Here is a 169,987-nt window from a genome sequence, read left to right on the forward strand (position 1 = left end):
TATCCGCTATTGCACAGGCGCTAGCCGCAACGCAACTCTCTTTATTGAGCGACTGGCTGACGGGTGTATATGCCACGACACCAGATAAACTTGCTCAACAGTTAATGCTTACCAGCCGAGCTATTGCTATTCCTCCTGCGTGATTATCATTTAAGGGGAAGAGTAAAATTTAATGACCGTCCGCTTTTGGCCGATTGCGGGAGTTTTCTAAAAAACTGATGTATTCATCCTTTTTACAATATCACTTAACGCTACGCTACCAATGCGAGAAATAACTTACCAATTAACTATAAAGGAAATTTATGATCAACTTTAAATGCGGAGGTTTAGTTTTGGGTGCTTTTTTCCTGTCGGCATCAACTTTCGCGGCCGATGAATCGATAGTGAAAAAGCCAATCACTATAAAATCTATTCCTTATGAACTGCGCGTAGATAATCAGCTCGGCGAAGTGAAGGTCAATGCCGATAGAATCGAAATCGCTGCATTAAAAGGGACTGATCTATTTACCAATACAACGGGTGAAAAGAACGCAGATAACTCGCCAAGGCTATTGTTTGCACCTGAGGGAGATTTTATTTTCTCCGCTAAGGTTTCAGCTACATTCGCTGAAACACCTTATGACGGCGGTGCATTAATTGTTTATGCGGAAGCCAAGAATTGGGGAAAGCTGCTGTTTGAGCGCTTCAAATCCGGAAAAATTGGTATAGCTACCACTGTTTCAAAAGGCAGTGGCGATGATGCTTATCATGGCACCAGAGATACCAATCACCAATATTTGAAGATCGTCAGATATGACTCGTCTTATATTTTTTACACATCACAAGATGGCAAAGACTGGGATTTTGTACGTCACTTCGAGTTGAAATCCACAGCGCCAGTACACGTAGGTTTTACTGCTCAAGCTCCGTTGGCTGACATGTTTATTGCGAACTTCTCGGAAGTGAAATATCGCGCGGGAAGAATTACTAATTTTTGGCAGGGCGAATAGCAAGTGGCTCGCATGGAGTCTAACGAAATGCGGGGTTATTAAAATATCAATAACTCCCGTATTCCGCTAGGCTCTATACGGGCTACGAATCTGACACCCAAGTTTCTGCTCGGGTTTTTGGTTTACACCGTTTCAACAAGCTTCCCAATACTCACCAAATAAAGCGCCGTTTTTATCGGCATTGTGTCTGTTGTGGCTAATAACTTTTGATAGCGCAGTAATTGAGTTTTATAGGTTTCCATTTCTCTTGCGATAAACGCGGTTTCTATTTCACCGTTTTCGATATCACTGCTTTTGTAATCCACTATCCAGCGAATGCCATCGGCGATGAAGGTGCGGTCGATGATGTGTTCGCGCACGTCTTGTTTTTCTTTTTGCATTAGCGATAGCTCGCAAGCGCTTTGTTCGTGTTCGCAATTGAGTAGCCAGCGGCCTTGTTCGCTGTTGAGGGTGTTGGTGATGGCGGTGGTGATTTTTTGCAGGGCGCGGTTGAGGTTGTCGCCGCTCCAGCCGAGTTGTTGTAGTTGGATTTTCCAAAAACTGTGTTGCTGATTAATAAAAGTATCGGCTGCGATGCAGCTGTCATTCGTGACCAGTTTGTTTTCCACTAACGACTGCAATGCATTGTGAATCACGGTGCCGGTGTGGCGCGCGAGGCGGGCGCCGATGGTTTCTACTTCGGGAATGTTTAACGGGTTATCGCTTTCGCTCATGCTGAATTCGTGGCCGCGATAGTCTTTTAATAAGGTGACATCACTTAGCGCTGGTGCTTGCCAGTTTGCGGGCAGGCGCAGTATGTGTTGCAGGCCGGGTTTTGCATTGTTGTTGTCGAATGAATCATTGCGAGCTATTGCACGGGTGCTGTCTATTCGTTGTACGTTGTCTTTTATATAGGGCCAAATGCTGTGCAGCAGCGATACTTTTGCCGGTGCGACTAATTCGTCTTCTTTGGTATTAATGCACGCAATTAAATGCAAACGTTTAATTGCGCGGGTGCAGCCGACATATAACAGGCGCGTCGCTTCAAAGGCTTGTTGTTTATCTGCTTCGCGGCGCATAAAGGTGTAGAGGCCGTCTTCTTCTTTTCCGGTGGCGGCGAGTGAGCCGAGTAATAATTGTTTTTTGCCCTGATGATTAATGCGCTCTTGCCAGAGCAATAATTGTTTGTCGTCTTTGCGCGCGCTGCGATCCAAACCGGGAATAATGACCGTATCAAATTCCAAACCTTTGGATTTGTGGATGGTCATCACTTGCAATTTCGGATCAGCATCGGCACGCGGTGCGGCAAACAAACGCTCGATCGCATTATTAAACGCTTGCCAATCGCGAATGCTGCCGCCTTGTTGGTGTTTGTCGAGCAGCGCAAAAAAACTGTTGATGTTGTCGCGGTCATTGGCGTCCAATAACGTTGCAGGGCCACCCAGTGCAAACCAGATACCTTCAATCCACTGATGCAACGGTTTGCGGTAACGCTCTTGCAACGCTTGCGCAAGAATGGGAACTACTCTTGCGAGAATTGTTTTTCCGTTCGCACTTAGGCCACTGATGTGTTCGTGTAATTCCAATTGCCGCCAAAGCACCGCAAATGCGGTTTCATTGATACGTGGATTTTGTTCGGCGAGGTTGGCAGTGGTGATGCAATGCAAGTCGTTATTATCCAAACCACACCAAGGCGCGCGCAAAACTGATAACCACGCGATGCGATCAGCGGGATTTAAAAGTGCGCGAGTGAGCGAGAGTAAATCCATAATCGCCATAAGGCTGGCGAGGCGATCAATTTCGGTGGCTTGATAATGTAAACCGGCGGCGGTGAGCGCCGGTAAAATGCGCGCGAGGTGATTGCGCGTGCGCACCAGAATCGCAATGCTGCCATTAGGGTTTTCATTGCGCGCTTGTTGTACCAACTCGACCACGGTTGCCGCTTCTTGCTGTTGCGCTTGCACACGCGATGAGGGTTCGTTGTCATCGCTGTCACTTTCATCGCTTTTTTCAGTGGTGTAAGTGCAGGCATAAAAAGTAACGGCATCGCCATCGATTGCCGGTTTAAACGCAACAGATGGCGAATAGCTGACTGCGCCACGGCTGATGTCGTCTTGCGCGGGGAATGCATGTTGAAAAATGTCATTCACCCAATTCACTACACCCGCTTGCGAGCGGAAATTCACGCGCAAATCCAATGCGGTTAAATCCACTGAGCCTATGCCTTGTTGGCGTGCATCCAAAAACAAACCCACGTTGGCATTGCGGAATCCGTAACAGGATTGCATGCCATCGCCCACAATAAACAAAGTGCGGCCATCACCCGCTTGCCAACCACTGGTGAGTTTTTTTAATAACTCCAACTGGGGGCTGGCGGTGTCTTGAAATTCATCGACCAGAATATGGCGAATGCGATAATCCAATTGCAGGGCTAAATCGCTCGGCGAATCTTCATCGCCCAGTGCGAGCAATGCCGCTTGGCTGATGGCGGTGTAATCTGTAGCGCTTTGTTGTTTGAATACAATGGTGAGCTGCGCCACGAGGATGGGCAAAATGCTGGTTAAACTGTCGAGCAGTTGCCATTGATGTTCGGCGTAGTGGGGCGCCGGCAGTGAACGCAGCTCTTGCAGTAATTGTTCTGCTTCGGGTGCGGTATCGGTAATTTCAGCGATTAATTCGCTAAAGCGATTTTTTAAGTCGGCGTTTTCTTTGCCGGCAGGAAAACCTTCGGCTTTGGTTAAACGCGCGCGAAACGTGCCACCGTTGGTTAAGAGTAAATCGACTAGGGCTAGCCACTGATTGAGTGATTCTGGTTCGGCGTCGGGCAAGCCATTAATGCCAAGCAATTCGTGAATGCGATTTTTTCGCTCGCCTTCTTCCTGCAGATTGGTGGCGGCGCGGTCGGCGATGCTGCACAACTCGCTGCTGTGAATTAATAGCGCCGCTGCAAGCAAATCCAAATGTTCACAGACTACATCGCGCAGTACTTGTTCTAAGTATGCGCGCGCATCTTCATGGCGCGCTTGCAGCAATACACCGAGCCACTGCTCGCGTTTGGCGAGCAGACTGATTAATAAATTTTCTACCGCTTGCAGATTGTTATCCAAGTGGCGCAACAGGCGGGTTAAATCATCGCGCAGGGGCGATTCCTGTTCGAGCAATTTAAATAATTCGCGCACCGCTAACCGATAGGCTTGGTCGGCATCTTCCAGTGTATCTGGCTGTGCACCTATGCCGCTGGCGAGTGGTAATTGTTTGGTAATGGCGCGGCATAAACTATCGATGGTTTGCACGCGCAAACGCTGTGGGCTTTGCAATAAATTCCACTGCAACTCGCGGTCGCGCTGCAAAACCTTTTGCGCGAGTTGCCAGGTGCGCAGTGCATGAGGATCTTGTGGTTCGGGTTGATCGGCTGCTTGCCAGAGTGCGTGCATAATCCGGTCTTGCATTTCGCCCGCCGCTTTGCGCGTAAAGGTAATCGCTAAAACTTCTTCGGGTTCATCGCAATAGGCGAGCAGGGTTAATACACGCTGGGTTAATAACCCGGTTTTACCGGAACCTGCTGGAGCGGAAACCGCAAACGATGTTTGCGGATCGAGTGCATCAAAACGAACTTGTTGATCGATTGGCTGATTTGAAATGAATTCAGACATTACACCGCCCCCTGCATGCTGCGAATAAAGGCATTGAGTGCATCCTGTTCTTGCAGACGATTAAGTGGCAGTAAATCTTCTGCGTATTGTGCAGTGGTGAGGTTTTTCATATCGACACGCGCATCGCCCTGAATAAAATCAGCAGCTAAGTTTTGTAGGAAAAGTTGCCATTCTTGCAGTTGTTCATCCCAAGGGGTTTTGCTGGGGTAAATACCATCGTGTTGGATATTTAATTCGCCAGTGCCAATCCACTTCATCGCCTTGGCATTGATTTGTGCAAAGGCGATGGCGGCAATTTTGTTGCTTGCGGTAACGGCGTAAAGCGGCAATTGCGGTTCATCCATGCGCTCGCCTTGCCAGCTTTGCAATTTGGGTTGACCGGTTTTGTAATCGATCAAGATGAAATCTCCGTTATCCAATTGATCGATACGGTCAATGCGCAAACGCAGTGGTAAACCGGAAAATTCAAGCTGCACTTCTTCTTCAATCGCTACCACGGTAAATGGTGGGCGCGTTTTTTCCTGTGCAAGCCATTCGCCGATTAATTGCGCTAATCGCTCTTGTTCCAGTTGGGCGTAAAACACCCCTATGCTGGTGCCGCGTTTTTGTTTGAGTGCATCCACAGCGGTTTGTGTGGTTTGGTTGATCAGCGCGGTGAGTGCACTTTCATCCAGCGCGAGCAGAGTTTGTTGATCTTTCAATTGTTTCCAAATTTGCGCGAGCGCATCGTGCAATAAATTGCCGCGCTCAATGGCAGAAAAACCGGCGACGGGTTCGTCGATACTGTTTGCGCCTAAACGTAAACGGGCAAACGCATTAAACGGGCAGGCACCTTGTTCTTTAAATAAACTTGCACCGCCGCGCACGGGTTCTTGCCCGATTATTAGTTGCGGCGCTTGCGCCGTAGGCACTATTTCCAAATTGCGGGTGGCGGAGAGTGTTTGATAATTTTGCGCGCTGATGCTGTCCATATTGGCAATCAGTGTATCGATAGACGTAAGCGGTAAATGGCGAATTAATGCGCTGGGGCTGAGCTCGCTCTCGTCATCGCTGTGCGCGGAGCTGAACACAACCAGCGGTGCACATTGGCGATAGTGTTCGGTGAGTGCGCGCGCAAATTGCAATTCCCGCTCGGCGCTGGCGTGGGGCATTTTTTGTGTGCGCTGTAAGTTGCTCGGTAATAATGGATTCGGTGCGGGTACTGGTGGCCATTGGCGATGATGTAATCCCATCACCCAGCAGTGACTGAATTGCAAACCGGCGCCTTCCAGTGCGCCGAGAATTTGAATCGGTGAATTGGGCGTCTGTGCCTGAAATGGTGTTTTACCGGCAATGCTGCGCAGTTGTTGAATCGCGGCGGTGTAGGTTAATTCAATGCCGGTGCCATCCAATTGCAAAAAGTTTTCCAGCACTTGATTCCACAGGGTGAGTTGTTGATATTCCTGGCTGTCTAATCGCCGCGAGCCCGGCCAGCCCAGCAATTGCAAATGCTGCTGAAAAAAATCACTCCAGTATTGCGCACTCTGTTTGCCAAAACTCTGGCGGCGATAGTTTTCCAACTGCACTAAACGGCTAATTAAATTGCTGTCACCTTCGGCGATTCCTAATTTGCTCGCCAGTTTTTGCCCGTGGTAGCGCAAATCGCTCAGGCTAATAGTAAAGCGGCTAAGTTTGCGCAGGGTTTGAACCAAGTGTGTGCGTAGCACTAATTCTGCATCTGAATCGCCAAAAAAAGGTGAGAGCAATAAATTGCAAATGGCTTCCAAATCCCAAGAGGATTTTTGCAGCTCTAATAAATCTAATGTGGCGCTAATAATCGGTGTTGCACCCAGCGGTGTACCGGCAGAAAAGTTAAACGGCAAGGTATAGCGCGGTTGATCGGGCAGGGCGGCAAGCGGTTCAAATACCTCGACAAAAATGCGCTCGACCTGATCGCGACACTGACCTAAATTCGGCACGATAATACCAATCATCGCCGCTGGATTTTGCTCCAGTTGTTGTTTACTCCAGAGTGCGGCGGCGCGAATTTCAGCTTCGTTATTTTGCGTTTCAGTGCGCATTAATTGCGTTGTTTGATTTTCCAATTTGATGCTGTGCAGCTGTTGGCAGGCGCTGTTGATTAAATCTTGATGCTGCGGTGGGATATCATCAAACCCGGTGAGATGAATAATGCTTTCTTGTTTCAGCTGCGACTGTCTAAACGCATCGATCAAAATTTGATTGGCACTTTCTTGCGTAATAAAGCCCAGCTGCGCCAAACGCGCGCGGAATTCGCCGAGCCAGGTTAGCCAGCAATAGGTATTGCTCTGTGCATTTAAGAGTGGTTCAGCCGCGCGCACTTGTTCTTCTGTGAGCTGCCAGAGTTCAAGGTTACGCAATGCGCTGTCGGCAGCTTGTGCCAAGGGTTCCGGTTGTAACAGCGCAGCGGCGAGGGATGACTCGCCGATAATTTTTTCCCACAGAGTTTGGCGTTGCAGGTTATTGATAATCCGTTGCGCCGCAGGTTCATAAGCGCGGCGTTGCAATAATGCCCAATTGAGTTCAAGCCACTGACTCAATGAATAAATGCGTGGGCTGGGCCAGACGTTGCTGGTATCCGTCTGCCGCTGGCCATAGGCGCGCAACATATGGTTACGTAGGCGATTGTTGGCGGTGATGATCAGCTCGCCACTGTCGATGGCGGCGAGGTAGGGTGTTATATCGAAATAGGTATCAACCATGATGATGTCCGAGTGCCTTGTAAACGGTGTCACACTAAAGTGACCGGTATTATGGCACCGGATTCAATGCCTGTGCGGGGTAAAATTAAACGTAAATTTTTGTATAAGTCTTTGTCGTATAAGGAATTAGCGGTTGCATCACCTTGTTTGGCCAAGTGAAACATGCTACTTTTCCTGCCCACATAAAGAAATGCTTGGATTGCACCGCATAATTTCTGCTAATCGCAGGCTTCAATCGGATTGAATAACAATAGCCCAAAGGGCATAGAACATCGGCAAATACGGTCTATACATCAGGTGAGTGTTTCACTAGGTCGCTACTTTTTTTTAGTTTTATTCAAAAGTGCGTCTATGATTCCCTTTGTATTTCATAACTATAAACAAGTGACCCTATGAACCAACAATCTACTGGTAATTACAGATGGACCATTTGCGGTCTGTTGTTTTTCGCAACCACTATCAACTACCTCGATCGCCAAGTATTAAGTTTATTGTCTCCCGAGCTGATGCAGACTTACGGCTGGAACAATAACGACTACGGCAACATCACTGCGCTTTTTACCTTTGTCTATGCGATATCAATGATCTTTGCGGGTCGTTTTATCGATAAGTTTGGCACCAAAAATGGTTATATTTTTGCCATCGCGATTTGGTCGCTGGGTGCGGCAATTCATGCATTTGCCTACGACATGGGCGCTGCTTTTTACGCCCTGCTGGGTTGGCTCGGCTTGGCCGATATTGATCCGGCCAATGGTACGGTCAATGGAGCCGCTGCAATTACCGCCTACTCGGTCGCCGGCTTTATGATTGCACGAGCAGTGCTTGCCTTTGGTGAGGCGGGTAACTTTCCCGCTGCGATTAAAGCAACTGCAGAATATTTCCCCAAAAAAGAGCGTTCGTTTGCTACCGGTATTTTTAACTCAGGTGCTAACGTAGGTGCGATTCTGGCGCCGTTGACTGTGCCGGTGATTGGGGTGATATGGGGCTGGCAATGGGCCTTTATTCTAGTAGGTGTTATCGGTTTTGTATGGATTGGTTTTTGGTGGGTATGGTACGACAAACCGAGCGAACAAAAGCGTTTGGGCGATGCCGAGCGCGCCTATATCAACTCTGACGTTGAAGCTGTAGAAGCAGTTGAAGAAGAAGTAAAAACCTCTTGGCTGGCGCTCTTGGGTTACAGACAAACCTGGGCCTTTGCGTTCGGCAAATTTATGACCGATGGTGTTTGGTGGTTCTTCTTATTCTGGCTGCCTATTTACCTGAGTGCCCAACACGGCATGGAAAAAACCGAAATTGCGTTGCCTATCGCGCTGATTTATACCCTGACTATGTTCGGTAGTATTGGTGGCGGCGCCTTCCCAAGTTACTTCATCAATAAAGGTATGGACGCATTTAATGCGCGCCGCACCGCCATGTTTGTTATTGCGCTGGTGCCGCTGGTGGTGCTGCTTGCACAACCGCTAGGTTATATTTCGGTGTGGATTCCAATCCTGTTGATTGCGATTGGCGCCTCAGCGCATCAGGCTTGGTCAGCGAACATTTTCACTACTGTGTCTGATATGTTCCCGAAAAAAGCCGTAGGTTCAGTGGTGGGGATTGGTGGTTTTGCCGGTGGTATGGGCGGCGTATTGCTTAATAAGTTGGGCGGTGGATTGTTCGATTACTTCGGGCAAGCAGGCAATATTTATATGGGTTACACCATTATGTTTGCGATCTGCGCCACTGCTTACTTGATTGCCTGGTTTGTAATGCGTTTGTTGGTGCCTAAATACCAGCCGATTACCGATCTGTAAATTGGTTAGTAGCATTGTTTATGAAAACCGCTGCCGGGTAACTGGCAGCGGTTTTTTTATCGGCTTGTTTTTATTGATTGGGTTCTAATATCAAAAAAGTCTAATTAGCTGCGCTTAAATTTGATCGCGGCACTGCGTTGATCAATGCGATGGTCAATACTTAACAGGTAATTCATTTCACAGTGGGGAACCTGTTATGTCGAACAGTAACAATAATAATGTGACCGCCAAAACCATTATGAGCAAAACACTGCTCAGTGCTTATGAGGGCTGGACCATTCATCGGCTGGCGGAATTTTTTATCAAACACGGTATTTCCGGCGCGCCTGTGATTGCATCGGATCACGAATTAGTGGGTGTGGTGACTGTGTCGGATATTTTTAAATTCAGCAGCATGGATGAAAGCAATCGCCGCGAGGCACTGCGCAATTATTATCGCGAAAGTTGTGAAATCGATTTGGATGATACCAGCCTGCGCGAGTGGAGTAATCGCGCGGAATATAACTGCACCGTTCATCAAATTATGCAGTGTGAAATTATTACTGTGCGATTAGAAGCTTCTGTTGCAGAAGTCGCAGCAGTGATGGTGAAAAATAATATTCACCGGGTAGTGGTGGTCGATAAAAAGATCGCCCAGGGTGTGATTACCAGTATGGATATTTTGCGCAATTTGCAGCCGTCAGGAAATGAGCTGCGTTTGGTTGTCTAAATCGAGCTTGATTAATTAAATATTGAGATAAGTCTGTTGATGAATATCAACGAAAGTGAGTGCGGGGGCAAGTTGTGCTGCTTCTGCAGTCGCTTTGGTAAACACCGCAATGTGTTCAGGAATATAACCTGCAGGCGCTTCTTCGCTATCAGCCAGTAAAAACTCTACCCGTCGCGCAATGGCCGCACCTGAATCAATCAGGTTGATTCGCGCGGGTAGCTGTTGTGCCAACTCTTCTTTTAGCAGCGGAAAATGCGTGCAGGCCAATACCAGCACATCCATTTTTTCTGCATTCTCTGTGTTCATTAATGCCTGCGTGATCGTTCCAATAGCGGCTATATCAATTGCTTCGCCGCGCAATTTTTGCTCGGCGATTTGGACTAGTGCGCTAGAACCCAATGAAATCACCTGGCAGTTTGTTGCGTACTCGCGGATTAATTCGTGGGTGTACGGCCGTGCGACTGTGGCAGGTGTGGCGAGCAGGCCAATTACACCGGATTTGCTCATCAGTGCGGCGGGTTTAATCGCCGGCACCACACCGACGATCGGCAGGTTTAACTTGCTGCGCAAATGGGGCAGGGTGAGAGTGCTGGCGGTATTGCAGGCGATCACCAGAATATCGGCTGGGTAGCGCGCTAACAGCGCCGTTATTACCTGATCCACTCGCGCGATCAGCTCCGCTTCACCCTTGGTGCCGTAGGGGAAAAAGGCATTGTCTGAAGCGTACACCAGCGAAACCTGCGGCAAACGCTGCTGGATTTCCCGTGCGACACTCAAACCGCCGACGCCGGAATCAAATACCAGAACACGGGGCGCTTGAAAAGTTTGGGCGGAATCATTCATAGGAGAATCAAATCAATGGCCTGAGGGCGGCGATATATTGCTAAAATGGCGGCGATTTTAACGGTCGTGGCCGATAAAACCTAGCCGCGTTTTACATTCTGGAGTTTTTTAGTGAATCCATCGTTTTTGCCCCTTGTTGCCGCCTTGTCGGGTTTGGTTGTCGGCGCGTTTATTGTTTACTGGATTATCGGTCGTCGCCTTGACCAAGCCGTAGCGGCCAAAACCCAGCAATTGGAAGCGGCGCAGCAGCAATCACTGCAACAAGTGCAACATGCCCATGCGCTGCGCGAAGCTGCGTTACAGCAGGAAATCCATCAACTCAATGTGCAGTTGAGCGAAGCGAAAAGTCAGCGGCAAGCGGCGCAGCAACAGGCTAGTGAATTACAGCAAGCGCTGGGTATTGCGCAGCAAGATGCGGCTGGCCTGCGCGAGAAGACTCGCCACTTTGATGAACTGCAACAACAAAGCCAGCGTAAAGATGAACAACTCGTGCTGTTTGCAAAAGAGACCACAGAACTTAAAACACGTTTGGAGCAAGAGCGTAAACATTTCGCTGAGCAACTGGCGCTATTGCAAAATGCCAAGGTGGAATTGGCCAAAGAATTTGAAAATATTGCCAATAAGATTTTTGAACATAAACAACAACAATTTAGCGTTAACAGCAAAACCTTGCTCGATAGCACGCTGGATCCTTTGAAGCTGCAACTCACCGAATTCCGCAAAAAAGTGGAAGATGTATACGAAAAAGAAAATGCCGATCGCAATCGTCTATCCGGGCAAGTGATCGAGCTGCAAAAACAAGCGCAAAAAATCGGTGAAGATGCGGTTAATCTCGCTCAGGCATTAAAAGGCAATAGCAAAACCCAAGGCAATTGGGGCGAGGTGGTGCTGGAGCGTTTGCTGGAAGAATCTGGCCTGCAAAAAGGCCGCGAGTACGATACGCAAGTTAATTTTACCGGCAGCGATGGCTCGCGCTTGATGCCCGATGTGATTATCCATTTGCCGGAAAATAAAGACATTGTGATCGACGCCAAATGCTCGTTGCTCGATTACGAAAAATTCTGCAACTCAGACGATGAGGCCGAGCGCAAGCAACATCTCAATGCACACGTGAACTCGCTGCGCAGTCATATTAAAGGTTTGAGTATTAAAGACTACGAAAAACTCGACGGTATTAAAGCGCTCGATTTTGTGTTTATTTTTATCCCTATTGAAGCGGCGTTTATGTTTGCCTTGCAACATGAGCCGGGGCTGTACCGCGAGGCCTATGATCGCCATATTATTTTGGTCAGCCCAACCACCTTACTGGCGACTTTGCGCACCGTAGAAAATATTTGGCGCTACGAAAAACAAAATAAAAATGCCGAACGTATCGCCAAAGAAGCGGGCGCGCTGCACGACCAATTTGTATTGTTGCTGGAGTCGCTTGATGCCATTGGCAACTCACTCAATAAAACCCAGGAGGCGTACAGCAAGGCGCGCGATCGCTTGCAATCCGGGCGCGGCAACTTGGTGAAACGCGTGGATGATATTCGTCGTCTGGGCGCAAAAACCAAAAAAACTATTGCCACACATTTATTGGAAGATGCAGGTGCGGAGTTAGAAACGGAAGACTTATTGCTGGATGTCGATTCGTCAGGCGATGGGCCTGAGCGTTAGTTGCCTCAACTAGTTAAAGCCGTGTAATTTAATCCATGAAATTTAAGCCACGTAAATTTAGAGAGCCCTATTGATGAGTGTGTTAAGTATGTTGGCCCTATTGGGTGCAGTAATTATTTTGGTTTTATCTATTGTCGCTGGGCGCTTGGTGTATAAAGTGTATCGCCAGAAAAAAGAGCAGGAGGCTAAGTTGCAAGCGCAGGAGGAAGCTAACCAAAAAACGCAACGCGAGCAGCGGGAGCGGATGAATAAAAGCATTCAAATTTTAGCGCAGGCAGTGCATAAAGATGAGCTTACCTTAACCGAAGCCAGCATTCGAATTTCAGGTTTGCTGGATGCTCTTGATGTGCATGCCGATATAAAAACCGAGTTTTCTGCTTTTTACCAGTTGCGCGAAAAAACCAGCCATATTCCCTATTTGGAAGCTTGGCAGCAGCTCTCTAATGCGGAGCAAAATAAATTTGATATAGACCGTTTACGCCATGAGGCAACCTTCAATGATTTTGTGATGGATGCTGCCAAGCGTATTCAGGGTAGGGATTTTTAAGGATAAGAAAATGACGGTGGAATTTATCTGTCGCGCTATGCAGGAGCGCGATTTGGCTGATGTGATTCGCATTCAGGCTGAAGCCTATATCGATGAAATTTTAGAAACTGATGCGGTGATCTACGCGCGTTTTGCGCAAACAGGGGATACCGCATGGGTAGTTGAACGCGCTGGCGAAGTGTGCGGCTATTTAGTGGGCTATCAGTCTGCATTGGGAGAGGTTTCACCCTGGGGCAGTGAGTTTGCCCACAAGCCTGATTCGACGGCCTTGTATTTACATGACCTTGCGATCAGCAAATCGGCGGCAGGTTGCGGTTTAGGACCGCTGCTAGTGAATCATGCTTTGAGAGAAGCACGCCAGCGCGAATTGCGCGCGGCGGCTTTGGTGTCGGTGCAAAACTCCCAATCCTTTTGGCAAAAATTGGGCTTTGCTGTGGGCACATTGCTGGACGAAATCCAGCAGGCTAATTTGGCGACTTACTCCGGCCCGGCAATTTATATGACGCGCGAGCTGGCCAGTTAAATAAACACTGGCCGTATTATTTTTTGTGCAATACCACACCGCATTCTAGGTGATGGGTGTAAGGGAACTGATCAAAAATCGCAAAGGCTTTAATGCTGTGGGTTTGGGTAATGGTTTTTAAATTTTCGCGCAGCGTGTCGGGGTTGCAGGAAATATACAGAATATTGTCGAACCGCTGCGCAATGCTAGTGGTGTGTGGATCAAGCCCGGCACGGGGTGGATCGACAAAAATACTGGTGAAATTGTAGTCCGCTAAATTGACATGGCGAAGCCGATTAAATTCGCGCACACCATCCATCGCCTGCGAAAATTCCTCGCTCGACATACGCGCAATTTGAATGTTGTCGATCTGATTGGCAGCAATATTAAATTGCGCTGATTCCACCGATGTTTTGGATACCTCAGTAGCCAATACTTTGCCAAAATTTTGCGACAGTGGCAGGGTAAAGTTGCCATTGCCGCAATAGAGTTCCAATAAATCGCCACTCCAACCCTTACTGTTTTCCACCGCCCAGCTCAGCATGGCTTCGCACACTTTTGCATTGGGTTGGGTAAAGCTGGCTTCGACCTGTTGATAAGTATATTCGCGCCCGGCAATAGTCATGCGCTCAATCACGTGATCGCGCTCAACCAATAAACGCTGCTTGCGACTGCGGCCAATAATATCGATCCCCAATGACTGTTTCAGTGTTTGTGCTTTGGCAATCCAGGCTTCATCTAAGGGTTTATGATAAATCAGGGTCACCAGTGCTTCGCCGCTTTGCGTGGTTAAGAATTCGACCTGATACAGCTTGCGGCGCAATAACTCATCGCTATTAATCGCCTGCAACACTTGCGACATTAATTGATTCATCAACGCCGAGCCGATCGGGAATTCATGAATCGGGTAGGGACGTTTGAATTCGTCTTGCGTGAACATCACATATTCAGTGCGCTCTTGCTCGTGCCATACGCGAAACTCGGCGCGCATGCGGTAGTGTTTTTCCGGTGAGCTAAATACGCTGATCTCAGGCAGGGAAAACTCGGCAAAATCCTGTTGGATTTTTGTTAGTTTGCGGGAGAGTTGCTCTTGGTAGGCGGCAGTAGAAAAATCGGTAGGCGTCATAAATGGGTTCATCGTTTAAAAAAGCAAGCCGCAGCTGGCTGCGGCTAATGATGCGCCATTATAACTTCTTCGTCTCACATTTGCCCCATTCGCAGGTGATAACTTCCACTGCGTTTGCGCCGCAAAAATTGGCATAGGCTTCATTTGGCCAGTGATTGGCAATGGTCAGTGTATAAGCTGCAGTGCAGCTGGGTTCATGTGCTTTGGCAATCGTGAAGTAGGTTGCGCCCTTGTTTATGTCGCTGATTCCGCCCGCAAGTTGTGGTGCGTCGGCAATATTGAGATCAAGCGGTAAATGCGTGAGCAGTTCCGCTTGATAGGGAGCAATCAGTGGATCGCTGGTGAGTGGAAGTTTATTGCCGCTGATTTGTGCTAATCGAAATTGGCAGGTCTTTTGTTTGTTAACCGGGCTGCGCTGCGCCAGCGCCAGTTCATTGGTTGCACGCGCACGCGCATCCAGTGCCAAGCGAATAGCCTCCGGTGCAAGGGTTTGACCTTTATAGCTAAAGGTGCGATTGGCTTGCTGCTGGCTGTAATAGCTATCGGCAGCGGCGACTAATTTGGCATTTGCATTTATCCAATTTTGTTGGATATCAATCGCATCAAGTTCAGTATCGCCACCCAGCGCGGCACAGCTGGAGAATAATGTGGAGAAATAAACCGCTTCGCTGAGTATATGGGTTGCGGCTTTTTCAAGACTGTTGGCATCGGTGGTGATAGGTGTTTGATTGGCGCAACCGCTGATGAGCACAGCACCCAAGGCTGCAAGAGAGAAATAGCGTTTGTTGATCATTATTATTTCCTGGTAAACGATAAGGTGAATAATTATTGCTAGTGCAAAGGTAGTTGGATAATAAAATTACAGCCTTTGCCTGGCGATGTTTTTACGTTAATCGTTCCCTGGTGGCGCTCGGTAATAATGAAATAAGAAACAGATAAGCCCAAGCCGGTTCCTGAGCCCAATTCCTTGGTGGTAAAAAAAGGTTCAAAGATGTGCTGGCGAACAGTATCGGTCATGCCGGGGCCGTTGTCCTGAACCTCGATCACAAGATGATGGTTTTGTGCGTAGGCTCTAATCCAAATATGCGGCTGTTCGGTCGCACTATTGGCCAGTGCTTGTTTGGCATTGCGCAATAGGTTGAGTAATACCTGCTGCAGTTCGGGAGCGGATGCATGCAGTGGCGGCAGTGGATCGGCAAATTCAGTACTGATTTGCAGTGCTTGATCCGATTGTGGGCTGGGATAACTGCTGCGATTGAGCGCGATAGTTTGTTCGATCAGATGTTTGATATCAACTAAACTGGTTTTGCGCTGTGAATTGTGAGAGAACTCCAACATATTGCGCACTATAGTGGCGGAGCGCTCGCCCGCCTCGCGAATGGAGTCGAGCATTTGTGGAATTTCCCGCGCGTATAAATAGGTATTTACTTTTTGAAAATCGACATCCAACTCATCGGCATAGGTTTGGTTGATGGGGAAGTTGACGTCGGTACGGCGAGTAATGTTTTGCACGTTTTGTAAAATCACGCTGAGTGGATTGTTGATCTCGTGGGCGATACCTGCAGCTACTTCGCCGAGGGAGTACATTTTTTCGTTTTGTATCATCAGGTTTTCGATGGTCACTTTTAATGTGACGTCATCTACTCGAATTACCGCGCCCTGCTGTGTGCTGGAAATTAAGGGGTAAATAGTAATTTCAAAGTAGCGTTTTTTTTCCTCTGCATCACTTTGCGTGTGCTGTATTGAATATGGTTCGCCGTTGCGTATGGAGTTTTTAATTGCATCCAGAGTAACTGGGAGTCGGGGTAGCAAATCAATTATTTTCTGACCCAGCGCTTCATTGGAAAAAATTTCAAAGGTGTTTTCAGCGGCTGCGTTCCAGTGGGTTACTTCGCCGTGTGCGGTAACGCCAATAATAATCGACGGCATGGAGTTAATCATGCTCTGCAAGTAGAGTTTGGTCTCGCGCAATTGTCTGCCGGTTTGCTCGTGCCGTGCGACCTCGTCAATTAGTAAATTGTTAATGGTGTGCAAACTTTCGGTGCGCTCAAGAATTTTTTGTTCCAATTCTTTTTGCGATTCTTTCAAGGCTTGGCGGGCGCGTTTGTTGCTCAGGCGACTGCGCTGCAAACCGATAATTAACAATGTTTGTAGGGCCAGCAGCAGGATCACCACTATGCTCATCCAAGGGCTGGCTTCATTGTGAAATAGGCTGGTGAGTAGGGCGTCTGCAGTCATAGGGCGAATTAAAGGCCTGTGGTGGGGGTAACGATAATCTACTCTTTGCGTTTGAATATATCGACCCGAATTCTATGTGAAAACTTCATTTGTTTACTTTGAATCACTTTTGCTGGTTTTTTGCCCGTGAGCGATGGGGTTTTAATCGAATCTGAAAAAGTTTAAATGTTTTGCTAAAAAATGTTTGACAGGGCAGCTGAATTCGATAGAATGCGCACCTCTCAACGAGGGGCGGTTAGCTCAGTTGGTAGAGCAATGCCCTTACAAGGCATGGGTCACAAGTTCGAGTCTTGTACCGCCCACCACATTTTTAACTCTTATGAACAAGAGTAACAAAGTAAAAATGCTGGTGTTGATAACTCTGAGAGATATGCGGACCGGTAGTTCAGTCGGTTAGAATGCCGGCCTGTCACGCCGGAGGTCGCGGGTTCGAGTCCCGTCCGGTCCGCCACTATTCAAGAAGCCCGCACTTGTTGCGGGTTTTTTATTTTCCGAGTCTTCCTTCCTGTAATTCCCTCCCCCCTACCGATTTGTTTGTGGCTTAGGTTTGGTTATTAGCTAATAAATATTCGGTATACATAAAATTGTCATCATCAATTGGTAATTTTGGTTTCGAGGAGTAAAGTCCGTGAACAGCTGGTTTGTTTAGCTGTCTCAGATCAGGTGGTTCGCCTCATCTTAAAATCATTCCCTTAAAGGAGTAATACACATATGCAAGACTATATTGAAGACCTATTAGACGTTCAGTACGACGATTGTGACGATGACATGGCTGAGGATTACTCAGACATCTAACCCGGGCTGCTGCAGCATTGTGCTGCAAGGCTCGCGGTAACTCCCCCCTTTTCATATCTCCACTGGTAGTAATTCCTTCATAACTCTTTTTTTCATTCTTGAGTATTCCTATAACCTGTGGCTTTTGGTGACAGGTTGCTTAACGTTAATTTACGTCGAGTAGGCCGCAAATCCGGTTAAAAGTCGCTAATGAGCGCTGTTCTTCACGTTTTCATGCCATTTGATTTCATATACTGCAAGGAATCTTCCGCTTGGTTTGAGACGACTGTCTATGCCCAATTCTCCCGCAGAGCAACTTGAAGCGGTCTTTCTGTTTCAGGAAGAACAGATTTCACGCGAGTTACTCTATCCAGAATTTGAAGCCATCCTCGATGGTTTTATTCCTGTCCCGGATTTTGCCAGTGCATCTGCTAAGGCTGCCTATGTACAAGTGGATCACTCCCTTTGTATTACCGGGGTGGTTTTTTTTCTATTGGGATTTGATGCAAATGGGATGGTAGATAGGCGCTGGAATGTGCCTTTGCGTCAATTAATCGAAACTGCGGGCACTGGGCCGGATATGGGGGCAGGGGCCATTCGACTGGCCTGCTATAGCCAGTGTTCGATTGCCTGGCATCAAAAAAACCTCTGGGACCCGCTGATGCAGCGCGGCAACAACAGCTTTGTGGCGATGCGTAAAGCGGTAAAGGCTAATCGCTTGGGCTTGATCGTTAAGCCTGCGCTAGTGAAGGATGCAGCACCAGCTGAGCCATTGCAGTCAGTTCGATCTGCCCAGGAGGCTGAGCGCGAACAGGTGGCATTGGAGCAAAAGCTGCATGACCGTTATGCACAAGAGCTGCGCGACAAGATGGCGATGTTAATCAAAGAGCAGCGCCTGCGGATTGCGACCATGATGAATCAACATCAAGCAAAATTGCAGGGCATGCAGCACGAGCATCAACAGCGGTTGCTGGCCTATCAACAAAAACATCAGCAATTCGAACAGCAAAATAAAGAATTGGCTGAACGCAATCGCACACTCAAAGAAAATCTGGATGTGCAGGCGACCAAAATTGAGGGGATGCGTGAGTATTTTGCGCATAAGCTCAAAGCAGCGCAACAAGATGAATCGAGCCAGGTGCAGCTCTTGCAGGAAAATTTTGCCTTGGAGTTGGATGCCAAAGTGAGTGCGGCTACGGCTGATTTGCGTGAAATGTTGGATATGCGCGAAGTAGAGCTGTTTTATCGCCATCAGAATGAAAGCGCTTTGAAAGATGAGATTGTCAACCTCAAACGTGAAAACCAGCAGTTGCTCAAAAATAGCGGCGATCAGTTATTAAGTCGGCTAACCAAGGCGGGCGTTAATCTGGTCGTTTTCTTGCCGGGCTTGGGCGAGTACGCGATTGCGCTGGATGATATCGGCAGCTATCTGGAAAATCCGCAGGCCTTTGCGGCCGACAAGGTCGGTGTGAGTGAACCAGTTTATGCAGCCTGGCTGGAGCACCACAAATCGCCCTGTTGCAATGCGCTTGATCCGCGCGGTCAAGTGTGTGGCAAGAGCATCCCAGCCCTCGAAAGTCCGTTAGAATTCCACCCCGGTGAGAGCGATCGCTGTGCGCAGCATCAGGCAGTGACTTATGCATTGGTGGCAGAGCGACGTTAAACAAAACGTTGAACTGATTATAGAGTGTTGAATGCGTGTTGATTGAACCGGTAGAAGGCTTATTAGATGTTGATTTTGCAAGGGCTAACTTGCTGGATATCGCCGTTAAGGTGCCGCTGCAGCGCGTAGAGAGCAAGGCGTTGACTGCAGCCGGTGTTGAATTGTTGGTGCGCAGGGATGATTTGCTTGATCCGATGTTATCTGGCAATAAGTTTTACAAATTATTTTTCAACCTGCGGGATGCGCAAGCACAGGGATTCACCCGCGTTTTAAGTTTTGGCGGCGCTTACTCCAACCATTTGCATGCTTTGGCAGCCGCGGGAAAACGCTATGGTTTTAGTACCTTAGGAGTTGTGCGCGGCGAACGGCCGGCACACTTAAGTCCAACGCTCAGCGATGCTGAAGCTTGGGGCATGACACTTATTTTTATTGGTCGCACTGAGTATCGCAATAAAACGGAGCAGGTGTTAATCGCCGATTTAAAAACCCGTTACGGCGAGTTTTATCTGATTCCGGAAGGTGGCGCTAATGTAGCGGGTTCGCACGGTATGCAGCTACTGGGGCAAGCGCTAGAGCAGCAATTGAAAGGTGACTATACTGCGGTATGTATAGCTTGCGGCACAGGTACCAGTTTAGCGGGTTTGGCGGCGGGAATTGATGCTGGCAAACCGACGTTGGGGTTCTCGGTGTTGAAGGGTGAGGGTGGTTTAGGGCGCGATATAAACACCATTTATAACTCGCTCTGCACTGAGCAAGCGCCTAATTGGCGGTTAATCTCAGGTTTTCATTGCGGTGGTTACGGCAAAAAGCACCCTGACTATTTGGCTCAGTTCTGGCGGGATTTTGAACGCGAGAGCGGCATACCACTTGACCCGGTGTATACCGTAAAAATGTTTTTCGGATTAAATGCTCTTGTCCGGCAGGGTTATTGGCCGCGTGGCTCGCGAATTGTTGCAATTCATTCGGGCGGGCTACAGGGGCGACGCGGTTTTAAAGGCGGTTTTTAAAGGCAGTTCTAAGCAGCCCCCTGTGTGAATTGTATGAATATGTTGTCTTAAGTGGTCGCTCCCATCTTTGAAGGATGTTGTTATGCAAGCTCAGAAAACTACCTCGACTCCGGTTGTGGCCAAGGTGCCGCTCGTTGAATTCGATCTGAATTTGACGCGCACGTTGGTGCCTTTAAAAGATATGAGCGAAAGCCATTTATTAGCCTTGTTGGATGATGCGGTAGTAGAGGTAGTCTGCGCGGGGCAAACCTTATTTACTGCCGGTAGTTACGATGCCCAGCATGTCTATCTATTGCATGGCGATGTCGCCTTGGTGGCTGATGATGGCAGCCGCACCTTGATTAAAGGTCGCGCTACTTTATTGCCAATTGCGCACCAGCAGCCGCGTCAATACACCGCTGTTGCTGAAACAGATTGCAGTGTGTTGCGGATCGACAGTGAGCGCTTGGACAAAATGTTGACATGGAGCCAAGTGGCGGATTATCTGCAGCTGATTATTTCGCGCGAGCGCGATTTGGATGAAGACGTTGATTGGATGATGACGGTATTAAAATCCAATTTGTTTTTTAAAGTTCCGCCATTAAATGTAGAGGAAATTTTTTCGCGCCTGACGCCCCAAGTGGTCTATGCCGGTGATGTGATTATTCGTCAGGGTGAAATGGGCGATCAATGTTATTTTATTAAAGAAGGCGAGGCAGATGTCACTCGCCACAGCGATAACAAGCGGCAGCATCTGGCAACTATCAGTGTTGGGCGCTGTTTTGGTGAGGATGCGTTGGTCAATGAAACCGTGCGTAACGCCACGGTAATGATGCGCACTGATGGTGTTTTAATGCGCTTGGATAAACAGGACTTTTACCGTTTATTAAAAGAGCCGACGGTTGCTACTCTTGCGCTTAATGAGTTAGAAGAAAATATCGTCAACCATGTGGTTGCGGTGGATGTGCGCAGTGAAGAAGAATACAGTGAAATGCATTTGCCGCAAGCGGTGAATGTTCCTTTGAATATCCTGGCGATTAAATCGCGTTTGCTCGCAAAAGATAAACTCTACATATTCTATTGCGATACCGGCCGCCGCAGCCGCGCAGCCGCGCACCTATTAGCGCAGCATGGCTATAAAACACTGGCGTTGGATAATTGCCCGCAATTATTTACCCCTGCAGGTGTGCAGCAGTTTTTAAGCGATACAAATAGCTATGTGTTACGCGATGGTGTAGCCGTGCTTGGACAAGGGTAATTTGCTAAATGATATTTTTATCTGGCCAGTGATCAGGCACCACAAAACCACGCCATTTTTCTTGCCAGTAGTTATCCATATCGTTGTTTTGTTTCAAGGCCGCTAATAATAGCGGCCTTTTCATTTCACCGACTTGCAGTTGTAGCTGCGCGAAAAAATCTGTACTTGTTGCTCGCTCTTCATCACTAATCTGCACCGGTGCAAGCCATCGGTGGCGCTCTAGAATAATCCATTCCATTTGGTTGTATTCGCGCTGGTATTGTAAAAAATCCTGCAAGCGCCACCAGTATCCTTTGCCATGATTAGTGTTGCAAAATTTGGGGCTGTAATCGGCAAAGGCAGGTGAAAATAAATAACCTTGCACACATAAACCGGATTTCCATTCCCCCGCTTCTGGGTACAGCATTTGCAGTTGTGTTCTTGCCTCCATTGTTTGATGCAATGGCAACTGATGCTGGCGCATGCGCGCGAGTTTTACATCCAGCCGGTCGTGGCTGGCGGGGCCAATCCAGTGATGCCAATGGCGTGCATCCTCCGCGGAAGTGGCATTGCATAAATAAAATTTAACCGCAGTTTCAATATGCCAATATTCGCCGTTGCGGCGACATAAAAAATCAAACGCACCGAGGGTAATGCTGTTGCGCTCCACCTGTAAATTATGTTGCAGCAATTCCCATTCTGGGTGCTGTGAAAAATAAAAATGCCACAGTGTCTCGTAGTAAATTCCCAGACGAGTGCTTTTTACCGCGGCAATGTGTGCGAGGAGCGCATCGGGTTGTTGATCCAGTGCGTTAAGCCAGGGCCAGAGCTGATCATTATTGAGTGGAAAAATAGTGGCGTTTGACCCGGGTAATTCACGCATCATCGGTGCACTAAAACAACACCACGCGAGATCGCGCACCACTTGGTGGTGCAGTTGGTATACACGTTTATTGAATGAGTCTATGGTTGTAAGTGGCATAAAAGTCAGTTTGGGTTGCTATGCAGGCTATAATAGCTTACAAAACCTCATTACAATTTATTCATATCCTCAACCGCTCACGCAGTGAAATTTTATGACTCATTTTTCAACTATTGGCCTGATTGGTCATCTCAACAACGAGCGCGCGGTTTATTCGATCAAGCGATTAATTCGGTTCTTGCAACAGCGCAGCAGAGCGTTTGTGCTGGAAGCCGAGACGGCGGCGTCAATTTCCGATACCAGTTTGGTATCTGCCGCACGGCAAATCACCGATATAGAGACCCTCGGGCAAGTTTGCGATTTGGTTATTGTGGTTGGCGGTGACGGTAGTTTATTGCGCGGTGCCCGTGCGCTTGCTAAATACGGCGTGCCTCTGCTGGGAGTCAATCGCGGCCGTTTAGGCTTTTTAACCGATATCACGCCCGAAGATATTGAAGAAAAAGTGGAAGAAGTATTGTCGGGTAAATTTAAATCCGAACAGCGCTTTTTGTTGGATATGGAAGTAAAGCGTGAGGGGCAAGTGATCGCCACTGCCGATGCCTTGAATGATGTGGTGCTGCATCCGGGGCAATTTATTCACATGCTGCAATTTGAAATCTCGGTGGATGATGCCTTTGTCACCAGTCAGCGCTCTGATGGGGTGATAGTGGCAACGCCGACGGGCTCGACTGCCTATTCGCTGAGTGGTGGCGGCCCGATTTTGCACCCCACACTTGACGCTATCGTGGTGGTGCCAATGAACCCGCATACCCTTAGCAGTCGCCCAATTGTGGTGGCAGGCGATAGTGCGATCAGAATTGTGGTTGGTGAACACAATCGCGCTGAGCCGATGGTGACTTGCGATGGTCACTCTCACGTTGATGTGCAAACGGGCGATGAAATTTGCATCCGCAAAAAACCGCAACGGCTCGAATTGCTTCATCCACTCGATTACAACTTCTATGAACGCTGCCGCTCCAAGCTGGGCTGGGGTGGCCACCTGCTGAAGGAATAATATGTCTGATGCGCCGCCACATCACTCGCACTACTCACCCGTTATAGGTGAGGCGAGGGGTTATGATTTAATTGGCGATGTGCATGGCTGTGCGCAGTCGTTGGAGCGCTTGTTACAACAGCTTGGCTATCAAAAAGTGTCTGGTGTTTATCGGCATCTCGATCGCCAGGCTATTTTCTTGGGCGATATTGTCGATCGCGGTCCGCGTGTTCGAGAAGCGTTACATTTAGTGCGTGATATGGTGGAGCAGGGTAGTGCATTAATGATTTTAGGCAACCATGAATTCAATGCTGTTGCTTATTCCACTCCCGCAACCACTCCAGGCGAATATTTGCGCCCGCACACGCCCGCCAATATTCGCCAAATCAGCGAAACCCTGGAGCAGTTTGCAAAGTATTCCCAAGAGTGGCAGGCTTTTTTACGCTGGTTTGTCGAGTTGCCGCTGTTTTTGGAAATTCAGCACCCGGTTACCCAACAAGTTTTTCGCGCGGTACACGCCTGTTGGGATCAGCAATTGATTAATCAGCATCGCGCCCACTATGGCGACGGTCATATCGATTGGCAATTTATTTATCGATCGGCACAAAAAGGCAGTTTGGAAGCGATTACTAAACAGCGGCTTACCGGCGGGATTGATTTACCCTTACCGGATGGCGAAACCATGGTGTCGTCCGACGGCTATGTGCGCCGCGCGTTTCGCACTAAATTTTGGGGGCATGCAGCGCAAACCTACGGTCAATTATTGTTTCAGCCGGATCCTATACCGGAATACATCGCCAAAGCAGAAATCTCCCCCGAACATCGCGCACAAATGGTTCATTACGATCAATCCCAGCCGCCGCTGTTTGTCGGCCACTACTGGCTCAAAGGTCAGCCGCGGCCACTTGCGCCCAATCTCGCCTGCCTCGATTACAGTGCGGTTAAATATGGCCGTTTGGTGGCGTATCGCATGGATGGTGAGGCACAATTACAGCCAGATAAATTTGTATGGGTCTACGTTGATCCCTGAGTCGTTGACTTCAGCGTATTCACCTCCGTAACTGTAATTATTCATTTTTATACCGGAACCTACATTGAACTGGATTGCCGTAAAATATTTTCCGCTCGATCAGGATTTAAGCGCGCTTAGCCGTTATTTGCGCGAGCGCGGATTGGAGCATCGTATTAGCGAAGAAAACGGTCAGCAATGTCTGGCAGTAGTGGATGCAGCTGTTATTCCCGCGCTGCAAGACTTTCTTGGTCAGTATGTGGATGGACAAGTCGATTTACAGTCTGCGGTTAGTGCTGATACATCCGCAGAGTCTCGCGAACCCACATTAGTCGAGCAGGCGCTGCATGTGCCGGTGGTGCTGATGCTGATTATTCTCAGCGGCTTGGGTGCCTTAGTGATCGGTACACCACTGGCCAGCCATTTCAGCTTTCAGGATTATAACGACACGCATTTTCTTCCCCTGGCCGAGTCATTAGCACGCGGTGAAATTTGGCGTTTGCTCACGCCCGCTTTTTTGCACTTTGGCATTTTACATGTGCTGTTTAACAGTTTATGGATGTGGGATTTAGGCCGACGTTTAGAGTTGTTTCTCGGGCGCTGGCATTTTCTATTATTTTTTGTGATCACTGCGGTCGCCTCGAATATTGCGCAGTACCTGTGGAGCGGCAGTGCAATGTTTGGCGGCATGTCGGGTGTGGTCTATGCATTGGTGGGTTTTATTGCGGTGCGACAGCGCTTGGCTCCGCACCCGCTGGTGGCGGTACCACCGGCTTTAATTGGATTTATGCTGTTCTTTTTAGTCTTATGTATGACCGGCGCGGTAGATTATTTTATTGCCGGTTCTGTCGCGAATGCCGCGCATTTGGGGGGATTAATTGCTGGTGGTATTTATGCATTCGCGACCAAACATTGGTATCGACGTTAGTAGCAAACCTTCTGCTGATTGAACTAGATGATTGGCTTAAAGATTTGAGTCAAATAATTAATTGAAAGAATTGATTTAAAGAGTTGAGTGAGAAATTTATGGATTTACAACAATTACTTTCCAGCCTCACGCCGGAAATTTATCAAAATTTAAAACGTGCAGTTGAATTGGGTAAATGGCCGGATGGCAATCGGTTATCCTCCGAACAGCGCCAACTCTGCATGCAGGCGGTGATCGCCTATGAACACAAGAATCTGCCACCGGAGCAACACACCGGTTATATCCCGCCGGAACCTCATACCTATTGTGGCGATGATGATCATGACCACGATCATGAGCCACAAGACAAACCAATCAAGTGGGTTGAATAAACTTTAAGGATTTCATTATGACAGCTGTTGAGCAATCACTACCGGCAAACGATCTGCAACCAAAAACGATTTATTTAAAAGATTATCAGGTTCCCGGTTACCTGATTAAAACGACAGACCTGCGTTTTGAAATCTATGAAGGTGAAACTATTGTTAGTGCGATGCTGCATTTGTATCGCAACCCTGCGGCGCAAACTCCGGCTACCCAACTGACCCTGCACGGCGCAGATTTGGAGCTGATATCAATCGCACTGGATGAAAAAATCCTGTCGGCCGATGACTACGAGTTTGGCGAAGAAAATATCACTATTTTTAATACGCCCGCAGAATTCAAATTGCTGACCATTACTAAAATTAAACCCGAAGCAAACACCTCGCTGGAAGGTTTGTATCGCTCGCGCACTATGTATTGTACCCAGTGCGAGGCTGAAGGCTTCCGCAAGATTACCTATTATCTCGATCGCCCCGATGTGATGAGCGAATTCACCACCACAGTGGTTGCCGATAAAAAATACCCGGTGCTTCTCTCCAACGGTAATTTGATCGATCAAGGTGAGGCAGATAATGATCGCCACTTTGCCACTTGGCACGATCCTTTCAAAAAACCTGCCTACTTATTTGCCTTGGTGGCGGGGGATCTTGCACACATTGAAGACAGTTTTACCACCTGCTCCGGGCGCGAGGTGGCATTAAAAATATTTGTCGAACCAAAAGATTTGGACAAATGTGACCATGCCATGACCTCGCTTAAAAATTCCATGCGCTGGGATGAAGAAGTCTATGGCCGCGAATACGATCTGAATATTTTTATGATCGTTGCGGTGGATGATTTCAATATGGGTGCAATGGAAAATAAAGGGCTCAATATATTTAATACCTCCTGTGTACTGGCAAAACCGGAAACCACCACCGATGCCGGTTTTCAGCGTGTTGAAGGCGTAGTTGCGCACGAATATTTTCACAACTGGAGCGGCAACCGCGTGACCTGTCGCGATTGGTTTCAGTTGAGTTTGAAGGAAGGTTTTACCGTTTACCGCGACTCGGAGTTTTCAGCGGATCTTGGCTCGCGCACGGTCAAACGTGTTGAGGATGTGAGCTTGCTGCGCACCTTGCAGTTTGCGGAAGATGCCGGCCCCATGGCGCACCCAATTCGCCCGGAGTCCTATATCGAAATTTCCAATTTCTACACCATGACGATTTACGAAAAAGGTGCAGAAATTATTCGTATGCTGGCGACCTTGCTCGGTAAAGAAAATTTCCGCAAAGGTACCGATTTGTATTTTGAGCGGCACGATGGCCAAGCAGTGACCACCGAAGATTTTGTGGCTGCTTTGGCAGATGCCTCGGGGCGCGATCTCACGCAATTTAAACGCTGGTATTCGCAAGCCGGTACCCCGCGTTTACAGGTCACCGATCATTACGATGAGAATGCACAAGAGTATTCGCTGACCATTAAACAATCCTGCCCGCCAACACCTGAGTGTCAAACCAAACTGCCGTTCCATATTCCAATTGCAGTAGGTTTGTTAGGTAGTGCAGGGGATTTGCCGCTGTATTTAAAAGATGCAGAGCCGGATTTTGAAACCGGTGATAACACCCACCAGGTTTTAGAGTTAACCGCTGCCGAACAAACCTTTGTATTCCAGCGCGTGCAAGAAAAACCCGTGCCGAGTTTGCTGCGCGGTTTTTCGGCGCCGGTGAAATTACAGTACGGCTACAGTCGCGCCGATTTAATTGTATTAATGAGCCGCGACAGTGATGGCTTTAATCGCTGGGAGGCGAGCCAGCAGTTGGGCTTGCAGGCGATCTACTCCGCAATGAGTATTTATCAGCGCGGTGAAGATCTTGCGGCGTTACAGCTTGATGCAGATTTAATTGCCGCCTATCGCAGCGTATTGCAAGACGACAGTCTCGATAAGACCATGGTGGCTTATATGCTCAGCCTGCCCACAGAAGCTTATATCAGCGAATTGGCTGAGGTGGTTGATGTTGAAGCTATTCACCACAGTCGCAGCGCGATTCGTAAAATTCTCGCGCGTGAACTGCGCACCGAGTTTATGGAAATTTACAGTGTCTATGACCACACACAAGCTTACGCTGCAACGGCAGATGCGATTGCCGCGCGCAGTTTAAAAAATGTTGCACTGGGTTATTTGATGTTGCTGGGTGAAGATGAATTAATTCGCGCCTGTGAGCAGCAGTATCGCACCGCCAACAACATGACCGATGTGATGGCCGCGTTGACACAATTAGTGAATGCTGATGCACCGCTTGCGCAAAGCTTAGCTGAGTCTGCACTGGCTGATTTTTATCAGCGTTGGCAAGGGGAATCATTAGTCGTTAATCAATGGCTAATGGTGCAAGCCAGTTGTGCATTGCCCAATACGCTCGCCAAAGTAAAATCCTTGCAACAACATCCAGCTTACGATGGCAAAAATCCCAATAAAATTCGCGCGCTGATCGCCAGCTTTTGCAATGGCAATGCGATTAACTTCCATGCCGATGCTGGCGCGGGTTATAGATTTTTAGCCGATCAAATCATCGTGCTAAACACGCAAAATCCTCAGATCGCTTCGCGCTTGTTAACGCCACTGACCAAATGGAAAAAGTACAGCCCTGAGCGGCAAGGCTTAATGAAAGCGGAGTTGGAGCGAATTATGGCCGAGCCAGCACTCTCTAAAGATGTATTCGAAGTGGTGAGTAAAAGCTTGGCGTAACCAAACGCTCAGTCCCATTCCTACTGTTTTATCAAGGCAGGCACCATAAACGGTTCCTGCCTTTTTTATTGCGCACTTAATGGCAGCATGACAATTCCCGCTGGCATGAATGTTGAAGGTAATACCGTGGATGTTGACCGCAAGTAAAAAATCGCAAGAGGTTGTGCGTCTTTTTGTTGCATTGGCGGCGGCGGATAATTTCTTTGCACTAAATGCGTGCCAGTTTTTATTCCGCTCTGTTGGGTAAGGCCTGGCTGGAGGTTGCGTAATGGTGCGTTTTTTGGGACAGGCGGTTGCATCGGTTAAATCCTGGGTATTATTGGCCGCTATTTTCGGCAATTTGTTATTGGTGGCAGGGGCTATTATTTTTACCAGCAGCAGTTTGTGGTTGTTGCTGCCCATGTTGTTGGTGGTGATTTTGATTCTCGGAATTGTGGGTGGTGTCAGTAAAGATATTGAGGGAGTTCAGCGTTATTTGCTTGCTGTTGATAAGAGTGAGGTGGTTGATTGGAATCAATTAGTTGCTGGGCCACTTAATGGTTTACACGACACATTTATCGATGTGTTTAAGTCGCGGCAGCGACGTAACGCAGAATATAAAGATGCAGTGAAGGAGATAGGGCACTCGTCCGCTGAGTTGGCGAGCAATGCAAAAGACGTTTCAAAAAGTGCGGCTTATCAATCAAGTGCTACAGCATCCAGCGCGGCGGCGATTACGGAGATTAGCCACAGCATCGACGATATCAGCAGCCGAATCGCTTCGGCACGCAATGCGGCAACCAAAGCTTGTGACTTTAGTAAAAGTGGTGGCACTGCATTGGCGGGAGCCAGTAATGAAGTTAACGCAGTGGCAAACCTTGCGCGAGAAACGGAGGAGCGCGTCAGCCAATTGGGTGTGTTAATGCAAAACGTGACCGCAATGTCGCAGGTGATCAGTGATATTGCCGGGCAAACAAATTTACTGGCATTAAATGCGGCAATTGAGGCGGCCCGGGCAGGTGAACATGGGCGTGGATTTGCTGTAGTCGCCGATGAAGTGCGGGCACTGGCGGTGCGAAGCCAAGGTTCTGCCAGTGAAATTGCAACCAATATTGCGCGTGTACAAGAGAGCATGCAGCAAGTGTTGGTGAGCATGAAAAACGTTGTAGAAAAAACCGATAAATCATTGCAAGGTGTATTCAGTGCAGATGAATCTTTAAAGTCAATTTTAACAACAACTGATGATGTTTTTGGATTAATCGATGAAATTTCAGTTGCTGCCACGCAACAAAGTGTAGCCGCGCGTGAGATTTCAAAACATATAGAAACGGTAGCGGATCTGGCGAATCAAAATAGTTATCGCGCTGGACAAGCTGCTGAAATTGCCGACCACTTGCATAGATTGACTCATCAATCGGAGTAGTACTATGGAAACTCCTGTATCGCTAATGATTATTTTGTTCGCTTTTCCGGTAGGTTTTTTAGTTTTTTTAATAGTTTCGTTAACCCGTAAAAAGCGTTATGCAACTCTGTTGTTTACCCAAGGTATTGAGTACATAAAACTATTGCGTAGTCTATTAACCTATGTGCAACAGCACCGTGGGTTAACGACAGGTTTTATTAATGGCAATTTGGGTGCTAAGCCGGATATAGAGAAAATGGCCATGAAAATTAAACGGGTCATGAGTGAATTAGATCAGGCCGGCGACTGGATTCGTGGCAATGTGAAGTGGTCCAGTTTAGTTGATCACTGGACACGCCTAGGTGTTACTTACATGCAGGGCGATGCCGAAAAAAACTTTAAGCAACATAATATCCTGATCGCTAATTTGCTGTATTTAATTGATGATGTGGCGGATGTGCATCACCTTTCCAAAATTACTGGCGATGCAATGGATACAGATTGGCGCTACTTATTATCGATTGCGGAATATATTGGGCAGGCGCGCGCGTTGGGTACAGGTGTCGCAGCAAAAGGTGAGTGTTCCAGCGTGTTGCGTATCCAGCTTAATCATTTGCGCAATAAAATTGCATCCAGTATTGATGCATCATGGCCAGATAGTTCGCGGGCAGAGATTCAAAAGCTTTTGCGCTGTATAGAAACGCAATTAATTGTTGATCATCCAACTATTCAGCCGAGCGATTATTTTACCTTGGCGACCCAGTGTATTGAACATGTGCTCAATCAGTTTGATCGCCAGATTGATCGGTTGCAGTATTATCGAAACTGATTTTTGAGCGACTTCAGGATGAGCACTTTCGTCATCCTGTTTGCGGGGCGCCATTGGTTTTGAACAGCATTAAAAGCTGGACTCCCGCGAGCGGGAGTGACCTTTGGAATACACGACCGTTTAACAATAAACTGAATTAATTTTTATAGAGCGGCCGCAACTTGGTGTTATCGGCCGTTTTTTTGTGTTTCTGTTTGCGCAGGTTGGCCAATAGTAGCAGCAGGGTTTCGGTATTGGGTTTCGCATTGTTTGCGCTGAATATGGCCTCATCCAATTTGCGCAGCTCCTCAGTTAGCGCTGGATTTTGTGCGTGTTCTGCAATGGCCTGCAAGCTGGTGATGGATTCGCTCGTCCAATAGGCCTGACCCCAGGTTATTAATGCTTTGCGTAATTCACCGGGCTGCTGTTCGGTAAGTGCGCGTTTTACCTTATTCCATGCGCTATTTTCATTTTGATTCAACTCATTTTGTTCATGCTTATCCGTTGTGTAAATGGCGGCAAGCTCGCGTTTGTTCTGCCAGAAACGCAGCGCAAAAAATGCTGCCACAATCAGTGTTAATACATTGCTAATGTACAGCCAGAGCGGTGTTTTTTCCTGCACTAGGGTTTGCTGCGGTGGAATGCTGCTTAAATCAGTATTGAGATCTACGCTAGTGGACGCTTCTGTCTGAGCTGGAGCTGCTGGCACCGAAAGCTGGCTCATGTCGCCAAGCCCAACCGTAAGGGAGACGGCGGGTAGGCTAGCGGTGCGAAAGCTATTGGTTTTGGTATCCCACCAATTCACTTTGACTTCTGGCAAGGTGAAATGACCTGCTTTGGTGGGCACTATCGCAATAGTTTCAATGCGCGAACCTTCAACGCCATTGGTAGATTTTTGGTCGTCAGTTTGCGCTTGATCATTATAAAAAGTCAGGCCATCAATAGGCGCTAATTGCAGTGGACTAATTTGTCCGGCAGTTAATCCATCTGCTTTAATGGTGATGCTGCGAGTAACTGGTTCGCCTACTTTTAATGAATCGATACTGTTGCTCCAGTGTTCACTCAAACTCACATTGAGGGCAGGCAACCATTCACCTGAATTTGCACTGGCCGGTGCGGGTAATACGTTGATGCGCTGTTCATCAGTGCGTAAACGCAAAATATTATTCTGGCTGTTGCCGTAAAAACGATCCCACACATCCCGTTGACCAGAGTTGACAGAAACCTGATACAACATGCTGGGAATAATAAGCTCGCCACTTTGCTGGGGAAACACGGCGTAGCGGGTTTCTACTACCGCACCCGGGCGGCCATTGATTTTGGTTTGGTATTGTTTTTCATCTATGTTGACGACCAGTGCATCTTTTACTTGCAGTGGTTGTAGCTCCACGCCGTTAAGGCCTACGGTAGTGTAGAGGCGTAGGGTAACAATGATTTGCTCTTGTACGTAACTGCTGTCTTTGCTGGTTTCAACCTCTACGGTGACATTGTTGTCGGTATTTTTTGGCGATTTACTTTTCCCTTCAATGGTCATCTCAATCGCATCGCTGATGGCGCCGTCAATGGTGAAAGAGGGAATTAATAATTTTCCGATACGTTTTGGTGCCAGCGCAATTCTCCATTCGGTAGATGCTTCCATGCTGCCATTGATAATGCTCATTTGTGTACCGCTTTGGGTATTTAAAATATCAAAGTCTTTGCGCAGCAGTTCGTAATCCGGTGTTGTATTGATTTGCTCGTCATAGCGTAATACGAGGGTAAAGGTTTCCTCCAGTCCTAATACATCGCGATCCACACTGGCGGTCAGATTGCCCGCGTAAACATTGAGCCCGCTAATCATTAATAAAAAACCGACACAGTGGCTGAGGTATTTTTGTACATTCATTAAAGATTGTTTCATTGTCTATTTCCGTTGCAAATAACTATTCAGAGCCATGGGCTGTTGTTTTACCAGCGGTTTTCAGCACCATTTTCGGCGGGTTCCCAGTCGCCATTCATAATTTCCTGCCTACGCTTGTAGTGTTCGTAGTTAAACTTGTTGCGCAATAATCCACCCGGATCATCCGGTATACGGCGCAGCCATTGCTCCATTGCCTGACGCTCCTCGTCGGTTAGGTCGTCATCTTTGGGCTCGCCAGCTTGCATTTGCTGCTGTTTTTCCTCTGCAGCTTGTTGTTCCTCTTGCTCGCGCTGTGCTGCTTCGGCGGCTTTTTCTTCTTCTGACTTTTCTTGTTCAGATTGTTCCTGATCTGATTGTTCTTGCTCAGACTTTTCCTGTTGTTCTTGCTGCTCTTGTTGATTCTTTTGTTGCTGATCTTTTTGTTGTTGGGAGTCTTGTTGGTTTTCTGACTCTTGCTGATTTTGTTGATCTTGCTGTTCGTTGTTTTTGTCTTTCTGTTGCTTGTTCTGTTGATCGCTATTTTGCTGATCTTGTTTTTCCTGATCCTGCTGATCCTGATTTTGTTTATCTTGATCTTGTTTGTCTTGTTGATCCTGATCTTTATTTTGTTCTTGATTTTGTTGCTGTTGTTTCAACAGTTCTTCAACCAAGGCGCGGTTTTTCTTCGCTTCAGTATGATCTGCAGCGCGCTCTAAAGCTTGGTCATAGGCCTTGATTGCGTCCGGTAATTTAGTGGCCTTGGCAAGCGCGTTGCCGCGATTGTAGTGCGCATCCGCTGTATCGGACTTGGCAAAGTTTTTAGCGGCCTTTTCATAGTTGCCAGCGCGATAGTGGGCGCTGGCTTTCCAGTCAGGTTGATCAAATTGCTCTGCTGCTGCAGCGGCTTGTTCCTGCTGCAATTTTTCGTAGGCCTGTTGATTTTTGTTTTTCCATAAATCATCCCAGCCAAACGCATAACTTTTACTTGGAGTGAGACCAATTAAGGGAACAAGCAAAAGGCTGAGCAGGACGCCACGGCGGAAACAGTAGAGAATAATCGGCAAGAGCAATAAGACTAACCAGTGACCGCGGTCGTACCAACTGTCGAATTCGCGCTCCACGCGTTGCGTTTCTTCTTTTTTCGGTGTGGGTAGATCCATTAAATAATCAATATCACTGCTGGTATTTGCCAGTGAGCGGTAGCGGCCACGGTTTTCGTTGGCGAGATTTTGCAATTCATTGGCGTTGAGTTGAGTGGTAACTATGTTGCGATTTTTGTCGCGCACAAAGCCACCTTTTTCGCTGGGGATAGGTGTAGGAGCAGTGCCACCCACACCGAGAATGGATAAACGATATTGGCTTTCGCGCGACATAATATCGGTGATATTGGCTTGCGCAGTTTTGTCGATGCCATCGGTTATCAGCAATAAATCGCCTTGGGTGATAGCCGCATTTTTTAGTAATTCAATGCCGCGAGCGACTGCAGCTTCAGTATTGCTACCTTGCGCTGGCATGATGTTGGGATGCAGCGCGGGAATAATATTGTTGATGGTTTCGGTATCATCGGTGAGCGGTGTTACCACATGTACATCACCGGCATAAACTAATAATGCTGTTTGGCCGTCTTTGCGCAGGCGCAAAAGATCAGCGATTTTTAACCGTGCACGCACCAAGCGCGATGGTTTTACATCTTCACTCATCATCGACGGCGATAGATCAAGTAGCAACACTAATGCCTGTTGATTTTGCTCAACGGCAACCGGACGTTTTTCCCAACTGGGGCCGGCGAGTGCAATGCAACTGATAATCCAAGCAAATAAAAGCGCGATCAGTTGCCAAGGGCGAATGCGAGTGGTTTGGCCATCGAGCAAATAGTGCAATAGTTCCGGCGCCACTATTTGTTGCCATGAGCGCGCCGTGTGTTTTTGATACCAAAGCAACAGCGCGACAACAATAACAGGCGCGAGTGTGAGCAACCACCAAGGGCGCAGAAAATGAAATTGACTGATAAATAGATCAAACGTTGTCATTATTTTACCTCCGCGCTGGTTGTGGTTTTGATTGCAGCAGTTGAGCGAATCGCGCGGCCTTGCCAGATGTGTGCAAGAGCAAGGAGAAAGCTAAGCAAAAACGCCAAGGCTAAAGGCCAGTAAAATAATGTTTGTACCGGGCGAAAGGTTTCGGCTTCCATTTCGATTGGTTCAAGGCGATCCAACTCGCGATGGATGTTGTCTAACTCTTCAAGATTGCGCGCGCGGAAATATTGTCCGCCAGTTTTTTCAGCAATTGCCATCATGGTGCCTTCATCGAGATCAGCAGAAGGGTTCACTGTGCGCGAGCCAAAAATACCTGGCACTTCCATAGACTCTGCACCAAAGGCGATGGTGTAAATTTTTATTCCGGCTTTTTGTGCCAGCTCGGTGGCTTTGTCGGGTGTGAGTACGCCGGCGGTATTGGCACCGTCGGTAAGCACCACTAATACACGGCTGGCATTGGGTCTGTCGCGCAAACGTTTTACCGCGAGGCCGATGGCATCGCCTATGGCGGTTTCGCGTCCGGCAAAGCCAATTTGGGCTTCTTGTAATAATTGATCAACGGTTTTGCGATCATAAGTCAGTGGCGCTTGTAGATAGGCTTGGGCACCAAACAAAATTAATCCCAAGCGATCCGCAGTGCGGCGTATAACAAAATCCCCGATGACTTTTTTAACCGCCATCAAGCGGGTAATACGGCGGCCGTTAGCAGACATGTCGGTCTGTTCCATACTGCCGGAAATATCCACCGCCATTAATAAATCGCGGCCACTGGATGGCATGCTGGTAGGTTCGCCAACCCACTGTGGATTTGTTGCCGCTAATAAACAGCAGAGCCAGATTGCCCAAAGTGATAATAATTTCGCTGGGCGTTTGCCAATACTTAAACGATTTTGTTGTTCCAGTTGGCTGGCGTGTTGGTAAAAAGGCACTCGCAGTGCGGCCTCAATACGTTTTTTGGGCGCAATAATACCCATTAATAAAGGCAGCGGTGCGAGCCATAACAACCATGGCCATTGCATTTCAAACATGATTGGCCTCCGTTGCGTTGGTGGTTTTTTTTGCCGTGGCTTTTTTTGATATAGAAAGTTTCTGGCGATGATTGCGATGCAAACGAATCCACTGCGAACTGAGTTGCTGCAGTCCGCTTACATCGATGTTGGGATTTTTTTGATAAGCGCTGGTTAACAAATTCTCACCTAACTCACTTGAAAACTTTTCCTGCAGTGCAGGGCAAACCTGATCCAACCATTGCAGCCATTCTTTACCTTTAATGCTGGCGTTAAAACTGTGCGGGTAAGCGGTAAGTGCAGTGCGGCGCAGCAGCAGGCTCAGTGCTTGTAAATAGGCGGCTGCATTTTGGGTTTTTTGATAATCTGCATAAATGCCATCGAGCTGGTGTTGTGCTATATCGCGATATGCATTTTGTGTTTTGCGATGGCGCCAGATAAAAAATCCAATCAGTGCAATAAAGACAAGTGCGAGCAGTGCCCACCAGCCGGGTGCAAGTGGCCACCAACTTACACCATCAGGTAAATGGATATCGGCCAGCTGATCCAGTGGCGATGCCGGAGTTTGCAGCGCCGGTGATTGTATTGGTGGAGATTGTATCGAAGGTGCTTGCATAGAAGGTGCTTGCATAGAATGTCAATCGTATTAAGTAGGATTATTTTTTTCGGCCAAAAGCCTTGCGCAAACCGTCTTGAATATCGTCATGGGTGGCATAACTCAGCAGAGGGATACGCAAACGTTTGCAAATGTTAGTCAGCAAATCCAACTGCAGATCAAATTGCTGGGTATAGGCTTGCTGAAAGGCTTTTTCATTTGCGGCTAATTGCAACCGCTCGCGGCCGTTGCTGATAGTTAGCGACGAGTTGCTAATCAATTGCCGTTCGAGTTGATCGTATACGTGTACCAAGGTCACATCGGTATGCCGCGCTAATTCAAATAATTGCTGCTCAGCATTTTTATCCAAATCGTGAAAGTCACTGATGATAAACAGCGCGCAACCGGGTTTGGCGATACGACGGGCATCGCTCAACATATCGTGCAATGAATTAGCTTTTTGTGGCTGACCTGAAGGCGATAGTGCGGGTGCAGGTGTGATTGGTGAAGTTAAGCGGTGATTGTAATCTTGCAGCTGATGCAATAATTCCAACACCGCATGTTTACTGCGGCGCGGGCGAACATCGCGCTGATTGTAGTCGCCAAACACCAACGCGCCTAAACGGTCGCCATTGGCGAGTGCGGCCCAGCCGAGCAATGCGGCAATGTGTGCGGCGAGTACCGATTTAAAACAGCGTGTGCTGCCAAAAAATAATGGCGAGCGCTGATCTACCAACATAAATACCGGGCGCTCGCGCTCTTCGCGAAAAATTTTGGTGTGAGCAACTTGGGTGCGCGCAGTAACTCGCCAATCGATCGAGCGGATGTCATCGCCCGGTTGATACAGTCGCACCTCTTCAAAATCCATTCCGCGTCCGCGAAAGCGGGTGCGCTCACCACCCGACAACAAACTGCGCGCCGGTTGATGGGCAAAGAGTTTTAAATCCTGCGCGGCAAAACGGCAGCGCAATAATGCCGCGAGTTCCGTGTAGGCACCACGCGGATTCAGGTCTTGCAGCAAATTGCTCATAGCATTGTGTTCCACTTAGCTCAAAGGCACAGCGGCCAACAATTTATCTATCGCATGGTTTGGTGTGGTGCCGGTGGCTTCTGCTTCAAAACTTAAAATCAAACGATGGCGCAATACATCGTGAGCCACGGCTTGTACATCGTCGGGGCTGACAAAATCGCGGCCATTTAACCAGGCGTGGGCGCGGGCGCAGCGATCCAGCGCGATAGTTGCACGGGGGCTGGCGCCGTATTCGATCAATCCGGCCAACTCTTCGGAATATTGCGCTGGGCGGCGAGTGGCATTGATCAGGTGGACTATGTAGTCCTCCACACTTTCCGCCATGTAGATCGCCAGAATTTGATTGCGCGCAGCATCGATAGTGGCCTGAGTAATCATTTCCGGTTGTTCGGCAGCGACTGATGCTGCTTCATTGCGCGCTAGTTTTAAGATGCGGCGCTCCGCTTCAATACTCGGGTAATCCACTACTACATGTAGCAAAAAGCGGTCGAGCTGGGCTTCGGGCAGCGGGTAGGTACCTTCTTGCTCGATGGGGTTTTGGGTCGCCATCACCATAAACAAGCCAGGCAGGGGATAAGTCTTGCTGCCCACACTCACCTGACGCTCGGCCATGGCTTCCAGCAGTGCCGATTGCACTTTCGCCGGAGCGCGGTTGATTTCGTCCGCCAATACCAAGTTGTGGAAGATGGGGCCTGGCTGAAACTCAAAGCGATTTTGCTCGGGACGGTAGATATCGGTTCCAGTTACATCGGACGGCAATAAATCTGGAGTGAACTGAATGCGATGAAAGTTGCCTTCTATTGCCTGCGACAAGGTTTTAATGGCTTTGGTTTTAGCCAGACCCGGCGCGCCTTCCACCAGTAAATGGCCATCGGCCAGCAGGGCGATTAAGAGGCGTTGAGTCAAATGTTCCTGGCCGATGATTTGGTCGTTTAGCCAGGTGCTGAGAGATTGGATTTGTTGAAAAGCCTGCATGGAGATGAATACCTTTTCGCTGTTGTAGTTAGCAATTGTGGGTTGATTCAACGCTGGCAAGCCGCAAACGGGCAGCACAGCACGGCAAAAGTGCTCGATAGACTGCCCAAGTTTGTGACGGTTCCCTGCAATTTCAACTGTTTACACGATTTTTTCAGCTAGGCTTAGAGAAACCCGCCTCACTTTTGACAGGAGTTCAGACTGTGAACAGCCCTTTGGTTAGCCAGCGCAAGCTGGTTGAATTTCTAGAAGAATTTAATCATTACGCCGCATCCAAATTGAATGGCGCTGAGCTTGCGTCACTGCAGCGGCTGGCGAAAAAATTTTTTAGCCATTATCCATTGGAGGAATTGGTCGGGCGGCGCCTGAGCGATGTGTTTGGCAGTCTCTATCAATGGTGGCAATTTATTCAGGGCTATGATCGGCAGCAGCCTAAGATACGCTTGTTTAACCCCAACCTCATCGAAGATGGTTGGGTGTGCCCTCACACTGCACTGGTGGTGGTGCAAAAAGATATGCCGTTTCTGGTGGATTCGATTCGTATCGAATTAAATCGGCGCAATATCGCCATCTACACCATTAAAAGCACTGTGCTCAGTGTGGTGCGTGATGGCAGTCATCGGCTGGTGGAATTAATTGAAGGGGAGAACGGGCAGACGGTGCAGCAAATTGCTGGCGAGCAAAGCAAAGAAGCCCTGATTGTGATGGAAATCAGCGCCCATACCGATCAAACCGTATTAGACGATATCTCCCAGAGTTTGCACCGCATTTTGGCGGAAGTTGAATTTGTGGTGAAAGATTATCACCCTATGCGTGCTGCCGCATTGGCGACAGAGCAAAACCTCAATTTCGCTAGCGATGCAGTGGCCGCTGCAAATGTTCAGCAATCCAAAGCCTTTGTGCAGTGGTTAACGGAAGATAAATTTACATTTCTGGGCTATGCAGAATATGAATTTAAAGAGATAAACGGCAAAAAAACCTTGTGTGAAATTCCAGCGCAACGCCTCGGCTTGTTTCGCTTGCGCGATGACTCCCAGAATGCGTCCACAGAGTTGCCGGTGGATGACTTTAATGAAGGCATGGCGCGCTTTCATCTAGTGCCACAAGTGATTACCTTCTCTAAATCCTCAGCGCGGGCGCGGGTACATCGCAATGCCTATTCCGACTATGTGATCGTCAAACGCTTTAATCCGAAGGGCGAGGTGATTGGCGAGGTGCGTTTTCTCGGGTTGTACACCTCCATTGTCTATCTGATGAGCCCCACCGAGATTCCGCTTATCTCCACAAAAGTGGCCAAAGTGTTTGAGCGCACCGGGCTCGAGCCCAGCAGCCATTATGGAAAAAACTTTCGTCAGTTGTTGGAAACTTTTCCGCGCAATGAACTTTTTTTAAGTAGCGGCACTGAACTTTACGATACGCTGATGGGTATTGCGCAAATCAATGAGCGCTCGATGGTGCGTTTATTTATGCGGAATGATCCGTTTGGCAAGTTTATGAATTTTCTGGTGTATGTGCCGCGGGATTATTTTAGTACCAAGGTTCGGCTGGCCATTCAGGAATTGATTGGTAATGCTATTGATTCACACGAAAGTGAATTTACCACGTACTTTTCTGAATCAATCCTCGCGCGAGTTTATTTAGTATTTAAAGTCAATAGCTCGACACCTGTGCAAGTCGATGTGGCTACCTTACAGGCGGGTATTGTCAACATTACCCGCTCATGGGAAGACTATTTGCACACGGCGCTACTAGAAACCCATGGTGAAGAAGCGAGTGCGCGCTTATTGCGCGAGTATCGCGATGCATTTTCGGCGGCGTATCAAGAGGAATATGATGCGCCCACAGCGGTGCAGGATATTCAATCGATTCACGAATTAACTCAGAGTATGCAGACGGACGATGCCGGTTCTGCAGCAAAAAATATCGCCATGCGACTGTACCATTCGCAATTGGGAGAACCGGGCGCGTTTGTGCAGTTTAAAATTTATCTGCGCGATAAAACCTTAGCTTTATCCGATGTGATTCCGGTGCTGGAGAATTTGGGTTTTCGTGTCGTCAGTGAAAGCACTTACGATATTCAAACCAGCACTGGAACACTGTTTTGGTTGCACGATTTTAAACTTGCGCATCAATTCTCCAGCATTATCGACTTGCCTTCACTCAAAGAAAATTTCACCAATGCCTTTGCCGCTATTTGGCACGGTTTGGCTGATAGTGACGCGTTTAATGCGTTGATTACCACGGCGGGCTTGGATTGGCGCGAAGCTGTCATGTTACGCGCCTATTCCGGCTATATGCACCAAACTTTATTTCCGTTTAGTGCCAGCTATATGGCTTCCGCGCTTGTTAATCAGGCGGCGATTACGCATAAGTTGGTGGATTTTTTTACCCTAAAATTTGATCCGGAATTGGTGAGTGAAAATACTCCAGAGCGCAGAAATATGCTGCATGCAGATATTCTTGCGCAATTAGACGCGGTACAAAATCTAAATGACGACCGCATTATTCGCCGTTTTCTCGCCTTAATTGATAACACCCTGCGCACCAATTTTTACCAACTGGATGCGCAGGGCAATAACAAACCGTATCTTTCATTCAAGTTTTCACCACGTAAATTGCAGGATATTCCGGCACCGCGTCCGCTCTATGAAATTTTTGTTTACTCACCGCGCATGGAAGGTTTGCACTTGCGCACCAGCAAAGTGGCGCGGGGAGGCTTGCGCTGGTCTGATCGGTTGCAAGATTATCGCACCGAAGTATTGGGTTTGGTAAAAGCGCAACAAGTCAAAAATGCGGTGATCGTACCCAGTGGTGCCAAGGGCGGTTTTGTCTGCAAAAAAATGCCCGCAAATGCCAGCCGTGAACAGCAAATGCAAGAGGGTATTGCCTGCTACCAATGGTTTATTCGCGGGCTATTGGATTTAACCGATAACCTTATCGACGGCAGTATTTGCGCGCCTAAAAATGTTGTGCGCTACGACGAAGATGATCCCTATTTGGTGGTCGCGGCCGATAAAGGCACGGCGAGTTTTTCCGATATAGCCAATGCGATTTCCACTGAATACAATCATTGGTTGGGCGATGCCTTTGCATCAGGCGGCAGCCAGGGTTACGACCATAAAGGTATGGGTATTACCGCGCGCGGCGCATGGATCTCCGTGCAGCGCCACTTCCGTGAAAAAAATATTGATGTGCAAAATGAACCGGTGACGGTGTTAGGCATTGGCGATATGGCCGGCGATGTATTTGGCAATGGCATGTTGTTATCGCAATCCATATTGCTGGTCGCTGCCTTTAATCACCAGCATATTTTTATCGATCCCAACCCTGACGCGGCGCGCAGTTTTGCTGAGCGACAAAGACTATTTACTACTCCCAAAACCACTTGGGATGATTACGACAAAAGTTTAATCAGCGAAGGTGGTGGTGTGTTTAATCGCAGCGCAAAATCCATTCCGATTTCTGCGCAAATGCGCACGCGTTTTGCGCTGGATGCGGCTAGCCTCACGCCCATGGAATTAATTAATGCGTTATTAAAATCGCCGGTAGATTTGATTTGGAATGGTGGTATTGGCACCTATGTAAAAGCCAGTACGGAAACCCATGCGGACGCAGGCGATAAAGCTAACGATGGTCTGCGGGTAAATGGTGACGAGCTGCGCTGTAAAGTATTTGGTGAGGGCGGTAATTTGGGCATGACCCAGCGCGGGCGCATTGAATATTGTTTGCATGGCGGCGCGTGTAACACTGATTTTATCGATAATGCCGGTGGTGTGGATTGCTCCGACCATGAAGTGAATATCAAAATTTTACTAAATGAAATTGTCGCTAACGGCGATCTTACCCAAAAGCAGCGCAATCAGTTGTTGGTGGATATGACCGATAATGTCGCGCAATTAGTGCTGCACAATAATACGCGGCAGACACAGGCTATCAGTATCGCGCAGTCAGAAGCATTGCAGCGCAGTGCGGAATATCGGCGCTTTATGAATGCACTGCAATCTGCCGGTCGATTGGATCGCAAATTGGAATTTTTGCCTACCGATGAGCAGTTGCTGGAGCGCCAAACTCACGGTAAGTCACTCACCCGCCCGGAATTATCGATTTTAATCTCCTATGCCAAGGCGGTGCTAAAAGAAGATTTGGCCGCGACAAATATTGTCGATGATGAATATCTGGCGAAATTTATCGAAACCGCATTTCCACATAAAATTGCGCAATTGTTTCCGCTCGCGTTGCGCAATCATCGCCTGCGCCGCGAGATAGTTGCCACTCAAATTGCCAATGATATGGTCAATACCATGGGCATTAGTTTTGCGCAGCGCTTGATGGAGTCTACGGGGGCCAGTGTAGGTGATGTGGCTAAGGCGTATATTATCGCGCGGGATATTTATGCGATGCCGGAGTTTTTAGCCGCGCTGGATGGCGCGGGCACTAAGGTTCCAGCGGAGCGCCAGCTTCAATTAATTAACATGATGATGCGTAAAATTCGGCGCGCAGCGCGCTGGTTTTTGCGCAATCGCCGCAGCTATTTACTGCCCGCGAGTGAAGTTGAGTTGTTTGCTACAGGAATGCAAACTATCAATGCGCAATTGCCGGAATTGTTAGTGGGTGATGCCTTGACGGAATGGCAGGAGTCCGCTCAAAAATTGCGCGCTTTTGGCTTGTCCGACAATCTGATTAGCTGTGTTGCGCACCCGGCAGATTTGTATTCCGGCTTAAGTGTGGTGGAGGCGGCACGTATTGCGAATCAGGATATAGGCCAGCTTGCAAAAATGTATTTTGCCTTGGGCAATTATTTAAGTTTGCCTTGGTTCTCGGCGCAAATTTCCAATTTGCCGGTCGATAATTTCTGGCAAGCTATGGCGCGCGAGACTTATCTGGGCGATTTGGAATCACAGCTGCGCAGTTTGAGTATATCGCTCATGCGTTTTTACGATGATCAACTACCCTTGGAACAATTAATCCAGCGTTGGAGCAATCAACATCGCTTGTTAATCGCCCGCTGGAAGTCCATGGTGAATGAATTGCAGGCAGTAAATGGTACTGATTTTGCGATGGTGGCGGTTGCGTTGCGCGATTTGCTCGATTTGGCGCAGGCCAGCCAACATTGTGAAAGTTTGGACTTTTGTCCTGCAGCTGAATAAATCTTTCTAGAGAATATTTTTTGAAAAGTATCATTGTCAATCTGGCGATTTCTGCTGAAGAATTTCAGCGTTTGTATGAAGGCAGTGTCAAGACCGTTTTTGCGCACAGTATCGACGGCCGCAGTATTCGCTTTCCCGCGGGGATTCTGCGGCCATTTGTATTACACAATGGTATTCGTGGCACTTTTCAAATTGATTTTGATGACGACAATCGCTTTCAGTCCATACAGCGATTGGCCTAGTCATTGGTGTAGCCATTGGTGTAGTCGCTGGAGTAGGAAATTGGCAAGGTTTGGGGTGCGTCAAACCCGCTAATCCAGTATCCTTGCCGCCTTATTTGTCGTCACTAATATCGACACTTGTATAGTCACTCATTCAGACCGCCGAAGGGCCAGTTATGTATCACACTATTCGCGATCTTTTGTTCCGCCTTGATGCTGAAACCTCCCATGAACTTAGCCTGGATTTACTGGGTGCTGCAGAGCGTTTGCGCCTGCTGGGTTTATTTGCCCCCACGATTCCCAGTGCACCGGTCGAGGTAATGGGACTGACCTTCGACAATCCCGTTGGTATGGCTGCAGGGCTGGATAAAAACGGCGATTATTTCAACGCGTTGGGCAGCTTGGGTTTTGGTTTTGTAGAGATAGGCACCATTACGCCACGGCCTCAGCCGGGCAACCCACAACCGCGCTTGTTCCGTGTGCCGGAAGCGCAGGCGATCATCAATCGCATGGGGTTTAACAACAAGGGTGTAGATCATCTGGTTGCACAGGTTAAAAAGCGTCGCTATCAAGGTGTGTTGGGAATCAACATCGGTAAAAACGCAACGACACCAGTCGAAAATGCGGTCGATGATTATTTGATCTGCCTGCGCAAAGTTTATGACCACGCCGATTACATCACTGTGAATATTTCATCGCCCAATACCCCAGGGCTGCGCAATCTGCAATTTGGCGATTCGCTGTCACAGCTCTTGGCACCGCTGAAAAAAGAGCAGGCGGTATTGCAACAAGCCACTGGCCGTTATGTGCCTATCGCGGTAAAAATTGCGCCGGATATGGATGAAAGCGAGATCCATCAAGTTGCCGGTATTTTGCTGCAAGAAGGTATGGATGGCGTGATTGCTACCAATACCACCATCACCCGTGTCGGCGTAGAAGAGTATGAGAATGGCAGTGAAGCGGGTGGTTTAAGCGGTTTGCCGGTGCGCGATAAGAGCACCTATGTGATTAAAACCCTGAGTGCTTGTTTGGGTGGCAAGTTGCCCATTATTGGTGTCGGCGGGATTTTTGATGCGGCCAGTGCTGCCGATAAGATCCGTGCGGGCGCTAGTTTGGTACAGGTATACAGCGGTTTTATTTACGAAGGGCCAGCATTGATCGCGCAAGCGGCAGCGGGTATCGCCAGCTATCAAAAAGGTCTTTAAGTCTGAGCGTCTAAAACTGTGGCGCTAAAATAGCGAAGCCCGCGAGAGCGGGCTTATAGAATCAAATATGATTGGGTTGGAAAAATTCTGTTGGTCTTACTGAAAGTCAGCCACTCATGGCCATGGGTTGAATGTTGTTAACTTTTTGAACCTGTGCCAAACGACTATATCCGTCCCACTGATCTATGCGCGATTCACGCCAGCCATTTAGCCATTGTTGGCGAGCTTGACCGGTTTCATGGGGACAAAGGCTTTTGGAACGCCCATCAATACCTGCTTGATACCCTTTAACAAATGCGCGTTCTGTTTGGTCACGTTTTTGACGTTTCATCAGTTATTGCACCTCTATATTTTGGTTTATCGATAGAGTTGTACTTATCGACGGAAGCGGTCTTGCGGTGTTTCGTTTGCATGTCTGACTGGTTTTTCGAATCTCCTTGCGTTGACAGGTTCGGTGAGTACACCAGATTTATCCGGTGCCGTGAACGATTAAATTTTTATACATAAGCCGTTCTATATGGCATAACGGCCTAGCAAAAGTATTTGACAGCTTGATGACAGTCACCTTGTTTAGTCAGGTGCGGTTCAGAAAAGTTCATCCTGATAGCCCCTTTTTTGGAAAGATTAATGACATATCAATATTTTGCAACCTGCCCCAAGGGTTTGGAAGGCTTGCTCTACACCGAACTACAAGGTTTGGGTGCAGACGATTTGCGCGAGACAGTCGCCGGTATTTACTTCTCGGGTGATATCGCCATGGCTTACCGCGTCTGCCTTTGGTCGCGTTTGGCGAATAAGGTGTTATTGCCGCTTGCCAGTTTTGAGGCCAATAGCCAGGAAGAACTTTACGATGGCGTGCGCGAATTGCGCTGGGAAGAACACCTAAGCCCTAATGGCACCTTGTTGGTGGATTTTATTGGCACTAATGACACCATTCGCAATACCCAATTCGGCGCAGTGAAAGTGAAAGATGCCATTGTGGATTGCCTGCGCGATTTCAGCGGTGAGCGCCCCTCGGTGGCCAAGCGTGATCCAGATCTGCGCGTGAATGTGCGTTTATCCAAAAGCAAAGTGATTGTCAGTATCGATCTTTCGGGCGATAGCCTGCATCGCCGTGGCTATAGGGTTAAACAGGGCAGTGCGCCGATGAAAGAGAACTTGGCAGCGGGGATTTTGATTCGCGCTGGCTGGCCGGAAATCGCCGCGCAGGGCGGCGCATTGCTCGATCCTATGTGCGGTTCGGGAACCATCCTGGTCGAAGCGGCATTAATCGCGGCAGATATAGCGCCAGGTTTGTTGCGCGGCAGTTTTGGTTTTGAGCGCTGGCTCAACCATCGCAATGACATTTGGCTGGAGTTGCGCGAAGAGGCCTTTGCGCGCAAAAAAGCCGGACTCGCCCGCGAGAATCTGCCGGAAATTCGCGGCTATGATGCGGATGTGAATGTGATCCGTGCGGCGGAAGACAATATTGTCAGCGCCGAGTTGGATCATTGGTTGCGGGTGAGCCGCAAAGAATTAAAAGATTTTGTAAAACCCACCCACAACCAAGCGATGGCATTTGGTTTGGTGATCAGCAACCCGCCCTATGGCGAGCGTTTGGGTGAGATTGAATCGCTGAAATTACTCTATGCCCATTTGGGCGAGCGTTTGCGCAATGAGTTTCAAGGCTGGCGCGCTGGTGTCTTTACCGGCAACCCCGAGCTAGGTAAACAAATGGGTTTGCGTGCGGATAAAAAATACAAATTTTTTAATGGTACCATCGCGAGCGAATTGTTGATGTTCAGCATTAGCACTGAAGCTTTTGTGCAAAGCCGGGTCGAGCAAGATGCACGCTTCAGTAAAGATGATGAAGAGCGCAAAGCCGCCGAGGCGCGGGTAAAAATCGAAAACAAACAAGAGCAGGCCGATGCGCTGAGTAACGGCGCGCAAATGTTAGTGAATCGTCTGCAAAAAAATCTTAAACAATTGGAAAAGTGGGCGAAGAAAAACGACATCAGTTGTTATCGTTTATACGATGCCGACATGCCGGAATATTCGGCTGCGATCGATATTTATCGCGGTCAAACCCAGCCCAACCGCGCGCCACAACTCTATGCCCATGTGCAGGAATACGCAGCGCCAAAATCGGTTGATGAAGGTAAAGCCGCCGCGCGTTTTATGGAAATTGAACAAGCAGTTCCTTTTGCGCTAGATCTACTCGCCTCTAATATCAGCTACAAACAGCGCCGCCGCACCAAGGGCACTAGCCAATACGAAAAAGTCAGCGAGCGTCCAACCGGTGATCTGTTCAGTGTGCAAGAAGGGCAGGCCAAACTGCATATTAATATGTGGCAGTATTTGGATACGGGTTTGTTTTTGGATCATCGCCCGGTGCGCTTAATGATTGCCGACCTTGCTAAAGACAAACGCTTTTTAAACCTGTTTTGTTATACCGCAACGGCCAGTGTGCACGCGGCTATGGCCGGTGCGCGTTACACCGTCAGTGTGGATATGTCTAATACCTACCTGAACTGGGCGCGTAAAAATTATGCGTTAAATGGGCTGAGTGAATCGCGCAACCGTTTAGAGCAGGCGGATTGTTTAAAGTGGTTGGAAGAAAACGATCAACAGTTCGATTTAATTCTGCTCGACCCGCCGAGCTTCTCCAACTCCAAACGCATGGAAGATGTGTTGGATGTACAGCGCGATCATGTCAGCATGATCAACAATGCGATGCGGTCCTTGGCGGAAGGCGGCACCTTAATTTTCTCCAATAACCTGCGCAGTTTTAAATTGGATGCTGAGGCATTAAGTGCTTACACCATCAAAGACATTAGCGCCCAAACCATTGATGAAGATTTCAAACGCAACCCTAAAATTCATCAGTGTTGGTTGATTACCCATTAATCAAAAAAGCAGTGTTGCCATCCCACCTCAAGTGGACTATATTCATTATTGTTAAATATGAATATAGGTTCGGGAGGGGGTATGGCCACGACAAGTCTTAGTTTGGGCGATCATTGGGAGGCGTTTATCAAAAGCGAAATTTCCAGTGGTCGCTACGGTTCTGCAAGTGAAGTGGTGCGCGATGCGTTGCGCACTTTGGAAGAGCGTAAGCATAAACTGGAGGCTTTGAGAGCGCATCTCTCTCAAGGTGCACAACAGGCCGATCAGGGGCAATTTGTTGACAATTTCTCTATGGATAGTCTGATCGAGGAGCTGGATAAGGACGCCTAACCATGAAATATCGGGTAACTCCCCGTGCCAGGGATGACTTAAAAAGCATTGGCCGTTACACACAGTAAAAATGGGGTAGGTTGCAGCGCAATAAATATCTCAAACAGCTTGAACAGCGCTTTGAATGGCTGGCGGAAAATCCGCTATTGGGTAGAAATAGATCGGATATTGGCGCAGGTTTCTATTCCTTTCCCCAGGCAGAGCATGTTGTGTTTTATCGATGCGGGTTGGAAGTGATTGAAATCATTGGTGTGTTACATCAAGAAATGGATGTGATGCATTATTTTTCTGAATACTAATAATTAGATCAGGTGACCTGCGATGAAAATATTACGATGTGTTTTCGTTGCAATATTTTTTGTTACACCGTCAGTTATGGCTGATCAATTCTGTTTCGCCCTCGCCGCAACCTATTACGAACAAGTCTATTGTCAGCTGCAAGCTAAAGCGCAGACCAAAGGTTTGCCGCCGTTTAATCAATTCAAAAAAAATAATGAAGTTGTGCAGGCCTCTTTACTAAAGCGGCCAGCGGAGCGCAATGGTATTAAGTTACCTGCACCGACGCGCAAGACGCAAACACCCATACTAAGGCCAACATCAATAATGCCTGCTCCAGTTTCTCCGGTGGTTAAAAAGCCGCAGGTTAGTGTGACGGAAACTGTTAGGCGTGAACCACTTGCTGAGTTAAGGCGTACAGAGCTCGATGGTGTGAAGCATTCTGCCGAATGTAATTTGGCTGGTAATCAAATCCGCTGTGGCAATCATTTATTTAAGCTGGTGGGCAATAAGGCTAATCATCGTTTGGTGAGTGGTTCACTATCGCCCGACAACAAAATGAACCTGCCGGGTTATCAGGGTGGTGTATTGAGCCAGTATCTCGCCCAAGCCTATGCGCAGTACATCAACAAGATGTGCGATATAGGTCTTTGCGGTGTGACTATGACCTACGGAAAATTTGCGTATCTTTATCAGGATTTACAATCCAAAGGTTTGGATTTTTCCCAGCGCTTTGAAATCATGTACGGGTTTCTGAAAAAGGATAAGGCGAGTATGGGAGTGAGCGAGTCATCCAACGTTCCGCAGGGAATATCGCTACAACATTGTGCCATGCTCAGTGCACAGCGTTATGTGTGCGACTATCAGGGCAGAAATTATATTTTTGAAATGCAGTAACAAATCTGCTTCGCACCAGTCTATACCCCAATCATTTTGTTTCCGCGAGGTCTGTATGTTGATCAAAAAGCCCAGCGATATTCCATCATCTGAAATTACTCCTGAATCTATTTACAACGCGCGCCGCGACTTTATGCGCGGTGCGATGAGTGTTGCTGCTCTGGGTGTTGGCGCAAGCGCAACAAGCGTATTGGCCGCGCCCACCCAAGTTGCAGATAAGGATTTACCCGGCCCGAATTGGTTAAAGCAGCAGATTGCGAGCGCTAAAGCCAATCAGGAAAAAATAAGTGAAGCGCTGACACCTTATGAACATGTTGCTGGCTATAACAACTTTTATGAATATGGCTACGACAAAACCGATCCAGCCGCTAAAGCTCACATATTAAAGCCGCATCCATGGACAGTTGAGATTGCGGGCGAGGTTAATAAGCCGGGCACTTTTGGTTTGGAGGATTTATTAAAAGGCGTGACTCTGGAAGAGCGCATTTACCGCTTGCGCTGTGTTGAAGCCTGGTCCATGGTTGTTCCTTGGATTGGTTTCTCGCTCGCTGACTTAATCAAACGCGTTGAGCCAAACAGCAAAGCAAAATATATTGCGTTCACAACGCTCGAACGTCCCTCCGAGATGCCTGAACAAAAAAGCCGCTTTAGCACGATTGATTGGCCTTACCGCGAAGGGTTGCGTATGGATGAAGCTATGCATCCCTTAACGACGCTTGCCGTTGGTTTGTACGGTAGAGTTCTGCCCAATCAAAATGGTGCACCGCTGCGTTTGGTGGTGCCATGGAAATATGGATTTAAATACATTAAATCCATCGTGAAAATTGAATTCACCGAGAAACAACCCAAAACGACCTGGAGCATGATCGCGCCAGATGAATACGGTTTTTATGCCAACGTAAATCCACAAGTTAGCCATCCGCGCTGGAGCCAAGCGGAAGAGCGGCGGTTACCGAGTGGATTGCTGCGTCCGAATATTATTCCTACTCAATTATTTAATGGTTATGCCGAGCAGGTGGCCCATCTGTATAAAGACATGGATTTACGAAAATTTTATTAAATATATGCCGTAAAATGTGTGGGGCCTAAGCGATACCCACATGGATTAGTTGCTACAGAGGTTTGACTATGCCGATTTTATGGCGACGAGTTTTGATTTTTTTCCTGTCATTGATTCCTTTGATTTTTATTGTTTATCAAACTCTCACTAATCAGTTGGGTGCTGACCCTGCAAAAACCATTGTGCTGTTTACTGGTGAATGGACGCTTTATTTTTTATTTATTACGCTTGCTGTCACACCGCTGCGGCGCCTAATCAATTTGAAAAAAATTCATTTCCGCTGGCTACAAACTCATCGGCGTATGCTGGGCTTGTTTGTATTGTTTTATGCAATGTTGCATGTGACAGCGTTTTTAGTGTTTATTTTAGGTTTGGATTTTTCCCGCTTCGCTAAAGAGCTAGTTGAGCGCCCCTATATTCTGGTCACAATCCCTGCGGTTATTTTATTAGTTGCTTTGGGCGTTACCTCTACCAAGGGAATGATGCGGAGATTAGGTAAAAACTGGCTGCGTCTGCATAAGAGCATTTATCTGATCGCCATTCTGGCCTGGCTGCATGTGTTTATGCAGGTGCGCTCCAGTTATTTTGAGGCGGCGCTGTTTGGTGTGATTATTGCGATTTTATTTGGAGTGCGGTTGTACTGGTATAGGCAAAAATCTTCTTAAAAATATTATTTTTTTTATTCACAGTCAGAGGCTTAATAGCTCTTTTAATTCACATGCCTGACGCCGGGAAATTGCGATTTTCATGCCGTTGTCCATGGTCACTTCATAGCCATCGCTAATCGCTTCTTCGATTGCCGATATCGCATGCAGATTAATAATAAATTGGCGATTGGCGCGAAAGAAGAATCGTTTGGGTAATCGCTCTTCAAGTTGGCTCAAGGTTTTTTTAACAAACGCTGACTCCTGATTGAAAAATATCCGCACATGGTTTTTACAACTTTCAAAATAGCGGATGGATTCCAGTGTCACCAAGTGGCATTTGTCATCGTCCTTTACAAATATCTTGTTGTTCATCTCCAGCGCTGGTTTGGCGTGAGTTGATGGCTCATCAGCCTGGGTGTGTAATTTTGCAATAGCCAGTGCCAGTCGCTCCTGACTAATTGGTTTTAATAGATAATCAATAGTGTGATAGTCAAACGATTTGATCGCGTATTCTGAATAAGCCGTGGTAAAGATAATGCGTGGCATGTAGTCCAATTTTTCCAGCAGATCAAAACCGGTTTCTCCCGGCATATGTATATCTAAAAAAATAACATCGGGGCGTTTTTCCCGAATCAGTTCCAGTGCCGGGACAGGGTGTTCAGCTTGGCCAACAATTTCCACATCGGAGAATTCACTTAACATGCCGATCAGCCCTTCGCGGGCGATGCGTGAATCTTCAACTACTATAGCTTTCATTGGTTTGTTTCTCGCGGAAGAGTCAGTGTGACGATAAATTGTTGCGCTTGTTGTTTGGCATCTATGCTTGCGGAGCTGCTGTAGAGTAATTTAAGCCGTTGTTCTATGTTGCGTAAGCCTATTCCTATACTTTGCATGTTTGGTGTTTCGGTGTGCGGTATATCATTGGTTATGGTAAACCTAATGTGCTGTGATTCCGCCTCTGCCAATAGTTGTACCTTGCCGCCATGACGCAAATTTTCAATCCCGTGTTTAATAGAGTTTTCTATTAGCATTTGCAAAACCATCGGCGGAATCAGAGCGGATGCTACATTTTCTGGAATGACGCTTTCAAAGTGCAATCGATCTTCCATATGAACTTTTATTATGCTGATGTAGCGATCAACAATTTCCAGCTCCTCTAATAGTTGTACTTTTTCACTTCTGCTGGATTCCAATGAATAGCGCAAAATGTCCGAAAGGTCCGTAATCATTTTTTCGGCTTTTAGCGGGTCCTTGCGTACGGTAAATTTAATGTTGTTCAGTGTGTTAAATAGAAAATGAGGGTTAAGTTGATTGGTTAGATTGGTGAGCTGTGCCTCTTTGAGGCTGTTTTGCAACCTTAAGTTGGCCACTTCCGTTTCTTTAATGCGCTGCTTGGTAGTAATGCTAATGTACACAAAAATCCAGCCGCCAATAAAGAGCTGGGTCTGCAGCCAGTTGCCGATAAACATTTGGGTAATGATTGTAGAAGCAGTTGCTTCATGTTTGGTAACCGCGTTTTCAATATCACTCCAGAAAAAAGGAATAATCGAACCCAGCATAATAAAAGTAACAATAAAGCTACTCGCTAAGCTATACCCGGTTACCACTAGAATATTTTTGGCGGTGTTTAAATCATGCCATTGGTGTGTTTTATACAGGTGCCGATAATAGAGTGCGGCGAGGGTAAACAGCGGTAGCCATAACAACCCACCCATAAAGTTAAACAGTACCTCTTCCCGCCATAACAAAATAATTAGGCTTTGGATCAGGGTCATGAGCAATAAAATTGACCCGTGGTATACCCAAAAAGTTTTGTTGTGGGGGAAGAAAGAAACATTCATCGATTATGCCCAGAGTTTTAGTGCAAATATTCCGTAGTAAACCAAGTGAGCCGCCATCAATAAATGCAAGCCCGTGTAAATTAATGCGTACCCGTATATCCACCTCGGTATTACTTGATTTCTGTACTTGATGAGCACGAAAGCACTGACGAGCGCACATAAAGGATAGGCAATACTCAACAGATAAACAGTGATAGAAAGCAGTGATACGCTCGCTGCCGCTTGCATAAATAACCCAACCAATGACAGGCAAGCAATTGATGCCACTAATACCAGACTGGTCAATAACGGCCAAATGCGAATCCAGACACCGGCGTCGGCGGGAATTTTTTTCGCTAAACGACGACATCCCCAAACAATAATGGCCAGCAAGCTTAACAGGCTGATTGCGCCAAGTGATACATAAAGGCCCAGCAGGCTGAATACGCTGAATGCAGATACAGGTTTAAATAGATCCGAACTTGCCTGCACGCTGTTCCCTGCGATTGGATCATTCACCAGCGCGATGCTCGGCAAGCCCGTCCATTGATCAATTAAATAATCATCGTTAATTGCGAAGTCTTTACTGGGAGCGTCCCATCCTCCGAGCAGTGGTTGGCGATAGAGATAAGTATCATCTGTATGAAATTTCATTACGCCAAAAACCCTGTTCATAAAACGGGTTAACTGTTGGCGATCGTTAATGGCCACGTAATATCCATTCAGTGTTTTGAATTTTTCCGGAAGCGCTATAGGTTGCGGCTTGGTGACCGCATGATCTTTAAGTAGATAAGCGCGAATGGTTTTAGAAATTTTATCGAATGCAGGCCAATTACCTGCATTGATCATAAACACATAACCTGTTTCCAATTCTTTGTTGTAACTTAATTCTGTAAGCCCACCAAATACCCCGCCGTTATGGCCGTGAAAAGCCATATTAAAATCCTTGTAACCGCTAGTGTAATTCGCTAGCCCATACCCGGCGGTGAGTCGTGCGGTGCTGCCCAGTGTTGTTGTAGGAATTTCCATGCGATCAAACGCAGCGCTGGGAATTAATTGTTGGTTTTGTGTTGCGCCGCGCTGCAACAAAAATTGCATAAAGTTGGCCATATCTTTTGGCGATGAATTAATAGAACCTGCTGCTCGATGAATAATATGCCAATAATTTTCTGGTTTGCCATTGGTGTAAAGTGTTGCACCTTTCTGTTTATACAATTCTGTTTGAAAATAACTGGTGGATGGCATATCCAGCGGTTTGAAAAAAGTCTCTGCAATATAGTCTTCGTATTTTTTACCGCTGATCTTTTCTACGATATAAGCGACCACGGCTGAACCTGCATTGCAATAGGCGTGACGCGTGCCTGGAATCCAGCGGGATTTGCGCGAATCAGGGTGATAATCCAGCCCTTCTTTCGTGCTCATGCTATCCGGTGCGGAATAGGCGTATTCCGCAAGGTGAATATCATCCCAGCCAGTTGTGTGCTCCAGTAGGTGAGCAATTCTTACCGGATGTGTTTCTTCCCACTGGTTTTCAAACTGAATCTCTGGCACTAAATCGCGTATCTTATCATTCAAGTTCAATTTTCCTTCTTCTTGCAGTTTCAGTACGGCGAGCGCGGCAAACATTTTTGAAACAGAACCGATACGAAACAAGGTGTTCTCATCGGCCGGTGTATGTTGTTCGATATTCGCTTCGCCCAGGCCTGCAATCCACAAAGGTCCATCTTTATTAACCAGTGCTATGCCTACGGCAGGTGTGTTGGTTTCGGTGCGGATTTTTTCAATGGCTGTTTTAAGCTCTTCCAGTGTTTGCGGTGGCGTTTCAGCATCGGCGTGCGCCAGTGAAGAGCAAATGATGATGATCGATAGCAGTGCAGTCAGAAAGCGCATATCTAATTCCTTTCAAGTTTTATGGTGATTGTAACTATCATCCTTCAGTGTGATGTGCGGGTGTGGATTAGGTGCTAAGTGGTAGTGCAGCGTGATAAGCGGCAAAAAAAATGGCGCTACAAGAGCGCCATTTAGCTGGATTACCAATCGGCAATTAAGCGCGCGATTTGTATTCACCAGTGCGGGTGTCGATGATGATCTTCTGACCAATCTCAACAAACGCAGCAACTTGTAATTCAGTGCCGTTGTTGAGTTTAGCGGTCTTCATCACTTTACCTGAAGTATCGCCACGAACGGCTGGCTCGGTGTAAGCCACTTCACGAGTGATTGCGTTTGGTGGAGTTACAGAGATTACTTTGCCTTCGTAGAATACGGCATCACAGATGTCTTCCATGCCGTCTTCCATCCACGGCAACAGGTCGCCCAATTCTTCTGCAGTTACTTCGTATTGGTTGAACTCTGGGTCCATAAATACGTACATTGGGTCGGCGTAGTAAGAGTAGGTTACTTCTTTGCGATCCAATTGGATGTCTTCGAATTTGTCGTCTGCGCGATAAACGGTTTCAGTGTTCATACCGTTCAGCAGGTTTTTCAGCTTCATTTTTACAACAGCAGAGTTGCGGCCTGATTTGTTGTATTCCGCTTTTTGAACAACCCAGGGTGAGCCGTCGATCATCAGAACGTTGCCAGCGCGGCATTCTTGAGCATTTTTCATGGTAAATCCCATTCTTTGCAGAGGTTAACGAATAGAGGAGGCCTTGATGCGCATGGCGCGCGGGCAATTTAGCCCTTAGGCGTCCCGAGTTTGAAATCGGCGCGCTACTATACAGTTCTTTGCCGCTTTTCTGTAGTGCTTTTTTAGCCTGGCTAGTGGGTGCAGAAATCGACTAATTGTTTCGCTAAATCAGGCTGTTGGCAGAGTGCATTGCACCAATCGCGGCTGTGGCGCTGCCATTCATCGCGCTGCGTCAGCACTTCTTGCCATGCTGCTGCCATATCCTCCCCTCTGTTCCAAGCCAGCCACAGTTGGCGCAGGTTGGCCTCAAAGTGCGATTGGTTAGACTGGGTGTAGCGATCAAGAAACGCAGTGAGTTTGGTGATATGCGCCTCTTCATCCTGCGGATAAATATGCCAAACCATGGGTTTGCCCGCCCATTGCGCTCGTACAAAGGAATCCTCGCCGCGCACAAAGTTGATGTCGCAGGCCCACAGCAGCTGGTCATACTCGGTTTGGGTAACAAAGGGGATGACTTGCAAATGCAGATTTCCCAGGGTGTAACTATCGCCAACCTTTAGCTCTTGTTCGGTTGCGCGATTGATACTGCTCAGGATTTTGCCGTTGGGAACCAAACAGTGCACCGGTGTGCTTGAGCTGATCCAAGCGGAGAGCAGGCTGCCAATGGCGGGGTTCTCGTAGGCAAAGAGTGATACGAGTAGGGCATCGGGTTGCGGCGCAACGCCCATACTGTTCAGCCAAGGGGCGATGTGAAATTTATCGCGTGCGCTAATCAGTGACTGCTCGCGCAACAAACCGCCGGTGCGTGGTGTAAATCCGGGGAAGAAAAATGTTTTGCGCAAACCCGTGCTGGGGTGGGTCGATGGCATGCGGTGGCAATCTTCAACCCAGCTTTCGGCGCTCAGGTAATCCAGATTGATCCATACCGGCGCCTCACCTCGCTGTTTGAGCTCCGCCATTTTGCCGATATAGATAGCAGGGATGTCACAAGCAAACGCTTCGATCACCACATCGGCGGCTTGCACATCCTGAGCAAATTCACTGTGCCAGCGGCAGACATTGACCCCTGCGATGAGCTGTTGATCTAATGATTGGGCTTGCGGCCAAATGCGTATCAGCGAATCCAGATCATCTACCCACAGGCGCACGTGCTGGTTGTGCTCTGCCGCTAGCTGCCGCGCCAAACGCCAACAAACGCCTATATCGCCAAAGTTGTCGACAACACGGCAGAAGATATCCCAGTTTTTTACAGCGATAGATTGCATGTTGAATATCAGATCGAGTGGATGTGGCTGCGAATGATACCAGCGCAATTGTTTTTCGTATCTGTAAGCCGGAATCAAAAAAACTATCGCGCTAAGAATCTGCCACCATGAAAAAACAACATCTGCCGCAAAAAACTTGCCTGCACTGCCAGCGGCCATATACCTGGCGAAAAAAATGGGAGAAAGTGTGGCTTGAGGTTAAATTCTGCTCTACCGCTTGCAGCAATGCTGCCCGTCGCTCTAGGAAGCAATCCCACTGATGAAAAAGATACGTAACCTTTGTGTAATTTTGGGCGATCAACTCAATCGCGACAGTGTGTTATTTGCTGATTTTGACCCAGCACACGATATGTTGTGGATGGCGGAGACCCTCGCTGAGAGCACTCATGTTCCCTCAAGTAAACAGCGCAGTGCGATGTTTATCGCCGCTATGCGTCATTTCGCCCAAGCACTGCGTGACGAACAGTTACCGCTGTTGTACTTCTCATTAGATGAACAGGCGCAGCCGGATTTTACCGCTGCGATATCAAACACCTTGCAGCACTACAAGGTTGCCCAGTTGCGGGTTGTATTGCCCGGTGACTATCGGGTTCTGCAGGTATTAAAGCAGTGTTGCGCTGAGCACCAAGTTGTTATTGAGGTGCTGGCCGATAATCACTTTATCGCCAAGCCGGGTGAATTTACGGCTTGGAAAAAAGGCAAAAAACAATTGCGCATGGAGTATTGGTATCGCCAATTGCGCAAACGTACCGGCGTTTTAATGAAAGGCGATGCACCGCTCGGCGGCGATTGGAATTACGATAAAGACAATCGCGGTACTTTTGGCAAAGCAGGGCCGGGGCTATTAGATAGCGCGCTGACCTTTCCATGCGATGAAATTACCCAAGGTGCGATCCGTTCTGTTGAAACGTTCTTTCCCAATAATCCCGGCAATTTAGTGAGTTTCGGCTGGCCAGTGACCCGCGCGCAGGCGCTTGCACTACTGGATTTTTTTATCGAGAAAAATTTACCGCTGTTTGGTGAATATCAAGATGCCATGTGGACCAACGAACCTTGGCTTTATCACTCGCGCCTATCCGCAGCGCTGAACATTAAGTTGTTATCGCCGATGGAAGTGGTGCAGGCAGCCGAGCAGGCTTATACAACTGGGCAAGCTCCGCTCAATGCAGTGGAGGGGTTTATTCGTCAGATCCTCGGTTGGCGTGAATACGTGCGCGGTCTGTATTGGAGCCTGATGCCGGAATGGAAGGAAATGAATGCATTGGATGCGCAACATAATCTGCCAGACTTTTATTGGACCGGCGATGTGGATATGACCTGCTTGAGCCAAAGCATCCAGCAAGTGTTGGATACGGGCTATGGCCATCATATCCAACGATTGATGGTGACCGGCCTATTTGCCCAGCTTTGGCAAACCCATCCTGAACAAATACATGCCTGGTATTTGGCCATGTATGTCGATGCCGTCGAGTGGGTGGAATTGCCTAACGTATTAGGGATGAGCCAATACGCCGATGGTGGCATAATGGCCTCCAAGCCCTACATTGCTACGGGTTGCTATATTGCCAAAATGAGCAATTATTGCGATCACTGCCGTTATAAGCCGGACGAGGCTGAAACGGAAAATGCCTGCCCATTTACAACCTTGTATTGGGAATTTTTGCGGAAACATCGCGCGCGCTTTCAACAGCATCCGCGTTTGGCTTTGCAAGTTAAGCATTTGGATAACCAGAGCGAAGAAAAACGCGCGGCAATTGCCAAGCGTGCGCAATGGGTAAGGGCGCATTACCCAGCTAATCACTACACATGATCGGAATTTACTATGGCATCCCTGCAAGATCAGCTCCTCAAAGCCGGTTTGATCGACACTAAAAAAGTCAAACAAGCGAAAAAAGAAAAACGCAAAGAAACCAATGTTGCGCGTCGCTCCAGTGAAGAAGTGGTCGATGAAGTTAAACAATCTGCGGAGCAGGCGCGTTTAGCAAAAGTGGAGCGCGACCGCGAATTAAATCGCCAGCGCGATTTAGAGCTGCAACAAAAAGCCATAGCCGCGCAAATCAAACAACTGATTGAAAACCATCGTCAACCAAAGGGCGCTGGCAACGGCGATGTGGAATACAACTTTACCGATGGCAAGCTCATCAAAAAAATGCGCGTATCACCGCTGGTGTTGGAACAAATCGCGCGCGGTTTGCTGGGGGTTGTAAAACTGGGTGATGGCTATGAAGTCGTGCCGCGTATAGTCGCCGACAAAATTGCCCAGCGCGACGAAAAATTTGTGGTAGTTGCCAACACCAAAGCCGACAACAAAGTGGATGAAGACGATCCCTACAAAGATTACGTTATCCCAGACGATTTGATGTGGTAGCCCTATGTGGAACCCGATCCGCGCGGTGTTAGGCAGTAAATCCCCGCGCGGTATAAAAATAATTGCACTAAGCCTAATGCTGGTTCTCGCCTCTGCATTACCTATTATGTTGTTTAGCCTTTTGGCTCCTAACGATGATGCTCCAATCATTCTAGGCTGGTTGTTTGCCGCAGGCGCGGTGCTCGCGCATGTGGGATTTTTAGTAGGGATTTTATTGATTCTGCGCGATATGTATTTCACTAAAAAATAATATTGAAAATGCCCGCAATAAAAATCTACCGTAAAATCAATCATTTTGCTTCTGTCGGGTGAAAGTCGGGTAGGTGCCGTACCCGACTGAATGTATTTTTAGTAATACTCTGGGTTCACACAGGTTGGAGTAGATAAATGATTCTTAAAGAACTGCGTATTAGTCGCCATCTTTCTCAAGAGCAGTTAGCGCAAATGTCTGGTTTGAATGTCAGAACAATTCAGCGAATAGAAAGCGGCAATAATGCCAGTGTGGAGTCACTTAAATGCCTCGCCTCTGTGCTAGAAGTGGATGTAGCAACCCTAACCCAGGAGCGAATGATGGTAGATAAAAATTCTGATACATGGCGTAACCTGCCACTTTGGTTAAAGTGGTGGTTTTTCTTTAATTATTTAAGTTTTCGACCATCCAGAAATGCGACCAGTCGAATTATTATCGCCTCACACATCAGTGGATTTCTGTTTTGTGCGATGGGCTTTTTCAGTCAAGCAGCTTTATTTGGTGGATTGATTATGTTGACAGTCGCCTATCTGTCTCATTTGTTGTCATGGCAAGGAGACAAATACGGTGTTTGGTATGATGCTTTTGATAGCGAAGATAATTAAGTTGCAAACAAACGCGGGTACCTTGCGTACCCGCATTACGAGTCTCTAGAACTCCCCCAAAAATCCCCCTGATTGATGCGCCCACAAGTGGGCATACACACCGCCCAGTGCGATCAATTCGTTGTGTGTTCCCTGTTCGATAATTTGACCTTTATCTAAAACAATCAAGCGATCCAACGCGGCGATGGTGGATAAGCGGTGCGCAATAGCGATCACCGTTTTCCCTTGCATTAATGTGTTGAGGTTGGTTTGGATGGCGGCTTCGACTTCGGAATCTAGCGCGGAAGTGGCTTCGTCCATAATTAAAATCGGGGCGTTCTTAATCAGTACGCGCGCAATCGCGATGCGCTGGCGTTGGCCGCCGGATAGTTTTACGCCGCGTTCGCCTACGTGCGCGTCATAGCCAGTGCGGCCTTCGTTATCGCTTAAGCCTAAAATAAATTCATGGGCTTCTGCTTGTTGTGCAGCGCGGATCATTTCTCCTTCGGTGGCATCGGGTTTGCCATAGAGCAGGTTTTCGCGAATAGAGCGGTGTAGCAGTGAGGTATCTTGCGTCACCATGCCGATTTGTGCGCGCAAACTTTCCTGTTTTATGTTCGCGATATTTTGTCCGTCGATCAAAATAGCTCCGTCATCTACATCGTAAAAACGCAATAACAAATTCACCAGGGTAGATTTGCCCGCGCCCGAGCGGCCAACCAAACCAATTTTTTCACCGGCATTAATATGCAAATTAAATTGTTGTAATAGTCCTTCGGTTTTGCCGTAGTTAAAACGCACGGATTTAAAATCGATTTGGCTTTTTTGGATCAGCAAAGGTCGTGCTTCGGGTTTGTCCTGTACTTCGCGCGGAATAGATAAGGTATTTAGACCGTCGCGCGCGGTGCCGATATTTTCAAACAGCGCAGAGACTTCCCACATAATCCACTGCGCCATGCCATTAAGGCGCAGTACCAGCCCGACCGCAGCAGCAATTGCACCGGTTGTTATAGCGGCGTTTGACCAAAGCCAGAGTGAAACAGCGGCGATGGCAAAAATTAACAATGCATTAATCGCCCAAACGCCGCTGCCCAATAAAGTCGCCAAACGCATTTGCGGATGCACGGTTGCTAAAAAAGATTCCATGCCGGTTTTGGCGTAATCGGCTTCGCGATTGGAGTGTGAAAATAATTTCACGGTAGAGATATTGGTATAGGTATCCACCAAACGGCCGGTCATATCCGAGCGCGCATGGGCTTGCGCTGCGGAAATTTTTGCAAGGCGCGGTAAAAAATAATACAGCAGTGCCGAGTAGGCAAAGAACCATGCAACCAGTGGCATGGCCAAGCGCCAATCGAGTGATGCGGATAAGACGAGAATCCCCGTGAAATACACCATGACATACAAAAGTACATCGAGCAGTTTCATAATAGTTTCACGCACTGCCAGCGCGGTTTGCATCACTTTTGTGGCGACGCGACCGGCGAATTCATTTTGATAAAACTGGTAGCTTTGACCGAGTAAATAGCGGTGCGCCATCCAGCGAATGCGCATGGGAAAATTCCCCAAAAGGGTTTGGTGCATTAACAGCGAGTGCAGTAGTACACATAGGGGTAGGGCAATAAGCAGAATAAAACCCATCCAGATTAACTGTGTCTGGGACTCATCCCAAAAGGTATTGGGTGTATGTTTATTGAGCGAGTCAACCAGGTCGCCAAGAAATCCAAATAAGGAGACCTCCATTACTGCAATCAAGCCGGTAAAAATTGCCATGCCGATTAAGTACAACTCTGCTCCACGGCTGTAATGGCGACAAAACGCGTAAAGGGTTTTGGGCGGTTCAGTGGGGTCTTGCGGGGGGAAAGGTTTTATCAGGCTTTCAAAAAAACGGAACATAATGCAATCGCCGGTAATATATAAATGGGGGGGGCTGGCTAAATTCTGAGCCAATATTGTAGCAGCTCAACGTGGTTTATTCGTGTAACCAAGTGTTAAGCCAGAGTGATAAACTGCCGCCTAGTATCGATAAAATAACTGCCAACCCTTGGCAGTAGCATTTTTGTTGGGGTAAAAATTATGAAGAATTCCTTGGTTGTGTTTGCCGCTGGCTGTCTGGGTGGCTTGGTGATGTGTGTGGTGATGTGGTTATTTTCCTATTATGGAATTACCCAATCCTTAAATGTGAAGCTGGCGGGCTCGGTATCGCCGTATTGGATGTACCCGCGCATTGTATGGGGCGGACTTTGGGGGCTGTTATTTTTGTTGCCGATTTTTGCCAGCAGTTTGTTTGCGCGCAGTTTTGTGATTGCATTAATTCCGACATTAATTCAATTATTTGTGTTTTATCCATTCTATGAAGGTAAGGGCGTGGCCGGATTATCGCTTGGCTTATTGACGCCATTCCTGGTGTTCTTCTTCTTTTGGGTCTGGTCATTAACCACAGCGGTTACGCTGCGCTTATCGTGAGTTTCTGAAAGTGATGAAAACAGTATTGTTAAATGTAACGGCGTGGATGTTGGTGGTGTGTTGCGCATCAGTCAGCGCGCAGCTGCTGCCGGACAATAAGAATTTGAATTCCCAGTCGGTTACACGCTGGATGCAAAGTAATCGCGATATTGCGCCCATCGTGCAGTTGGTGGATTCCATGAATACTACCGAAGCAGAACTTAAGCTTTTTGAAGCCTTGCCGCCCGCAGAGCAAGATCAAAAAATTAACGCCGTATTAAAATCCAGCAATCTACTAGACAGTGCAAATCAGATTACGCAAAAACACGGCTGGAAATCCGTCGGCGAATATATGCGTTTGAGCACTAAACTGGGCAATGCGATAGCCGCTTATTTTTTGTTTGGCGATTTAGGTAAAGTCACCGAAGAGCAGGCGCAACAATTAAAAGAAAAGGCCGATCCCGCTGTTTTGGCGGTGCCCAAAAGCGATATTGAATTTATCAAGAAAAATGAAAAAGCGTTGCGGAAATATATTCAGGCTTATGGAGCAGGGCGTTAATAAGGGTTTTCTGAGAGTGTAACAAAAAAGGCGGATGTGTATGCATCCGCCTTTTTTGTTTGTTTTGGTTTTAGCGGGAGCCACCACTGATGCTGAGATAAACCAGTGTCTGATTTAATAGCTGATAAGCTACTTCACCAAAGGTAATTGGCCCGGTTAAATCGCGCGTCTTTTTTCCTTCCAATTCAGAATAGAGATAATTCAGAATACAGTTGCAAGAGAAAGAAATTCCCTCGCTCGTTGATGCGGAAAGTTCTTTATTGAAGCTCTCGATGTAATTTTCAACTGGTTTTGCAAAGCGGTAGCTGATGTCGGCAAATACAGGGGCGTAAAGATCTACCTTGTTATCACTTTCATCTACTTGCTGAATACTGACATTAATCATCACCCCCGAATAATTGGCGACTAATGGTAGGCGCGTATCGATTTTGGAATATTTAATGTAGTCGGCAAGATTTGTCTCTTCACCGTTAATGGTGCAATCACTCACGCTAAAGCCAGTGTTTTTAAACTTAATCTCGGGGCCATCGCCTTGAGTAAACAAATTGACGATATTGATATTAGCTAATTGATTAGTCGGCAATGGAATATGCATTGCAACTGCTTGTTGGTCGAAGAGCATTCCTCGCGCAGGGCCAAAACCGACTTTGGCGGAGCGACTGCCTATATCATCAAGATGGACGCCAGAGATCCAACCAATGGTGGGTGAGAAATACATATTGGGGTAGTCGGGGGCATTTTGCGCATAAGATGAATGCACCTCTGACATTGCAGGCAAAATAACAATGGTAAAACCGTGTTCTGGCGCCTCTTGCGCGATACGTGAAATAGAGTTTCCATCGTAGAGCGTAATGCGCGGTGCATTGCTCGGTTGTACACCTTCTATGGTATTGACGAAAATTTTCTCACGGTTAACCGTCCCGCCTTCGGTGGTCATGAAGTAGGGGATGGTTCCTGCAATCCAATTGCCTGAGGGTAAGTCAGTTAATACTGATTCATCGGCAGCGATAACCAAATATTCGCCTTTGTTAATTTTTTCAATAAGCTGATCGCGGTTAATGAGCGCACTGCGAATGCTGATGTCGGCGTCTTGTGCCATGCAAGATCTCCTGATCGATACTGTGAATATTTAGCGGCTATTACTTAAAACCATGCGCAGTTCTTGTTGCATAAAGCGCTGGTTATGTTTGATAAAGTCTCTGACTCGTCTTACCGCGTTGAGTTCGACTACTGGATCTGGGTTCATCAATATTTGTGAGCGCAGATTAGACAGTAAAAGCTTATAAGCAATGTGTGAACTTGGGATGAAAGTGTCGTCTTTTAATATGCGTTTCCAGATTTCACTGCGCTCGTCAGGCAGGGAATATTGTGCTTCTTCTGGTGCATTCATTAACTGATTAATCAATACCAGTTCTTTTTTCAAGCTGCGGGCATTTTTGCGAAAAAATTCACGCAGGGAATTAAGTGCAGATACGCGGACATTGTTGTCGTCGGTATGCTGAAACGCATGGCGCAAGCGCACTAAAAACAAGTTCAGTGGCATATTGGTCGAGCTAAGATCAATTTTTCCGGTAATTACTTTTAACCAGATGCCATTTTTGAGTGCGGGCAAAACTAATTTTGTAGTGACATTCCGCCTTTCTTCAACAGATTGCTTTTTCATAGAGAGCGCAGTTATTTGGCTCACTTCTGAATCTAGTGCATTGATATGTGAGATGAAAAATTTACGTAACTCATTCACTGAATCCGACAATTTAACATCAACTTTTGGATCAATCATGCTGAGCTTTAGCTTTGATAGCATTAGCTTCAAAGGAAACAACTGGGTTTTTAAATGAAATTTGTCGTAAATCATATTCTCCCAGATGGGGTCTGATTCACAGGGTAAACAAGTGGCCAGACGATAGGACTCTGGGGTTTTTTCAATATCACTTAAAATATCATCAACGATCGCTTGGTCGATGCGCAATATGTTGGCAATCGCATCAGGTGAAAGATTGCGAAGGTAGGCGAGCGCTACCTCCTGGCGTAATTGATGGGTGTAATTGCGATTTGGATCGCCAAGAAAGTTAGGTTGTAAGAGGGCAGCCCTGCTAATTCCGGCGCTGGAGATATTCGGGTCATAAGCAGATGAGACTATGTGACAGTTGTAATAGCCGATGCGGCTATGCAACCAGCGTTTGCTTAAACCTGCATCCACTATTTTATTATTTTCTGCTTCGCTACCTTTTGAAAAAAACGAAAAGCGAGCCTTTTCTGTATGATGTGAAAGTGTTATTTGGATTATCTTATTCTTTTCATCAACATTCACATCTTGTATTGACCAAGGCGCATTGATTCCCAAAATGGCCTCAAAATAATATTTTGGTTGTTTAACCACTTGATGCTCCTTTGGCTGTCAGTTGTCAAAAATTTATCTATTACTTCGACAAAACCTCAGATCAAAGTATCGTTTTCTGGCACTAGTTAGTACTAATGATTGGCTAACAACAACACTTGTTAGTTGTCAGCCTAAAATTGTTTTAACACTGGTTAAATATGATTGTTATCTTAGTGGCACGTTTAACTATTGGGTTAATAAGTGTTAACGGGCGAAGGATTATGACGATCCCGCTATTTATTTAATAGGCTTTTTTCGGCTTAACAAAAAAATGTGTCGCCTAAAATTTCATTTTGTTTATTTATTGCTTTTTGGTTGAAAAACGTTCTTTTACGCATCGCCTATTTATCACACCCAGACACGTGTTTCTTATTTGTTTTTTGTGCTGTAAGGGGATGTAGTCTGGCTCACTATATTTTCTTTGTGGTTGATTATTTTTTTTATGCGAGGTGGTTCTCGAAAAACAATAATTTTTATTTAAATAGAAAAATGATTGTGAAATCTTTGGGCTGTATGTTGATCACCGAGATGTAAATCGGTTAATGAGATAATTTGCCAAGGATTAAATTATGCAGTTCATTAAAGCGTTGTTGAGTGGTGACTTTTTACAGCGGAATTTTTCACATAGTAACACCTTAGCAGTAGACAGGAAGCACCATGGGGCTGCGTCTGGCCGTTTACGGGTTGGAATCATAGGAACCGGAAAAATCGGGGTAGACTTGTTGGTGAAAGTGCGGCGCTCGCCATGGATGGATTGCGTGATCTTCTCGGGTAGAAATTTGCAATCGGTAGGCATGTGTTACGCCGCCGAATTGGGTGTGCCTGTATCAGACCAAGGCATTAATGCTTTTTTTGAGTCCCGCTATCGCTGCGATATAGTGTTTGATGCGACATCGGCAGCTAACCATATCGAGCATGCTCAAGTTTTTGACAAACTCGGCATTCTTGCAATCGATATGACCCCGTCTCAAATCGGTGAGTGTTGTGTGCCAGCATTGGGCATGAATGAAGTATTGGAAAACAAAAACATCAGCATGATTTCTTGTGGTGGCCAGTCTTCTATTCCTGTTGCGCAGGTGTTGGCCAAGGCGATTCCCAATGTGCAAAAAATTGCGGTCACATCGATTGTGTCTCCAAACTCCATCGGCCCGGGCACACTCGCGAATCTGGATGAGTATTATCACAATACCAAGGCAGGATTGAAAAAATATACCGGTATCAATGATTTTGATGTTGAGTTATTGGTGGATGAGGTTAACCCCGAAACTCGCATGCTCACTAGTGTGACGGCTTATTCTGATGCAGTAGATCTGGATGCATTATGGCAGCCATTAACGGCAATGCTGCAACAGATTCAAGCTTATGTTCCAGGTTATAAAATGGAATCAGCGCCTGTGTTAATTGATGGCGGTGTGCGGATTGATTTCAGTGTTGAGGGGCTAGGAGATTACTTACCTAAGTATGCAGGTAATCTCGATATTATTAATTGTGCGGCTATTGCCGTGGCTGAACACTATGCGCAGGCTGTAGTGGCGTCGCGTCAAACCAAACGATCGCTTGTGCAATACCATCGCAATTTGCAGTTGGAGTACTAAGGCACTGCTGAATAGTAAGATCGTATTTTATTTTTTAGCAGCAATAAAAGCAGGCAAAATTTGCCTGCTTTTAGTAAGTGAACGAAATGTTTAATTTTCTGCAAGAGTGCCGGCGCGATAGTCTTGAATGGCTTGTTCAATCTCATCGTTGGTATTCATTACAAAAGGGCCGTATTGCACAACGGGTTCTTTTAAGGGCTTGCCTGAAATTACCAAAAATCGTGTGTCTGCACCTAAGGCTTGTACGCTCAATTGATCGCCTTTGCTTAACAGCCCAGCATTACCTTTGGTGAGTTTGCGTTTATCTTCACCGATGGCAATCTCGCCTTCGTACACATACAAAAATGTATTGTGATCTTCTGGTAGCGCATGATGGAATTCAATGTGCTCGGGAAGTTCTACATCCCAATAAATGGCTTCCGTGGTTAAACCCTGAATCGGCCCGCTTATGATTTGTCCATTCACAAAGGCGCTGTTGGCGATGACTTTAATACTGCCACCGTTCGGCAAGTTGGCAATAGGGATGTCAGCTGCGGCAATATCGCGGTAGCTGGCGGGCTTCATTTTTTCGGCTGCGGGCAAGTTCAGCCACAGTTGAAAGCCACGCATTACACCATGCTCTTGCTGTGGCATTTCCGAATGAATAATTCCCCGGCCTGCGGTCATCCATTGCACATCGCCGTTGCGCAAATGGCCTTTGTTGCCCATGTGGTCTTCATGCAGCATATGGCCTTCGAGCATGTAGGTTACTGTTTCAAAACCGCGATGTGGATGCGCAGGAAACCCCGCGATGTAATCGTCAGCACTGTTACTGCCAAACTCATCGAGCATTAAAAAGGGATCGAAGCGAGCATGCTGATGCTGGCCAAGGCTGCGTTTGATGCGCACACCAGCGCCGTCGCTGGTGTCGCGGCCTTGTACTATTTGCTGTAACTGGCGTTGCATAAAATTCACTCCTGTACTGAATGTGTAAGCATTAATTAAACGTTGTTTATGCAGCTACACCTTGTTCAATTTCTGTTTTTGCTGCGGCAAAGGCTTGCTCTTTTTGGCCCATGTTGAGACCTTCCGCATAAATAAAGTGCACATCTTTCAATCCCACAAAGCCTAAAAAGTTGGTGAGAAACTGGCTTTGGGTGTCGCTTGGCTGACCCTTATGAATTCCACCACGGGTAGCGATGATATATACGGGTTTGTTGCTGAGTAAGCCGACTGGGCCAGTTTCAGTGTATTTAAACGTAACACCGGCACGAGCGATATGATCGAAGTAAGCTTTGAGCGTAGATGGCACACCAAAGTTGTACAGGGGTACACCAATCACAATGACATCGGCCGCTGCTATTTCCGCGATAATTTTATCTGAGTAATCCAGCACGGCTTGTTGTGCTGGGGTGCGGCTCTCAGCCGGGCTAAACAATGCTTGTACGCGTGCTGCGTCCAAATGCGGCACTTCCTCTTTAGCAAAATCCCGTACGATTACATCACCAGTTGGATTTTGTGCTTTCCAGCGTTGTACAAATTCCTGTGTCAATACGCTGGAGTTGCCATTGTCGCCAAATAAACTGCTATTAATTTGTAAGAGAGTTGCCATGTTGAAATCCTCATCGTTTGGGGTGGCTTGATTGCCATGTGCTCATTAAATGATTTGACGAACAAATGATAAATAGCGATATTTGGTGGGATATCATCTAATAATTGGATTGGTTTGTTCACTTACTGGATTAATTAGTTATGGCCCAGGAAAAATTTTCACCAACAACGGTGAGCATTACTGAAAACAAGGTGACCTTGGAGCAGTGGCGGGCATTGCTTGCTGTCATTGATGCGGGTGGTTATGCCAAGGCGGCTGAGTTGCTCAATAAAAGCCAATCAGCCGTGTCTTATGCTATTTCGCAATTGGAGACGGCGTTGGGCGTTAAAGTGTTTCAATTGCAAGGGCGTAAAGCGGTGGCGTCGCCAGCGGGCGAATTGTTGTATCGCCGGGCGAAACAATTATTGGAACAGGCTGAGCGGTTGGAAAAGTCGGCGGGATGCTTGTCAGTTCATGTAGAGCCGCTGGTGAAAATTGCTGCCGATATTATTATTCCGCCTGCGCGAGTGTTGCAGTGTTTGGCGATTTTCGCCAAGGATTTTCCCGATACCCGCGTAGAGGTATTTGAATCTGTACTGAGCGGAACCGAAGATGCCCTCATACAGCGGCAGGTGGATTTAGCCATTGGTGGCCGGGTGCCAATGGGTTTTATGGGGGAAAAGTTAGTGACTGTGGCGATGCATGGTGTATCCAGCGCTGATCATCCACTGCAGTTATTGGGGAGGCCAATTAATACTGAGGACATGCGTCATTATCGCCAAATTATTGTGCGCGACTCAGGGCAATATCGCCGGCATACCGAGGGTTGGCAGGAAGCGGACCAGCGTTGGACGGTAAGTCATATTAAGACTTCTCTGGATGCTATTCGTTTAGGGCTAGGTTACGCTTGGTTGCCGGACGCGTATACCCATGAGGATGTTGAAGCTGGACGCTTGAAATATTTACCCGTTGAAATTGGTTCGGTACGTGAAGTGACGACTTACCTGACCTTTGCGGATCGCGATTTTGCGGGGCCGGCAACACGCCGATTGGCGGAGATTTTAAAAGAACATTTACCCACTATGTGTGGTTATAGCGCTTAAAAAATCATGTAGGGAATTGCCCGCAAACTTATCCGTTTTGCGGGCAATTGAATGGCGATTACTGTTTAAATTCAGCCCAAATAGGGCAGTGATCAGAGGGTTTGTCCATACCGCGAATATCGTAATCGATACCTGTAGCCACACATTTTTCCAATAGACTCTGCGTCATTAAAATTAAATCGATGCGCAGGCCGCGCTTGGGGGTATCCTCAAAGCCGCCACTGCGGTAATCAAACCAGCTAAACAATTCATTGCTATCAGGATTCTGTTCACGGTAGCTGTCTTTCAATCCCCAGGCTAATAATTCATTTAACCATTCGCGCTCTTCCGGTAAAAAACTGCATTTCCCTGTTTTGAGCCAGCGTTTGCGGTTGACTTCGCCAATGCCAATATCCATATCTTGATGGGAAATATTCATGTCGCCCATCACAATCACTTGTTTGTTTGGGTCTTCACTTGTTTTCAAGTGGTTGATGAGATCCGCATAAAATTTTTGTTTTGCCGGAAATTTTATCGCGTGATCGCGGCTTTCGCCTTGAGGGAAATACCCATTGAGCAGGGTAACTTCTCCGATAGGGGTATCAAATACACCGCCGATGAAACGACGTTGGGCGTTTTCATCATCACTGGCGAAGCCCTTAATGACTTTTTTGAATGGGTGCTTGGACAGAATCGCCACACCATAGTGAGTTTTTTGGCCAAAATATTCGACCTGATAACCCAGCGCGTTGATTGCATCGAGTGGAAAATCCGGATCGTTGACTTTGGTTTCTTGTAGTCCGATAAAGTCCGGGTTGTGCTTTTCGATCATGGCTTCTAGTTGATGCATGCGAATTCTGATGCTGTTGGCATTGAATGAAATAGCTTTCATAAGACATAAACTCGTTAATGAAAAACACCTGAGCATTACTGGTCAGGTGTTTTATGCGGTAATCAAAATGATTGGGCGCGAAAAATTATTGTGTTGCGACTTTCTTCGTGGTTTTTTTAATTTGGCCGATAAAATCGGCCAGTATATGACCTGCTTCCATTAGGTAAGGATCTTCTTTTGGATTGATTTCTTTGTCAGCTTCTTTGGGCGGTGTGTTCTCGTCTTCATCGCCCCCATTTGCTGCTTTCAATGCAGCATAGTCAGCATAGGGTTTTTCACCCTTTGCGATGCGCTTTTGATTTTCCATTTCCAGAGCACGTTTTTCCATTTGTTTTTGCTCTTCCTGACGAGTTGCCAGGCGCAGGGAGACTTCTTTTTTAGCTGCCGCTTCTTTAAACATGGCACTTTGTTGATTGAGAAAAACAAAATCCGGATCTTGCGCCATACGCTCTTGATGATCAGTTTCTATAGAGGGTAAATATTTTTTAATGTTGTAGTAATTTTGATGTGGTGCTGGGTGGATGCGATCCCATGGCAGAGCATTATCATAACTGCTTTCACCAATCTCATCTGGGTCTAACAGGCTTGGCAGCATGACATCGGGGATCACACCTCGGTGCTGGGTGCTATCGCCAGAGATGCGATAAAATTTCGCCTCGGTGATTTTTAAGCGGCCGTGTTTTAATTCGACTAGATTTTGTACCGAGCCTTTACCAAAGGTGGTGGAGCCAATAATTATGCCGCGACCATAGTCTTGAATCGCCCCAGCAAAAATTTCGGAGGCTGAAGCGCTTAAACGATTAATTAATACCGCGATAGGGGCGTGATATACCGCTGGTTGATAGGCGCGGTAGTTACGTGAAATGGTGTTGTCACTCTGACGAATTTGCACAACAGGGCCCGGATCGACAAACAGGTCGGTCAACATGGCCGCTTCGGGCAATGAGCCTCCACCGTTGTCACGTAGGTCGATAATAATACCGTCCACTTTTTCTTTGTTTAATTCATTGAGCAGGTTGAATACATCCCGAGTGGTACTTTTATAGTTGGGATCACCTTTTTGATAGGCCTCAAAGTTCATATAAAACGTGGGTATGTCGATGACGCCCAATTTAAAGGTCTTGTCGCCATCTTGGACTTCGAAGACTGCTTTTTTCGCTGCCTGATCTTCGAGCTTTACCGTCTCGCGTTTAATTGTGATGTTTTTATTGGCGGTTGCAGTTGGGTCAGATGGAATAACTTCCAGGCGCACAATAGTGCCTTTAGGGCCGCGAATAAGCTTTACCACTTCATCAAGGCGCCAGCCAACCACATCGACAAATTCTCCGTCGATTCCCTGTGCAATCGAGACAATTTTATCGTTGGGTTTTAGTTGGCCTTGTTTTTGTGCCGGTCCGCCGAACACCAAGCTACTTACCTTTGTGTAGTCTTCGTCGCTTTGCAATACTGCGCCAATGCCTTGTAATTCAAGCGACATGCTGATGTCAAAGTTCTCGGCATTTTCGGGCGATAGGTAATTGGTATGTGGATCATAAAGCATGGTGAGCGTGTTCATCATCACACTAAATGCTTCTTCACTCGTTTGTTGTTTGATGCGGCGCAATTGATTGGCGTACCGCTTGCGCAGTGTGGTTTTACTTTCATCGAGTTTTTTGCCCGATAACATAGAGTTGAGCAAATTGGATTTTATATATTGTTGCCAGAGTTTATCGGCTTCTGCTTGATTCGCGGGCCAGGATGCCTTTTTACGGTCAAGTACTATCGACTCTTCTACATCAAAATCGAATTTGGTTTTGGGATCGTCCAGAGTTTTTACGACTTTTTCGAGACGAGCAATCATTCGTTCGTTAAAGCGATTGAAAATGGCAAAGCTGTTATTGAGCTTGCCCTTTTTGTAATCGTCGTCAAACGTTTTGCGATATTTTTCGAACTCCGCTATATCTGATTGGATAAAGAAGTTTTTGGCGCTATCCAGAGACTTTAAGTATTCATCAAAGTAGCGGGAGGAGAGCGCATCGTTAAATTCTTGATCGCGATAGTGTTCGCCGCCCAGCTTATGTACCAGATCAATCGCGGCTTTACTTTGTTCGGAGGTGGGCTTGAGGGCTGCTATTTTGTCAGCCATGCTCAGAGAGGACAGGCTGATAACAAGGCTAAACAGTGCGAGTTTTAGCGATCTTTCAACAACAATTTGCATAGGGGGGTCTCAAAAAGTCAAAGCGCGTATCTGGGCGCGTCAATATGCGGCAGTTTCAAGCAGTGTGACCTGCGCGCCCGCTACTATGAAGAGCCATGTTAACAGGGCTTACTATAGCGGAATTGCACGCTTAAAGGCAGGTGCTAGTTTTGCAGTTGGTCTAATATGCACTAGTGGGATTCTGGGATTTACTAAAAGTTTCCCCTTGTTATTCAGGAATTGGTAATGAAGTGTTATCAAGGCTGATACCACGATCTGTGGTGGAGGCGGTCGCTGTTAAATCCAACCATAACTCTTTACGGTCTAGGGGTGTTGCTTTGGGTAAATAGGGGTTGTCGATCCGAATGGCGCGACGGCTGCCCAAGTCAGCCTTGCTTAACGCTTCCTGTACCTCGGGACTGCTGTAAAAGTATTTATTGAATGCACCATCTTTGATGGCTGATTCAAGTCCATGTTCAATGTCTTTCGCTAATTCGGGATCTTTATGGCTTACAAAGAAATAGGTAGGTAAGGGATAAATTAATACCAGATTTTTTTCGACAGTGAGTTTTAATTCTGGAAATGCGGAGAGCTCTGTCCAAACTTCGTTGGCTCCTCGTGGAAACGCATCGAAACGTTCGCCATCCAGCATATGGTATAGGCCGGGTTTTTTAGTGGTTTTTACTACGGTGAGCCCTGCGCTTTCCAAAATAGAGGCATCTTGCCAGCTTCTCCCCTGACCAAGACGTATCTGCTTGAGGTCTTCCAGGGTTTTGATGCTATCAAAGCGCGCTTGATCGCCTTGGCGAATAAAGAATAAGCGATGATTCATTAGCCCGCGATAGGCATCAATTCTAATGGGGATAAAGTCGCGTTCCATCTCATCAGAAGTCCCTCCCCACATCACTGAAATTTCACCGGATTTAACGGATTCCATTACGCGTGGACGTGAATAAACTTCACTTGTAGTGGAGAAAACATAACTTCTATCTGAGTAAGATAGCGCCAACTTGAGTAGACCGTTCATGTAATCAGTTTGGACATTGGATTTCATGTTGGTGGTGACGGTTTTCGTTTCTGCTGCTATTGGTTGCGTTATTGCAGCTGTTAAGGCTAACGCCCCGCACAGCAGGATCTCTCTCAGGTTGGGTTTGATCCGCATAAGTACTTCTCTGTCTATTAGTCTATTCGTGGTATAGGCTTAAAAGTAGCACAGGTTCGGCGGTTTTGTGGTAAGAAATAAAAGGATTTATTAGACAAAAAAGCCACAGGATCAGTTGTGGCTTTATGGAAAATTAGGTGGTGGCGGTGATCAATAAATGGTGTCAGCAGGTCGTACTGCAGTCAAACATCATTTGCATAAAATCCGCTTGATCTGCGTGGGTTACTCGAGTTGGAATGACATTTGAAACTTGTCGATTTTCCCAGCGGTAGTCGTAGCGAGTGAAGGTTAATGCACCAGCGGTGTTTTCATCGGCGCTCACCACCATGCTTTGGTGGGGGGGAGTGCCCAATATGTCCAGCAGCTCCCTAATGGTTGTTTCGATTCGATTTAGCTCAAGTAGGTGGTGGTCACCCTTATGACTTAAAAAGATGTAGTCACAGCCGAGCATGGTGCTGAGGCTAAGAACGAATTCACCGCGCTCAACGGCTTGAGCTACGTCGAAATCGTGCGCATCGTTCGTTCGGGAAACAAATTGTTGAACTGATTGGGTGAGTGCCATGTCTTGCTCCGCAGTTGGGTAAGGTTATTCTTCTTTTTGCGTCCGGCAACAGGCTTTCCTGAGTGGTTAGAATCTAACAGTCACGTCGTTAAAAGGCTAGAGTTTAACCCGAAAAATGTCGATTAATTTAACAGTTGTTAGGTGGTCTGGTTCGCATCTTGAAAATAAAAAAGCGACAAAATGTCGCTTTTTTATTTTATATCAATGCGTTATGAGTGGTTGTTAATTCTTCCGCTAAGCTTTTGCTCTGTTTACTAAGGCTGTTTTGATTGTTTCGCGCATTGAGCGCAAGGTTCTTTCTGTTGTCTCCCAATCAATGCAAGCATCGGTTACAGATACACCGTATTTCAGGTCGCATAGGTTGGCAGGAATACTTTGATTGCCTGCGCCTATATTGCTCTCCACCATCAATCCGATAATAGATTGGTTGCCTTCAACAATTTGGCTGGCCACATTTTCCATAACCAGAGTTTGAAGCTCGTGGTTTTTGTTGGAATTGGCATGGCTACAGTCAACCATGATGTTGGGGACCACTTTTGCTTTAGCCAATTCTTGCTCACACAATGCAACACTGACTGAATCATAGTTGGGCTTGCCGTTGCCGCCACGTAACACAACATGGCCGTAACTATTGCCGCGCGTGTGAATAATAGCTACCTGGCCTTCGGTATTGATGCCAAGAAAACGGTGTGGCTTGGAGACGGATTGCAGTGCATTGATGGCGACGGTCAAGCCACCGTCCGTACCGTTTTTGAAGCCTACAGCAGAAGAAAGTCCGCTCGCCATTTCGCGATGGGTTTGCGATTCCGTTGTGCGCGCGCCGATGGCTGACCAACTAATTAAATCATGCAGGTATTGAGGCGAGATAGGATCGAGCGCTTCAGTGGCTGTCGGCAAGCCCATTTCTGATATATCCAGCAATAATTGACGGCCGATATGCAGCCCTTCTTCAATTTTGAAGGAGTCATCCAGGTAAGGATCGTTAATTAAACCTTTCCAACCGACGGTTGTGCGTGGTTTTTCAAAATAGACGCGCATTACTACGTAGATTGTATCGCTTACTTCGTCAGCTAATTTTTTCAGGCGTTGGGCGTAGTCTTTAGCTGCAGCTACATCGTGAATGGAGCAGGGTCCAATCACCACAAAAATACGATGATCTTTGCGGTCGAGAATATTGCGTACTACTTCGCGACCTTGGGTGACCGCATCGCGAGCTTTATCTGTGAGTGGGATTTTTTTCTTAAGTTCTGCTGGGGATATCAACAGTTCTTGCGAGACCACATTCAGGTCATCGACTTGGGCGTTAGTCATGGTATTGCTTCCTGAGAAATGTAAAAACGTGGTTCATTCTACCTATAATAATTGAAAAAGTGGGATGGTATTTTAATAAAATGCTTAAATAAGGGAGAATAAACTATATTGTTGCGATATTTTAGGTTTTTTGTTTTCCTGTTTTAAGGTTTTTGCGGTTAGTCTTTTTTTGATCCGCCAAAAAATGCATTTTTTGAAATACTCATCCTCTTAAAGTTGATCATATTGTATCTATTTGGGCAGTTTTGGGGATTTTTCAGGCCAATGTTTGATCAGCTTTTTATCTGATAGGTAACAAATAGGGCTTATTGTTGGTTGGCAAGTTTTGCTATACATGAAAAATTACTTTTTCCTTAAAAGGATGATTCTGTGCAGTTGAATAGAAAGACGATTGCTGCGGTACTGATCGGCATCTTGTCACCTTGGGTTAATGCAAGTGATTCTGGGCGTATTGCATTGGTGCTGGGCGGTGGCGGCGCTCGCGGTGCGGCCCATATTGGGGTTCTGGAAGTATTAGAGCGCGAGCGAATTCCTGTTGACTGTGTGGTGGGAACCAGTATGGGTGGTTTAGTTGCGGGCTCTTATGCTGCGGGATTATCACCGCAAACTATGCGCGACAAGCTTGCGGTAGCAGATTGGACGGATATGTTCCTTGATGTGGCGGACTTTTCCCAGCTCAGTTATCGCAAGAAAAAGGTCAGCAAACGTTACCTTGCCGGTACTGAAATGGGGTTGACCAAAAATGGTGTGCAAATCCAACCGGGTGTTGTTGCCGGTGAAAAAATAAAACTATTTTTTAATCAACTGGTGGATGCAGACTTAGGGGAGCGTGAAATTCAAGAGCTGAGTTTACCACTTGCCATAGTCGCAACCGATATAGGTACGGGGGAGCGTGTTGTTTTCCGCAGTGGCAGTTTGACTCAAGCCATGCGAGCCAGCATGTCGGTTCCCGGGTTGATGGCGCCGGTAGAGTATGAAAACCGGAAATTGGTTGACGGCGGTTTGGTCGATAACCTGCCTATCGAAGTGGCTCGGGATTTGTGCAAAGCGGATCGGGTTATCGCCGTCAATGTGGGCTCTCCGCTAAAACCGCCGGAAAGTATTGGTTCACTGTTAAGTGTAACGGCGCAAATGATTGGGATTTTAACCAAGCAAAATGTGGAGCGCTCGCTTGCTAGTCTGACCGGGCGTGACATTTATATTGCTCCTGAGCTGGGTGATATTAAAGCCACTGATTTTGCCCGTTATGAGGAGGCAGCTGATATAGGAAGAACCGCTGCGCAGCGGCAGGTTTTGACCTTGCGCGAACTGTCTGTTGACCAAAAGACTTACGCCGCATGGCAGCTGAAAAATAAAGATGGCCGTAAAAAAGAAATCTATATCGATCAAGTTGTTATTTCACCCTTGCGACGGGTTCACCCTCAATATGTTGCGCGACAAATTCAGCAGCAAGAGGGGCAGCTACTGAATCGCGCTCAATTGGAACAGGATTTGGTGCGCGCTTATGGCGACGGTTTTTACGATGGAGTGGATTACCGTATCGTTGCGCAAGAGGGAAAAAATATTCTTGAAATTACCGCTACTGAAAAAGCATGGAGTTCGGATTATTTGACCTTTGGTTTTTCTATTGATAATGAGTATCGCAAGGGTTCCAATTTTAATTTGCGCAGCGCCTATCGCAACACCTGGATGAATGATTACGGCGGAGAATTTTTTGCAGCCATAGATGTGGGCACCGAGTCGGCTCTAGAGCTGGACTTTTACCAGCCAGTCGATTACCGGCACCATTTTTTTATCGAGCCGCGTTATTTTAAAGAGCGTGAAATAATTGGCCTGTTTGCCGATGATATGGAGATTGCAGAGTATCAGCTAGATACATCCTATTCTGAGTTGTTGTTGGGGACCAATTTGGGTGTTTATGGTCAGTCTTCAATAGGGTGGCGCGAATACCGAATCAAAGGCACTGCCGATCTAAGTGCAGTAACATTGCCGGATGTAGATGAGCGTTATGGCGGCGTTGAGTTTTCGTTAAATTTGGATCGACGTAACCGTATCTATTTCCCTTCCCATGGCTGGCGTAGCGAGATTACTTTTTTTGACGCTCATCATGAAGGCTACAAAAAGCTTTCAGTTGATGTTGGGCAGGCTTATAAACTCAATGATTTTGTTTTTGCCGTGCGTGGGCTCTATGTGGCTTCACTAGAGGATGAACTGCCGTTTTATGATGCGGTGATGTTAGGCGGATTTCTGAATTTGTCTGGTTATGCCAGCAATCAAATCATTGGCGACGATGCATTTTATTCCCACCTGCGCGCGGAGCGTATTATTGGGCGCATGCCCTTGGGATTAAATGGTGACTTGCGTATGGGGTTTGCGTTAGAGGCGGCCAAACTGCAAACGATTTACACTATGACTCAAACAGACCGGTGGTTGGATTCCGGGGTGCTTTATTTAGGTGGGGAGACGCCATTGGGCCCCTTATATTTAGGGTACGGATTCACATTTAGTGGCGACTACAATTTGTATTTTAAGCTGGGTGCTTTTTAATAATTGGAGTATGCGATAAGCCTCGCAATGAGGCTTATCGCAATGATTGCTTAAAAATGAAAAATGGCTGCCGCGTAGGGTCCTTTTATATCTAAATTTGTTTGCACTTCATCATCGTCAATATTGACAGTCAGTGCGCGATATCCCACTTCAACGCCAATATCTAACGCTGAATCAAATGAATAGCCTATTTTTGCGCTGTAGTCGGCTAAGTCATTGCCATCGTAACTGATGTAATTACCTTCAAATCCTGCAAAAAAGCCGGTCAATGGTAAGTCAAACTGCATGTGTCCGTAGGCGAGGGGGAGTGCAAGATCAATATCGGTGTTGTCGCTTAACCCGGAACTTTCCGCTTTTAAGTAGCCGGAGTATTTTCTCAATGTGACGCCAAGATCGAGTGTTAGCCAGTTATCGAGCAGCTCGTAATAAAGGGCTGCATCGGTATAGCTCAAATCAAAATCCGTTGCGACAGTGGTGCCGCTGGGGTAGGTGATAGTCCCAATGCTTAAGTTGTTTTCAAGCACGCTGCTCTGTTTGCTGGTGATGTTGTTTTGCTGAACTTTAATATTCGGAAGAAATGGCACGGGATGTTCGACGGCAATGTAATAGAAGTTGTTATTGTTATCGCTCATACCCAAGTCGTCGGCGGATGTTGCAGGGTTGCCTATATCACCTGAGTATTCACTCTGCCATATGCCTGCGCCAGCATAAACGCCAAAGACAGTATCCGCATGCCCTTGGTGTGCTGCGGTAAGTGCGAGTGCGCTGAGTGATAATCTGATTAAAAACGAGCGTGGTTTCATGGGGCATCCTTAGGCTTAAATTGAAAGGCTTGAGTTGAAATTTTATCATGCAGTGTAATTCGAGGCTGATGAAAACTCTGTGACAAGTTATGGTTTCGGCAACCTGATGGTTAGGTCTCAATGGCTTTTTGCTGCAATAGATCCAAAAAGACCCGTGCCGCATTATTCAACGTTCGTTGGCTGTGATGAATATAGCCTAGCGGGCGCATAATGGGAGGTTGATTTACATCCAAAATATGCAAGCTGTCATCAATAATACGTTGGGGTAAAACGCCCCAACCAAATCCGATACTTAACAGCATTTTAATCGTATCTAGATGGTTGGATACCATGCCGGTAGCCAGTGGTAACTGTTGTAAGTCAAACAGGTTTTTAATGAGTTGCGTGGTATAGGTGTTGGTATCGGGCATTATTGATGGATAGAGGCTTAAATCGGCCAGCTGAAGATGCGATTGCGCTGCAAGTGCATGGGTGGGCGCGACGACGAAGTGGAGTTGGTCGTGCCAGAGCGTTTCACTGTGGAGGCGCGAGTCTTGTTGCAGCGCGAGCGTAATAATGGCGATGTCGTATCTGCCTTGGAGTATTTCATGGTAAGCCTGCTCCGAATCGAGGAAGTGTAAATCCAGTTTTACTTGCGGATAACGTGTTGAGAAGTCCCGCAAATAGGGCGGCAAATAATGTAGCCCTACATGGTGGCTGGTAGCGATGCTCAGTTTGCCCTGGATATGCCCTTGCAAATCGGCGATTGCACGCTGTGTTGCCGCCACTTCACCCAAGATTAACTTGGCTTTGCTTAACAGAAGCTGACCTGCTTGGGTCAGCACCACTTGTCGCCCCATACGATCAAATAAAGATGCATTGAGTTGATCTTCCAGTAGCGCAATGCGTTTGCTAATCGCGGGCTGGGTCAGGTGTAGGCGTTCGGCTGCTGCAGAGAATGAGCCCTGTTCGGCAATCGCCACAAATGCGTGTAAATGTTGGGTATCCATCGCTTTATTTTCCTATTATTTCTGTTGGGAATGCAAACCATAAAAAAGATAAATTTGTTTTATGGGTTGCATGGCCGTACCATCGCTCTCTACAAAATGATCTTCGGGGTTCCTGCAGGGGGAATTTTGACTGATCCAGAACAAATACCGTGTAAGCCGATCTTTTGGAGATTCACCATGGCCGCTAAAACGCTTTACGACAAACTTTGGGATGCCCATCTGGTGCAGCAGCGCGATGATGGTTCAGCCCTTATCTACATCGATCGTCACATAGTGCATGAAGTGACGTCGCCCCAAGCGTTTGATGGCTTGCGTTTGGCTGGCCGCAAGCCTTGGCGGGTGGATTCCATCCTTGCCACGCCCGATCACAACGTTCCAACTACGCAAAAAGAGCGTGCCCATGGTGTTAAAGGGATTGAGGACCCTGTGTCATTAATCCAGGTGCAAACCCTTGATGATAACTGCGATGAGTTTGGTATCGTCGAGTTCAAGATCAATGACCATCGCCAAGGAATTGTGCACGTCGTCGGCCCGGAAACCGGCGCCTGTTTGCCGGGTATGACAGTGGTTTGCGGCGACTCTCACACCGCAACCAATGGCGCTTTAGGTGCGTTGGCCCATGGTATAGGCACCAGCGAAGTAGAGCATGTCATGGCGACTCAATGCCTGGTCGCGAAAAAGATGAAAAACATGCTGGTCAAAGTGGATGGCAAACTCGGTTTGGGTGTGACGCCAAAAGATGTAGTGCTCGCCATCATCGCCAAAATCGGCACTGCTGGCGGTAACGGCTGTGCGATGGAGTTTGGCGGTCAAGTGTTCCGCGACATGAGCATGGAAGGGCGTATGACTGTATGCAACATGGCGATCGAAGCGGGCGCACGCGCCGGTATGGTCGCGGTGGATCAAACAACTATCGATTATGTAAAAGACAGAACCTATGCCCCTAAAGGCGACTTGTGGGAAAAGGCGGTTGCTGACTGGCGCAACTATGTAAGTGACGAAGGTGCCCATTTTGATGTGGTAGTTGAACTCAATGGCGCTGATATCAAGCCGCAAGTGAGTTGGGGTACTTCGCCAGAAATGGTGGTGTCAGTAGAAGATAAAGTGCCTGATCCGGCGCAAGAGACTGATCCAGTAAAACGCGAAGGTATGTTGCGCGCCTTGCAATACATGGGCTTACAGGCGAATCAGACTATTACTTCAATCAAGTTGGATCGCGTGTTTATCGGCTCCTGCACCAACTCGCGTATAGAAGATATGCGCGCGGCAGCTGCTGTAGTTAAAGGTCGCACTAAAGCATCATCTGTAAAAGAAGCGATTGTGGTTCCCGGTTCTGGTGCGGTTAAAGCGCAAGCCGAAGCGGAAGGTCTGCACGAGATTTTCATCGCCGCCGGTTTGGAGTGGCGCGAGCCAGGTTGCTCCATGTGCTTGGCGATGAATGCCGATAAGTTGGGCAATGGTGAGCACTGCGCATCTACCTCAAATCGCAACTTTGAAGGTCGTCAGGGTTACGGTGGCAGAACCCACTTGGTTAGCCCGGCCATGGCAGCAGCAGCAGCGATTGCTGGTCATTTTGTCGATGTGCGTACGTTTGTTAATTAATAGGAGCCGAGCATGAAAAGTTTTACTGTATTACAAGGTTTGGCGGCTCCTATGGATCGCGCCAATGTCGATACGGATATGATTATCCCCAAGCAGTTTTTGAAGTCGATCAAGCGCACTGGCTTCGGCAAAAACCTGTTTGATGAATTGCGCTACCTCGATGAAGGCAAGCCGGATCAAAGTTGTGAAGGTCGCCCAGTCAACGCAGAATTCCCTTTGAATTTTCCGCGCTATCAGGGCGCTACAGTGCTCTTGTCGCGTGAAAATTTTGGCTGTGGCTCAAGCCGTGAACATGCCCCTTGGGCGCTGGATGATTACGGCTTTCGCTGTGTTATCGCCCCTAGTTTTGCCGATATCTTTTATAACAACTGCTTCAAAAATGGCTTGCTGCCGATAGTCTTAAACGATCAGATTGTCGATCAGTTATTCAAGGAAATGTACGCGACAGAAGGCTATCAATTAACCATTGATTTGCCCGCGCAGCTAGTTAAAACCCCAAGCGGTGAGAGCTTTGCGTTTGAAGTCGATGAGTTCCGCAAGCACTGCTTGTTAAATGGTTTGGACGATATAGGGTTAACCCTTGAGCATGCCGATGCGATTCGCGCCTATGAAGCAAAAAAGCGTGTTGAGGCACCCTGGTTGTTTGATGTAGTTAAGTGAGTGGCGAAATAAGAATTTTTTAATTGGAGAATGCTTGTGGGCAAACATATTTTAATTCTGGAAGGCGATGGTATAGGTCCAGAAATCGTGCGCGAAGCGCGTAAAGTGTTAGATGTAGTTAATGCTAAATTCGACTTGGGTTTAACCTTTGAAAATGAATTGATGGGCGGCTGTGCGATTGATGTGCACGGCGTTCCCTTAGCTGATTCAACGCTGGAGCGTGCGCGCCAAGCGGATGCAATTTTGCTGGGTGCTGTCGGTGGTCCCAAATGGGACAAGCTGGAGCGCTCGATTCGCCCGGAAAGAGGCCTGCTAAAAATCCGTTCGCAATTGGGGTTGTATGCCAATCTGCGTCCGGCACTTTTGTATCCACAATTGGTTGATGCCTCCTCGCTGAAGCCTGAAGTGGTTTCCGGTTTGGATATCTTGATTGTGCGCGAACTGGCTGGCGGTATTTACTTTGGTGAGCCGCGCGGTATTCGTGTCTTGGAAAACGGCGAGCGCGAGGGTTACAACACCTATAAATACTCCGAAAGCGAGATTATCCGCATCGGCCGTACAGCCTTTGAAATGGCACGCAAACGCAATGGAAAGCTCTGTTCGGTGGACAAAGCAAACGTGCTGGAAGCGACTATCCTGTGGCGCGAAGTGATGGACACTCTGCATAAAGAGTATCCCGATGTAGAACTGTCCCATATGTATGTCGATAACGCTGCCATGCAACTGGTGCGTGCGCCAAAACAGTTCGACGTATTGGTGACGGGCAACATGTTTGGTGATATTTTGTCCGACGCAGCTGCTATGTTGACCGGTTCGATTGGTATGCTGCCATCGGCCTCCTTGGATAAAGACGGTCGCGGTATGTATGAACCTTGCCACGGTTCTGCACCGGATATCGCCGGTCAGGGCATCGCCAATCCACTGGCGACAATTTTGTCGGTATCGATGATGTTGCGTTACTCGCTCGGTTATCCGCAGGTGGCGGATGCCATTGAAGTGGCAGTCGGCAAGGTGTTGGATCAGGGTTTCCGCACCGCCGATATTTATACCGAAGGTAAGACCAAAGTATCTACCTCGCAAATGGGCGATGCTGTTGTGACAGCATTGGCTTAAATTTTCGCTTGTGAAATAAAGAGAGACTGAGATGAAAGTAGGTTTTGTAGGTTGGCGCGGTATGGTGGGCTCCGTATTGATGGAGCGTATGCAATCAGAGAATGATTTTGCGGATATCGAGCCAGTATTTTTTACCACCTCAAACGTAGGTGGCGCTGCGCCAGCGGTAGCGGCTGGTTTGCCCGCATTGAAAGATGCTTATTCTGTTGAAGAATTGAAGCAGTTGGATGCAATCATTACCTGTCAAGGCGGTGATTACACTAGCGAGATTTTCCCGAAGCTGCGTGCTTCAGGTTGGAATGGCTATTGGATTGATGCAGCTTCCAGTCTGCGTATGGAAGATGATGCGGTTATTGTTCTTGATCCAGTGAACCGTGCTGTTATTGATTCTGCCCTGAAAAAGGGTGTTAAAAACTTCATTGGCGGCAACTGCACTAACTCTATCATGTTGATGGGTGTGGGCGGTCTGTTTCATGCTGGTTTGGTGGATTGGGTTAGCTCCATGACCTATCAAGCAGCCTCGGGCGGTGGTGCCAATCACATGCGCGAACTGTTGAAAGGCATGGGTGTAATTCATGATGCGGTTGCTGATGAGTTGGCAACCCCTTCATCCGCCATTTTGGATATCGACAGGAAAGTAGCTAACACCATTCGCAATGACGTGCCCCGTGAGTTTTTCCCGGCACCGCTGGCGGGTGGTCTGATTCCTTGGATCGATAAGCAATTGGACAATGGTCAATCCAAAGAAGAGTGGAAAGGTCAGGCGGAAGTGAACAAAATTTTGGGTACTGATGCGACTATCCCTGTTGATGGTCTTTGCGTGCGTATTGGTGCAATGCGTTGCCACAGCTTGGCTTTGACCATCAAACTCAAGAAAGATCTGCCGCTCAGCGAGATCGAGTCCATTATTAAGTCAGGTAATGACTGGGTGAAGTTTGTGCCAAACGATCGCAGCATTACTGAGCAAGAGTTGACGCCAGCGTCTATCACCGGTGGTTTGAATATTGGTGTTGGCCGTGTGCGCAAGCTGAATATGGGCCCAGAGTATCTGTCTGCCTTTGTGATCGGCGACCAATTGTTGTGGGGTGCTGCTGAGCCTTTGCGTCGTATGCTACGCATCCTCAAAGAAGCTAAATAAGCGGTTCTTTTTGTTTGTCGGTTAGGTAAAAATCAAAACCCCAAGATTGAATATAATCTTGGGGTTTTTGCTTTTTATAACCAATTTGGGGGTGAATAAGGATTTAAATGTCAGTTGTTTTTCACACTTTTACAAAAACACGGCAAAAAATCACCCAAAAAGTCGTTTTGTTAGGTCTTTGTCAAGACCCCAAGTATTGATAAAAACCTATTTATAATGAATACTTACGAACGATACTGAAGATTCATTCGAGGTTTTTTACCTCGCCGGCACAGTTTTTCATCTACTCTTCAAACTGTGTTAATCAACTAATATGTCTGGCTAATTGTGTTTGGTTCAGCCGTGGAATAATAAAAGGATAGCGCTATGCGTCTTCGTCAGTTGGTTTTAGCCTGTGGTCTTACATCCATTGTGGTGTCGCCCTACGCCAGTGCCTTGGGGTTAGGTGAGGTTAAACTCAAGTCAACGCTCAATCAGCCGTTGGAGGCTGAGGTTAAGCTGCTTGATACTCGCGACCTTACGGCAGAGCAGATTTTAGTTGCTTTGGCGTCTCCTGCTGACTTTGAACGCAATGGCGTGGATCGCTTGTTTTTCTACACTGAGTTTCAATTCCAAGTTGATCTTGCCGCTGCCGATGGACCCAAGGTGGTCATTACTTCGCGCAACCCTGTGCGTGAACCCTATTTGAATTTCTTAATTGAGGCGCGTTGGACTGCTGGTCGCCTGTTGCGTGAATACACCTTGTTGATGGATCTGCCTACTTTCGACGAATCAGGTTCTACGCAAGCCGTACAGGCAGCTGTAACCAGTACCCCCAGGCAGCAACCGCGTACAACCTCCTCCATACCTAGGGCTGCCTCCGGCTCTGCTGAAACACGTCAGGCTTCTGTATCTCGTCAGCCCAGCTTGAGTGGCGATCAATACGAAGTCCGCAGTAACGATACATTGTGGGAAATAGCGTTGCGCGCGCGTCCTGACTCTAGTGTCTCCGTCCATCAAAGTATGATGGCGCTCTACCGTGCCAACCCCGAAGCGTTTATCAATGGCAATATCAATCGCTTGCGCCGCGGGCAAGTGTTGCGTATTCCCGATGCCAGCGAGATGAAGTCGCTTAATAAATCTGATGCAGTGAGCCAATTTGCACAGGCAACAGGTGATTCTGAGTCTGGTGCTCAGTTAAACGCATCGCGTCGTACCAGTACTGCGCGCACTGAGTCTGCTGAAGCTAGCGGCAGAGTCAAATTGGCGGCTCCATCCTCTGGTGCAACCGGTGCGGGTCAGGGTAGTGGTGCCAATGATGGTGCGGGCAAGGCGTTGGAGTCTGAGCTCGCAGTAACATTGGAAGAGCTGGATAAGTCGAAGGCTGAAAATACAGAATTAAGCTCACGGGTAAAGGATCTTGAAGCGCAAATTCAAACCATGGAGCGTTTGGTTGAGGTTAGCAATGAGAAGCTGCGTGCTCTACAAGTTGCTGCTGGACAGAATTCTGCCGAACAATCCACGGGCCAAACAGCCGTAGAACCAGCAGCAACCGAAACTACCCCAGAGGTTGCGGCTATTGCCAGCTCAGAGTCGGCCGCGTCCAGTGTTGCGGCTGTGGTACCACCACAACCAGCCCCTCCGAAGAAGGTAATTGTTCCCCCTAAGCCACAACCAACATTTGTTGATACTGCAATCGAAAATGCCCCTTGGATTGGTTTGGGTGTACTGGGATTAGCGGGCGCCGGTTACTTTGTTTATCGTCGGCGCAAGCAAGCTGAGGAGCAAGCGGCGGAAGAGCAAGATGATGTGTTTGTCATGGACGATTCAGCCGGTGAGTATGAAGAGGCCGCTGATGAAATTGATCAGGTTAATGAAATTGATGAGGCGTCGTTATTTGATGAGGGCAATGAGGCTCCGGCGGTTGCTGAAACTGGCGATGTAGTTGGCGAGGCTGATATCTACATCGCTTATGGAAAACTAGATCAAGCTGAAGAAATGCTCCTCAATGCGCTGCAGAAAGATCCAGACTCTGCTGATATTCGCATGAAATTGCTCGAAGTTTATTCCCAGCAGCAAAATGCTCCTGCTTTCGATAAGCACTATGCTGCATTATTGCCTGTTGCAGGCGGTGCATTGCTGGCGCGTGCTTCAGAGTTGCGCGATGGGATCTCGGGTGCAAATGAGTTTGATCCTGGGGTTTCGGCTTCCAGTGATTCACTAAATACAGGTCTAGATCAGTTTTCTCTCGATGATCTGGAGCTGGATGAGGATTTGTCTGTTGCTCCGGTTGCCGCAAGCGAAGCTTCCAGTTTTGATTTTGATCTGGATTTAGATGATGACGAGTCCAATCTTACCTCGTCAGTTGCGGGTGCTTCTGCCGAAGCGGCAACTGAATTCGATTTGGATTTAAGTGATGATCTAGCGGGTTCTGACGAGGTCGATGACTTATCCGAGTTGTCATTAGCGCTCGATAATATGGGTGCCGATACGCTCCCGGAGGATCTGGAGGTCAAGGCATCGTCCATTGAAGATGAATTTAATTTTGACCTGGATGATGATCTTGAGCTGAGCGAATCTTCAGTAGAAGAATCAGCTGAGGTTGTTGCTGATGCGTCAGAGTCACTCGATGTACTGGCAGATGATTTCAACTTGGATATGAATGTTGAAGATGTCGACTTGGCAGCACTTGATCATGAAATGGAAAGTCTGGATGTTGAGTTTGACGAAGACTTATTGATTGAGAGTGAGTCAGATGCTGCCCTTGACTCAGCAGCTGATGAGCTTGCTCTGGATTTCGAAGATGATTTTGACGCTGAGGATCTTGAACTCTCAGATACTGGCTCGGCATCCGGGGATTTATCAGTCGCTAATCTTAGCCTGACCGACGATTTGGATAAGTCTGATGCATCAATGGATTTTGAGCTGGACGAAGACTTGACTGATCTTGGCGTTAAGGAGCAGCCCACTGATGTAACAGAAGCGCTTGCTGCTGATGATTTAATTCCGGATTTTGATCTGACTGAAGATGATCTCGATCTTGCAGGGCTTGATGCGGATTTGAACGAATTAACTGAGCCTGCAGAGCTTGCCGGCACTGAGTTTGTTAGTGACAATGGCATTGTCGATCTAGAGTTGCAGGATGAAATTCCTGCACAACCAGAGCCTGTGCAGGACCCTACTGCATCAATGCCTGATGACTCGGCCTTGGCTGATGCTGAAGAAGAGCATGACGAAGATTTGTTTGCACAAGCTCTGTCGGATTTCTCCGCTGAATCAGATGATATTGACTTGAATGAGTTTTCCAGCGATGAAACGGCTCTTGCAGACTTGTCTGATGACGACATGGATGCTGAATTGGACTTCCTGGCGGATGCTGATGAGGCCGCGACTAAGCTTGATTTGGCGCGTGCTTATATTGACATGGGTGATAGTGAAGGCGCTAAAGATATCCTTTCTGAAGTCTTGGGTGAGGGTAATGATGAGCAGCGTAAAGAAGCAAATGAGTTGCTTGGCCGTATAGGGTAATTTCTGTGGATCGCAAAAGCCTTGCATTTCGGTGCAAGGCTTTTTTATTTTGTGCAATTTGGTTTTAGTGTGATGGCTGCTTTCTAATGAGTGAAAACTACGTTCCCAGTTCCAAGCCTTATGCCCGCAATGGTGAGGTGGTAGCCGATACTATTTGGCCGGACGGGATGCATCGCATTGCTTTGGGGATTGAATATAAAGGAACTGATTATCACGGTTTTCAGGTGCAGCCAAACGGGGTAAAAACCGTGCAGCAGGCCTTGGAAAAGGCCTTATCTGTTGTCGCTAATGAGCCTGTGAGTCTGGTTTGTGCAGGCAGGACGGACGCGGGTGTGCACGCCACTAATCAGGTAATCCATTTTGATACTCTAGCTGTTCGCCCTGAAAAAGCCTGGTTGCGCGGTGTGCGGCCGCACTTGCCAGATTCTGTGACGGTGCGTTGGGCGCGAGAGGTGGTGCCACAGTTTCATGCGCGTTTTAGTGCCCTCAATCGTACCTATCGCTATTTAATAAGCGATGCGAAAACCCCCTCAGGTTTGTTGCATGACCAAGTGACATGGTCGTCGCGTCCGCTGAATGTTGAAGCGATGTGCGAGGCCGCGGCACATCTGATTGGTCAGCATGACTTCACCTCTTTTCGCGCAACTCAGTGTCAGGCAAAAAGCCCGGTGCGACGGATTGAATACATACATCTGGTGCGGCGAGGGGAGTTAATTATTTTGGAGGTGCAGGCCAATGCTTTTCTGCATCACATGGTGCGCAATATTGTCGGGGTGTTGATGGCGGTGGGGGCAGGCGATAAGCCATCGAGCTGGGTTGCGGAGGTTTTAGCGGCGCGAAATCGCAGTGCTGCCGGTGTTACTGCCAAACCCTTTGGTCTCTATCTCGTTGGTGTTGACTATCCTGAGCATTTTGGTTTGTCATCCTGCCTGCCGGGGCCATTGTTTTTTACTGAACCTTTAGGTGGCTTTGCACCTTGAGCGTAAAATGAAGCCTTGCAGTTTGCGGCTTTTCGCTGTTAATTCTGTTAATATCCCCGCCTTATTTTTTGCCAAGTCCTTCATTCTGGTTGTTCGCGAATAGCGATTGGAGAGTCAGAGCTTGTCCAGAGCGCGTGTCAAAATTTGCGGTATTACTAACATAGAGGATGCTAGCGCTGTGGTTGCAGCTGGCGCAGAGGCATTGGGGTTAGTGTTTTACGCTGCCAGTCCTCGGGCGGTGGGTATTGAACAGGCGCGTGCGATAGCTTTGGCTGCAGGGCCGTTTACAGTGGTGACGGGTTTGTTCGTCAATGCTGATCCAGAATTTGTGACTGCCGTATTGAATCAAGTGCCGCTGCAGCTTTTACAGTTTCACGGCGATGAAGATCTGGCTTATTGCGAATCCTTTGCGCGCCCTTACATGAAGGCGATTCGGGTGCGGCCAGAGCTGGATGTGGCCGCTGCCATCGCGCAGTACCCCAGCGCATCAGGTATTTTATTGGATGCTTATCGCGCGGGTGTACCCGGTGGCACGGGTGAAACATTCGATTGGGCGCGAGTGCCTCAGTTTTCTACAACACCTTTGGTCTTGGCTGGGGGCTTAACCTCCGCTAATGTTGCCAGCGCAATTCAGGCAACCCAAGTCTATGGGGTTGATGTGAGCGGTGGTGTAGAATCGGCACCCGGTAAAAAAGATCACGGCAAAATAACCTCTTTTATCCATAATGCACGACATGCTGCAGCTTAAATGCAGTTTATTGTCGGCTTCTTACAGGTGATTAAACGGTGAGTAACACTGAGCAGTTTTCAGCTATTGATTACAGTGCTTTCCCCAATGCGGAAGGTCACTTTGGCCCTTACGGCGGTCGCTTTGTTTCCGAGACACTGATTTACGCGCTCGATGAACTTGAGTCTATTTATTTCAAATTGAAAGATGATCCTGGCTTTCAAGCAGAATTCGACAAGGATATGGCGCACTATGTTGGCCGTCCTTCGCCACTTTACCTCGCCGAGCGTTGGACTCGTGAATTGGGTGGCGCACAGATTTACTTAAAGCGTGAAGACCTTAATCACACCGGAGCGCACAAGGTTAACAACACTATTGGTCAAGCCTTGCTGGCAAAGTTTACCGGCAAATCTCGTGTTATTGCTGAGACGGGCGCTGGTCAGCACGGCGTTGCTACGGCCACTGTTGCTGCTCGTTTAGGCTTAAAGTGCCGTGTTTACATGGGCGCCGAAGATGTTAAGCGTCAAGCGCTCAACGTATATCGTATGAAGTTACTGGGAGCAGAAGTATTTCCGGTGACTTCAGGTTCGCGCACGTTGAAAGATGCGATGAACGAAGCTATGCGTGATTGGGCTACTAACGTTGATGATACCTTCTACATTATTGGTACCGTTGCTGGGCCTCATCCTTATCCACAACTAGTGCGTGACTTTCAATCGATTATCGGCCGTGAAGCACGCCGTCAGTGTCTGGAACAGGCCGGTCGTTTGCCTGATGCATTGGTCGCTTGTGTCGGTGGTGGATCAAATGCAATCGGTCTTTTTCATCCTTTCCTTACTGATGAATCAGTAAAAATGTTCGGCGTTGAAGCCGGTGGTTTGGGGATCGAAACCGGCAAACATGCAGCGCCTTTGAATAAAGGCATCCCCGGTGTATTGCACGGCAATCGCACTTATTTGATGGAAGATGAGAACGGTCAGATTATCGAGACTCATTCAGTTTCAGCTGGTTTGGATTATCCTGGTGTAGGCCCTGAACATTCTTGGTTAAAAGATATAGGTCGTGTTAATTACGTTGCCATTAACGATGACGAAGCTTTGGCCGCGTTCCGCAAAGTCACCAAGACTGAAGGCATTATGCCGGCATTGGAATCCAGTCATGCGCTGGCATATGTGGAAAAATTAGCGCCGACTATGAGCCAAGATCAAATCATCATTGCCAACCTTTCTGGTCGTGGCGATAAAGACATTTTGACTGTTGCAGGCTTAGACGGCATCACTGTTTAATCTTGTGGGTCAACAGCTAATTTGAAATATCGCCCAATAGGCGGTGAATAAAAAATCAGGAATTGTCGATGAGTCGTATTTCCCAGCACTTGAGTCAGGCCAAAACGGCGGGCAAAAAAATCTTGGTCGCCTATGTAGTTAATGGCGACCCTTATCCACAAGCAACCTTGCCAACCTTGCATGCCATGGTGGAGCAGGGGGTGGATGTAATTGAACTAGGCGTGCCTTTCTCCGACCCTATGGCTGAAGGTCCAGTGATTCAAAAAGGTCACGAGCGTGCACTTGAGCATCACATCAGTTTGCGTGGCACGCTTGAACTGGTTAAGCAGTTTCGCACCACCAACAACACTACACCTGTGGTTTTGATGGGGTACGCTAACCCTGTTGAACGTTTTGGCTATGCTGAATTTGCGAAAGCAGCGGCTGATGCCGGTGTTGACGGATTGCTCACGGTAGATTTGCCGCCGGAAGAAGTTGTGGTGCTCAAGGGTGAGCTTGATGCTAATGGGTTAGATAATATCTTCTTGCTTGCACCCACTACCACGCTCGAGCGCGCACAAAAGATCGCAGCCTATGCCAGTGGTTTTCTTTACTACGTTTCACTGAAGGGTGTAACGGGTGCAGGCCATTTAGATGTAAATGCAGTTAAAGAAAAGTTAGCCGGATTTGGTCAGTTAACAGATTTGCCCGTTTGTGTAGGCTTTGGTATTAAAGACCCTGAAACCGCTAAAGCGGTTGCTGTATTGGCCGACGGAGTCGTGGTTGGCAGTGTTCTGGTTGAAAAAATGGGCAGCATGGCTGATAAGAGCGCCACTGACATTGCTGCAGCAGTAGGTGATATTGTCGGCAGCATTCGCGTAGCAATAGATTCTATTTGATAGCAAAAAAACGTTGGTAACTCGCGCGCCGGGTAAAGCCAATCAACTAAATTGACATCGAGTACAGAGAAGCGACCATGAGTTGGTTAGATAAAATTATTCCAAGTATTTCCCGCACTGATACCAAGCGCAGCAATAAGGTGCCTGAAGGTCTGTGGGAAAAGTGTGTTAAGTGTGATGCGGTGCTGTATAAGCCGGAAATGGAAAAAACGCTCGATGTTTGCCCCAAGTGCGATCATCACATGCGTGTTGGCGCGCGTGCACGTTTGGGAATGTTTTTGGATCCGCAGAATCGTCAGGAATTGGCCACCGAAGTTGAGCCAATTGATCGCCTGAAATTTAAAGATGTGAAAAAATACAAAGACCGTTTAACTGCGGCGCAAAAAGAAACCGGCGAAAAAGATGCGTTGGTAGCTATGCGTGGCGAGTTAAAAGGTATGCCGATTGTTGCTGTCGCTTTTGAATTTGCATTCCACGGCGGCTCTATGGGTTATGTGGTGGGTGAACGTTTTACTCGTGCGGCAACTATCGCATTAAAAGAAAATATTCCTTTTGTTTGTTTCTCTGCTACTGGCGGTGCGCGTATGCAGGAAGCATTGATTTCATTAATGCAAATGGCTAAAACCAGTGCTGTTATTGAGCGCTTGAAAATGCAGGGGACCCCCTATATTTCAGTAATGACCGACCCAGTGTATGGCGGTGTTTCTGCTAGTCTCGCACTGTTAGGTGATTTAAATATTTGTGAGCCTGGCTCCCGCGCTGGTTTTGCTGGCCCCAGCATTATTGAACAAACTATCCGTCAAAAATTACCCAAAGGTTTCCAGCGTGCAGAGTTTTTGCTGGAACACGGTGCGATCGATATGATTATCCATCGTCGTGATATGCGCGATAAGTTGGCCTCGCTATTGGCAAAATTTACCCGCAAAGCAGCTGTGTAATTGATTCTTTTAATTAGTCGCTGCTATGCAATTTAACTCGCTACCTGCTTGGTTGGATTGGTTGGAAAAAAATCATCCAACCGAGATTGATCTCGGTCTTGAACGGATTACGCGTGTTGCGCAGCGAATGGATTTATTAAAACCAGCGGCAAAAATTATTACTGTTGCTGGTACCAATGGAAAAGGCTCTTGCGTTACTGCTACTGCGGCGCTGTTAAATGCTGCGGGCTATTCGGTTGGTGTCTACACATCTCCACACTTAGTACACTATAACGAACGTATTGTTGTTAATGGCAATGTGGTTGCGGATGATGAAATCTGCTCCGCGTTTGCAGCTATATTCAGTGCGTGCCAACAAATCTCTGCGGATTCCCCTGCGCCTATTTCCCTCACTTATTTTGAGTACGGTACTTTAGCGGCGCTGGAAATTTTCCGCCGCCAACAAGTGACTGCAATGGTGCTTGAGGTGGGGTTGGGTGGACGTTTGGATGCAATCAATATTATTGATGCCGATGTGGCGGTAATCACCAGTATTGCGCTTGATCATACGGATTGGTTAGGCGATAACCGCGAAGCCATCGGCTATGAAAAAGCAGGCATTATGCGTGCGGGAAAACCGGTTGTGTGTGCTGACCTTTCACCGCCTCAGTCGCTGCTAGATCACGCCCGGAATCTCTCTGCTTCACTGCACTTGATTTCGCGCGACTTCGGTTATTCTGTTAATGATGATTCCTCTTGGAATTGGTGGAACAACCACCTTCAGTTTTCCTCTCAGCCTCTTCCTCAGCTGCCGTTGCCCAGCCTTGCCGCTGCATTGCAAGTAATGTCTATTCTTGGTTTGGATTTGCTGACTCTGGATGCATTTACACGTATAGCTGCATTGCGCGTTCCAGGGCGCTTTCAAACCTTGCAGTGGCGTGAGCGACAAGTCATTCTCGATGTGGCTCATAATCCAGCAGCGACTGCTTATTTGGCTGAGCGCTTGGAGCAAGTGTCGGCACCCGGCTCAACAATACATGGCATAGTGGCGATGATGGCAGATAAGGATCGCGCTCAAAGCTTAGGCAATCTCAAAGGATTGGTCAGTTCCTGGTATGTGGCTGATTTATCACCTAACCCGCGCGCAGCCAGTGTTGAACAATTGCGCCAGAATTTGGTCGATTTGGGTGTGACAGTGGCATTTTCTGGTGGTGTGGCCGATTGCTTGCAGGCGGCCTTCAACAACTCGGCACCAGGCGATCGCATTCTTATTTTTGGATCTTTTTATACGGTTGCGGCCGGTTTGCAAGTGCTCGCAGGCTGCGCGGAGCAATACTAGTTAGACTGCATTGTTATCCCATGGTTTTGGCGTAGAGGTTTTAGGTGAGAGAATCCGTAAAACATCGATTGATTGGCGCTGCAGTGCTTGCGGCTATTGCTGTATTGTTTCTGCCCAGTTTTTTTAAGGATCGCCAACAGTATCAAGTGGATACTACCTCCCACATCCCGGGGCGTCCGAGCATCACTGCGGTGGATTTTAATGAGCCCACTCGGCCAGATGGCATTGAGCCAGCACCAGCACCGGAAGCAATGTTTGTCCCGGATGAAGCTGAAGCCGTTGCGGTTGCGCAAATTCCTCCTGCTGAGCCAGCAGTAACTGCTGCGGTTGTCTCGTCGTCCTTGCAGTCAGTTTCATCCGCTGCGGCAAAAGTGGAAACATCGGTGCCGGAGATGCCGTTGAACGAACAAGGTTTGCCTGACACATGGGTGATTCAAGTGGCAAGTCTCAGCGTGCAAGCTTCAGCGAATAAGTTGCGTGACCAACTACAGGCTGAGGGGCATAAAGCCTATGTGCGTTCAGTTGCGACCGCTAATGCGACTATTTACCGCGTATTTATCGGACCCAAGCAAGATAAAGCCCAAGCGCTTGCGATTAAGTCGCAATTAGACAAACAGTTGAAAGTGAATTCCCTCGTTTTACCCTTTAAACCCTAAAGCCATAATCCTGCACCTCTGTTAGAATGCGCGCCTCTGTAAACCTCCCATCAATGATATTGGAGTGGGCGCGCGAATGAATTGGGCTGATTGGGCCATAATCGGGATTTTTTCCCTGTCCTGTTTGATCGGTTTGATTCGTGGTTTTGTGCGCGAAGCCCTTTCGCTAATAATCTGGGTTGCTGCAGTGCTGGTAGCCAGAGTCTTCGGTGGCCAGCTTGAAATTCTGCTGATCGACCAAATTGAAACACCTTCTGTTCGGCTCATGACCGCCTATGCGGTGTTATTTATCGTTACGCTACTGCTAGGTGCGATGTTGAGTTATCTCATTGGCGCATTGGTGCGTGCCACCGGCTTATCCGGTACTGATCGTCTTCTTGGAATGGTGTTTGGTGCAGCGCGCGCCTTTATAATTGTGATGGCGCTACTGATCCTGTTACCCGGTTTCATTCCGGTGAATGAAGATCAGTGGTGGTCACAGGCGCAATTCATCCCCCACTTTCTCGCGTGTGAAGAGTGGGTCAGGGCGGCTTATGAACAAGTCGCCCAATGGCTAACAGCACTGTTTGGCAGTGTTGAAAGCGGTCAAAAAGTTTAAAGTTGATAACTGTTATTGAGGCAATCTTATGTGCGGTATTGTAGGTATTGTGAGTAAACGCGATGTGAATGTGCAGCTTTACGATGCGTTGACCATCTTGCAGCACCGTGGGCAGGACGCCGCTGGTATGGTGACTTGTCAGGATGGCCGCATGAGCCAACAAAAGGCAAATGGTCTGGTGCAAGACGTATTTAGAACTCGTCATATGCAGCGATTGCTGGGTACCATGGGGATTGGCCATGTGCGTTACCCAACCGCAGGCAGTTCGGGCCCAGCGTTGGCACAGCCATTTTATGTCAACTCACCCTATGGTATCGCGCTGGCGCACAACGGCAATCTAACCAATGCCGATAAACTGAGCGAAGATATTTTCAAAACTGATTTGCGCCACGTAAATACAGATTCGGACTCAGAAGTATTACTCAACGTATTTGCCCATGAATTGCAGATGCAGGGAAAGCTAAGCCCGACTGCCGATGATATGTTTGCTGCAGTTGCTGGTGTACACAACCGTGTAACCGGTGGTTATGCTGTAGTGGCGCTTATCGCCAATTATGGTTTGGTTGCATTTCGCGATCCAAACGGCATTCGTCCATTAGTGTATGGCAAGCGTCCCTCGGAAGAGGGCGGTGTCGAATATATGGTGGCGTCTGAAAGCGTTGCGCTCGACGTATTAGGCTTTGAGTTGATTGCCGATGTCGCACCCGGTGAAGCAATTTATATTACCGAAGCTGGCGAACTGCATCGTCGCCAATGCGCTAAATCGCCACGCTTAACCCCCTGTATTTTTGAGCATGTCTATTTCGCGCGCCCCGATTCTATTATGGACGGCATTTCGGTTTACAAAGCACGCTTGCGTCAGGGTGAAAAGTTGGCAGAAAAAATTCTGCGCGAACGCCCTGATCACGATATTGACGTTGTTATTCCAATTCCGGATACCAGCCGCGTGGCAGGCCAGGCGCTTGCGCAAAAGCTGGGCGTAAAATTCCGTGAAGGTTTGGTAAAAAATCGCTACATCGGGCGCACATTTATTATGCCCGGTCAGCAGCAACGCAAAAAATCTGTTCGCCAAAAATTGAATCCGATTGAGTTGGAGTTTAGAGATAAGGTGGTGCTACTGGTCGATGACTCCATCGTGCGCGGTACTACTTGCCAGCAAATTATTCAAATGGTGCGCGATGTGGGTGCCAAAAAAGTATATTTCGCCTCAGCGGCGCCCGCGGTGAAATACCCCAATGTGTACGGTATCGATATGCCGACAACCGATGAATTAATTGCACATGGCCGCACCGACGATGAAGTGTGTAGTGATATAGGCGCTGATTGGCTGATCTATCAAGATCTGGAAGATTTAATTGCCGCCTCTGCAGAAGGAAACAGCAACGTAACAGAATTTGATTGCGCGGTATTTAACGGAGAATATTGTGCCGGTGATGTAACAGCAGAATATTTAGAAAAAGTCGCGGCAGCGCGTAATGACAGTGCAAAATCGGGTAAAAAATCGGTTAAACAAATGGAGTTGCCGATAGGTTTGCACAACGGAGCCGCGAGCGTTTAACGCATAAGTTATTGAGTGAATTTCTATGGAAAATTACGACGAACATTTAGCTGAAGATCCACTGTTCGGCGCTGCTCTGGATACGCTGGCTATTCGCGCAGGGCAGTCGCGCTCCCATGAAGGTGAGCACAGTGAAGCGCTGTTTCTCACCTCAAGTTATGTATTTGCCAGCGCGCAAGAAGCGGCCGACCGGTTTGCGGGCAATCAACCCGGCAATGTTTACTCGCGTTATACCAATCCTACTGTGCGTATGTTTGAAGAGCGTATTGCGGCGCTCGAAGGTGCTGAATCGGCAGTAGGCACTTCATCCGGCATGGCGGCTATTTTGTCTACTTGTATTGCGTTATTGCAATCGGGTGATCACATCCTTTGTTCGCGCAGTGTATTTGGCACAACAACTGTGTTGTTCACTAAATATTTGCAAAAGTTTGGCGTGACAACCACATTTGTTAATCCGACAAATTACAGCGAGTGGGAAGCAGGTTTTACGGCTAATACCAAACTGGTTTTTGTTGAAACTCCATCGAATCCTTTATGCGATGTGATTGATATTCAGCGCCTTGCAGATTTAACCCATGCACGCGGTGCGTTACTGGCTGTCGATAATTGTTTCTGTACGCCTGCGCTGCAAAAACCACTGGAGCTGGGGGCGGATTTAATTATTCACTCGGCCACCAAATATATTGATGGCCAGGGCCGCTGCCTCGGTGGTGTGGTTGCCGGCGCAAAAAAATATGTCGATGAGGTGCTCGGTTTTATTCGCAGCGCTGGCCCAAGTCTTAGCCCTTTTAATGCGTGGATATTCTTAAAAGGTTTGGAGACTTTGCGTTTACGCATGGAGGCGCATTCGCGCAATGCATTGGAATTGGCGCAGTGGTTGAATGCTCACCCTAAAGTAGAAAAAGTGTTTTATGCCGGCTTGCCGAGCCATGTTGGCCATGAGTTGGCTGTGAAACAACAATCTGCTTTTGGTGGTGTTTTATCTTTCCGAGTAAAAGGCGGCAGAGATGAGGCGTGGAAAGTGATCGATGCAACCCGCATTATGTCGTTGACCGCTAATTTGGGTGATACCAAAACCACTATTGTTCATCCGGCAACCACAACCCATGGTCGCTTGTCACCAGAACAAAAGGCGGATGCAGGCATTACCGAAAACCTGATTCGTGTTGCGGTTGGCTTGGAAGATATTGGCGATTTAAAAGCCGATCTTGCGCGCGGTTTAGGCATTTACTAAGAGTTTGCAAGGCTAGGGCGCAAAAAAGTGTTGTTGGGTCTTGTCCTTGCGAATTCACCTTGGTAAAGTGCGCGCCCAGTTAGCCAAAAGGCTTAACAATTTAGGACTATAGCTCAGTTGGTTAGAGCACCACCTTGACATGGTGGGGGTCAGCAGTTCGAGTCTGCTTAGTCCTACCAAAAATCTTTAAAAAAGCCGCTTTTTAGCGGCTTTTTTATTGTCTGCGATTTGCTGCGTATCGCTCTCCCCCTTGAATTTCAGTATGACTACCCCATCTTGTGTTCATGCTCGCCATCTCTGGCGGATGTTAATTATTCACACCTTCGTGCATGTACCCAGGAGTTAGAAAATGACCGTTGATGCCCGCAAAGAAACCCGTGGTTTCCAAACTGAAGCCAAACAATTGCTGCATTTGATGATTCACTCGCTGTATTCAAACAAGGAAATCTTCCTGCGTGAGTTGGTATCTAATGCGTCGGATGCCGCTGATAAATTGCGTTTTGAGGCCGTATCAAATGGCGACTTATATGAAGGCGATACCGAATTAAAGATTCGTATCGATTTCGATAAGGAAGCAAAAACTCTCACGATTAGTGACAACGGTATCGGCATGTCGCGCGATGAGGTGATTGAAAACCTCGGTACTATCGCCAAATCCGGCACCGCACAATTTATGCAAAAACTGTCTGGCGATCAGAAGAAAGATGCGCAATTGATTGGTCAGTTTGGTGTTGGTTTTTATTCAGCTTTTATCGTTGCTGATAAGGTTGTGGTCACTACTCGTCGTGCGGGGGCACCAGCAAATGAAGCGGTGCGCTGGGAGTGTACGGGGGACGCAGAATTTACTGTGGAGTCAATCGAAAAAGCTGATCGCGGTATGACCATTGAATTGCATTTGAAAGATGATGCATTGGAGTTTGCTGATCACTGGCGCTTGCGTTCAATCATCAAAAAGTATTCCGATCACATCGCAATTCCTGTTGTGATGAAAAAGCAAAAGCCCGCTGGTGATGATGCGGTGAGCGAAGAGCCGGAAGATGAAGTTATCAACACGGCAACAGCGCTTTGGACACGTTCGCGCTCCGATGTAACTGACGAAGAATACAAAGAGTTTTACAAGCATGTCAGCCACGATTTTACTGATCCACTTAGCTGGAGCCACAATCGTGTGGAAGGTAATTTGGATTACACCAGCATGTTGTTTATTCCAGCACGTGCGCCCTATGATTTGTACAACCGTGACGCATCGCGCGGTTTGAAGTTGTATGTGCAACGTACGTTTATTATGGATGACGCCGAGCAATTCCTGCCGTTGTATTTGCGTTTTATAAAAGGTGTAGTGGATTCAAACGATTTGAGTTTGAACGTCTCGCGTGAAATTCTGCAAAAAGATCCCAACATCGACGCTATGCGTTCCGCACTGACTAAGCGTGTATTGGATATGCTGGCAAAACTTGCGAAAAGCGAGCCGGAAAAATACGCCACCTTCTGGAAAGAATTTGGCCAAGTAATGAAAGAGGGTCCTGCGGAAGATTTTGCCAATCGTGAAAAGATTGCCAAGTTGTTACGCTTTGCTTCTACCCATACCGATACCGCCGAGCAAAATCATTCGCTCGAAGACTACGTGGCGCGGATGAAAGAGGGTCAGGAGAAGATTTACTACATCGCCGCTGAAAATTTCAATACCGCAAAAAGCAGCCCGCACCTTGAAGTGTTCCGCAAAAAAGGTATCGAAGTATTGTTGTTGAGCGACCGTGTTGATGAGTGGCTCATGAGTCACTTGGCTGAGTTTGATGGCAAATCTTTGCAAGATGTAGGCAAGGGTGAGCTGGATTTAGGTAAGCTCGACAGCGAAGAAGAAAAACAAGCACAAGAAAAAGTCGCTGAAGCACTGAAACCATTACTGGATCGCGCAAAAGCCGCATTGGAAAATCAAGTGTCCGAAGTGCGCATTACCCATCGTCTAACGGATTCTCCTGCGTGTGTAGTAGTGGGTGATCACGATATGGGTGCACAAATGCGCCGCATTCTGGAAGCGGCAGGGCAGAAAGTACCTGACTCAAAACCGATTTTTGAATTGAACCCAGAGCACCCGCTGGTGAAAAAGTTGGAACAGGAAAGTAACGAAGAGCGCTTTGGTGATTTGGCGCATATTCTGTTCGACCAAGCGAATCTTGCTGAGGGTGCCCAATTACAAGACCCTGCGTCTTACGTGCAACGCTTGAATAAATTACTGCTGGAACTCAGCAATTAATTAGCCGCTGATTTTTACGGCTGCTATTAAAGATGACCTTGTCTGGGCGACCCCGTCTAGGCAACCCGTCTATAATCAGGCAAGGTCATTTTTTATTTATTATTTGGGGTGAGCTCCATGGAATATAAAGAAATTAGTTTGCCAGCTACAAAATCGATTGCACTTGTTGCGCACGATAATAGAAAAAAAGATTTGCTTGCCTGGTGTAAAAAACACAGCAGCGATTTAAGCCGCCATACATTATTTGCGACCGGCACGACCGGCACCTTAATAGAAAAAGAAACGGCCTTGTCGATTAACAAACTTATCTCTGGACCTTTGGGTGGTGACCAGCAAGTAGGCGCGCTCATTACCGAGGGCAGGGTCGATATGTTGATCTTTTTTTGGGATCCATTTGAGCCAATGCCACATGATCCCGATGTAAAAGCACTGTTGCGTATTGCCGCTGTGTGGAATATTCCTATCGCGTGTAACCAAAGCTCTGCCGATTTTATGGTGTCTTCGCCACTCTTTAATGGTGAGTCACAACATTGGGTTCCAGATTACGCAGCCTATATGGCCAGCCGCGCACAAACGAGCCTTTAACGATGTTGGCAATTATTGGTGGCTCCGGATTAAATCAATTTCCTGAGTTGGAAATTATTGCTGAACAGAAAGTCATTACACCCTATGGTGATTGCTCTGCGCCATTGATTATCGCGAAAATAAGTAGTCGTCAGGTGGTGTTTTTGCCTCGTCATGGGCAGGGGCACAAACTGCCGCCGCATCAGATTAATTACCGTGCAAATCTGTGGGCACTAAAAGAGGCGGGCGTCACGCAAGTGCTAGCTGTAAATGCGGTTGGCGGTATTCATCCAACAATGGAGCCGGGCACCTTTGTCGTGCCGCATCAAATTATCGATTACACCTATGGTCGCGAGCAGAGTTATAACTTCTTGCTTGATGGTTACATCAATCATATCGATTTCACCCACCCTTATTGCGAGAAGATGCGTCAACAATTGATCGCCAGTTTATTGTCGGCGAATCTTCCGTTTCAGCAGCAGGGTGTATATGCCTGTACACAAGGACCGCGTTTAGAGACAGCAGCAGAAGTTTTGCGCTTACAGCGTGATGGCTGCGATTTGGTGGGGATGACCGCAATGCCTGAGGCGGCATTGGCGCGCGAACTGGGATTGAAATACGCGGCGCTATGCTTGGTGGTTAATTGGGCGGCTGGGCTGGCGAGCGAAGAGTTGAGTATTGACGACATAATGAAAACTCTTGTTGCCGGCATGGACGATGTTAAAAAGGCTATTTTTCTATTCACAAAGCAATAGCTTTGCGCAAATAAGCAGCAAAAAATCCCCCTCTTATTTCTAACTTTTGTTAATATCCGTAAACGCGGGGTTTTTAGTTCTATGAACCCGGTTGTGGATAGCTGCTAGCCTGCTGTGCTGGCGATCAACGGATGAAGCAAACCGAGCAATAACAATAAGCTACCAATGCTGTTAGAGGTGTTTCATATGGCAGATCGTGAGATGGGCACTGTTAAATGGTTTAACAACGTGCGTGGATACGGTTTTATAACCAGAGGAGAAGGAGGCGAGGATATTTTTGTACACTACAGAAATATCCGTGCGGAAGGTTACCGCTCATTAGCTGAAGGTCAAAGTGTTGAGTTTCAGTTGCAACAAGGTGATAAGGGCTTGCAGGCAGAAGATGTTATTTTGCTGAGCTGATGTAAACTTCACTCAAGATTTACCAACTCTCAAAATAAAAACACCGGCAATGGCCGGTGTTTTTATTTGTGAAAAAAGAAAACAATTATTGTGTTGCTGGCACTGAGTAGGGCGTGATTTGAATGATGACATTCAACATCGGATGATCTATGTAGTGTACTTCGCTGCTGCGCATATCGCGTTCTTCTTGAAGTAAAATAATTTGCCGCGTCACAAAGTTATCCACTTCGGGCAGCGTCGCATTGCCTTCTATATTTCCGCTCGACCATTGGTTGTTTTCATTTGCCAGCGCTTGCTCCAATTCCGCTTCTATATCGGAATCCAATGAAAAACTATGGGTCGCTGTTGCTGCATAGTTCGGGCGCAATGGGATTTCTGGCCAGGTTTGGGTAATTTCTTGACCGACATTGAGATCAAATTGCGCTAGCCATAAATTAGTCTGCAGCTCCAGATAAGTGGCTACACTTAAGCGAATGCTACCTTCCAATGCTTGATGTTGGCCGAAAGTTCGCCCGCCATTAATGAGGATGGCTTTGGAGGATTTTTTATTGGTGATGATTTGCCGCCACGCATTGTGAAACAAAACCTCAAAGCCCGGACTGCGCTGTAATTTTTGCGCTTGTGCATTTAATTGCCGCTCACTGGCGGGTAGCAAATAAAAGGCTTCTTTGGTGAGATCTACTGCTGCACTACCGGTGATGCCAGTTTCGGTAGCAGCGGGATCTTTCAACTCGACCCATTTGGCGGGGTAGCGCAATTTAATGTTGCTGGGCCAGTGTTCCTGCCCGGAATCATCTTTTCGCGCTACAACTATCATCTCAACTTGATACCAACCCTCGTGCGTTCGGGTTTGTGCTTGAGTGGATAGCGCCAGAGTTGCGCTTACAAAAAACGCAGTCAGGCCAAGTAATGTTGATAGGTGTTTTATTGATTGAGAAACCATAAATTAATTCCACCAGTAATTGATACGAGTCAGTATTATTTGCCAGTCATCAAGTGATCTAATAAATCGACAACGGTTTGGATGCGCTTTTCAGTCGCTTCCAACTCCATGGTAAATTTCAGTTGATTGGCGCCTTCCAATTTATAAATGCGCGGCTGGCTTTGAACCAATTTAACGATTTTGAGTGGATCCACGCGGGTATCGCTGGAGAACTCAATTTTTCCGCCCCGGGCGTTAGCTTCCAGCTTGGTAATGCCGATGGTTTCGGCGGTAATTTTAATTTGCGTAACGCGGAACAAATTTTTGATCGGTTCGGGCAGCATGCCAAAACGGTTGATCATTTCTACTTGCAGATCACGCAGGGCTTCTTCGCTGTCGGCATTAGCCAAGCGTTTGTACATCACTAGTCGTGTGTGCACATCGGGTAAATAGTCGGCGGGAATGAGTGCTGGAATGCGCAGATTGATTTCTATCGCTTCGCTCAGTGCTTTTTCTAGATCTGCTTGTTTGCCTTGGCGGATTGCTTTTACGGCGCGATCCAGCATATCCATATAAAGCGAAAAACCGATAGTTTGAATTTGGCCACTTTGTTCATCGCCCAGCAGTTCACCGGCGCCGCGAATTTCCATATCATAGGTTGCCAGCGTAAAACCTGCGCCCAAATCTTCTGCCGCGCTAATGGCTTCAAGGCGTTTTTGTGCATCATCGGTCATTGCGCGGCGATCAGGTGTTAGTAAATAGGCGTATGCCTGATGGTGCGAACGGCCGACACGACCACGCAATTGGTGCAATTGCGCGAGGCCAAATTTATCGGCGCGATTGATAATAATGGTATTGGCGCTGGGAATATCGATACCGGTTTCGATAATGGTGGTGCACACCATAATGTTGAAACGTTTGTGATAAAAATCTGACATTACCCGTTCAAGGTCTCGCTCACGCATTTGTCCGTGGCCAATACCAATGCGCGCCTCAGGAATTAATTCTTGCAGTTCGCGCGCCACCTTTTCAATAGTGTCGACTTCGTTATGCAGATAATACACTTGTCCACCGCGCAAAATTTCCCGCAGTATCGCCTCTTTTATAGTGGCTTCATCGTAGGTGCGCACAAAGGTTTTAACCGATAAGCGCCGCGCCGGCGGTGTGGCGATAATCGATAAATCGCGAATGCCGGCCATCGACATATTTAATGTACGAGGAATCGGCGTTGCCGTGAGCGTGAGAATATCGATTTCCGCGCGCAGGGCTTTGATTTGATCTTTTTGCCGCACACCAAAACGATGTTCTTCATCGATAATTAATAAACCGAGGTCTTTAAATTTAATATCGGGCGATAAAAGTTTATGGGTGCCAACCACTATATCCACTTTGCCTTCCGCTAATCGCTCCAGTACTTGATTCACTTCTTTGGTGGTGCGGAAACGCGAGAGTACCTCAACGGTGATGGGCCAATCGGCAAAGCGATCTTTTAATGATTCATAGTGTTGTTGTGCAAGTAGGGTGGTCGGCGCAAGAATGGCAACTTGTTTACCGCTATGGCTAGCAATAAATGCCGCACGCATAGCGACTTCTGTTTTACCAAAACCAACATCGCCACACACCAAGCGATCCATAGGTTTGGATGAGAGCATGTCCTCCATTACAGCTTCAATTGCGCGCTGCTGATCTGCAGTTTCTTCAAACGGAAAGCTTGCAGAAAAAGCTTCATAAGCAATTTTAGGGTCGGGAAATTTATGACCTTTGCGTGCGGCGCGGCGCGCGTAAACTTCCAATAATTCCGCGGCAGTGTCGCGAATTTGTTCGGCGGCTTTACGGCGTGCTTTTTGCCATGATTCGCTGCCAAGTTTATGCAGTGGCGCCAGATTATCTTCAGCACCGCCATAGCGGCTGATTAAGTGTAGACTAGTTACCGGAACATACAGTTTGGCTTCATCAGCGTATTCCAGTGTTAAAAACTCGTTGGTTTGATTGTCGATGGTGATAGTTTCCAAGCCGCGATAGCGGCCGACACCGTGATCGATATGTACCACCGATGCGCCGATTTTTAATTCGGTAAGGTTTTTAACCACCAAATCAGCATTGTCTTGCGTTTGTTTGCGGCGGCGCTGTTGTTGAATGCGCTCACCAAATAACTGCGCTTCGGAAATTAGCGCAATTTTAGGCTTGGTTTGTAGTAATCCTTGTTCAAGGGGTGCAACGGTGATTGCGAGCTTTTCGTTGTGAGTAAGAAAGTCGTGCCAGCTATCTACTGTTGTTGGACGAACACGAATGCGGCCCAATAATTCCAGTAAGGTTTCCCTGCGCCCAGCCGATTCAGCACAAAATAAAACCTTGCCATCAAATTCCATTAAAAAAGCTTGAATCGCGGCGAGCGGATTCTCCGCTTGCGCGCGAATCGGCAGTGAGGGTGTGGCGGCGGTGGCGAAATTGTAGTTGCCGGGCTTTTCTTCCAGCGCTGCAGATTCTATAAAGGTGCGCGGGTAATTTTTGAGGTTGCCAAAAAATTCATCAATCGCCAGATAAATATCCCGTGGTGCGAGCAGTGGGCGCAACGGATCTACACGGCGGCTTTCATAGCGGCGCAATAATTCGAGCCAAAAATTTTCGGCAGATTTTTCAATATCGCCCAGCGCATAAATTTGGGTATTAGTCGGCAAGTAGTCAAACAGCGTGCTGCAGGCATCAAAAAATAACGGCAGATAATATTCAATACCGGGTGGCGATATGCCCGCGCTGACATCTTGAAAGACTGGACATGCTTTGTGGTTGACATCAAAGCGTTCGAGCCACTTTTGTTTAAATAGGCCAATGCCGGTTTTGTTGAGAGGAAATTCTTTTGCTGGGAGCAATTGAATTTTATCGACCTTGTCGATAGTGATTTGGGTTTCCGGATCAAAGGTGCGCAGGGTTTCGATTTCGTCATCAAATAAATCGATGCGATAGGGCAGCTCGCTGCCCATGGGGAAAATATCCATCAGCGAACCGCGCACTGCAAACTCCCCGTGCTCGTAAACCGTGTCGACGCAGTGATAGCCCGCACGCTCCAGATTGTGGCGCAATTGATCGGCGTCGAGTTTTTCGCCAACTGAAACCATCAAGCTATTGCCAACCAAATAGGATTGCGGCATGAGTCGCTGCAGTAGCGTGGTTACCGGAACAACGAGAATCCCCTGTTTTATGCCGGGCAATTTATAGAGCGTGCTTAAGCGCTCGGAAATAATGTCCTGATGCGGGGAGATAGTGTCGTAGGGCAAGGTTTCCCAATCGGCGAGATGTAATACCGGCAGTGGATCTTGCCCTTTTGCAAAAAATGAAAGTTCGGTTTCCATCCGAATTGCGGCACTGGTGTCGGCAGTGACTACCAGGCTTAGGCCTTGGTAGGCCTTGGCGGCATTTACAATCGTAAGTGCTTGGGCGCTACCAAAGAGCTGGCCCCAATAGTGTCGGTTGCCGGACTTGCTCGATATGGGGGGATTACTTGGGAGTTGCTGAGTCATAAAGCGTTTAATAATTATGCATGCAAAAGGTGGGGGCATTTTACCTGTGTTACGCGGCTTCTTGGGGGATCAATATGTAAATAAAAGCTCACCCAGTATTTAATAACATGCTTAATTAACAATGACTGTAAATGAGAAGTATTTCCATTGGTGTTTTTATTGGTTGGAATATGGGCAAAAAGAAATAGAATTCCAGGAAAACGCGAGTAAAAGCTGCATCAAATCAATGCATTGCTATGGTGCTTGGTGTAGGTGGCGTTTATAATTCGCGGGTTTTACTAGGGCTTACCAAAACTTCTCAAAAATCAATCTCTTGTGTGTACTTTGCGCTGTTTGGTGCGGACGTCGGCGCAAGTTGTTAGATGAAAGTTACTGGCTCTATGCTCCAGTGGTTTATTTACAGCGTAAATAGGTACTGGCGCGACTCGCATCAAGCACGTCCTCCACAAAGTCTTGTCCAGTTCCCGCCAGGAAGTAACTGGACAATGACAGCTGGTTTATCGCTTGCTGCATCCTCATGGCCTGGGTTACCAGGTTCACATCCACACGAACGACTAGGCAGAGACGTATGATAAAGATTCGTCGAGGATTGGATTTGCCCATTACCGGCAGCCCCAATCAATCTATTGAAGATGGCCCACAGGTTCGCCAAGTAGCTTTAATCGGGTTTGATTACCATGGTATGAAGCCCACTATGGCGGTACAGGTTGGTGATAAGGTTAAACTTGGTCAGGAACTGTTTTCTGATAAAAAGACGCCCGGTGTTATCTACACGGCTCCAGCATCAGGCACTGTTAGTGCAATTAATCGCGGTGATCAGCGTGTATTCCACTCAATTGTTATTGATGTGGAAGGCAATGATGCAGTCGAGTTTGCCAAGTATTCGGCGGCTGATTTAGCTGGTTTGTCGCGTGAAAACGTGCAACAAAATTTAGTGCAATCCGGTCTTTGGACTGCATTGCGTACGCGTCCTTTCAGCAAGGCTCCCGCGTTGGATTCAAAACCCAGCTCGATTTTTGTGCAGGCGATGGATACCAATCCACTTGCCGCTAACCCACAAGTGATCATCGCTAGTAAAAAAGAAGCGTTTGCTAATGGTTTGACGGTGTTGGCGCGCTTGACCGAGGGTAAAGTGTTTGTTTGTCACGCCGAAGGTGCAGATCTTCCCAAAGGGCAGGGCAGCAATATTGTTGCTGAAACTTTTGCTGGCGTTCATCCCGCGGGCAACTCGGGTACGCATATCCATTTCCTTGATCCGGTAAGTGCGCATAAAACCGTATGGACTATTGGTTATCAGGACGTGATTGCTGTTGGCGAGTTGTTTACTACCGGTCAATTAAATGTTGAACGCGTGGTTGCGCTTGCTGGCCCACAAGTTGAGCGTCCGCGTTTGGTCCGCACTCGCATCGGCGCGAGCTTGACTGAATTGACTCAAGGTCAAACTAAGTCCGGTGAAAATCGTGTTATTTCCGGTTCGGTATTTGGTGGTCGTCGCTCTCATGGTCATTTGAGTTTCCTTGGCCGTTTCCATAGCCAAATCAGTGTGCTACTTGAAGGTCGCGAGCGCGAAATGCTCCATTACCTGCGTGCTGGTACGAATAAGTTTTCGGTAATGGGAATTTATTTGTCTAAGTTGCTGCCAGCAAAAGTCTTCAACTTTACGACTTCTGCTAATGGCTCCGAGCGCGCTATGGTGCCGGTCGGCTCTTATGAGAAGGTAATGCCTCTGGATATTCTGCCAACTCAATTGTTGCGCTCATTAATCGTGGGTGATACCGAAGCGGCACAACAACTGGGTTGTCTGGAGCTGGACGAAGAAGATTTGGCATTGTGCACGTTCGTGTGCCCTGGCAAATATGAATACGGTCCAATCCTGCGTAATAACCTTACACGCATTGAGCAGGAGGGCTAATTGATGAGTCTGAGAAAATTACTCGATAGTATTGAGCCGCATTTTCATAAGGGCGGTAAATATGAAAAGTGGTATTCACTTTATGAAGCTATAGATACCGGGCTTTTCAAGCCGGCTGATGTCACTAAATCTACTTCTCATGTGCGCGATGGCATTGACCTGAAACGTATCATGATCACTGTGTGGCTGTGTGCTTGGCCAGCAATGATTTTTGGTATGTACAACGTTGGTTTGCAAGCAAATACCATTTTAGCTGCGACAGGTGCAACGGGTATCGATAATTGGCATGGTGCTTTGACTGCGATGTTTGCTGGTCATAACCCTGACAGCATTTGGGACAACTTGGTACTGGGTGCTGCTTACTTCCTCCCTATATACGCAACCGTGTTTATTGTCGGTGGTTTTTGGGAGGTATTGTTTGCTACCACGCGCGGTCATGAAGTTAACGAAGGTTTCTTTGTGACCTCTATCCTGTTTGCCTTGACCTGCCCGCCTGATTTGCCTTTGTGGCAAGCGGCTTTGGGTATCAGTTTTGGTGTGGTAATTGGTAAGGAAGTATTTGGCGGTACTGGTAAAAACTTCCTCAACCCTGCACTGACTGGTCGTGCATTCTTGTTCTTTGCTTATCCGGCAGAAATGTCAGGTGAGGCGGTTTGGACTGCAGTCGATGGTTATACCGGTGCAACTACGCTTTCTATTGCTGCTCAGCAGGGTATGGATGCTGTAATCAATCAAGTGAGCTGGATGGATGCGTTTATCGGTTTTGAACATGGCTCGATTGGTGAAACGTCCGCATTGGCATTAATGATCGGTGGTGTTGCGCTGCTGATTATGGGTATAGCGTCAACTCGTATTGTTCTAGGCGTTTTGGCTGGTGCCATATTAACCACGCTGCTTTATAACTGGGCCGGTTCTGCCAGTAGTAATCCGATGTTTCAAATGCCGTTTTGGTGGCACTTGGTAATCGGTGGCTTTGCCTTCGGTTTGTTCTTTATGGCTACCGATCCCGTATCTGCTTCTATGACTGATACAGGCAAGTGGATTTATGGCGCGTTAATTGGCTTCATGGTAATTACAATTCGTGTCGTTAACCCAGCGTATCCAGAGGGCATGATGTTAGCAATTTTGTTTGCGAACATGTTTGCACCTACCATCGACTACTTCGTCGTTCAATCTAACATTAAGCGGAGGCTGGCGCGTGGCTAACCAACAATCAGCAAAATACACAATCATGGTCACCTTGATCATGTGCATTGTGGCCTCTATTTTGGTGGCAAGTTCTGCGGTATTGCTTAAGCCTGCCCAGGTTGCCAACAAAGCACTCGACTTTAAAACCAACGTACTCAAAATTGCGGGTATCTATGATCCGGCACAATCTATTGAGGCTCAATTTGAAAAAGTTGAAGTTAAAATCGTTGATCTGAGCACCGGTAAATTTACCGGTGCAATTGCAGATGTAGAGAAATTTGATCAGACCGCTTCTGCTAAAAAATCAGATTTGTCAGAAAAGCTTTCGCCTGAAGTCGATATTGCCAAGATCATCCGTCGCGAAAACTTTGCCAAAGTGTTTTTGGTAAAAGATGAAAATGGTTTGTCCAAAGTAATTCTGCCTGTGCGTGGTTATGGCCTATGGTCAACCATGTCTGGTTTTATCGCGCTGGATAAAGATTTAAATACCATTCTGGGTTTTGGTTTTTACGATCAAAAAGAAACTCCGGGTTTGGGTGGCGAAGTTGATAATCCCAAGTGGAAACAATTGTGGATTGGCAAGCATGTCTACTCAGAATCTGGCAGTGTGAAATTGAGTGTAGTTAAAGGTCACGTTGATGATTCAACTCCAGATGCCAACTATAAAGTTGATGGTTTATCTGGCGCAACCTTAACCAGTGATGGTGTTAGTAGATTAGTGAAATTTTGGATGGGTGATAATGGTTTTAAACCCTTCTTAATCAACCTGAAAAACGGAGAGGCTTAATCATGAGCGTCAAAGCAAAAGATCTCCTTATTAAACCTATTTTTGAGAATAACCCCGTTATTCTGCAAATTTTAGGTATTTGCTCTGCATTGGCCGTAACCTCAAGTGTTAAGGTGAGTTTGGTCTTGGCGATAGGTTTGACGTTGGTGTCTGCGTTTTCAAACTTTTTCGTATCCTTGATGCGTAATTATCTGCCGAGTAGTGTGCGTATTATCGCGCAGATGATTGTGATTTCCGGTTTGGTAATTATCGTTGACCAAGTATTGAAAGCGGTGGCCTACGATGTAAGCAAACAACTATCGGTATTCGTGGGCTTGATTATTACCAACTGTATCGTGATGGGACGTACTGAAGCGTTCGCATTAAAAAACCCTCCTATTCCCAGCTTTTTGGATGGTATCGGTCACGGATTAGGTTACTCGGTATTGTTGATCATCGTTGCCACATTCCGTGAGCTGCTGGGCGCGGGTAAGTGGTTTGGTATGCAAGTGTTGCCAACTATTTCTGAGGGCGGTTGGTACGTCCCGAATGGTTTGTTGCTGTTGCCTCCAAGTGCATTCTTTTTGATTGGGATTATTATTTGGGCTCTGCGTACCTGGAAGAAAAATCAGGTTGAGAAAGAGTCATATAAGATTTCGCCTAACTCCATCAAGACTCAGGAGATCGCATAATGGAACATTTTTTAAGTTTGTTTGTGCGCTCTGTATTTATTGAAAATATGGCGCTGGCGTTTTTCTTGGGCATGTGTTCGTTTTTGGCAATGTCCAAAAAGATTAACGCAGCAATTGGCCTTGGTATTGCGGTAATTGTGGTGCAAACCATTACCGTACCGGCTAACAATCTGATTTTGACTTACCTGTTGAAAGAGGATGCATTAGCTTGGGCTGGCGTCACCGGTATTGACCTGACTTTTCTGAGCTTTATTTCTTTTATCGGCGTGATTGCAGCAATTGTGCAGATTTTGGAAATGGTTATGGATAAGTTCATGCCTGCACTTTACAACGCGCTCGGCGTGTTCTTGCCACTGATTACCGTGAACTGCGTAATCATGGGTGGATCGCTGTTCATGATGGAGCGTGATTATCGCTTCGGTGAAAGTGTTGTTTATGGCTTGGGTTCAGGTGTGGGTTGGGCAATTGCGATTGTATTGCTCGCCGGTATTATTGAGAAAATGAAATATTCCGATGTGCCTGAAGGTCTGCGTGGCTTAGGCATAACCTTTATCACCGTGGGTTTGATGTCATTAGGCTTTATGTCTTTTGGCGGCATTTCCCTCTAAGAGAGACGAGGAATAGAAATCAATGAATATCGAGATCGTATTAGGCGTGGTCATGTTCACCGCAATCATCATCGCATTGGTGGTGGTGATTCTTGTGGCGCGAGCCAAGTTAGTAAATAGCGGCGATGTGCAGATTCTTATCAACGATGAGAAAACGATTACTGTGCCCGCTGGTGGTAAATTGTTGCAGACACTGGCCGCTAACAACGTATTTTTGGCATCTGCCTGTGGTGGTGGTGGTAGCTGTGCGCAATGTAAATGTGTGGTGAATGAAGGTGGCGGTTCAATTTTGCCAACCGAAGAGCCCCACTTTAATCGTCGTGAACAAAAACAAGGCTGGCGGTTGAGTTGTCAGGTTCCTGTCAAGCAAAACATGACTATTCATGTACCGGAAGAAGTGTTTGGTGTTAAGCAATGGGTTACTACTGTTGAGTCCAATCCTAACGTTGCCACTTTCATTAAAGAGCTGACCTTGCGTCTGCCTGAAGGTGAAAGTGTAGATTTCCGTGCGGGTGGTTATGTGCAGCTGGAGTGCCCACCGCATCATGTTAAGTTCTCTGACTTTGATATCGAGCCTGAGTATCGCGGCGATTGGGAGCGTTTTGGTTTCTTTAATCTGGAATCAAAAGTGACTGAGCCAGTTATTCGCGCTTATTCGATGGCAAACTACCCTGAAGAAAAAGGCGTAGTAAAGTTCAATATTCGTATTGCGACTCCACCGCCTAAATCACAAGGAATTGCACCTGGTCAAATGTCTTCATTTGTATTTAGTTTGAAGCCGGGTGATCACATTACAGTATATGGTCCATTTGGTGAGTTTTTTGCCAAGAAGACCAACGCTGAAATGGTGTTTATCGGTGGTGGTGCAGGTATGGCGCCTATGCGTTCTCACATTTTCGACCAGCTGCGCCGCCTGAAAACTGATCGTAAAATGTCTTTCTGGTACGGTGCGCGCTCTTTGCGTGAACTGTTCTACAAAGAAGATTACGACATGCTGCAAGCTGAGAATGAAAACTTCAAATGGCATGTAGCTTTATCTGATCCTCAGCCTGAAGATAACTGGAACGGTATGACAGGTTTTATTCATAACGTACTTTATGAAAACTATCTGAAAGATCATCCGGCTCCAGAGGATTGCGAGTTTTATATGTGCGGTCCGCCAATGATGAATGCTGCGGTGATTAAGATGTTGAAGAGTCTGGGTGTTGAAGACGACAATATTTTACTCGACGATTTCGGCGGTTAATGAAAAGGAAAACGAGGCTGGGTAACCGCCTCGTTTTTTCTTTTGTTGGTTGGTATTTTTAATGTGAACTGAAGGCTTTATGGCCTAGGGGTTAATTATGGCTGTTCTTATAGTTACCTTATTGGTGATGTTATTTGTGGCATTTGCATTGTCAATCAATGTGCTTGCAGGTAGAAGACCTGTATCCGGTTCTTGCGGTGGTGTAGGTAAAGCGTTGGGTGACCCAAATTATGTCTGCGATTTGTGTGGTGGTGACGAAGCAAAGTGTGCTCAAGAAAAAGTAAAGCCATCAATGTCAAAGAGTGACAATAGCGATCTTTCATACGATGCCAGCAAACAAAAGGAATAGTTGTTGCTAGACTAAAGTCATCGCAATCAATCCTGTCATTTGGTTAAGGGGAATAAATTGACTGGTCGTAAAAAATCGGCAGATCACAATTATGATCTTTTAGTTATAGGTTCCGGCCCATCGGGCGAAGCTGCAGCTATAGCGGCGGCCAAGGCAGGAAAGCGAGTCGGAGTAGTAGAGAATAGGGCGGTTGTCGGCGGAGGTTGTGCACATAAGGGAACAATTCCTTCTAAATCACTCCGCCATGTGGTTAAACAAATTATTCAATTCAAAAGTAATAGTTTGTTTCGCGAAATTGGTGATAGTCGCCGCTTAACCTTTCCGCGTGTGTTGCAATCTGCGGCAAAAGTAATTCCTAAGCAAGTCGAGTTGCATACCAGTTTTTATGTTCGTAATCGCGTTAATGTGCATATTGGTCAGGCGTCATTTATTGATACCAATACGGTGAGCTTGCTGCAATTAGATGGTGGCATTGAAATTATTTCTGCTACCAATATTGTGATTGCTACCGGTTCAAGCCCTTATCGCCCCGCAGATGTTGATTTTAATCACCCTCGTGTGTATGACAGCGATACCATTCTGGAAATGCAACATACGCCGCGACATATCATCGTTTACGGTGCCGGAGTTATTGGATGCGAATACGCTTCGATTTTTTCTGGTTTGGGCATGCGGGTTGATTTGATCAATAACCGCGAGCGATTGTTATCTTTTCTCGATGATGAAATCTCTGATGCGTTGAGTTATCACCTGCGCGATAGCGGTGTCACGGTGCGTCACAGTGAAGAGTTTGAAGCGATTGAAGCAAGTGATTCTAGCGTGACTTTATTCTTGAAGTCCGGTAAACGCCTCAAGGCCGATGCGATTCTTTGGTGTAATGGTCGCAGTGGTAATACTGATGCATTGAATCTTGAAGCGGCAGGCCTTACGGCAGATCATCGCGGTAATTTAAAAGTCGATAATTGCTACCGAACAGCAGTTCCCAATATTTATGCGGTCGGTGATGTGGTGGGTTGGCCAAGCTTGGCCAGTGCGTCTTATGGTCAGGGGCGTGCAGTATCGGGTGGTATTTTTGGTGATGGGTGCCAATTGGTGCAAGATGTCCCCACCGGCATTTACACCTTGCCAGAGATTAGTTCAGTGGGCAAAACCGAAACTGAATTAACACAGGCGAGAGTGCCTTACGAAGTGGGGCGCGCCCTATTTAAAAATACAGCTCGCGGTCAAATCAGCGGTGAAGATGTAGGCATGCTGAAATTATTATTTCATGTCGACACCTTGGAAATTCTCGGTGTGCATTGCTTTGGTGCTGAAGCAGCCGAGATTGTGCATATCGGACAAGCGATTATGACGCAGAAGGGCGAGGGCAATAGTATTCACTATTTCCTCAATAATATTTTTAATTATCCCACCATGGCTGAGGCGTATCGTGTTGCTGCACTGGATGGCGTGAATCGAATTAGTCGTCGTTAGTTTGTCTCGGTGACAGCAATAAAAAAGGGCACGAGTGATCGGGCCCTTTTTATTGAGTCAAATTTGTGTATCGCCCAGTGCTGATCTTACTCGGCTGGATTTACCTTTGGGTGAAAGTTTCGCACGCAGTGAATCACCGTATTGCTATCAAAATAAACGGTAAACTCTTGATATTTCCAGCGTGAAATAGGTGGCTGACCTTTAGCGGGAATCTCTTCTAATGGTGCGCCAAACAGCGCTTTAACGCGCTCTTTACTCATGCCTTTGGTTGGCATGTCGATAAGCACTTGGTCTTTGGCTTGCTCACCAACAGGAATGCGAATTTCTACTGCGGTTACGCAATGGATTTGAGTGGCAAATCCCAATGAGCAGGTTAGGGCGATACTAAGGAGTTTGCGCTGAATCATGGCTGATAAAACACCTTGGTGCATGGGTTAACAGTAGGGTTTATTGCAGATAGTGTTGGTTCTTGCGACGTTCGGCCATTTGCGCACGCATGATTTGTTGGCCGATTAACTGCTGTTGCGCATCGGTCACGCTATGAAATTTTGCCGCAATTTGATATTCGCCGGTGTTACTGGGTTCACAGCGAATGATTTTTGCAAAAAGCACCATGCCTGCGTTGCTGGGTAAAAATATCAACCTCAGGGCGATATGGGAGTTGGCTTCTAGATGCCTTGAGCTGCCAAAAGCGATACCGCCTTCACTCAGGTTTACTTGTTTAATCGTTTTGGAGGGAGGCAACGGCTTGGAATCTTGCATCAGTTGTTGGCTGATAATATCTATCTTGCGGTTGAGGTTATGCAAGTACTCCCCAAGTGCGCGGCTGGTATCTTTGATTTGGTGAAATAGGTGAGCGTTGTCATTATCGAGCTTGCGCAACTCGGCAAAGAGTTTGAGTGAGGCCGTATTAGGGAACTGCAATTCAGCCGCAGCGGTATTTGCAGTAATCTCATCAACCTCTTTGAATTCAATGGCGATACTTTCATCAATACGAAAGTAACTACGACGCTCACTCATATCCTGAATCTTCCAAATTTTGTGATGCAGTAAACATAGCACAGCCAGCGATATGTGGCGCAGCTTTATCGAGTGCTCTAGCGGTTTTGCTTGAGCAAATGGAGCCAATTGGGTTTAATGCGCCCATGCTAAAAAACATCCCCCTTTATATCGGCTTGCGCTATACCCGCGCCAAGCGCCGCAATCAGTTTATCTCCTTTATTAGTGCCTTCTCGTTGGTGGGCATGGCGCTGGGGGTTATGGCATTGATTATAGTGCTGTCAGTGATGAATGGCTTTGGTCGCGAAATGCACGAACGTATTCTCAGTGTGATCCCCCACGGTTTTATCGATCAGCTTCCCGCCTTGGATGATTGGCAAGAATTGTCTGCTCAGGTCAACCAACATCCGCAAGTTGTTGCATCTGCCCCCTATATTGCCAGTATTGCCATGGTGGGTTATGCCGGAGGGGTGGAGGCGATAGAGCTGCAGGGCATATTGCCTGAAGCAGAAGCGCAGGTATCAATTGTCGATCAGCGTATGCTGGTTGGTTCGATGGCACAGTTGCAGCCAGGTGAGTACGGCATTGTCATGGGGCGTATTTTGGCTGCCCGATTAATGCTGACACCTGGCGATAAAATCCGCATTATCTCGCCTGAAGTCAATATCACCCCTATGGGTGCTTTTTCCCGTTCGCGCAGTTTTACCTTGGTTGGTCTTTTTGAAGTCGGTGCGCAAGTGGATAATACCTTGGCATTGATTCATGTTCAGGATGCGCAAAAATTTTTGCGCAAGCCGGGGGTGCAAGGGCTGCATGTGAAAACAGACAATATGTTCGCAGCGGCGCAGGTAATGGGTGAACTAAGTGCACAGTTGGGCGATGACTACAGGGTTAAGGATTGGAGTCAAACCCAGGGCAGTTTATTTCAGGCAGTGAAGATGGAAAAAATTGTTATTGGCTCACTGTTGATGATTATTATCGCCGTTGCAGCTTTTAATATTGTGTCCAGTTTGGTCTTGATGGTAGCGGATAAGCGCTCCGATATTGCAGTGCTGCGCACCATGGGCGTCAGCGCACGGCAAATCATGGCGATATTTATTGTGCAGGGCAGTGCGATCGGCTTTTTTGGAACCTTTATAGGGACAGCGATTGGCTGTGTTGTAGCCGCGGCACTAACACCGATTATGAATGCAGTTGAATCACTTTTTGGTATGCACATATTTGATCCAGATGTGTATTTCATCAGCCAATTGCCGTCTGTTCTACTCTGGCAAGATGTTGCATTGATTTGCGGTATCGCATTGCTACTGAGTTTTATTGCCACGCTTTATCCAGCCTATCGCGCCGCACAAATTGAACCGGCCGAGGCGTTGCGCTATGAATAAAAAATCCCCGTTGATCATCCTTGCAATTGCTATACAGGCCCAGTGTTATGAATGATTCCGCTCCTGTTTTAATTTGTCAGCAGGTCAGCAAAAGCTATCGTCAGGGTGCACTTGCAGTCGATGTGTTGCGCAATGTGAATTTCCAGATTCAGTCGCGTGAACGAGTGGCGATTGTCGGTGCATCCGGTTCCGGTAAATCCACATTGTTGAATATCCTCGGCGGGTTGGATGTGCCAGATTCAGGTGAGGTGAGTGTCGCAGGCGAACGTTTATCGCACCTGAGTGCAGATGAGCGCGGTCGCTTGCGCAATCGCAGTTTGGGTTTTGTTTATCAGTTTCATCATTTGTTACCGGAATTTACTGCGCTTGAAAATGTGGCTATGCCGCTGTTGATCGGCAAGCAACCCATGGCCCTTGCCAAACAACGCGCGTTGGAATTATTGACCCGTGTGGGTTTAGCCAAGCGGGTTGATCACAAGCCCTCCGAGCTTTCAGGCGGTGAGCGTCAGCGTGTTGCCATTGCTCGTGCACTGGTGACGAATCCAGCATGCGTATTGATGGATGAGCCTACGGGAAATCTTGATAGCCACGCCGCAGATGCTATTCAAGCCTTGATGTTGGAGTTAAACCAATCAATAGGCACCAGCTTTGTGGTGGTGACACACGATCCACGCTTGGCAGCGCGTATGGACCGTACACTCACGTTAGTCGATGGCGCCTTGGTTGGCGCAGAGGCTAATTGATGTTTAGCCGTTATATCTTTCTGGTCGGTGCGCGCTACGGCATAGCGCAGGGGCGCAATCACCTGGTCTCGTTTATCTCGCGTTTGTCTACCGCAGGTTTAGTGATTGGTGTTGCGCTGTTAATTCTGGTCATGTCGATCATGAATGGCTTTGCTAAAGAGTTGCGCGAAAATATTTTAGGTGTTATGCCGCAGGCGATGATTTATCATCGCTATGCAATTGAACATCCCGAACAGTTAATTTCAGGGTTAAAACAGCATCCACGTGTTGTGGCTGCATCGCCTTATGTGCAGTTGCATGGATTGCTCGGCTACCAAAAAAATGTAGCACCGGCCATTATTTTTGGAATAGATGCTACTCAAGAAGCATCAACTTCGAAGCTGCCAGAATTTTTACCGCCGGACACTTTGGCAAAATTAGCCGTCGCTGAGGCGGGTATTGTGATTGGTCGTGGTGTTGCTGAAAAACTGCAGGTTGCAGAAGCAGATACGATCAGTCTGATTATTCCGGTTGAAGATAATTCGTCACCGCGTATCAAAGTCGTGACCGTACTCGCTATTCTCAACACCCATACCGAGATAGATAACACGCTTGCCTTGATGGATATTAATGTCGCCGCCGAACTGTCGGGTTTCCCTGGCCAGATTACGGGCGTGCGTTTAAAAGTGGATGACGTATTTGCAGCGCCGGAGGTCGTGCGCGACATAATGAATACGCTGCCGCCGGATTATTACGGTTCCAGTTGGATGCGCACACACGGCAATGTCTACCAGGCGATTCAAATGTCAAAAAATATGGTCGGCATGTTGTTGTTCTTAATTATCGCAATTGCTGCGTTTAATCTCGTGTCTACGCTTATTATGGTAGTGGTTGATAAGCAAGGTGATATAGCGATACTGCGTACCATGGGCGCATCCACCGCAGAAATTATGGCCATTTTTATGGTACAGGGCGGTTTGATTGGTTTGATTGGTACATCAATAGGTCTGGTGTTAGGTGTGACATTGTCCTATTTCGTTACGCCTATGGTGCAATGGATTGAGAAAATTTTTAGCGTTCAGTTTTTACAATCCGATGTCTATCCTATTACCTATCTGCCATCAGAATTGGTTGTGGGCGATATCGCTAAAGTGGTTATCACTGCGCTACTGATTAGTTTTTTTGTAAGTCTTTATCCTGCGTGGCGTGCTAGTAAGATTCAACCGGCAGATGCTTTACGTTATGAGTAGCAATACACGGGACTTTATTTTCAATTTTTATAGCTGAAATTGTTAGTTGGTTCCCGTTTTGAAGTGATGATTACTTGCGCTGCATAAAATATGTACTTATTCTCCATCCCGTGGCTGTCTTGATGTAAGTTTGTCTCCCTCCTATACCTGAATTTTCCCGATGCCAGGCGTTGTTTTTATTGTTAGGGAAGTAGTGTGTACGAAAATGACAACGTTGACAGTCGCTGATTGACGAATATAAAAGGTTTTAGCCTTATGCAACAGCCAGTGACAGTGAGAGAGTTTTGTTGCGGTTCGTCAGCTCCATTTCCTTAACTAACGATAAATAAAGGATAAATAACGTCGATGAAAAAAATAATCTCTTTGGGCGCACTGGTCAGTGCGGCCCTTTTATCTACCGAAGTCTTGGCAGTAAATTGCACAGGTTTACCGCAATGGAATAGTGGCAGTGTCTATACCCAAGGCAATAGGGTGCAACATTTAAATCGCGGATACACCGCTAATTATTGGACTCAAGCAAATAACCCAACCACGTCGTCCGGCCAATGGCAGCACTGGACCGACAATGGTACATGCGATGGCGCTACATCTAGCGCAGCTCCCAGTTCCAGTGTTGCCCCTAGTTCCAGTGCGCCGAGTAGTTCACGCTCATCAGTGCCCAGTTCGATCGCGCCAAGCAGTATTTCCTCTTCTTCAATAGCGAGTGTTGGTTCCTGCCCAGTGTTTGTTGCTGGCACTACTTACGCTGCGGGTGCAGTAGTTACCAATGCTGGTGGAGTTTTTACTTGCCAGATTCCGGGTTGGTGTTCGTCCACTGCTACATGGGCTTATGCTCCGGGTACAGGTACTTATTGGCAGCAGGCGTGGACGGCTGGTGGTAATTGCCCTGGTATCAGTGCATCAAGTACAAGTACTTCTCGCTCCAGCTCCAGCAGTTTTGTTCCATCAACAAGCTCATCCAGTGTGAGTACTTCCCGCTCCAGTACTTCATCAGTAAGTAGCAGTTCGGTGGCGCCGGGCAATGCGAGAGATTTGGTGGGTTACTGGGAAAATTGGCATTGGCCAATGGAAGAGATGACCTCAATTCCAAATTACACTGTGTTAAATATTTCGTTCCCGCGTATCAATGCAGATGGTTCACTTTTCTTGGGCAATGAAGGTGGATATCAAAACAATCCAACAGCACAACAAATTGCCGCCGCAAAAGCACAAGGCAAAAAAGTGTTGCTATCAATTGGTGGCGCTAACGCAACTTTTGTGCTCAATAACCAAACTCAGGAAGATAATTTTGTAGATTCCTTCATTGCGATCAAGGATCAGTTTGGTCTGGATGGTATTGATATTGATACAGAAAAAGGTTTGCACACCAATCCCAATGCACAAATCAGCCTGACTAATCCGCAATACTCGGCAGATTACCTTGCGCGTGCAATCAAACGTTTGAAAGCGCGTTATGGTGCAAGCTTCTTGCTGACTATGGCTCCGGAAACGGCTCACACCATTGGCGCTAACCTTGCCAATAATTGGTTGGGGCAATACAACTGGGGCGTGTGTTTACCGCTGATGAACGTGTTGCGCGATGATATTAGTTGGGTACAGATGCAGTACTACAATACGGGTTCCATGCCAGGTAAAAATGGTCAGTTCTACAATGCGGCGACTCAAGATGGTTTGGTTGCCTGGACCGAAGCCTTGATTGAAGGATTCTCGATTGGCAGCACAGGCGTTAGTTATCTTGGCTTACCGGCCAACAAAATTATTATTGGATTGCCTGCTTCATCATCACCAACGGCTGCGGGTAGTGGTTACACCAATCCAACCGTTGTGAAAGCGGCGATGCGCTGCTTGCGCTCTGGTGATTGTGGAAACGGCTACAAACCAGCAAAAACCTATCCGGATTTGCGCGGCATCATGGCGTGGTCAACTTATGAAGATTATTTGACCAACTATGCTTTCTCTAATAGTTTGAGAAATTGTGCGATCTTGAATCAATGTAATTAATTGATGCTTAAAAAATCCCACTCATTGCGAAATGAGTGGGATTTTTTTTGCCGTGTTATCTTGCGCTGAAAATATTTAATCTACTGCGGGAGTATTTGGAGTCTGTTGGCCCCGATAGAAAGGCTGCCATTTGAAATCAGTTGCTGAGCGCCATAACCATTCAATAGGACCATAATGGAAATATGTTAACCACCAGCGACAAAATAGTATTTGGAATCCAAAAACTACAAAGCATAAAAGTGCGTTCGTAGCGGGTGAGGTTTTGGTAAACAATCCCAAGCCGACATTAAAGAAAATAAAAACACCGATAAGCGTTTGCATCAAATAACTGGTTAACGCCATTTTGCCAACAGCGGCAAGCGGTTTTAACCTCGCTGCCCACTGGGGTTTTAGCATCATGAGGCTAATGCCGGTGATGTAGATAAGTGTGAGGCTGGCATTAAAAAATTCTAACATAAATCCGCCCAGCCATCCTGCAATAGGTGTTTTTTCCACATCGATCTTCAACACAAATACGGCGATTGCGAAGGTGATACCCAATAACAGCGTGATAGCTAATGCCCAGCTACTTTTTTTCAAAACCTTGCTAAAGAGCGCGGCTTGATTTGCGATGCTCTCAAACCATTGCATGCGTCCGACAAACATACCTAATAAAAAGAAGCCAAAGGTGATAAGCAATCGCCCGCTGTTTATTTGATAAATGAATTTATCGCGCATGGCGGAAATATTGTGCTTTATCATCTCGGCGAATGAGCCTTCGCTTAGGATCGCGTAATATTCTGCGCCTGCTGTTTTCTGGTCAAAATCCAGCAGGGTTAACTCGTTACGTAGCAGAATTGAAATGAGTTCGGCGAGTTTGGTGGGAATATTTAGTACCAGTAGTGCACCTATAATAAGCAGCGCTTTGTTGCTGAGGTTGCGCAAAAATAGCAGCAAGAATCCAAGTGGAACGTAAATCGATAAAATGTCTGCGCGCCAAAAGGTGTGATGCAATAAACCAATGATGCCCAAAATAATTAAACGCCAGCCGAAGCGGCTAACCACTGGTTCATGACGGTTGATGAGTCCTTGAATTTGGATATAAAAACTCAAACCAAACAGAAATGAAAAAATGGCAAAAAACTTACTGAGGATAAAAATCATGTAAGTTCCAATGGCGATGCCACTGCCGAGGTCTTTATAAAGTTGGTAGGTCTCTTGTGGCAGTGGGCCAGCGGCATACCAAAAAATCATATGCGCATAGAGAATTCCAAAAAGGGCAAAACCACGCAGGACATCCAGTGTCACTATTCGATCCATTTTTTGTGGTGGCTGTATAAAGGTGTTGGATGCTGTCATAGGTGATTCCTTGCGCCGCTGGTAAAACCGGTCGCTAATGACCGGCGATTGAGAAATGTATGGTTGAGACACCATATCGCCTTGTTTTGGATTCAGTTGTTTTATTATTTTTTATAAATGACTAGTTAAACTGCAATTCTCGCGGTAACTCTACAATGACCGGCTGTTTGGTACTGGGGCAAACAAACTCAAGGCGATAGGCCAATAACTGTAAGCCGGAAGAGGATTTGGTGCCGTACAGTTTATCGCCCACAATCGGGTGGCCGATGTTGGCAAGATGACGGCGAATTTGATGTTTGCGACCCGTTTCGATATGCACATCGAGCAGTGTTTTATTATTCTCCACGCGCAACTTTTTGATATGAGTAATTGCGGATTTACCATCCAGTTCATTACTCAGCGTCTTACCCTCAGCGGGTAGGTCGCAACCATCCACCACCCAGGCTTGATAAAACTTACGCATATCGCGCGCTTGAAACAGGGCGGATAATTTCGCGGCACTTTGGCTGTCGTGTGCGAGAATAATTAACCCCATCGCATCGGCATCCAAGCGATGCACTAAAAAACATTCGCGTTGGCGCTGGCCGTCATTCGGTTGGCCATTCACTTCAACCCACCGTAAAATGCTACAGTGGTCGCCCCATTGGGAACCTTGGGAGAGCATGCCCGCAGGCTTGAACCAAATACTGTAATTGCCGCCGTCGTAAATCAGATTGGCACTTTCAGGTTTGCGTGCAAGCACCTGCTCATCGTAAAAAAATTGGATTTTAGAACCCTTGTACAGCACCTTGGTGGCGCGGCGTAAGCGCAGTGTTTTGCCTTTGAGTGTCCACCAGACGGCACCTTTGTTCATGGCATCTTTAATGCGCTGCTTGGACAGGCCAGTGCCTTCGGCTAACAAATCCAGCGCGGTTTGTTCGGCTTTAGTCACGGTGAATTCGAATTTTTGCGGTATTTCAAATGAAGTATCAGACATTATTTAGCTTTAATTAAGTGAGAAAATTGTGGCGGTAAAGGCAACTATTTATAAAGCGAACCTGAGCGTATCGGATATGGATCGCAATGTGTTTGGCGATTTTAATTTGACTATCGCCCTACATCCTTCAGAAACCCTTGAGCGCATGATGGTGCGTATTCTAGCCTTTTGTTATCGCGCTGCGGAAAATTTAACCTTTACCAAAGGTTTGTCTTCCATGGAGGAACCGGATTTATGGCTGAAACACGACAACGGCACGATTCTGGAGTGGATTGAAGTAGGTCAGCCAGCGCCAGATCGCTTGAAAAAAGCCTCGGGTCAGGCACAGTCCGTTCAATTGTTTAGTTACGGCCGCGGCATGGATGTCTGGTGGAAAACCAACAGCGCGGCTATTCGCGCTCTACCCAAGGTGAGCATCCATTATTTTGCTGCCGACGAATTACAGGCGTTAACTGCGCTCGCGGATAAAACGATGAATCTCTCAGTGACGATTACTGAATCCATCGCCTATGTTTCTACCGCGACAGACAGTGTGGCGATTACCCTACGCGAGATGGAGTAGCTGAAATGACCATACCTAACATGCCCTTATCAAATATGAATGCGCCTTTGCTGGCGATTGTGGATATTACCCTCGATAACGCCCAACAATTTTTAATTGATGAATCCTTTAATCGTCCTGTTGTCGTCGATTTTTGGGCCGACTGGTGTGGCCCCTGTAAAAATTTAATGCCAGTGTTGGAAAAACTTGCCAACGAATATGCGGGCGCTTTTTTATTGGCAAAGGTCAATGCAGATGATCAGCAAATGATTGCATCGCAATTTGGTGTGCGCAGTTTGCCCACAGTTATGGTGATGCAAAATGGTCAGCCAATCGATGGTTTTACTGGCGCTTTACCTGAGGTGCAAGTGCGTGAATTGCTGGCCAAGTATTTGCCCAAAGCGTGGGAGGCGCCGCTACATCAAGCGCAAGCGCTAATGGCGGCAGAGAATTTTGCCGACGCATTACCTTTGCTGCGCGAGGCACATGAAGCATCGCAACAATTGGCGAGTATTGCGCTGTTAATGGCGCAGTGTCATGTGGCGCTTAATCGAACTGATAATGCAGAAGCGATTTTATCCACGATTAAAATGACCGATCAGGATGCACTTTACGAACAGTTAACTGCACAAATAGCACTGAAAAAGCAGGCTGCCAAAACACCGGAATTAGCTGCATTGGAAAATGCTTATGCCGCAGCACCGCAGGATTTAACTCTGCGTTATCAATTGGCTTTGCAGTATCAGCAAGAATCTTTATATCGCCCTGCGTTGGAGCACTTATTGGATATTATTCGCACTGAGCGCAATTTTGCCGAGGGTGAGGCGCGCAAAACTTTTACCGCAATTATTGCTGTGTTAGGAAAGGCGGATCCACTAGCGATAGAGTTTCAGCGCAAGTTATTTACCTTGCTTTACTAGCCTTTACCTCATGGTAAATGGTCGCTGCCAGCAAAAGTGGGTACACTGAACACCTGTAAAAAAACCGTAACGTGAGCGCCCCAAGAGGGCCAGCCCCTTAATGGCAGCCACCATGCTGCTAGAGGATTATGATAGACAATGAGTAAGCGCTATTCCCTGATCGCATTCCTGGCCATCTGTTTGGCTTTGTTCGGGTGTGGCAAAAACAGTCAGGACGCGACTCCCTTGCCCGAGTTTTGTACAAAAGACGGTTCGCGGCTTTATATTAAGCAAGGCAAACTCCGTATGGAGATTATGCCTAAAGTGGCTGGGCGCGTTTCGTCATTGCGATACGATGGCCATGAGCTGCTGGTGACCGATGCTGATCAAAGTAATATCACTGATTGGGGCACGGTATTTTGGTCTAGCCCTCAAGCTGAGTGGAATTGGCCTCCGATCGATACCCTTGATAGTAAACCTTACTCGCTAACAACGGATGATGAGCGTGTGGTGTTAACCAGTGAAGTGGATAAAAAAACTGGCTATCAATTTACCAAAACCTATCTACCTACTGGCGATGATCGTATCGCCGTAACTTACCGCATCACCAATCACAGCGATCATGAAAAAAATGTTGCTCCGTTAGAAGTGACGCGGTTACCTCCGTCGGGTGATTTATTTTATCCGCGCGGTGACTCTGACCCTATTAGTGGCATTTTTTATCCGTTGGATGTGCAAAATATTGGTGAGCTGACCTGGTATCACTACGACGCAAAAAAAATTCGCACCGATCATCACAAGGTGATGCAAGATGGCAAAGAAGGTTGGGTTGCCTATGTCGATAAAGGCTATTTGCTAGTCAAGGAGTTTGCTGATAACCCTCCCACCGCTATAGCCACGGGTGAGCGGGAAATAGAAATATTTGCACACGTAGAGCATATTTTCATTGAGATGAAGCAGCAGGGCGCTGTAGTGGCGCTGGCACCAGGAGAGTATCTGGAGTGGACAGTGATTTGGCATGTGAAAAAACTGCCAAATGATTTAGCAAAAAATCCTGAACCTCAAGCGCTTGCTGCCTATGTGCGCAGTTTGCTGTAAACAGCTTGGATTGAAAGTTTAAAAAATCGCCGCGTATTTTAGCGGCGATTTTTTTTGGTTTTTAAACGACGAATGCGATCAGCTTCTTCTTTTTCGATTCGTTTTTTCTCGTCTTCTGCTTTGGCGGTCGTCACTTCAATTTGCGTCATTTCCGGCGTTTCCCAGCTAATTGGCCCGAGTAACCCCGCACGTATTTCGGTGATTAATATGGACGACACTTTTTGCAGATCCACGCCGCCACCTTTGCGCGTGCAGCCGCGTTTTATGCCGATGGCATCGAGCACTTCCAAATCTGATTCCGGCAATTCTGCCAAGCCATAGCGTGTTTTTAATGCATCTGGATAAACTTTTAACAAATACTCAGCGGCATAAAGGGCGATATCAGCGTAATCAAACACCGTGTCTTTTATCGCACCGGTAATGGCAAGGCGATAGCCGCAGGAGGGGGGTGATAATTTAGGCCACAAAAATCCAGGGGTATCGGTTAATAAAATACCATTTTCCAATTTGATTTTTTGTTGTGCTTTAGTCACACCGGCTTCGTTGCCGGTTTTAGCGATAACGCGCCCGGCAAGGGTATTGATAATGGTGGACTTGCCTACGTTGGGAATACCCATAATCATTGCGCGTGCAGGGCGGAGATCGCGCTGACGCTCGCTAACTAAACTGGTGCACACATTTAATAAATTGCGAATTTGCTCCGGGCGCTGCTGGCTCACCGGTAGAGCTTTTACACCGGCTTCCTGCTCCATTTTTTCCACCCACAGCGCGGTAATCGCCGGATCGGCCAAATCGGCTTTGTTGAGTAATTTAATGAGTGGTGTATCGCCGCGCAAACTTGGCACCAGCGGATTTTCACTGGAGAAAGGAATGCGTGCGTCAATCACTTCAATTACCACATCCACATGGGGCATGACTTCCGCAATTTCTTTGCGGGCCTTGTGCATATGACCGGGGAACCAATTAATAGTTGACATGATTTACTCGAAGGAGAATTTAAAGCGTATCCAGCGGTTCACTGGAATCGAAATGATGCAGTAATAGACACTCGTCATCGGACTCGCTTTCGCAAATGACAACCGAAACCGGCGCGATGATAGTGGCGTAACTGGCGTCTTGATACAGGCACTCGTTGAGCGCCTGCCAAAGTGGAGCGGGAAACTCAGTAAAAAAATTGAAGCTTAAATAGAGTTTGCCCTTTTCTTCAATTGCGTCCACTTCGGGTGAGCGAATCCCGCGCACGCGCTGCAAAAACGCGTCGCGATCAAATTCGCGGCTGTATTTGGGTTGGATTTGAATGCTGATGCATTGCATTGGCGGATCCTCGAGTGCAATTGCGGCGATTATACAGAAAGCGCAAGCCAATCACCTTGAATAACTCGGGGCATATCCAAGCAGGTGGGTTGTTAAGAAGGATTAATCTTCCGCCGCCCCATTTAGGCGGTAACCGGTTTCAGCTATGATGCGGCCTTCTTTTTCTCCCTTCGGTAAAATCTGTGTCTTCTCCTTTATTCCGCCCGATTGCGCTGGGTCTATATCTTTTGTTTTTTACGGCGGGGGTGGTGGGTGCTCTGGTGTTGCCCACCTTTAGTTTGTTTCTTGCCAAAGAAATTGGTGTGCGTCCGCTGTTGGTTGGTTTGGCATTTGCGGGAATTGCCTTGGCGAGTATCGGCTACAACCATTGGCTGGGGCACTGGTCGGATAAGCTTGCCGATCGCCGCCCGCTGGTGATTATTTGCTGTTTGCTCGGCACGCTTGCCTGCGCAATTTTTGCGTTATCGCGCAATTATTGGCTGGTGGCTTTTACTGCCGTGTTTTTACTCAGTTTGTCGATGGTGTCTTTTTCGCAAATTATGGCCTACAGCCTGGATTACGCCGAAGCTGAAATTCCAGCTGAGCGCATTCCGTTATTCAATGCCATCATGCGTGCGCAAATTGCTTTTGCATGGGTGGCGGGGCCGCCAGCCGGTTTTTTGTTGGCGACTTATTTTGGTTTTGATGTGAGTTACGGTATTGCTGCGCTGTTGTATGTGTTGGTTGCCATCGCGAGTGTTAAATTATTACCGCGGTTGCCGGAAAAAAATAAGCCGGTGAATGTTGCCGGTGAGCGTGTAGCGCTGCCACCTTTATCGCCGTCGATTAAACAATCGCTCTGGTTGTGTGCAATTGCATTTTCGGTATTGTGGGGCGTAAATAATGCCTATCTTATTAGCTTGCCAATTCACCTGAAGGATAATTTGCACCTAGATGCCTACTGGATGGGGTGGGTGATGGGTACTACTGCCGCATTGGAAGTACCCTTTATGTTATTGGCTGGGCACTATGCCAGCCGTTTCCGTTTGATTAGTTTGGTGCGCTGTGCGGGTATTGCTGCATTGTTGCTTTATATCGGCATTTATTTCGCGAGTGAGTTGTGGCACTTGTTTGTGCTGCAAATTTTTAATGCGATTTTTATCGGTGTTTTAGCGGGGTTGGGCGTGTCAGTTATTCAGGACCTGATGCCGGGGCGCTCGGGGGGCGCTTCAGCGCTCTACACCAATACCACACACATCGGCAATTTGTTGAGCAGTTTAATGGTGGGCTTGGTGGCGGATTATTATGGTTACCATCAGGTGTTTTTAGTTAATATCCTGCTGGTTTTTGTGGCTATTTGGGTGTTTGGTAAAGTGAAAACCTCGCGCGAATTGGCGCAGAGCAGCGGTTGATGCAGTGATTAATATATCGCTGTGCTGATTAATCTATCGCTGCGCTTTAATCTTCATCTTCATTTAATAGTTTTTCCAAATCTTCCACGCTCATTGCAAACAGGCGGTGACGCAATTCGCGCTCTATTTGCGGCATCATGCTCAGCATTACCTCTTCAACTAAATATTGACGAGGTTTATTGACCTTATGGGCAATATTTTTGGTGGAGCTGATAATTTTTTTTGCGGTTTCGTATTCGAATAGCGGTGGCGGGTTGTTGCCGTGCAGGCGTTCGCGAATGTGTTGCGGCAAAAATGGGTTTTCGCCGCTGGCTTTGGCCAGTGGGCGATGATCGTTGTGCGGCGTGTGAGTGCCGCTTAAATGCGCGCTAAAGCCTTCCCTTTTGTGTTCTTGTGATTGAGTTGAATGGTGATGTTTCGCCGAATCCGTTAATGAAGTCGTATGGTTGTTGAGTTGATCTGCAATTTTGGCGAGGGTGGATTTAGGTTCTTCAAACAGTGAGCCTTGTCCGGGCAATACGGATTCATGTCGGGTGACCAGTAGGGGCGGCTCGCTATGAAATTCCTCATCAAGAATTTCATCTTCTCCTTCCATTTCTTGCAAGATAGGAATGTCATCTTCTTCCAGTAATAATCCTTTGATGGACTCCAGTTCTTGCAAAATTTCGGCTTTGGTTTTATTCGTATTGGCCATAATGCTTACCTTTCAATCGCATTGTCTGTGTGTGCGGATCACAATTTCCGGGTTTCAATGGGATAGCCGCGGCTTTTATAAAAGCTGAAGCGTTCGCGGCTGGCTTGCAAGCTTTCTTGTTCCTGAATGACCACTTCACTCAAACGTTCAAAACGGCTGAAGTAGGGCGGTGTGGCCTTGCTCAAGTTAAGCAATAAACTCTGGTGATCGCCAGCTTCTTGGGTGAAGGTGATCTCCACTGGCGCGGGCTTGCCACCGTTAAGCAATTGGTGCGGGATAAAACTTTCCGGCTTAAATGTCCAAAGCAACTCATCAAACGCGCGCGCGTCGGCTTCGTTATCCATTGCTACCAGTACCCGCATGCCCATGCGCTGTACTTTGTCGATCAAACGGCAAGCAAACAACCAGCGGGCGTCGCTGGTTGTTTCTGGCAGTATATAAAAATCAACCTGAGTCACGATCAAACCTGATTCAGCAAGTATTGCACCAGCATAGTCACCGGGCGACCGGTAGCGCCTTTGGCACCGCCAGAGCGCCAAGCGGTGCCGGCAATATCCAAGTGCGCCCAGGCAAATTTCTTGGCAAAGCGCGAGAGGAAACAAGCTGCGGTGACGCTGCCTGCTTCGCGCCCGCCGATATTGGCGATATCGGCGAAGTTGCTGTCGAGTTGTTTTTGGTAGTCATCCCACAGCGGCATTTGCCATGCGCGATCACCCGCTTCTTCGCCCGCTTTCAGCAGGGTTTTCGCCAGCTCATCGTTGTTACTAAACAGGCCGGTGGCGTGGTTGCCCAGCGCAATGACGCAGGCGCCGGTGAGGGTGGCTATATCCACCACGGCTTTGGGTTTAAAGCGCTCGGTATAGGTGAGAGCATCGCACAGCACCAGGCGGCCTTCGGCATCGGTATTGAGGATTTCAATGGTTTGGCCGGACATAGAGGTCACTATGTCGCCCGGTTTGGTGGCATTGCCATTGGGCATATTTTCCGAGGCGGCAATGACGCCAACCACATTGATTGGCAGTTGCAAATCAATCAGGGTCTGAAAGGTGCCCAGTACACTGGCCGCACCACACATGTCGTATTTCATTTCGTCCATCGCAGCGCCGGGTTTCAGGCTGATGCCGCCGGTATCAAAGGTAATACCCTTGCCGACCAGCGCGATGGGAGCCTGTTTTTTGTTGCCGCCTTTGTACTCCAGCACGATGAGTTTTGCTGGCTGATCACTGCCCGCTGCAACTGACAGCAGTGAGCCCATGCCCAGCTCTTTCATGTGTTTTTCTTCGAGGATATTAACGCTCAGCTTGGCTTGCTTGGTGGCTAGGCGCTTTGCTTCGCTGGCGAGATAAGTGGGGGTACAAATGTTGCCGGGTAAATCGCCCAGTTCGCGCGCCAAATTGACACCTTTGGCGATGGCTTGGCCGAGCTGCAGGCCTTTAGTTGCATCGGCAACTTGTGTTTTGGCTATACCGAAGATCACTTTCTTCAGTTGCAGACTGATTTCAGCAGGTTTACTTTTGAGTTTGTCGGCGCGGTAATCAAGTAGGCTAAGGCTTTCCGCTACCTGGCGCGCCTGCCATTGGGCGTCCTGCTCAGCAACGCTGATATCAGCCAGTGCGATGGTGATTTCAGTGCAAGTGGTCGCGCGCAATGCGTCAGCGATTTTTTGTACCGCGCGGCGATAGTTGTCGGCGCTCACATGGCCATCTTTGGTGGCACCAAAACCCAGTACTAACAATCTCTCTGCCGCTATTCCTTGTGGATTTAATAGCAGCAAACTTTGTCCTGCCTTACCTTGGAATCCTTCGCGCTTGAGCAGTGCTTCAAGCTGGTGTGCATCGGCAACATTTACCGCACTGGCGGCGGGGGCGAGCTTGATTCCTTCGTAGCTGCCAACAACCAGGCATTGGGTAGTTTGTTTAACCGGCTCAACGACTTTGGCTGAAAATTGAATCAAGCCGGGTTTAGGAGTCGCAGGTTTGGCAGATTTTGCAGGGGCTTTGGCGGCGGTCATAGAAAGTCCTTGGTAAAAAGCAATGGAAAATTCGCTCAAGACAAATCGGGCGCGGTGCGTGATAATGCCACAATTTAAGCGGGGCATGGCGGCAAAATTCGGTGAATATCTGAACCTTGTCGCGTAACGCAAGTCACTAGCCTCGTCTACGGATTGCATCGCTATTACTTGTTGGCTTTATCGGATAAACGGTTGAACAAGTTTTGTACGCGTCACTAGCTAATGTCGAATGACAGGATTATCACTTTGATTATTTTTCGTTATCTCTCGCGGGATTTATTGATTACCAGTCTGGCGGTGAGCGCGATCTTGCTCACTATTTTTCTCTCTGGAAAATTCGGTGATTACCTGAAAGATGCAGCTCAAGGCAAGCTCGCCGTTGATGTGCTATTCACCGTCATCGCTTATCGTATGCCCAACTTATTGGAATTGATTTTACCGCTAGGATTTTACTTGGCGATCTTGCTCGCCTATGGGCGCATGTATATCGAAAGTGAAATGGTGGTGTTATCAGCGACCGGTATGAGTCAGTGGCAATTGGTGCGCATTACTTTAATGCCCGCTGCTGTAGTTGCGCTGATTGTGGCGGCATTTAGTTTTTGGTTGAGCCCATTGGGTGCGCAGCTCACTGAGCAGGTGCTCGCGGAGCAGCGTAATCGCAGCGAGTTTGAAAGCCTACAGGAGGGGCGTTTTCAGGCGATAAGTCAGGGGCGCATCATGACTTATGTTGAGCATATAAGTGACGATAATAAGCGCCTTAATCAAGTGTTTGTGGCGCAGCAAGATGGCCAAACCAATTCTACTATTGTGATTGCCGAAACTGGTGAGCAGGCCTACAAAGAGGATTATGGTCAGCGTTATTTAGTGCTGCACAATGGCTATCGCTATGAAGGCTTGCCTGGCACCAGCGAGTTCAAAATTACCCAATTTAAAGAGTGGGGCAGGTACTTGCCACCCACCACCAGCGAAGCAGAATTTGAAAGTGAAGCCGATGCTAAAACCACAGTGCAATTGTTTGCGGCGACGGATTTGGAAAGTAAAGCGGCGCTGCAATGGCGCATTTCCATGCCGTTGATGGTAATAATTGCAACCTTGCTAGCGGTGCCGCTGAGCAAAACCAATCCGCGCCAAGGGCGCTACCTGAAAATGCTGCCAGCTATTTTGATTTATATTTTTTATCTCGCTTTTTTAATTAATGCGCGCGGCGCCGTTGCTGAAGGTGATCTGCCAGTGTGGCTAGGTGTATGGGTCGTGCATATCCCCTTTTTGATCACTGCTCTATTGATGCTGAATTGGCAGGCGCTGTTGCAATTGCGTAATAAACCTGTGGGGGCTGCACATGCATAAAATTACCGCTTATATATCCCGCACGGTTTTTTTTGCAATTGCGATGACGCTTCTGGTGTTTGTCGCACTGGATTTTATTTTTGGTTTGATTGCGCAGTTGGAAAAAGTGACGGAAACCTATACCGCGCTAGAAGCCTTTTATTATATGTCGCTTACTGTGCCTCGCCGTCTTTACGATCTAATCCCTTATGCCTGTTTGATTGGCTGTCTCGCGGGTTTGGGCTTATTAGCCAGCACCAGTGAATTGGTGATTGTGCGTGCGGCAGGTGTCTCGGTAAAACGTATTGCGTGGATTGCGTTGCGCCCAGCGTTGATTTTTATTGCTATCGCGTTATTGTTGGGTGAGTTTGTTGCGCCTTATACCGAGCAGATGGCAGATAACCGTCGCCATTTTCTAAAACACAACGTATCCCAACAAGCGCCGCAGAAAGTGTGGAATCGCGAAGGTAATGAATTTATGTATGTGAGTGCAGTATTGCCTAATGGGGTTATCTATGGCTTAACGCGCTACAAATTTAATGATCAGCATCAGTTGGAATCGGCGAGTTTTACTAAAGAGGCTGTTTATCAAGAAGGTTATTGGCAAGAAAAAGAGATCTCTATTACGTTTATGGGCGCCGATGGTGTGCGCAATGAAACACTTGCTGAGCGCCGCTGGGAAACGCCGTTAACACCTAATTTGTTTAATATTTTAGTGCTCGCGCCAGAAGACATTTCAATGCGCAACCTGCATTACTATACCAATTATCTTGAGGCGCAAAACCTCACGGCCAATAATTACAACTTGGCGTTTTGGCAAAAAATATTACAGCCACTTGCCACTGCCAGTTTGGTTTTGATCGCCATTTCGTTTGTGTTTGGCCCGCTGCGCAGTGTAACTATGGGGCAGCGGATTTTTACCGGTGTAATTTTTGGTATCGTCTTTGTGCTGCTACAAAAGCTGCTGGGGCCATCCAGTTTAGTGTTCGGGTTCCCGCCGTTAATTGCAGTGATGATTCCTATCTTGCTGTGCATCGCATTGGGAATTTATTTGCTGAGTAGGGCGCGCTAACCACTATGCTACAAGGGCGTGAGTTATCCGATAGCCGTTTTCAAATCGATGCGCTAGATGGTTTACGCGGGCTGGCGGTGCTGATGGTGTTTGTCAGTCACGCCAGCAAAAACAATATGGATCTCTTGCCTGGTTTCGATTTGTCCGGAATTGGAAAGGGGGGAGTCTATTTGTTTTTTTTACTCAGTTCATTTCTATTGACCCTGCCATTTTTGGAAAAGGGTAAGTCTGCGTTCGCCATTCGCCCAATGGTTAATTATGGTGTACGGCGATTTTTCCGCATTTATCCGCTGTTTGTTTTTTATTTGCTGACCTGTGTGCTGGGTACTTGGTTGGTGGCGTATTTCGATATTTATACTCCGCTTGGCGGCATTCCATTTGCACTGAATTGGTCTGATTTTTTTGCTCATGTGTTGTTGCAAAAAGGCTACTCGGTAACTTGGAGTATTCCAGTCGAGTTTCGTTATTATTTTGTGTTGCCGTTAGTGGCCGCACTTTATGTATTTATTGCTCGCGCCCGGTTGTGGTTGTCGCTAACAATCTCCGCTGTATTGATTGCCGGGACACAAGTATTTTGGCCACAAGATAGTGTGCCGCTGAATTCTCCATTTCTTGGCCCTTATCTTTGTCTGTTTTTAATGGGGGCCGCCTTGGCGGTTATTTATTACTGGTGGAAACAATCTACTTTGCAAAATTCCCGTGCTGCACGCAGATTGATTGAGTGGAGCGGGTGGTTATCCTTGTTGATTATTGTGTGTATGACGCCCGCTTTGGTCTCGTTAGCGTTGCAAAAACAAATATCAATTATGCATTTTCATCGCCAATTCTTGCTCTATGGTTTTTTGTGGTCAATGGTGTTGTGGGCTTGTGTTAGCGGTAAGGGCGGAATGGCAAAGGTTTTTTCGTGGCCGATATTACGCTATTTTGGTTTTATCAGTTTTAGTCTTTATCTGTTTCATATTACGGCGATAAAATTGCTGGTCACTTTTGTTCCAGACTTACCTGGTGCGGCTTGGATTGCGTTGGGAATGGGTGTTGCCATAGCGCATCTGACTTGGACCTATATAGAAAAGCCCTCAGCAAAAGTTCGTATTCGCTAATGATTATTTGGTTTCCTTACTGAGCAATACTGTGCGTGTTTTACTGATTTTATCGTGCAGCGTTTGACGTTCGGCGTTGGTGTACATCAGCCAATAACCAGCACCAAAAAAACAAAGTGATAGCGGTGCGCAGAGAAAGCGAATAACACATTGTGCATAGCTGGGGCAGTTCAGGTTATCGCTATTTACGATTTTCATGCGCCAGGTTTTCATGCCTAGTGTCTGGCCAGATTTGTGCCAGAAATAGCAAAAAAACAAACCTATAGTAAAAATCCATCCGATAAAAACCACTACGCCGAATATTCCCCAAGTAACACGTTCCCCCGTTTCCGGTACACCTTTAACCGCTACATTAATGCCGGTCATAACCGCGCCATACAAAATGCTAATCGCCATAATTAATAAAGTGTCGTAGACCATAGCGGCGAAACGGCGCAGCAGGCTAGGGGAGGCAAATTCAACTGTGTTTGGGTTATTCATGGTGGGGGCGTTCATAGTGGGGTTGTTCAGGGTGGGCGATTACACTTTAAAATGCAGTGCCCAAGGTGTGGTGGATGTGGCTGTTTGACCGAGACCGATAAATCCGTGGCCTTGTAGCGGAAGTTCTTCGCGGCGCAAGTAAATCGGCGCCTGCTCATCTACATACACATAGGTGCCGTTGGTGGAGTGATCGACCAATACATATTTGCCGCGTCGAAAATCAATATGGCAGTGTTCGCGTGAAGCCAAATCATTTTCAATTAATAATTGGGATTTGTGCGGATCACGCCCGATGTGAAAAGGAGTTTGTTCTGGTAGCAGTGAAATAGTGCGCTCATTGACCACCAACTCCAGTTGGAATTTATCGACAAAACGGGTGACATCATGAATCGGCATCACCATCGTTGCACGATTATCTTTGCCCGAGTGTTCCCATTCCAAACGATAAATCAATGTTTTCTCTGTTTCGCCTTTGATGTTGATGCGATCAAACATTTGGCAGTCGCGGCGCAGAGCGTCGTCCATTGCATCAATCACCGATTGGGTTATCACAATTTGATTGGCGCGGGCGATATGCGCTACACAAGCGGCATCGTTAACCCTATCGCCAAATACATCAGTGGGTGTGATAAGAACATCGCCATAAGCGATGCCAATACGAATCCCTAAATCCTTTAAGCGCGGCTCTTTAATACTGCGTTGTTGAATCGCGATGGCGGCTTCGCAAGCCTGGTGAACCAAATCAAAGCGCGCCATGATTTCGTCGCCAATGGTTTTCACCAGTGTCCCTTCATGCACTATGGTCAGCGCCGTCATAAACTGCACCGCATCATCAATAGTCGCTTTAGCTTCTTCATTGCCCACCCGCTTATACAGCGCCGAACTACCGGAAACATCGGCAAACATAATGGCTTGTGTTTGGCTGTGTTGATTCATTCGATCCATGGCTTATGAGTGGTGAGGGTGCTTATGATAAGCGCTTTGTATTGCGGGAGCAAAACTGGGTAATTAGGATGAGAAAATTGTGGTGGGAGATTCGGTGAAAAAGTAGCACCAAATATTTGCAGTAATAAATGCGCGCAATAAAAAAGGGCTTACATTGCTGTAAGCCCCTTTCGGATTTGGTGCCAGTGGTCGGACTCGAACCGACACGCTTTAAGGGCGCCGGATTTTGAATCCGGTGCGTCTACCAATTCCGCCACACTGGCGAGTGGTGCGCATTTTAATGATTTGCCGTCTGCTGTCAAACACTAATTACAAAAACTTCATAATCTCTGCAATTACTTATCCTCTTGATTCAATTACTAGGCAAGTTGATCAAAAAGCAGTTTATTTGCGGGATTAATCCGTTTGTCTGATTTTGCAACAGCCCTAAATTGGGTTACCCTGCCGACCTTTTTAACGCCAATCCTTTGAGTCTCCTGATTGATATGCGCCGCCAAGACTTTTCTTACGAGTTGCCCGATTCCCTTATTGCCCGTGCGCCTGCAGCGCAACGGCGCGGTAGCCGCTTATTGCAGTTGGATGGCCTGAGCGGGCAGCTCAGCCACAGGCAATTTCCCGATTTGCTCGATTTAGTCGAGCCGGGTGATTTGATGGTGTTTAACAATACTCGCGTGATTCCCGCGCGCCTGTTTGGCCAGAAAACCTCGGGCGGGCAGGTAGAGATTTTGGTGGAACGTGTGCTGGATAATCGCCGCGTGCTTGCTCATACCCGTGCCAGTAAAGTGCCGAAAGTGGATTCGCAGGTTATTTTGCAGGACGGCACCCGCGTGCAATTGGTTGCGCGTCACGACGCTTTGTTTGAGTGGGAATTTCTGGGCGATGATTCAGCATTGGTGGTGCTGGAGCGTATCGGCCATATGCCATTGCCTCCTTATATAGATAGGGATGATGTTGCCGCCGACCGCGAGCGCTATCAAACCGTGTACAGCAAAGAGCAGGGTGCGGTTGCGGCGCCCACTGCGGGTTTACACTTTGATGAGTTGATGTTGGAGCAGCTGCGTGAAAAAGGCGTGAATATTGCGTTTGTTACGCTGCATGTGGGCGCGGGGACGTTTCAGAATATGCGCGTCGATAATATCGCCGAGCACCAGATGCATTCAGAAATTATGGATGTGTCGCCCGAAGTTTGTGAACTCGTGCGCGCCACTAAAGCGGCAGGTAAACGGGTGGTCGCGGTAGGGACAACCAGTGTGCGCAGTTTGGAGTCGGCTGCGCAGGGTTATGCTGATGCCGCGCAAAAAGGGGCTATTCATCCTTATCAGGGTGAGACCAGTATTTTTATTTATCCCGGTTATGAGTTTCATGTGGTCGATGCGCTGGTGACCAATTTCCATTTGCCAGAATCGACCTTGATTATGTTGGTGTCGGCCTTTGCTGGATATGGTTTTACTATGGCGGCTTATAAAGAGGCTGTCGCCCAGCAATACCGTTTTTTCAGTTACGGTGATGTCATGTTTATCACCCGTAATCCCGCTGCTGCGCAACAACCAGTGAAACAACCAGTGGGCGCTTCTGTTTAAATACTACTTATCTGAGCCGAGAGAGAAGATCGTGACCAATCAATGTTTTATGGAATTTGAATTAGATAGCCAGACGGGCAGGGCGCGTCGTGGCCGGTTGAAGTTTCCGCGCGGCACAGTCGAAACTCCGGCCTTTATGCCGGTGGGCACCTACGGCACCGTGAAGGGCATGACCCCGCGCGATATAGAAGATATAGGCGCGCATATCATTCTCGGCAACACCTTTCATTTAATGCTGCGTCCCGGCACTGAAGTGGTCAAAGCCCATGGCGACCTCCATGATTTTATGCAGTGGAAAGGGCCAATTCTTACCGATTCTGGTGGTTTCCAAGTATTTAGTTTGGGCAAGTTGCGCAAGATCACCGAAGAGGGGGTGACCTTTAGATCGCCAATCAACGGCAGCAAAGTGTTTATGGGGCCTGAAGAATCGATGCAAGTGCAGCGCGATTTGGGTTCCGACATTGTGATGATTTTTGATGAATGCACACCTTACCCCGCGACTGTTCATGAAGCGCGGGATTCGATGGAACTATCGCTGCGCTGGGCCAAGCGCTCTAAAGTCGCGCATGGTGATAATCCTTCCGCGCTGTTTGGTATTGTGCAGGGCGGCATGTACGAAAACCTGCGCACTGAATCGCTAACCGGTTTGGTTGAAATTGGTTTTGATGGTTATGCGATTGGCGGACTGTCGGTCGGTGAACCTAAAGAAGATATGCTGCGCGTGCTTGAGCACCTTACGCCACAGATGCCCAAGCACAAGCCGCGCTACTTGATGGGTGTGGGCAAACCCGCCGATTTAGTAGAAGGTGTGCGTCGCGGTGTGGATATGTTCGACTGCGTCATGCCGACACGCAATGCGCGCAACGGTCATTTGTTCACCAGCGAAGGTGTGATCAAGCTGCGCAATGCGAAATATCGCGATGATACCGGCCCGCTGGATGCGCAGTGCGATTGCTACACCTGCAAAAATTTCTCCCGCGCTTATCTGCATCACTTGGATAAGTGCAACGAAATGCTCGGGGCGCAACTCAATACGATTCATAATCTGCGCTACTACCAACGCATCATGGCCGATATGCGTCAGGCTCTGACTGATAATACATTTGACGCGTTTTTAACGGATTTCTATGGCCGTCAAGGCTTGGAAGTCCCGCCTGCGCCCCCAGTATGAGTGCGGCATCGTTGTTGTGAGTGAATTAAAGGGTATAATCCGGCGCCCTTGACCATACCTCAGTCTGATTGATGACTGCGAGCAAGTAAAATTAAGTTGGGAAACCCCTATGTTAAATCGCTACCCGCTCTGGAAATATCTACTGTTGATCTTTGTGACCATCGTAGGTTTCGTCTATTCCATTCCAAATATTTATGTGCCTGATCCTGCTGTACAAGTCTCTGGCGACTCCAGCGCAAAGGTGTTGGATGCTGCGACCCTTGCCAAAATGGAAGCTTCGCTCAAAGAGGCCGGTATTGATTACTTCGGTGCTGAAGTAAATTCCAAAACCGCCATGGTGCGTTTAACAACGCGCGATCAACAAATGCTCGCGCGCACAACTATTCAGCGCGCGCTCGGCGATGGTTTTGTGGTGGCGTTGAATAATGCCTCGACCACACCTGACTGGTTGCAAGCGCTCGGTGCTGCGCCGATGAAATTGGGCTTGGATTTGGCGGGCGGCGTACACTTTTTGATGGAAGTAGATACTGCATCAGCGGTAGCAAAACGTCAGGAAGTGAATTCTGATGAAATGAAATCCAAATTGCGCGACGCTAAAGTTCGTTATTCGTCAATTGATGCGAATAAAGATAATCAAATTGTTGCGCGTTTCCGCAGTGCAGAAATTCGCGATGCAGCCTTAAGTGAACTGCGTGGCGATTACCCTCAATTATTGTTCGCCACATCCGATGCAGAAGATAGTGCGGCTGATGCCACTTTCGTTGCAACTTTCAGTGAAGCGGCAGTGCGTGAAATTGAGGATTACGCCGTAGGCCAAAACCTGATTACGTTGCGCAATCGTGTGAATGAATTAGGTGTATCCGAGCCCATGGTGCAACGTCAAGATCGCAATCGTATTATTGTGCAGCTTGCGGGCATTCAAGATCCTGCCGAAGCGAAACGTGTAATTGGTAAAACTGCGAACCTTGAGTTTCGTCTTGGCGCCAATGATAAAACTCTGGTTTCGAACCGTGAAGAATTTCCCTATAAAGATGAGTTGACCCAAATGCAGCGCGGTAACGCAGTGCTTGAGCGCTCAGTTATTGCTACCGGTGATCGCGTCTCTAACGCAACCAGCAGTTTTGATCCGGAAACTAATCAGCCACAAGTAAACATCACTCTCGATAGTCTTGGTGGTGCGAAAATGCACCGTGTTACGCGCGACAATGTTGGCCGCGGCATGGGTATTTTGTTTATCGAATACAAAACCCGCACCACGGTCACTAAAAATGCAGCGGGTGAAGAAGTTGAAAAAATGACTCAGTACGTGGAGCGCAAAGTTATTAGCTTGGCGACCATTCAAAGTGCGTTGGGCGTGCAGTTCCGGATTACGGGCTTGGATAATCCTGCAGAAGCATCTGAACTTGCGTTGCTATTACGCGCAGGTGCATTAGCAGCACCTATGCATTTTGTTGAGGAGCGCACCATTGGGCCGTCACTGGGTGCTGAAAATATTGAGCGTGGGTTGAAATCAGCCTTATGGGGCTTCGCCATAGTGGTGGTATTTATGTTCCTCTTTTATGGCGTGTTTGGTGTTATCGCTAATATAGCCTTGGCGATGAATGTACTTTTGCTGTTAACCGCACTGTCTATGTTTGGTGCGACTCTGACTTTGCCTGGTATTGCTGGTATTGTTTTGACGATTGGTATGGCGGTAGACGCCAATGTGCTTATTTTCTCACGTATTCGCGAAGAGCTAAGAGCTGGATCTTCACCGCAGCAGGCGATTTATGCTGGCTATGAGCGCGCCTTTGTAACCATTCTCGATTCCAACCTGACCACCTTGATTGTGGCCATTATTTTGTTTGCGATAGGTACCGGGCCGGTGAAAGGTTTTGCGATCACTCTAACCTTGGGTATTTTGACATCGCTATTTACCTCAATTGTTGCGAGTCGTGGCTTGGCTAATCTTATCTATGGCGGGCGCAAGAATTTGCAGTCAATTGCTATCTATCCGCTTCCTCCTTTTCACCGCTTTCGCTAAGAGAGATTGTTCATGACTCAGGATATGAAAATTATCAATTTTATGGGTATACGGAAGTTTACTTCCGTCACCTCAATCGTATTAGTGCTTGCCTCCATTTTTTCGATTGCTTTTTTTGGTTTGAAAGGTGGTTTGGATTTTACCGGCGGTACACAGTTGGAGGTGTTGTTTAATCGGCCTGCTGACCTGAACAAGGTGCGTGAAGTTCTCGAAGAGAAAAAGTTGAAAAGCCCGGTTGCAGTTTTATTTGGCTCCGATCAGCAAGTAATGATTCGCACTCAGGATGAAATGAAATTAAAAGGCCGCGAGTTAATCGCTGAAAAAATTACCGCTGCTGGCGGTATGCTGGAAGCTATTGAGCGCCCATCCCGTGAATACGAAGGCTTTGCTGATGTGCTGGTCATTGCCAATCTCAGCGCAGAGGCATTACAGCAAAAAGCCGTGATTAGTGAGGAAGATTATGGCCGGGTGCAATATGCTCAACGCGACGGTAAAACATTGGTGGCTTTAGAAAACTCGCTGGACTCTGTTTATCTCAAAGCGTTGTTGGCCGATATGGAAGTAGCGACAGGTGCAAAAATTGAATTGCGCAGTTCTGAATTTGTTGGGCCGCAAATTGGCGATGAGTTGCGCGATCAAGGTGGCTTGGGGTTGTTGACGGCATTTGTGTTGGTATTCCTTTACGTTGCAGTGCAATTCCAATGGAAGTTTTCAGTGGGAGCGATCGCAGCGCTGTGTCACGATGTGATTATCACTTTGGGCATTTTTGCCGTGTTTCAGTGGGACTTTGATTTAACTGTGTTGGCGGCGATTTTGGCGCTGATTGGTTATTCCATTAACGACACCATTGTTATCTACGACCGCATCCGCGAAAACTTTCGCATCCTGCGCAAAACTGATGCCTATGAGATCATCAACGTCTCGCTTACACAGACTTTAGGGCGCTCGATTATGACCTCGGGTACCACGCTCTTGGTGTTGGTGTGTTTGTTTTTGTTTGGTGGTGAATTGTTGCGCGGATTTTCAACGGCGCTTATCATCGGCATTTTGGTGGGTACTTATTCATCTACTTATATTGCGGCGCATATCACTGCGGCGTTGGATGTCAGCAAGGAAGATCTGATGCCCAAAGAAAAAGAAGGTGCTGAATTAGACGATGCACCCTAATTTTTCGTTTTGAGTCATCTACAACAGCGCCCTCGGGCGCTGTTGTTGTTTGTGGGTAGTGATTTTTGATGCGATTGTACAAACGGGATATCTCGGGTATCGTCCTCTCAATCTCCCCTTAACGCATCCACTAAAATTCTATGATCGAGCACATCAGTTTTAATCCTGCATTGCAGTTGAGTGATGATATTGAGTTGCTGCGCACTACGGTGGGTCGCTTTCAGCGCATTTTTAACGGCAGCGGTTACGGTTTTTGGGAGTGGGATTTACGTACTCACCATATAGAGTGGTCGGGTGGGTTTTGGGAGCGGCTGGGTTATGGTTCAGACGATGTGGGCGGGATCAGCGATGCAACTAATGTGTTGGCCTATATGCATCCGGACGACCGTGAATATGCGATTGAGGCGGCGCGCCAGCATTTGCGCAGTGGTATCCCACTGGATGTGTCCTATCGTATTAAAACCAAAGCCGGTGATTATATTTGGACTCAGGTTCGCGCCGATTCAATGCGCGATGAAAAAGGTCGCGCGATTATTATGTCGGGTGTGAACTTTGATATCACTGAAATTAAAAAAGTTGAAGCCGCGTTGCGGGAGAGTGAGGCGCGTCAGGTACGCATCATTCAGGCGTCTAGTGACGGTATTTGGGAGTGGTATGCCGATCGTGGCGGTTTTCATTTTTCCCATCGCTGCTGGGAACTATTAGGCTACCAAGATCTGGACGATGTGCTGACAGAGGGTGAAGATCGCTTAAAAATTTGGCGCAGGCATATTTATCCGCTGGATCTGTCCAAATTTGATGATGCATTAGTGGAGCATATGGCCGGGCGTGCCCCGTTTGATGTGGAGTATCGGCTGATTAACACAGATGGCGAGATTCGCTGGATTCGCGGCCGTGGACGCGCTGTGTTTAATGATAAAGGTCAGCCGATTATGATGTCGGGCAGTAATATGGATATTACCGAAGTTAAGCGCGCCGAAGAGCGGGTTATTCAAGCAAAAGAGCAGGCTGAAAAAGCCAATCGCGCCAAGTCTGAATTTCTGTCGAGCATGAGCCATGAATTGCGCACACCACTGAATGCGATTCTCGGTTACACCCAATTGTTTGAATACGATGGCAATTTGAAATCCCAGCAGATCGACAATGTGCGCGAGATTCGCAAAGCGGGCGAACATTTGCTGCAGTTGATTAACGATGTGTTGGATCTTGCCAAAATTGAATCGGGCAATATGACTGTGTCGCTTGAACCGGTATTGGTTTCGCGCTTGATTACTGAGTGTTTTACCTTGGTGCAACCGCAGGCTGATGCCAAAGGGATTCGTTTATCTTCATCGCTGGCAGAGTTTTCCAATACCTATGTAATCGCCGACCATGTACGTTTCAAGCAAGCTTTATTAAATTTGCTCAGTAACGCAGTGAAATACAATTTTGTCGGGGGGGAGGTTGAGGTGAAACTGTTTGCCCAGCAGGGGCAGCAGTTGCGTATCAGTGTGCGTGATACAGGGCGCGGCATTCCCCTGCAGCGCCAAAGTGAAGTTTTTCAGCCTTTTAACCGGTTGACCGCAGAAAACACCAATATTGAAGGCTCTGGGGTGGGGCTGGTAATTACCAAACAACTGGTAGAGATGATGCAGGGTCGCCTCGACTTCACCAGTGCAGAGGGGGTGGGTACTACCTTCTGGATTGATTTCCCCATGGCGACAGAGTGGAATGCAGAATCGATTGTGCGCATCTCATCAAGCAAAGATTACACCCCGGCAACGCTGAATGTTCAACGTCGCTGCAAGGTACTTTATGTAGAGGACAATCCAACCAATATTCGTTTGCTGCAGCAAATCTTTACTCGTTATCCGCAGCTTGAGCTGGATATTGCAGAAGAGGCATTTCTGGGGATTTATAAGGCGCGCAGTTCTCTGCCTGATTTGGTGATATTGGACATTAATTTGCCAGGCATGGATGGTTACGATGTCTTGAGTGTGTTGAAAAACGACCCTGATACTCGCGCAATTCCGGTGATTGGTCTCTCAGCCAATGCAATGCCTTACGATGTGGAACGTGGGCGCAATGCAGGTTTTTATGATTATTTAACCAAGCCCGTTGATATTCATCGCTTGATAGATGTATTTAATCTGTTGTTGCACGATCATTAATGCAAATAGTTTGATGGCTATTAAATAAAAAACGGCGAGCCGAGACTCGCCGTTTTCTACAGGGCCTGTTGAAAAATTATTTCAAATGCCCAAGATTTTTTTGCACTACCTGTAACACAGGTTTAAATACTTTAGGTGCACCACAGACGATATGACCGCTTTCCAGATAATTGCTGCCACCATTAAAGTCGCTGATCAAACCGCCAGCTTCTTTAACTAACAGAATTCCGCCAGCGATATCCCATTCGTTTAAATTCATCTCCCAGAAGGCATCAAAACGGCCGGCGGCAACATAAGCCAGATCCAAAGCGGCTGAACCGCAGCGGCGAATGCCTGATGTTTGGCCTGCAATTTCCTGCACACAGGCAAGGTATGGGCCGATGTGCTCCAGTGCGTAACCACTAAAAGGAATGCCGGTGCCAATCAATGCACCTTCAAGATTGCGGCGGCTGGACACACGAATACGGCGACCGTTAAGCGCAGCGCCACGGCCACGGCTAGCAGTAAATTCTTCGCGTTTGATAGGGTCTATAACAACGGCGTGTTCGATCTGGCCTTTGTATTTGCAAGCGATGGAGATGGAGAAGTGCGGAACCCCGTGAATAAAGTTGGTAGTGCCATCAAGCGGATCGATGATCCATTCGTAATCGGGATTTTTGCCTGGTTGGTGGCCGCCTTCTTCGCCGCGGATACTGTGATCGGGGTAGGCTTTACGGAGATGGTAGATGATTTCTTTTTCGGCAGCTTTATCGACTTCGGTAACGTAGTCGTTGCGGCTTTTGGTTTCAATCGTTAACAAATCAACACGCTCAAATGCGCGTTCAATTAACTCGGCAGCTTTGCGCCCAGCGCGCAGAGCAATAGTCAACATGGGTTCCATAAAGCACCAATTCAGTAGGCTGAAAGTTATTAGCCAATGTTAAACAAGCAATTAGATCCTATCGATTAGATAGCGCTAATTCAGGGGGTCGGGATTGTATAAAGAGCGGGGCCGCAGGTGATTTGAGCAACTCTTGCCTCACACCTCTCGCCAAGGGCGCGAATTATAGCGGCAAGTCCTCACTGGAGGCTAGTGATAGTTGACTGTATACTGCGCGCCTTTTTACGTGACGCACTTTCTCACTTCAATTCACCGCGAGATTTACCTATGTCAGCCCAGCCTTTTGCCAATATCCGTATCGTTTTGGTCAATACCAGCCACCCCGGCAATATTGGCGGTGCCGCGCGGGCGATGAAAAATATGGGGTTATCGCGTCTTTATTTGGTTGCACCGCAGGATTTTCCGTCCGATAAAGCTGTGTGGCGCTCCGCCGGTGCGACTGATGTCTTGGATGATGCGGTGGTGGTTGAGACACTTGATGAGGCCATCGCTGGCTGTAGTTTAGTCGTGGGCACCAGCGCTCGCGAACGCCGAATTCCATGGCCGCTGCTTGATCCGCGCCAATGCGGTGAAAACGTGTGGGCAGAGGCGGGCAGTCATGAAGTGGCAATCGTATTCGGGCGCGAAGATCGCGGTTTGACTAACGAAGAACTGCATAAATGTAATTATCACGTACATATTCCAGCTAACCCGGATTACAGCTCATTGAACCTCGCGACCGCGGTGCAGGTCATCAGTTATGAAGTGCGTATGGCGTATTTGCAGGCAGCTGAGGGCAATACGCTGCCACAGCACCAGTGGGATATGCCCCCGGTTGAGGCGCAAGCCATGGAGACCTACTACGAACACCTTGAGCAAACACTCGCTGAACTGAACTTCCTCGATCGCGATAACCCCAAGCAGACCATGACTCGCCTGCGCCGCCTCTATAACCGTGTGCGTATGGATCAAATGGAGCTGAATATTTTGCGTGGCGTGTTGACGGCGGTGCAGAACTACATCCATTACAGCGGCAAAGTTATGACTAAATTTGGCAAAACGCCGGGTTTGGAATCTATGCGAGAGCTAACCAAGGGCGACAAGCCGGCGGAATAGTGCCTAAATACAGACGATAATCTGTCGCAACAAGGATTGCCCGTTGGAAAAAGTTGAATACTTGAGTAAAATACTCGGAATTGGCGTCGTGTCTGCATTTGCGTGCTATTTCGTGCGCGGCAACACATGCATTCCGGGATTTTGCAGCGAGGCTTCTCCGCTATGAGACTTACCACCAAAGGTCGTTATGCCGTAACTGCCATGCTTGATTTGGCGCTGCATAGCGATGAAGGACCTGTCAGTCTGGCGGATATATCCACACGCCAAGGCATATCCCTTTCGTATCTGGAACAGCTATTTGCGCGCTTGCGTCACTTTAAATTAGTGAAAAGTGTGCGTGGGCCAGGTGGTGGTTATCGCCTGATGAGCAGCACGGCCGATATCTCTATCGCTCAGGTGGTAGATGCAGTGAGTGAGTCATTGGATGCGACCCGCTGTGAAGGCAAGGGTAATTGCCATGAGGGCGAAGTCTGCCTGACCCATCACTTATGGGAAGATTTAAGCGCCCAAATCCATCAGTTTTTGAGTGATATCACCCTCGCTGACTTGGTGGCGCGCAACGATATCCAGTCAGTTCGTGCGCGTCAGGATTTGCGTGTAGTGAGTATGCAAAAGGATGAAACGCATATTGCAGTCAGTGAGATTTTGTAACTCTTACTGTGAGTTTATTGTTTTAGCATCATGTTTTTTCACCGTTAAGGTATTAACTGTTTTGCGCAAGCCCATATATCTAGATTACGCCGCGACTACACCCGTTGCCCCTGAAGTGGCTGCGCGTATGGCCCAGTGCCTGACTTTGGAGGGCGCATTCGCGAACCCCGCATCGCGTTCACATCTTTACGGTTGGCAAGCAGAAGAGCTGGTAGAAGAGGCGCGTGCGCAGGTTGCCGGTTTAATCAATGCAGATCCGCGCGAAATCGTGTGGACCAGCGGCGCAACCGAAGCAAACAATTTGGCGCTAAAGGGAATTGCTGAAACCTATCGCGCACAGCACAGCAGCGGCGGTCATATTGTTGTATCGGCGATTGAACATAAGGCAGTACTCGATCCGGCGAGCTGGTTGGAAACACAAGGTTTTCGCGTAACCCGCTTGCAGCCGACCAATGAAGGGATTATCACCGCAGATGCGCTCGCATCTGCTCTGCAACCAGATACTTTTTTAGTCAGTGTCATGCAGGTCAACAATGAGTTGGGTTGCATTAATGACATTAAAATCTTAAGTGAAATTTGCACGGCGCGCGGTATTTTAATGCACTGCGATGCCGCGCAAAGCGCAGGCAAAATTTCCATCGATGTTAAAGCGCTCGGCGTGGATTTATTGTCGCTCTCGGCACACAAGTTTTATGGCCCCAAAGGTGTTGGTGCGCTTTATGTGCGTCGCGCTGGCGAAGTAAAAGTTGCCGCGCAAATTCACGGTGGTGGTCATGAGCGCGGTATGCGTTCCGGTACTTTGGCAACCCACCAGTTAGTGGGTATGGGCGCAGCGGCAAAATTGGCCGTTGAGCATCTCGCCACAGATGGCGAGCGTATTGAGGTACTGCGTGATCGTTTATGGCAAGGCCTTGCGGATTTACCGGGCATTAAACGCAATGGTTCAAGTATTGATTGCGTCAGCGGCATTTTAAATATCGCCTTTGGTGATGCCGATGGTGAAATGCTACTGCTCTCTTTGCGCGATCTGGCTATTTCAAGTGGTTCTGCGTGTAATTCCGCGAGCATGTCGCCCAGTTATGTGTTGAAAGCGATTGGCTTGAGCGACGAAACCGCACAAGCGTCGCTGCGTATTAGTCTCGGCCGTTACACTACTGCCGATGAAATTGAATATGCGATTGAACACCTTCGCGGTGTTATCGCCAAGCTGCATAAGGCCTAGTGTTGTTTTGCCAGTCCTCTGCAAAAAAAGGTAAATGTCATGTCTGAACAAGTCGAACATCTCATTAAAAAAGAATACGCGGCGGGTTTTCATACCATCCTCGATTCAGAAACCCTGCCACCCGGGTTGAATGAGGATGTTATCCGTTTTATTTCGGCGAAAAAAAATGAGCCGGAGTGGTTGCTCGAGTGGCGTTTGAAGGCCTATCACGCATGGTTGGAAATGGACGAGCCGGAATGGGCGCATGTCAAATACGACGACATTGATTTTCAAGCTGTTTCTTATTATTCCGCGCCTAAGTCCATGGATGAAAAACCGAAAAGCTTGGATGAGGTTGATCCGGAATTATTGCGCACCTATGAAAAACTCGGCATTCCTTTGCATGAGCAGGCGGCACTTGCCGGTGTGGCGATGGATGTGGTGTTTGACTCAGTTTCAGTAGTAACGACTTTCCGTGAAAAGCTGCTTGAGGTCGGCGTTATTTTTTGCTCGATCAGCGAAGCGGTGCATAAGTATCCCGACTTGGTTAAAAAATATATGGGTTCAGTTGTCCCGCAAAAAGACAACTATTATGCCGCGCTCAACTGCGCTGTTTTTTCTGATGGCTCCTTTGTGTACATCCCCAAAGGTGTGCGCTGCCCCATGGAGTTGTCTACTTATTTCCGCATCAACGAACAAAATACTGGTCAATTCGAGCGCACCTTAATTATCGCCGATGAAGGCTCACACGTTAGTTATCTTGAAGGTTGTACTGCGCCCATGCGCGATGAAAACCAATTGCATGCGGCGGTGGTTGAATTGATCGCGCTCGACAATGCCGAAATTAAATATTCCACCGTGCAGAATTGGTATCCAGGTAACGAAGAAGGCAAGGGCGGTATTTACAACTTCGTGACCAAACGCGGTGTGTGCCATACCAATGCCAAAATTTCCTGGACGCAAGTTGAGACAGGTTCGGCGGTCACTTGGAAATACCCGAGCTGTATTTTGCGCGGCGATAACAGTGTGGGTGAGTTTTATTCTGTTGCGCTGACCAATAATTATCAGCAAGCCGATACCGGCACCAAGATGATTCATATCGGCAAAAATACTCGCTCTACAATTATTTCAAAAGGTATCTCTGCCGGTAAAAGTTCCAATGCTTATCGCGGTTTGGTGCGCATCAATCCCGGCGCGGAAGGCGCACGCAATTACACCCAGTGCGATTCACTGTTGATTGGTGATAAGTGCGGCGCTCATACATTTCCCTATATTGAAAGCAAAAACCCGAGTGCAGTGATTGAGCATGAGGCGACCACCTCAAAAGTCAGTGAAGACCAAATGTTCCTGTGTCAGCAGCGCGGTTTGGATGCGGAAAAAGCAGTATCCATGATTGTGAATGGTTTCTGTCGTGAAGTATTTAAAGAGCTGCCAATGGAGTTTGCGGTTGAAGCTGGCAAATTGCTGGAAGTCAGCCTTGAAGGCTCTGTTGGTTAATCTTTGGTTTATTGTTGCTCACAAAAACGAAAACAATTGAATTTACCGTGTTAGAAAATTATCGGAATAAAAAATTTATGTTACGCATTGCTGATTTGTTTGCCCGTGTTGAAGAGAAAGAAATCATTAAAGGTTTAAATCTGACCGTAAAGCCCGGTGAAGTGCATGCCATTATGGGGCCAAACGGCGCGGGCAAAAGTACCTTGGGTAATGTGTTATCTGGTCGCGAAGGCTATGAAGTGACTGGCGGTAGCGTGGATTTTAATGGCAAAGATTTATTTGAGCTGGAAATCGAAGAGCGTGCCCGTGAGGGTTTATTTCTTGCCTTTCAGTATCCGGTAGAAATTCCCGGTGTCAGCAATATGGAGTTTTTAAAAGCCTCGGTAGATGCCAAACGCAAACACCATGGTCAGCCGGAGTTGTCTGCAGTTGAATTTATGAAACTCGCACGGGAAACCAGCAAGCGTGTAAACCTCGATCAAGCTTTTTTAAAGCGCGGCGTGAATGAAGGTTTTTCGGGCGGTGAAAAGAAGCGCAACGAAATTATGCAGATGATGTTGCTTGAGCCAAGCCTGTGCATTCTCGATGAAACAGACTCAGGTTTGGATATTGATGCACTTCAAGTTGTAGCAAATGGTGTAAATGCGATGCGTTCACCGGAGCGCAGTTTTATTGTGGTGACCCACTATCAGCGTCTGCTGGATTATATTGTGCCGGATTATGTGCACGTGCTGGCGAATGGCCGTATTGTAAAAACTGGCGGCAAAGAGTTGGCGCTGGAACTGGAAGAAAAAGGTTATGCCTGGCTTGAAAACGAGGCCGTATAAGCATGAGTGATTTTCAACAGCAAGCAATACGACTGACTGCACAACAACAGCCATTAGTTTGGCTTGAATCATTGCGCGCCCAGGCTACCGATGCATGGTTGGCGCAGCCCTGGCCGACGCGTAAAACTGAGCATTGGAAATATACGCCAATGCAGGGTTTGCAAAACACACAGCTACAGGCACTGGGCTCCGCTGCCAAGCCAATATTAGATAGCGCTCAGCAGAATGATTTGATCCCGCTAGATGCGTATCGGCTGGTATTCGTGAATGGGATATTTAACGCAGAACACTCCAGCAGTCTGCCAGAAGCAGTTATACGTTTTTCCCATGCCAATGCCGAACAGCAGGCCTTGATTGAAAAATACTTGGGCAAGATTGTTGAGGGTGAGCGCCATCTATTCGCTACGCTCAATAATGCTTGGCTTGATGATGGTGTTTTACTTCATGTGCCGCGTAATCAACGATTAGAAAAACCGGTTTATATCGTTAATCTGGTGACTGCGGATGCAGCAGCAAGTAATCAGCGCTTGTTGATTGTATTGGATGAGAATGCCCAAGCTGAAGTTGTTGAGCATTATTGTTCAAGTCTCGATGTAAAAAACAGTTTTGCCAATGCACTGACTGAAATCCATATCGGCGATAACGCCAGCTTGCATCACTATCGTTTGAATATGGAAGAAGAGCAGGCACAACATATAGGTGCAGTGCATGTGGATTTACAACGCAATGCGCGCTTGCGTGGATTTGCACTGGCATTGGGTTCACGCCTGATGCGTGTGGATTATCAATTGAATCATCGCGGGCAGGGTGCGGAGTTGGATTTGCAGGGTGTGTACCTGCCGCGCAACCAGCAGGTAGTGGATTACCACACTAATGTTTGCCACTGGGTTCCGCACTGTAAATCGAATGAAGTATTTCGCGGTATTGTGAGTGATTCGGCGCAGGCTATTTTTAATGGCCGTATTTATATCCATCAGGATGCACAAAAGACGCTGGCGGAATTAAGCAACAAAAATATGCTCACATCCAACAAGGCGGAAGTGAATACCAAACCCGAATTGGAAATTTACGCCGACGATGTGAAATGTGCACACGGTGCTACTATCAGTCAGCTCAATGCCAATGCCCGTTATTACTTGCAAAGCCGTGGCCTTTCCCGAGCCGAAGCGGATGTAATGTTGAGCTTTGGTTTTATCAACGAGTTGCTTGAGCAAATTGCGCAGCCGGTAGTACACGATTATTTGCAGCCGCGTTTGGCGAAACTCTTTGGTCGCGATAACAGCTTGATCGCTGCCGATGTATTAGCGGAGCTTGCCGATGACTAAAACGTTGGCAAGTGTTGCTGCAGAAAATTTTGATGTGGAAAAAATCCGCGCGGATTTTCCTATCCTGCATCAACAGGTAAATGGGCAGCCACTGGTGTATTTGGACAACGCCGCAACCACACAAAAACCCAATGCTGTTATTGATGCAATCAGCGATTACTATCGCAATGACAATAGTAATGTGCATCGCGGTGCACACGCACTGGCAGATCGCGCTACGATAAAGTTTGAAACGGCACGGGAAAAAGTTGCACAGTTTTTAAATGCACCCGCAGCTAAGCAAGTTATCTGGACGCGAGGTACGACAGAGAGCATTAATTTGGTTGCAGCCTCTTGGGGTAAAGCCAATTTGCAAACCGGCGATCGCATTCTGGTCTCGGCCATGGAGCATCATTCAAACATTGTACCTTGGCAATTAATCGCCCAAGCGACAGGTGCAAAAGTTGAGCCGATTCCTGTGGATGCCAACGGCAGTATCGATATGCTGGCTTTTGAAGCAATGCTTGATGCTCAGGTAAAAATGGTGGCAGTTGGGCATGTATCCAATGCAATGGGCACGATCAATCCGATTGAAAAAATTATTACCTTGACGCATGCGATTGGCGCGCGGGTATTGATTGATGGTGCGCAAGCCGTGAGCCATTGGGCTGTTGATGTGCAACAACTCAATTGCGATTTTTATGTGTTTTCCGCACATAAATTGTTTGGCCCTACCGGGTTAGGTGTGCTGTACGGCAAAGAGGATTTGCTCAACGCCATGGCACCTTATCAAGGTGGCGGTGAAATGATTGAAACGGTTTCATTTGCGGGCACAACGTTTAATCAACTGCCTTACAAGTTTGAAGCGGGCACACCTGATATCGCGGGCGTTATAGGTTTTGGTGTGGCGATTGATTATTTAAATTCCATTGATCGTACCGCCGCTGCTGCACATGAGCAGGCACTGTTAAATTATGCCGAGGAAAAAGCACGTGCAACTGCTGGTATGAGATTGGTTGGCACGGCTACCGATAAAACATCCGTAATGAGTTTTTTGCTTGAAGGTGCACATCCGGCAGATGTCGGTGTCTTATTAGATAAGCAAGGTGTGGCGGTGCGTACAGGTAATCACTGTGCCCAGCCCATCATGGATCAGTTTGGTATTCCCGGTACTGTGCGTGCAAGTTTTAGTTTTTATAACACCTTTGCTGAGGTGGATCGTTTATTTGTCGCGATTGAAAAAGCGAAAACCTTTTTGTTGTAACAAAAGTGTTGCAGCAAAATCCTTGAAGTGAAAAATGGTTTAACGAGTAATGCTCTCACGAACGGTGAGTTAATTGGGAGACTGGTATGAGCGTCGCATCATTTGATCCGCAGCAACCTGTGCAGGTAACGCCTACTGCCGCTGCGCATTTCAAGCGGCAACTGGGTTCCGCAAAAGATGCTAAAGCGGTGCGTCTGAGCGTAAAGCAAAGTGGCTGTACTGGCTGGATGTACGTTGTTGATTTGGTTAATGAAGCCAAAGCGGATGATGTACATATGCAATTGGAAGAGGGCGTTGAGCTGTTGGTTGATGCAAAAAGCCTGTCGGTGGTGAGTGGTACTGAAATTGATTACGTCACCGAGGGTGTGAATCGCCAGCTCAAATTCAACAATCCGCGCGTTAAAGATTATTGCGGTTGCGGTGAAAGTTTTAGCGTTAACTAAGGCGCGTTGCGTAGAGAATGACTATGTCTGAAAGACGTATGGTAGTAGCTCAGGCGGATTGTCCGGCGCGACGCGTTCCTGATGGTACGCCACTGACTATTCCTGAGGGAACCTTTGTTACCATTACCCAGGCGCTGGGCGGTAACTACACATTGACCTATCATGGACAGATGGTGCGGGTAGATGGTACTGATGCGCATCTGCTTGGGCTTGAGTCTGAAACAATCAGTTTTCCGGCGCCAGCGGATGATCAGATTGTTGAGGCGCAAGTCTGGCAAGCCCTCGGCACTGTATTTGATCCGGAAATTCCAGTGGATTTGGTCAATCTTGGGCTGATCTATAGCGTCAAAGTGGATCAGTCGGCCAAACAAGTCGATATTCAAATGACGCTGACTGCGCCAGCCTGTGGCATGGGGCCGGTACTGGTAGGTGATGTTGAGTATCGTGTGCGCAAAGTGCCCAATGTAAAACTTGTTAAAGTTGAGCTGGTGTTTGATCCACCATGGCAGCGCCATATGATGAGTGAAGAGGCGCAGCTGCAGACCGGCATGTTTTATTGATCACACAGTATTGAGAAGTTTAATGACCCAATTTGGTATAGATGTCACCGTCGATGACATTGTCGATAGTCTCGGTTTTTTTGATAACTGGGAAGAGCGTTATAAGTACATCATTGATCTGGGCAAAGAGTTGCCGGAGATGGATGCCAGTTTGCGTACCGATGAATATCTAGTGCGCGGTTGCCAGAGTCAGGTGTGGTTGGTTGATGAGTGGCGCGCAGGCAAGTTGTTTTTCCAAGCGGATAGCGATGCCTTTATCGTTAAAGGGCTGTTGGGAGTGGTCTTGGCTGCGTTTAATGGTAAAACACCCGGTGAAATCCTCGCCTTTAATATAGATGCGTATTTTGCCCAACTCGACCTGCTTCAACATCTAAGCTCTACCAGAGGTAATGGGCTTAAGGCGATGGTGAAGCGTATTCAAGATCGCGCCAGTCAGACCAATTAGGTTTGGTGCTATTTGGGTGCGCTCCCTTAGCCGATTTTGTTTATTAATCAAATAGCTAGGATATAAAAATAATGTAAACCCGCGTATAATTCGCGGGTTTTGTATTTTGTAGGTAGTGAATCCGCTTTTAGCGATGTAATCCAACCTGCAGTAACCGGAAAATCGCGTGTGGAGCATCTTATGGCTGTTGAACAAACCTTATCTATTATCAAACCCGATGCCGTTAGCAAAAATCATATAGGTGAAATTGTTGCGCGCTTTGAAAAGGCTGGTCTCAAAATTGTCGCCCAGCGCATGATGATGTTGAGCAATGCGCAAGCTGAAGGTTTTTATGCAGAGCACAAAGGTCGTCCGTTCTTTGATGGTTTGGTCAAGTTTATGACCTCCGGTCCAGTTGTTGTACAAGTGTTATCTGGTGAAAATGCCATTGTAGCTAATCGCGAATTAATGGGTGCTACCGACCCAGCTAAAGCAGCGCCTGGTACTATTCGCGCTGATTATGCTGAGGCGATAGACAGAAACGCTGTGCACGGTTCAGATTCGCCTACATCTGCTGCGCGCGAGATTGCTTATTTCTTTGCCAGCAATGAAGTTGTTGTTCGTTAATATTGTTTAATCACTGCTGTTCCCAACGTGTTCATTAGGTAAAGAGCCATGACTGAAGTATCAAGTTCAACATCTCCCGCAATCGAGGAGGCTGCAGAGGGCTCTGCCAAAATGAATCTGCTGGGTTTACCAGAAGCTAAGTTGGTGGCTTTTTTTGAATCGATTGGCGAGAAAAAATTTCGCGCCATTCAGGTAATGAAATGGATTCATCAGTTGGGCGCTGACAACTTTGATGACATGACCAATGTCAGTAAAGATTTGCGTGCAAAATTAAAAAATATTGCTGAAATCCGTATGCCGGAAGTGGTGCAGCAATTTGATTCAACCGACGGCACCCGCAAGTTTTTGATCCGCGTTAGCGGTAATAATGTCATCGAAACTGTATTTATTCCTGATGGTGATCGCGGCACGCTTTGTGTGTCTTCACAAGTGGGCTGTTCCTTGGATTGCAGTTTTTGTGCAACTGGCAAGCAAGGCTTTAATCGCGATCTAACTGCTGCAGAAATTATTGGTCAGGTGTGGATAGCGGCCAAATCCTTTGGTCAATTACACGCTAATGGCCCGCGTAGAGTGACTAATGTGGTGATGATGGGCATGGGTGAGCCATTGCTCAATTTCGATAACGTTGTCGATTCCATGAACCTGATGATGCACGACAACGCTTATGGTATTTCCAAGCGACGCGTCACTCTGAGTACATCTGGCGTGGTGCCGCAGTTAGATCGCTTGAGTCAGTATACCGATGCCTGTCTTGCTATTTCTCTTCATGCACCAAACGATGAGTTGCGCAATGAATTAGTGCCTATTAATCGTAAATATCCAATTGCGATGCTGCTTGATTCAGCCAAACGTTATATCGAAGCCATGCCCGATACCCATCGTAAAATCACGATTGAATACACCTTAATCGATCAAGTGAATGATCGCCCTCACCATGCGCGTGAGCTGGCGGAACTCCTGCGTGATGTCCCGGTCAAGATAAATCTGATTCCATTTAACCCATTTAATTTGTCAAACTACAAACGCGTGAGTAATAACGCTCTACGTAAGTTTCAGGACATTTTGATGGAAGAGGGCTACATTACAACCGTCCGCACAACACGGGGAGATGATATAGATGCAGCTTGCGGTCAGTTGGCTGGGCAAGTGAATGACGTAACTCGTCGCAGCGAGCGCTACCGTGCGCAATTTGATGAGGTGCAAACGGTAAAAATCGTTAACCAATAGTTCCAACTTAAAGGTGTCAATGATGCAAATGAATAATTTTCTAAGATTGCTGAAATTAACCCTGGTGTTTTTTATTGCGGCAGTTCTTTTTACCGGTTGTGTTTCGAGTGGTGGTATTAATAGTACAGAGCGTCAGATTGATAAATCAAAATCCTTAGAGCTGCATATCCGTTTGGCGCAAGGTTACATTGAAAAAGGTAATCGTGAATCTGCGCGTCATCACTTACGTAAAGCATCCGAAATCGATAAGAATTCAGCGGACGCAATGGAGGCCATGGCGCGCCTTTATCAGTTAGAGGGTGAGCCAGAATTAGCCGAGAAGACATTTAAAAAAGCGCTTAAGCGCAAGAAAAACTTCACTTTGGCTAACAATAACTACGGTGTGTTCTTGTTCGGCCTTAAGCGCTATGAAGAGGCCTTGTTGGAGTTTGAGATAGCCGCCAGTGATCTCGACTATGATGGGCGTGCTTCCGCGTTAGTGAATGTGGGTAGAACAGCCTTATTGCTTGGCAAGAACGAGCGAGCCAAGGCAGCATTTGAACATGCAAGCATATTGGACCGGGGGCTTGCTGAACCGCATATTGAATTAGCTGCAATGAGTTTTATCAAGCAGGAATATGCTGAAGCCAAGAAACATCTGGATCGCTATCAGGCACTTGGGCAACAATCTGCTCGTGCGCTTTTGCTAGGCATTCGTTTGGAGCGTGTATTTGGCAACAAGGATCAAGAGGCCAGTTATTTGTTGGTGTTGAAAAATCGCTATCCCTATTCCAAAGAGTATTTGGAGTACAAACAAACGATGATGTATAACAACAAACGATATTAATATTGATGGGTTTTCAATGGCATCTGACGACAAAAAAGAAACCAATGATGATGGTCGTTTTCGCGAGCTGTCACCTGGCAAGTTATTAGTCTGGGCGCGTGAACGAGCAGGCTTAACTCAGGAGCAGGTAGCAAAAGAGCTTTACATGACATTGACGAAAGTGCGCGCGCTCGAGTCCGATGATTATCGTCATATGGGCTCAGATACATTCACTCGCGGCTATTTACGTGCGTACGCCAATTTAGTGAAGCTTGATGTTGTGCAGGTGCTTGCGGCCTATGATCGTCACGCGCAAAAACATGGTTTGATTGAGCAGGTGATACCTTGTCGCGTCGAGTCGGCCAATAAGCCTTTGTGGCAATTTGTTGTGTGGATTTTGGCGGCGTTATTAATTCTGTGGCTTGTGTCAATTTGGTTTTTTGATAATCGTCAGCAACCCAATTATAACCGTCCTATAACTGTTGTTCCGCCGGTTGAAACTGCGTTGAGTGTTCAATCAATAAATGAATCTAGTGTGAGTCAGGCATCGTCTATTAGTGGTTCAATGCTTACGTCACCGGTATTGTTAAGTGAAAATCAATCTAAAGAAGATAGCGCGAAAAATGAAGCGGTAAGTGCCGAGCTTTCATCTGTGCAGAACTCAAGCGCAGCTTTCCCAAGTAACTCGTCCGTATCTCCAATTGCCTCGCCAATACGCGCAGGGCAATTCAGTGATGCTCAATTAGATTCAATCAGTTTTTCATTTACCGAAGAATGTTGGGTTGAGGTCAGTGATGCGCGTGGTGATGTATTAGTGGCTGATTTACAGCGGCCTGGAAGTCATTTGCTTTTACAGGGTAAGACGCCATTTTATGTGAAGCTCGGAAATGCTCCGGGCGCCGAAATGGAATTAAATGGCGACAAAGTCGCTGTAGTGCCTGCATTGGGCACTAATGTACTGTCGTTAACAGTGGGTGAGTCTACTCACGAGTAGTCACGCAAAAGTGATCAGGAATAACTATGCACTGTGAGTCTCCAATTAAACGCCGTAAGTCTCGCCAAATTATGGTGGGTAATGTTCCAGTCGGCGGTGATGCACCTATTTCAGTACAAAGTATGACGAACACTGAAACTACAGATGTTGCGGCAACTGTAGAGCAGATTCGTCGTATTCAGTTGGCTGGTGCTGATATTGTTCGTGTTTCTGTGCCAACCATGGAAGCAGCCGAGGCGTTCGGTGAGATCCGTAAACAAGTAACAATTCCCTTGGTGGCGGACATTCATTTTGATTATCGAATTGCTCTGCGAGTTGCCGATTTGGGTGTGGATTGCCTGCGCATCAATCCTGGAAATATTGGCCGCGAAAAGCGTATTAAAGCGGTAGTTGATAAAGCGCGGGATCTGAATATTCCCATTCGTATTGGCGTCAATGCAGGCTCGCTAGAGAAAGATTTGCAAAAAAAATATGGCGAACCGACACCGGATGCATTGGTGGAGTCCGCATTACGCCATGTTGAAATTCTCGATTCACTTAATTTTCACAATTTTAAAGTCAGCGTCAAAGCATCAGATGTATTTATGGCGGTTGCTGCGTATCGTAAGTTAGCGACATTAATCGATCAGCCATTACATTTGGGAATTACTGAGGCGGGTGGCTTACGCTCCGGTACCGTGAAATCTTCAATAGGTTTGGGAATGCTGTTAATGGATGGTATCGGCGATACCATTCGCGTTTCACTGGCGGCCGATCCGGTTGAAGAAATTAAAGTGGGTTGGGATATGCTGCGCAGTTTGCGCTTGCGTAGCAAAGGCGTGAATTTTATTGCTTGCCCTAGCTGCTCACGGCAAAACTTTGATGTCATAAAAACTATGAATGATTTGGAACAGCGCGTGGAAGATATTACTGTTCCGCTCGACGTTGCAGTTATTGGCTGTGTAGTTAATGGCCCGGGAGAAGCAAAAGAGGCTGATCTCGGTCTTGCTGGCGGAACGCCTAGCAACTTAATTTATATCGATGGTGAGCCCAATCAAAAGTTAACCAATGAAAATTTGGTTGATAATCTTGAGCGGTTAATTCGCGCAAAAGCGGCGCAAAAGCAGTCGCAAATGGACGCTGATGCCAAGAATATTATTGCTAAGGGTTAGTTACTTTTTAGCGCGTGATAAGTAAGGTTTTAAATTGAAAAAATTACAGGCAATTCGCGGTATGAATGATCTGCTTCCAGTAGATTCACCGCTATGGCAATACGTAGAAAGTGTAGTTACCGATATTTTGGCGCGTTATGGTTATCAGGAAATTCGTTTTCCAATTGTTGAATCAACCGAGTTATTTAAACGTTCGATTGGTGAAGTGACTGATATCGTCGAAAAGGAAATGTATACCTTCGAAGATCGCAATGGAGACAGTCTTACTCTGCGTCCTGAAGGTACTGCGTGTTGTGTCCGTGCATGCGAAGAGAACGGTTTACTTTACAACCAAACCCAGCGCCTTTGGTATATGGGGCCTATGTTCCGTCATGAGCGTCCGCAAAAAGGTCGGTATCGTCAGTTCCATCAAATTGGTGTGGAAACTTTTGGTATTCAAGGGCCAGATATCGATGCTGAAGTATTGGTGCTTAGCGCGCGTATTTTGCGTGAGCTGGGTGTTGCTGAGCACGTGCAGTTACAAATTAACTCGCTCGGTAGTGCGGATGCTCGCGCTGCCTATAAAGAGGCCTTAGTTATTTATTTAAGTGCTTTTCATGAGCAATTAGATGAGGACAGCAAGCGCCGCCTCTCCACGAATCCTCTACGTATTCTTGATTCCAAGGATGCAAATACCCAAAAATTACTTAATGACGCTCCTGTGTTACTGGATTATTTAGATGAAGGGTCGCGTGTGCATTTTGAAGGGTTAAAATCCTTGCTAGATGCAGCTGGTATTCGTTATCAGATTAATCCGCGCTTGGTGCGCGGCCTCGATTATTATGGTAAAACGGCGTTCGAGTGGGTGACTGACAAATTAGGTGCTCAAAGTACGGTCTGTGCGGGAGGCCGCTATGATGGTTTGGTTGAGCAGTTAGGTGGTAAGTCAACGCCAGCAGTTGGATTTGGTATTGGCCTTGAACGATTGGTTTTACTCTTGCAGGCAGCAGAAATGGTGCCTGAGTATCTCGATCAACAAGCGGACATATATCTCGTCGCCGTCGGCGATGTGCAAGCAATTGCCATGCAGCTAGCTGAGCGAATTCGAGATGAGTTGCCGTTTGTTCGTCTGCTAAGCAACTGTGGCGGAGGCAACTTTAAAAATCAATTTAAAAAAGCTGACAAGTGTGGTGCTGATATTGCCCTTATTTTAGGAGAGGATGAGGCCAAAGCAGGACAGGTCACAATTAAATTTTTGCGTGAAGAAGTCGAGCAGCAAACACTCGCTTTTGATGAGGCAATTGCCTGTCTGCAAGCGCTTGAGTAAACAGAGCTTGAGTGATGTATTAACTGAGTAAAAAAATAACGTTTTATTTTAATCATTCCCTATTTTTGCGCATTGCGCTAAGACCTACAGGAGTCAATTGTGAGCGTACATCTTTCAGAAGAAGAACAATTAGAGGTATTAAAACGCTGGTGGAAAGATTACGGAAGAACCGTGATTATTGCAGTGTTAGTGGCAGTTGTCGGGTACTTTGGGTACACCACGTGGCAAGATCAAAAACGCCAGAAAATGGAAAAAGCTTCAGAGGTGTATGAGCAATTGCTTAAGCTCGCCAATGCTGAGCCAGGCAAAGTGTTAACCGATGCAGATAAGGCAACTATTACACACCTCGCCGGTGAGTTGAAAGATGGCAATAGCAAAAGCTTGTATGCGCATAGTGCTGCTTTTTTTCTGGCGAAACTCGCGGTGGAAGAGGGCAAATTGGATGTTGCAGTAAATGAACTTAAGTGGGTTTTGTCTGCCCAACCAAAAGCTGCTACTGAGCAGCTAGCGCGTTTGCGTTTAGCGAGAGTATTAACTGCACAAAAAGCGTTTGACGATGCATTAGCACAATTATCTCCCGAACCTGCCGCTGCTTTTACTTCAGAGTATGCAGAAGCTCGCGGCGATATTCTTAAATTACAAGGTGATTTGGATGCGGCACGCACTGCTTTTGAAAAAGCATTGGCTGCGACAGATCCACAACAACAAGAGCGTTACATGTTACTGCAAATGAAAGTTGATGATTTGAAAGTGGAAGGTTCTGCAGTTCCGGCTGGGGAGAGCGCCCAATGATGCAAGTCTCTGTGAGGCACCTGAGCTGGTTAATATTGCTTTGTGCATTCGCTATGTCTGGCTGTTCATGGTTTAGCAAAAAAACCGGAAATGAGCCAATGGAGTTAGTCGATTTTAAAGAAACACTCGATCTCGACAAAGTATGGAAGCGCGGTATAGGTGAAGGTCAAAACAAAGGGTTCAGTAGCCTTACTCCTGCGTTGGATGGCGATGCTATCTATGCGGTAGATTACGAGGGTCTGATTGTTGCGATGAACAATCAGACTGGTAAAAAGCTATGGACACGCAAGGTCAATAAATCGCAGTTAGGTTTATGGGCTTGGATGAAAAGTTTTTTTGTGGCAGGTGACCCCAATCGCCAAATAGTGGGTGGTATAGCGGCAGAGAACGGTTTACTGCTAGTTGCTACTTATGCTGGTGAAGTAATGGCCTTGTCCAAAGATACTGGTGAGGAATTATGGCGGACGCAGTTGCCTGGTGAAGTCGTTTCAGCGCCTCGCACTAACGGTATTGTGGTGGCTGCTCAGACAGTGAATGGTAAATTATTTGCACTCAATGCAAAAACGGGCGAGCAGTTATGGTTTTATGACAGCCCTCCACCGATATTAACCTTGCGCGGAACACCCTCTCCTATAGTGACAGATACGGCAGTTTATTCTGGCTTTTCTAATGGCCGGATGATGGCATTTAATCCTGCCAATGGTCTCATCTTGTGGGAGCAACGTGTTGCCTCGCCAAAAGGCCGCTCTGAATTAGAACGTATGGTGGACATTCATTCCAGTCCCATGATTAAGGATGGTGTTATTTATGTTGGCACCTATCAGGGGCGAATTAGTGCACTGGCTCGTGGCACTGGCAAGCCGCTCTGGGGACAAGATGGCTCTACTAGTGAAAATTTAGCCTTGTCTGATGACGGTAAACTGTTTGTCGCACACACTGATGGCAAGCTGGTTGCCTATAATGCGACAACTGGCGAGCAACTGTGGAGCAATGAAAAAATGTTGCGCCGCCTCTTAAATGGTCCGCAAGTATTTGGCAATTATGTTGCTGTGGTAGATTTCAAAGGCTATATGCACGTTGTCAACCAGAGTGACGGCGAGTTTGTTGCCCGAACCAAAGTTGATAGAAAAGGTGCGCGCGCGCCTATGTTGACCGATGGTGAGACACTTTATGTTTACACCAATAGTGGCAAATTGATCGCGTTTAGAGCCGAAAAGGACAAGTAATTTACCGCTAAATGGTTAACACTGACCAGCCGCTTGAGCTTACCTTAGTTGAATAAGGTAAACTTGAACGCGGCTGGTTTTGTTTTTGTGTGTTTGAATTTATGCAGTGATCATGGCTGCAGATCCTTGTTTTTCATCTCAACTGATACTTTTTATGATAATCCCCGTAATAGCACTTGTTGGTCGCCCTAATGTGGGTAAATCCACACTATTCAATCGCCTAACCCAATCGCGCGATGCCTTGGTGGCTGACTACCCTGGTTTGACTCGCGACCGTAAATACGGTGAAGGCACCTTGGAAAATCGCCGTTTTATCGTGATCGATACCGGTGGTATCAGCGGTGAGGAAGAGGGCATTGATAGCATGATGGCTGGCCAATCGCTTCTGGCAATTCAGGAAGCTGACATAGTACTGTTTATTGTGGATAGTCGTGCGGGCTTGAATCCTGCCGATGCGATGATTGCCAAACACTTGCGCGTAAATAATAAAAAGACCTACGTGGTCGCCAACAAAATTGATGGTATGGATCCCGATATCGCACTGGCGCCTTTTTATGAGTTGGGGCTTGGCGAAGTTCACCCAACGACGGCTAGTCATGGCCGTGGTGTTAGATCCTTAATGGAAGAGGTACTGGCTGATATTCCGGAATTACCTGAGGATTATCAACCTGATGAGGCCACCGGGATAAAAATTGCCATTGTTGGTCGTCCCAATGTAGGAAAGTCGACTCTGGTGAATCGTCTGTTGGGTGAGGACCGGGTAGTAGTCTACGACGAGCCAGGCACCACTCGCGACAGCACCTATATCAACTATACCCGCTTTGATAAGCCCTACACCTTGATCGATACCGCTGGGGTGCGGCGGCGCAAGAATATTGATTTGATGGTAGAGAAATTCTCGATTGTTAAAACAATGCAGGCCATTGCTGATGCCAATGTTGTTGTATTAGTAATGGACGCAAGCGAAGGTGTTGTTGAACAAGATCTGCACCTGATGGGTACAACCATTGAGGCTGGGCGTGCACTGGTTATCGCGCTGAATAAGTGGGACGGCCTGGATGATGCGCATAAACAGTATGTGAAAAGTGAAATTGAGCGCCGGTTGCGTTTTGTGGATTTTGCCACCATTCACTTTATTTCAGCCTTGCATGGCACCGGTGTGGGTAATCTGTACAAATCGATTGAGCTGGCTTACCAGTCAGCAACTGATAAATTCAGCACCAACTTCCTCACTCGTATATTGCAAGATGCGGTACGTGAACATCAACCGCCGATGATTCAAGGGCGTCGTATCAAGCTGCGCTATGCACATCCGGGGGGGCACAATCCTCCGATTATTGTGGTGCATGGCAACCAAACTAACGATGTCCCAAGTCATTACACCAAATATTTGGAAAAAACCTTCCGTCGTGTGCTCGATTTGCATGGCACTCCAATCAAGATTGAATTTCGGAATAATGAAAACCCTTATTCTGAGCGCAAAAGTAAAATGACCCAGCGTCAATTAATTGATATGCGCCGCAAGGCAGAGCGCGATAGAAATCGCAACAAGCCTAGATAAGCTAAACAAGGGTTCGCCAGTGTTTGTGCCAGAAGAGCTGCATTACAAAACTTAATTGCCTAAGCAGGGAATGCTTTAGTTGCTATGGCTTGCGCTCTTTAAGGTGAAGGAGTAGTGTTACGCGCCTTATTTGATTGTCCTCACTCACCTTTAACCATAAAAGCCCGAGCAGAAGATGACACCCGCAAGCCGCAAGCTGCTTATCATCGATGACGATGTCCTTGTCCGCCAGAGTATAGTGACTTATCTGACGGACAGTGGCTTTTGTGTATGTTCCGCGTCTGATGCCACTGCAGCACTTGAATTACTCGCCAACCCTGACCTTTCACTTCCTGATCTGATTATCACCGATCTACGTATGCCTAATGGCGATGGTCTTCAGTTATTGCAGCTTCTGCATGATCGCCACCCCTCGCTGCCAGTGATTGTGATTTCCGGTGCTGGCGTGATGAATGATGTGGTGACTTCCTTGCGTTTAGGTGCCCGTGATTATTTGATAAAGCCGGTGGTCGATTTAGAGGTGCTAGTCCATTCGATTAATAAGGTGCTTGATCGACAGGATCTGGAAGAGGAAAATCAGCGCTACCGAGTTCAATTGGAAAATGCAAATCGCGAGTTAAAAGAGAACCTACGGGTACTTGAGCGTGACCAAATAGCAGGGCGACGGGTACAGCGCCGTTTAATGCCATCGGGTTTTACTACGGAAGAGGGTTACACCGCAGCACATACGATTGTTCCGTCATTATTTCTCAGTGGCGATTTTGTTGATTACGCCCACATTAAAAGACGTTATCTCGCATTTTATTTGGCTGATGTCTCCGGGCACGGTGCCTCTTCTGCTTTTGTCACCATTTGGCTTAAGCATCTTGTTAGCCGCATGGTGCGGGAAGAGGGATTGTTTGGTGATGAGAGCTCCTTTGCGCAGGGCGCAGACCTTATGTTGCGGCAGATTAACCGCGAGCTACACGAGACTCGCCTTAGTCATCACCTAACACTCTTTGTTGGCGTTATAGATACAGTGACGCATAAAATGCACTATGTAGTCGCGGGTCACTTACCTATGCCTATTCTGCTTACTGATGAAGGGGCAGAGTATTTAACGGGGCGTGGTAAGCCTGTCGGAATATTTAAAGAGGTCAGTTGGGAAGTTTACGAGCGTCAGTTGCCAGAGAAATTTGCGCTGGTTTGTTTTTCTGACGGGATACTGGAAACCTTGTCTCAACAAGAACTGCAAGAGAAAGAGGCTCAGCTGTTAAAACTAATTGCTTCAAGTAGTGGCGGTTTGGATTCGGTCTGTAATACTTTAATTATAAAAGAGATTCGCGATAACCCGGATGACATTGCAGTCTTGTCCATCACCCGAGGTGTGAGTTGATGAAAGCCGGCCAGATTTTAGTTGCCGATCATAATGGGGTCTATGTGATCAAAATGTTGGGCGATGTGCGCCTGACTTTGTGTATCTCGTTCGATCAGTTTATTGATGCCATGTTCAAAAGTGAGAATTTTGCCTCAGTCTTATTCGATCTCTCTGATGCTGAAGCAATCGATAGCACCACATTGGGTTTGATGGCAAAAATTTCCATTCTGGGGCAGGAGCGGCACGGTATCATGCCAGTGATTTTGGCGAGTAACCCTAGCATCCAACGCATTCTGCAAACTATGGGGTTTGGCGATATATTTACCATTGTCGATAAGTTGGATGCGCCCGTTCTGGCAGAGCATGCACTTAATTGTATTAATTGTGATGAACAGGAAGTAAAAGAAAAGGTGATTGAGGCGCACAAAATTTTGATGGGATTAAATGCCAGTAATGCTGATACTTTCCGTAATTTGGTCAATATGCTCGAAAGCTGTTAACCTTTCCTAGATATAATCATCACTGATGAGTTGTTGTTAAGTTCGCCTTAGTCAGGCTTTTAGCGCGAATAAAGTCGGCGTGAGGCACATAAATTAAATCCGCCACTTTGCGAATAATATAGTCTTCGTATTTATCCAGATCCCCATCGGCATAAGCCATTTCCCACATGGCTCTCATCAAATTAAATTTTTCTTCTGCGCTACAATTTTGATTAATAAGCTGAGTAAATTGATGCAATGACGTTGCATGATTTGTCTCGTTTTTAGCGAGATTAATCAGCTCGGTGAGCTCATCGTTTGACAAAGAGAATTTGCGGGCAAGAATGGTATTTAGATTATGTAATTCCACATTGGAAAATTGATGATCTGCCATGGCCACTTCAACCAGTAAAGCAGCTACCGCCAATTGTTTTTGGTGATCGGAAAGTGTGGGTGACGCGTCACTTGCAGGTTGCAAGTGACGCTCGATAAAGCGCGAGAGTTTATTAAGCACGAGCTTTCAGTAAATTCTCAAGATTGATCTGGTCTTTTACAAAACCGCGAATACCTTCAGCCAGTTTTTCGGTCGCCATTGCATCTTGATTCAAGCCAAAACGGAAGCTGGTTTCAGTCTCAATTTGTTTGGCAATTGCTGCACCGGTGTTATTAGGTGAAAGCACACGCTTGAGTTCGCCTTTGTCTTGCTCTAACTCTTGCAGTAACTGCGGGCTGATAGTTAAACGGTCACAGCCTGCAAGCGCTTCAATTTCGCCAAGGTTGCGGAAGCTGGCTCCCATTACCACAGTGTTATAGCCATTTTGCTTGTAGTAATTGTAAATGTGACGCACAGATATAACGCCTGGATCTTCTTCAGCGGTATATTCTTTTTTGTCAGTGTTGGCTTTGTACCAATCCAGAATGCGGCCGACAAAAGGAGAAATCAAAAACACACCGGCATCAGCACAGGCAGCGGCTTGATTAAAACCAAACAGCAGGGTGAGGTTGCAGTTGATACCTTCTTTTTCCAGCACTTCTGCTGCGCGAATGCCTTCCCAAGTGGACGCGAGTTTAATCAGTACGCGGGACTTATCGACGCCACCTTTTTCGTACAAACTGATCAGTTCGTGAGCTTTGGCGATAGAGGCTTTAGTATCAAATGACAAGCGTGCGTCTACTTCAGTTGAGATGCGGCCGGGAACAATTTTCAAAATTTCCAAGCCAATTCCTACTGCCAAGTGATCACAGGCGGCACTTAATTGTTGTGCACTGTTAGTGATGCTTTTGCTGGTATTGATGGATGCCGCAAGCAAGTCTTGGTATTGCGGCATTTGTGCGGCTTTATACACCAGTGATGGGTTGGTGGTTGCATCCAGTGGCTTGTAAAGGCGGATGGCTTCGATATCGCCAGTGTCGGCGACTACATCGGTAAATTGTTTCAGTTGTTCAAGTTTACTAGTCACAGTGGTAATCCTATCTCTGAAAGTACAAGTGGTTGATCTTCGGTAATTGCCGTCAGATATATTATAGTCTTAATGACTTTATGTTGAAAGCAGTCATTTTTTATAAACAGATAATTGAATAGTGTTTGAAGTCTTAAGCATTTCCGATTTCAAGGTTATTTGCTAATGGTACCTCATTTAATACAGCAAGAGCGCGTTCAAGCACTTCAATTCCTGCATTCGGCTTATGAGCTTGTTCACTAATAATCCGGCGAAACTGACGAGCACCAGGCAAGCCTTGATAAAGCCCAAGAATATGTCGCGTTAGATGATTGAGTCGAGTGCCGTTGGCTAGTTCTTCGTCACAGTATTGCATGAATTTTTGCATGACTTCATTCCGGCTGACTACAGGCCTATCTACGCCGTAGATTTGCTGATCAACTTGTGCCAATAGATAGGGATTACTGTAGGCTTCGCGCCCAATCATGACACCATCAACATGTTCCAGCAGGTTTTTGCTTTGCGCAAGCGTTGTAATGCCGCCATTAATGATGATATTTAGGTGCGGGAAATCCTGCTTCAGCTGATATACCTTATCGTACTGTAGCGGTGGAATCTCGCGATTCTCCTTGGGGCTTAAACCTTTCAACCAGGCTTTGCGCGCATGTACGATAAACGTGCGGCAACCGGTTTCGGCAATAGTTCCAACGAATTTCACCAGTCCTTCGTAGTCTTCCATATCGTCGATGCCGATACGGTGTTTAACTGTGACGGGAATTTTTACCGCGCTCTGCATACTGGCGATGCAATCTGCAACCAGTTCGGGTTCGGCCATTAGGCAGGCGCCAATCATGCCGTTTTGCACGCGATCACTCGGGCAACCGCAGTTGAGATTAACTTCGTCGTAACCCCAATCCTCTGCAATGCGCGCGCATTCTGCAAGTGCTATAGGGTCGCTACCGCCTAATTGCAGGGCCAAAGGGTGCTCGCAGGCGTTGTAATCCAGAAAGCGCGATTTATCGCCGTGAAGCAATGCGCCAGTGGTAACCATCTCGGTGTAGAGCACCGCTTTTTTAGTTAACAGGCGCCAAAAGGTGCGGCAATCCGATGTTGACCACTCCATCATAGGGGCGAGGGTAAAACGGCGGTCGAGAGGGTGGCTTGAAGTCATTAGGCTGTGGAATTCTGCTGCGAGGAAATTAAAGTGCGGTCATAGCCGACAGGTGTTTTATGATAGCGATATTTACTCCCAGCTGCACGGTAAAGTGTGGCGTATTAACTTGGACGAGCTGTTTATGTCACTAACGCATATAGATTCCCATGGGCACGCCAGTATGGTGGATGTCTCGGAAAAACCGGCCAGCGTGCGTGAAGCGCGCGCGTTTGCGCGGGTATTAATGAAGCCCGACACATTGGCGCAAATCAAAGCTAACAGCCTGAAAAAAGGTGATGTATTCGCCGTCGCACGTATTGCGGGTATTCAAGCGGCTAAAAAGTGCGCCGATTTAATTCCGCTTTGTCATCCATTGGCGCTGAGTAAAGTGGCAGTTGATTTCGCAATAGATGACCAACAATCGGCGGTAGAGATTACCAGCTACTGCAAGCTCACCGGACAAACCGGTGTTGAAATGGAGGCGCTGACAGCAGCGAGCATTGCCGCGTTAACTATTTACGATATGTGTAAGGCCGTTGATATGGAGATGGTGATCGAACAGGTTTGTTTATTGGAAAAATCTGGCGGACGGCGAGGTCACTATCGCCGGCAGGAGCTTGAAGAATGATCCGGGTGTTATTTCTTGCGCAATTGCGCGAGCAGTTGGGCACTGCTGAGTTGCGTATCAACGATGACAGTGTTGTTAGTATCTCAACTCTTAAGCAATATCTTGTAACTAACCATCCACATTGGGAACCGTTTATTGCCAATAGTAAATTGCTGGTTGCGGTAAATCATGCCTACGCTAAAGCGGACGCAGCGATTAAATCAGGTGATGAAATCGCTTTTTTCCCACCGGTTACCGGAGGTTAGTATGTCTTTTTCGATTGCGGTGCAAGCACACGATTTTGATGTTGGGCGCGAATACGCTGCGCTAACAGCGAACGATACGGCGGCAGGAGCGGTGGTATTTTTTGTTGGGCGAGTGCGCGATATGAATCATGCCCGCGATGTAAAAAGTATGTCGCTCGAACATTATCCCGGTATGACAGAAACTATTCTGCAGCAAATTGTAGAAGAGGCGAAAGGGCGGTGGGAGCTACTAGCTGCACGCATTGTTCATCGCGTTGGCGAATTGCAAGTGGCTGACCACATCGTATTTGTTGGGGTTACCAGTGTGCATCGTGAACATGCATTTCAAGCAGCAGAATTTTTGATGGATTTTTTAAAAACTTGCGCACCCTTTTGGAAGAAAGAAATAACCAGTCAAGGCGCGATATGGGTTGAGGAAAATGTCAAAGATGTTAAGGCAGCGCGGCGTTGGTAAATATAGTAGCTGCATGATATGTAAAAAATGGGCGCTGTAGCGCCCATTTCAGATCGCTGACAAACCCCACCCTAAAAAGTGGGGTTTTGTTTTTTTAGCCCGCGCTGTGCATAAACCACATTTCTTGAGATTTATTTCCAATCCGCTCATTTTTCCCG

The 169,987-nt window shown here is 47.3% G+C and carries 150 protein-coding genes and 4 tRNA genes; 105 read left to right on the forward strand and 49 right to left on the reverse strand.

Annotated elements, in window-relative coordinates:
• Positions 1-302: 302 nt before the first annotated feature.
• Positions 303-989 (forward strand): DUF1349 domain-containing protein, encoded by a 687-nt coding sequence (locus tag AC2CG4_RS17505; protein ID WP_484487501.1) that lies wholly within the window; start codon positions 303-305, stop codon positions 987-989.
• Between the two features lie 122 nt (positions 990-1,111).
• On the opposite strand, the gene AC2CG4_RS17510 is transcribed toward AC2CG4_RS17505, so the two are convergent.
• Together AC2CG4_RS17510 and AC2CG4_RS17515 are read right to left on the reverse strand one after the other, a co-directional pair.
• Entirely contained in the window at positions 1,112-4,621 is a 3,510-nt protein-coding gene (locus AC2CG4_RS17510) for a UvrD-helicase domain-containing protein (RefSeq protein ID WP_484487502.1), read from the reverse strand.
• Positions 4,621-7,341 (reverse strand): PD-(D/E)XK nuclease family protein, encoded by a 2,721-nt coding sequence (locus tag AC2CG4_RS17515; protein WP_484487503.1) that lies wholly within the window; start codon positions 7,339-7,341, stop codon positions 4,621-4,623. Before AC2CG4_RS17515 ends, AC2CG4_RS17510 begins: the two co-directional genes overlap by 1 nt.
• A 392-nt stretch (positions 7,342-7,733) precedes the next feature.
• Between AC2CG4_RS17515 and AC2CG4_RS17520 the strand changes: the two genes are divergently transcribed.
• Positions 7,734-9,134: an MFS transporter gene (locus AC2CG4_RS17520; RefSeq protein ID WP_484487504.1), complete on the forward strand. Its 1,401-nt coding sequence runs from the start codon at positions 7,734-7,736 to the stop codon at positions 9,132-9,134.
• A 196-nt stretch (positions 9,135-9,330) separates the two neighbouring features.
• Positions 9,331-9,843, forward strand: a complete 513-nt coding sequence (locus AC2CG4_RS17525) for a CBS domain-containing protein (protein WP_484487505.1) — start codon at positions 9,331-9,333, stop codon at positions 9,841-9,843.
• 15 nt (positions 9,844-9,858) lie between these two features.
• Here the strand turns inward: AC2CG4_RS17525 and murI are convergent, their stop codons facing one another.
• A complete protein-coding gene (gene murI / locus AC2CG4_RS17530; RefSeq protein WP_484487506.1) occupies positions 9,859-10,686 on the reverse strand; it encodes a glutamate racemase in 828 nt (275 codons plus the stop codon).
• A gap of 111 nt (positions 10,687-10,797) precedes the next feature.
• On the opposite strand from murI, the gene AC2CG4_RS17535 reads away from it, so the two are divergent.
• From AC2CG4_RS17535 to AC2CG4_RS17545, 3 genes are all read left to right on the forward strand, one after another.
• On the forward strand, positions 10,798-12,345 hold the full coding sequence (locus AC2CG4_RS17535; RefSeq protein ID WP_484487507.1) for a DNA recombination protein RmuC: 1,548 nt from the start codon (positions 10,798-10,800) through the stop codon (positions 12,343-12,345).
• Between the two features lie 88 nt (positions 12,346-12,433).
• The gene (locus tag AC2CG4_RS17540; RefSeq protein WP_484487508.1) at positions 12,434-12,892 is read left to right on the forward strand and encodes a DUF2489 domain-containing protein; all 459 of its coding nucleotides are present in this window, start codon (positions 12,434-12,436) and stop codon (positions 12,890-12,892) included.
• A 10-nt stretch (positions 12,893-12,902) separates the two neighbouring features.
• Positions 12,903-13,415 (forward strand): GNAT family N-acetyltransferase, encoded by a 513-nt coding sequence (locus AC2CG4_RS17545; RefSeq protein WP_484487509.1) that lies wholly within the window; start codon positions 12,903-12,905, stop codon positions 13,413-13,415.
• A 16-nt stretch (positions 13,416-13,431) separates the two neighbouring features.
• On the opposite strand, the gene trmA is transcribed toward AC2CG4_RS17545, so the two are convergent.
• The 3 genes from trmA to AC2CG4_RS17560 are packed head-to-tail and all read right to left on the reverse strand — an operon-like array spanning position 13,432 to position 16,758.
• Positions 13,432-14,520, reverse strand: coding sequence for a tRNA (uridine(54)-C5)-methyltransferase TrmA (gene trmA, locus AC2CG4_RS17550; protein WP_484487510.1), 1,089 nt, complete (start codon positions 14,518-14,520; stop codon positions 13,432-13,434).
• A gap of 58 nt (positions 14,521-14,578) precedes the next feature.
• Entirely contained in the window at positions 14,579-15,313 is a 735-nt protein-coding gene (locus AC2CG4_RS17555; RefSeq protein ID WP_484487511.1) for a hypothetical protein, read from the reverse strand.
• Between the two features lie 38 nt (positions 15,314-15,351).
• Positions 15,352-16,758: a two-component system sensor histidine kinase NtrB gene (locus AC2CG4_RS17560; protein ID WP_484487512.1), complete on the reverse strand. Its 1,407-nt coding sequence runs from the start codon at positions 16,756-16,758 to the stop codon at positions 15,352-15,354.
• A 229-nt stretch (positions 16,759-16,987) separates the two neighbouring features.
• Between AC2CG4_RS17560 and AC2CG4_RS17565 the strand changes: the two genes are divergently transcribed.
• The 5 genes from AC2CG4_RS17565 to AC2CG4_RS17585 all read left to right on the forward strand — a co-directional run bounded on the left by AC2CG4_RS17565 (position 16,988) and on the right by AC2CG4_RS17585 (position 21,439).
• Positions 16,988-17,063: transfer RNA gene (locus tag AC2CG4_RS17565), tRNA-Val, on the forward strand.
• 69 nt (positions 17,064-17,132) lie between these two features.
• A tRNA-Asp gene (locus AC2CG4_RS17570) sits at positions 17,133-17,209 on the forward strand.
• A 615-nt stretch (positions 17,210-17,824) separates the two neighbouring features.
• The gene (locus tag AC2CG4_RS17575; protein WP_484487513.1) at positions 17,825-19,195 is read left to right on the forward strand and encodes a hypothetical protein; all 1,371 of its coding nucleotides are present in this window, start codon (positions 17,825-17,827) and stop codon (positions 19,193-19,195) included.
• A 35-nt stretch (positions 19,196-19,230) separates the two neighbouring features.
• Positions 19,231-20,202, forward strand: a complete 972-nt coding sequence (locus AC2CG4_RS17580; RefSeq protein WP_484487514.1) for a 1-aminocyclopropane-1-carboxylate deaminase/D-cysteine desulfhydrase — start codon at positions 19,231-19,233, stop codon at positions 20,200-20,202.
• 82 nt (positions 20,203-20,284) lie between these two features.
• Entirely contained in the window at positions 20,285-21,439 is a 1,155-nt protein-coding gene (locus AC2CG4_RS17585) for a cyclic nucleotide-binding domain-containing protein (RefSeq protein ID WP_484487515.1), read from the forward strand.
• Between the two features lie 4 nt (positions 21,440-21,443).
• On the opposite strand, the gene AC2CG4_RS17590 is transcribed toward AC2CG4_RS17585, so the two are convergent.
• Complete coding sequence (locus AC2CG4_RS17590; protein WP_484487516.1) at positions 21,444-22,400, reverse strand: DUF1853 family protein; 957 nt, start codon at positions 22,398-22,400, stop codon at positions 21,444-21,446.
• A gap of 94 nt (positions 22,401-22,494) precedes the next feature.
• On the opposite strand from AC2CG4_RS17590, the gene AC2CG4_RS17595 reads away from it, so the two are divergent.
• The 7 genes from AC2CG4_RS17595 (at position 22,495) to AC2CG4_RS17625 (ending at position 30,608) form a co-directional block, all read left to right on the forward strand.
• Complete coding sequence (locus AC2CG4_RS17595) at positions 22,495-23,394, forward strand: NAD(+) kinase (RefSeq protein ID WP_484487517.1); 900 nt, start codon at positions 22,495-22,497, stop codon at positions 23,392-23,394.
• 1 nt (position 23,395) lies between these two features.
• Positions 23,396-24,403: a metallophosphoesterase gene (locus AC2CG4_RS17600; RefSeq protein ID WP_484487518.1), complete on the forward strand. Its 1,008-nt coding sequence runs from the start codon at positions 23,396-23,398 to the stop codon at positions 24,401-24,403.
• 64 nt (positions 24,404-24,467) lie between these two features.
• Positions 24,468-25,310: a rhomboid family intramembrane serine protease gene (locus tag AC2CG4_RS17605; protein WP_484487519.1), complete on the forward strand. Its 843-nt coding sequence runs from the start codon at positions 24,468-24,470 to the stop codon at positions 25,308-25,310.
• Positions 25,311-25,408: 98 nt separating this feature from the next.
• On the forward strand, positions 25,409-25,681 hold the full coding sequence (locus tag AC2CG4_RS17610) for a YeaC family protein (protein WP_484487520.1): 273 nt from the start codon (positions 25,409-25,411) through the stop codon (positions 25,679-25,681).
• A gap of 17 nt (positions 25,682-25,698) precedes the next feature.
• Positions 25,699-28,398, forward strand: a complete 2,700-nt coding sequence (gene pepN, locus AC2CG4_RS17615) for an aminopeptidase N (protein WP_484487521.1) — start codon at positions 25,699-25,701, stop codon at positions 28,396-28,398.
• Between the two features lie 268 nt (positions 28,399-28,666).
• Positions 28,667-29,800 carry a methyl-accepting chemotaxis protein gene (locus tag AC2CG4_RS17620; RefSeq protein ID WP_484487522.1) on the forward strand — a complete coding sequence of 378 codons (1,134 nt, stop codon included), beginning with the start codon at positions 28,667-28,669 and terminating at the stop codon, positions 29,798-29,800.
• A gap of 4 nt (positions 29,801-29,804) precedes the next feature.
• Positions 29,805-30,608, forward strand: coding sequence for a nitrate- and nitrite sensing domain-containing protein (locus tag AC2CG4_RS17625; RefSeq protein WP_062067726.1), 804 nt, complete (start codon positions 29,805-29,807; stop codon positions 30,606-30,608).
• 136 nt (positions 30,609-30,744) lie between these two features.
• Here AC2CG4_RS17625 and AC2CG4_RS17630 read toward each other — a convergent pair whose 3' ends face one another.
• From AC2CG4_RS17630 to AC2CG4_RS17655, 6 genes are read right to left on the reverse strand one after another with little or no spacing between them, the layout of a single operon-like run.
• Positions 30,745-32,487, reverse strand: a complete 1,743-nt coding sequence (locus AC2CG4_RS17630; protein WP_484487523.1) for a BatD family protein — start codon at positions 32,485-32,487, stop codon at positions 30,745-30,747.
• Between the two features lie 47 nt (positions 32,488-32,534).
• Entirely contained in the window at positions 32,535-34,496 is a 1,962-nt protein-coding gene (locus tag AC2CG4_RS17635) for a vWA domain-containing protein (protein WP_484487524.1), read from the reverse strand.
• Positions 34,496-35,530, reverse strand: a complete 1,035-nt coding sequence (locus AC2CG4_RS17640; RefSeq protein ID WP_484487525.1) for a vWA domain-containing protein — start codon at positions 35,528-35,530, stop codon at positions 34,496-34,498. Before AC2CG4_RS17640 ends, AC2CG4_RS17635 begins: the two co-directional genes overlap by 1 nt.
• Entirely contained in the window at positions 35,523-36,125 is a 603-nt protein-coding gene (locus AC2CG4_RS17645) for a DUF4381 domain-containing protein (RefSeq protein ID WP_484487526.1), read from the reverse strand. Before AC2CG4_RS17645 ends, AC2CG4_RS17640 begins: the two co-directional genes overlap by 8 nt.
• A 40-nt stretch (positions 36,126-36,165) precedes the next feature.
• Complete coding sequence (locus tag AC2CG4_RS17650; RefSeq protein ID WP_484487527.1) at positions 36,166-37,134, reverse strand: DUF58 domain-containing protein; 969 nt, start codon at positions 37,132-37,134, stop codon at positions 36,166-36,168.
• A 15-nt stretch (positions 37,135-37,149) separates the two neighbouring features.
• Positions 37,150-38,109 carry an AAA family ATPase gene (locus AC2CG4_RS17655; RefSeq protein WP_484487528.1) on the reverse strand — a complete coding sequence of 320 codons (960 nt, stop codon included), beginning with the start codon at positions 38,107-38,109 and terminating at the stop codon, positions 37,150-37,152.
• Positions 38,110-38,312: 203 nt separating this feature from the next.
• On the opposite strand from AC2CG4_RS17655, the gene AC2CG4_RS17660 reads away from it, so the two are divergent.
• The 3 genes from AC2CG4_RS17660 (at position 38,313) to AC2CG4_RS17670 (ending at position 44,682) form a co-directional block, all read left to right on the forward strand.
• Positions 38,313-43,256 carry an NAD-glutamate dehydrogenase gene (locus AC2CG4_RS17660; protein ID WP_484487529.1) on the forward strand — a complete coding sequence of 1,648 codons (4,944 nt, stop codon included), beginning with the start codon at positions 38,313-38,315 and terminating at the stop codon, positions 43,254-43,256.
• A gap of 20 nt (positions 43,257-43,276) precedes the next feature.
• Positions 43,277-43,498 carry a DUF2835 domain-containing protein gene (locus AC2CG4_RS17665; RefSeq protein WP_484487530.1) on the forward strand — a complete coding sequence of 74 codons (222 nt, stop codon included), beginning with the start codon at positions 43,277-43,279 and terminating at the stop codon, positions 43,496-43,498.
• A gap of 155 nt (positions 43,499-43,653) precedes the next feature.
• Positions 43,654-44,682 (forward strand): quinone-dependent dihydroorotate dehydrogenase, encoded by a 1,029-nt coding sequence (locus tag AC2CG4_RS17670; RefSeq protein WP_484487531.1) that lies wholly within the window; start codon positions 43,654-43,656, stop codon positions 44,680-44,682.
• A 106-nt stretch (positions 44,683-44,788) separates the two neighbouring features.
• Here AC2CG4_RS17670 and rmf read toward each other — a convergent pair whose 3' ends face one another.
• Positions 44,789-45,013: a ribosome modulation factor gene (rmf, locus tag AC2CG4_RS17675; RefSeq protein ID WP_007641871.1), complete on the reverse strand. Its 225-nt coding sequence runs from the start codon at positions 45,011-45,013 to the stop codon at positions 44,789-44,791.
• Between the two features lie 296 nt (positions 45,014-45,309).
• On the opposite strand from rmf, the gene rlmKL reads away from it, so the two are divergent.
• From rlmKL to AC2CG4_RS17705, 6 genes are all read left to right on the forward strand, one after another.
• On the forward strand, positions 45,310-47,568 hold the full coding sequence (gene rlmKL / locus AC2CG4_RS17680; protein WP_484487532.1) for a bifunctional 23S rRNA (guanine(2069)-N(7))-methyltransferase RlmK/23S rRNA (guanine(2445)-N(2))-methyltransferase RlmL: 2,259 nt from the start codon (positions 45,310-45,312) through the stop codon (positions 47,566-47,568).
• A gap of 81 nt (positions 47,569-47,649) precedes the next feature.
• A complete protein-coding gene (locus AC2CG4_RS17685) occupies positions 47,650-47,898 on the forward strand; it encodes a type II toxin-antitoxin system ParD family antitoxin (RefSeq protein WP_484487533.1) in 249 nt (82 codons plus the stop codon).
• An 80-nt stretch (positions 47,899-47,978) separates the two neighbouring features.
• A complete protein-coding gene (locus AC2CG4_RS17690) occupies positions 47,979-48,197 on the forward strand; it encodes a type II toxin-antitoxin system RelE/ParE family toxin (RefSeq protein WP_484487534.1) in 219 nt (72 codons plus the stop codon).
• Positions 48,198-48,273: 76 nt separating this feature from the next.
• Positions 48,274-49,071, forward strand: a complete 798-nt coding sequence (locus AC2CG4_RS17695) for a hypothetical protein (protein ID WP_484487535.1) — start codon at positions 48,274-48,276, stop codon at positions 49,069-49,071.
• A 55-nt stretch (positions 49,072-49,126) separates the two neighbouring features.
• Complete coding sequence (msrP, locus tag AC2CG4_RS17700) at positions 49,127-50,131, forward strand: protein-methionine-sulfoxide reductase catalytic subunit MsrP (RefSeq protein ID WP_484487536.1); 1,005 nt, start codon at positions 49,127-49,129, stop codon at positions 50,129-50,131.
• Between the two features lie 68 nt (positions 50,132-50,199).
• On the forward strand, positions 50,200-50,796 hold the full coding sequence (locus AC2CG4_RS17705; protein ID WP_484487537.1) for a protein-methionine-sulfoxide reductase heme-binding subunit MsrQ: 597 nt from the start codon (positions 50,200-50,202) through the stop codon (positions 50,794-50,796).
• 24 nt (positions 50,797-50,820) lie between these two features.
• On the opposite strand, the gene AC2CG4_RS17710 is transcribed toward AC2CG4_RS17705, so the two are convergent.
• The 5 genes from AC2CG4_RS17710 to earP all read right to left on the reverse strand — a co-directional run bounded on the left by AC2CG4_RS17710 (position 50,821) and on the right by earP (position 56,489).
• Complete coding sequence (locus AC2CG4_RS17710) at positions 50,821-51,534, reverse strand: LytR/AlgR family response regulator transcription factor (RefSeq protein ID WP_484487538.1); 714 nt, start codon at positions 51,532-51,534, stop codon at positions 50,821-50,823.
• The gene (locus AC2CG4_RS17715) at positions 51,531-52,619 is read right to left on the reverse strand and encodes a sensor histidine kinase (RefSeq protein ID WP_062067672.1); all 1,089 of its coding nucleotides are present in this window, start codon (positions 52,617-52,619) and stop codon (positions 51,531-51,533) included. Before AC2CG4_RS17715 ends, AC2CG4_RS17710 begins: the two co-directional genes overlap by 4 nt.
• A 3-nt stretch (positions 52,620-52,622) precedes the next feature.
• A complete protein-coding gene (locus AC2CG4_RS17720) occupies positions 52,623-54,488 on the reverse strand; it encodes a serine hydrolase domain-containing protein (RefSeq protein WP_484487539.1) in 1,866 nt (621 codons plus the stop codon).
• 154 nt (positions 54,489-54,642) lie between these two features.
• Positions 54,643-55,203, reverse strand: coding sequence for an elongation factor P (efp, locus tag AC2CG4_RS17725; protein ID WP_062067666.1), 561 nt, complete (start codon positions 55,201-55,203; stop codon positions 54,643-54,645).
• Between the two features lie 152 nt (positions 55,204-55,355).
• Complete coding sequence (earP, locus tag AC2CG4_RS17730; RefSeq protein ID WP_484487540.1) at positions 55,356-56,489, reverse strand: elongation factor P maturation arginine rhamnosyltransferase EarP; 1,134 nt, start codon at positions 56,487-56,489, stop codon at positions 55,356-55,358.
• A 107-nt stretch (positions 56,490-56,596) separates the two neighbouring features.
• Here earP and AC2CG4_RS17735 point away from each other — a divergent pair, with 107 nt between their 5' ends.
• The 5 genes from AC2CG4_RS17735 to AC2CG4_RS17755 all read left to right on the forward strand — a co-directional run bounded on the left by AC2CG4_RS17735 (position 56,597) and on the right by AC2CG4_RS17755 (position 59,712).
• The gene (locus AC2CG4_RS17735) at positions 56,597-56,749 is read left to right on the forward strand and encodes a DUF2256 domain-containing protein (RefSeq protein ID WP_084618564.1); all 153 of its coding nucleotides are present in this window, start codon (positions 56,597-56,599) and stop codon (positions 56,747-56,749) included.
• On the forward strand, positions 56,749-58,299 hold the full coding sequence (locus AC2CG4_RS17740) for a cryptochrome/photolyase family protein (RefSeq protein WP_484487541.1): 1,551 nt from the start codon (positions 56,749-56,751) through the stop codon (positions 58,297-58,299). Before AC2CG4_RS17735 ends, AC2CG4_RS17740 begins: the two co-directional genes overlap by 1 nt.
• Before the next feature lie 12 nt (positions 58,300-58,311).
• A complete protein-coding gene (locus tag AC2CG4_RS17745; RefSeq protein ID WP_484487542.1) occupies positions 58,312-58,857 on the forward strand; it encodes a DUF2058 domain-containing protein in 546 nt (181 codons plus the stop codon).
• A 4-nt stretch (positions 58,858-58,861) separates the two neighbouring features.
• Entirely contained in the window at positions 58,862-59,107 is a 246-nt protein-coding gene (locus tag AC2CG4_RS17750; RefSeq protein ID WP_062067654.1) for a hypothetical protein, read from the forward strand.
• Positions 59,108-59,244: 137 nt separating this feature from the next.
• Positions 59,245-59,712, forward strand: a complete 468-nt coding sequence (locus AC2CG4_RS17755; protein ID WP_484487543.1) for a helix-turn-helix domain-containing protein — start codon at positions 59,245-59,247, stop codon at positions 59,710-59,712.
• A 45-nt stretch (positions 59,713-59,757) separates the two neighbouring features.
• On the opposite strand, the gene AC2CG4_RS17760 is transcribed toward AC2CG4_RS17755, so the two are convergent.
• A complete protein-coding gene (locus tag AC2CG4_RS17760; protein WP_484487544.1) occupies positions 59,758-61,587 on the reverse strand; it encodes an ABC transporter ATP-binding protein in 1,830 nt (609 codons plus the stop codon).
• 180 nt (positions 61,588-61,767) lie between these two features.
• On the opposite strand from AC2CG4_RS17760, the gene AC2CG4_RS17765 reads away from it, so the two are divergent.
• The gene (locus AC2CG4_RS17765) at positions 61,768-62,157 is read left to right on the forward strand and encodes a hypothetical protein (RefSeq protein ID WP_484487545.1); all 390 of its coding nucleotides are present in this window, start codon (positions 61,768-61,770) and stop codon (positions 62,155-62,157) included.
• A gap of 13 nt (positions 62,158-62,170) precedes the next feature.
• A complete protein-coding gene (locus AC2CG4_RS17770; RefSeq protein WP_484487633.1) occupies positions 62,171-62,695 on the forward strand; it encodes a hypothetical protein in 525 nt (174 codons plus the stop codon).
• 70 nt (positions 62,696-62,765) lie between these two features.
• Here AC2CG4_RS17770 and AC2CG4_RS17775 read toward each other — a convergent pair whose 3' ends face one another.
• Entirely contained in the window at positions 62,766-63,794 is a 1,029-nt protein-coding gene (locus AC2CG4_RS17775) for a DUF6976 family protein (RefSeq protein WP_484487546.1), read from the reverse strand.
• 30 nt (positions 63,795-63,824) lie between these two features.
• Positions 63,825-65,075 carry a hypothetical protein gene (locus AC2CG4_RS17780; protein ID WP_484487547.1) on the reverse strand — a complete coding sequence of 417 codons (1,251 nt, stop codon included), beginning with the start codon at positions 65,073-65,075 and terminating at the stop codon, positions 63,825-63,827.
• A 569-nt stretch (positions 65,076-65,644) separates the two neighbouring features.
• Between AC2CG4_RS17780 and AC2CG4_RS17785 the strand changes: the two genes are divergently transcribed.
• Entirely contained in the window at positions 65,645-66,670 is a 1,026-nt protein-coding gene (locus AC2CG4_RS17785; protein WP_484487548.1) for an acetylating acetaldehyde dehydrogenase, read from the forward strand.
• 90 nt (positions 66,671-66,760) lie between these two features.
• On the opposite strand, the gene AC2CG4_RS17790 is transcribed toward AC2CG4_RS17785, so the two are convergent.
• Positions 66,761-67,615: a pirin family protein gene (locus tag AC2CG4_RS17790; RefSeq protein WP_484487549.1), complete on the reverse strand. Its 855-nt coding sequence runs from the start codon at positions 67,613-67,615 to the stop codon at positions 66,761-66,763.
• Between the two features lie 46 nt (positions 67,616-67,661).
• On the reverse strand, positions 67,662-68,261 hold the full coding sequence (locus AC2CG4_RS17795) for an FMN-dependent NADH-azoreductase (RefSeq protein ID WP_484487550.1): 600 nt from the start codon (positions 68,259-68,261) through the stop codon (positions 67,662-67,664).
• A 140-nt stretch (positions 68,262-68,401) separates the two neighbouring features.
• Here AC2CG4_RS17795 and AC2CG4_RS17800 point away from each other — a divergent pair, with 140 nt between their 5' ends.
• Entirely contained in the window at positions 68,402-69,343 is a 942-nt protein-coding gene (locus AC2CG4_RS17800; RefSeq protein ID WP_484487551.1) for a LysR family transcriptional regulator, read from the forward strand.
• Between the two features lie 58 nt (positions 69,344-69,401).
• On the opposite strand, the gene xthA is transcribed toward AC2CG4_RS17800, so the two are convergent.
• The 5 genes from xthA to AC2CG4_RS17825 all read right to left on the reverse strand — a co-directional run bounded on the left by xthA (position 69,402) and on the right by AC2CG4_RS17825 (position 75,425).
• Complete coding sequence (xthA, locus tag AC2CG4_RS17805) at positions 69,402-70,214, reverse strand: exodeoxyribonuclease III (RefSeq protein ID WP_484487552.1); 813 nt, start codon at positions 70,212-70,214, stop codon at positions 69,402-69,404.
• Between the two features lie 85 nt (positions 70,215-70,299).
• On the reverse strand, positions 70,300-72,411 hold the full coding sequence (locus AC2CG4_RS17810; RefSeq protein WP_484487553.1) for a carboxy terminal-processing peptidase: 2,112 nt from the start codon (positions 72,409-72,411) through the stop codon (positions 70,300-70,302).
• 208 nt (positions 72,412-72,619) lie between these two features.
• Positions 72,620-73,552 (reverse strand): diguanylate cyclase, encoded by a 933-nt coding sequence (locus AC2CG4_RS17815; protein WP_484487554.1) that lies wholly within the window; start codon positions 73,550-73,552, stop codon positions 72,620-72,622.
• A 163-nt stretch (positions 73,553-73,715) separates the two neighbouring features.
• Positions 73,716-74,114 carry a hypothetical protein gene (locus AC2CG4_RS17820; RefSeq protein ID WP_484487555.1) on the reverse strand — a complete coding sequence of 133 codons (399 nt, stop codon included), beginning with the start codon at positions 74,112-74,114 and terminating at the stop codon, positions 73,716-73,718.
• Positions 74,115-74,348: 234 nt separating this feature from the next.
• Positions 74,349-75,425 (reverse strand): 3-deoxy-7-phosphoheptulonate synthase, encoded by a 1,077-nt coding sequence (locus AC2CG4_RS17825; protein WP_484487556.1) that lies wholly within the window; start codon positions 75,423-75,425, stop codon positions 74,349-74,351.
• A gap of 369 nt (positions 75,426-75,794) precedes the next feature.
• Here AC2CG4_RS17825 and AC2CG4_RS17830 point away from each other — a divergent pair, with 369 nt between their 5' ends.
• Positions 75,795-77,972 (forward strand): patatin-like phospholipase family protein, encoded by a 2,178-nt coding sequence (locus AC2CG4_RS17830; protein WP_484487557.1) that lies wholly within the window; start codon positions 75,795-75,797, stop codon positions 77,970-77,972.
• 50 nt (positions 77,973-78,022) lie between these two features.
• On the opposite strand, the gene AC2CG4_RS17835 is transcribed toward AC2CG4_RS17830, so the two are convergent.
• On the reverse strand, positions 78,023-78,775 hold the full coding sequence (locus AC2CG4_RS17835; RefSeq protein ID WP_484487558.1) for a TIGR04219 family outer membrane beta-barrel protein: 753 nt from the start codon (positions 78,773-78,775) through the stop codon (positions 78,023-78,025).
• 110 nt (positions 78,776-78,885) lie between these two features.
• Complete coding sequence (locus AC2CG4_RS17840) at positions 78,886-79,764, reverse strand: LysR family transcriptional regulator (RefSeq protein WP_484487559.1); 879 nt, start codon at positions 79,762-79,764, stop codon at positions 78,886-78,888.
• Positions 79,765-79,941: 177 nt separating this feature from the next.
• On the opposite strand from AC2CG4_RS17840, the gene leuC reads away from it, so the two are divergent.
• From leuC to AC2CG4_RS17940, 20 genes are all read left to right on the forward strand, one after another.
• Positions 79,942-81,366, forward strand: coding sequence for a 3-isopropylmalate dehydratase large subunit (leuC, locus tag AC2CG4_RS17845; protein ID WP_484487560.1), 1,425 nt, complete (start codon positions 79,942-79,944; stop codon positions 81,364-81,366).
• A gap of 12 nt (positions 81,367-81,378) precedes the next feature.
• Positions 81,379-82,026, forward strand: coding sequence for a 3-isopropylmalate dehydratase small subunit (gene leuD / locus AC2CG4_RS17850; protein WP_484487561.1), 648 nt, complete (start codon positions 81,379-81,381; stop codon positions 82,024-82,026).
• Positions 82,027-82,056: 30 nt separating this feature from the next.
• Positions 82,057-83,139, forward strand: a complete 1,083-nt coding sequence (leuB, locus tag AC2CG4_RS17855; protein ID WP_484487562.1) for a 3-isopropylmalate dehydrogenase — start codon at positions 82,057-82,059, stop codon at positions 83,137-83,139.
• 31 nt (positions 83,140-83,170) lie between these two features.
• Positions 83,171-84,277: an aspartate-semialdehyde dehydrogenase gene (gene asd, locus AC2CG4_RS17860; protein ID WP_484487563.1), complete on the forward strand. Its 1,107-nt coding sequence runs from the start codon at positions 83,171-83,173 to the stop codon at positions 84,275-84,277.
• Between the two features lie 366 nt (positions 84,278-84,643).
• Positions 84,644-87,784: a motility hub landmark protein FimV gene (locus tag AC2CG4_RS17865; protein WP_484487564.1), complete on the forward strand. Its 3,141-nt coding sequence runs from the start codon at positions 84,644-84,646 to the stop codon at positions 87,782-87,784.
• An 86-nt stretch (positions 87,785-87,870) separates the two neighbouring features.
• Positions 87,871-88,764: a tRNA pseudouridine(38-40) synthase TruA gene (gene truA / locus AC2CG4_RS17870; RefSeq protein ID WP_484487565.1), complete on the forward strand. Its 894-nt coding sequence runs from the start codon at positions 87,871-87,873 to the stop codon at positions 88,762-88,764.
• A gap of 121 nt (positions 88,765-88,885) precedes the next feature.
• Positions 88,886-89,512: a phosphoribosylanthranilate isomerase gene (locus tag AC2CG4_RS17875; RefSeq protein ID WP_484487566.1), complete on the forward strand. Its 627-nt coding sequence runs from the start codon at positions 88,886-88,888 to the stop codon at positions 89,510-89,512.
• Between the two features lie 38 nt (positions 89,513-89,550).
• Positions 89,551-90,777 carry a tryptophan synthase subunit beta gene (gene trpB, locus AC2CG4_RS17880; protein WP_484487567.1) on the forward strand — a complete coding sequence of 409 codons (1,227 nt, stop codon included), beginning with the start codon at positions 89,551-89,553 and terminating at the stop codon, positions 90,775-90,777.
• Between the two features lie 68 nt (positions 90,778-90,845).
• Entirely contained in the window at positions 90,846-91,655 is an 810-nt protein-coding gene (trpA, locus tag AC2CG4_RS17885; RefSeq protein ID WP_062067598.1) for a tryptophan synthase subunit alpha, read from the forward strand.
• A gap of 77 nt (positions 91,656-91,732) precedes the next feature.
• Positions 91,733-92,593 (forward strand): acetyl-CoA carboxylase, carboxyltransferase subunit beta, encoded by an 861-nt coding sequence (gene accD / locus AC2CG4_RS17890; protein WP_062067595.1) that lies wholly within the window; start codon positions 91,733-91,735, stop codon positions 92,591-92,593.
• Between the two features lie 25 nt (positions 92,594-92,618).
• Positions 92,619-93,911, forward strand: a complete 1,293-nt coding sequence (gene folC / locus AC2CG4_RS17895) for a bifunctional tetrahydrofolate synthase/dihydrofolate synthase (protein ID WP_484487568.1) — start codon at positions 92,619-92,621, stop codon at positions 93,909-93,911.
• 44 nt (positions 93,912-93,955) lie between these two features.
• Complete coding sequence (locus AC2CG4_RS17900) at positions 93,956-94,567, forward strand: SPOR domain-containing protein (RefSeq protein ID WP_484487569.1); 612 nt, start codon at positions 93,956-93,958, stop codon at positions 94,565-94,567.
• Positions 94,568-94,643: 76 nt separating this feature from the next.
• Entirely contained in the window at positions 94,644-95,165 is a 522-nt protein-coding gene (locus AC2CG4_RS17905; RefSeq protein ID WP_062067575.1) for a CvpA family protein, read from the forward strand.
• Positions 95,166-95,193: 28 nt separating this feature from the next.
• Complete coding sequence (gene purF, locus AC2CG4_RS17910; RefSeq protein WP_484487570.1) at positions 95,194-96,723, forward strand: amidophosphoribosyltransferase; 1,530 nt, start codon at positions 95,194-95,196, stop codon at positions 96,721-96,723.
• Between the two features lie 25 nt (positions 96,724-96,748).
• Positions 96,749-97,957 (forward strand): O-succinylhomoserine sulfhydrylase, encoded by a 1,209-nt coding sequence (locus AC2CG4_RS17915; RefSeq protein WP_484487571.1) that lies wholly within the window; start codon positions 96,749-96,751, stop codon positions 97,955-97,957.
• A 102-nt stretch (positions 97,958-98,059) separates the two neighbouring features.
• Positions 98,060-98,136: transfer RNA gene (locus tag AC2CG4_RS17920), tRNA-Val, on the forward strand.
• 170 nt (positions 98,137-98,306) lie between these two features.
• Positions 98,307-100,211: a molecular chaperone HtpG gene (gene htpG, locus AC2CG4_RS17925; RefSeq protein WP_484487572.1), complete on the forward strand. Its 1,905-nt coding sequence runs from the start codon at positions 98,307-98,309 to the stop codon at positions 100,209-100,211.
• Between the two features lie 117 nt (positions 100,212-100,328).
• Entirely contained in the window at positions 100,329-100,796 is a 468-nt protein-coding gene (locus AC2CG4_RS17930; RefSeq protein WP_484487573.1) for a methylglyoxal synthase, read from the forward strand.
• Between the two features lie 2 nt (positions 100,797-100,798).
• Positions 100,799-101,530: an S-methyl-5'-thioinosine phosphorylase gene (locus AC2CG4_RS17935; RefSeq protein ID WP_484487574.1), complete on the forward strand. Its 732-nt coding sequence runs from the start codon at positions 100,799-100,801 to the stop codon at positions 101,528-101,530.
• 186 nt (positions 101,531-101,716) lie between these two features.
• Positions 101,717-101,932: a cold-shock protein gene (locus AC2CG4_RS17940; protein ID WP_062067559.1), complete on the forward strand. Its 216-nt coding sequence runs from the start codon at positions 101,717-101,719 to the stop codon at positions 101,930-101,932.
• Between the two features lie 85 nt (positions 101,933-102,017).
• On the opposite strand, the gene AC2CG4_RS17945 is transcribed toward AC2CG4_RS17940, so the two are convergent.
• Together AC2CG4_RS17945 and mfd are read right to left on the reverse strand one after the other, a co-directional pair.
• Complete coding sequence (locus AC2CG4_RS17945; protein WP_484487575.1) at positions 102,018-102,875, reverse strand: CsiV family protein; 858 nt, start codon at positions 102,873-102,875, stop codon at positions 102,018-102,020.
• Positions 102,876-102,910: 35 nt separating this feature from the next.
• Positions 102,911-106,372 carry a transcription-repair coupling factor gene (mfd, locus tag AC2CG4_RS17950; RefSeq protein ID WP_484487576.1) on the reverse strand — a complete coding sequence of 1,154 codons (3,462 nt, stop codon included), beginning with the start codon at positions 106,370-106,372 and terminating at the stop codon, positions 102,911-102,913.
• 568 nt (positions 106,373-106,940) lie between these two features.
• Between mfd and AC2CG4_RS17955 the strand changes: the two genes are divergently transcribed.
• From AC2CG4_RS17955 to sthA, 8 genes are all read left to right on the forward strand, one after another.
• Positions 106,941-108,284 carry a Na(+)-translocating NADH-quinone reductase subunit A gene (locus AC2CG4_RS17955; RefSeq protein WP_484487577.1) on the forward strand — a complete coding sequence of 448 codons (1,344 nt, stop codon included), beginning with the start codon at positions 106,941-106,943 and terminating at the stop codon, positions 108,282-108,284.
• Between the two features lie 3 nt (positions 108,285-108,287).
• The gene (locus tag AC2CG4_RS17960; RefSeq protein WP_484487578.1) at positions 108,288-109,490 is read left to right on the forward strand and encodes an NADH:ubiquinone reductase (Na(+)-transporting) subunit B; all 1,203 of its coding nucleotides are present in this window, start codon (positions 108,288-108,290) and stop codon (positions 109,488-109,490) included.
• Positions 109,483-110,259 carry a Na(+)-translocating NADH-quinone reductase subunit C gene (locus AC2CG4_RS17965; protein ID WP_484487579.1) on the forward strand — a complete coding sequence of 259 codons (777 nt, stop codon included), beginning with the start codon at positions 109,483-109,485 and terminating at the stop codon, positions 110,257-110,259. The genes AC2CG4_RS17960 and AC2CG4_RS17965 overlap by 8 nt, the downstream gene beginning before the upstream one ends.
• Before the next feature lie 2 nt (positions 110,260-110,261).
• Positions 110,262-110,930: an NADH:ubiquinone reductase (Na(+)-transporting) subunit D gene (locus tag AC2CG4_RS17970; protein ID WP_484487580.1), complete on the forward strand. Its 669-nt coding sequence runs from the start codon at positions 110,262-110,264 to the stop codon at positions 110,928-110,930.
• On the forward strand, positions 110,930-111,538 hold the full coding sequence (gene nqrE, locus AC2CG4_RS17975) for an NADH:ubiquinone reductase (Na(+)-transporting) subunit E (RefSeq protein WP_484487581.1): 609 nt from the start codon (positions 110,930-110,932) through the stop codon (positions 111,536-111,538). Before AC2CG4_RS17970 ends, nqrE begins: the two co-directional genes overlap by 1 nt.
• Positions 111,539-111,560: 22 nt before the next feature.
• Entirely contained in the window at positions 111,561-112,784 is a 1,224-nt protein-coding gene (gene nqrF / locus AC2CG4_RS17980) for an NADH:ubiquinone reductase (Na(+)-transporting) subunit F (RefSeq protein WP_484487582.1), read from the forward strand.
• A gap of 97 nt (positions 112,785-112,881) precedes the next feature.
• A complete protein-coding gene (nqrM, locus tag AC2CG4_RS17985; protein ID WP_484487583.1) occupies positions 112,882-113,133 on the forward strand; it encodes a (Na+)-NQR maturation NqrM in 252 nt (83 codons plus the stop codon).
• Between the two features lie 57 nt (positions 113,134-113,190).
• A complete protein-coding gene (sthA, locus tag AC2CG4_RS17990; protein ID WP_484487584.1) occupies positions 113,191-114,606 on the forward strand; it encodes a Si-specific NAD(P)(+) transhydrogenase in 1,416 nt (471 codons plus the stop codon).
• A gap of 86 nt (positions 114,607-114,692) precedes the next feature.
• On the opposite strand, the gene AC2CG4_RS17995 is transcribed toward sthA, so the two are convergent.
• Both AC2CG4_RS17995 and AC2CG4_RS18000 read right to left on the reverse strand, forming a co-directional pair.
• A complete protein-coding gene (locus AC2CG4_RS17995; protein WP_484487585.1) occupies positions 114,693-115,013 on the reverse strand; it encodes a hypothetical protein in 321 nt (106 codons plus the stop codon).
• Between the two features lie 40 nt (positions 115,014-115,053).
• Positions 115,054-115,626, reverse strand: a complete 573-nt coding sequence (locus AC2CG4_RS18000; protein WP_062067527.1) for a PilZ domain-containing protein — start codon at positions 115,624-115,626, stop codon at positions 115,054-115,056.
• Positions 115,627-115,751: 125 nt separating this feature from the next.
• Between AC2CG4_RS18000 and AC2CG4_RS18005 the strand changes: the two genes are divergently transcribed.
• The 4 genes from AC2CG4_RS18005 (at position 115,752) to AC2CG4_RS18020 (ending at position 120,963) form a co-directional block, all read left to right on the forward strand.
• Positions 115,752-116,990: a lipoprotein-releasing ABC transporter permease subunit gene (locus AC2CG4_RS18005; RefSeq protein WP_484487586.1), complete on the forward strand. Its 1,239-nt coding sequence runs from the start codon at positions 115,752-115,754 to the stop codon at positions 116,988-116,990.
• Positions 116,991-117,037: 47 nt separating this feature from the next.
• Positions 117,038-117,733, forward strand: coding sequence for a lipoprotein-releasing ABC transporter ATP-binding protein LolD (gene lolD / locus AC2CG4_RS18010; RefSeq protein WP_484487587.1), 696 nt, complete (start codon positions 117,038-117,040; stop codon positions 117,731-117,733).
• Entirely contained in the window at positions 117,733-118,962 is a 1,230-nt protein-coding gene (locus AC2CG4_RS18015; RefSeq protein ID WP_484487588.1) for a lipoprotein-releasing ABC transporter permease subunit, read from the forward strand. Before lolD ends, AC2CG4_RS18015 begins: the two co-directional genes overlap by 1 nt.
• 345 nt (positions 118,963-119,307) lie before the next feature.
• On the forward strand, positions 119,308-120,963 hold the full coding sequence (locus AC2CG4_RS18020; RefSeq protein WP_484487589.1) for a glycosyl hydrolase family 18 protein: 1,656 nt from the start codon (positions 119,308-119,310) through the stop codon (positions 120,961-120,963).
• A gap of 75 nt (positions 120,964-121,038) precedes the next feature.
• On the opposite strand, the gene AC2CG4_RS18025 is transcribed toward AC2CG4_RS18020, so the two are convergent.
• The gene (locus AC2CG4_RS18025; RefSeq protein ID WP_484487590.1) at positions 121,039-122,301 is read right to left on the reverse strand and encodes a DUF418 domain-containing protein; all 1,263 of its coding nucleotides are present in this window, start codon (positions 122,299-122,301) and stop codon (positions 121,039-121,041) included.
• Positions 122,302-122,422: 121 nt separating this feature from the next.
• Positions 122,423-123,277 (reverse strand): RluA family pseudouridine synthase, encoded by an 855-nt coding sequence (locus tag AC2CG4_RS18030; RefSeq protein ID WP_484487591.1) that lies wholly within the window; start codon positions 123,275-123,277, stop codon positions 122,423-122,425.
• 28 nt (positions 123,278-123,305) lie between these two features.
• Between AC2CG4_RS18030 and AC2CG4_RS18035 the strand changes: the two genes are divergently transcribed.
• The 3 genes from AC2CG4_RS18035 (at position 123,306) to AC2CG4_RS18045 (ending at position 125,815) form a co-directional block, all read left to right on the forward strand.
• Positions 123,306-123,839 (forward strand): YaeQ family protein, encoded by a 534-nt coding sequence (locus tag AC2CG4_RS18035; protein ID WP_484487592.1) that lies wholly within the window; start codon positions 123,306-123,308, stop codon positions 123,837-123,839.
• 5 nt (positions 123,840-123,844) lie between these two features.
• Positions 123,845-124,738, forward strand: a complete 894-nt coding sequence (gene trxA / locus AC2CG4_RS18040) for a thioredoxin (protein WP_484487593.1) — start codon at positions 123,845-123,847, stop codon at positions 124,736-124,738.
• Positions 124,739-124,876: 138 nt separating this feature from the next.
• Complete coding sequence (locus AC2CG4_RS18045; protein WP_484487594.1) at positions 124,877-125,815, forward strand: YidC/Oxa1 family insertase periplasmic-domain containing protein; 939 nt, start codon at positions 124,877-124,879, stop codon at positions 125,813-125,815.
• Positions 125,816-125,853: 38 nt separating this feature from the next.
• On the opposite strand, the gene ylqF is transcribed toward AC2CG4_RS18045, so the two are convergent.
• The gene (ylqF, locus tag AC2CG4_RS18050; RefSeq protein ID WP_484487595.1) at positions 125,854-126,792 is read right to left on the reverse strand and encodes a ribosome biogenesis GTPase YlqF; all 939 of its coding nucleotides are present in this window, start codon (positions 126,790-126,792) and stop codon (positions 125,854-125,856) included.
• 19 nt (positions 126,793-126,811) lie between these two features.
• Entirely contained in the window at positions 126,812-127,129 is a 318-nt protein-coding gene (locus tag AC2CG4_RS18055) for a hypothetical protein (protein WP_484487596.1), read from the reverse strand.
• Positions 127,130-127,311: 182 nt separating this feature from the next.
• On the opposite strand from AC2CG4_RS18055, the gene AC2CG4_RS18060 reads away from it, so the two are divergent.
• Positions 127,312-128,520: a sugar efflux transporter gene (locus tag AC2CG4_RS18060; RefSeq protein WP_484487597.1), complete on the forward strand. Its 1,209-nt coding sequence runs from the start codon at positions 127,312-127,314 to the stop codon at positions 128,518-128,520.
• A 46-nt stretch (positions 128,521-128,566) separates the two neighbouring features.
• Here AC2CG4_RS18060 and AC2CG4_RS18065 read toward each other — a convergent pair whose 3' ends face one another.
• The 3 genes from AC2CG4_RS18065 to AC2CG4_RS18075 are packed head-to-tail and all read right to left on the reverse strand — an operon-like array spanning position 128,567 to position 131,225.
• Entirely contained in the window at positions 128,567-129,214 is a 648-nt protein-coding gene (locus AC2CG4_RS18065) for a hypothetical protein (protein WP_484487598.1), read from the reverse strand.
• A 38-nt stretch (positions 129,215-129,252) separates the two neighbouring features.
• Positions 129,253-129,672 carry a DNA polymerase III subunit chi gene (locus tag AC2CG4_RS18070; RefSeq protein WP_484487599.1) on the reverse strand — a complete coding sequence of 140 codons (420 nt, stop codon included), beginning with the start codon at positions 129,670-129,672 and terminating at the stop codon, positions 129,253-129,255.
• A gap of 2 nt (positions 129,673-129,674) precedes the next feature.
• Positions 129,675-131,225 (reverse strand): leucyl aminopeptidase, encoded by a 1,551-nt coding sequence (locus AC2CG4_RS18075; protein WP_484487600.1) that lies wholly within the window; start codon positions 131,223-131,225, stop codon positions 129,675-129,677.
• A 246-nt stretch (positions 131,226-131,471) separates the two neighbouring features.
• On the opposite strand from AC2CG4_RS18075, the gene lptF reads away from it, so the two are divergent.
• Genes lptF through AC2CG4_RS18090 form a run of 3 tightly spaced genes read left to right on the forward strand, consistent with a single transcriptional unit; the run spans position 131,472 to position 134,723 of the window.
• Complete coding sequence (gene lptF / locus AC2CG4_RS18080) at positions 131,472-132,572, forward strand: LPS export ABC transporter permease LptF (protein ID WP_484487601.1); 1,101 nt, start codon at positions 131,472-131,474, stop codon at positions 132,570-132,572.
• On the forward strand, positions 132,565-133,623 hold the full coding sequence (gene lptG / locus AC2CG4_RS18085) for an LPS export ABC transporter permease LptG (protein WP_484487602.1): 1,059 nt from the start codon (positions 132,565-132,567) through the stop codon (positions 133,621-133,623). Before lptF ends, lptG begins: the two co-directional genes overlap by 8 nt.
• Before the next feature lie 5 nt (positions 133,624-133,628).
• Positions 133,629-134,723: an acyltransferase family protein gene (locus tag AC2CG4_RS18090; RefSeq protein WP_484487603.1), complete on the forward strand. Its 1,095-nt coding sequence runs from the start codon at positions 133,629-133,631 to the stop codon at positions 134,721-134,723.
• Between the two features lie 3 nt (positions 134,724-134,726).
• On the opposite strand, the gene AC2CG4_RS18095 is transcribed toward AC2CG4_RS18090, so the two are convergent.
• The 3 genes from AC2CG4_RS18095 to AC2CG4_RS18105 form a co-directional block, all read right to left on the reverse strand.
• Positions 134,727-135,218, reverse strand: a complete 492-nt coding sequence (locus AC2CG4_RS18095) for an RDD family protein (protein WP_484487604.1) — start codon at positions 135,216-135,218, stop codon at positions 134,727-134,729.
• Between the two features lie 24 nt (positions 135,219-135,242).
• A complete protein-coding gene (locus AC2CG4_RS18100; protein ID WP_484487605.1) occupies positions 135,243-136,139 on the reverse strand; it encodes an adenylate/guanylate cyclase domain-containing protein in 897 nt (298 codons plus the stop codon).
• A 186-nt stretch (positions 136,140-136,325) separates the two neighbouring features.
• A tRNA-Leu gene (locus AC2CG4_RS18105) sits at positions 136,326-136,411 on the reverse strand.
• Between the two features lie 222 nt (positions 136,412-136,633).
• Between AC2CG4_RS18105 and queA the strand changes: the two genes are divergently transcribed.
• The 5 genes from queA (at position 136,634) to AC2CG4_RS18130 (ending at position 144,239) form a co-directional block, all read left to right on the forward strand.
• Complete coding sequence (gene queA / locus AC2CG4_RS18110) at positions 136,634-137,728, forward strand: tRNA preQ1(34) S-adenosylmethionine ribosyltransferase-isomerase QueA (protein ID WP_484487634.1); 1,095 nt, start codon at positions 136,634-136,636, stop codon at positions 137,726-137,728.
• Between the two features lie 49 nt (positions 137,729-137,777).
• Positions 137,778-138,899: a tRNA guanosine(34) transglycosylase Tgt gene (gene tgt, locus AC2CG4_RS18115; protein ID WP_484487635.1), complete on the forward strand. Its 1,122-nt coding sequence runs from the start codon at positions 137,778-137,780 to the stop codon at positions 138,897-138,899.
• 109 nt (positions 138,900-139,008) lie between these two features.
• Positions 139,009-140,922, forward strand: a complete 1,914-nt coding sequence (gene secD, locus AC2CG4_RS18120; RefSeq protein WP_484487606.1) for a protein translocase subunit SecD — start codon at positions 139,009-139,011, stop codon at positions 140,920-140,922.
• Between the two features lie 12 nt (positions 140,923-140,934).
• The gene (gene secF, locus AC2CG4_RS18125; RefSeq protein WP_484487607.1) at positions 140,935-142,089 is read left to right on the forward strand and encodes a protein translocase subunit SecF; all 1,155 of its coding nucleotides are present in this window, start codon (positions 140,935-140,937) and stop codon (positions 142,087-142,089) included.
• 140 nt (positions 142,090-142,229) lie between these two features.
• Positions 142,230-144,239, forward strand: coding sequence for a PAS domain-containing protein (locus AC2CG4_RS18130; protein ID WP_484487608.1), 2,010 nt, complete (start codon positions 142,230-142,232; stop codon positions 144,237-144,239).
• Between the two features lie 76 nt (positions 144,240-144,315).
• Here the strand turns inward: AC2CG4_RS18130 and AC2CG4_RS18135 are convergent, their stop codons facing one another.
• Entirely contained in the window at positions 144,316-145,119 is an 804-nt protein-coding gene (locus tag AC2CG4_RS18135; RefSeq protein WP_484487609.1) for an inositol monophosphatase family protein, read from the reverse strand.
• Positions 145,120-145,386: 267 nt separating this feature from the next.
• Between AC2CG4_RS18135 and trmJ the strand changes: the two genes are divergently transcribed.
• The 21 genes from trmJ (at position 145,387) to AC2CG4_RS18240 (ending at position 165,931) form a co-directional block, all read left to right on the forward strand.
• Entirely contained in the window at positions 145,387-146,214 is an 828-nt protein-coding gene (gene trmJ, locus AC2CG4_RS18140) for a tRNA (cytosine(32)/uridine(32)-2'-O)-methyltransferase TrmJ (RefSeq protein WP_484487610.1), read from the forward strand.
• 162 nt (positions 146,215-146,376) lie between these two features.
• Positions 146,377-146,865 carry a Fe-S cluster assembly transcriptional regulator IscR gene (gene iscR, locus AC2CG4_RS18145; RefSeq protein WP_484487611.1) on the forward strand — a complete coding sequence of 163 codons (489 nt, stop codon included), beginning with the start codon at positions 146,377-146,379 and terminating at the stop codon, positions 146,863-146,865.
• Positions 146,866-146,926: 61 nt separating this feature from the next.
• Positions 146,927-148,087 carry an aminotransferase class V-fold PLP-dependent enzyme gene (locus AC2CG4_RS18150; protein WP_484487612.1) on the forward strand — a complete coding sequence of 387 codons (1,161 nt, stop codon included), beginning with the start codon at positions 146,927-146,929 and terminating at the stop codon, positions 148,085-148,087.
• Between the two features lie 39 nt (positions 148,088-148,126).
• Positions 148,127-149,563, forward strand: coding sequence for a Fe-S cluster assembly protein SufB (gene sufB, locus AC2CG4_RS18155; RefSeq protein ID WP_484487613.1), 1,437 nt, complete (start codon positions 148,127-148,129; stop codon positions 149,561-149,563).
• A gap of 47 nt (positions 149,564-149,610) precedes the next feature.
• Positions 149,611-150,390 (forward strand): Fe-S cluster assembly ATPase SufC, encoded by a 780-nt coding sequence (gene sufC, locus AC2CG4_RS18160; RefSeq protein ID WP_484487614.1) that lies wholly within the window; start codon positions 149,611-149,613, stop codon positions 150,388-150,390.
• 2 nt (positions 150,391-150,392) lie between these two features.
• The gene (gene sufD, locus AC2CG4_RS18165) at positions 150,393-151,715 is read left to right on the forward strand and encodes a Fe-S cluster assembly protein SufD (RefSeq protein ID WP_484487615.1); all 1,323 of its coding nucleotides are present in this window, start codon (positions 150,393-150,395) and stop codon (positions 151,713-151,715) included.
• Positions 151,708-152,958, forward strand: a complete 1,251-nt coding sequence (locus AC2CG4_RS18170) for a SufS family cysteine desulfurase (RefSeq protein ID WP_484487616.1) — start codon at positions 151,708-151,710, stop codon at positions 152,956-152,958. The genes sufD and AC2CG4_RS18170 overlap by 8 nt, the downstream gene beginning before the upstream one ends.
• 86 nt (positions 152,959-153,044) lie before the next feature.
• On the forward strand, positions 153,045-153,401 hold the full coding sequence (locus AC2CG4_RS18175; protein ID WP_484487617.1) for a HesB/IscA family protein: 357 nt from the start codon (positions 153,045-153,047) through the stop codon (positions 153,399-153,401).
• Between the two features lie 23 nt (positions 153,402-153,424).
• Complete coding sequence (gene sufT / locus AC2CG4_RS18180) at positions 153,425-153,961, forward strand: putative Fe-S cluster assembly protein SufT (protein WP_484487618.1); 537 nt, start codon at positions 153,425-153,427, stop codon at positions 153,959-153,961.
• A 22-nt stretch (positions 153,962-153,983) separates the two neighbouring features.
• On the forward strand, positions 153,984-154,406 hold the full coding sequence (locus tag AC2CG4_RS18185) for a SufE family protein (protein WP_484487619.1): 423 nt from the start codon (positions 153,984-153,986) through the stop codon (positions 154,404-154,406).
• A gap of 180 nt (positions 154,407-154,586) precedes the next feature.
• Positions 154,587-155,012 (forward strand): nucleoside-diphosphate kinase, encoded by a 426-nt coding sequence (ndk, locus tag AC2CG4_RS18190; protein ID WP_484487620.1) that lies wholly within the window; start codon positions 154,587-154,589, stop codon positions 155,010-155,012.
• 48 nt (positions 155,013-155,060) lie between these two features.
• Positions 155,061-156,239 (forward strand): dual-specificity RNA methyltransferase RlmN, encoded by a 1,179-nt coding sequence (rlmN, locus tag AC2CG4_RS18195; protein WP_484487621.1) that lies wholly within the window; start codon positions 155,061-155,063, stop codon positions 156,237-156,239.
• Between the two features lie 28 nt (positions 156,240-156,267).
• Positions 156,268-157,065 (forward strand): type IV pilus biogenesis/stability protein PilW, encoded by a 798-nt coding sequence (pilW, locus tag AC2CG4_RS18200; protein WP_484487622.1) that lies wholly within the window; start codon positions 156,268-156,270, stop codon positions 157,063-157,065.
• Between the two features lie 16 nt (positions 157,066-157,081).
• Positions 157,082-158,038 carry a RodZ domain-containing protein gene (locus AC2CG4_RS18205; protein ID WP_484487623.1) on the forward strand — a complete coding sequence of 319 codons (957 nt, stop codon included), beginning with the start codon at positions 157,082-157,084 and terminating at the stop codon, positions 158,036-158,038.
• 26 nt (positions 158,039-158,064) lie between these two features.
• A complete protein-coding gene (gene ispG, locus AC2CG4_RS18210) occupies positions 158,065-159,189 on the forward strand; it encodes a flavodoxin-dependent (E)-4-hydroxy-3-methylbut-2-enyl-diphosphate synthase (RefSeq protein WP_062067437.1) in 1,125 nt (374 codons plus the stop codon).
• A gap of 34 nt (positions 159,190-159,223) precedes the next feature.
• Entirely contained in the window at positions 159,224-160,495 is a 1,272-nt protein-coding gene (hisS, locus tag AC2CG4_RS18215) for a histidine--tRNA ligase (RefSeq protein ID WP_484487624.1), read from the forward strand.
• 99 nt (positions 160,496-160,594) lie between these two features.
• Positions 160,595-161,287, forward strand: a complete 693-nt coding sequence (locus AC2CG4_RS18220) for a YfgM family protein (protein WP_484487625.1) — start codon at positions 160,595-160,597, stop codon at positions 161,285-161,287.
• The gene (bamB, locus tag AC2CG4_RS18225; protein ID WP_202966678.1) at positions 161,284-162,513 is read left to right on the forward strand and encodes an outer membrane protein assembly factor BamB; all 1,230 of its coding nucleotides are present in this window, start codon (positions 161,284-161,286) and stop codon (positions 162,511-162,513) included. The genes AC2CG4_RS18220 and bamB overlap by 4 nt, the downstream gene beginning before the upstream one ends.
• 157 nt (positions 162,514-162,670) lie before the next feature.
• Positions 162,671-164,074 carry a ribosome biogenesis GTPase Der gene (gene der, locus AC2CG4_RS18230; protein WP_484487636.1) on the forward strand — a complete coding sequence of 468 codons (1,404 nt, stop codon included), beginning with the start codon at positions 162,671-162,673 and terminating at the stop codon, positions 164,072-164,074.
• 175 nt (positions 164,075-164,249) lie between these two features.
• Positions 164,250-165,449: a PP2C family protein-serine/threonine phosphatase gene (locus tag AC2CG4_RS18235; protein ID WP_484487626.1), complete on the forward strand. Its 1,200-nt coding sequence runs from the start codon at positions 164,250-164,252 to the stop codon at positions 165,447-165,449.
• On the forward strand, positions 165,449-165,931 hold the full coding sequence (locus AC2CG4_RS18240; protein ID WP_062067425.1) for an STAS domain-containing protein: 483 nt from the start codon (positions 165,449-165,451) through the stop codon (positions 165,929-165,931). The genes AC2CG4_RS18235 and AC2CG4_RS18240 overlap by 1 nt, the downstream gene beginning before the upstream one ends.
• Positions 165,932-165,950: 19 nt before the next feature.
• On the opposite strand, the gene AC2CG4_RS18245 is transcribed toward AC2CG4_RS18240, so the two are convergent.
• The 3 genes from AC2CG4_RS18245 to dusA form a co-directional block, all read right to left on the reverse strand.
• Positions 165,951-166,424 carry a tellurite resistance TerB family protein gene (locus tag AC2CG4_RS18245; protein ID WP_484487627.1) on the reverse strand — a complete coding sequence of 158 codons (474 nt, stop codon included), beginning with the start codon at positions 166,422-166,424 and terminating at the stop codon, positions 165,951-165,953.
• Positions 166,417-167,370, reverse strand: coding sequence for a transaldolase (gene tal / locus AC2CG4_RS18250; RefSeq protein WP_484487628.1), 954 nt, complete (start codon positions 167,368-167,370; stop codon positions 166,417-166,419). The genes AC2CG4_RS18245 and tal overlap by 8 nt, the downstream gene beginning before the upstream one ends.
• A 133-nt stretch (positions 167,371-167,503) precedes the next feature.
• Positions 167,504-168,520, reverse strand: a complete 1,017-nt coding sequence (gene dusA / locus AC2CG4_RS18255) for a tRNA dihydrouridine(20/20a) synthase DusA (RefSeq protein ID WP_484487629.1) — start codon at positions 168,518-168,520, stop codon at positions 167,504-167,506.
• Positions 168,521-168,644: 124 nt separating this feature from the next.
• On the opposite strand from dusA, the gene moaC reads away from it, so the two are divergent.
• The 3 genes from moaC to moaE are packed head-to-tail and all read left to right on the forward strand — an operon-like array spanning position 168,645 to position 169,829.
• The gene (moaC, locus tag AC2CG4_RS18260; RefSeq protein WP_484487630.1) at positions 168,645-169,130 is read left to right on the forward strand and encodes a cyclic pyranopterin monophosphate synthase MoaC; all 486 of its coding nucleotides are present in this window, start codon (positions 168,645-168,647) and stop codon (positions 169,128-169,130) included.
• Entirely contained in the window at positions 169,127-169,375 is a 249-nt protein-coding gene (gene moaD / locus AC2CG4_RS18265; protein ID WP_484487631.1) for a molybdopterin converting factor subunit 1, read from the forward strand. Before moaC ends, moaD begins: the two co-directional genes overlap by 4 nt.
• Before the next feature lies 1 nt (position 169,376).
• Complete coding sequence (gene moaE / locus AC2CG4_RS18270) at positions 169,377-169,829, forward strand: molybdopterin synthase catalytic subunit MoaE (RefSeq protein WP_484487632.1); 453 nt, start codon at positions 169,377-169,379, stop codon at positions 169,827-169,829.
• Positions 169,830-169,987 lie beyond the last annotated feature (158 nt).

The organism is Cellvibrio sp. ATLC23, from assembly GCF_057196725.1.

What these genes read in the sequence shown, in the direction of transcription:
- AC2CG4_RS17770 (WP_484487633.1), top strand. Translation starts at nt 62,171, where the DNA reads ATGAAAACAGTATTGTTAAATGTAACGGCGTGGATGTTGGTGGTGTGT.
- AC2CG4_RS18205 (WP_484487623.1), top strand. Translation starts at nt 157,082, where the DNA reads ATGGCATCTGACGACAAAAAAGAAACCAATGATGATGGTCGTTTTCGC.
- AC2CG4_RS17790 (WP_484487549.1), bottom strand. Translation starts at nt 67,615, where the DNA reads ATGCAACGCCAGTTACAGCAAATAGTACAAGGCCGCGACACCAGCGAC.
- trmJ (WP_484487610.1), top strand. Translation starts at nt 145,387, where the DNA reads ATGTCAGCCCAGCCTTTTGCCAATATCCGTATCGTTTTGGTCAATACC.
- AC2CG4_RS17620 (WP_484487522.1), top strand. Translation starts at nt 28,667, where the DNA reads ATGGTGCGTTTTTTGGGACAGGCGGTTGCATCGGTTAAATCCTGGGTA.
- AC2CG4_RS17595 (WP_484487517.1), top strand. Translation starts at nt 22,495, where the DNA reads ATGACTCATTTTTCAACTATTGGCCTGATTGGTCATCTCAACAACGAG.
- queA (WP_484487634.1), top strand. Translation starts at nt 136,634, where the DNA reads ATGCGCCGCCAAGACTTTTCTTACGAGTTGCCCGATTCCCTTATTGCC.
- nqrF (WP_484487582.1), top strand. Translation starts at nt 111,561, where the DNA reads ATGAATATCGAGATCGTATTAGGCGTGGTCATGTTCACCGCAATCATC.
- AC2CG4_RS17815 (WP_484487554.1), bottom strand. Translation starts at nt 73,552, where the DNA reads ATGCGGATCAAACCCAACCTGAGAGAGATCCTGCTGTGCGGGGCGTTA.
- AC2CG4_RS17775 (WP_484487546.1), bottom strand. Translation starts at nt 63,794, where the DNA reads ATGGCACAAGACGCCGACATCAGCATTCGCAGTGCGCTCATTAACCGC.
- AC2CG4_RS18130 (WP_484487608.1), top strand. Translation starts at nt 142,230, where the DNA reads ATGATCGAGCACATCAGTTTTAATCCTGCATTGCAGTTGAGTGATGAT.
- secD (WP_484487606.1), top strand. Translation starts at nt 139,009, where the DNA reads ATGTTAAATCGCTACCCGCTCTGGAAATATCTACTGTTGATCTTTGTG.
- AC2CG4_RS17650 (WP_484487527.1), bottom strand. Translation starts at nt 37,134, where the DNA reads ATGAGCAATTTGCTGCAAGACCTGAATCCGCGTGGTGCCTACACGGAA.
- AC2CG4_RS17685 (WP_484487533.1), top strand. Translation starts at nt 47,650, where the DNA reads ATGGCCACGACAAGTCTTAGTTTGGGCGATCATTGGGAGGCGTTTATC.
- AC2CG4_RS17545 (WP_484487509.1), top strand. Translation starts at nt 12,903, where the DNA reads ATGACGGTGGAATTTATCTGTCGCGCTATGCAGGAGCGCGATTTGGCT.
- AC2CG4_RS17640 (WP_484487525.1), bottom strand. Translation starts at nt 35,530, where the DNA reads ATGTTTGAAATGCAATGGCCATGGTTGTTATGGCTCGCACCGCTGCCT.
- AC2CG4_RS18235 (WP_484487626.1), top strand. Translation starts at nt 164,250, where the DNA reads ATGACACCCGCAAGCCGCAAGCTGCTTATCATCGATGACGATGTCCTT.
- mfd (WP_484487576.1), bottom strand. Translation starts at nt 106,372, where the DNA reads ATGACTCAGCAACTCCCAAGTAATCCCCCCATATCGAGCAAGTCCGGC.
- AC2CG4_RS18135 (WP_484487609.1), bottom strand. Translation starts at nt 145,119, where the DNA reads ATGGAACCCATGTTGACTATTGCTCTGCGCGCTGGGCGCAAAGCTGCC.
- AC2CG4_RS18075 (WP_484487600.1), bottom strand. Translation starts at nt 131,225, where the DNA reads ATGACCGCCGCCAAAGCCCCTGCAAAATCTGCCAAACCTGCGACTCCT.
- AC2CG4_RS18240 (WP_062067425.1), top strand. Translation starts at nt 165,449, where the DNA reads ATGAAAGCCGGCCAGATTTTAGTTGCCGATCATAATGGGGTCTATGTG.
- AC2CG4_RS17645 (WP_484487526.1), bottom strand. Translation starts at nt 36,125, where the DNA reads ATGCAAGCACCTTCGATACAATCTCCACCAATACAATCACCGGCGCTG.
- AC2CG4_RS17705 (WP_484487537.1), top strand. Translation starts at nt 50,200, where the DNA reads ATGCCGATTTTATGGCGACGAGTTTTGATTTTTTTCCTGTCATTGATT.
- earP (WP_484487540.1), bottom strand. Translation starts at nt 56,489, where the DNA reads ATGCAATCTATCGCTGTAAAAAACTGGGATATCTTCTGCCGTGTTGTC.
- AC2CG4_RS17625 (WP_062067726.1), top strand. Translation starts at nt 29,805, where the DNA reads ATGGAAACTCCTGTATCGCTAATGATTATTTTGTTCGCTTTTCCGGTA.
- AC2CG4_RS17715 (WP_062067672.1), bottom strand. Translation starts at nt 52,619, where the DNA reads ATGAATGTTTCTTTCTTCCCCCACAACAAAACTTTTTGGGTATACCAC.
- dusA (WP_484487629.1), bottom strand. Translation starts at nt 168,520, where the DNA reads ATGACTTCAAGCCACCCTCTCGACCGCCGTTTTACCCTCGCCCCTATG.
- lptG (WP_484487602.1), top strand. Translation starts at nt 132,565, where the DNA reads ATGCATAAAATTACCGCTTATATATCCCGCACGGTTTTTTTTGCAATT.
- lolD (WP_484487587.1), top strand. Translation starts at nt 117,038, where the DNA reads ATGAATGATTCCGCTCCTGTTTTAATTTGTCAGCAGGTCAGCAAAAGC.
- AC2CG4_RS17940 (WP_062067559.1), top strand. Translation starts at nt 101,717, where the DNA reads ATGGCAGATCGTGAGATGGGCACTGTTAAATGGTTTAACAACGTGCGT.
- AC2CG4_RS18030 (WP_484487591.1), bottom strand. Translation starts at nt 123,277, where the DNA reads ATGTCTGATACTTCATTTGAAATACCGCAAAAATTCGAATTCACCGTG.
- AC2CG4_RS18055 (WP_484487596.1), bottom strand. Translation starts at nt 127,129, where the DNA reads ATGCAATGCATCAGCATTCAAATCCAACCCAAATACAGCCGCGAATTT.
- AC2CG4_RS17930 (WP_484487573.1), top strand. Translation starts at nt 100,329, where the DNA reads ATGGAATATAAAGAAATTAGTTTGCCAGCTACAAAATCGATTGCACTT.
- AC2CG4_RS17820 (WP_484487555.1), bottom strand. Translation starts at nt 74,114, where the DNA reads ATGGCACTCACCCAATCAGTTCAACAATTTGTTTCCCGAACGAACGAT.
- AC2CG4_RS17795 (WP_484487550.1), bottom strand. Translation starts at nt 68,261, where the DNA reads ATGGCAACTCTCTTACAAATTAATAGCAGTTTATTTGGCGACAATGGC.
- leuD (WP_484487561.1), top strand. Translation starts at nt 81,379, where the DNA reads ATGAAAAGTTTTACTGTATTACAAGGTTTGGCGGCTCCTATGGATCGC.
- AC2CG4_RS17525 (WP_484487505.1), top strand. Translation starts at nt 9,331, where the DNA reads ATGTCGAACAGTAACAATAATAATGTGACCGCCAAAACCATTATGAGC.
- AC2CG4_RS17505 (WP_484487501.1), top strand. Translation starts at nt 303, where the DNA reads ATGATCAACTTTAAATGCGGAGGTTTAGTTTTGGGTGCTTTTTTCCTG.
- msrP (WP_484487536.1), top strand. Translation starts at nt 49,127, where the DNA reads ATGTTGATCAAAAAGCCCAGCGATATTCCATCATCTGAAATTACTCCT.
- AC2CG4_RS17735 (WP_084618564.1), top strand. Translation starts at nt 56,597, where the DNA reads ATGAAAAAACAACATCTGCCGCAAAAAACTTGCCTGCACTGCCAGCGG.
- truA (WP_484487565.1), top strand. Translation starts at nt 87,871, where the DNA reads ATGAGTGAAAACTACGTTCCCAGTTCCAAGCCTTATGCCCGCAATGGT.
- AC2CG4_RS17785 (WP_484487548.1), top strand. Translation starts at nt 65,645, where the DNA reads ATGCAGTTCATTAAAGCGTTGTTGAGTGGTGACTTTTTACAGCGGAAT.
- purF (WP_484487570.1), top strand. Translation starts at nt 95,194, where the DNA reads ATGTGCGGTATTGTAGGTATTGTGAGTAAACGCGATGTGAATGTGCAG.
- AC2CG4_RS17760 (WP_484487544.1), bottom strand. Translation starts at nt 61,587, where the DNA reads ATGTTCCGTTTTTTTGAAAGCCTGATAAAACCTTTCCCCCCGCAAGAC.
- AC2CG4_RS18000 (WP_062067527.1), bottom strand. Translation starts at nt 115,626, where the DNA reads ATGAGTGAGCGTCGTAGTTACTTTCGTATTGATGAAAGTATCGCCATT.
- AC2CG4_RS18020 (WP_484487589.1), top strand. Translation starts at nt 119,308, where the DNA reads ATGAAAAAAATAATCTCTTTGGGCGCACTGGTCAGTGCGGCCCTTTTA.
- AC2CG4_RS17970 (WP_484487580.1), top strand. Translation starts at nt 110,262, where the DNA reads ATGAGCGTCAAAGCAAAAGATCTCCTTATTAAACCTATTTTTGAGAAT.
- pepN (WP_484487521.1), top strand. Translation starts at nt 25,699, where the DNA reads ATGACAGCTGTTGAGCAATCACTACCGGCAAACGATCTGCAACCAAAA.
- AC2CG4_RS17655 (WP_484487528.1), bottom strand. Translation starts at nt 38,109, where the DNA reads ATGCAGGCTTTTCAACAAATCCAATCTCTCAGCACCTGGCTAAACGAC.
- murI (WP_484487506.1), bottom strand. Translation starts at nt 10,686, where the DNA reads ATGAATGATTCCGCCCAAACTTTTCAAGCGCCCCGTGTTCTGGTATTT.
- AC2CG4_RS18185 (WP_484487619.1), top strand. Translation starts at nt 153,984, where the DNA reads ATGACCCAATTTGGTATAGATGTCACCGTCGATGACATTGTCGATAGT.
- AC2CG4_RS17590 (WP_484487516.1), bottom strand. Translation starts at nt 22,400, where the DNA reads ATGCCACTTACAACCATAGACTCATTCAATAAACGTGTATACCAACTG.
- AC2CG4_RS18170 (WP_484487616.1), top strand. Translation starts at nt 151,708, where the DNA reads ATGACTAAAACGTTGGCAAGTGTTGCTGCAGAAAATTTTGATGTGGAA.
- moaC (WP_484487630.1), top strand. Translation starts at nt 168,645, where the DNA reads ATGTCACTAACGCATATAGATTCCCATGGGCACGCCAGTATGGTGGAT.
- AC2CG4_RS18045 (WP_484487594.1), top strand. Translation starts at nt 124,877, where the DNA reads ATGAGTAAGCGCTATTCCCTGATCGCATTCCTGGCCATCTGTTTGGCT.
- rlmN (WP_484487621.1), top strand. Translation starts at nt 155,061, where the DNA reads ATGACTGAAGTATCAAGTTCAACATCTCCCGCAATCGAGGAGGCTGCA.
- iscR (WP_484487611.1), top strand. Translation starts at nt 146,377, where the DNA reads ATGAGACTTACCACCAAAGGTCGTTATGCCGTAACTGCCATGCTTGAT.
- ndk (WP_484487620.1), top strand. Translation starts at nt 154,587, where the DNA reads ATGGCTGTTGAACAAACCTTATCTATTATCAAACCCGATGCCGTTAGC.
- trmA (WP_484487510.1), bottom strand. Translation starts at nt 14,520, where the DNA reads ATGACGCCTACCGATTTTTCTACTGCCGCCTACCAAGAGCAACTCTCC.
- AC2CG4_RS17635 (WP_484487524.1), bottom strand. Translation starts at nt 34,496, where the DNA reads ATGACAACGTTTGATCTATTTATCAGTCAATTTCATTTTCTGCGCCCT.
- tgt (WP_484487635.1), top strand. Translation starts at nt 137,778, where the DNA reads ATGGAATTTGAATTAGATAGCCAGACGGGCAGGGCGCGTCGTGGCCGG.
- AC2CG4_RS18090 (WP_484487603.1), top strand. Translation starts at nt 133,629, where the DNA reads ATGCTACAAGGGCGTGAGTTATCCGATAGCCGTTTTCAAATCGATGCG.
- AC2CG4_RS17755 (WP_484487543.1), top strand. Translation starts at nt 59,245, where the DNA reads ATGATTCTTAAAGAACTGCGTATTAGTCGCCATCTTTCTCAAGAGCAG.
- bamB (WP_202966678.1), top strand. Translation starts at nt 161,284, where the DNA reads ATGATGCAAGTCTCTGTGAGGCACCTGAGCTGGTTAATATTGCTTTGT.
- nqrE (WP_484487581.1), top strand. Translation starts at nt 110,930, where the DNA reads ATGGAACATTTTTTAAGTTTGTTTGTGCGCTCTGTATTTATTGAAAAT.
- AC2CG4_RS17750 (WP_062067654.1), top strand. Translation starts at nt 58,862, where the DNA reads ATGTGGAACCCGATCCGCGCGGTGTTAGGCAGTAAATCCCCGCGCGGT.
- leuB (WP_484487562.1), top strand. Translation starts at nt 82,057, where the DNA reads ATGCTTGTGGGCAAACATATTTTAATTCTGGAAGGCGATGGTATAGGT.
- AC2CG4_RS17945 (WP_484487575.1), bottom strand. Translation starts at nt 102,875, where the DNA reads ATGGTTTCTCAATCAATAAAACACCTATCAACATTACTTGGCCTGACT.
- AC2CG4_RS17575 (WP_484487513.1), top strand. Translation starts at nt 17,825, where the DNA reads ATGCCCAATTCTCCCGCAGAGCAACTTGAAGCGGTCTTTCTGTTTCAG.
- AC2CG4_RS18005 (WP_484487586.1), top strand. Translation starts at nt 115,752, where the DNA reads ATGCTAAAAAACATCCCCCTTTATATCGGCTTGCGCTATACCCGCGCC.
- AC2CG4_RS17600 (WP_484487518.1), top strand. Translation starts at nt 23,396, where the DNA reads ATGTCTGATGCGCCGCCACATCACTCGCACTACTCACCCGTTATAGGT.
- pilW (WP_484487622.1), top strand. Translation starts at nt 156,268, where the DNA reads ATGAATAATTTTCTAAGATTGCTGAAATTAACCCTGGTGTTTTTTATT.
- AC2CG4_RS17995 (WP_484487585.1), bottom strand. Translation starts at nt 115,013, where the DNA reads ATGATTCAGCGCAAACTCCTTAGTATCGCCCTAACCTGCTCATTGGGA.
- htpG (WP_484487572.1), top strand. Translation starts at nt 98,307, where the DNA reads ATGACCGTTGATGCCCGCAAAGAAACCCGTGGTTTCCAAACTGAAGCC.
- asd (WP_484487563.1), top strand. Translation starts at nt 83,171, where the DNA reads ATGAAAGTAGGTTTTGTAGGTTGGCGCGGTATGGTGGGCTCCGTATTG.
- moaE (WP_484487632.1), top strand. Translation starts at nt 169,377, where the DNA reads ATGTCTTTTTCGATTGCGGTGCAAGCACACGATTTTGATGTTGGGCGC.
- AC2CG4_RS17840 (WP_484487559.1), bottom strand. Translation starts at nt 79,764, where the DNA reads ATGGATACCCAACATTTACACGCATTTGTGGCGATTGCCGAACAGGGC.
- AC2CG4_RS17540 (WP_484487508.1), top strand. Translation starts at nt 12,434, where the DNA reads ATGTTGGCCCTATTGGGTGCAGTAATTATTTTGGTTTTATCTATTGTC.
- AC2CG4_RS17555 (WP_484487511.1), bottom strand. Translation starts at nt 15,313, where the DNA reads ATGATCAACAAACGCTATTTCTCTCTTGCAGCCTTGGGTGCTGTGCTC.
- efp (WP_062067666.1), bottom strand. Translation starts at nt 55,203, where the DNA reads ATGAAAAATGCTCAAGAATGCCGCGCTGGCAACGTTCTGATGATCGAC.
- AC2CG4_RS17865 (WP_484487564.1), top strand. Translation starts at nt 84,644, where the DNA reads ATGCGTCTTCGTCAGTTGGTTTTAGCCTGTGGTCTTACATCCATTGTG.
- AC2CG4_RS18065 (WP_484487598.1), bottom strand. Translation starts at nt 129,214, where the DNA reads ATGGCCAATACGAATAAAACCAAAGCCGAAATTTTGCAAGAACTGGAG.
- AC2CG4_RS17695 (WP_484487535.1), top strand. Translation starts at nt 48,274, where the DNA reads ATGGCTGATCAATTCTGTTTCGCCCTCGCCGCAACCTATTACGAACAA.
- AC2CG4_RS18175 (WP_484487617.1), top strand. Translation starts at nt 153,045, where the DNA reads ATGAGCGTCGCATCATTTGATCCGCAGCAACCTGTGCAGGTAACGCCT.
- AC2CG4_RS17905 (WP_062067575.1), top strand. Translation starts at nt 94,644, where the DNA reads ATGAATTGGGCTGATTGGGCCATAATCGGGATTTTTTCCCTGTCCTGT.
- AC2CG4_RS18015 (WP_484487588.1), top strand. Translation starts at nt 117,733, where the DNA reads ATGTTTAGCCGTTATATCTTTCTGGTCGGTGCGCGCTACGGCATAGCG.
- rmf (WP_007641871.1), bottom strand. Translation starts at nt 45,013, where the DNA reads ATGAAACGTCAAAAACGTGACCAAACAGAACGCGCATTTGTTAAAGGG.
- ylqF (WP_484487595.1), bottom strand. Translation starts at nt 126,792, where the DNA reads ATGTCAACTATTAATTGGTTCCCCGGTCATATGCACAAGGCCCGCAAA.
- AC2CG4_RS17765 (WP_484487545.1), top strand. Translation starts at nt 61,768, where the DNA reads ATGAAGAATTCCTTGGTTGTGTTTGCCGCTGGCTGTCTGGGTGGCTTG.
- sufB (WP_484487613.1), top strand. Translation starts at nt 148,127, where the DNA reads ATGTCTGAACAAGTCGAACATCTCATTAAAAAAGAATACGCGGCGGGT.
- AC2CG4_RS17915 (WP_484487571.1), top strand. Translation starts at nt 96,749, where the DNA reads ATGGAAAATTACGACGAACATTTAGCTGAAGATCCACTGTTCGGCGCT.
- AC2CG4_RS17955 (WP_484487577.1), top strand. Translation starts at nt 106,941, where the DNA reads ATGATAAAGATTCGTCGAGGATTGGATTTGCCCATTACCGGCAGCCCC.
- folC (WP_484487568.1), top strand. Translation starts at nt 92,619, where the DNA reads ATGCAATTTAACTCGCTACCTGCTTGGTTGGATTGGTTGGAAAAAAAT.
- sufD (WP_484487615.1), top strand. Translation starts at nt 150,393, where the DNA reads ATGAGTGATTTTCAACAGCAAGCAATACGACTGACTGCACAACAACAG.
- secF (WP_484487607.1), top strand. Translation starts at nt 140,935, where the DNA reads ATGACTCAGGATATGAAAATTATCAATTTTATGGGTATACGGAAGTTT.
- AC2CG4_RS17745 (WP_484487542.1), top strand. Translation starts at nt 58,312, where the DNA reads ATGGCATCCCTGCAAGATCAGCTCCTCAAAGCCGGTTTGATCGACACT.
- AC2CG4_RS17960 (WP_484487578.1), top strand. Translation starts at nt 108,288, where the DNA reads ATGAGTCTGAGAAAATTACTCGATAGTATTGAGCCGCATTTTCATAAG.
- AC2CG4_RS17630 (WP_484487523.1), bottom strand. Translation starts at nt 32,487, where the DNA reads ATGAAACAATCTTTAATGAATGTACAAAAATACCTCAGCCACTGTGTC.
- xthA (WP_484487552.1), bottom strand. Translation starts at nt 70,214, where the DNA reads ATGAAAGCTATTTCATTCAATGCCAACAGCATCAGAATTCGCATGCAT.
- AC2CG4_RS17710 (WP_484487538.1), bottom strand. Translation starts at nt 51,534, where the DNA reads ATGAAAGCTATAGTAGTTGAAGATTCACGCATCGCCCGCGAAGGGCTG.
- AC2CG4_RS17585 (WP_484487515.1), top strand. Translation starts at nt 20,285, where the DNA reads ATGCAAGCTCAGAAAACTACCTCGACTCCGGTTGTGGCCAAGGTGCCG.
- AC2CG4_RS17835 (WP_484487558.1), bottom strand. Translation starts at nt 78,775, where the DNA reads ATGAAACCACGCTCGTTTTTAATCAGATTATCACTCAGCGCACTCGCA.
- AC2CG4_RS17935 (WP_484487574.1), top strand. Translation starts at nt 100,799, where the DNA reads ATGTTGGCAATTATTGGTGGCTCCGGATTAAATCAATTTCCTGAGTTG.
- nqrM (WP_484487583.1), top strand. Translation starts at nt 112,882, where the DNA reads ATGGCTGTTCTTATAGTTACCTTATTGGTGATGTTATTTGTGGCATTT.
- AC2CG4_RS17510 (WP_484487502.1), bottom strand. Translation starts at nt 4,621, where the DNA reads ATGTCTGAATTCATTTCAAATCAGCCAATCGATCAACAAGTTCGTTTT.
- AC2CG4_RS17740 (WP_484487541.1), top strand. Translation starts at nt 56,749, where the DNA reads ATGAAAAAGATACGTAACCTTTGTGTAATTTTGGGCGATCAACTCAAT.
- rlmKL (WP_484487532.1), top strand. Translation starts at nt 45,310, where the DNA reads ATGACATATCAATATTTTGCAACCTGCCCCAAGGGTTTGGAAGGCTTG.
- sufT (WP_484487618.1), top strand. Translation starts at nt 153,425, where the DNA reads ATGTCTGAAAGACGTATGGTAGTAGCTCAGGCGGATTGTCCGGCGCGA.
- AC2CG4_RS17810 (WP_484487553.1), bottom strand. Translation starts at nt 72,411, where the DNA reads ATGCAAATTGTTGTTGAAAGATCGCTAAAACTCGCACTGTTTAGCCTT.
- accD (WP_062067595.1), top strand. Translation starts at nt 91,733, where the DNA reads ATGAGTTGGTTAGATAAAATTATTCCAAGTATTTCCCGCACTGATACC.
- leuC (WP_484487560.1), top strand. Translation starts at nt 79,942, where the DNA reads ATGGCCGCTAAAACGCTTTACGACAAACTTTGGGATGCCCATCTGGTG.
- AC2CG4_RS17720 (WP_484487539.1), bottom strand. Translation starts at nt 54,488, where the DNA reads ATGCGCTTTCTGACTGCACTGCTATCGATCATCATCATTTGCTCTTCA.
- AC2CG4_RS17610 (WP_484487520.1), top strand. Translation starts at nt 25,409, where the DNA reads ATGGATTTACAACAATTACTTTCCAGCCTCACGCCGGAAATTTATCAA.
- AC2CG4_RS18095 (WP_484487604.1), bottom strand. Translation starts at nt 135,218, where the DNA reads ATGAACGCCCCCACCATGAATAACCCAAACACAGTTGAATTTGCCTCC.
- AC2CG4_RS17825 (WP_484487556.1), bottom strand. Translation starts at nt 75,425, where the DNA reads ATGACTAACGCCCAAGTCGATGACCTGAATGTGGTCTCGCAAGAACTG.
- AC2CG4_RS17515 (WP_484487503.1), bottom strand. Translation starts at nt 7,341, where the DNA reads ATGGTTGATACCTATTTCGATATAACACCCTACCTCGCCGCCATCGAC.
- AC2CG4_RS17800 (WP_484487551.1), top strand. Translation starts at nt 68,402, where the DNA reads ATGGCCCAGGAAAAATTTTCACCAACAACGGTGAGCATTACTGAAAAC.
- AC2CG4_RS17670 (WP_484487531.1), top strand. Translation starts at nt 43,654, where the DNA reads ATGTATCACACTATTCGCGATCTTTTGTTCCGCCTTGATGCTGAAACC.
- moaD (WP_484487631.1), top strand. Translation starts at nt 169,127, where the DNA reads ATGATCCGGGTGTTATTTCTTGCGCAATTGCGCGAGCAGTTGGGCACT.
- AC2CG4_RS18100 (WP_484487605.1), bottom strand. Translation starts at nt 136,139, where the DNA reads ATGAATCAACACAGCCAAACACAAGCCATTATGTTTGCCGATGTTTCC.
- AC2CG4_RS17520 (WP_484487504.1), top strand. Translation starts at nt 7,734, where the DNA reads ATGAACCAACAATCTACTGGTAATTACAGATGGACCATTTGCGGTCTG.
- AC2CG4_RS18025 (WP_484487590.1), bottom strand. Translation starts at nt 122,301, where the DNA reads ATGACAGCATCCAACACCTTTATACAGCCACCACAAAAAATGGATCGA.
- trxA (WP_484487593.1), top strand. Translation starts at nt 123,845, where the DNA reads ATGACCATACCTAACATGCCCTTATCAAATATGAATGCGCCTTTGCTG.
- ispG (WP_062067437.1), top strand. Translation starts at nt 158,065, where the DNA reads ATGCACTGTGAGTCTCCAATTAAACGCCGTAAGTCTCGCCAAATTATG.
- trpA (WP_062067598.1), top strand. Translation starts at nt 90,846, where the DNA reads ATGAGTCGTATTTCCCAGCACTTGAGTCAGGCCAAAACGGCGGGCAAA.
- AC2CG4_RS17560 (WP_484487512.1), bottom strand. Translation starts at nt 16,758, where the DNA reads ATGACTGCAGACGCCCTACTCACCAGCCTATTTCACAATGAAGCCAGC.